208 protein-coding genes, 6 tRNA genes and 1 other RNA gene (2 of these 215 cut by a window edge) are annotated in these 230686 nt (G+C 48.8%); 113 read left to right on the top strand and 102 right to left on the bottom strand.

The features are described 5' to 3' along the window. The 10 genes from serC to ACFQ1T_RS10825 form a co-directional block, all read left to right on the top strand. Positions 1-173, top strand: the 3' portion of a protein-coding gene (gene serC, locus ACFQ1T_RS10870; protein WP_379076495.1) for a 3-phosphoserine/phosphohydroxythreonine transaminase. 907 nt of this gene lie to the left of the window's left edge; the window shows 173 of its 1080 coding nt (coding positions 908-1080); the start codon falls outside the window, past its left edge; it ends in the stop codon at positions 171-173. Between the two features lie 23 nt (positions 174-196). Continuing rightward, on the top strand, positions 197-1279 hold the full coding sequence (gene pheA, locus ACFQ1T_RS10865; protein ID WP_379076492.1) for a prephenate dehydratase: 1083 nt from the start codon (positions 197-199) through the stop codon (positions 1277-1279). A gap of 14 nt (positions 1280-1293) precedes the next feature. After that, a complete protein-coding gene (gene hisC, locus ACFQ1T_RS10860) occupies positions 1294-2415 on the top strand; it encodes a histidinol-phosphate transaminase (RefSeq protein ID WP_379076489.1) in 1122 nt (373 codons plus the stop codon). Further along, positions 2412-3494 (top strand): 3-deoxy-7-phosphoheptulonate synthase, encoded by a 1083-nt coding sequence (locus ACFQ1T_RS10855; RefSeq protein WP_313989058.1) that lies wholly within the window; start codon positions 2412-2414, stop codon positions 3492-3494. The genes hisC and ACFQ1T_RS10855 overlap by 4 nt, the downstream gene beginning before the upstream one ends. Positions 3495-3745: 251 nt before the next feature. Next, the gene (gene pqqB / locus ACFQ1T_RS10850; RefSeq protein WP_379076485.1) at positions 3746-4687 is read left to right on the top strand and encodes a pyrroloquinoline quinone biosynthesis protein PqqB; all 942 of its coding nucleotides are present in this window, start codon (positions 3746-3748) and stop codon (positions 4685-4687) included. A gap of 9 nt (positions 4688-4696) precedes the next feature. Then, complete coding sequence (gene pqqC / locus ACFQ1T_RS10845; protein WP_194746823.1) at positions 4697-5458, top strand: pyrroloquinoline-quinone synthase PqqC; 762 nt, start codon at positions 4697-4699, stop codon at positions 5456-5458. Between the two features lie 14 nt (positions 5459-5472). Further along, positions 5473-5757: a pyrroloquinoline quinone biosynthesis peptide chaperone PqqD gene (gene pqqD, locus ACFQ1T_RS10840; RefSeq protein WP_194746822.1), complete on the top strand. Its 285-nt coding sequence runs from the start codon at positions 5473-5475 to the stop codon at positions 5755-5757. 14 nt (positions 5758-5771) lie between these two features. Then, on the top strand, positions 5772-6953 hold the full coding sequence (gene pqqE / locus ACFQ1T_RS10835; protein WP_194746821.1) for a pyrroloquinoline quinone biosynthesis protein PqqE: 1182 nt from the start codon (positions 5772-5774) through the stop codon (positions 6951-6953). A gap of 65 nt (positions 6954-7018) precedes the next feature. Continuing rightward, the gene (locus tag ACFQ1T_RS10830) at positions 7019-8218 is read left to right on the top strand and encodes a multidrug effflux MFS transporter (RefSeq protein ID WP_379076933.1); all 1200 of its coding nucleotides are present in this window, start codon (positions 7019-7021) and stop codon (positions 8216-8218) included. Positions 8219-8395: 177 nt separating this feature from the next. Beyond that, the gene (locus ACFQ1T_RS10825) at positions 8396-9088 is read left to right on the top strand and encodes a hypothetical protein (RefSeq protein WP_379076479.1); all 693 of its coding nucleotides are present in this window, start codon (positions 8396-8398) and stop codon (positions 9086-9088) included. Positions 9089-9152: 64 nt separating this feature from the next. On the opposite strand, the gene ACFQ1T_RS10820 is transcribed toward ACFQ1T_RS10825, so the two are convergent. Continuing rightward, on the bottom strand, positions 9153-9956 hold the full coding sequence (locus ACFQ1T_RS10820) for a pyruvate, water dikinase regulatory protein (protein WP_275355085.1): 804 nt from the start codon (positions 9954-9956) through the stop codon (positions 9153-9155). Positions 9957-10000: 44 nt separating this feature from the next. Then, entirely contained in the window at positions 10001-12373 is a 2373-nt protein-coding gene (gene ppsA / locus ACFQ1T_RS10815) for a phosphoenolpyruvate synthase (protein WP_194746818.1), read from the bottom strand. A gap of 203 nt (positions 12374-12576) precedes the next feature. On the opposite strand from ppsA, the gene ACFQ1T_RS10810 reads away from it, so the two are divergent. From ACFQ1T_RS10810 to miaA, 8 genes are all read left to right on the top strand, one after another. Next, complete coding sequence (locus ACFQ1T_RS10810; RefSeq protein ID WP_275355087.1) at positions 12577-13551, top strand: GHMP family kinase ATP-binding protein; 975 nt, start codon at positions 12577-12579, stop codon at positions 13549-13551. Between the two features lie 120 nt (positions 13552-13671). Continuing rightward, positions 13672-14565, top strand: a complete 894-nt coding sequence (locus ACFQ1T_RS10805; protein ID WP_379076474.1) for an NAD(P)-dependent methylenetetrahydromethanopterin dehydrogenase — start codon at positions 13672-13674, stop codon at positions 14563-14565. Positions 14566-14572: 7 nt separating this feature from the next. Then, positions 14573-15682, top strand: a complete 1110-nt coding sequence (locus ACFQ1T_RS10800; protein WP_379076471.1) for an ATP-grasp domain-containing protein — start codon at positions 14573-14575, stop codon at positions 15680-15682. Next, positions 15648-16643, top strand: coding sequence for a methenyltetrahydromethanopterin cyclohydrolase (gene mch, locus ACFQ1T_RS10795; RefSeq protein ID WP_379076469.1), 996 nt, complete (start codon positions 15648-15650; stop codon positions 16641-16643). The genes ACFQ1T_RS10800 and mch overlap by 35 nt, the downstream gene beginning before the upstream one ends. A gap of 76 nt (positions 16644-16719) precedes the next feature. After that, the gene (locus ACFQ1T_RS10790) at positions 16720-17616 is read left to right on the top strand and encodes an ATP-grasp domain-containing protein (protein WP_379076466.1); all 897 of its coding nucleotides are present in this window, start codon (positions 16720-16722) and stop codon (positions 17614-17616) included. 9 nt (positions 17617-17625) lie between these two features. Further along, positions 17626-18486 carry a triphosphoribosyl-dephospho-CoA synthase gene (locus ACFQ1T_RS10785; RefSeq protein ID WP_379076463.1) on the top strand — a complete coding sequence of 287 codons (861 nt, stop codon included), beginning with the start codon at positions 17626-17628 and terminating at the stop codon, positions 18484-18486. A gap of 62 nt (positions 18487-18548) precedes the next feature. After that, complete coding sequence (locus tag ACFQ1T_RS10780; protein ID WP_379076460.1) at positions 18549-18923, top strand: 4a-hydroxytetrahydrobiopterin dehydratase; 375 nt, start codon at positions 18549-18551, stop codon at positions 18921-18923. 82 nt (positions 18924-19005) lie between these two features. Beyond that, positions 19006-19914 carry a tRNA (adenosine(37)-N6)-dimethylallyltransferase MiaA gene (gene miaA, locus ACFQ1T_RS10775; RefSeq protein WP_379076457.1) on the top strand — a complete coding sequence of 303 codons (909 nt, stop codon included), beginning with the start codon at positions 19006-19008 and terminating at the stop codon, positions 19912-19914. A 262-nt stretch (positions 19915-20176) separates the two neighbouring features. On the opposite strand, the gene ACFQ1T_RS10770 is transcribed toward miaA, so the two are convergent. After that, entirely contained in the window at positions 20177-21514 is a 1338-nt protein-coding gene (locus tag ACFQ1T_RS10770; protein ID WP_194747474.1) for an undecaprenyl-phosphate glucose phosphotransferase, read from the bottom strand. A 366-nt stretch (positions 21515-21880) separates the two neighbouring features. Here ACFQ1T_RS10770 and epsL point away from each other — a divergent pair, with 366 nt between their 5' ends. The 28 genes from epsL (at position 21881) to ACFQ1T_RS10630 (ending at position 50793) form a co-directional block, all read left to right on the top strand. Beyond that, complete coding sequence (gene epsL, locus ACFQ1T_RS10765; protein WP_379076454.1) at positions 21881-23080, top strand: XrtB/PEP-CTERM-associated polysaccharide biosynthesis outer membrane protein EpsL; 1200 nt, start codon at positions 21881-21883, stop codon at positions 23078-23080. Between the two features lie 57 nt (positions 23081-23137). Then, the gene (locus tag ACFQ1T_RS10760; RefSeq protein ID WP_379076451.1) at positions 23138-24043 is read left to right on the top strand and encodes an EpsD family peptidyl-prolyl cis-trans isomerase; all 906 of its coding nucleotides are present in this window, start codon (positions 23138-23140) and stop codon (positions 24041-24043) included. 68 nt (positions 24044-24111) lie between these two features. Beyond that, positions 24112-25134: an SLBB domain-containing protein gene (locus tag ACFQ1T_RS10755; protein WP_379076448.1), complete on the top strand. Its 1023-nt coding sequence runs from the start codon at positions 24112-24114 to the stop codon at positions 25132-25134. Positions 25135-25160: 26 nt separating this feature from the next. Continuing rightward, the gene (gene epsF, locus ACFQ1T_RS10750; protein WP_379076445.1) at positions 25161-26561 is read left to right on the top strand and encodes a chain length determinant protein EpsF; all 1401 of its coding nucleotides are present in this window, start codon (positions 25161-25163) and stop codon (positions 26559-26561) included. 2 nt (positions 26562-26563) lie between these two features. Then, on the top strand, positions 26564-27430 hold the full coding sequence (gene epsG, locus ACFQ1T_RS10745; protein WP_379076441.1) for a chain length determinant protein tyrosine kinase EpsG: 867 nt from the start codon (positions 26564-26566) through the stop codon (positions 27428-27430). Between the two features lie 21 nt (positions 27431-27451). Continuing rightward, the gene (locus tag ACFQ1T_RS10740) at positions 27452-28804 is read left to right on the top strand and encodes an O-antigen ligase family protein (protein ID WP_379076438.1); all 1353 of its coding nucleotides are present in this window, start codon (positions 27452-27454) and stop codon (positions 28802-28804) included. Beyond that, positions 28804-29667 (top strand): exosortase B, encoded by an 864-nt coding sequence (gene xrtB / locus ACFQ1T_RS10735; protein ID WP_379076434.1) that lies wholly within the window; start codon positions 28804-28806, stop codon positions 29665-29667. Before ACFQ1T_RS10740 ends, xrtB begins: the two co-directional genes overlap by 1 nt. After that, positions 29660-30352 carry an exosortase C-terminal domain/associated protein EpsI gene (locus tag ACFQ1T_RS10730; RefSeq protein ID WP_379076431.1) on the top strand — a complete coding sequence of 231 codons (693 nt, stop codon included), beginning with the start codon at positions 29660-29662 and terminating at the stop codon, positions 30350-30352. The genes xrtB and ACFQ1T_RS10730 overlap by 8 nt, the downstream gene beginning before the upstream one ends. A 4-nt stretch (positions 30353-30356) precedes the next feature. Continuing rightward, complete coding sequence (locus ACFQ1T_RS10725; RefSeq protein WP_379076428.1) at positions 30357-31373, top strand: hypothetical protein; 1017 nt, start codon at positions 30357-30359, stop codon at positions 31371-31373. 18 nt (positions 31374-31391) lie between these two features. Next, positions 31392-32537 carry a glycosyltransferase gene (locus ACFQ1T_RS10720; RefSeq protein WP_379076425.1) on the top strand — a complete coding sequence of 382 codons (1146 nt, stop codon included), beginning with the start codon at positions 31392-31394 and terminating at the stop codon, positions 32535-32537. Beyond that, complete coding sequence (locus ACFQ1T_RS10715; RefSeq protein ID WP_379076422.1) at positions 32530-33690, top strand: glycosyltransferase family 4 protein; 1161 nt, start codon at positions 32530-32532, stop codon at positions 33688-33690. The genes ACFQ1T_RS10720 and ACFQ1T_RS10715 overlap by 8 nt, the downstream gene beginning before the upstream one ends. Beyond that, positions 33687-34250 (top strand): acyltransferase, encoded by a 564-nt coding sequence (locus ACFQ1T_RS10710; protein WP_379076419.1) that lies wholly within the window; start codon positions 33687-33689, stop codon positions 34248-34250. Before ACFQ1T_RS10715 ends, ACFQ1T_RS10710 begins: the two co-directional genes overlap by 4 nt. Positions 34251-34263: 13 nt before the next feature. Continuing rightward, the gene (locus tag ACFQ1T_RS10705) at positions 34264-35406 is read left to right on the top strand and encodes a glycosyltransferase family 4 protein (protein ID WP_379076416.1); all 1143 of its coding nucleotides are present in this window, start codon (positions 34264-34266) and stop codon (positions 35404-35406) included. Then, positions 35399-36886, top strand: coding sequence for a lipid II flippase MurJ (locus tag ACFQ1T_RS10700; protein WP_379076413.1), 1488 nt, complete (start codon positions 35399-35401; stop codon positions 36884-36886). The genes ACFQ1T_RS10705 and ACFQ1T_RS10700 overlap by 8 nt, the downstream gene beginning before the upstream one ends. A 36-nt stretch (positions 36887-36922) precedes the next feature. Further along, positions 36923-38086 (top strand): glycosyltransferase, encoded by a 1164-nt coding sequence (locus ACFQ1T_RS10695; RefSeq protein WP_379076410.1) that lies wholly within the window; start codon positions 36923-36925, stop codon positions 38084-38086. 30 nt (positions 38087-38116) lie between these two features. Further along, positions 38117-39223: a glycosyltransferase gene (locus ACFQ1T_RS10690; RefSeq protein WP_379076407.1), complete on the top strand. Its 1107-nt coding sequence runs from the start codon at positions 38117-38119 to the stop codon at positions 39221-39223. Positions 39224-39241: 18 nt separating this feature from the next. Then, the gene (locus ACFQ1T_RS10685; protein WP_379076404.1) at positions 39242-40240 is read left to right on the top strand and encodes an NAD-dependent epimerase/dehydratase family protein; all 999 of its coding nucleotides are present in this window, start codon (positions 39242-39244) and stop codon (positions 40238-40240) included. A 48-nt stretch (positions 40241-40288) separates the two neighbouring features. Continuing rightward, entirely contained in the window at positions 40289-41455 is a 1167-nt protein-coding gene (locus ACFQ1T_RS10680; RefSeq protein WP_379076401.1) for a nucleotide sugar dehydrogenase, read from the top strand. Between the two features lie 117 nt (positions 41456-41572). Further along, positions 41573-42562 (top strand): UDP-glucose 4-epimerase GalE, encoded by a 990-nt coding sequence (gene galE / locus ACFQ1T_RS10675; RefSeq protein ID WP_379076398.1) that lies wholly within the window; start codon positions 41573-41575, stop codon positions 42560-42562. A 70-nt stretch (positions 42563-42632) separates the two neighbouring features. Further along, the gene (locus tag ACFQ1T_RS10670; protein WP_194746788.1) at positions 42633-44042 is read left to right on the top strand and encodes a mannose-1-phosphate guanylyltransferase/mannose-6-phosphate isomerase; all 1410 of its coding nucleotides are present in this window, start codon (positions 42633-42635) and stop codon (positions 44040-44042) included. 22 nt (positions 44043-44064) lie between these two features. Further along, the gene (locus tag ACFQ1T_RS10665) at positions 44065-45495 is read left to right on the top strand and encodes a phosphomannomutase (RefSeq protein ID WP_379076394.1); all 1431 of its coding nucleotides are present in this window, start codon (positions 44065-44067) and stop codon (positions 45493-45495) included. Positions 45496-45530: 35 nt separating this feature from the next. Further along, entirely contained in the window at positions 45531-47102 is a 1572-nt protein-coding gene (lnt, locus tag ACFQ1T_RS10660) for an apolipoprotein N-acyltransferase (protein WP_379076391.1), read from the top strand. A gap of 288 nt (positions 47103-47390) precedes the next feature. Next, positions 47391-47912 carry an FxDxF family PEP-CTERM protein gene (locus tag ACFQ1T_RS10655; RefSeq protein ID WP_194746785.1) on the top strand — a complete coding sequence of 174 codons (522 nt, stop codon included), beginning with the start codon at positions 47391-47393 and terminating at the stop codon, positions 47910-47912. A gap of 47 nt (positions 47913-47959) precedes the next feature. Continuing rightward, on the top strand, positions 47960-48595 hold the full coding sequence (locus tag ACFQ1T_RS10650) for an FxDxF family PEP-CTERM protein (RefSeq protein ID WP_379076388.1): 636 nt from the start codon (positions 47960-47962) through the stop codon (positions 48593-48595). A gap of 77 nt (positions 48596-48672) precedes the next feature. Continuing rightward, a complete protein-coding gene (locus ACFQ1T_RS10645) occupies positions 48673-49206 on the top strand; it encodes an FxDxF family PEP-CTERM protein (RefSeq protein WP_379076385.1) in 534 nt (177 codons plus the stop codon). A gap of 26 nt (positions 49207-49232) precedes the next feature. Then, positions 49233-49748: an FxDxF family PEP-CTERM protein gene (locus ACFQ1T_RS10640; protein ID WP_379076382.1), complete on the top strand. Its 516-nt coding sequence runs from the start codon at positions 49233-49235 to the stop codon at positions 49746-49748. Positions 49749-49881: 133 nt separating this feature from the next. Beyond that, positions 49882-50310 carry a hypothetical protein gene (locus ACFQ1T_RS10635; protein WP_379076379.1) on the top strand — a complete coding sequence of 143 codons (429 nt, stop codon included), beginning with the start codon at positions 49882-49884 and terminating at the stop codon, positions 50308-50310. 27 nt (positions 50311-50337) lie between these two features. Next, positions 50338-50793 (top strand): FxDxF family PEP-CTERM protein, encoded by a 456-nt coding sequence (locus ACFQ1T_RS10630; protein ID WP_379076376.1) that lies wholly within the window; start codon positions 50338-50340, stop codon positions 50791-50793. A gap of 57 nt (positions 50794-50850) precedes the next feature. Here the strand turns inward: ACFQ1T_RS10630 and dapC are convergent, their stop codons facing one another. Then, complete coding sequence (dapC, locus tag ACFQ1T_RS10625; RefSeq protein WP_379076373.1) at positions 50851-52047, bottom strand: succinyldiaminopimelate transaminase; 1197 nt, start codon at positions 52045-52047, stop codon at positions 50851-50853. A 15-nt stretch (positions 52048-52062) separates the two neighbouring features. Here dapC and ACFQ1T_RS10620 point away from each other — a divergent pair, with 15 nt between their 5' ends. After that, positions 52063-52983, top strand: coding sequence for a DMT family transporter (locus ACFQ1T_RS10620; protein WP_379076370.1), 921 nt, complete (start codon positions 52063-52065; stop codon positions 52981-52983). On the opposite strand, the gene ACFQ1T_RS10615 is transcribed toward ACFQ1T_RS10620, so the two are convergent. From ACFQ1T_RS10615 to ACFQ1T_RS10565, 11 genes are all read right to left on the bottom strand, one after another. After that, positions 52969-54750 carry an O-linked N-acetylglucosamine transferase, SPINDLY family protein gene (locus ACFQ1T_RS10615; protein ID WP_379076367.1) on the bottom strand — a complete coding sequence of 594 codons (1782 nt, stop codon included), beginning with the start codon at positions 54748-54750 and terminating at the stop codon, positions 52969-52971. The genes ACFQ1T_RS10620 and ACFQ1T_RS10615 overlap by 15 nt on opposite strands. Continuing rightward, a complete protein-coding gene (mnmC, locus tag ACFQ1T_RS10610) occupies positions 54747-56723 on the bottom strand; it encodes a bifunctional tRNA (5-methylaminomethyl-2-thiouridine)(34)-methyltransferase MnmD/FAD-dependent 5-carboxymethylaminomethyl-2-thiouridine(34) oxidoreductase MnmC (RefSeq protein WP_379076364.1) in 1977 nt (658 codons plus the stop codon). The genes ACFQ1T_RS10615 and mnmC overlap by 4 nt, the downstream gene beginning before the upstream one ends. A 36-nt stretch (positions 56724-56759) precedes the next feature. Then, positions 56760-58049 (bottom strand): class I SAM-dependent methyltransferase, encoded by a 1290-nt coding sequence (locus tag ACFQ1T_RS10605; protein ID WP_379076361.1) that lies wholly within the window; start codon positions 58047-58049, stop codon positions 56760-56762. Positions 58050-58065: 16 nt separating this feature from the next. After that, positions 58066-58839: a DUF1365 domain-containing protein gene (locus ACFQ1T_RS10600; protein ID WP_379076358.1), complete on the bottom strand. Its 774-nt coding sequence runs from the start codon at positions 58837-58839 to the stop codon at positions 58066-58068. Continuing rightward, entirely contained in the window at positions 58836-60089 is a 1254-nt protein-coding gene (locus ACFQ1T_RS10595) for an NAD(P)/FAD-dependent oxidoreductase (protein WP_379076355.1), read from the bottom strand. Before ACFQ1T_RS10595 ends, ACFQ1T_RS10600 begins: the two co-directional genes overlap by 4 nt. Continuing rightward, complete coding sequence (locus ACFQ1T_RS10590; protein WP_379076352.1) at positions 60089-61033, bottom strand: acyl-CoA desaturase; 945 nt, start codon at positions 61031-61033, stop codon at positions 60089-60091. Before ACFQ1T_RS10590 ends, ACFQ1T_RS10595 begins: the two co-directional genes overlap by 1 nt. Before the next feature lie 73 nt (positions 61034-61106). Continuing rightward, positions 61107-61604, bottom strand: coding sequence for a lipocalin family protein (locus ACFQ1T_RS10585; protein ID WP_313989159.1), 498 nt, complete (start codon positions 61602-61604; stop codon positions 61107-61109). Positions 61605-61642: 38 nt separating this feature from the next. Next, positions 61643-62281, bottom strand: a complete 639-nt coding sequence (locus ACFQ1T_RS10580; RefSeq protein WP_379076349.1) for a DUF6134 family protein — start codon at positions 62279-62281, stop codon at positions 61643-61645. Next, complete coding sequence (locus tag ACFQ1T_RS10575) at positions 62278-63045, bottom strand: DUF1295 domain-containing protein (RefSeq protein WP_275355156.1); 768 nt, start codon at positions 63043-63045, stop codon at positions 62278-62280. Before ACFQ1T_RS10575 ends, ACFQ1T_RS10580 begins: the two co-directional genes overlap by 4 nt. Continuing rightward, positions 63042-63575: a DUF2878 domain-containing protein gene (locus ACFQ1T_RS10570; protein ID WP_379076346.1), complete on the bottom strand. Its 534-nt coding sequence runs from the start codon at positions 63573-63575 to the stop codon at positions 63042-63044. The genes ACFQ1T_RS10575 and ACFQ1T_RS10570 overlap by 4 nt, the downstream gene beginning before the upstream one ends. A 15-nt stretch (positions 63576-63590) precedes the next feature. Next, positions 63591-64634 carry an SAM-dependent methyltransferase gene (locus tag ACFQ1T_RS10565; protein WP_379076343.1) on the bottom strand — a complete coding sequence of 348 codons (1044 nt, stop codon included), beginning with the start codon at positions 64632-64634 and terminating at the stop codon, positions 63591-63593. A gap of 206 nt (positions 64635-64840) precedes the next feature. Here ACFQ1T_RS10565 and ACFQ1T_RS10560 point away from each other — a divergent pair, with 206 nt between their 5' ends. Continuing rightward, positions 64841-66628, top strand: a complete 1788-nt coding sequence (locus tag ACFQ1T_RS10560; RefSeq protein WP_379076340.1) for a pyrroloquinoline quinone-dependent dehydrogenase — start codon at positions 64841-64843, stop codon at positions 66626-66628. Positions 66629-66691: 63 nt separating this feature from the next. Here ACFQ1T_RS10560 and ACFQ1T_RS10555 read toward each other — a convergent pair whose 3' ends face one another. Beyond that, the gene (locus ACFQ1T_RS10555; protein WP_379076338.1) at positions 66692-67093 is read right to left on the bottom strand and encodes a helix-turn-helix domain-containing protein; all 402 of its coding nucleotides are present in this window, start codon (positions 67091-67093) and stop codon (positions 66692-66694) included. Between the two features lie 238 nt (positions 67094-67331). Here ACFQ1T_RS10555 and ACFQ1T_RS10550 point away from each other — a divergent pair, with 238 nt between their 5' ends. From ACFQ1T_RS10550 to ACFQ1T_RS10515, 8 genes are all read left to right on the top strand, one after another. Next, the gene (locus tag ACFQ1T_RS10550) at positions 67332-67751 is read left to right on the top strand and encodes a hypothetical protein (RefSeq protein ID WP_379076336.1); all 420 of its coding nucleotides are present in this window, start codon (positions 67332-67334) and stop codon (positions 67749-67751) included. Further along, on the top strand, positions 67744-68958 hold the full coding sequence (locus tag ACFQ1T_RS10545) for a replication initiation factor domain-containing protein (RefSeq protein ID WP_379076333.1): 1215 nt from the start codon (positions 67744-67746) through the stop codon (positions 68956-68958). Before ACFQ1T_RS10550 ends, ACFQ1T_RS10545 begins: the two co-directional genes overlap by 8 nt. 3 nt (positions 68959-68961) lie before the next feature. After that, the gene (locus ACFQ1T_RS10540; RefSeq protein ID WP_379076330.1) at positions 68962-69249 is read left to right on the top strand and encodes a hypothetical protein; all 288 of its coding nucleotides are present in this window, start codon (positions 68962-68964) and stop codon (positions 69247-69249) included. Positions 69250-69915: 666 nt separating this feature from the next. Then, positions 69916-70143, top strand: coding sequence for a hypothetical protein (locus tag ACFQ1T_RS10535; RefSeq protein ID WP_379076328.1), 228 nt, complete (start codon positions 69916-69918; stop codon positions 70141-70143). A 9-nt stretch (positions 70144-70152) separates the two neighbouring features. Next, positions 70153-71709, top strand: coding sequence for a hypothetical protein (locus ACFQ1T_RS10530; protein ID WP_379076325.1), 1557 nt, complete (start codon positions 70153-70155; stop codon positions 71707-71709). Next, complete coding sequence (locus tag ACFQ1T_RS10525) at positions 71709-72038, top strand: hypothetical protein (RefSeq protein WP_379076322.1); 330 nt, start codon at positions 71709-71711, stop codon at positions 72036-72038. Before ACFQ1T_RS10530 ends, ACFQ1T_RS10525 begins: the two co-directional genes overlap by 1 nt. 1 nt (position 72039) lies before the next feature. Continuing rightward, a complete protein-coding gene (locus ACFQ1T_RS10520) occupies positions 72040-73032 on the top strand; it encodes a zonular occludens toxin domain-containing protein (RefSeq protein WP_379076319.1) in 993 nt (330 codons plus the stop codon). Further along, positions 73029-74291 (top strand): type II secretion system protein GspD, encoded by a 1263-nt coding sequence (locus tag ACFQ1T_RS10515; protein WP_379076316.1) that lies wholly within the window; start codon positions 73029-73031, stop codon positions 74289-74291. The genes ACFQ1T_RS10520 and ACFQ1T_RS10515 overlap by 4 nt, the downstream gene beginning before the upstream one ends. Positions 74292-74361: 70 nt before the next feature. Here the strand turns inward: ACFQ1T_RS10515 and ACFQ1T_RS10510 are convergent, their stop codons facing one another. The 4 genes from ACFQ1T_RS10510 to ACFQ1T_RS10495 all read right to left on the bottom strand — a co-directional run bounded on the left by ACFQ1T_RS10510 (position 74362) and on the right by ACFQ1T_RS10495 (position 78127). Next, complete coding sequence (locus ACFQ1T_RS10510) at positions 74362-75432, bottom strand: hypothetical protein (RefSeq protein ID WP_379076313.1); 1071 nt, start codon at positions 75430-75432, stop codon at positions 74362-74364. Between the two features lie 3 nt (positions 75433-75435). Beyond that, a complete protein-coding gene (locus ACFQ1T_RS10505) occupies positions 75436-76509 on the bottom strand; it encodes a DNA cytosine methyltransferase (protein WP_379076311.1) in 1074 nt (357 codons plus the stop codon). A 259-nt stretch (positions 76510-76768) separates the two neighbouring features. Further along, entirely contained in the window at positions 76769-77017 is a 249-nt protein-coding gene (locus ACFQ1T_RS10500; protein WP_379076308.1) for a hypothetical protein, read from the bottom strand. 699 nt (positions 77018-77716) lie between these two features. Beyond that, on the bottom strand, positions 77717-78127 hold the full coding sequence (locus ACFQ1T_RS10495; protein ID WP_379076305.1) for a DUF3653 domain-containing protein: 411 nt from the start codon (positions 78125-78127) through the stop codon (positions 77717-77719). A 327-nt stretch (positions 78128-78454) separates the two neighbouring features. Here ACFQ1T_RS10495 and ACFQ1T_RS10490 point away from each other — a divergent pair, with 327 nt between their 5' ends. The 4 genes from ACFQ1T_RS10490 to ACFQ1T_RS10475 all read left to right on the top strand — a co-directional run bounded on the left by ACFQ1T_RS10490 (position 78455) and on the right by ACFQ1T_RS10475 (position 81185). Continuing rightward, a complete protein-coding gene (locus ACFQ1T_RS10490; protein ID WP_379076302.1) occupies positions 78455-78901 on the top strand; it encodes a hypothetical protein in 447 nt (148 codons plus the stop codon). A 121-nt stretch (positions 78902-79022) separates the two neighbouring features. Beyond that, entirely contained in the window at positions 79023-79520 is a 498-nt protein-coding gene (locus tag ACFQ1T_RS10485; RefSeq protein WP_194746764.1) for a chemotaxis protein CheX, read from the top strand. Then, positions 79517-80416: a response regulator gene (locus tag ACFQ1T_RS10480; RefSeq protein WP_379076298.1), complete on the top strand. Its 900-nt coding sequence runs from the start codon at positions 79517-79519 to the stop codon at positions 80414-80416. The genes ACFQ1T_RS10485 and ACFQ1T_RS10480 overlap by 4 nt, the downstream gene beginning before the upstream one ends. 10 nt (positions 80417-80426) lie before the next feature. Beyond that, the gene (locus tag ACFQ1T_RS10475; protein ID WP_313989182.1) at positions 80427-81185 is read left to right on the top strand and encodes a hypothetical protein; all 759 of its coding nucleotides are present in this window, start codon (positions 80427-80429) and stop codon (positions 81183-81185) included. An 88-nt stretch (positions 81186-81273) separates the two neighbouring features. Here ACFQ1T_RS10475 and ssrA read toward each other — a convergent pair. Then, positions 81274-81639: a transfer-messenger RNA gene (gene ssrA, locus ACFQ1T_RS10470) on the bottom strand. A gap of 82 nt (positions 81640-81721) precedes the next feature. Between ssrA and ACFQ1T_RS10465 the strand changes: the two genes are divergently transcribed. Continuing rightward, complete coding sequence (locus ACFQ1T_RS10465) at positions 81722-82591, top strand: prephenate dehydrogenase (RefSeq protein ID WP_313989185.1); 870 nt, start codon at positions 81722-81724, stop codon at positions 82589-82591. Positions 82592-82603: 12 nt separating this feature from the next. Continuing rightward, entirely contained in the window at positions 82604-83902 is a 1299-nt protein-coding gene (gene aroA / locus ACFQ1T_RS10460; protein WP_379076293.1) for a 3-phosphoshikimate 1-carboxyvinyltransferase, read from the top strand. Between the two features lie 6 nt (positions 83903-83908). Here the strand turns inward: aroA and ACFQ1T_RS10455 are convergent, their stop codons facing one another. Beyond that, on the bottom strand, positions 83909-84136 hold the full coding sequence (locus ACFQ1T_RS10455) for a DUF2061 domain-containing protein (RefSeq protein ID WP_379076290.1): 228 nt from the start codon (positions 84134-84136) through the stop codon (positions 83909-83911). A 94-nt stretch (positions 84137-84230) separates the two neighbouring features. Here ACFQ1T_RS10455 and cmk point away from each other — a divergent pair, with 94 nt between their 5' ends. From cmk to ACFQ1T_RS10410, 9 genes are all read left to right on the top strand, one after another. Beyond that, positions 84231-84905 carry a (d)CMP kinase gene (cmk, locus tag ACFQ1T_RS10450; RefSeq protein ID WP_379076287.1) on the top strand — a complete coding sequence of 225 codons (675 nt, stop codon included), beginning with the start codon at positions 84231-84233 and terminating at the stop codon, positions 84903-84905. Between the two features lie 207 nt (positions 84906-85112). Next, positions 85113-86579 (top strand): 30S ribosomal protein S1, encoded by a 1467-nt coding sequence (gene rpsA, locus ACFQ1T_RS10445; protein WP_018985242.1) that lies wholly within the window; start codon positions 85113-85115, stop codon positions 86577-86579. Positions 86580-86593: 14 nt separating this feature from the next. Then, a complete protein-coding gene (locus ACFQ1T_RS10440) occupies positions 86594-86881 on the top strand; it encodes an integration host factor subunit beta (RefSeq protein ID WP_018985241.1) in 288 nt (95 codons plus the stop codon). Positions 86882-87009: 128 nt separating this feature from the next. Next, a complete protein-coding gene (gene lapB, locus ACFQ1T_RS10435) occupies positions 87010-88242 on the top strand; it encodes a lipopolysaccharide assembly protein LapB (RefSeq protein WP_194746693.1) in 1233 nt (410 codons plus the stop codon). Between the two features lie 51 nt (positions 88243-88293). Beyond that, positions 88294-88989 carry an orotidine-5'-phosphate decarboxylase gene (gene pyrF / locus ACFQ1T_RS10430; protein WP_379076282.1) on the top strand — a complete coding sequence of 232 codons (696 nt, stop codon included), beginning with the start codon at positions 88294-88296 and terminating at the stop codon, positions 88987-88989. Between the two features lie 110 nt (positions 88990-89099). Further along, positions 89100-89411, top strand: a complete 312-nt coding sequence (locus tag ACFQ1T_RS10425; RefSeq protein ID WP_379076280.1) for a ComEA family DNA-binding protein — start codon at positions 89100-89102, stop codon at positions 89409-89411. A gap of 235 nt (positions 89412-89646) precedes the next feature. Further along, on the top strand, positions 89647-90174 hold the full coding sequence (locus ACFQ1T_RS10420) for a tyrosine-type recombinase/integrase (protein WP_379076278.1): 528 nt from the start codon (positions 89647-89649) through the stop codon (positions 90172-90174). A gap of 60 nt (positions 90175-90234) precedes the next feature. Next, positions 90235-91059, top strand: coding sequence for an AbiJ-NTD4 domain-containing protein (locus ACFQ1T_RS10415; protein ID WP_379076275.1), 825 nt, complete (start codon positions 90235-90237; stop codon positions 91057-91059). A gap of 4 nt (positions 91060-91063) precedes the next feature. Next, positions 91064-91636: a hypothetical protein gene (locus tag ACFQ1T_RS10410; RefSeq protein WP_194746689.1), complete on the top strand. Its 573-nt coding sequence runs from the start codon at positions 91064-91066 to the stop codon at positions 91634-91636. A 137-nt stretch (positions 91637-91773) separates the two neighbouring features. Here ACFQ1T_RS10410 and ACFQ1T_RS10405 read toward each other — a convergent pair whose 3' ends face one another. Beyond that, positions 91774-91989 carry a hypothetical protein gene (locus ACFQ1T_RS10405; RefSeq protein ID WP_194746688.1) on the bottom strand — a complete coding sequence of 72 codons (216 nt, stop codon included), beginning with the start codon at positions 91987-91989 and terminating at the stop codon, positions 91774-91776. Between the two features lie 147 nt (positions 91990-92136). Then, a tRNA-Ser gene (locus ACFQ1T_RS10400) sits at positions 92137-92226 on the bottom strand. A 323-nt stretch (positions 92227-92549) separates the two neighbouring features. Here ACFQ1T_RS10400 and exaC point away from each other — a divergent pair. Both exaC and ACFQ1T_RS10390 read left to right on the top strand, forming a co-directional pair. Further along, a complete protein-coding gene (gene exaC / locus ACFQ1T_RS10395; protein WP_194746687.1) occupies positions 92550-94070 on the top strand; it encodes an acetaldehyde dehydrogenase ExaC in 1521 nt (506 codons plus the stop codon). A gap of 101 nt (positions 94071-94171) precedes the next feature. Beyond that, entirely contained in the window at positions 94172-94549 is a 378-nt protein-coding gene (locus tag ACFQ1T_RS10390; protein ID WP_194746686.1) for a DUF779 domain-containing protein, read from the top strand. 79 nt (positions 94550-94628) lie between these two features. Here the strand turns inward: ACFQ1T_RS10390 and cheZ are convergent, their stop codons facing one another. From cheZ to flhD, 20 genes are all read right to left on the bottom strand, one after another. Further along, complete coding sequence (gene cheZ, locus ACFQ1T_RS10385; RefSeq protein WP_194746685.1) at positions 94629-95309, bottom strand: protein phosphatase CheZ; 681 nt, start codon at positions 95307-95309, stop codon at positions 94629-94631. 2 nt (positions 95310-95311) lie between these two features. Continuing rightward, positions 95312-95710, bottom strand: coding sequence for a chemotaxis response regulator CheY (gene cheY / locus ACFQ1T_RS10380; RefSeq protein ID WP_194746684.1), 399 nt, complete (start codon positions 95708-95710; stop codon positions 95312-95314). 112 nt (positions 95711-95822) lie between these two features. Beyond that, a complete protein-coding gene (locus ACFQ1T_RS10375; RefSeq protein ID WP_194746683.1) occupies positions 95823-96893 on the bottom strand; it encodes a protein-glutamate methylesterase/protein-glutamine glutaminase in 1071 nt (356 codons plus the stop codon). A gap of 26 nt (positions 96894-96919) precedes the next feature. After that, positions 96920-97528: a chemoreceptor glutamine deamidase CheD gene (gene cheD, locus ACFQ1T_RS10370; protein ID WP_124551641.1), complete on the bottom strand. Its 609-nt coding sequence runs from the start codon at positions 97526-97528 to the stop codon at positions 96920-96922. Next, complete coding sequence (locus tag ACFQ1T_RS10365; protein ID WP_194746682.1) at positions 97525-98424, bottom strand: CheR family methyltransferase; 900 nt, start codon at positions 98422-98424, stop codon at positions 97525-97527. Before ACFQ1T_RS10365 ends, cheD begins: the two co-directional genes overlap by 4 nt. A gap of 41 nt (positions 98425-98465) precedes the next feature. After that, complete coding sequence (fae, locus tag ACFQ1T_RS10360) at positions 98466-99173, bottom strand: formaldehyde-activating enzyme (protein WP_313989212.1); 708 nt, start codon at positions 99171-99173, stop codon at positions 98466-98468. 56 nt (positions 99174-99229) lie between these two features. After that, complete coding sequence (locus ACFQ1T_RS10355; RefSeq protein WP_379076266.1) at positions 99230-101359, bottom strand: methyl-accepting chemotaxis protein; 2130 nt, start codon at positions 101357-101359, stop codon at positions 99230-99232. A gap of 282 nt (positions 101360-101641) precedes the next feature. Next, the gene (locus tag ACFQ1T_RS10350) at positions 101642-104821 is read right to left on the bottom strand and encodes a methyl-accepting chemotaxis protein (RefSeq protein WP_379076263.1); all 3180 of its coding nucleotides are present in this window, start codon (positions 104819-104821) and stop codon (positions 101642-101644) included. Positions 104822-105140: 319 nt separating this feature from the next. Then, complete coding sequence (locus tag ACFQ1T_RS10345) at positions 105141-107867, bottom strand: methyl-accepting chemotaxis protein (protein ID WP_379076260.1); 2727 nt, start codon at positions 107865-107867, stop codon at positions 105141-105143. A gap of 283 nt (positions 107868-108150) precedes the next feature. Continuing rightward, complete coding sequence (locus ACFQ1T_RS10340) at positions 108151-110934, bottom strand: methyl-accepting chemotaxis protein (RefSeq protein ID WP_379076257.1); 2784 nt, start codon at positions 110932-110934, stop codon at positions 108151-108153. A gap of 340 nt (positions 110935-111274) precedes the next feature. Next, on the bottom strand, positions 111275-113884 hold the full coding sequence (locus ACFQ1T_RS10335) for a methyl-accepting chemotaxis protein (protein WP_379076254.1): 2610 nt from the start codon (positions 113882-113884) through the stop codon (positions 111275-111277). A 72-nt stretch (positions 113885-113956) separates the two neighbouring features. Beyond that, the gene (locus ACFQ1T_RS10330; RefSeq protein WP_018985225.1) at positions 113957-114472 is read right to left on the bottom strand and encodes a chemotaxis protein CheW; all 516 of its coding nucleotides are present in this window, start codon (positions 114470-114472) and stop codon (positions 113957-113959) included. Between the two features lie 12 nt (positions 114473-114484). Then, the gene (gene cheA / locus ACFQ1T_RS10325) at positions 114485-116899 is read right to left on the bottom strand and encodes a chemotaxis protein CheA (RefSeq protein ID WP_379076251.1); all 2415 of its coding nucleotides are present in this window, start codon (positions 116897-116899) and stop codon (positions 114485-114487) included. Between the two features lie 30 nt (positions 116900-116929). After that, positions 116930-117298, bottom strand: coding sequence for a response regulator (locus ACFQ1T_RS10320; protein ID WP_018985223.1), 369 nt, complete (start codon positions 117296-117298; stop codon positions 116930-116932). A gap of 44 nt (positions 117299-117342) precedes the next feature. Further along, positions 117343-117885 carry a chemotaxis protein gene (locus ACFQ1T_RS10315; RefSeq protein WP_194747591.1) on the bottom strand — a complete coding sequence of 181 codons (543 nt, stop codon included), beginning with the start codon at positions 117883-117885 and terminating at the stop codon, positions 117343-117345. Between the two features lie 95 nt (positions 117886-117980). Then, positions 117981-118925 (bottom strand): flagellar motor protein MotB, encoded by a 945-nt coding sequence (gene motB, locus ACFQ1T_RS10310; RefSeq protein WP_275355216.1) that lies wholly within the window; start codon positions 118923-118925, stop codon positions 117981-117983. Positions 118926-118984: 59 nt separating this feature from the next. Then, the gene (motA, locus tag ACFQ1T_RS10305) at positions 118985-119842 is read right to left on the bottom strand and encodes a flagellar motor stator protein MotA (RefSeq protein WP_194747595.1); all 858 of its coding nucleotides are present in this window, start codon (positions 119840-119842) and stop codon (positions 118985-118987) included. Positions 119843-120024: 182 nt separating this feature from the next. Continuing rightward, positions 120025-120873, bottom strand: coding sequence for a class I SAM-dependent methyltransferase (locus tag ACFQ1T_RS10300; RefSeq protein WP_379076245.1), 849 nt, complete (start codon positions 120871-120873; stop codon positions 120025-120027). Positions 120874-120919: 46 nt separating this feature from the next. After that, positions 120920-121486, bottom strand: coding sequence for a flagellar transcriptional regulator FlhC (gene flhC / locus ACFQ1T_RS10295; RefSeq protein WP_194747597.1), 567 nt, complete (start codon positions 121484-121486; stop codon positions 120920-120922). A gap of 49 nt (positions 121487-121535) precedes the next feature. Next, entirely contained in the window at positions 121536-121856 is a 321-nt protein-coding gene (flhD, locus tag ACFQ1T_RS10290) for a flagellar transcriptional regulator FlhD (RefSeq protein ID WP_194747599.1), read from the bottom strand. A gap of 609 nt (positions 121857-122465) precedes the next feature. Between flhD and flhB the strand changes: the two genes are divergently transcribed. The 7 genes from flhB to ACFQ1T_RS10255 are packed head-to-tail and all read left to right on the top strand — an operon-like array spanning position 122466 to position 130321. Next, positions 122466-123638, top strand: a complete 1173-nt coding sequence (gene flhB, locus ACFQ1T_RS10285) for a flagellar biosynthesis protein FlhB (RefSeq protein ID WP_313989305.1) — start codon at positions 122466-122468, stop codon at positions 123636-123638. A gap of 21 nt (positions 123639-123659) precedes the next feature. Then, positions 123660-125747: a flagellar biosynthesis protein FlhA gene (flhA, locus tag ACFQ1T_RS10280; protein ID WP_379076240.1), complete on the top strand. Its 2088-nt coding sequence runs from the start codon at positions 123660-123662 to the stop codon at positions 125745-125747. A gap of 1 nt (position 125748) precedes the next feature. Then, positions 125749-127098, top strand: coding sequence for a flagellar biosynthesis protein FlhF (gene flhF, locus ACFQ1T_RS10275; RefSeq protein ID WP_379076237.1), 1350 nt, complete (start codon positions 125749-125751; stop codon positions 127096-127098). Beyond that, entirely contained in the window at positions 127091-127882 is a 792-nt protein-coding gene (locus tag ACFQ1T_RS10270; protein ID WP_194747603.1) for a MinD/ParA family ATP-binding protein, read from the top strand. The genes flhF and ACFQ1T_RS10270 overlap by 8 nt, the downstream gene beginning before the upstream one ends. 17 nt (positions 127883-127899) lie before the next feature. Further along, complete coding sequence (locus ACFQ1T_RS10265; protein WP_275355227.1) at positions 127900-128634, top strand: RNA polymerase sigma factor FliA; 735 nt, start codon at positions 127900-127902, stop codon at positions 128632-128634. After that, a complete protein-coding gene (locus tag ACFQ1T_RS10260) occupies positions 128634-129386 on the top strand; it encodes a flagellar motor protein (protein WP_194747605.1) in 753 nt (250 codons plus the stop codon). The genes ACFQ1T_RS10265 and ACFQ1T_RS10260 overlap by 1 nt, the downstream gene beginning before the upstream one ends. Next, the gene (locus ACFQ1T_RS10255; RefSeq protein ID WP_379076928.1) at positions 129386-130321 is read left to right on the top strand and encodes a flagellar motor protein MotB; all 936 of its coding nucleotides are present in this window, start codon (positions 129386-129388) and stop codon (positions 130319-130321) included. Before ACFQ1T_RS10260 ends, ACFQ1T_RS10255 begins: the two co-directional genes overlap by 1 nt. A 59-nt stretch (positions 130322-130380) precedes the next feature. On the opposite strand, the gene ACFQ1T_RS10250 is transcribed toward ACFQ1T_RS10255, so the two are convergent. The 7 genes from ACFQ1T_RS10250 to smc form a co-directional block, all read right to left on the bottom strand. Then, a complete protein-coding gene (locus tag ACFQ1T_RS10250) occupies positions 130381-132642 on the bottom strand; it encodes a putative bifunctional diguanylate cyclase/phosphodiesterase (protein WP_379076232.1) in 2262 nt (753 codons plus the stop codon). Between the two features lie 331 nt (positions 132643-132973). Then, complete coding sequence (locus ACFQ1T_RS10245; RefSeq protein WP_379076229.1) at positions 132974-133588, bottom strand: protein-methionine-sulfoxide reductase heme-binding subunit MsrQ; 615 nt, start codon at positions 133586-133588, stop codon at positions 132974-132976. A gap of 1 nt (position 133589) precedes the next feature. Further along, positions 133590-134537: a protein-methionine-sulfoxide reductase catalytic subunit MsrP gene (msrP, locus tag ACFQ1T_RS10240; RefSeq protein WP_194747608.1), complete on the bottom strand. Its 948-nt coding sequence runs from the start codon at positions 134535-134537 to the stop codon at positions 133590-133592. 177 nt (positions 134538-134714) lie between these two features. Beyond that, positions 134715-135536: a tetratricopeptide repeat protein gene (locus tag ACFQ1T_RS10235; RefSeq protein WP_338654122.1), complete on the bottom strand. Its 822-nt coding sequence runs from the start codon at positions 135534-135536 to the stop codon at positions 134715-134717. Between the two features lie 59 nt (positions 135537-135595). Next, the gene (gene ligA / locus ACFQ1T_RS10230; protein WP_379076925.1) at positions 135596-137680 is read right to left on the bottom strand and encodes an NAD-dependent DNA ligase LigA; all 2085 of its coding nucleotides are present in this window, start codon (positions 137678-137680) and stop codon (positions 135596-135598) included. A 2-nt stretch (positions 137681-137682) separates the two neighbouring features. After that, the gene (locus tag ACFQ1T_RS10225; protein ID WP_379076225.1) at positions 137683-139116 is read right to left on the bottom strand and encodes a cell division protein ZipA C-terminal FtsZ-binding domain-containing protein; all 1434 of its coding nucleotides are present in this window, start codon (positions 139114-139116) and stop codon (positions 137683-137685) included. A gap of 52 nt (positions 139117-139168) precedes the next feature. Continuing rightward, positions 139169-142678, bottom strand: coding sequence for a chromosome segregation protein SMC (gene smc, locus ACFQ1T_RS10220; protein WP_379076222.1), 3510 nt, complete (start codon positions 142676-142678; stop codon positions 139169-139171). A gap of 79 nt (positions 142679-142757) precedes the next feature. Here smc and queF point away from each other — a divergent pair, with 79 nt between their 5' ends. After that, positions 142758-143204 (top strand): preQ(1) synthase, encoded by a 447-nt coding sequence (gene queF, locus ACFQ1T_RS10215; protein WP_379076219.1) that lies wholly within the window; start codon positions 142758-142760, stop codon positions 143202-143204. Between the two features lie 162 nt (positions 143205-143366). On the opposite strand, the gene ACFQ1T_RS10210 is transcribed toward queF, so the two are convergent. The 3 genes from ACFQ1T_RS10210 to ACFQ1T_RS10200 all read right to left on the bottom strand — a co-directional run bounded on the left by ACFQ1T_RS10210 (position 143367) and on the right by ACFQ1T_RS10200 (position 144320). Then, a tRNA-Glu gene (locus tag ACFQ1T_RS10210) sits at positions 143367-143442 on the bottom strand. Between the two features lie 89 nt (positions 143443-143531). Next, a tRNA-Ala gene (locus ACFQ1T_RS10205) sits at positions 143532-143607 on the bottom strand. A gap of 182 nt (positions 143608-143789) precedes the next feature. Further along, entirely contained in the window at positions 143790-144320 is a 531-nt protein-coding gene (locus tag ACFQ1T_RS10200; RefSeq protein WP_228518728.1) for a glutathione peroxidase, read from the bottom strand. Between the two features lie 221 nt (positions 144321-144541). On the opposite strand from ACFQ1T_RS10200, the gene ACFQ1T_RS10195 reads away from it, so the two are divergent. Together ACFQ1T_RS10195 and queD are read left to right on the top strand one after the other, a co-directional pair. Continuing rightward, positions 144542-144715: a hypothetical protein gene (locus ACFQ1T_RS10195; RefSeq protein WP_194747616.1), complete on the top strand. Its 174-nt coding sequence runs from the start codon at positions 144542-144544 to the stop codon at positions 144713-144715. A gap of 70 nt (positions 144716-144785) precedes the next feature. Continuing rightward, on the top strand, positions 144786-145232 hold the full coding sequence (queD, locus tag ACFQ1T_RS10190) for a 6-carboxytetrahydropterin synthase QueD (RefSeq protein WP_194747617.1): 447 nt from the start codon (positions 144786-144788) through the stop codon (positions 145230-145232). A gap of 13 nt (positions 145233-145245) precedes the next feature. On the opposite strand, the gene rfbD is transcribed toward queD, so the two are convergent. From rfbD to ACFQ1T_RS10155, 7 genes are all read right to left on the bottom strand, one after another. Then, complete coding sequence (rfbD, locus tag ACFQ1T_RS10185; RefSeq protein WP_379076214.1) at positions 145246-146163, bottom strand: dTDP-4-dehydrorhamnose reductase; 918 nt, start codon at positions 146161-146163, stop codon at positions 145246-145248. A gap of 39 nt (positions 146164-146202) precedes the next feature. Then, on the bottom strand, positions 146203-146748 hold the full coding sequence (gene rfbC, locus ACFQ1T_RS10180) for a dTDP-4-dehydrorhamnose 3,5-epimerase (protein WP_338654139.1): 546 nt from the start codon (positions 146746-146748) through the stop codon (positions 146203-146205). Beyond that, entirely contained in the window at positions 146748-147629 is an 882-nt protein-coding gene (gene rfbA, locus ACFQ1T_RS10175; protein WP_379076210.1) for a glucose-1-phosphate thymidylyltransferase RfbA, read from the bottom strand. The genes rfbC and rfbA overlap by 1 nt, the downstream gene beginning before the upstream one ends. Then, a complete protein-coding gene (gene rfbB, locus ACFQ1T_RS10170) occupies positions 147629-148714 on the bottom strand; it encodes a dTDP-glucose 4,6-dehydratase (protein ID WP_379076207.1) in 1086 nt (361 codons plus the stop codon). The genes rfbA and rfbB overlap by 1 nt, the downstream gene beginning before the upstream one ends. Before the next feature lie 122 nt (positions 148715-148836). Beyond that, a complete protein-coding gene (gene dnaQ / locus ACFQ1T_RS10165; protein WP_275355277.1) occupies positions 148837-149517 on the bottom strand; it encodes a DNA polymerase III subunit epsilon in 681 nt (226 codons plus the stop codon). A gap of 13 nt (positions 149518-149530) precedes the next feature. After that, positions 149531-149956 carry a ribonuclease HI gene (gene rnhA, locus ACFQ1T_RS10160; protein ID WP_194748425.1) on the bottom strand — a complete coding sequence of 142 codons (426 nt, stop codon included), beginning with the start codon at positions 149954-149956 and terminating at the stop codon, positions 149531-149533. Then, positions 149946-150725, bottom strand: coding sequence for a class I SAM-dependent methyltransferase (locus tag ACFQ1T_RS10155; protein WP_275355281.1), 780 nt, complete (start codon positions 150723-150725; stop codon positions 149946-149948). The genes rnhA and ACFQ1T_RS10155 overlap by 11 nt, the downstream gene beginning before the upstream one ends. 90 nt (positions 150726-150815) lie before the next feature. Between ACFQ1T_RS10155 and gloB the strand changes: the two genes are divergently transcribed. The 10 genes from gloB (at position 150816) to ACFQ1T_RS10105 (ending at position 160506) form a co-directional block, all read left to right on the top strand. Continuing rightward, entirely contained in the window at positions 150816-151595 is a 780-nt protein-coding gene (gene gloB / locus ACFQ1T_RS10150) for a hydroxyacylglutathione hydrolase (protein WP_379076202.1), read from the top strand. Positions 151596-151805: 210 nt separating this feature from the next. Further along, positions 151806-153374 carry a transglycosylase SLT domain-containing protein gene (locus ACFQ1T_RS10145; protein ID WP_379076199.1) on the top strand — a complete coding sequence of 523 codons (1569 nt, stop codon included), beginning with the start codon at positions 151806-151808 and terminating at the stop codon, positions 153372-153374. A gap of 125 nt (positions 153375-153499) precedes the next feature. Further along, complete coding sequence (locus tag ACFQ1T_RS10140; protein WP_338657590.1) at positions 153500-155107, top strand: peptide-binding protein; 1608 nt, start codon at positions 153500-153502, stop codon at positions 155105-155107. A 3-nt stretch (positions 155108-155110) separates the two neighbouring features. Continuing rightward, positions 155111-156136: an ABC transporter permease gene (locus ACFQ1T_RS10135; protein ID WP_338654154.1), complete on the top strand. Its 1026-nt coding sequence runs from the start codon at positions 155111-155113 to the stop codon at positions 156134-156136. 11 nt (positions 156137-156147) lie between these two features. Next, positions 156148-156972, top strand: coding sequence for an ABC transporter permease (locus tag ACFQ1T_RS10130; protein WP_194747631.1), 825 nt, complete (start codon positions 156148-156150; stop codon positions 156970-156972). 48 nt (positions 156973-157020) lie between these two features. Next, the gene (locus ACFQ1T_RS10125; protein ID WP_379076194.1) at positions 157021-157806 is read left to right on the top strand and encodes an enoyl-ACP reductase FabI; all 786 of its coding nucleotides are present in this window, start codon (positions 157021-157023) and stop codon (positions 157804-157806) included. A gap of 308 nt (positions 157807-158114) precedes the next feature. Continuing rightward, complete coding sequence (locus ACFQ1T_RS10120; protein WP_379076191.1) at positions 158115-158510, top strand: WapI family immunity protein; 396 nt, start codon at positions 158115-158117, stop codon at positions 158508-158510. A gap of 61 nt (positions 158511-158571) precedes the next feature. Beyond that, positions 158572-159054 carry a hypothetical protein gene (locus tag ACFQ1T_RS10115; protein ID WP_379076188.1) on the top strand — a complete coding sequence of 161 codons (483 nt, stop codon included), beginning with the start codon at positions 158572-158574 and terminating at the stop codon, positions 159052-159054. Between the two features lie 110 nt (positions 159055-159164). Beyond that, positions 159165-159686, top strand: a complete 522-nt coding sequence (locus ACFQ1T_RS10110) for a hypothetical protein (RefSeq protein WP_379076185.1) — start codon at positions 159165-159167, stop codon at positions 159684-159686. A gap of 202 nt (positions 159687-159888) precedes the next feature. After that, positions 159889-160506, top strand: a complete 618-nt coding sequence (locus ACFQ1T_RS10105; protein WP_379076182.1) for a DUF1294 domain-containing protein — start codon at positions 159889-159891, stop codon at positions 160504-160506. A gap of 76 nt (positions 160507-160582) precedes the next feature. Here the strand turns inward: ACFQ1T_RS10105 and ACFQ1T_RS10100 are convergent, their stop codons facing one another. The 10 genes from ACFQ1T_RS10100 to ACFQ1T_RS10055 all read right to left on the bottom strand — a co-directional run bounded on the left by ACFQ1T_RS10100 (position 160583) and on the right by ACFQ1T_RS10055 (position 170367). Beyond that, positions 160583-162481, bottom strand: coding sequence for a SurA N-terminal domain-containing protein (locus ACFQ1T_RS10100; protein WP_194747639.1), 1899 nt, complete (start codon positions 162479-162481; stop codon positions 160583-160585). Between the two features lie 315 nt (positions 162482-162796). Then, positions 162797-162873, bottom strand: a tRNA-Asp gene (locus tag ACFQ1T_RS10095). 163 nt (positions 162874-163036) lie between these two features. Then, positions 163037-163112 (bottom strand) — tRNA-Val (locus ACFQ1T_RS10090). Between the two features lie 60 nt (positions 163113-163172). Further along, a complete protein-coding gene (locus tag ACFQ1T_RS10085) occupies positions 163173-163445 on the bottom strand; it encodes an HU family DNA-binding protein (RefSeq protein ID WP_018985281.1) in 273 nt (90 codons plus the stop codon). A 120-nt stretch (positions 163446-163565) separates the two neighbouring features. Continuing rightward, complete coding sequence (lon, locus tag ACFQ1T_RS10080; protein WP_313987602.1) at positions 163566-165998, bottom strand: endopeptidase La; 2433 nt, start codon at positions 165996-165998, stop codon at positions 163566-163568. 136 nt (positions 165999-166134) lie between these two features. Beyond that, positions 166135-167424 (bottom strand): ATP-dependent Clp protease ATP-binding subunit ClpX, encoded by a 1290-nt coding sequence (gene clpX, locus ACFQ1T_RS10075; protein ID WP_194747643.1) that lies wholly within the window; start codon positions 167422-167424, stop codon positions 166135-166137. Positions 167425-167451: 27 nt separating this feature from the next. Then, a complete protein-coding gene (gene clpP / locus ACFQ1T_RS10070) occupies positions 167452-168099 on the bottom strand; it encodes an ATP-dependent Clp endopeptidase proteolytic subunit ClpP (RefSeq protein WP_275355305.1) in 648 nt (215 codons plus the stop codon). A 3-nt stretch (positions 168100-168102) separates the two neighbouring features. Continuing rightward, positions 168103-169413, bottom strand: coding sequence for a trigger factor (gene tig, locus ACFQ1T_RS10065; RefSeq protein ID WP_379076176.1), 1311 nt, complete (start codon positions 169411-169413; stop codon positions 168103-168105). Positions 169414-169748: 335 nt separating this feature from the next. Next, the gene (locus tag ACFQ1T_RS10060) at positions 169749-170123 is read right to left on the bottom strand and encodes a RidA family protein (RefSeq protein WP_338654183.1); all 375 of its coding nucleotides are present in this window, start codon (positions 170121-170123) and stop codon (positions 169749-169751) included. A gap of 159 nt (positions 170124-170282) precedes the next feature. After that, a tRNA-Leu gene (locus ACFQ1T_RS10055) sits at positions 170283-170367 on the bottom strand. Between the two features lie 145 nt (positions 170368-170512). Between ACFQ1T_RS10055 and ACFQ1T_RS10050 the strand changes: the two genes are divergently transcribed. Genes ACFQ1T_RS10050 through ACFQ1T_RS10035 form a run of 4 tightly spaced genes read left to right on the top strand, consistent with a single transcriptional unit; the run spans position 170513 to position 176439 of the window. Further along, positions 170513-170749 carry a hypothetical protein gene (locus ACFQ1T_RS10050; protein ID WP_194747649.1) on the top strand — a complete coding sequence of 79 codons (237 nt, stop codon included), beginning with the start codon at positions 170513-170515 and terminating at the stop codon, positions 170747-170749. Between the two features lie 42 nt (positions 170750-170791). Continuing rightward, positions 170792-172210: a TolC family protein gene (locus ACFQ1T_RS10045; RefSeq protein WP_379076173.1), complete on the top strand. Its 1419-nt coding sequence runs from the start codon at positions 170792-170794 to the stop codon at positions 172208-172210. Next, a complete protein-coding gene (locus ACFQ1T_RS10040) occupies positions 172207-173271 on the top strand; it encodes a hypothetical protein (RefSeq protein ID WP_379076170.1) in 1065 nt (354 codons plus the stop codon). The genes ACFQ1T_RS10045 and ACFQ1T_RS10040 overlap by 4 nt, the downstream gene beginning before the upstream one ends. Before the next feature lie 36 nt (positions 173272-173307). Then, on the top strand, positions 173308-176439 hold the full coding sequence (locus ACFQ1T_RS10035) for an efflux RND transporter permease subunit (RefSeq protein ID WP_379076167.1): 3132 nt from the start codon (positions 173308-173310) through the stop codon (positions 176437-176439). A gap of 20 nt (positions 176440-176459) precedes the next feature. Here the strand turns inward: ACFQ1T_RS10035 and ACFQ1T_RS10030 are convergent, their stop codons facing one another. From ACFQ1T_RS10030 to ACFQ1T_RS10015, 4 genes are read right to left on the bottom strand one after another with little or no spacing between them, the layout of a single operon-like run. Further along, the gene (locus ACFQ1T_RS10030; protein ID WP_338654193.1) at positions 176460-177125 is read right to left on the bottom strand and encodes an amino acid kinase family protein; all 666 of its coding nucleotides are present in this window, start codon (positions 177123-177125) and stop codon (positions 176460-176462) included. Between the two features lie 16 nt (positions 177126-177141). Continuing rightward, positions 177142-178596 carry an aminodeoxychorismate synthase component I gene (gene pabB, locus ACFQ1T_RS10025; protein WP_338654196.1) on the bottom strand — a complete coding sequence of 485 codons (1455 nt, stop codon included), beginning with the start codon at positions 178594-178596 and terminating at the stop codon, positions 177142-177144. Next, entirely contained in the window at positions 178578-179636 is a 1059-nt protein-coding gene (locus ACFQ1T_RS10020; RefSeq protein WP_338654199.1) for a hydantoinase/oxoprolinase family protein, read from the bottom strand. The genes pabB and ACFQ1T_RS10020 overlap by 19 nt, the downstream gene beginning before the upstream one ends. After that, on the bottom strand, positions 179623-180699 hold the full coding sequence (locus tag ACFQ1T_RS10015; protein ID WP_379076163.1) for an ATP-grasp domain-containing protein: 1077 nt from the start codon (positions 180697-180699) through the stop codon (positions 179623-179625). Before ACFQ1T_RS10015 ends, ACFQ1T_RS10020 begins: the two co-directional genes overlap by 14 nt. On the opposite strand from ACFQ1T_RS10015, the gene ACFQ1T_RS10010 reads away from it, so the two are divergent. After that, entirely contained in the window at positions 180694-181401 is a 708-nt protein-coding gene (locus ACFQ1T_RS10010; protein ID WP_379076160.1) for a HisA/HisF-related TIM barrel protein, read from the top strand. The two genes, ACFQ1T_RS10015 and ACFQ1T_RS10010, sit on opposite strands and share 6 nt — an antisense overlap. Positions 181402-181447: 46 nt before the next feature. Here ACFQ1T_RS10010 and hxlB read toward each other — a convergent pair whose 3' ends face one another. The 3 genes from hxlB to tal form a co-directional block, all read right to left on the bottom strand. Further along, positions 181448-181984 (bottom strand): 6-phospho-3-hexuloisomerase, encoded by a 537-nt coding sequence (gene hxlB, locus ACFQ1T_RS10005; protein ID WP_091470596.1) that lies wholly within the window; start codon positions 181982-181984, stop codon positions 181448-181450. A gap of 105 nt (positions 181985-182089) precedes the next feature. Then, positions 182090-182722, bottom strand: a complete 633-nt coding sequence (hxlA, locus tag ACFQ1T_RS10000) for a 3-hexulose-6-phosphate synthase (protein WP_194747659.1) — start codon at positions 182720-182722, stop codon at positions 182090-182092. Between the two features lie 172 nt (positions 182723-182894). After that, a complete protein-coding gene (gene tal / locus ACFQ1T_RS09995) occupies positions 182895-183848 on the bottom strand; it encodes a transaldolase (protein WP_194747660.1) in 954 nt (317 codons plus the stop codon). Positions 183849-184122: 274 nt separating this feature from the next. Here tal and ACFQ1T_RS09990 point away from each other — a divergent pair, with 274 nt between their 5' ends. Then, positions 184123-185274 carry an aromatic ring-hydroxylating oxygenase subunit alpha gene (locus ACFQ1T_RS09990; protein ID WP_379076156.1) on the top strand — a complete coding sequence of 384 codons (1152 nt, stop codon included), beginning with the start codon at positions 184123-184125 and terminating at the stop codon, positions 185272-185274. A gap of 26 nt (positions 185275-185300) precedes the next feature. Beyond that, positions 185301-186200, top strand: a complete 900-nt coding sequence (locus ACFQ1T_RS09985; RefSeq protein WP_379076153.1) for a DMT family transporter — start codon at positions 185301-185303, stop codon at positions 186198-186200. Between the two features lie 102 nt (positions 186201-186302). Here the strand turns inward: ACFQ1T_RS09985 and ACFQ1T_RS09980 are convergent, their stop codons facing one another. From ACFQ1T_RS09980 to typA, 5 genes are all read right to left on the bottom strand, one after another. Beyond that, positions 186303-186923, bottom strand: coding sequence for a response regulator (locus tag ACFQ1T_RS09980; protein WP_194748431.1), 621 nt, complete (start codon positions 186921-186923; stop codon positions 186303-186305). 29 nt (positions 186924-186952) lie between these two features. Continuing rightward, complete coding sequence (locus tag ACFQ1T_RS09975; protein WP_194748432.1) at positions 186953-188254, bottom strand: ATP-binding protein; 1302 nt, start codon at positions 188252-188254, stop codon at positions 186953-186955. A 127-nt stretch (positions 188255-188381) separates the two neighbouring features. After that, positions 188382-189194 (bottom strand): polyphosphate kinase 2 family protein, encoded by an 813-nt coding sequence (locus ACFQ1T_RS09970; RefSeq protein WP_379076150.1) that lies wholly within the window; start codon positions 189192-189194, stop codon positions 188382-188384. A gap of 95 nt (positions 189195-189289) precedes the next feature. Next, positions 189290-190033 carry a DUF3883 domain-containing protein gene (locus ACFQ1T_RS09965; protein ID WP_379076147.1) on the bottom strand — a complete coding sequence of 248 codons (744 nt, stop codon included), beginning with the start codon at positions 190031-190033 and terminating at the stop codon, positions 189290-189292. 241 nt (positions 190034-190274) lie between these two features. After that, positions 190275-192083, bottom strand: coding sequence for a translational GTPase TypA (typA, locus tag ACFQ1T_RS09960; RefSeq protein ID WP_275355340.1), 1809 nt, complete (start codon positions 192081-192083; stop codon positions 190275-190277). A 377-nt stretch (positions 192084-192460) separates the two neighbouring features. Between typA and ACFQ1T_RS09955 the strand changes: the two genes are divergently transcribed. Both ACFQ1T_RS09955 and ACFQ1T_RS09950 read left to right on the top strand, forming a co-directional pair. Next, positions 192461-194011, top strand: a complete 1551-nt coding sequence (locus ACFQ1T_RS09955) for a DEAD/DEAH box helicase (RefSeq protein WP_194747667.1) — start codon at positions 192461-192463, stop codon at positions 194009-194011. Positions 194012-194020: 9 nt separating this feature from the next. Beyond that, positions 194021-195472, top strand: coding sequence for a DEAD/DEAH box helicase (locus tag ACFQ1T_RS09950; protein ID WP_338654241.1), 1452 nt, complete (start codon positions 194021-194023; stop codon positions 195470-195472). Positions 195473-195593: 121 nt separating this feature from the next. Here ACFQ1T_RS09950 and ACFQ1T_RS09945 read toward each other — a convergent pair whose 3' ends face one another. The 7 genes from ACFQ1T_RS09945 to dnaE all read right to left on the bottom strand — a co-directional run bounded on the left by ACFQ1T_RS09945 (position 195594) and on the right by dnaE (position 207368). Beyond that, on the bottom strand, positions 195594-196016 hold the full coding sequence (locus ACFQ1T_RS09945) for a group II truncated hemoglobin (protein ID WP_379076142.1): 423 nt from the start codon (positions 196014-196016) through the stop codon (positions 195594-195596). An 11-nt stretch (positions 196017-196027) separates the two neighbouring features. Continuing rightward, a complete protein-coding gene (gene purT / locus ACFQ1T_RS09940; protein ID WP_379076139.1) occupies positions 196028-197224 on the bottom strand; it encodes a formate-dependent phosphoribosylglycinamide formyltransferase in 1197 nt (398 codons plus the stop codon). A 155-nt stretch (positions 197225-197379) separates the two neighbouring features. After that, entirely contained in the window at positions 197380-198795 is a 1416-nt protein-coding gene (locus ACFQ1T_RS09935; RefSeq protein WP_379076137.1) for a sigma-54-dependent transcriptional regulator, read from the bottom strand. 17 nt (positions 198796-198812) lie between these two features. Next, positions 198813-201179 (bottom strand): TonB-dependent receptor, encoded by a 2367-nt coding sequence (locus ACFQ1T_RS09930; protein WP_379076134.1) that lies wholly within the window; start codon positions 201177-201179, stop codon positions 198813-198815. A gap of 218 nt (positions 201180-201397) precedes the next feature. Beyond that, complete coding sequence (gene tilS, locus ACFQ1T_RS09925) at positions 201398-202849, bottom strand: tRNA lysidine(34) synthetase TilS (protein ID WP_379076131.1); 1452 nt, start codon at positions 202847-202849, stop codon at positions 201398-201400. 10 nt (positions 202850-202859) lie between these two features. Then, a complete protein-coding gene (locus ACFQ1T_RS09920) occupies positions 202860-203855 on the bottom strand; it encodes an acetyl-CoA carboxylase carboxyltransferase subunit alpha (RefSeq protein WP_194747675.1) in 996 nt (331 codons plus the stop codon). A gap of 33 nt (positions 203856-203888) precedes the next feature. Then, the gene (gene dnaE / locus ACFQ1T_RS09915) at positions 203889-207368 is read right to left on the bottom strand and encodes a DNA polymerase III subunit alpha (RefSeq protein WP_379076128.1); all 3480 of its coding nucleotides are present in this window, start codon (positions 207366-207368) and stop codon (positions 203889-203891) included. A gap of 184 nt (positions 207369-207552) precedes the next feature. On the opposite strand from dnaE, the gene tpx (ACFQ1T_RS09910) reads away from it, so the two are divergent. Then, on the top strand, positions 207553-208059 hold the full coding sequence (tpx, locus tag ACFQ1T_RS09910; RefSeq protein WP_194747677.1) for a thiol peroxidase: 507 nt from the start codon (positions 207553-207555) through the stop codon (positions 208057-208059). 88 nt (positions 208060-208147) lie between these two features. Further along, complete coding sequence (tpx, locus tag ACFQ1T_RS09905; RefSeq protein ID WP_194747678.1) at positions 208148-208651, top strand: thiol peroxidase; 504 nt, start codon at positions 208148-208150, stop codon at positions 208649-208651. An 89-nt stretch (positions 208652-208740) separates the two neighbouring features. Here tpx (ACFQ1T_RS09905) and fabF read toward each other — a convergent pair whose 3' ends face one another. The 8 genes from fabF to ACFQ1T_RS09865 form a co-directional block, all read right to left on the bottom strand. After that, the gene (gene fabF, locus ACFQ1T_RS09900; RefSeq protein ID WP_379076125.1) at positions 208741-209973 is read right to left on the bottom strand and encodes a beta-ketoacyl-ACP synthase II; all 1233 of its coding nucleotides are present in this window, start codon (positions 209971-209973) and stop codon (positions 208741-208743) included. Positions 209974-210025: 52 nt separating this feature from the next. Then, positions 210026-210262, bottom strand: coding sequence for an acyl carrier protein (gene acpP, locus ACFQ1T_RS09895; protein WP_018985321.1), 237 nt, complete (start codon positions 210260-210262; stop codon positions 210026-210028). A gap of 86 nt (positions 210263-210348) precedes the next feature. After that, positions 210349-211089, bottom strand: coding sequence for a 3-oxoacyl-ACP reductase FabG (gene fabG / locus ACFQ1T_RS09890; protein WP_275355353.1), 741 nt, complete (start codon positions 211087-211089; stop codon positions 210349-210351). A 10-nt stretch (positions 211090-211099) separates the two neighbouring features. Next, the gene (gene fabD / locus ACFQ1T_RS09885; RefSeq protein WP_379076120.1) at positions 211100-212023 is read right to left on the bottom strand and encodes an ACP S-malonyltransferase; all 924 of its coding nucleotides are present in this window, start codon (positions 212021-212023) and stop codon (positions 211100-211102) included. 83 nt (positions 212024-212106) lie between these two features. After that, entirely contained in the window at positions 212107-213048 is a 942-nt protein-coding gene (locus ACFQ1T_RS09880) for a beta-ketoacyl-ACP synthase III (RefSeq protein ID WP_228518732.1), read from the bottom strand. Positions 213049-213096: 48 nt separating this feature from the next. Beyond that, on the bottom strand, positions 213097-214149 hold the full coding sequence (gene plsX, locus ACFQ1T_RS09875; RefSeq protein WP_194747684.1) for a phosphate acyltransferase PlsX: 1053 nt from the start codon (positions 214147-214149) through the stop codon (positions 213097-213099). A 127-nt stretch (positions 214150-214276) separates the two neighbouring features. Then, a complete protein-coding gene (gene rpmF, locus ACFQ1T_RS09870; protein WP_018985326.1) occupies positions 214277-214456 on the bottom strand; it encodes a 50S ribosomal protein L32 in 180 nt (59 codons plus the stop codon). Positions 214457-214665: 209 nt separating this feature from the next. Further along, a complete protein-coding gene (locus tag ACFQ1T_RS09865) occupies positions 214666-215172 on the bottom strand; it encodes a YceD family protein (protein ID WP_379076115.1) in 507 nt (168 codons plus the stop codon). 340 nt (positions 215173-215512) lie between these two features. On the opposite strand from ACFQ1T_RS09865, the gene ACFQ1T_RS09860 reads away from it, so the two are divergent. The 5 genes from ACFQ1T_RS09860 to ACFQ1T_RS09840 all read left to right on the top strand — a co-directional run bounded on the left by ACFQ1T_RS09860 (position 215513) and on the right by ACFQ1T_RS09840 (position 221844). Continuing rightward, the gene (locus ACFQ1T_RS09860) at positions 215513-216931 is read left to right on the top strand and encodes an acetyl-CoA carboxylase biotin carboxylase subunit (protein WP_275355359.1); all 1419 of its coding nucleotides are present in this window, start codon (positions 215513-215515) and stop codon (positions 216929-216931) included. A gap of 41 nt (positions 216932-216972) precedes the next feature. Continuing rightward, complete coding sequence (oadA, locus tag ACFQ1T_RS09855; protein WP_275355360.1) at positions 216973-218820, top strand: sodium-extruding oxaloacetate decarboxylase subunit alpha; 1848 nt, start codon at positions 216973-216975, stop codon at positions 218818-218820. A 61-nt stretch (positions 218821-218881) separates the two neighbouring features. Further along, complete coding sequence (locus tag ACFQ1T_RS09850) at positions 218882-219478, top strand: Maf family nucleotide pyrophosphatase (RefSeq protein WP_379076111.1); 597 nt, start codon at positions 218882-218884, stop codon at positions 219476-219478. A 94-nt stretch (positions 219479-219572) separates the two neighbouring features. Beyond that, complete coding sequence (locus ACFQ1T_RS09845; RefSeq protein ID WP_379076108.1) at positions 219573-221012, top strand: DUF4139 domain-containing protein; 1440 nt, start codon at positions 219573-219575, stop codon at positions 221010-221012. 118 nt (positions 221013-221130) lie between these two features. After that, positions 221131-221844 carry an SAM-dependent methyltransferase gene (locus ACFQ1T_RS09840; RefSeq protein ID WP_379076105.1) on the top strand — a complete coding sequence of 238 codons (714 nt, stop codon included), beginning with the start codon at positions 221131-221133 and terminating at the stop codon, positions 221842-221844. Between the two features lie 4 nt (positions 221845-221848). Here ACFQ1T_RS09840 and ACFQ1T_RS09835 read toward each other — a convergent pair whose 3' ends face one another. Then, positions 221849-222292, bottom strand: a complete 444-nt coding sequence (locus ACFQ1T_RS09835) for a winged helix-turn-helix transcriptional regulator (RefSeq protein ID WP_379076102.1) — start codon at positions 222290-222292, stop codon at positions 221849-221851. 146 nt (positions 222293-222438) lie between these two features. Between ACFQ1T_RS09835 and ACFQ1T_RS09830 the strand changes: the two genes are divergently transcribed. Continuing rightward, positions 222439-222924, top strand: coding sequence for an ester cyclase (locus ACFQ1T_RS09830; protein WP_379076099.1), 486 nt, complete (start codon positions 222439-222441; stop codon positions 222922-222924). A gap of 407 nt (positions 222925-223331) precedes the next feature. Then, positions 223332-224489, top strand: coding sequence for a DNA polymerase IV (gene dinB, locus ACFQ1T_RS09825; RefSeq protein ID WP_379076096.1), 1158 nt, complete (start codon positions 223332-223334; stop codon positions 224487-224489). Between the two features lie 33 nt (positions 224490-224522). Here dinB and mutL read toward each other — a convergent pair whose 3' ends face one another. Further along, positions 224523-226412, bottom strand: a complete 1890-nt coding sequence (gene mutL / locus ACFQ1T_RS09820; protein ID WP_379076093.1) for a DNA mismatch repair endonuclease MutL — start codon at positions 226410-226412, stop codon at positions 224523-224525. A gap of 34 nt (positions 226413-226446) precedes the next feature. On the opposite strand from mutL, the gene ACFQ1T_RS09815 reads away from it, so the two are divergent. After that, positions 226447-227970 carry a helicase-related protein gene (locus ACFQ1T_RS09815; RefSeq protein WP_379076090.1) on the top strand — a complete coding sequence of 508 codons (1524 nt, stop codon included), beginning with the start codon at positions 226447-226449 and terminating at the stop codon, positions 227968-227970. A 95-nt stretch (positions 227971-228065) separates the two neighbouring features. Here the strand turns inward: ACFQ1T_RS09815 and ACFQ1T_RS09810 are convergent, their stop codons facing one another. After that, the gene (locus ACFQ1T_RS09810) at positions 228066-229391 is read right to left on the bottom strand and encodes an N-acetylmuramoyl-L-alanine amidase (protein ID WP_379076087.1); all 1326 of its coding nucleotides are present in this window, start codon (positions 229389-229391) and stop codon (positions 228066-228068) included. Continuing rightward, the gene (gene tsaE / locus ACFQ1T_RS09805) at positions 229382-229840 is read right to left on the bottom strand and encodes a tRNA (adenosine(37)-N6)-threonylcarbamoyltransferase complex ATPase subunit type 1 TsaE (protein ID WP_194747702.1); all 459 of its coding nucleotides are present in this window, start codon (positions 229838-229840) and stop codon (positions 229382-229384) included. Before tsaE ends, ACFQ1T_RS09810 begins: the two co-directional genes overlap by 10 nt. Between tsaE and queG the strand changes: the two genes are divergently transcribed. Beyond that, positions 229839-230686: the 5' portion of a tRNA epoxyqueuosine(34) reductase QueG gene (gene queG, locus ACFQ1T_RS09800; RefSeq protein WP_379076084.1), read on the top strand. 265 nt of this gene lie beyond the right edge of the window; the window shows 848 of its 1113 coding nt (coding positions 1-848); it begins with the start codon at positions 229839-229841; its stop codon lies beyond the right edge, outside the window. The genes tsaE and queG overlap by 2 nt on opposite strands.

Here is a 230686-nt window from a genome sequence, read left to right as displayed (position 1 = left end):
ACGAGGGCTTGAACGAAGCCTTCCTCAAAGCAGCGGATGCGCGAGGCTTATTGCAACTCAAAGGACATCGCTCAGTCGGCGGCATGCGTGCCAGCATCTACAACGCGATGCCGATTGAAGGCGTGCAGGCACTGGTCGCCTTCATGCAGGAATTTGAAAAAAATAATTCATAAAACACATTAAAATTAAGCTTTAAATGTCTGATTTATTGAAACAATTTAGAGATAAAATTGACGCAATTGATGCGCAGGTGCTTGCGCTCGTCAACGAGCGTGCCAAGTTGGCACGCGAAATCGGTCATTTAAAAGATGATGGTGTGATCTACCGACCCGAGCGCGAAGCACAGATTATCCGCCGCCTGCAGGCCGAAAATCAGGGCCCGTTAGCGCCTGAAGCTGTGAGCCATATTTTCCGCGCCGTCATGTCGAATTGTCGCGCACTGGAGAAAGAGCTGGCCATTGCTTTTCTTGGCCCGCTGGGGACTTATAGTGAAGAGGCTGCACTCAAGCAATTTGGCGAGGGTAGGCAGGCCGTGGTGTGCGGCAGTATTGATGAGGTCTTTCGCACAGTCGAAGCCGGGCAGGCAGATTATGGTGTTGTGCCGGTCGAAAACTCAACCGAAGGCGCGGTGGGCATTACGCTGGATTTACTATTAGGCAGTGCGTTGCAGGTAGTTGGTGAAATCACTTTACCTGTGCACCACTGTTTGCTGTCGGCGCAGCAGGATCTCAACCAGATCACGCATGTCTTTTCGCACGCGCAGTCGCTGTCGCAATGTCATGAATGGTTGAACAAGGTACTGCCCAATGCCCAGCGTGAAGCGGTGACCAGTAATGCACGCGCTGCGCAAATGATCCATGAATTGGTTGCCACACAAGGCACGTTTGCAGCGGCAATTGCCAGCAAGCGCGCGGCAGAACTGTTTGACTTGAATATCCTGGCCGAGAATATTGAGGATGATCCCAAAAACACCACGCGTTTTCTGGTGTTGGGCAATCATGCTGTCGCGCCATCCGGCCAGGATAAGACCTCGCTGGTGATGAGCGCACATAACCAGCCAGGTGCTGTCCTGCAATTGCTGGAGCCTTTATCGCGTCATGGCGTGAGCATGACTAAGCTCGAGTCACGTCCTTCACGCCAGAATCTCTGGAACTATGTATTCTTTGTGGATATTGAAGGTCACCAGCAACAGCCGGCAGTGCAGGCGGCCTTGCAAGAGCTGGCTACACGTGCCACTTTCCTTAAAGTGTTGGGTTCTTACCCAACAGCCATTATTTAACTACGTCTTCGATTATGTCTGACTTATCCAGCGATACTATTTTGTCTGCTTTGGCGCCTGCCAATATTCGTGCGATTGCGCCTTACCAAGGCGGTAAACCGATCAGTGAACTCGCTCGCGAGATGGGCCTTAACGAAGCCGATATTGTCAAATTGGCATCGAATGAAAACCCGCTGGGTATGAGCCCGAAGGCGCAAATGGCGGTAGAAGAGGCCATAGATGACATCGCGCGTTATCCTGATGGTAATAGCTTTGCTTTGCGCGATGCCGTAAGCCACAAGTATGGCGTCGCCCCCTCGCAAATTGTATTTGGCAATGGTTCGAATGATATTCTGGAATTAGCGGCGCGCGCATTTTTGTCTGCAGGCGATGAGGTGATTTATTCACAACATGCGTTTGCCGTGTATCCCCTGGTGACACAGGCCGTTGGTGCCACTGGTGTGGTGGTGCCCGCCATCGACTTTGGTCATGATTTGCCTGGTTTTTTAGGTGCGATGACGCCTAAAACCAAACTGATTTTCGTGGCAAACCCAAATAATCCAACGGGTACATTGATTCCTAAAGCAATATTAAATGATTTTCTACGCCAGGTGCCTAAAAATATTCTGGTGGTATTGGATGAAGCCTATGACGAGTATCTGTCAGCCACGGACAAATCTGAAGCGATTGGCTGGCTAAGCGAGTTTGAAAACCTGATCATTTCGCGTACTTTTTCCAAAGCCTATGGCTTGGCCGGATTACGCGTTGGCTTTGGTCTGATGCATGCCAGCCTGGCTGATTTGATGAATCGGGTACGGCAGCCATTCAATGTGAATAATCTGGCACAAATTGCAGCGACAGTGTCTTTGCAAGATGACGACTTTGTGGCGCGCAGCTATGCCGCCAATCAGGCCGGGATGGCGCAAATTACCCAAGGCCTGACGCAATTAGGCTTGAGTTACATCCCGTCATTCGGCAACTTTGTCAGCTTTAAAGTGACCAACGCGGGTGCGGTTAATCAGGCCTTGCTCAAGCATGGCGTGATTGTGCGGCCGGTGGCCAACTATGAAATGCCGGATTATCTGCGCGTCAGCATCGGCCTGTTTAGCGAGAATGCACGTTTTCTGGACGTGCTGGAAAAGATTTTAAAGTCATGACTGCATACGAAAAATTAGCCACCGACGACGTCAGGGTGCTGGAAGTTAAACCGCTCATCAAACCTGCAGAGCTGTTGTCACGCCTGCAGGAAAGCACGGTGAGCACACAAAATATCTTGCAGACGCGCACGGCCATTCACCAGATTCTGCATCAGGGCGATGACCGCTTGCTGGTCATCGTTGGGCCATGCTCTATTCATGATACCGAGGCGGGCATGGAGTACGCCAGGCGTCTGCTTGACGTTCGTCAGCGCCTGGGCAACGAGTTGCTCATTGTGATGCGGGTCTATTTTGAAAAGCCGCGTACAACAGTTGGCTGGAAGGGACTTATCAACGATCCGCATCTCGATGGTACTTACGACATTAATTTGGGCTTGGAAAAAGCTCGCCGATTTTTGCTCGATGTAAATGAAATCGGCATGCCAGCCGCCACCGAGTTTCTGGATGTGGTTTCCCCGCAATACACGGCAGACCTGGTCAGCTGGGGCGCCATTGGCGCCCGTACGACCGAGTCGCAAATCCACCGTGAGCTAGCCTCTGGCTTGTCCTGCCCGGTGGGCTTTAAAAATGGTACCGATGGGGGCGCCAAAGTCGCGATTGATGCGATCAAGGCCGCTGCCAGCCCGCATCATTTCCTGTCAGTCACAAAAGAAGGCGAGTCGGCGATTTTTGCAACCAAGGGCAATGAAGACTGCCACGTGATTCTGCGCGGTGGCAAAACCCCTAACTACGATGCAAACAGCATTGCGGCCGTGTGTGATCAATTGGCTGAAGCGGGGCTGGCACCTGTTTTGATGGTGGATTGCAGTCATGGCAATAGCCAAAAACTGTATAAAAACCAGATGGTCGTGGTCGATGATGTCGCGAAGCAAATTGCTGGCGGCGATGCCCGGATCATAGGCGTTATGCTGGAGTCGCATCTCAATGAAGGCCGTCAGGATCATACGCCTGGCTGCAGCCTGAATTATGGTCAATCGATCACGGATGCCTGTCTGGGTTGGGACGACTCGGTCTCTGTGCTGGAGACACTGGCCGCAGCCGTGAAAGTCCGGCGCGCTAAGCGCGCTGCTGAGGAATAAGCCTCTCTGAACATCCGCCGTGCTCGAGGGCACGGCTTTTTTACGCCCATTTGCGAGCAAAACCTGAGTGCTCATGATAATCATGAGGGGGGAATCATTGTGAGTAGCAGGCTCTGACTGCAACGCATGCGTATGATGCCAGTCTTACTGATGAACAAGTGGCAAGCTGTTGCTGCAAGTGCAAACACAGAATTGTTGTATGATGCAGCGGTACAACACGATTAAAAGATCCAATGGAATAACGAGCGATTATGCATATACATGTTTTAGGTGCCGGGGCAGGCGGGGGCTTTCCGCAGTGGAATTGTAATTGTCAGAACTGTGATGGTCTGCGTAAAGGCACGATCAAGGCCAAACGCCGTACGCAATCATCCATCTGTGTCTCCAGTAATGGCATCGACTGGGTGTTGTTCAATGCCTCCCCAGATGTATTGCAGCAGATCCAGGAGTTTCCACCGTTGCAACCTGGGCGCGCCATTCGTGACTCAGGCATCCAGGCGATCATTTTGATTGATGCGCAAATTGACCACACGACAGGCTTGTTCATGTTGCGTGAAGGCCAGGTCAAGCGTGAGATTTATTGTACACAGGCCGTCTATGGCGACTTGACCTCTGGCAACCAGATTCTGAATATTCTGGGCCATTATTGTGGCGTGAATCATCATGAAATCCCGATTGATGCCAGTGATATCAGCCATACGCACAGTTTTGAGATTCCCAACGTGCCCAATCTGCGGTTTACTGCCGTGGCCTTAAAGAGCGCAGCGCCACCATATTCGCCACACCGCAATGACCCGCATCCGGGCGATACCATAGGCGTATTGATTGAAGAAATCACCACGGGCAAAAAGTGCTGGTATTCCCCAGGGCTGGCAGAAATTGAGCCGCATTTACCACCACTGATGCACCAGGCGGATTGCATTATGGTCGATGGCACTTTTTGGACCAATACTGAAATGCTGGACATGGGCTTGATGACCAAGACTGCACGTAGCATCGGTCATAATCCCCAGTCTGGCCCAGGCGGCATGATAGAAGAGTTGGACAAGTTTGGTACGGATAAGGCAGTGCGCAAGGTACTGATTCATATCAACAATACCAACCCCATTTTAAGGGAAGATTCCGCCGAACGCGCCATTCTGTCCGATCACAAGATCGAGGTGGCGTATGACGGCATGGACATCATTCTATAGGAGAGCATTATGAACGCAGTCAGCCACGATAACTTGCCATGGTCCCGTGAGGAGTTTGAAGCCAAACTCCGTGAAAAAGGGCAGGGCTATCATATCTATCACCCGCTACATATGTTGATGTATGAGGGCAAGTTGAGCAGAGAGCAACTGCAATGCTGGGTTGCCAATCGCTATTACTACCAGATCATGATCCCGCAAAAAGATGCGGCTATCATGTCTAACTGCCCGGATAAAGAAGTGCGTAAAGGCTGGATTCACCGGATTACGGACCATGATGGCTATGAAGGGTCTGAGGGCGGCATCGAGGCTTGGGTCAAACTGGGGGAGGCCGTGGGCCTGACACGTGAACAGGTGACCTCACTCGAGCTGGTGTCACCTGGCGTCCGTTTTGCGGTAGATGCCTATGTGAACTTTGCCCGTCAGCGCCCTTGGCAAGAAAGTGTCTGCTCCAGCCTCACCGAATTGTTTGCACCACACATCCACCAGCAACGCATCAGTTCCTGGCCCACCATGTATCCGTGGGTAAAAGAAGAAGGCTTTATTTACTTTAAAAAGCGTTTGACCGAAGCCCGTCGTGACGTTGAGCAGGGCCTGGATATTACGCTGGATTATTTCAGTGTCAGCCGTGACATGCAGTTGCGTGCGCTGGACATTCTGCAATTCAAGCTGGATGTCTTGTGGGTGATTGCTGATGCCATCATGCTGGCCTCTACGCAGGTCAAGGTTGAAGACCGCGACTATACCCGTCAGCCCGTGATTAAATTCAGATAAGCGAAAGCATTGTGATGGAAAACAATATTCAACATTCAGATATTTATGCCATTGCCTTGCATCATCGCTTTCAATGGGAAGAGGCACAGCAGAGTTATGTCATTCTGTTTCCTGAAGGCATGGTCAAATTGCATGGCGGCGCAGGCGAAATTCTGAAGCGTGTGGATGGCAAGACCAGTGTCGGTGAGATCGTGGCTGATCTGAAGGCCACGTTCCCCGACGCGGAAGACATTGAATCCGATATCGTCGGCATGTTTGACCTGGCGTTGGGTAAAGCCTGGCTACGCAAAATCAATTAAGCAAAGGTAACAACATGGCACAAATGAATAACGGTGTAGCATCCAGCGTGACGCGCAAACAGCCATTATGGTTGCTGGCGGAAATCACCTATCGCTGTCCATTGCATTGCGCCTTCTGTTATAACCCGACCGATTATGACAAGCATACCAAAAACGAATTAAGCACCGAGGAGTGGATCAGAGCCTTGCGTGAAGCCAGAAAAATGGGCGCCATACAGCTGGGCATCTCCGGCGGGGAGCCTTTGTTACGCGATGATATTGAAGAAATTGTGGCAGAAGCGCACAAGCTGGGCTACTACAGTAACCTGATTACTTCTGGCGTTGGGCTGACCGAAAAACGTATTCAGGCCTTTAAAGAAGGCGGCCTGGATCATATTCAGTTATCCATGCACGATATCACTGAAGAAATCAACAACTTCATCACCAATACCAAAACCTTCGAACTCAAGAAAAAAGTCGCGGCCATGATCAAAGACCATGGCTATCCCATGGTGTTAAATGTGGTGATTCACCGCTACAACATTGGGCATGTCGACAAGATTCTTGAGATGGCCGAAGCGCTGGGGGCCGATTACGTCGAGCTGGCCAATACGCAATATTATGGTTGGAGCCTGGTTAACCGCAGTCAGCTGATGCCGACGCGCGAACAGCTGGCAGAGGCCGAGCGCATGACCAACGCTTTTCGTGAGCGGGTAGGCAACAAGATGAAAGTATTTTTTGTCGTGCCGGATTATTTTGCCGATAGACCTAAAAAATGCATGAACGGCTGGGGCGAGGTGTTTATGATCGTCACCGCCAATGGCGACGTATTGCCTTGCCACTCGGCGCGTGCGCTGCCCGGACTGACCTTCCCGAATGTGCGGGAACATGGGCTGGAGTGGGCCTGGAATGAATCGCCAGCCTTCAATAAATATCGTGGCATGGATTGGCTCAAGGAACCTTGCCGCAGTTGCGATGAAAAAGAAAAAGACCTCGGTGGCTGCCGCTGCCAGTCTTATTTGCTCAGTGGCGATGCTGAGGCTGCTGATCCGGTCTGCACCAAGTCACCGCATCGACATTTAATTGATGAAGCAATCAAGGATTCGGAAAACCCTTTGTTACGTGAGCAACCGATCATTTTCCGTAACGATAAAAATTCCAAGAAATATGTAGAAGGTGACAAAGAGCGTATTGAGCAGTTTCACGCATTGCCTTGATGCCTTGCTCGCCTGCATAATGTCAAAGGTGCCTGTTGGCACCTTTGCTTTTTAAAAGGGTATTTATTTTGCTTTCCCGTGCTTCTCTTTTGGTCCTGGTGCTGGCCATGCTCGCTGCTTTAGCCCCGTTTGCAATTGACACTTATCTGCCAGCCTTTCATGTGATGGCCGCTGAATTCGGCACAGATGAGCTGGCGATCCAGCAGAGTTTGACCTTATATCTGCTCCCTTATGCTGTGATGACGCTATGTCATGGCGCGATTTCAGATGCGATTGGACGCATTACCACGATCAAATGGGGCCTGGCGATTTTTATGCTGGCCAGCCTGGGTTGTGCATTTGCACCAAACGTGCAGACCTTATGGCTGTTCCGTGCGCTACAGGGCGTCAGTGGCGGGGCAGGTAACACCGTGGCACGCGCGATGGTGCGCGACCTGTTTGACGGGCCGCAAGCGCAAAGGGTGATGGCCACGGTACAATTGCTCTTTGGCATTGCACCTGCGGTGGCCCCCATTCTGGGTGGCCTATTGCTGGGCATCCACTGGCAAGCCATTTTTCTCTTTCTGGCATTATATGCGGCGGTTGCTCTCTGGATGGCGGTGCGTCATCTTCCCGAGACCGTCACCCCTGAAAAACGCATTGCTTTTTCCGTCGCTGGCATCGCCCACACCTATGGGCAAATGCTTAAGAACCGGCTGTTTCTATGTTTGATCACCTGCCTCGGTCTGAATTTTTCGGCGTTTTTTATTTATGTGCTGGCCAGCCCGGTGTTTCTGGTTAAACATCTGCATTTAAATAGCCAGCAATTTGGCTACCTGTTTATTCCTACGGTCACCGGAATGATGCTGGGCTCATGGATTTCTCGCTATACAGCGGGCAAGGTCGCTGCGGCCAGGCTGTTACGCTGGGCATTTGCCTGGATGGTCGCCATTGCAATATTGAATGTCTGCGTGCAAGTGGCGGCAAGTGACCAGCTGCATGAGGCCTGGTGGTTAGCCATTTTGCCTATTGCCTTATTCAATATCGGCATGGCGACGGCCATGCCGGTGCTATCCATTGCCGCGCTGGATTGTTATCCAAAATTACGGGGGACGGCTGCCTCGGCGCAGGCGTTTATGCAAATGCTCTGTTCGACGCTGAGTTCGGCATTGGTGGTGCCGTTGGTATGGCACTCGCCCTTGACGCTTGCCTCCGCCATGCTCGCAATGACAGTCGTGAGTGCCTTGTTGCTGTTTTTCGTGCGTAGATTAAAGGTCAGCGCTTAATGTAAGCTTCATCGTCACTTTTCTCTGCTTACTTTATCAGGGAGGGTGCGATACGCTGAAATATAGGGCATTTCCCGATTTGATCGCATGTTTGATACACCCACAGTTGTTTTAAGATAAAGCTGTAAACACTTGCCTTAAGTGAGTGATCCTAAAAAGAAATAGTGGGAGTCAAATATGGAAATGAACCGCGAACAAGAAGCGCAAAAAGCGTATGTCAGGCTGCTGACCGGTCAGGGCGTCAGCCAGCGTGTTCTGGTACAGCGTGAATTTGTCATTGTTCGGTTAAGTGCATTTTTGAAAGATATTCCTGCAGATGGTAGCCATTATCGTCAGGCCGTAGACCGCTTTATTGCCAGTATTGATCCGGCAGAGATTCCAACGGTCTTGCCGGTGGTTCGTGAGTTTTTCTCATTTTGGGTACGCGACATCAAGGCCATTGCCGCCATGAGCCAGGCGAAAGTCTTTAGTGGCACCACACCGGTGACCACGGTCACGCAAGACGAGCTGTTCAAGCATTGGTATGAGCTGGATAAAACCGTATTGAATAGCCAGGAAAAACAAACAATAGATGCATTTGAGCAGGTGATACTGATGCGTGGTTACGAGCCATCGGTATTCAAAGAGCGCATGCGCATGGCCAAATGTCTGCTACTTTCGTTGCGTCATGTGTCGTACAAGCAATCACACAGCTATCGCCAAATGGTCGATCGCAATCTGCCTCTGTTCAATGCGCTGGGTTCCCAGCATACCTTCTTGAGTGTTTCGCGCGAGTTTTATTATTTCTGGCGTGCTGATATGCTGAAACCGCAATCTGCACCAGCCAAGCCTGCTGTGAGCCAACCACGTGATATGGCCATGGCGGCTTAATTGCCTGAGTCGCTATTTGGCTGCATCATCCCTGGTATTGGGGAAAAGTAACAAAAACGCCAGCTTAGCGCTGGCGAATTTTTTGCAGGATCAATGCCGCCAGCTCTTCAATCGAGCGGCTCGTTGAGTCTGCCCATGGGATGCCAGCCTTGCGCATCATGCCTTCGGCAATTTCGATTTCCTTACGGCAGTTATCCATGGAAGCATAAAAGCTGTCTGGACGGCGCTCGTTACGCACCGAGTGCAGGCGCTCAGGTTTGATGGTCAGACCAAAGATTTTGTCCAGGTTTTTTTGTAAAGCCGCGGGCAGGGCACCACGTTCAAAGTCTTCTGGAATCAATGGATAATTGGCCGCCTTGATACCAAACTGCATGGCCAGGTAAATACTCGTCGGTGTTTTCCCGCAACGAGAAACCCCGATCAGAATCACATCCGCTTCATCCAGCCCCGAGTTAGTCATGCCATCGTCGTGGTTTAGCGTGAAGTTAATCGCCTCCATGCGCTCAAGATAACTTTGCCCTTTGACGCTATAGGCAATGCTGGCGCCTGTCAGTGGCTCTTGGTTAAGCTCGGATCCCAGCGGGTAGATAAAGCGATGGAACAGATCAATAAAGTAAGCGTTGGCCTGCTTTAAATGATTACGATGCTCACCGTTACCGATGGACATAATGACGATAGGACGAATCCCATCCTGCTCAGCCACTCGTTGGATATGTTCAAACGCGGCTTGTACTCTTTCATCGTTATCGGTGAAAGGCAGGCGGGTCGTGGTGAATTGTGTGTTTGGAAAATGCTCGAGCAGCTTGCTCAAGGCACCCGCCGTAATCCCCGTACCATCAGAAATAATAAATACAGAACGGTGATTCATACAGGTAGGTGCCTCAAGTCAAATGCTGTTTTAATACTGACTGCTTATTTTTTTGTCAGACGTTGCCAGGTCGCAACCACGGTGTCCGGATTCAGCGACACGGATTGGATGCCTTCGGCGACCAACCACTCAGCAAAGTCTTCGTGGTCAGAAGGACCCTGACCGCAAATCCCGACGTATTTGCCCAGACGGTTGCAGGTATTGATGGCCATCTTCAACAGCACTTTCACTGCATCATTACGCTCGTCAAACCCATCGGCCAGGATGCCTGAGTCACGGTCCATGCCCAATGTTAGCTGTGTCAGGTCATTGGAGCCGATGGAGAAGCCATCAAAATACTCCAGGAACTGCTCTGCCAGCAAGGCGTTGGCCGGAATTTCACACATCATGATCAGGCGCAGACCATTTTCGCCGCGCTTCAGGCCATTGGCTGCCATGATTTCGGTCACGGCACGCGCTTCTTCCAGCGTACGAACAAACGGAATCATCAACTCAACATTGGACAAGCCCATTTCATCACGTACTTTTTTCATGGCCTGGCATTCCATGGCAAAACACTCTTTAAAGTCTTCAGCCATGTAGCGCGCTGCACCACGGAAACCAATCATTGGGTTTTCTTCATCGGGCTCATAAATGTCGCCACCGACCAGTTTTTTGTATTCGTTAGACTTGAAGTCTGAAGTACGCACAATCACTGGTTTTGGATAGAAAGCGGCGGCAATAGTCGCCACGCCTTCGGCCACTTTGTCGATGTAGAACTGTTTGGGGCTGGCATAGCCGCGGGCACGGTTCTTGATCGTCGCCTGTATGGCTGCCGGCATGGCGTCAACGTTCAGGATAGCTTTCGGGTGAATGCCAACCATGTTGTTAATCACAAATTCCAGGCGGGCCAGACCTACACCGTCATTTGGGGTTTGCGCAAAGGTAAACGCCATATCCGGGTTGCCAACGTTCATCATGATCTTGCAGGGTGGTTTGGACAGCTCGCTATTGGATTGCGTAGACACTTCATAGTCCAGCGCACCGTGATAGACAAAGCCGGTTTCACCTTCTGCACAAGACACCGTCACAATCTCGCCATCGCGCAACAGGTCAGTCGCGTTGACCGAGCCTACGATCGCAGGAATGCCCAGTTCACGTGCAATAATCGCTGCGTGGCAAGTGCGGCCGCCACGGTTAGTCACCAAAGCGCTGGCGCGCTTCATGACGGGCTCCCAGTTCGGGTCAGTCATGTCGGCAACCAGAACATCCCCTGGCTGTACTTCATGCATTTCAGAGGGATCCAGCACGATACGCACTGGGCCCACGCCTACTTTTTGCGTCACGGCACGGCCGGCGACCACTGGCACGGAGGCGTGTTTTTGCAGCTTGAAGGTTTCTGTGACATTGTTGGCCGCTTCCTGGGATTTCACTGTTTCAGGACGGGCTTGCAGGATGTACAGTTTGTTATCCAGGCCATTCTTACCCCATTCAATATCCATTGGACAGCCATAATGCTGTTCAATCGTCATGGCATAGCCGGCCAATTCCAGAATGTCCGCATCAGTCAGGGAGTAACGGTTGCTTTCAGCAGGATCAACTTCCACGGTGTGGGTGGATTTTCCGGCTTGTGTCGCATCCGAGAATATCATCTTGATCAGTTTTGAGCCCATGGTGCGACGCACAATGGCTGGTTTGCCTTGCGCCAGCAATGGCTTATGTACATAAAACTCATCCGGGTTGACCGCGCCTTGCACCACCGTTTCACCCAAGCCGTAAGACGAGGTAATGAACGCGACATCACGGTGGCCGGATTCAGTATCAATGGTAAACATGACACCGGCACAGCCAATGTCTGAACGAACCATTTGCTGCACACCCGCAGACAAGGCAACATCGGCATGCACAAAGCCTTTGTGTACACGGTAGGAGATAGCACGGTCATTATATAAAGAAGCAAACACTTCCTTGATGGCGTGGTTGATGTTGTCCAGGCCATGAATGTTGAGGAAGGATTCTTGCTGACCGGCAAAAGAAGCATCAGGCAAATCTTCAGCGGTTGCAGAAGAGCGCACCGCAAACGTGGTCCCTGGCGCTGATTTTTCAATCAATTTGGCATAATTGTCAGCAATCGCCGCCTGCAGGACAGGGGGGAACTCGGCTTCCATGATCCATTGGCGAATTTGCGCGCCTACGCGAGCCAGTTCTTGCGTGTCATCAGCATTTAGCTTGTCTAGCAAATCGTTAATCTTGTTGTTCAGTCCGCCTTGCGCTAAAAATTCACGGTAGGCATCTGCGGTCGTTGCAAAACCAGTCGGAACGCGTACACCTTTGGCAGAGAGCTGAGAAATCATTTCACCCAGTGAAGCGTTCTTGCCGCCCACGGATGGCACATCGGTGTTTCGTAGATTCTCAAATGGAATAACATGACTTACCATATAAAACCCTTAATGATTTAAAACTGGTGATAATCTATCGCGAAATGCAATGGATTGAATTCGATAAATAGAGGCCGTTTGCCAGACATCGTCTGATTATAGAATGACTTTTATTCCGTGCATTATGCCAAAATCATGTTTTAATGTCACGTCAACGTCAAAGACGTGAAATAATTTTTTTCACACTAAATAATATTAATGCCATGAATGCTCAGATCCCTGTCGATCGTTCGGTCAGTGTGGCCACTTATGGGCGTTTGCACCTGGGTTTTTTTAACCTCGGTGCGGACGATACGCGCCGGTTTGGCAGCATGGGGGTGGCGATCGATGCCTTTCAAACCGCGCTGACTGCCAGTATTGGCCCACAGTCTGCGCCACTGGATAGCTGGGCCGCTGCCATTGTACACCGTCATCTGGCTGCGCTTGGCGTGCAACAAGCCGTCAATCTGAATATACAGCAGGCAATCCCTCGCCATGGCGGGCTGGGCTCAGGCACGCAGATGGCCCTCGCCATTGGCGTCGCCCTCAATCACCTGTTTGCTCACACACTCACTGAATCGCACATTGCAGCCTTGCATCAGCGTGGTGGTCGTTCGGGCATAGGCATTGGTACCTTTGTTCAGGGCGGCCTGATTGTCGATGGCGGCCGTGGCCCGCATACCGTGGTGCCTCCCATTCTGGTTAGGCATGCGTTTCCGCAAGACTGGCATTTTTTGCTAATCACCGACAATAGCCGCGATGGCCTGCATGGGCAAGGTGAAAAAACAGCATTCCAACAATTGGCCCCGCAATCGGCCGCAGCGACCCAGGCGATACAGCAGCAACTGCTCAGTCACGGGCTGCCTGCCTTGATCGAACAGGATTTCGCTGCATTCAGCCAGTTTGTAGGCGATTTGCAAGCCTACAATGCCGAGTATTTTGCCCCGGCCCAGGGCGGCCTCTACGCCAGCCAAGGCGTCAGCCAGATTCTGGAGCAGCTCAAAGCACAGGGGCATCGTGGCTTGGGGCAAACCTCCTGGGGGCCGACCGGATTTGTGTTATTACCAACGCGTGCAGCAGCGGTAGCCTTGCAGATGCAATTGCTTGCCCGGTATGAAGATCGGCCTGCACTGGGGTTTATCGTCACGGCAGCCATAAATTCGCCAGCCTTGATTGAGGTCAAGGCATCTGTCGATTAACTTTTATTAAGATAATTTTGAAAAGTTACAATTTTCACGGTCTGCTCTTGATTTTGAACGGGGCTCTTAGTGTGTATATTTGAGCATGAATCTATTTAACAAACGGTTTCAGGGGGAACAATGAAGAAAACCAGCATTATGCATTTGTTTACAGCCGCAAAAAATGCGAGTCCATTTGATGTCAATATGGCATTTGATGCAGGCTATGAAAAAATTATTTCTTATACCGACGTCACCCTGAATGAAATCATTCCATTGACTCAGGATGCCATTTTCTCCCGCAGTCCGAGTGGCCTCAAACAACAGGCCTTGTTTTTTGGCGGCCGTGATATTCAAGTCGCGCTTGAAATGCAGAAGCAGGCACGTAGTGCCATGTTCAAACCTTTTGAGTGTCATACCTTTTCCGATCCCTCTGGCGCGTTTACAACCGCTGCAGCCATGTTGGCCAAGGTTGATTTTTACTTGCAAAAGTCCGGCAGCGGCCTGGGCAAGGAAAAAGTCGCCATTTTTGGTGCCAGTGGTACGGTGGGTTCTACCGCGGCATTGATCGCGGCACGCCAGGGCGCAACGGTGCTAATGGTGGCCCATGCCGAAATCGCGAGCATGCAGGCTTATGTGGACAAGTTGTCGGCCAGTTACGACGTCAAATTGCAAGTGGTGGATGGTAGCAATGAAGCTGCGAAAATGGCGGTGTTGAACGAAGCCAGCGTGGCATTGTGTGCAACCCCGGCCGGCGTGCGCGTGCTGGAGGTGCGTCATTTTGCCAACTCCAAAACACTGAAGGTGGTTGCAGATGTCAATGCCGTACCGCCGTCTGGCATTGAAGGCGTTGACACCTTCTCGAATGGTGGCATGATTGAAGGCACGCAAGTGGCCGGTTTTGGTGCGCTGGCGATTGGTCAGCTCAAATATGTCACCCAAAATAAATTGCTGGAGCAAATGTTGCAGAGCGAGAGCCCGATGCACATTGACTATCACGAGGCATATGAATATGCCTGTGCGCACGTAGAATAGGCTGCGCTTGCGGTTGGCCATTTTGTCGCACAGTGCACGCATTTATAGCCAGATGGCACGACGTGAGGGCTTTGACGTGTTGGCAGTGGACGCGTTTGCAGATGCAGAGACGCGACAAGCCGCACAAGCCTGTGTTATCTGGCCAGGGTTTGACAACCCAGGGGCTGCACACGGGATGGCCGACCTGCTTGCGCAACTGGATGCATTTGCGCCAGAGGCCGTTGTGTTCGGTTCAGGATTTGAAGCCAATACAAAAGCGTATCAAGCATTGTGCGAGCGCTATCCGGTGTACGCCAATGCTGCTGAGGTCGTGATGCAGGTGAAGGACCCCTTCGTATTGCAGCAGACTTGTGAGCGCAGCGGCGTAGCATCGCCCATGGTGACAAGGCAAAAGCCGGTTTCTGGCACTTGGCTGTATAAACAGATCGGAGCATGCGGTGGCGGGCATGTGCAGATTGATGATTTCGCAGCGACAGGGCCGTCTGCAGCTTTTGACCAAGCCTATTGGCAAGCTTTTCAAGCGGGCCAGGCCGTTGGTCTGTTGTTTATCGCCCAGTCGAACGCATGCGAGCTGATTGGCGTACATGCGCTCAAACAGCGTCCCGGCGGCTTTACCTATGCCGGCGCGAGCCGCCTGCACGATGAAAAAATATGGGCGGCAGCGCAGCAGGTGTTGAACGCACTCCTGCCAAACTTAAATTTGATAGGCTTGAATAGCCTGGATGCGATCTGGGTAGAGGACACTTTACATGTGCTCGAGATCAATCCACGACTCAGTGCCAGCATGCGATTGTATAGCCAGATGCCTCTGATACAAGTACATCTGGCCAGTTGCCAGCAAGCGCAAGGGCCTGCACTGAGTCGACTGACAGGCTACGCCAGCCATTGTATTGCTTATGCCCAACAGGCTATCACGGTCAGATCACTCGACTGGCCAGAATGGGTAGAAGATCGGCCAACAACCCATGAGATTGCAGCCGGACAACCGGTGTGCAGTCTTTATGCTGAAGCAGAGACTGCGTGCGGAGTGCGCGCGGCCTTGCAAGACCAAAAAACACAACTTGAAAAATTATGGGGGACGTATGTCTGCAAGCACATCGAATTCAATATCCACTAATGAGCAACCGTCAAGCATTAGCGTTCAACGCTACAGCGCACCGCTAGTTGCTGAGCTGGTTGCCAATGCAGCCGCCTTGGGCTGTGTGGTATCCACGCACGAGACAGGGGCAACCATCGTCGATGCCGGCATTCAAGTGCCGGGAGGATTGGAAGCCGGTCGCCTGATTGCTGAAATCTGTATGGGCGGACTCGGTAATGTGGCCTTGCGCCATGTGCCGCAATTTGCCAACTGGCCATTAAGCGTGGTGGTCACGGCCAAACAACCGGTGATTGCCTGCCTGGGCAGCCAGTATGCCGGTTGGGCGCTGTCCCATGAGAAATTCTTTTCGCTGGGTAGCGGCCCTGCACGGGCGATTGCACAGCGTGAAGAGGTGTTTAAAGACATCAATTACCGAGACCAGGGCGAACAATCGGTATTGGTCCTTGAAACTGACAAGGTGCCGCCTGCCGCCGTGATTGAAAAAGTATCCAAAGACACCGGGCTTCCGGCGAATAAACTTACCTTTATCCTGACGCCCACACGCAGTGTGGCCGGTTCATTACAAGTGACTGCGCGCGTGCTCGAAGTAGCCTTGCATAAATGTCACGCCTTGCATTTTGATTTATCTGCCATTGTGGATGGCTACGGGATTGCGCCGGTGCCTGCACCATCGCCTGACTTTATCGTCGGCATGGGCCGCACCAATGATGCGATTTTGTTCGGTGGCTTTGTGCAGTTGTTTGTGAATACGGACGATGCTGCCGCAGAAGCCCTGGCAACACAATTACCTTCTTCCGCCTCCAAAGACTATGGTCGTCCTTTTGCTGAGGTATTTAAAGCGGTCAATATGGACTTTTACCAGATTGATCCGATGTTATTCTCTCCGGCCAAAGTCAGTGTCAGCAATGTGAAAACAGGCCGCACATTCTTTGCTGGAAAGTTTAATGAAGATCTTTTAAATCAATCTTTTGGTAGCTAAATCTCAAGTGATTTAATATGTTCCGAGGGCAGGCGTAGGGTCTCAAAGCCTGCACCTGCGTCATCGTATAAGCCTTATGCAAGTTGTTCCCATTTTTACTGACGAAGTGGCCCAGGCCGGTGGCTGGCATGGCCAGAGCTTGGCTCAGGCGTTTGCCCGTCGTGGCTGGCAAGCGCTGATGGTGTCACTGGATAGCTGTCATCTGAGTATCGCCAATCAGCAGGTGCTGATTCATATCCCCGGCTTGACGCAACCAGCCCCCATGGCCTTTGTGCGTGGGGTGGCCGCAGGCACGACACAACAAATTATTACGCGCATGAACCTGCTGCATACTTTGCAGCGGCAGGGCATGGTCATTTATAACTCGGCACGTGCCATCGAAACCACTGTGGATAAAGGGCTCACCAGTCAATTGCTGGCAGAGCAGGGCGTGGCGACGCCAGTTACCTGGGTCTGTGAGCACCGGCACATTGCGCATGCGCTCATGCAGCAGGTGCTGGATACCGGAAAAACGCTGGTGATCAAGCCTTTGTTTGGCTCGCAAGGCAAGGGCGTGCGTCTCATCGAAAGCCGTCAGCAGTTTGCCTTGCCGCAAGACCCTTTCGTTGATGGCGTGTATTACTTGCAGGAAAAAATTGAGTGCGGGCCTTACCAGCATGATTACCGTGTGTTTGTGGTGCGCGGAGAGCCGATTGCCGTGATGCAGCGACAAGGTGACAGCTGGTTGCATAATGTGGCGCGTGGTGCACGTTGCAGTGCCTGTGACGAACAGGATGTGGCTGACATTGGCGTGCGCGCTGCACAGGCCGTGAATATCGCCTATGCCGGGGTCGACGTGATGCGGGACAAGCATGGCAAATTGTGGGTGATCGAGGTTAACAGTATACCGGCCTGGCGTGGGCTGCAAAGTATTACCTCGTTTGACATCGCGGATGTGCTGGTCAATGATGTGTTACAGCTGGCTGATGCTTAAACGATGCAGATGAATACACAGATTCAAACCGCTTATTTGCAGGCTTGCCTGGCCGAGCTCGAAGCGCTCAAGCCCGGCAATGTGCATATTTTTGCCGATGGACATGGCATGCAGGTCCAGCATTTCGTTGAGAGCGCACGTGTCTCGGCACCTGCGCTGTGTGATGATGCACAATTTGGCAAGCGCAGCCTTGGGCAACGTATTTTGCAGGCCTTGCAGGCCACCTACTCCCAAGTCGGTTGCAATACCAATTTGGGGATTGTCTTGTTGGCCGCGCCGCTGGTGCAAGCCACAGTGGATTATGCGGCTTTGCCGTTAAAGACAGGCTTGCAGCAAGTCTTGCAGCAGACCACGGTGGAGGATGCGGCAGCGGTCTATGCCGGGATTCGTCTCGTGAATCCGGCCGGCATGGGGCAGCGCAGTGAGCATGATGTTTCAGAAGCGCCACAGATTACCTTGTTGCAAGCCATGCACCTGGCCAGCGCACAGGATGAAATCGGCCGTCAATATAATGAGGGCTATGCCCGTCTTTTTGAGGAGGCACTGCCCCTTTATCTTGAACAATGCCAACGCTGGGAACGTCCCGCCTGGGCGTTGACGGCGGCTTATTTGTACTGGCTTTCCAGCGTGCCGGATAGTCATATTGTGCGCAAATATGGCTTGCAGACAGCGCATGAGGTGCAAACTACCGCCGGGCAGCATTATCAGGCACTGCTGGCGCTAGATAATCCTAAAACCTACCTGCCTGCATTGCTGGCCTGGGATCAGGCACTGAAAGCGGAGCGCTTAAATCCCGGCACCAGTGCGGATTTAACGGTCATCACAGCCATGTTGGCAACCATGCAAACAACTGGCGTCCACACCCTATAAGTCAACGCCTGACCTGCGGTATACTGCAGGATTGACATTTTTTAGTCAGTCTGGAGCCGCGTATGTGCGAGCAAGTATTCACCGAGCAGGAAATTCAACAACTTTTGAGTAGCTCTTTGCCGCATTGGTACTATGAAGAGGGCTGGATACGCCGCAAATATAAAACCAATAGCTGGAAAGGGACGCTGATGGTGGTTAACACCATCGGTCATCTAGCAGAAGCGGCTTGGCACCATCCTGACCTGACGGTTTCTTATGCCTTTGTCATCGTCAAGTTATGCACGCACAGCGCAAAAGGTATCACGATGAAAGACATCGAACTCGCCAGAAAAATTGAAGAGGTGATTCAATGGCAACCTGCTCAGCAAGCAGGCTCAGCCTTAGAGGGCACACCACAAGATGACCTCCGCTTTAGTTACGTCAAATACGACCAATAACTGTTTTACGCTTAATCTTCATTGTTGATGTTGTTGTATGCCAGCCCCTGATAAAAGCCATCTACCGCCAGCGATATTTTTTATGGGGCCGACGGCTAGTGGCAAAACCGCTGCCACCATTGCGCTAGCCCAGCGCTTTCCGGTGGAAATCATCAGTGTCGATTCTGCGCTTGTCTATCGCGGCATGGACATTGGCACCGCCAAACCCGATGCCGAGACCTTGCGTCAGGCGCCACACCATTTAATTGATTTAATCACGCCACTGGAGCAGTATTCCGCCGCCCAGTTTGCCAAGGATGCGTTAGCGCTCATGCAGACTGCCACCGCCAACGGACGCATCCCGGTGCTCGTGGGCGGCACCATGCTTTATTTCAACGCCTTGCAACATGGCTTGAGCGACTTGCCGCCGGCGGACCCTGTCATCCGCGCGCAAATCGAAGCTGAAGCCAGTGCGGTTGGCTGGCCAGCCATGCATGCCCAATTAGCCAGCATAGACCCCAGCGTCGCTGCTAAAATCCATACCACTGACTCACAACGCATCGAGCGTGCCTTGGAAGTGTATCGCATCAGTGGTCAGCCCATGAGCGCCCTGCGCGCGCAGTCCGAAAAAGTCACGCTACCGTTTGATATCCTCAAAATCGCCCTCATGCCTAGCGACCGCAGTGTCTTGCATCAGCGCATTGCCGATCGTTTTCAAACCATGCTGAAACAAGGCTTTATTGAGGAAGTTCAAGGCTTGCTCAGTGCCTATCCGCAACTCACCACTGAGACACCAAGCATGCGTTGCGTCGGTTACCGTCAGGTGTTGCAGCACCTCAATGGCGAGATTGACCTGCCCACCCTGGCTGATCATGGCGTCTACGCGACGCGGCAATTGGCGAAACGACAGCTCACCTGGCTACGTGGTATGGAAGATGTGGAAGTGTTGGATTGCTTGAGCCCGAGCTGGATCGGGCAGATGTTGACCAGAATGACCGCGCACAGCGATTAATCGCATGTGTGTGAGATTGAGATGTAAAGTTAGGGATGCGCGGAATAAGTGGCTACGCGGGCCAATTGCTGCGTTGCGCGGTACTCGAAACCTCGCTGTACACCGCGTACTATCTCGGTTTCTGCGTTCCGTGCGCCTTGCACTTTATCCCGCTCGCTCACTTATTCCGTGTATCCTTAGCTTGGTAAACAAAGCTTACCATCATAAAAAAGCCTGACAGCGTTGTCAGGCTTTTTTATGATCCGCTTTAAAACGGATGCTATCAGTAAGCACCGTCTTGGCCGACAATGGTCAGCCAGATTGTTTTTGCCACAATCAACATATCCAGGCGAGGGCTCCAGTTCCGCAGATATTCTAGATCATAGTGCACGCGCTGTTCCATCTTATCAAGGGTGTCTGTTTCACCTCTAAAGCCATTCACCTGTGCCCAACCGGTAATCCCAGGTTTGACTTTATGACGCACCATATAGCCTTTAATCAGCTTGCGGTATTCCTCGTTATGCGCAACGGCATGCGGGCGCGGGCCAACCACACTCATGCGGCCTTGCAACACATTGATAAACTGAGGCAATTCATCCAGTGAAGTTTTACGTAAAAAAGCCCCCAGAGGCGTAATCCGCTGGTCATTTTTAGTAGCCTGTGTCACCTTGCTGCCATCTTCGGTTACCGTCATCGAGCGAAATTTATACACTAGGATCTCTTGTCCATCCAAACCGTAGCGGCGTTGCTTGAAAATAATTGGCCCAGGTGAAGTTAACTTTACCCCTAACGCAATGACCAGCAAAATGGGTGAGATTAAAATCAAAACAAATAACGAGAATAAAATATCTGCCGTCCGTTTGATCACACCATCTACACCAGTAAAAGGCGTCTCGCAGACAGATACGACTGGAATACCGTTTACTTCAGAGACTCGGCCCTGGATAAGGTCGGTCACAAAAATATCTGGCACAAAATAGATTGAAGCCGTCGTATCTTTTAAATCATCCAGCATTTTTAAAATCCGAGGGTGGCTAGACATCGGCAATGCAATATAAAGTTTATGTACAGTGTGCGATTTTAAGTAACGACTTAACTCATTTAAGCTACCTAACACCGGATAGGCGTCTGTTTGCGGTAGTCGATTCGGTGCACGATCTTCAAAAAAACCTAAGATATTAATACGCTGGTAGTAATCGCGTTGGAGGTTGTCCGCCAGCAACAGGCCTTGTTCATTCAAACCAATAATCAGCGTGTTTTGCGGAGGACCTTGCCACTCAATCAGTTTCGGGCTGGCCAACTTTAAAAGCTGCAATGCAAGAATTTGGACAATAGGTGTCGCAATGAGCCATGCCAGAATGAGCTTTTCGCTATAAAGCGTAATGTAACGCGTGATGTAAGCAAAAGTTAGTACAAACGTTGCAATCACCAACCACTGGCCAATCACATCGCGGCACATTTTTACAAAGCCTTTGCGAATTTTGGCGCCACTTGGAAAAGAGATAGAAAACAGCACAATAGATGTAATAAAAATCGACATCGGAATGCGGTTTTCGGTATAAATAAACAATCCCCACAAGACAAATACCATGACCAGAGGCTCAACAAGAGACTCCAGCATGTAGAGTGGATTGTTGGCACCAGCAGAAAAGCCTGAAAGTGTTCTGATCGGGGGTTTGGTAGTCATGGAAGTTAAAATTATTTTGATTAAGACTTAAACATAGTTTAACGCATCCGTTATAGTTGCATCAATGCCTTATTTGGGGCAATCGTCCAGATGGATAGGTGCAACTCTTCAATGAACATGGTAATCTGTCAAAAAAGTTTAATCTTAACGAATCATCATGTTTAACTTTCAGGGAATTGAAGTTTGCATGTGTAGATTTTAAAAAGTGTGGCCTTAGCGTAAGACGGTCTTTGGCCTCCGTGAATAATTATTAAAACAAGTAGCTCACTTCTAATTTCTAAAACTTCACACGGCTAATGCATGTTATTAAATTCTAAAAAGAGAAAACGATCTTTATTGATGACCCGCTTAATGTGTTGTCTGTCATCACTCTACTTGGCAAATACGCACGCTGATGAATTTGATACTTTTCAATTTAGCACTTCCGTAAACCGTACCTGGGATAACAACCTTTTTCGTTTAAGTGATAACGAGAGATCGGATCAAATTACAACTTATTCCGCGGGAGTTAAGTTTGACAAGAGATACTCATTGCAAAGGTTTATAGTTAATGTCAATTATTTGGATTACAAATATCAAAGAAATGATTTTCTTAACTTCGATACAATTAATTATGACGCTACATGGCAATGGTCTCTAAGCCCTTCATTAACGGGTACTTTGTTAAGTAGTAGAACAAGAGCACTAAATGGTTTTGGTGACTTCAGGCTGTTGACACAAAACATTAGAACTAATGCTACGAATCAATTTCGTGCAGAGTATTCTCCATATAAAGTTGGTGCGCTAATAGCTGGTTTTACGGAAACGCGGTTGGAAAATAGCCAGACTTTTAACGCGCAGACTGATTTTGATGCAACAGCTTTTGATTACGGTGCACGTTATAACTTTCCATCTGGGACCAACATGACCTTACTGGGTCATAAGCGTCAGAGCCATTACAGTAATCGAGTTCTTAGCCCAATACTTTTATTTGATAACGGTTATTCTGAAGATGAATTTGAGTTTGATATAGTATTTAAAGCTACTGGTAAAAGTAATTTAAGCTCTAAATTGGCTCATTTATCAAGAGAATATGATAATTACTCGGTGCGAGATTATGGTGTTTGGTATGGCAATATCAAGTATGACTTGTTTTTAACTGGTAAGTTAAAAACAAGTTTTGACTTTTCAAGAGTCGTAGGTGCGTTTGAGTCTAGCTATAGTACTTATACCGTTACAGATGCGGTTAGTGTCAATACGAGTTACTTTGTCAGTGAAAAACTCATTCTTAGCGTAAATGGCCGCTATGCCAAGCGTGACTTTAAACAAGCAGTTGTTCCTGACCGCCCAAGTCGAAATGATGATGAGAGAAGTATAGGCGCGGCGGTGACTTGGCAACCAGTTAAAAGCGTTAGTGTGATTGTCAATACCACAAAATCTTCACGAGACGCCTCCAGTGCGTACAATCAATTTGATTACAACGACGTGACTTCTAGCCTAACGCTAGATTTGAAAATTTAAGCCTTTGTTGCATCATCAGTAATTGGTCTACTTTCAAAAGCAGGAATTATAAAAACCATGAAAAATTTTGTACTCACAAGCCTCTTGTTTGCAACACTTTCTGGCTGTAGCAATAGCGATCCTGCTGGTAAGCAAACGCAGGTGGTTGCAAAAGTGAATGGTGATGAAATTACGGTACACCAGATCAATGGTGAAATGCAGCGCTTGCAAGTGCCTGTTGCCAACCCTCAGGTAGTCGCAAAAAAAATGCTTAACAGCTTGATTGATCGCCAGCTACTGGTACAAGAAGCCGTTAAGCTAAATCTTGATCGCACGCCAGAAGTCATGCAGTTGGTAGATGCTGCACGTGCACAAATTTACGCTCAAGCCTACTTGGCACGCAAAGTCTCCGCAATTGGTCAAGCCAATGACAAAGAGGTCCAACAGTTCATGCTCGAGCATCCCGAGGTGTTTAGCCGACGCAAAGTATTCACAACTGCAGACATTATTTTTGCAAATGATCCTGGCAAAATCGATGCTGATAAATTGCAGCAATTGGTCAGCAATGCAGAAGAGCTAAAGACTTGGTTAAACAGGCATCAAATTCACTTCGAAATTGCTGAAGAAACCATCCCCACCGAAGCCTTGCCCAAAGAGGCCGTCAGTTTGGCAGATCAGGTAAAAGTAGGGGATTTATTGTTTATGCATGATGACATCAAAGTGGTTGCGCGCAGCATTGCCAACATCGCTGAGGTTCCATTGACTGAGCAACAGGCATTGGATATGGCAACCAAGGCTGTTAATGAGCGTAAACGTCAGCAGCTCATTTTGGATGAGTTACAACGCCTAAAAAAACTGGCGCAGATTGAGGTGCTGGATCCCAATTTAAAGTCTGAACCAGCGGCATCAACGGCTAAAGCTTCGCCTGCCTCAACAACTCAAAAAGCACCGAATTCGGTGGATCATGGCTTAAAAGGGCTATAGATCAATCTGACTTTTGCCGATAACGTATCGTCTGCTTGACTAACACTATTATTTATTGAGAGCTACATATGAAATTGTTAACGCGCTGTTTGTTTCTTTTCACCATGCTATTTCCGATTTGGGCTTTTGCTGATTACACCCTAGGCACTGGTGACTTTGTAAAAGTTACCGTCTATGGGGATGCAGAGCTGACCCGCGAAATTCGCATAGCCGAAAATGGTATTTTGACTTTCCCATTGATTGGTGAGGTCAAGGTCGGTGGATTATCCACAGTTGAGGCTGAAAAGAAAATTGCAGAGCAACTGCAGCGCGGCGGCTTCATTGCAAGCCCACAAGTGTCTGTTGTTGTGATTCAGTTTCTAAGTAAGACCGTGTCTGTACTGGGTGGGGTGCTCAAGCCAGGTCGGTATCCTGTCACACGACCTTCCGATGTCAAAGACATGATCGCTGAAGCCGGTGGGATCACGCCAGATGGTTCAGAAATTGTGACTGTAGTTCGCGGCGACAAGCGAACCGAGCTCGACTTACATGATGTGATCAACCAACATGCTAGTAAGGAAGAAACCACTGTAGCGGGGGGGGAAACGATTTATGTAGGGTCTCGTGATGTGGCTGTGGTGGGCCAACTGTTACGCCCAGCCAAATATGGTATTCAAGGTGGGATGCGCAAGATTAGCGACTTTATCTCAGTTGCAGGTGGCCCAACCGAGTTTGCCGGCGAAACCATTTTTTATACTACGTCTATCTCTGGTACACCAGTAACTGAGCAAATCAATATCGATGAGCTGTTTAAAGCCCCGAACTCTGCACACAATAAACAGGTGTATCCAGGTGATGTGCTCTATGTGCCAAAAGCCCCGCAAGTTTATGTGTATGGTGAAGTGCAGCGGCCAGGTATGTATAAAATTGATAAAAACATGACCGTGATGCAAGCCATTGCCAAGGCAGGTGGATTAACCATGCGCGGGACGCAGCGCTCTGTAAAACTGCATCGCAAGGATGAGCATAATGAAGTCGTTAAGCAAACGCCAAGTTTAACCAGCGTATTACAAGACGAAGATGTTCTATATATTGAAGAAAGCTTGCTGTAATTTTAGGCTTTGGCTAAGGTGAAAATATGAGTTTATTGCAATTTTTATTAATATTAAAAGCACGTGTAAAAATCATCTTTTGGACTTTTATACTTATTGTTGGGGCTACAGTTATTGCTAGTCTTTTGTGGCCCAAGTCATATACTGCCACGACTTCACTAGTTATTAATTACAAAGGCGTAGACTCATTGACAGGTTTGGCAATGCCAGCACAATTAATGCCTGGCTACATGTCGACCCAAGTTGACATTATTACCAGTCATGCAGTCGCTGTGAAGGTTGTGCAGAATCTAGGATTAACTAACAGTCCAGTGATTAAACAGCAGTTTGAAGATAGTTCGGAAGGTTTTGCCAAAATTGATGATTGGTTGGCTGATTTACTACTTAAGAAGCTAGACGTTAAACCTTCACGTGAAAGCAGTATGCTTGAAATTAGCTATACAGGTAGTGATCCACAATTTGCAGCTGCGATTGCAAACGCTTTCGCTGATGCTTATCAAGAAGCAAGCTTAAGATTGAAGGTCGAACCTTCGCAAAAAGCAGCAGGCTATTTGGTTTCTCAGGCAAAGATTTATCGAGATAAACTTGAGGACGCGCAAGCTAAGCTTTCAAAATACCAGCAGGATACGGGGTTAACCAGTATTCTGGAAAACCTTGATGTTGAGAACGCCAAGCTTAACCAACTTGCTAACCAGCTCATTATGGTACAAGCGCAAGCATTAGACTCTTCAGCGCGTCAACGCAATGCCAATTCATCTGGCGATGCCTCTCCAGATGTCGCAGCAAGCCCGGTTATTCAAAACTTAAAAGTGGCACTAGCTCAGGCTTCATCTAAACTTGCGGAAGTTGGGAATCGTCTAGGCGCTAATCACCCGCAATATCAATCGGCAGAAGCTGAGGTTGCAAAACTAAAGTCGCAACTTGAGATTGAGGTTGCCAGGATTGGTAGTAGTGTTGGCGGAAGTGCACGCATCTATCAACAAAATGAGGCACAGTTAAAAACTGCATTAGCAGCACAAAAACAAAAAGTGCTAGAGCTAAATCGTACTCGCGATCAACTTTCCGTATTGCAGCGTGACGTGGAAGCGGCACAAACTGCATATAACACTGTTGCTCAAAGGCTTAACCAAACAAGTATCGAAGGTAAAGCAAATGAGAGCGATATTTCAATCCTTAATCCAGCAATACCACCTGTTAAGCATTCAAGCCCGCGTATTTTATTGAATGCTGTGTTGTCGGTATTTTTTGGAATTATGCTTGGTCTAGCTTTTGCCTTAATTGCTGAACTAAAAGACAGGAAAATTCGCAGCGAGGATGATTTCTCAGAAATACTTGATATCCCTGTATTAGCAATTATCCAGTCAAAAACTGCAGTCTCTTCTCAAAAGTTTCCACTTTTGCCTGCATTGTTTCAAGGAAGTAAATAATTATGAGCAATCAAATCGTTGATTCAAAACTGAATGCAAATGTATCTACCATAGGGCGAATGTTGCTTGAGATGGGGAAAATCACCCCAGAGGATACAGACAAGATTTTGCGCAAGCAAAAAGAGGAGGGGATTAAGTTTGGTGACGCGGCTAAACTTTTAGGTCTCATTACCGACGACGATGTTCAATATATTTTGTCCCAGCAATTTGAATATGCCTACTTACCCGCGGCTAATTTAACTTACAGCACAGAGCTTGTTGCTGCATATCAACCCTTTTCTACAGAGGTTGAGTCGTTTAGAGCCTTGAGAAGTCAATTACTTTTTAGATGGATTAACGAAGGTTTTAAAGCCTTCACTGTCGTCTCGCCCAATGCTGGTGAAGGTGTAAGTTATTTGGCAGCCAATTTGGCAGTAGTTTTTTCACAATTGGGTAAAAAAACGTTGCTCATTGATGGCAATATGCGAAAGCCACGCCAACATAAAATCTTCAACCTCAAGCAGTCATATGGGCTGTCAGATATTCTTGCTGATCGCACGCCAGGTACTGAAGCATTAAAAGTGATCGCGGATTTCCCCAATTTAACAGTATTAGGTGCAGGAACGGTTCCGCCTAACCCGCAAGAGCTCATCGGACGAAGTAATTTTGCACAACTTATTAAATATGCAAGTTCTATGTTTGATGTAATTATCGTAGATACCCCAGCATTTAGAGAAAGTTCCGATGCTCAGATGTTGTCATCTATTACACGCGGCGCGGTATTAGTTTCACGGTTAAATCAAACCAAAATTGATGAAATGAAAACTTTGAAATCTCAAATATCAGGTGCTGGTGCGACGGTGATCGGTGCTGTTGTGAATAGCTTTTAATTACTGCGTAATGATTAACCAATGGACTTATTGATCGCTTTACTGTTTTGGGGTGTTTATTTAGCTGTTGCTTTATTAATCATTGCAGCTGGCTTATCAATAGTCCTATATTTCAAACCTTTTAGATTCGCCTCTGTTTCTACAATTTTTTCCACACTGCAAATCTATACATTCCCAGTGGGAGGGATATTCTTCTCTCTCAGTTTTATCTCTGGGATTTTTTCCATTAAATCATTGCTAAATATCCCTAAAGTAAAAATACCTTGGGTATACGCATTCATTGTGCTGGAGTTGATCAGACTCATTAGTATTGCTTGGTCACCGAATCCAGTTGAAGGCATACGTTATGTTCTTTATGAAATTGTTTTTTTAAACGTAGCACTTGCTTTTGCTTTTTCCACAGAAATCAAACAATCAACTGTTGAAAAGGTAATTAAACTCAGTTTATTACTGGTTTCAGTTAATGGGATACTAATTGTTCTTTTCAGAGTTACGCCCTCAATAGAGTTTGGTTTTCTTCGATCAGCGGTTTCACAGTTTTTTATCTCTAAGAATGTACTAAATGATTTTTTGTACGTCTCACCCAATAATGTTTACAGTCCTGATAAGGCGGGTGGTTTTTTTGTAAATGCAAACGTTGCAGCAGCCCTAACCGGTTTTGCTGCAGTCGCTTCATGGTATTTTGCAAAGGCAGTTAATAGTCAGTTACTCAAGTTGAATGCCATATTTTTATTTGTCGTTGTTTTTTTTGCAGGCTCTAAAGCTGCGATTATGATGGCTGTGGGTATGCCTTTTCTGATGATTTTTATTGATCTGTTTTTTTCTAAAAGGTCATCCATTGGTTCAGCCCTTTTGATCATTGGTTTTCTGATATTCAGTTTTATCGCAATTCTTATTGTTAAGTACTTTTTAGCGGGCTCAAGCTTTGGAGATGCTACAGCTTCCACTTTTGATGACCGTATTGTGATGTGGCAGTTTGCGCTGGACCAATTTATTAAACACCCGATTCAAGGGTTAGGTTTTGGTGGTTGGGCAATTGAGTCTGCAGGCTATGCTTATTTAAACGGATACAGATCAAACTTACCCGCACATAATGCTTTCTTGATTATTTGGAACCAGAGTGGTTTTTTTGCGTTGATTGCAGCATTGTATTTTACGGTTTCATATTTGAGATTTTTCCTCAAAAAGCTTTCTTTACCAAATGAAAAAGTGGTTCTGGTTGCAAAAGCTGTTTTGGCTGGATCAATATGGGTATTTATACAGGCTCAAGGTGAAAACTTTGGCCTGATTGGAGAGGCTCACATTACACCGCTCATGGCAATGTTGGTGGGCTATAGTTTACGTCAGCAATTTATTAAAGATAATGAGTTGTAATGAACAAGTTAATATTAAAAAACATAATGCAAGCATATTGGCCAATCCTCGCTGGGATATTGCTAATTGCTTGTCCAACCTTCTATACCCTGTCTACAGGGCTTTGGACAGTAGATAGTCAGTCCCACGGACCAATTGTTCTACTAATGACTTTATGGTTTTTTTATTTCAAGCTCAAAAATATTAACACTGCCCCCAAGGCCTCATTTAATCTTGCTGCTTATGTTTTACTCTTTCTAGCGACAACCTTATATGCGCTTGGCAGGTCACAAGAGCTAGCTACTGTAGAAGTTGCCTCGATTGATTTAATCTTGTTTGCCTTGAGTATTATTTTATTAGGCACATCGATTACAAGAAAGCTTTGGTTTGCCTTTTTCTTTAGCCTATTCATGATTCCTTTGCCCGGCTCATTAGTTGATATTATTACTTTACCTATGAAAATAGGCGTTTCATGGGCCACAGACGAGCTTCTGTACATGCTTGGATATCCGGTTTCTCGTGATGGCGTTGTGCTTAATATTGGTCAGTATCGGCTTATGGTGGCGGATGCTTGCGCGGGCTTGAACTCACTCTTTACCCTTGAAGGGCTGGGGCTGTTTTATATTAATGTAATCGGTCATGAATCGATTCGCCGAAATCTTGCACTCGGTTTGATGATTGTGCCGATTAGCTTTACCTCTAATATTATTCGGGTGGTTTTGTTGGCACTGATTACTTATTACTGGGGTGATGAAGTCGGTCAAGGCTTTGTACACGAGTTTTCGGGAATGGTACTGTTCATGACCGCTTTGGTTTTAATTATTTCGCTCGACAGTTTCATTGAGTTCGTATTAAAGCGCAGAAAAAAGGCCGCTCATGCTTAATCGTCATGTATTAATTTGTAGTATTTTTCTGATTTTGTCTTTTTTAGCATCCATAGCTTTAAGGCCAGATTACGAGCACGTCAAAGATCCGATAAAAATCCAAACTATACTTCCAGCTTCATTTGGACATTGGCAAGAAATAAAGACTACTCGGCTACAAGTTGCAGCATTTACTGATGAAAGAGGCAACACTAACGGCTACGGACCCTATGATCAAGTAGTTAACAAAGAATACGTTAATCAGGATGGCCAGGTCGTTCTATTAACATTGGCTTGGGTGGGCGCACAAAAGCAGGAAGTCAAAGTCCATAGACCTGACCTTTGCTACCCAGCGCAAGGCTTTACTGTTTCAGAGCTTAAAGATACAGACTTTGGTATACGGTCGCTTAAAAATAAATCTGTTACTGGTAAACAAATGGTCGCAAGCAATAACACATATGCTGAGGCCGTCTCTTATTGGATTCGTATTGGTGATTTATACAGCTCAAACCCTTGGAAAATGCGTTATCATATCTTTACAGAGGGTTTAAAAGGCAAAGTACTGGATGGTATTCTTGTGCGCATCTCAACACCACTGGCCCCAGGCAAAAATGCTGCTGATCTTTTTAAATTAAACGAGGCATTCGCCTCAGAACTTATTAGTTCAATTTCAAATACCGATTACAAACGATATTTGGTGGAGTAATGCCATGCAATTTATTCGTGTTTTTATCTTTGCTGTTTTTATGGCATGCAATCTTAACGCGGTGGCTGCCGATAAAGACTTAGGAATTAATGCGCGCTTATTCACTACCAATATGCCTTATAACGAAAAGCAATTTTCGTTGCTTTCATCCATGAACGTCCAAAGTGTGAGATGGGATGCTCCCTGGAAAGAGGTAGAAACCCAAAAAGGCAAACTTGTAGTTCCCAGAAGTTGGGATAACGTTGTTGGTCGCCTCAACTCCATGGGCATTGGCAATCATATTATTCTTGATTATGGTAACAAGTTCTACGATAACGGAGATAAGCCGTTAAGTGAAGATGCGATTGCTGGATACCTGAGATATGTTGAAGTGATGGCTACCCATTTTAAGGGCAAGGTTAAGTATTATCAAATTTGGAATGAGTGGAATGGTAAGGTCGGAAATACCACACCTGGATATGCCAAGGATTATTATGTATTGCTTAAGCGGGCGTATCCCATTATTAAATCAATTGATCCTGATGCTGTCGTAATTGGTGGTGGCTTCTCAACAAATGGCTACGATTCAATTTTGGGGATCAGATTTAATCCCAAAAATCAACCCACTCAATTTGAAGAGCTCCTTAAGACCGACGCTTATAAATATATGGATATGCTTTCGTTACATCCATATGTGTCATATCGAACTGGAGAGTGGTGGGGAATACATGGGTTTAAAAGATTGGTTGATCTATTGGTTAGCAAAGTAAAGGCTACAGATGGGTTTAATCAATTACCTCTTGCTGCAACTGAAGTTGGCTGGTCTACGGCATTAAGCCCAAATGGTATTACACAAGATCAGCAAAAAGAATTTTTATCCGATGCCATTAGCTATATGTTTGATAAATATAAATTCAAATATGTAGTAGTTTTTGGCCTGTTGGATGGAAATGATGGGCTGTTGGATACTGAGTCAAATTTTGGAATTTATAAAAATGATCTGGTGACTCCCAAAAATGCTGCAGATATCTTTAAAAAATAATTTAAACATCGTCACTCTATGAAAAATGCGGCCATCTTTAGGCAACAATTATTTAAGCCATCAGAAATTTTTATTAAGTCACAAATTAGTCACTATAAACAATATAAGCCCGTGTTAGTAGGGCGCTCATTATTTGGTCAGCCTGAGCAGTTTTCATTCATTGCGCCAATCAAAAACGCTGACAACAACGCAAGGTTTTATTGGGAAACACTCATCTATTTGTTATTTAGAGCTCCATCTCTTTTTCTTCCTAAATGTTTGGAGGCAAAGTTTGCAATTGTGCATGCGCATTTTGCAGTAGATGGTGTGATGGCTGTACCACTTGTTAAGAAACTTGCTGTACCATTTGTCACGACTCTCCATGGAATGGATGTGACAAGGTCTAATATCAATATGCTTTTTTCAGGCAGCCCTAGCCTGATTAATTTTGTATTATTTAAAAGACAGCTTTTTAAACGCTGTGATCTTTTTTTGTGTGTATCCCAATTTATCAAACAAGCCGCAATTAAGGCTGGTTTCCCAGAGAGTAAATTACAAGTACATTATATTGGCATTGATACTCAGCAGTTAACAGATCGATGCAACGCCGGTGAAGATGGGCTGATTGTACATGTGGGCCGACTAGTCGAAAAAAAAGGTACGAGTTATCTTTTGCAGGCTTTTGCAAAAATTTATCGATCCATTGATAACCCAAGATTGGTAATTATTGGTGACGGGCCACTAAAACCGGCATTGATGGATGAAGCTAAGTCACTCGGTATTCAAGAGCTTGTTTTCTTTTTAGGCGTGCAGCCTAATTCCGTGGTGTTAGATTGGGTGAGGCGAGCAGCGGTAATGGCTGTCCCCAGTGTCACCGCAAAAGACGGTGATATGGAGGGCTTTGGTATCGTTAATATTGAGGCGAGTGCACAAGGGGTGCCTGTCGTTGGCTTTAACTCAGGGGGAATACCCGAAGCCATTATTAATAATGTCACCGGTTTTTTATCTGAAGAGAAAGATGTAGATGGGCTCGCCGAAAATTTAAAGCGACTACTGTTAGATAAAAGTCTCAGAATAAACATCGGATGCGCCGGACGAAAGAATGTTGAAGAAAATTTTGATATCTCTAAGCAAACAGCCAAGCTTGAACAAATCTATAGTGAGTTACTAAAAAGCTATGAGTGACGCTTTGAATATTGTAGTTGTGACCAGAGGGTTGCCTTTTCATAGCCTAGGAGGCATGGAGGCCGTTGCGTGGGATTTAGCTCGAGAGTTTGCTAGATTAGGCCACGTAGTCACCGTATTAACAACTGCTTGCAAGGGTTTAGAGTCTAAACAAGTCATTGATGGGGTGTTAGTGCACTGCCTAAATGCACCGCAAGGACAATATTCGAGGCAGTGGTGGGCGGAGTCTTTAGCTGTATTCAAGCAAGAGTATCAAGGCAAAACAAACGTAGTGCTTAGCGTGAGTGCTGGTGCTATGGCTATCGCAAAATTACAGGATCCGTCAATTGCTTATGTTGTTCAAGCGCATGGCACATCATGGGGGGAGTTTGTTTCAAAACTAAAACAACGTACTTTCGTGAGCGTTTTAAAGTCAGTGAAAAATCTGATTGGATTACTTAAAGACATTAATTACAGAAAATTTGATGCTTTTATTGCAATCGGCGAGGCCGTAAGCAAAGATCTTTCATCTTGTCCAACTAAATGGATTGTCTCGGACTTACCAGTTTATCTAGTACCCAATGGCGTGAACGAAGATACCTTTGCTTTTGATTTGAGTGCACGTAACTCAGTAAGAACGCGGCTTGGGATTTCAGATAATTGCAAAGTTGTATTTTCAGCATGCCGCTTGCATGAACAAAAAGGGGTCTTGGAGGCTATTAGAGGTTTTGTTTTAGCTTACAAAACAGACTCTTCGCTAAGATTTATTATTGCGGGTGATGGTCCTGAGAAGGATAAGTTAGTTGCTATAGCCAAGGAGTTAAATGTTGAGCATGTGATTCACTTTGTTGGGTCGATACAAAGAGACATAATGAAAGACTACTTAAGCGCGGCGGATTTGTTTTTATTTACAACAAAGCGCGTTGAAGGTCTCCCCATGAATGTGCTGGAGGCTTTAGCTGCTGGATTGCCCGTAATTTTATCAAATCATATTAACCACATGTCATTTAACTCTCAGGGCGTTAATCCAGAAATACCAGGGGAAATCTCAAGCGCAATTCTTAATGTTCAGTTGAATCAGATTCGAAAGTCCAAACTTGATGTAACGTATACATTAGAAAACTCAGCCGAAAACTATATAAATATTTTCCAGAGAGTTTTGGTAAGAAAATGAAATATCTAAAATATATCAAATTTAAGTTTTTTTTAGGATTGATAAGAAATATTTTTTTGAAAATTAGATATGGTTCTCAGATTAAATTAAATATTTTTAGAGTGTTTATTGATAAAGATGTAAACATTCAAATATTAAACAATGGGTCAATTACATTTGATGCATCAAGAGATCGAATTTTCATTAGTAGAGGTTGTGACATTATTTCTTCAGGCGGAGTAATTCACTTTGGAGATGGTTTTTTTATGAATAAGAATGTAACTATTGTTTCTCATCAGTCAATTCATTTTGGTAATGATGTTATGTTGGGGCCTAACGTTTGTATTTTTGATTCTGATCATAATTTTATTAGCACTCATCAAGCATTTCGCTATCAAGGCTATAAGAAAAAACAAATATTTTTAGGTGATAACGTATGGGTTGGGGCTAACGCTATACTTCTTGGAGGAGCAGAAATTCAGAGTAATGTTGTAATTGGTGCAAATTCAATGGTTAAGCATAGTTTGGAAAAGAATGCTGTATATGTTGGGTCTCCTGCGAAAAAAGTAAAGAATATTTAAAGAGGTTTTAATAATGACTGATGTATTGGTTATTCAAAGCGCCAGAGAGGTAAAGCCCGGCGGCGGTGTATCTGGTGTTGCATTTGAGTTAGGTGAGAATCTCAAGTCCTCTAATGTCGAAATTGGGTCTTTTACAATTGATGACATTTACCCCAATTCATTCAAGAATAGTTCTAATCTTTTTTTAAAGAAAATCGCCCAGCTATTTGACATTATTGTTTATGGTGTGTGGGGCAGTTTAAAGTTAAAGCGTTTATACAAATCCAATAACCAAGCGGTGGTGCTTTGTCACAACGATGGCTTATATGGTGATATTTATATTAATCATGGCTTGCATCGAGCTATGTTATTTGCAAGCGACCATCCATATAGAATGCTCTTACGTAATCCACTCCATCTTTATTTATTGGTGCGAGAGTGGGTTAGGTTTAAGTTAAATATTCACAAGCATATTGTTTGTTTTAGTGCCAATGATGCTTCAATTATGGAGAAAACATATCCTAATACACTCGGTAGAATCACAATCATTCCCAATGGCGTGCATATTAATAAATTTATGCCTAACAGCATGGTTAGAAAAGAAAAAAGACTTGAACTAGGCTACTTGGAGAGTGACTTCGTATTGATATTTGTAGGCCATGAATTTGATAGAAAAGGCCTAAAATTTTTGGTAAATAGTTTATTAAATTTGCCAGAAAACGTTAAGTTATTGGTTGTTGGCGGTGGCAGTGCTGAAAAAATAGAAGAGTATAAAAACTATTGCAAAGATAATGGGTTAACTCATCGCGTTAGTTTTCTCGGTACTCGAAAGGATATTCCAGATCTACTTAACGCAAGCGATTGTTTTGTTATGCCGTCTGCATTTGAGGCGTGGCCTCTGGTTGGATTAGAGGCTATGGCTTGTGCAAAACCTGCTTTAATCACGGATACGGGTGGCGTTAGTGCTTTTGTAAAGCCTGGGTACAACGGATATTTAATAAAGCGTGATGCTGATGATATTGCTGAAAAAATCAGATCACTGATGTCAGATGAAGCTTCCTATATTCAAATATGTAAGCAAGCACGAGAAACTGCGGAATCATATTCCTGGCAAAACATTGCTGATAAATATTTATCTTTAATCAAGCAATGTTTAGTTGAGAAAAATAATGCGTAAAGCGGTATATCAGTTATTTGTTGGTAATTTGAGTTCTAAGCTTGTCGGTTTTATTCGTGAGATTTTAACAGCGGCAATATTTGGTACTGGTAGCGTTATTGCAGCATATCGCATTTCGCTAACAGGTGTACTTTCGCCTATAAACTTCTTGACCAGTGACACATTAAATACAGCTTTTGTGCCTACCTATAAGTCTCTATTTGAAACAGATAAAGAGCAGGCTCAAACACTACTTTATACATTAATCAGTCTGTTTGTTGTTTTCTCATTGCTACTTTCCATCGTTTTATTTCTATTTGCAAAAACGTGGGTTGGAATGATGGCGCCTGAGCTTGATTCAAACACACTTAAGCTGACATTAGATATGTTTAGTGTCATTTTGATAGCAATACCTTTTTATTTGTTATCAGCAATTTTTCTTTTTTTATGTATGGCGAGAGGAGATTTTGTCCCTATGGCTGTCAGGCCATTAATACAAAATCTTGGAATGATCTTAGGGACACTTTTAACTTTTTGGTCTAAAAATCTTTCCTATTTGGCTTGGGGCTTTACCATAAGTTATGTGTTTTTTTTATTTTGGGTATTCTTTCGTGCTTTAAATCAAGAATTCTTAACGTTACCTAACTTTTTTGCTCCCACAAAAATTAAAGATGTTTTAAAGGCTTTCTGGCAAACATTAAAACCTTTGGTTGTTTTGCCTTTTATTTTGCAAGGTAACATTGTTATAGAAAGAATGGTTGCATCTTTAGTTAGCATCGCAGCCATATCCGCTGTTGATTATGCGAAGTTTGTAACTGAAACAATGATATTAATGATCTCTACTCCATTGGCTTTTGCTGGATTAACTCACTGGAGTGGGATTGGTTTAAATAATATGACTCAAAAGCTCAAAGGTTTGATTGGCCTATTAACATTTATTAGTGTGCCCATATCTGCCTTTTTAATCGTGGAGTCATATTCTGTAGTTGAGCTGCTCTATTCTAGAGGAGCATTTAATAGAGAGTCTACTTTAGCAACAGGGGACATACTTTATGGAATAGCCTGGGGACTTTGGGCTCAAACAATCGCATATGTTTTGATAAAAGCCCTGAGTGCTCAAATGATGAATAAAACCGTTATGAAGATAACAATAGCGGCTTTGTTGGGTAATATCATTTTCAACTTAATTACATATAAATATTTAGGCGCAAAAGCGTTAGGTTGGGGAAATACGATTTATGGTTTGATTTTACTCATTTCCACTCTAGCTGTATTTGGGTTACTTAAAGACTTTATTAAAAACTCGTGGCTACTAATATCTGGAGCATTTGTTTATATTTTTTTCTTACAAAATATATTAGATACTTCTCAACAGACTGCATTGCTAACGGTGTTAGCTGCAGGTATTGAAGCCATTATTTTCTGGGTAACGTGGATTTTGATATTAAAACCTTTACGGATTGAAGCCGTTACTTATTTCAATTTGCTTAGGAAGCATTAGCTCGTATTTAGATCAAATAATTTATTTGGGACACGCATGAAATCAGAAAATCTAATATTGCTTTCTACTGCTGATTGGGACAATCCCTTCTGGACTAATAAACAACATGTTGCTTGTGAGTTAGCACGCACAGGGCACAGAGTTTTTTACATTGATTCATTGGGCCTGAGGAGACCCTCTGCATCCGCCCAAGATTTAAAGCGGATTTGGGGGCGGGTTAAAAAAGCAATCAGGCCACCGCAAAACGTAAGGGAAAATGTGTGGGTATGGTCACCTATTGTGATTCCTTTGCAGCGCTATAAGGCTGTACAGCAGTTAAATCGTTTTTTGTTAAATACGGGCCTCAAGTTTTGGCTGTGGAAACTAAATTTTAACGATAGTCTTTTTTGGACCTACAACCCGATGACTACTCGTTTTTTTAATCTTAAAGATTACAAAAAAACGGTTTATCACTGCGTGGATGAAATCAAGGCACAACCTGGGATGCCGGTTGAAGAGATTGAGGCGGCTGAGACTGAGTTAGTGAAAGGTGTGGATGTTTGCTTTGTGACAGCAGAGCATCTTTTTGAAACGCGAAAGTCTTTAAATCCTAATACGCATTATTTTTCTAATGTGGCCGATTATGCTCACTTTTCTCAAGCGAGAGAAAGTGATCTTGAGGTTCCAGAGGATGTCAAAAATTTGAGCAAGCCTGTGATTGGCTTTGTGGGTGCAATTAGTGGTTACAAGGTTAACTTTAGCCTGTTAGAGCAAATGGCTGCTAAGCATCCTGAGTGGTCCATCGTGATGATTGGTAAAGTTGGGGAGGGTGATCCATGGACCGATGTTTCAACCTTAAAAAAATATTCGAATATTCATTTTTTGGGTCCCAAGTCTTATCAGTCTTTGCCTGCTTATATGAAGGCATTTGATGTAGGTATTCTGCCTAACATGCTTAATGAGTATACCAAGTCAATGTTTCCAATGAAGTTTTATGAGTATTTGGCAGCGGGTTTGCCGGTGGTGGCAACCGAGTTAAACGCTTTGAAAAATTGCAAACATATTGCTGCGATCACCAAATCTGACGAAGCATTTGTACAAGCATTAGAACAAACCTTAGCAGGACAAGTGATCCCTCTTGAAGCCAGACTTGAGGCAGCAAAAGAGCAAACATATGAGCGTCGTACAAAAAAAATGCTCGATATTGTTGGCGATTTTTGATTCCAGATTTTAAAAAACTAAAGGCATGCTATGAAAGTTGCAGTTGTACATTATTGGTGGCTGAGTAACCGGGGAGGGGAGGCTGTTGTATCTGCGATTGTCTCTGCGTTTCCACAAGCTGATGTGTTTATCCATGTGTGTGATAGAGATCTGGTTATTAAGACGTTGGGGCCAGATTTTAAAGGCAATGTTTACAATACCTTTATTTCTAAATTACCAGGCGCAAAAAAACATTATCAAAAATATTTGCCATTGATGCCGTTGGCGCTTGAGCAGTTAGATTTGACGGCTTACGACTTGATTATCAGTAGTGAGTCTGGGCCGGCAAAGGGCGTGATTACCAGACCGGATGCTGTGCATATTTGCTATTGCCACTCTCCGATGCGATATGTGTGGGATATGTATTATTCATATGTTGCAGGTGCTGGGCGCTTGATCAGAACATTATTTCCTTTCATCGCGCATTGGCTTAGGGTTTGGGATAGAGCATCTGCTGATCGCGTTGACCATTTTGTTGCCAACTCCACTTTTGTTGCGAGTCGTATTAAGAAGTTTTATCGTCGCGAGTCAGATGTCGTGTTTCCGCCAGTGAATGCCACTTTATTTGACCATACACGTACTAGAGGAGATTTCTATCTCTGCTTGGGCCAATTGGTTGGGTATAAAAGAGCTGATTTAGTTGTTGAGGTGTTTAATAAGCTTAATTTGCCTTTGGTTGTGATTGGTGAAGGTGAGCTGTTTGAGAAGTTGAAAGAGACTGCAGGCCCGAACGTAACCTTAATGGGGCGCCAACCATTTAATGTGGTGAAAGACCATCTAGAGCGTTGCAAGGCACTCGTTTTCCCGGGGCTTGAGGATTTTGGTATTGTGCCTGTGGAGGCAATGGCAGCGGGTGCTCCGGTAATTGCTTATGGTAAGGGTGGCGCGCTAGATACTGTGGTTGATGGCAAAACAGGCATATTATTTGCTGACCAAACCTTTGAGGATCTCGAACAGGCGATTCTTGCGATGGAAAATGGCAAGTTTCAATTTGACCCTAGCTATTTGCATGACCATGCCATGCAATTTGAAAAAAATGTGTTCCTGGATAGATTCATGGCAATCGTCAATCAGTCTGTGAATGCACCAAAAAAGTAAAAAAACTGAGAGGATGACATGAAAACGTGCGTAATTTTTGGCGGTACTGGATTTATTGGCAGTCATCTGGCGCTTTATCTGATTAATAATCAATTGGCAGATCATGTGGTGTTGGCGGATATTAAGCCTATCCGTAGTGACTTCACTTTTGATTCATCAAAAGTCAGTTATGCCAATATTGATGTGAGAACACCGATTTCTGCCTGGAATTTACCCGCCTCGGTTGATCTGATCGCTAACTTTGCTGCGGTACACCGTGAACCGGGACATGAGTCGCATGAGTATTACGAAACGAATTTGCCAGGAGCTGATAATGTATGTGCTTGGGCCGAAAAAGTAGGTTGTAATAGTATTATTTTCACCAGCAGCATTGCGCCATATGGACCGTCTGAGGCTGAAAAAACCGAAGAATCCATCCCGACTCCTGTAAGCGCCTATGGCGGCTCAAAATTGGCTGCAGAAAAAATTCATATGGCTTGGCAAAAAGCTGATCAAACACGCCGCTTGGTGATTGTTAGACCTGGCGTTGTGTTTGGTCCAGGTGAGGGCGGGAATGTAACCCGTTTGGTGAAAGCCACATTGAAACGTTATTTCTTTTACATGGGCAATCGCTCAACCAGAAAGTCTGGTGGCTATGTTAAAGAGTTGGTGAATACAATGTGGTGGGCACTCAATGAAAAAGTGCCAGCAACCGGTGGTTCCTTTTTGTATAACTTCACCATGAAGCCGCCCTCTGTAGAAGAGTATGTCAATGCAACGTGTCAGGTAGCTGGTGTTTCACGTTTCGTTCCTTCTATCCCGTATCGTTTGTTGTTAATAGGCTCTTATTTGGTTGAGGCTGTGACCAGACCTTTTGGCATCTCTACACCTATCAGCCCGGTCAGAATCAAGAAGCTGGTTCGTTCAAATAATATCCAGCCATATGTGCTGACCAAAGAGAAATATCCCTTTAAATATACGCTTGAGACCGCTTTCGCCGACTGGAAGAACGATAGGCCTAATGACTGGAAAGCCTAGTTGATATTTAACCGGAATATTTAAAAGTTAAACATTAAGGGATTTAGAATGAAAATTGCCATCGCTGGTACTGGTTATGTTGGATTGTCACTGGCCGTATTGTTAGCCCAAAAAAATGAAGTGGTTGCCCTGGATATTGTCCCTGAAAAAGTGGCGTTGCTAAACCAGAAAAAGTCGCCGATTGTAGACCATGAAATTGAAGATTTTTTGGCGAACAAACAGCTTAATTTTAAAGCGACTACCGACAAGCAAGAGGCTTACATCGGAGCTGAGTTTGTTATCATTGCCACGCCAACCGATTATGATCCTGAAACCAACTACTTTAACACCCGCTCTGTTGAGGCGGTGATTAAAGATGTAATGGCCATTAACCCAAATGCGGTGATGGTAATCAAATCAACTATCCCTGTGGGTTACACTGAGAAAATACGCGCTGAACTTAATTGTAAAAACCTGATTTTTTCACCAGAGTTTTTGCGTGAAGGTAAAGCCTTGTATGACAACCTGTATCCTTCGCGGATTGTGGTGGGTGAGGTTTCTGAGCGTGCGCAGACCTTTGCTAATTTGCTAAAAGATAACTGCCTGAAGCCTGATGTGCCGGTGTTGTTAACCAACAGCTCAGAGGCTGAAGCGATCAAGCTCTTTGCGAATACCTTCCTTGCAATGCGCGTGGCTTATTTCAATGAGTTGGACACTTATGCCGAGTCCCATGGCCTGGATTCACGCCAGATTATTAATGGCGTGTGTATGGACCCGCGCATTGGCAATCATTACAACAACCCTTCGTTTGGTTATGGTGGCTACTGCTTGCCTAAGGACACCAAACAGCTGCTGGCTAATTATTCGCAAGTACCTCAAAACCTGATTAATGCGATTGTGGAAGCGAACACGACGCGTAAAGACTTTATTGCCGATAGCATTATCAAGAAAAAACCAAAAGTGGTTGGCATTTACCGCTTGATCATGAAGGCAGGGTCTGACAACTTTAGAGCGTCTTCGATTCAGGGCATCATGAAGCGCATTAAAGGTAAGGGGATTGAGGTGGTTGTCTATGAGCCCGTGCTAGAAGAATCGGAGTTTTTTAACTCGAAAGTGGTGAATGATTTAAACCAGTTTAAACAGATTTCTGATGTGATTATTGCCAACCGCCACGCGAAAGAGCTGGAAGATGTGGTAGGTAAAGTTTACACACGAGACCTTTTTGGTAATGACTAAATCAACCTCTGTCATGGTCAGCGTTGCTGGAGTGGTGACGCAAAAACTTAAACTTTAAAGAGTAAATATTAGTTCAGACCTCTTCACTCAATAATTAAAGATATAAGGATACTTACAATGCGTGTGTTAGTGGTGGGTGGTGCCGGCTATATTGGCTCACACATGGTTAAAATGCTTCTGGACTCTGGTCACGACGTGATTACGTTGGATAACTTGTCTAGCGGGCATCGCGATGCTGTGCTCGGTGGTGTGTTTGTTGAGGGGGATCTGGCTGATATCAATTGTTTGGATAAAGTATTTACTGAGCATCACCCAGAGGCGGTGATGCACTTTGCTTCCTTTATTCAGGTGGGTGAGTCCGTCCGCAAGCCAGATATCTACTACCGCAACAATGTCACAAACACTTTGAATTTGCTGGATACCATGCTCAAGTTTGATGTGAAAAAATTTATTTTCTCATCCACGGCAGCGGTATTTGGTGAGCCAGACTATGTGCCGATTGATGAGGCGCATCCTAATCGCCCCTTAAACCCTTATGGCCGATCAAAACTGATGATTGAGCATGTTTTGGCGGATTATGCCAAGGCTTTTGATTTCAGGTCTGTTTGCTTACGCTATTTTAATGCTGCGGGCGCAGACCCAGAGGGTCAGCTGGGTGAGCGCCACGACCCTGAGACACATTTAATCCCGTTGATTTTACAGGCCGCCTCTGGGCGTCGTGAAAACATTCAGGTGTTTGGCCGTGACTATGATACGCCGGATGGCACATGTATCCGGGACTATATTCACATTGTAGATTTATGCGCTGCACATCTTGCTGCGTTAGATTATTTGGAAAGTGGTGGCGAGAGTGACCGCTTTAATTTGGGCAATGGTTCTGGCTTCTCTGTGCAGGAAGTGCTCGATGCAGTGCAAAAAGTCTCTGGCAGATCGGTTAAGGTGATTGATGGCCCGCGTAGAGAGGGAGATCCGGCAAGACTGGTCGCTGACGCCAAGCGCGCAAGGAGTATTTTGAACTGGAAGCCGATATTTACCGACCTTGAAACGATTGTTCAACATGCCTGGCAGTGGGAGTTGAAGTGTTCGGATCGCGTAGCTAAAGAGTAATTCATTACTTGTTCATCGTAAGTGATGCGAGAGCCTTTAGTTTTATGTATTTAATTTTTGGATGTCTTTCATGAAAATTGTTCCAGTGATTTTGTCCGGTGGTTCGGGCACCAGGTTGTGGCCGTTGTCGCGTGCGGTGTTACCTAAACAGTTGCTGCCTCTGGTCACCGATAACACCATGTTGCAAGAGACCTTGCTGCGTTTATCTAGCTGGGCCCAGGTGGCTTCCCCGGTGGTAGTCTGCGGCAACGACCACCGCTTTTTGGTGGCCGAGCAGTTGCGGCAGGTGAATTTGACGCCACAGGCAATTGTGTTGGAGCCAGTGGCGAAAAATACCGCACCTGCGATTGCGGCGGCGGCGATGGCGTTGAAAGATCAGGACGTGTTGATGCTGGTGTTGCCGGCAGACCATGTGATTACCGATGTTGCGGCGTTTGAGGCGGCCGTTCGCCGTGCCTGTGTGGCAGCCACGCAAGGCAAGCTGGTGACCTTTGGCATTGAGCCGACGCATCCCGAGACTGGCTATGGCTATATTCAATCGGGGGCGGCACTGGCAGCTGATGGTTGTTTTGAAGTGGCACGGTTTGTGGAAAAGCCGGATGCGGCGACTGCAAAGCAATACCTGGATGCTGGCAATTTTTACTGGAACAGTGGCATGTTTTTGTTTAAGCCCTCTGTATTTTTGAGTGAGTTGCAGCAATATGCGCCTGCCATGGTTAATGCAGTAAGCAGTGCGGTTGCGCAGAGCTATCAGGATCTGGATTTTGTGCGGTTGCATGAGGCCTCGTTTGCGGAATCTCCATCGGACTCCATTGATTATGCGGTGATGGAAAAAACCAAACTGGCCGCCGTGGTGCCTGCCAGCATGGGTTGGAACGATGTCGGTTCGTGGACGGCACTCAAAGAGGTACAGCCTAACGACGAGGCAGGCAATGCCACGCGTGGTGATGTGTACTTGAAAAACGTGAAAAACACCTTGGTGCGCGCAGAAAGCCGATTTGTGGCGGCGGTGGGGGTTGAAGACTTGCTGATTGTGGAAACCAGCGATGCAGTATTGGTGGCTCATCGGGATTGCGCACAAGATGTAAAAAATATTGTTGATCATTTAAAGGCCAGCGGCCGCAATGAGCATCAGGTGCATCCCCGTGTGTACCGTCCATGGGGCTGGTATGAGGGCATTGATGTGGGAGAGAGATTTCAGGTCAAACGCATCATGGTCAAGCCTGGTGAAAAGCTGTCACTGCAAATGCATCACCACCGTGCAGAACATTGGGTAGTGGTCAGTGGCTCTGCCATGATTACGGTGGATAATGTGACTAAGCTGTATACCGAAAATGAGTCTACCTATATTCCGATTGGCTCTACGCACCGGCTTGAAAATCCCGGCAAATTGCCATTGCATCTGATTGAAGTGCAGTCTGGCAGCTATTTGGGCGAGGACGATATTGTGCGCTATGAGGATACTTATGGTCGCGCTTGAATGCGATGGCCTTAACTGAGAGATGGCAGTGACTCAATTAAAAGATGTAATTCAGCAGAGTGGGGTAGCATTTGGTACCAGTGGCGCACGCGGCTTGGTCTCTGCGCTGACTGATGAGGTGTGTGCTGCCTATACACAGGCCTTTGCGTGCACCATGCAGGCGAATTTTCGCTTTGACAAGGTGGCGATTGCGGTAGATTTGCGCCCCAGTAGTTTGCGTATTGCGCAGGCTTGCGCCAGCATGTTGCGTCAACTAGGGATTGAGGCTGTATTTTGCGATGCAATCCCAACACCTGCGTTGGCTTTATATGCGCAGACACGACAAATCCCAGGCATTATGGTGACAGGCAGTCATATTCCGTTTGACCGTAATGGTCTCAAGTTTTACCGCCCGGATGGTGAGATCAGTAAATCGGATGAAGCGGCCATGCTTGACTGTGAATTGACGGAGAGGGCAGTAGATGAAACGGCACTGTCGCCCGTCAATCCTGACGCCTATCAGGAATATATGCAACGTTATATTGCTGTTGCAGGGGTGAATGGGCTCTCAGGTTTGAAGCTTGCGCTTTACCAGCATTCTAGCGTTGGGCGCGATTTGATGCAGGCGTTGTTGACAAGCTTGGGCGCTGAGGTGATTTGTTTAGAGCGCTCGGAGTCGTTTGTGCCTATTGATACAGAAGCAGTCTCGGCAGAAGATGTACAGCGTGGTTTGGCATGGGCTAGACAATATGAGGTGGATGCTATTATCTCTACTGATGGTGATGGTGATCGTCCACTGATTAGTGATGAGTGCGGGCAATGGTTACGTGGCGATATTGTGGGGCTGTTGACGGCAAGAGCTTTGAAGATTGATCATTTGGCAGTCCCTGTCAGTTGTAATACAGCGATAGAAAATAGTGGTTTCTTTAAGCAAGTGATTCGCACCAGGATTGGTTCTCCATTTGTCATTGCAGGGATGGAACAACTTGCTGCAGGTGGGGCAAGCGGTGTGGCGGGATTTGAAGCGAATGGCGGTTTTTTATTGGGTAGCCCATCACCACAGTTTCCTGCATTGGCCGCATTGCCAACTAGGGATGCAGTTTTGCCAGTTGTAATTCTGCTGACCCAAGTTAAACAGCTCGGTCAAGCACTGTCACAACAGGTAGCGATGTTACCGCAAAGGTTTACCGCCAGTGACCGACTGCAAAATTTTGCCACCAGTAAAAGTCAGGCCTTGTTAGCTGAATGGTCTGTCAATCTTGATGTGCTGGTAGATGCTTTAAAATTGCCGTTTAAGGTGAGTCAGGTGGATACCACTGATGGTTTGAGATTAACCTTGACGTCAAATCAGATTGTTCATTTACGCCCTTCAGGAAATGCGCCAGAGTTCCGCTGTTATGTCGAAGACGTATCTGTAGCTGCTGCCATGACACTGCTTGAGACAACGCTGACACAACTTTCCAAGTTTGCTTGATCTGTTCTTTTCCGGAATGTTTTAGTTTCATTTGAATGATGAACTTTAGGCAGGTAGCGCAATTAGGTTTGAGCATTTTGCATGCATTCAAATCTCATTTGCATGAACCTGCTTATTTACTAGTCACTGCTGCAGTGTCAGGCGCACTCACCGTTTTGGGGTTTGCGCCTTTTTATTTTTATCTTGTTCCATTTGCGACGCTTTTAGTTTTGTATTGGTTGCTTGACCAGAGTAGCACGCCTGGTCAAGCTGGATGGGTTGGTTTGTCCTTTGGCTTGGGAATGTACGCGGCAGGTCTCTCGTGGATGGTGGGTACGTTGCACGACTTTGGCGAAATGCCGTCATGGCTAGCTTATATTTCTACGATCATGTTATGCCTGTATTTGGCCAGTTTTACTGCTGCGGCTACGTGGTTGGTAGTTTATACCCGGTCCTTATGGTTTTTACCTGTGGCCTGGGGGATGGCAGACTGGCTGCGCAGCTGGATATGTTCGGGATTCCCATGGTTGACAATGGGCTACAGTCAGGTGCCTTCGAGTGTCTTGAGTAGTTACTTGCCAGTGATGGGCGTGTATGGATTAAGCATCATCGTGGTGGCGATGGCAGCACTGATTTTTTACATGCTTAGGTTTCGAGGCCATAGACGCTGGATCAATGCTCTGTCAGCGTTAGTCATTGCTGGTATCGCAATGACTCTTCATCACATCACCTGGACAACCCAAATAGGCGCACCTGTCAGTGTTGCTTTACTACAGGGAAATATCAGCCAGCAGACTAAATGGTCTGTTGAGCAGAGCAAGCAAATTATATTGAGCTACCTTGATTTGCTTGACCAAGCGGATGCGCGCGTTGTTGTTTTGCCCGAAACGGCATTCCCGATTTATCGCTCGCAAGCGATGGGCAAAACACGTGGCAAGCTACTGGGATTGGCCTCAGAAAAACAGGCTGATATCCTTATCGGGATGCTTGATTGGCAAGACGGTGCAGAGGGCCGAAAAAAATTTAATGCTGTTGTAAATTACGGAATCTCTGGATTACAGATACAACATAAAGTACATCTGGTACCGTTTGGAGAATTCATCCCTCTGCCGCTTTTGTTTGCACCCATGTATGCGTATTGGTTTCATATGCCGCATAATGATTTTTCAGTAGGCAAAAGGCAACCGCTGTTTTCACTTGGTCAAGCTGAGGTCGCAATTTCAATTTGTTATGACGACCTATTTGGTGGTGATTTGGCTGAATATGCCAGAAATGCAGACTACTTGGTGAGTGTCAGTAACGGGGCTTGGTTTGGTAAGAGTGCTGGTCTCGAACAGTACCTGCAATTTAGCCAGGCTCGTGCCATTGAGAATCAAAAAATCATTGTGAGAGCGAGCAATAATGGTGTAACGGCCTTTATTGATAAAACAGGTGAAGTTATAAAACGAGCGCCCAAGGACGAACGTTATATACTCAGGCACAGGGTCCAGCCCTACCATGGAAGTACGTTTTACAATCTCTGGCAAGATACGCTGTTCTGGGGACTGGAACTCATTGGTTTCATTACTCTGATCGCAAGACTATGGATTGTCAAAAAAAATTCACAAAACCATTCCACTTGTGTGTAAAATGGTGTATGTATAAGTGCACTCTAATAGTGCATCAGAATTGAAAAGCCGGTTTATTTGGAGCATAACTGGTGGCTAAAAGCACTTTTTAGCCAATGTTTTAAAAATAAAATGTTTAAAATCAACATTTTAATATTTTTGTAACATTGGTATATTTCTTGCTGCGATAATAAATAATAAATGGCAGTAAGTGCTTTGAGTTTGATTAGAGTAAGTATTAGCCCAAATGGGTAGTTTTACGAATAAAAGAATTTATATATTGTATTAATAACATTGAGGAGAATTAAAGTGAGTAAATTGACAGGTTTTGCATTAGCAACATTGCTTGTATCTGGTTTTGCTACCAATGCAAGCGCCGCAACTGCAACGTTGGGTGCAGGGAGTACCAATTTGATTATTACTGCGCCATCCGGTACGAATGGTGCGAGTGTTACTTTTAATGATCTCTTTAACTTTACTTTGACTGGTCCAGGTAAAGTGAGCTATCAAGTGACTGAGAAAGAGTTCCAGTTTGGTGTTCCAACCCCTAGCGGATTTTTAACTTATCAACTGTATGATATTGATGACAGTTCTCTAACATATGGCTTATACAACTCAGCCAATCAACTAGTCACCAATTTAAACAGCCTGACCAGCGGTGCTTACTCCTTCAAGGTGTCTGGTTTGACCACAGGTCTGCTCGGCGGTCAATACTCCCTTAAAATGAACATTACGGCGCTTCCAGTGCCTGAGCCAGAAACCAATCTGATGATGTTGTTAGGCTTGGCGGCTATTGGCCGCATCGCATATCGCAAAAAAACTTCAGCTTAATTTGTTGATTAGCTGATTTTTTATATTGCGTACATGGGAGAGCTCAAATGAAATTAACAACATCTTTAGTCCTGGCTGGATTATTAACTGTAAACGGCTTTGCATATGCTGGAACACCTTCTTCCAACATACCCTCAACAACGTCTACCAACATTTCATCTGATTTGTTTGCAGATGGAGACTTTAACGTTAGCAAGTCTTATGAAGGCAACAAGACTTTCACTGATAATTACACCTTTAATTTGAATTCTCAGCGTCTGCAAGAATTCAACTCGCTGTCCGCATCTTTGAACTATACCAACTCTAAATCTGTTGGTTGTGCACTATTGATTTTTTGTGGTGTATCAAATACCGGCTTTAGTAACTTGAATGTGACACTGACAGCCCCTTCTGGTAGCACAACGAGTGGAACGACGACAACTGGCTCCACTAACAGCAGCGTATTTGTGATTCCTATTCTGGTTTGGAGTGCAACGACATCCACACAAAACACAGTATCTACTGACTGGATTAGTTTGCTGTCGACAGGAAACTACACACTGTCAGTTTCTGGTACGACACTGAAAAACGGTGGTGGCTACAGCCTGGGTGTGACTGCTGTTCCTGAACCACAGACGGCAGCCCTGGCAGCATTGGGTTTGGGCCTGATGGGTTTCATTGCACGTAGAAAAAGATTTGAATAAGTCCTTGCTGGATTTATTTTGCTAATTTGAGTGGTTTTTACGTTTTACAATTTATTTTATATCTTGAGGAGTAGTTCATGACTACAGTCTTTTCCACTAAAAAAGTGATCGCTGCGTTGTTTTTGAGCGCTGGTTTGATCTCTAATGCTGGTGCAGCTGCTTACAGCCTGAATACCAGTGTGGCTGCGGGCAATTTCACCAACACCTATTCTTTCAGTGTCGCCAATGGTTACACTGCAAGCTTGTTTGGTAATTTGACCAGTTCGTATGACCTTTTTACTGACACAGGCTCTCTTATCGGAACAAATGTGTCATCAATCACTCTGAGTAGCGGTGCTTTCACATCCAGCTACACGTTAACTGATGATGATGTTTTGGGTGACTCCAGCTGGTTGGCGTACACCAAAACGTTTAACTTCTCTGCACTGAATTTGACTGCAGGTAATTATATTCTGACTGTAAAAGGTAAAGCATTCTCGAGTGATACTTATGCTGGTAGCTTTGCAGTTTCAACCACAGCTTTACCTGTTCCTGAACCAGAAGCATACGGCATGATGATGCTGGGCTTGGGTTTGTTTGGTCTAGTTGGTTACCGTCGTAAATCCGCATAATCAAGGATCAACTAAGGAGATTTAGTATGTTAACCCGTCATCTGAAAACGGTTTTACTCGCAGCAGTCGCTTCCACTTTGAGTGTGAGTGCAAATGCTGCAGTGTATGGTTTAAATCAAAGCAACATTGCCCCTGGTTCTTTTTCATATACTGTTAATTTTAGTATTTTGTCAGGCAATGTGGGTTCTTTGACAGGTCAAGTTGACTCAGTATTTAGAAGCAATGGATCGACTAAAGCTACTGGCTTCGATATCACAGACATCTTATTGTCTACTGGTAGCTTGATTAAATCTGACAGTGAAGTCACAACGCCATTGGCTTCAACGTTCACTAAAACAACAAATTCCTTCTCATTTTCAAATGGCGCACTGGCAGCAGGCAACTACACCTTGACTGTTTTTGGTAACTCCTACAGTTCAAATGCAAGTTTTTCTGGTGGATTCGAGGTAGTCACTTCCCCAGTGCCTGAGGCAGAAACCACAGCAATGATTGGTCTCGGCTTGGGTTTAATGGGATTGATCTCACGTCGTAAGAAACAGTAATTTGTTTTAAATTAGAAAAGGCCATGTTTTACATGGCCTTTTTTTATTGGATTAGCCCATGTGGGTCATATCGCACGGTCTGGTTTTACCGCATTATTCACCTGTCAAATTTATTTTATTTGGGAGATGGATTGTGAAAAAAATTATCTACAGCTTCGTTGCCGCGAGTGCTTTAATGTTTACAGGCGTGGCGTCTGCGACCTCAACTACTACGAATATTTCAAATACTGGCTCGCAAACATTTTCTATCAATGTGGTTGACACATTATTTAATGCCTCTTTTGATGGCTTGGGGATTTCTGCAGTCACCTTGTCAGGTCCTGCCAATTACTCTTTCTCACAGAACTTTATTACTGATACGTGGGAATTTAATACCACTAACTTTGCGCCAGGTTTGTATAACTTGAATGTGACTGCGTTGGGCGCATGGACTGGCCAATATACGACCACACTGGGCACCTTCATCCCAGCAGCGCCAGTGCCAGAGCCTGAGACCAATATGATGATGTTATTTGGCTTGCTAGCAGTTGCTGTTGCTTTTGGCAAAACAAAATCAGCCTAATTCTATTTCCTTTTTGGAGTGATCATCATGCGTCAATTATTTAAAAACAGTATTATCGGCCTGGCGTTTCTTGGGATGTCTACAGGCGCTTTTGCAGCCACCTATTCATTTAATCAAACCAAAGGGATTGCCATTCCAGCGATTAATGAAACTGGAAGCTTTGTGTTAAGTGGCTATGCTATGTCAAGCTCGGCAACAGTTCTGGATATTAAAAATGCTGCTGGCGATGTGGTCTTGAGTTTAAATAAAAACACTGCAACCAACCAGTTTGCATTGGGTTATACCTCCTTTATTGCCGGCAGTTACACTTTGTCTTTTAACTCGGCGGTATTGGATGCAAAAGGCTCTTTTAGTTCAGCCTTGGGGTCTATTAGCGGTCAAACTGCAATCGGCGCATCTCCAGTGCCAGAACCAGAGTCTAATGCATTAATGTTGATGGGTTTGGGTGTGCTTGGTCTGATCGTCCGCAGAAAACTTGCTTGATTTTTGCGCGTATGAAAAAGCCAGTTGCAATCATGCAACTGGCTTTTTTGTTTACACCTAGCGTTGATTGTAAAAGTGAGCAATCCGTTGCGCTGCGGCAATTGTTTCTTCGTTGGAAGCTACTAGAGCCATTCGAATAAAACCTTGTCCAGGATTGACGCCATGCGCTTCACGGGCAAGAAATGATCCAGGCAACACGGTGATATTCAGGTCTTGATAGAGCTGTTTGGCTACAGCAGTATCATCTTGCTCGGTATTGATCCACAGGTAAAATGCGGCATCAGGTAGTTGCGTTTGTGGCCAGACAGTTTGCAAGCGTGGTGTGACGGCCGCAAATTTCTCACGGTAAAGTGCGCGGTTGTGTTGAACGTGCGCTTCGTCATTCCAGGCCACGATACTTGCAGCTTGTACGGCGGGATTCATGGCGCAGCCATGGTAAGTGCGGTATAGCGCAAACTTTTCTACAATCTCTTCATCCCCTGCGACAAAGCCAGAGCGCATGCCAGGCACATTTGACCGTTTGGACAGTGAGCTGAACATGACGATGCGTTTAAAGTCGCGACCAAGTTGATGCGCGGCTTGCAAGGCACCAACGGGCGGCTGCGCTTCATCAAAATAGATTTCCGAATAGCACTCGTCTGAGGCAATCACAAATCCGTATTGATCAGAGAGTTCAAACAGCGTTTTCCAGGCCGCAATGTTCATGACTTTGCCGGAAGGATTGCCGGGACTGCAGACAAATACCAATTGCGTGCGCTTCAGGACCTCACTAGGTACTTGCGTGAGGTCCATCACAAAGTCATTCTCAAGGGTCGTATTGATAAAGTAGGGCTGGGCGCCTGCCAGAAATGCAGCACCTTCGTAAATCTGGTAAAACGGATTGGGCGAGATGACCACTGGCACTTGTGAGCCCGTGTTGTCTATCACCGCTTGCGCAAAGGCGAATAATGCTTCGCGGCTGCCATTAACCGGCAAGATGGCTTTATCGATATTGAGTGCCGGGATCTGGTAGCGGCGCTGTAGCCATTGATTGATGGCTTCACGCAAGGCCGCTACGCCGATTGTGGTAGGATAGCTGGCCAGTCCACTCAGGTTGTTCGCCAGTGCTTCAGAAATGATGGCTGGCGTGGTGTGCTTGGGCTCACCGATAGACAGGTTAACGTGGCAATACTCAGGATTCGGCGTCAGTCCTTGAAACAAGTCGCGCAGACGTTGAAAAGGGTAGGGTTGGAGAAGATTTAAATGTGGATTCATAGGTGTGTATTATAAGTGACGCTTTCGCATAAACAAAAAGCTTCGCAGCAAAAAAAGTGGGCATCTTTGGCGCTGGTGTATGGCGCCTTGTGCTGGGGCGTGATTTGGTACCCTTACCGGCTGCTGAATGAGGTCGGTCTGTCTGGCGTGCAATCCAGCGTACTGAGTTATTTCGTGGCCTTGGTAATTGGTATGCTGTTGTTCTGGCGGCGGGCGGCGTATATCTCGCAGATTCCTTTTTCAGCTTATGGCTTAAGCCTGGTGGCGGGCTGGACCAATCTCGCTTATGTGTTGGCGGTGATTGATGGCGAAGTCATGCGGGTCATGTTGCTGTTTTATCTTTCGCCATTGTGGACGCTGCTGTTGGCCAGAATCTGGTTGCATGAGCCCTGGCATCTGCCGCAACTGGCGGCGATAGGCTTGTCTTTGCTTGGTGCGACCTTGATGCTGACAGACGGCCTATGGATTTGGCCGTGGCCACAATCCACCTCAGATTGGTTAGCGTTATCCGCCGGCATTGGTTTTTCGCTGACCAATGTGATTACCCGTTACTCCACCCACCTCTCAGTTGCGGCAAAAGGCATGCTGGTGTGGCTGGGTGTATTTGGCTTATCTATGTTGGTATTACTCTGGCTCAATGGGGTGAATGGCTTTGCATTTATCACGGATGTGACACCCATGATGGGGCTTTGGTTGGTGTTGATCGCATTGCTACTGGTTTCTGCCACCTTGCTTGTCCAGTATGGCGTCACCAAAATCCCGGCCATTCAAGCCTCAGTGTTATTTATGACCGAGTTGATTGTCGCCGCCATCGCCGCCTACTTTTTGGCACATGAAACGATGTCTGTAACAGAAATGATGGGCGGCCTCTGTATTATTGCCGCTGGCGTATTATCAGTCGTCACCGCGGAGACGGAAGATTCAGCCGCTGGGTAAAAGCAATTGCTGATACGCCTGCTCAAGCTGGCAGCAGAAGTTGTCCGGGCTAAACAGGCGATTGGCATGGTTTTGCAAGCGCGCTTTGATGGCGGCTAATGCTGCTGGCGTTTGTGCCAGCATGACCGCACGTTGCTCCAAAGCCTGCCAATCCTGGCAAATACACTCCTCCAAGCCGAGTTGTTTGAGCAAACTTGTGCTGACGCGTGCTGGGAAGGTGCTGCCGTGCACGGTAAGCAGAGGAATGCCTTGCCACAGCGCGTCACTAGCAGTGGTATGGGCATTGTAGGGTGCGGTGTCCAGCATTAAATCTGCATGCTGCTGCCTGGCGATGTGTTGCTCGATACTGGTGCGCGGCGCGAAAATCAAACGATCAGCAGCGACGCCCAGTGCCATGGCGGCGTTTTTCAAATGCTTGGCTGCCCAGACATTGCCTTCGAGCAGCCACAATACGCTGCCTGGGAGCTGTTTTAAAATCCGCATCCAGCAGGCAAACACCTCAGGCGTAATCTTGAAACTCTGGTTAAAGCAGCAGAACACAAAGCCTTGCGCTGGCAAACCATGTGAGTGGCGGCTACCTGCGTCTGTAGTGGGTCGACGTGCATTATTCGGTTGATAGCAGGGCAATATGATCGCTTTCTCTGCCAAGGCCACTTCTGCCAAGATTTCATCCACGATAATCGCATCGTATAGCGGTACCCCATTAAGCATGCCCATGCTGCCGGGATACCCCAACCAGTTGACGTGCTTGCGCGCCGGTTTATAAGCGGCGACGCCACTGCGACTGCGTTGAGTAAAGCCGGTTAAGTCTACCAGCAGGTCAATCTCCGCTGCGCGCATATGCTGCGCCACCGCTTCGTCTGTCATGTTGCTGATTTCCAGCCACTGATCTGCGGCCGCATGAAAAGCGTGCCATTCGGCAGACTGATCATTGTGGCTATTACTATATAACAGTATTTCAAACTGCTCGCGATGGTGTGCAGCGATGACCTCAGTGACCAAATAAGCCAGGGGGTGTTTACGAAAATCCGAGGATAGATAAGCCACTTTAATGCGTGCACCTGCTGATTTGGCCGCTGGCGGAGCCAGTGGTTGGATGTGCGCGTAATGTTGTTGCGCCCAACGGCTGGCACAGGCTAACTGCTCCTGATCCGAGGTGCCTGGCATGGCCAGAAAGGCAAATGGCGGGATTTGTGCCTGAGGCAGCGCCTGTAACGCGTAACGCACCTCTGCAATGGCTTGCTCAAGCCCTTGCCAGTCAGCCATATGCTGCTTTTGATGGATCCAATGCACCTTTGCGTGCAGCAGTTTGGGATTTAATTGCAGGGCACGCGCATAGGAAGCCACTGCCAAGTCCAGCTGGCCTTGCTCACGGTAGGCATTGCCCAGATTGTTATGGCATTCTGCATCTTGCGGATCCAGTTGCAATGATTGCTGGTAGTGCTGGATGGCTAGCGCGGTTTGCCCAAGTTTGCGCAGGCTATTGGCCAGATTAAAATGCACATCGGCCTGCTGCTTGTCTTGTGCCAGTGAACGCCTGAAAAAGGTGGCTGCCAAAGTTTCATCTCCGCGCAGGCTGGCCACATTACCGAGTTGCATCAATATCTGCGGATGTTCTGGCACCAGTTGCAGGGCGTGCTGAAAAGCGCTTTCCGCCGCATTGGCTTGCTTGGTTTGCAAATAATACCGTCCCAGCTCGTAATGCAGTTCCGGGTCATCTGGCGTGCGGCTGAGCTGCTGCTGAAGTTTGGCTAGCTGATCAGTCATGTTTTCTCTTGCTCACTAAACGGCTGTAGCAATGGCTTCCAGCCGGCCTGTTTAAACAATAACCGTTGCGGATGCAGACCTAGCCAAAAAGTATCCTCAGAGAGTTGTGGCAAGGTATGGCCAAAATCTTGCAGCATGCGTCTGGCTAGTATGGCTGCACAATAAGGGGCTGTCATCAGGCCTTTACTACCGTGCGCTGCATGCACATACAGCCCTTGTGCAGCGGGCAAGTCAGCGAAGCTGTTGACGGACGCATGACTGTCCATTAAGTCTTGTAACGGCAAAAGCGGACCCACATAGGGTAAATAATCCGGCGAGCCACAGCGTAGCGAAGCCCGTGCCGAGATCACGGCCGTGTGCGCCACTGGACCAAATTGTGGACTGAGCGTGCTCACCATATGCAGATTTTGCTCGCTATCTTCAGCACGCACGCTGGTATCCGTTTCGCCTGGCGCAAAGGTGGCTCCCATGGCATGCGTTCCTTGATGCGCTGGGGTTAGATAGCCATCCCCACACAAGATGGTACGCAAGGGTTGCATCGCCGGTTGCGCGGCAATCACCCCCATTTGTCCACGCACCGGATTGAGCCACATCCCACTCTCAGGAATTAAAGCTGCCGCTTCAGCCGCATTACACACCACCACGGCATCAAACGTGCCCAAGGGGCTGCTATCACTGAATAGCTGCCAGCCGGAAGAAATGCGTGAAAGCTTGTCGACCGCCTGCGCTAAATGCAACCTAATTTTTGGCTGCTTCAACATCTGCTGGCAAGCCCGCACCGGATTGACCCAGGCCCCGTGCGGGAAATATAAGCACTCATGGCCAATCTGAACGCCCGCGCATTCGCTGGCTGCTGCTGCCGTCATTTTGTGGAGCAGTGGCGTATCGACGCCAAGCTGTTCATAGCGGGCGGCAACTTTTTGCACGCGTTTATGTTCACGTGGGCTGCCACCGAGTTGTAATAACCCGACGCTCTGGAAGCCGTCGTCGCCCAGATTGAGCTGCGCATAATGCCGCAGGCTATAACTATAGCTACGCCAGGCGAGCTGGTCATTCATCGGTTTTTCGGCATTGAGCCTGGGATAGAGCATGCCTCTGGGATTGCCAGAGGCCCCCGTAGCGACTTGCGCCGCACGCTCAAACACATGCACTTCACAGCCGAGCGACGTCAATTGATTGGCCGTGCTGCAGCCCGCAATGCCTGCACCTATGATGGCCACTTTAGGCAGCGGGTTGATCGCTGATGCAGTCGTCGTGGGCCAATTTCCACATAACATTTCACGCTTGTTGCCAAAGCCTTTAGTTTTTTGGACTGCAAATCCGGCGGCTTGCAAGCCGCGCTTGACCACGCCCGCACTGGTAAAGGTGGCAAACGTGGTGCCTGCGTGCGCACAGGTGGCCATGCTTGCAAATAAATAAGGTTGCCACATTTGCGGATTTTTGGCCGGCGCAAAGCCATCGAGAAACCAGGCATCTGCCTTCAAAGTGAGCTGAGGCAAATAATGCGCACTGTCCCCGATAAACAAGGTCAGGCTGGCCGAGAAGGAAGGCAGCTCAAGCTGGTTAATGCCGGGCTGTAACAAGTGATATTGTGCGCAGAGCGCCGCGCTTGCTTCGGCCAGTTCTGGAAAATGCGCATGCGCGGTTCGCAAATCCTGCAAGGTGAAGGGCGCAATTTCGACGCTGACAAAATGCAGGTGGGCGTGAGCAGGGGCGGTGTCACGCCAGAGCTTGAGAGCCGCCAGAAAATTGAGGCCGCTGCCAAAGCCCGTCTCTACAATGACAAAATGACTCGCTGTGTCGGTCGGGAGCTGCTGCCAGCGTTCAGCCAAATGGTTATGCTGCAAAAACACATAACGGGTTTCTGCCAGCCCATGCTGCGGATGCTCGGGACTGACAGAAAAATAAACATCATCGAATTCGGGGGAGTAGGGCAGGCCATTGCGCCACTCCAAGACTGCATGTGTACTCATGCCGCCAAGTTTATCATGGCCGGAGCATGCGCTGCTTTAGGCCACGCGCTTAAGCTGACGATAACCAGGTTTGGCCAACAGCAAATGCACGTCGCCCAGCGCGCATTCTGCAAAGCCACCCTCGCAATAACTCAGGTAAAAGTCCCACATACGAATAAAGGTCTCGCTATAGCCCAGCCGCTGTACGGCATCGATGTTGGCAAAAAAGTTTTCCCGCCATAGACGCAAGGTGGTGGCATAGTCCAGGCCAATATCCTGCAAGTCCACCAGCCGCAAGTCACTGGCGCGCGTCATGCTGGCCAGCATGGCAGTGTTCGATGGGATATTCGAGCCTGGAAAAATATAGCGCTGGATAAAATCCACGGAGCGGATGGCACTGTCATAACGCTGATCCGCAATTGTAATAGCCTGAATCAATGCAACACCGTTGGGCTTCAATAACTGGCTGACTTTGTTGAAATACGTGTCGTAGTATTGATGACCGACCGCTTCTATCATTTCGATTGAAACCAGTTTGTCGTATTGCCCATGCAGATGACGGTAATCCTGCTTGAGCAGCGTGATGCGGTCTTGCAGTCCTGCTTCCGCGATTCTGCTTTGTGCCAACGCATATTGTTGCTGCGAAATGGTGGTGGTGGTCACATGGCAGCCATAGTGTTTGGCCGCATAGCTGGCGAAGCCGCCCCATCCCGTGCCAATCTCGATCACGCGATCGTTGGCGCTAAGCTGTAATTTCTCGCAAATGACCTGTAACTTACGCTCAGAAGCCGCTTGTAAACTAGCGGGTTCCGTGTCAAACATGGCAGAGGAATACATCATGGTCGGGTCCAGAAATAACTGGAACAAGTCATTGCCGAGGTCATAGTGCGCGGCAATATTCTTTTTGCTGCCTGCCTCGCTGTTGCTATTGAGCCAGTGAAACAGTTTGAGTACGGGCTTGCTTAGCCATTGATAGCCGCCTTCCAGTGTGTCCATGACAGATTGATTAAGCACCATCAGGCGGATCACATCGGTTAATGTGTCTGCTTGCCAGTAGCCCAGCATATACGCTTCCCCCGCACCAATGCTGCCGCCAAATGCAATTTCGCCATAAAAACGCGCATCAAGCACGGTAATGCTGGCTTGAATCTGGCCTGGATGTTCTTGGCCAAACACATAGGTTTCTGTGCCATCTACAAGCGTAAGCTGGCCAATCTGCAGTCCTAACAGGCGTTTGAGCACCTGCGATTTGGCCAGTTGCGCTACCCACTTGGCGCGGCTTTTGGCCTTGAGCGGTTTGGTCAGGGTGTCCGTTGGCAAGGATGAAGGACTGGGAAGGGTATTCATAGTATTCAATTCGGCGTCAGGTATTTTGATCAGGATGGGGATAGAACGGCACTTTTTTGAGCCAAAGCCGCAAGGCTTGCCAATAAATGGCGGCAATCACTTTCAGTGTCATCCATGGGTACTGCCATAACAGGCGATTCAAAGTAGCCGCCTGCCAGGGCTGTCTGTTTAATTTCAAGGTGGCAAAAAACATGGACTGTTGATCACGCCAGTTTTGCATATGCACGTTGATGACCTCCGCCGGCAACGAAAATTGCCATTGATACTGGATATCCATAGGCATAAATGGCGAAACATGAAAGTCTTTTTTGAGGCTAAATACTCCGTTCACGGCCGTATTCATGGCATGCACATAAGCAAATCGTTCTTTCCATGGAGTATTGGTAATGTGGCTCACAATCGCTTGTAATTGGCCTTGCTCATCGTGGCAGTAATAAAAACTCACCGGATTAAAGCAAATGCCCCAGTAACGGCAATGCGTCAGCAAGCCGATGCGGCCCAGTGGACGCTGCCCGGTTTCCTGTTCAACCAGGTTACGCACGCTGACATCCAGCGGCTCGTGGCTGGGCCCCAGATAATCCTGGCGCCGGAAATAAGCCAGATTTGGTTTAAGATAAGACCATAAGCGATTGTTTTTAAATAGCTTTGGCAATTCATCCAGATCCAGATACAACATAAACAGCTGGTAGCGAAAACCATGCAGGGTTGGCTGCAGCCGCTGATGGCTCACCCAACCCGTATAAATGGCACTTTGCAAACTATCTGTTTGCAATGCTGCAGGAGGACTCATAAATGCATCGCCTGAAAATGTTGGATGGCCGCCAGAGCACTGACCACACCGTCCTCGTGAAAACCGTTGCGCCAGTAGGCGCCTGCATAGCCAGTCCGGTGTTTGCCACTAATCTCAGCATGGCGGGCTTGTGCCTGGGCGCCTGCAAGCGTGTACAAAGGATGGCGGTAGTGCAGCTTTTTAATCACCTTGTCTGGCGCGATGGCATCGGTGTAGTTCAAGGTAACAAGTAAAGGCTCGCTGGACTGGATGCCTTGCAGGATGTTCATGTTATAGGTGACCTGCACCTTGCCTGTCGCTTGCGCCGTAACGTGGTAGTTCCACGCCGCCCAGGCTAGCTTGCGTTGCGGCATCAGACGGGCATCCGTATGCAGATATACCGTGTTATCCTGATAGGGAATGGCGCCTAGGATGTCGCGCTCGGCCGTTGTGGCCTCAGCGCCCAATATCTGCAAGGCTTCATCACTGTGGCAGGCAAAAAAGACAAAATCAAACCGCTGTGATTGCCCGTTTTGCGTGGTCACGCTGACGCCCTGTGCATCGCGTTGCACAGCCTGCACTGCTGCATTGAGCTGGATACGGTCACGATAGCCGGCAGTGATTTTTTCCAGATAGCGCGCAGAACCGCCGACGATGGTGCGCCACTGCGGCCGCTGGTCTACCGTGAGCATGCCGTGATGGTGAAAAAAGCGCACAAAGAAGCGGGCAGGGAACTGAAGCATCTGTTCGGCATCAGTTGACCAGATCGCGGCCCCCATAGGCACGATGTAGTCGCGTATGAATTGGCTTGAATATCCCTGCTGTTTTAAATAGTCACCCAGCGGAATTTCATCGCCTGCAGCGAGCAGAGCCAGTGAGGTTTTGTTAAAGCGCAAGATATCCAGAATCATGCGGTAAAACGCTGGAGACAGTAAGTTGCGGCGCTGGGCAAACAGACTGTTTAACGTCGTACCGTTATATTCCAGCCCGCTGACTTCGTTGCGCACGCTAAAGCTCATGTTGCTGTCACGCCAGGCGACACCGGTTTCACGCAAAATGTGCTCAAACTCAGGATAGGTTTTATCGTTAAATACAATAAAGCCAGTATCTACCGCATGCTTCTGGCCACCAACCGTCACCTCATGTGTGTGCGTATGGCCACCGATGTAGTCGTTAGCTTCAAACAGGGTGATGTCATGCTGCTGATGCAAATAATAGGCAAGGGTATTACCAGCGATACCGCCGCCGATAATGGCAATCTTTAATCCCATTACAGCGGCCTTTCCTGATGATGCTGATCGCGCACCTCAACTGGCACTTGCTTTAAATTCCAGATTAACCCCAATGCAGCCAGTATTCTCAGTCCGTAATAGGTCAAATCAATCTCCCACCAGTAAAAACCTTGTTTGACCGAACCCGGAAAATGATGATGATTGTTGTGCCAGCCTTCCCCCAGCGTCAGCAGGGCAATCAGCCAGTTATTGCGACTGTGGTCGCGCGTGGCATAACGGCGGCTACCCCAGACATGCGCCAAGGAGTTGACACAAAAAGTGGCGTGATAAAGCGCCACGGTGGACACCACAAAGCCCCACACCAGTAACTGCCAGCCGTTGGTTTGTAATTGTGGCGCATAATGTGCCAGCGTAGTCCCCAGTAAAAAGATGCCTAAAGCCAGTGCGAGCGGCACCAGGCTGTCAAAACGGTCCAACCAGCAGAGTTCACGAAAACGCGTCAATTCACGCACACGCTCTAATTGCGTCTTGAAATTGGCATGGCTCAGAAACCAGCCTAAATGACTCCACAGCAAGCCATGCTGGTGTGGGGAATGGATATCTTGCGGCTGATCTGCATGCACATGATGACTGCGGTGGTGGGCGGCCCACCACAAAGGACCGCGCTGTACTGCAGTGGCTCCAATCAAGGCAAATAAGAACTGTCCAGCGCGCGAGGTTTGAAAGGTCTTGTGGGCAAAATAGCGGTGATAAAAGCCGGTAATCGCAAACATGCGGATCAAATAAAGCCCGATGGCAAAGGCCACCGCAAAAGGACTCCAGCCCACCCAATATAAAGCGATCAGGGCAAGATGCAGGCCAACAAACGGCAGCACCCGCCACCAGTCTATGCTCTCCGCATGCGCACTGGCTGGCGGCTGGTAGCGCTGGTTATCCAGCCAGCCAATGAGCCGCCATAGCAGCCCGGTGATTCTGTGTTGCATGATTCGTCCTCTCTCAAATACGCGTCGCCTGTTGCGCGTATGGTGATGTTTGTTTGATCAACAACTCACCCTTTTATTGTGGTTGATGCTTGAAAACCTCTAGCTTGCTGGTGTCGTAGCCCATGGCCCTGATTCTAGCGACCAGTTGTTCATAGCTGGCCTGATCCAGTGTTGGTTTCCTCGACATCAGCCAGACATAATCCCGTTTGTTACGCGCAATGATCGTATGCTGGTAATCCTGGTCCAAGTAAGCAATCAGGTATTCTGATTTGAACGGCCACACAAACTGCATGCGCCACTCGGCATTGCCAGTGCCCGGCACAATAAAACCCGTCGGGTGATAGACTTTAAGTGGGCCTGTGAAACTGCCCTGACGAAAGCTGAAAGTAGTGGCAATACTGCCATCCGAAGTCTTTTCATAGCGCTCAACCGGATTGTAAGGATCCTTTTCAATGAAGGTCGGGATCGCTGCAATCACATACCAGTCACCCATAAAACGGTCCAAATCCACTTGCTCAACCGTTTTAATCGGAGGCAAGTTTTGGCAAGCGGTCAGAGAAAAAATACCCATTATACAAATCACTTTAAATAATTTATTCAACATATTGATTAAATGAGTTTATATTTAATTTTATAGCCTTCTGGCGTAATCGACTCCAACGCCACCCACTGCTGTTGCTGATCGTACCAAAGCGTAATTTTCAGTTTGTCTTTGCCCTTTAAACGGCCATTGAGCCGATATTGATGGGTGAGGGTGGTCTGACCTTTCACCTCTATAGTTTTGCTGCCTTCATCCGTGACAGTCACATCCAGATATTCTGCATTTTGTGGGTTAAGTAAACGGGATTGCTTGAGTATTTCGGGATTCCAGTAAGCAAAGGTCATGATACAGCCTAGCAGGGTTTGCGTACTGCCATTTTTATCAAGTACAAACTTATTATTTTGTATCGCCCCTTTGACGTCGGTGATTTCTTTATTTTCCTCGGTGTGTGCCGTCAGTTGAGACAGGCAGTTGCCTTGCCACTGTTCATCGGCCTGGTGCTGGTAGCGATAGGCATTAATAAACAGCACTTTGACCTTGAAATTGGCGCGGCTTTGCAATTGGTTCTGATCCAGGCTAAAGGTGTGCGTCCCAATTTTTTTCTGGTCCAGATAGACCTCAAATGACCACTCCTGCGCCTGTAGGGGAACAGCGAATAACAGCGCCAGGCCAGTTAAAGTGTGTCGCGTGGTAACCTTAGTTTTCATTTTTCAGCTCGCTTGGGTATCCCGGGAATAAATGCATTAGTATTTTTGACGTATTCGGCATACCCGGGACGACGGCTGTGGATAGTCTGCTCCATCAAACTCACACCACTGACTTTTAACAGCAAGAACGTCATCAAAAGCGGAGACACCCAAACCCAATAGCTCGCTGATGACGCCGCCAACAGCGCAAATCCCCACCAGATCAGACACTCACCAAAGTAGTTTGGGTGACGGCTGTAGCGCCATAAACCAGTATTCAGTACTTGGGTTTGATGTCCGGCGGAAGCCCTGAATCGTGTGAGCTGCAAGTCCGCCACCACCTCCCAATATAGACCGAGCACAAATAACAATACGCCGGCCAGGTCCAGCCAATTCAACGCAGCAGTGCTTGAGATGGCCGCGAACAGTGGATAAGAAATGATCCAGGCCAGCAGCGCCTGAAAAGCGAACACAATGTAAAGGCTTTTCAACCAGAAATAAGGCTCATTGTTTTTGCGTATCGTGTCATATCGATGATCTTCTTTGCCCCAGTTGCGCCAGGTTAAAAAAATACTCAACCTTAGCGACCATAAGGTCACTGCGAACAGCACCAGGCAGGCGCGTAATGAAAGGTCTTGCAGGAATATGGCGGTGACATAGGCCGTGATGGCAAAGAACAGGCTCCACATGCTATCCACATGACTGTAGTGTTTGGTGATAAAACTTAAGAACCAGCCGCAAAGTGCAAACAACACAATCGCGATCAGCGCGTAGTAATAAATCATGTTTGCTCCAAAGCGAGAGACTCGTTAAAGCGATGACGTAACCACAGCATGAGTGGTAACAGAGTGGCCCATTCAAAGGCAAACCAGGCCAGGCTGTAAAGGCTTGGTAATTGAATAGCCCCCACACTTTCAGCCCCTAAATAAGCAAGGGGGCCGAACACTGCCCCCAGCATGAACGCCAAGGCATATTTGTGTTGTAACCAGCGCATGCTGACGTTCAGCGTGGTGGCAAAGGCAAGCCATAAGGCCAACATCCAGAGTGGGATGTAGGCCAACCACTGCGTATGGTTTTCAAATAGGATCCATTGCAACTTATATGCAAATTGGTCTGCCACTGCGCCAATCACTGCCGTCAATAAGAGCGGCAACGTTTGCGACCAACCCTCGACCAGCGATAAATGCAGCAGGGTATAGAGCAACACTGTAGCGAAAACGGCTGTACTCAAGCCGGGTTTAGCGGACAATACGCACAGCCACCAGATCACTTGAAAAGAAATAAAATTAAATATAATCAATTTCTTATTGGTCATATTTAATCTTTCAGATTATCGTTTGGCAAATAAATAGTGGCTGACCCACCAGGTCTGGCCATGGTTGTAACCGAACAGTTCTGCGCAGGCCATGAAAAAAATCCGCCAACGTTGACGCCACATTTCTGCATCGGCCTGGCCATAGATAGACGCCAGGACAGGGGTCAGTGCCTGATGGTTTTGGTCCATCAGTTGCAGCCAGGCATTCGCCGTTTTTTCATAATGCGTACCATCCCAGCGCCATTTGTCTACCAGTTTCAAATCATCCTGAAAATACAGCGGCAAATCATCACTAGGCATCATGCCACCACTAAAGAAATACTGGCTCATCCAATCATCTTCCGCTTTGACATCAAAAGCATAAGGGGTGTAGCGGTGGACAAAAATATGCTTGAAAAACAAACCACCCGGCTTCAGCCAGCGCGCTACTTTGCCATAGAGCACTTGGTAGTTGCGCATATGTTCAAACATTTCAACCGAAACAATGCGGTCGTAAGTTTGCTCGGTATCAAACACATTCATGTCTGCAGTGAGGATATGAATGTTTGACAGACCACGCGCTTTTGCCTGACCCATAATATATTCACGCTGCGAAGCGGAGTTTGAGACCCCCGTAATCTGCGCCTGCGGATAATGGCTGGCCATCCATAGCGTCAGCGAACCCCAGCCGCACCCCAGCTCTAAGATATGTTGACCATCCTGCAACTGGGCATGTGCACAGGTTTGCGTAAGCGCAAGTTGCTCGGCTTCATCAAGCGTACGTGTGTCCGGCAACCAGAAACAGCTACTGTATTTGCGATTGCGGCCTAAGCAATATTGATAAAAATTGGCAGGTACTTCGTAATGCTGTGCATTGGCTTTTTCAGGCAGTGGCGCGACCTCTGCCTGAGCCATTGCCTGCACAAATTGGACCAGACTTGACTGCGCTTGCTCACAATCCTGTTCAGAAATTTCTTCCAGCCTTGATTTGCACAGGCGCTGAATGCCTTTTCGGATCAAAGCATCAGAGAGGTAGCCTTTTTCAGCCAATTTTAAGGCAAATGTTACAGGTGAAGTCATGATGATAATTATTGTATTAACTAAATGATTCTAGTATAAGTCCATTCGTCCTTCCGATTAGTTTCATGGATAGAAAACTTTTTATCACATCCAAAATTTAGGTGAATGTTGCTGGAGTTTACAGAGGGATATGCTGAACTCGTTGCCGGATAAGTTTTAGGTGTATACTAACCTGTATAGTTAAAAATATAGCCGGGGTTATCATCATGCAAAACAACACTTCGACCGTATGTGCTGTAGTGACACTTTCTGTCATGCTTTTGGCTTGTTCGCATGCCAGCAAGCCAGAAAAAACGGCTTCGCCCAATGTCGATTGGCCAAGTTATGGCTTGAATCTGAAGGCGCAGCGTTACTCTGCTTTGTCTCAAATCAACCAGAAAAACGTCCACCAGCTTGCGCTCGCCTGGAAAGTGGAAACCGGTATAAAAGCCACGTTTCAAGCCACTCCGATTGTGGTCAATGGTGTGATGTATGTCAGCTTGCCCTACAACCATGTGTTGGCGCTGGATGCAGCGACGGGTCAACAGCTATGGAAATACACGCACGACCGCAAACCAAACTGGCCGATGTGCTGCGGTCCAGCCAACCGTGGCGTAGCCGTGGCAGAAGGCAAAGTGTTTATTGGTACAGTGGATGCCAGGCTGATTGCATTGGATGCCAGAACGGGCGCAAAGCAGTGGGATATTGATGTCGCCGCTAATCAGGTGAGTACCGAGCACCAGGACGCCTTAAGTGGTGATGATCCCAATAAAACCCGCAAAGTGACAGGGGGCACCGGGGTAGGCATTGCGATGGCCCCGGTTGTTTACAATCATAAGGTCATGATCGGCATTACCGGTGTCGGCTATGGCTTGCACATTGACAATCCACGCAGTGATGCGCCTTTGGGCGCGGTGATCGGCGTCACTGGCCGTTATGGCCGTCCAGGCTTTTTGGCGGCTTATGACGTGAATGATGGTCATCAGGTCTGGCAGTTTGATACGATCCCCAAGCAGGGTTGGGAAGGGCAGTTTGTGACTAAAACGGCCGATGGCAATCAGTTTCACAGAGACACCGCCGCTGAACGGACAGCACTTAAAGACTACCCTGACGCCGCAAAATTTGGCGGGGGCTCAGCCTGGAGTACACCAGCCATTGATACCGCAACCAATACCCTATACTTTGGCACAGGCAATCCCTCACCGCAAATGAACGATATTTCGCGCCCAGGAGATAACTTATATACAGTTTCTTTAGTGGCGCTCGATACCGAAACCGGTCAATACAAATGGCATTATCAACAAGTTCCTCACGATCTTTGGGGCTATGATCTGGCAAGCCCACCAGTACTTTTTGACTATCAATACTATGATAAGACTATTCCTGCCGTGGGGCAGGCCAGTAAAACGGGCTGGTTTTACATTCACGATCGCAACACTGGTCAGTTCTTGGCCAAGTCAGCCCCATTTGTGCCACAACACAATTTATTTGCCAAGCCAAGTCAAGAAGGCACTGTCATCTATCCAGGCATTTTAGGCGGTGCCAACTGGTCACCTGTCAGCCTCGATGAAAAACATCAGAAAGTTTATGTGGCTGCAATGCATAGCCCGATCAAATATACCGTTCACGAAACCACAGTGAATCCGGGCGAAAAACCTATTCGCTATGCGGCCAGTGAACCCACAGACGACCCTAGATGGGGTGTACTCAGTGCAATTAATCTGACTGATGGCAATATTTTATGGCAGCGAAAAACGAATCAACCATTGGTTGGCGGTGTTCTGAGCACTGAAGGCGGTCTGCTTTTTTGCGGTGAGGGTGCTGGTGCATTTGCTGCATACAACAGTAAAAATGGTGATGTGTTATGGCAATATCACTCGCAATATGGTGTGAATGCGCCACCAATTACATATATGGCTAAACAGACTCAATATATTGCAGTGGTGAGTGGCGGTAATTCATTGTTCGGTTTTAATCAAGGCGATGCAATCTTGGTATTTAAGCTTTTGCAGTAATGCTAAGTATCTATTTAATCTATTTTATAGATTAACAATCCCAACATAATTATTAAGACATATCTAAGGCGAATAAACTTTGTTTTTCGCCTTCTGATAAATGGCGAAGCTTCGTCCTTTTTTGTTCGCATAATGTATATAAGAATCATGCACTTGCATGCTATTAGCGCTTAGCATTTCTGCGGCTTTCAGCTCGGTTGAACATGTTGCAAATAGTAATAATGAGATAAAGGCAACACTAAATATCACCCCTAAATTCATACTCCCTTTTTCCAGTATTTTGATCGCCTCTTCAGGTGTTAATTTAGCCATCTCAACAAGTTTTAAAGTGTTAAGACCGTTGGGCTGGCTTTTATTGTTTTTCCACTTGTTCATTAGTGGTGTACCGATTCCCAATCGCTTAGCAAGCTCGTAGTAAGAAATCCCGCCTTGTGCCTCTCTCGCTTTTTCCAATAGATCACACATTTCATTTCCTTTCTGTGTTGTAAATGTACACATAATTTTTTAGCTACTATTATTCAGCTAAAAAAAAGTATTTACAAGCTGAAAAAAGTTAGCTATTGTTCGTTTACGTTAACTAACTTTAGTTAGCTAACTTTCAGCAACTAATCCCCTGTGGTGTGCTGACCTTATCAGTCTGTTTTGAACATTTTGATAACCGAGAGGGCAGGGGGCCAACTTGACAGCACTTAAGGGGGTAAAAATGGATTCAGTGAAATGGGGCCGTTTGCATGTTTCTGAGCGAAAACGGTATTTAGAGAATGCGGGACACTCCAAAAACTTAGCCCATAGGGCATTTGATTATGTTCCAAAAAATGTAATCAACGATATTACTTTTTCAGAACGTTTCATGACACGTTCTGATCCTCAGGCGGTTTCAACTAAACAGCACTTTGGGGTAAATATGCCAACTTTCAAACTAGAAGTAATTAAAGATGATGGGGCTAAAACAAAGAACCTTGCTTCGGAAATTGAACTTCTTGATCACGCTCTAGTTTTAGCTGTCCCTATCTATGGAACGCCTCAAAAGCTAGCGCTTGCCTTACTCGCTGAAATAAATGACAGATTCGGCGTCAATTACCACTTAACCGTTTTAAACGATTGTGTGTCCTGCAATGGCTAAGCGTAAATCAAAATTTAAGACACCTGATTCACTCAATATTCAGGCAGCGCTTGAAGCCGGGAAATACACCGAGCAAGATCAATTTATTTTTGACCAAAAGCAGGCTAGAAAACTTGCCCGCTTTTATGACACACCCGAAGCCTTAAAACTTTATCTCTCAGGCGATAAAAACACCACGTTGCAGTTGTTTAGTGATGGAGGCAAGGTTAAGTTTATACAGAACAAGCTACCCAGCAAACAAGATGTAGCGCATATAGACTGGATAAACTTCACTTGCAACGCTGAGAGTTATAACACCGATTTTGCTATCACTGACGATGAGCTGATTGTCATGGCTAGCGCAATTTGCAAGTCAATTTTTGGTTTTGGAATCACTGTTAAGCGTCCAAATGGTGCTTTTTTCTACAATACCAGTTATGAACTCGGTGACGGTTACGGCCTTCTCTGCTATGGCGGTCAAAACAATACCCTTTTAGTCTCTATAAACGGGACCGGCTGCGGCCAGTGTTCGCTAGGCTGGCAGCTTCGACTTTATCGTTTCCTTGAAGCTGCTATATCCCCAACCATTACCCGCATTGACTTAACTCATGACATATATGACGCCCCTGATTTCACTATAGATCATTTCAGGGGTGTTTATGATCGCGGCGGCTTTACCACTTACCGAAACCCTCCATCAATTTCGATGGTCGGCAACTGGCACACTAAAGACCAGAAGGGCAGGACTTTATATATCGGTTCTCGTACTGCAGGTTTATACCTCCGTATTTATGAAAAGGGAAAGCAAGTTCAGTCCCAAGACAAACCAACATGGCTACGTTTCGAAGCTGAATTAAAAAGCTGTGACCGCATCATTCCGCACGATGTTTTGCTAAACCCTCATGAATACCTTGCTGGTACTTATCCCGCTTTAAGGTTCATCAACCATAAACAGACTCACATCGAAAAACAGCGCCATGAAGTACGCGCCGATTTTGACCACCGTGTTAAGTGGGCTAAACGCCAGTCTGGCGGATTCCTTCATCTTCTAATTGAGCTTGGTTATTCACAAGCTGAAATTCTTGAAATGCTAGAGGGTGAAAAAGTGCCAAAAGCCTTCCGTCAAAAATTTCTTGATAACCCAAACCCGTCTATTTGCGAACAGGCAGCGCAAATTGACAGCACTCAATCCCTGCCTAATTTAAATTTTCTTGATATAGAGGAATAAAAAATGCAAACACAAGTAACCATCGCTGGCGTTAAACAGTTTAAGGGCCAGGTTGAAGGCACCGATTTTGATCACACAAAACTGATTCTTTTGATGCCATTTTCTCGCAGTCGTGCCGAATCAAATATTGGCTTTGATAGCGTCGAGGCTGTATTCGGGACATCTGAAAATTACAAACAGTTCTCAGGTCGTAAATTTCCTCTCCAGTGCATGGCTGACGTAGAAATGAGCATCGGCAGTGGTGGTCGTCAGGTTGTTGACGTTTTACACGTTGATTTGCCGAAAGCCTAACAATGTTTTCCCGTGTCTTTGTCGTTCAATGCTTGTCCTCTGGCGAGTTTTTAACTGTGCACCTTCAATATGCGCACCAGTTAAACCGTGCTGGGTATTTTCTTGACAGGCAGGCGGCAATAGATACGGGTATTTCATGTCTTGGTAGTGATTTTGCCATACATGATTTTTATAAACGTGACTCAGAATTGCCCGCATACGTGAGGGGTGACTGTACAAGGCGCGCTAGCGGCTTGTCAGTCCCCCCCATGTAATACGGGGACTACTGATAAAAAATCACTACGGAGTCTATTCATGTCACCTGTTCAAACAGCGCTTTTACTAGTAGTCATATTTGCACTCACATTTTTTCTCTCTGGCGTCTCCGAAGAAAAATATTCAGAGCTTTATGCCTCATATCCTTTTTCAATAGGTGACAACTAATGGATTTTTTAATTTCTGATCTTACCGTCGAGGATGTAATCATCATCACGGCAATGTTCTTTGCTGCTGTGCTCGGGTTTTCATCTGGGTACATGGCAGGGAAGGGGCCATAAATGACTGTCGGTCTTTATATGACTGGTTTTTTCATGGTCTTTTTTGGTGCGTGGTTCGCAGGTTATATAACAGGTGCTATCTCGCGTTTTTTTAAATCTTCACTTTTTTAATTCTTTAAAGGAAATCATCATGAAATTGATCTCTAAATTTATCGCCGCAGGTGTTGCTGTTTCTTCATCTGCATCTTCCTTCGCTGCATCTGCGTTGCCAACTGGCGTTTTTACTGGTGTTCAAACTGGTGCCACTGATACGGTAACCGATATCATGACTTATGCTGTGCCAATTGCTTTGGCCGTGACTGTTGGTTTTGCTGTTCTTGGCTGGACCAAAAAAGCCACAAAACGTGCTCTGAGCTAGGTTATTGCCATGAGTAAAGCGCTCACATTCTTAGTATGTTTGCTCACTTCGCTTGTGAGCGCTTCCGCAACTGCTGCATTTACTCAGCCTATGGGTAGGTATGTATGGCCAAGTACTAAATGTTACTCTAGCGACGCTGAGGCTTGCCAAAAAGTCTATGGCATTTCTTACGATTCTGTGGCTGATTATTGCTACTATATTGATTCAGCAACCAATCAAAAAGTACTTAATCAGCGTCCTGGTCTCTGTGGTATACCTCAACCTGACGCAACCTGTTCAAATGGTGTTTGTAATTGTAATTCTGGCTTTTATCAGCAAAGTAATAATTCTTGCGGTGCTGAGCCTCAATGTCCATCTGGTCAATCTATTTTGACCCAATCATCCGGCAAGTCTTGTGTCAATTCTTGCCCTTCACCACAATATGCAAATACAACTGCTGACGGCGTGTCTCGTTGTACTGCCCCGCAATCTGAGTTACCCCAATACCTTGGCGCTATACTAGGCGCAATCGTTGCAGCCGGTATTGCTGCCGCTGCTTGTCCGACTGGTGCCGTTGTTGCCTGTGTTGCTGCTGGTTCATTTCTAGCGGCTGAGGCTGGCATGTTGATTAACGCAACATGGCCAAATCAGACAACTCCATCTAGTCAATCGTCACCAACTCAAGCCGCTGCTGCATCCCCAAATGGCAATCCTTTACGCGTATATCTTGATAATTCTGGCGCATCGCTTTCCTCTGGCACTGGTATCAATCGCGACTCTAATGGTAATTTGAAAGGTGTTGGAGATGGCTGGACACAAAACGGAAATATTCAGACCAAAACAGAATCCGGCGGCGGAATCACTCGAACCGCATCTGTAGATCAATCAACAGATAGGGCCACTGTTACCACTACAAATACAAATACTGGTGTTACTTCCTCAATAGTTGTCGATGGTGGTTCCTCTGGTGGTGGTTCTGTCGTTGGCTCTACAACATCAGGGAATGTAACAAAAGTTTCCCAGATAAAATACAGTTCATCCGGTGCTGTTGAATCATCCCAGTCTGCAACATGTACCGGTTCTAACTGTGTTGATACTTCTAACCCTTCCTCAGGCGGTACAACAGGCGGTACAACAGGCGGTACAACAGGCGGTACAACAGGCGGTACAACAGGCGGTACAACAGGCGGTACAACAGGCGGTACAAGTGATTGTCAAGATTGCCCAATTCTGACAAACATTCTTAATACACTTCAAGGCTCTGGCACCGATGGCGCTGCCGCAATGTCCACCATTCAGCCGTCATTTGATCAATCAATATCGCAGGCATCATCAAGCATGCAGTCAACTTTTGACGGTGTTTTAGATGGATTGCCTATTGCTCAAAAAATGACTGATCTCGGCCTTAATCCAATGCATTACATGCCTCAATCTAACGCATGTAGCATGAACGTATCGATGTTGTCTTATCAATCGACACTCTCATACTGCGATTATCAGCAGCAGATACATGTTGCTGTTGCTTTCTTTGCTTTTCTCGGTCTCCTCGTTGGTATTCGTGATCTTGTCTTTGAAAGGCCACAATAATGCAATGGCTTCTAGTTTTTTTAACAGGACTTTTACAGCAGCTTTTTTCACTATTCATCAAGCGTTATGTGCACCGAATGGCTGTAACTCTTGCCTATGTGACATTTACCGTTGGATTGTTTGTCGCTTTTTGTGTTCTTGTAACTTCATCAATTGCAGCAATTCAGATTTTTGCCCCTCCAGGTTTAAGTTTTGCCCTCGGCATGATTCCTTCGGTTGTTTATAACTTTGGTGAAATTTATTTAACTCTAATAATTGCAAAACGTGTTCACGACTGGAAGCAATCTGTCGGTAAGTCTTGGTATCAAACTAAAGCAATGGGTTATTAATATGGGTAACTGGACAGTAATTGGAGAACTTGGGGCAGGAAAAACAATTTTAAGTGTCGGTCGCATTCGTGATTTTTTAAGATCTGGTTTGCCTGTTGCTACCAATCTTGATATTTATCTAGACAAGCTTTTGCCTTACTGGTCTGTTCAGACTTACACACGCCTATCTGATTATCCAAAATTACCGGAATTGCAATCGCTAGGGATTGCATCACAGTCTAAAAACGAAAAGACATTCGGCCTTTTGGCTCTTGATGAGCTGTCAATGTGGCTCAATTCACATCAGTGGAATAAAGATGGCCGCGACGATTTTATTGTTTTTCAGCGTCATATCCGTAAACGGCACTGGCACACACTATTTATAGCTCAGGATATTGAATCAATTGATAAACAGGCAAGAAATGCCCTTGTTGAGCGAGTGGTTAGGGCGGGGCGTCTTGATCGCATGAAAATCCCTCTTTTGGGTTCTTTATTGCGCGTTTTTGGTTTTAGCGGGAATTTGCCTCAAGTTCATATTGGTGAAGTTCATTACGGAAAAGATCCTAAATCAAAAGTGCAAGAGCGTTGGACTTACTACGGCTCTGACCTCTACCAGGCTTATAACACTGATCAACACTTTTATGAATCTACTAGACTTGACGCCTGGCATTCTTACGGTCCAAACGAAAGCCGTGTTTATGATGTTGAGATAGACGGCGCTTTTTGTGTTCTTTCAAACTTCTATACATATGGCCGATTTTTAACGGTATTTGATAAGGCAAGAAAATACGTCACGCTTTCTATTTTTGTTCTTTCTTTTGTCCTTTTTTTAATCTATTGCTTTTACTACTATTCGACCAAACCCGTCCATCTGCTTTGTTCTCGCCCTGATAGTTTTATTGTTTACGGTTCTCACGCTTCTTTAAGCGTTAAGGGCGTTGTAAGTCATTGGCCCGTTAAGGATGGCAAGGTTTATACAAAAAATGGCTGCTATACATTGGAGGTAAAAAAATGAAATTAAAACACTATCTGTTGTTGGCTCTTTTTTTGTTACCTAGCTTTTCCCGCGCTGCTTCTGGAATAAATATCGAGCTTCAAGATGCAAAACTTCCAGAAATTGTTCAGCTTTTTATGCAGTCAGTTTTTAAGGCTGAGTATGTAATATCTCCAGAGGTTAAAGCTGAATCTAAAACCTTAACTGTCAGTCTAAAAAATAAAACCCCCGATCAAGCTAAAAGCTTGTTTATCCAGATTCTCAAAGATTACAAAATTCATCTAGAAAATCGCGCCGATGTTTATTTCGTTGTTAAGGACGTTCGTCAAGAGTTGAATGTGACGCCCCAGCACGTGCCTTTAAATCCTGTCCGTGCCGAAAATCCATCCCGTCCAGTACTTTTGCCTGAATCCCCGTCTTCAACTCATGATCCGGTTGATATTTCTGATCTTGTTCCGTTTGCAGATATTGACTACACTTTTTATGAGCCTGTTAATGTTGATGCAGCAAAAATTGTCGATCTTTTAAAATTTATTGGGGTATCGGCTTTAAATATTGACGGCAAGTTACTCTTTAAAATGCCTGAGGGTAGGGAAGACTATATAAAATCACTTATAGCCGATTTTGACAAAACAAAGCCTGATTTGGTCATAAAGGCATCTATATATGAGTATCAGAAAAATCAAACCGACCAAAGCGCTGTCGAGGCTGTTCTTAATCTCTTAAAAAATATCTTGTCGATTTCGTTACCTGTAACGAATTTAACTGGCGCCGCTCGTATAGCAATCAATAGCACTGATCTGCCAATTGTTTTTAAAATGCTCAATAGCTCCGAGCATTTCCGTAACCTTTCTAGCCCGACTTTACGCGCCACAGACGATAAGCCTGCCTTGATCAATGTCGGTGCATCTGTACCAGTGCTGTCTCAGATTGTCACTAACGCAACAGGTCAGACCCAGCAGTCCGTTCAGTATCGTGATAGTGGTATTACTCTCCAGGTCACTCCAAAAATACGCCCTGAAAATATCGAGCTTAATATTTTGCAATCAGTCTCAGACTTTACGCAGACAACTACTGGCGTTAATCAGACGCCAACCTTATTGCAGCGCAAGCTTGAAACAACGCTTAATTGTCGTGATGGTGATTTGATCTTGTTAGGTGGTCTCGAGCAATCAAAAAATGATCGCGGCCGCACATCATTTGGTGTTATCCCTACTGGTGCAAAATCATCCTCATCTAGCGTTGATCTTTTGCTTGTTCTTCATGTAAGTAAAATTTAGCAACTTATTATGAAAATTATTGCCCTTACTTATTAAAAGAATTCCCGATCCAGCTTTTCCTAAAAGCCATCTAATGTGATATACAAGGCTCCATGAAAGAATCCAAGAAAACCTCATTAACAGCAGCTGATGTTAAGCCCCTACGCCTACACAAGCTATGTAATTCCTCTACGGCTGAGTAAGGAAAGTATTTTGTATTTAGTGATGAAAATTGTGGATCATTTGCTTTTCTAAGAACCTCACCTCGATCTTCGTCAGCAGCGACAATTACCCATCTAACATCTTTTATGGCGGGGGCTATCTCTTGAAACTTTTTCATTCGATTGAGGCCGCTTGTAATACCAGTACTATGTTCAACCTCCATTACTGCTGGCATTAATCTCCCATTTTTAAACCAAACGCAATCAATTAGCTTCGCAGCGTCAATAGCATCAGGATATGCGGCAAGAACTCGTTCATCTGAAAGTTTCCCGATAACTCCATCTAAAGACCCTATTTTTTTATCACCATATTGAAAGCCTTTATCGTTATGAGCTATCCAAGTTCTAAAGCCTAGTTTTGTTCCAATTTCAATCAGCGCGATTTGTATTTGGAGGTGTCTCCGCTTTACCTCAATAGGCAATTCATCAGTTGGCCGTGAATCAAAACCAACCAATGCATCGTATGTTACAAATTGCAAAGGTAATTCAGAAATAGCCTCAACCCCTTTAGATTCCATCATGATCGCATTTCTATGAGGTTCTTGAGGCTTCCACACTAAATGCTTATGTCCTTTTTTAATTTCCGTTGAATCATGAATTAGTTCAATTCTGCCTGGCTTGCACCAGTAAAACTCTGGTGTATGTGCTAGCAAAGCTTCCAATGCCGACCTGGTGTTATAACTTGCTCCGAATAAACGATCAAAATTAACTGGCACATTTTCAACGAAAGCATTAGCTGCTCTCCAGAGCATTTCCTTTGATATACTCGTTTCATCTTCTGAACCATCACTTTTAAATCGTTTTATATAGATTGGGCCCTCGGGCTCCTGAACTCTGATAACCTGAACTTTTGTTTGAGTACCGCTATGTACATAATTAAAACGCACATCCTTAGGAAGTTTTGCTATTGCTTTAACTAAATTACCTGCAGTAACTTTCATTGATTACGCCCCCAGAAAATCTTTTACGGAAGATGCAATTCCCTTAGCCGCTAAAAATGGAACTCCATTTCCTACAGTTTTAAACATATTTGTAAGACTCATACTTTCAGGCAATTCAAACTCTTTAGGTAGCGATTGGATTGCTAAAGCTTCTGAAACTGATATACGTCGTGGAAGGATTGGGTGAATATGCACCTCATTATTTCCATATGCCGCTGTGGGCGAATATCTCCATCGGTGAAGTCTTTTGTATGATTTTCTTGAGACATCACCTTCAACGATTGTTTGAAATTTTACTAAGCCGGCTCTTGGCGTGAAGTAGTCCAGGGAGTTTGGATGGTTAGTGACATCATTGTTTTTAAACCAGTGCTCAATCATCAACTCTCTTGGAATATTGGGATGGTTAAGTAAATTCCACTCTTCACCGGCTGTATCAGGCCATTCATGATCAAATGCAGATCGATCTGGAAATTTTATATCTAGATTCCAATTGAATTTTTCTATTCCTTTATCCCGAGTGCCGAAAAGAATTATTCGCTCTCGATCTTGTGGTACACCATACTCAATTGAGTTAATCAATCGCTCGGTGCATTTGTAACCAGCTTTTGCGAGCATCTTTTTTAATGTGTCAAAGAAAGCTCGATGTTTTGCTGTACGGTACAGTCCTTTTACATTTTCAAAAATGAAAAAGTCTGGTTTTTGTTCGCATATCAATTGCACATATGTTTTTGACAGCTTACCGTTTTCGCCATTTTCACCTTTGTTTTTCCCTCCCACGGAGAAATCTGGACAGGGCGGCCCGCCAATGAAACCAACTAGATCACTAGAAAGTTTTGCATTTTTCATTAGATCTGCCATGGTGTTTGAGTTTTTACTCAATAGTTCACCAATATCACCATTGTGATAACCGTATTTAGGCGGTGGTATATTCAACTTCAAACGTGAATGTTTATATGCCTCAAGGAATGGTGTGTGAATTTCATTTACATAGGCAATTTCGAATCCATTTTTTTCAAACCCAAGGTCTAGAAATCCCGCTCCTGAAAAAAATGAAAATACTAAAGGCTTTGTGGACATTGTTAGATAACCTGTTAATTCTTAGTTGCAAAAGTAAATGAATATGTGGAAGAAAACGTTTTTCATTTCTTTCGCCATAATCTAATTATAGTAAGAGGGATGCCGCGACATGTATTGAGCGCCGCACCGCAGTATAAAAATTAGATTATTGAATTTTAATACCAAAACACGCCTCGATTGGTAACTACCTGGTATTTTTTTACCACCAAAAAAAACGCCGGTCCCTTGAGATCCGGCGTTGGCCATGAAAATTTTGGTGTCATCTAATATACTTTTCCATAACTTCACTTGCTCTTTTTTGGGCTTTCAAACTTGCTGTAATTTCATTTAGTTGCGCTTTAGCTAAAGCTAAATCAGCTCTGGTCTTTTGGTAGTCATCAAGCAATTTTCTGTAGTTTTTAATCGCCTTTAAAATTGCTTTGTTGGATGTTTTCTCGCAAAACTCAAGTCTAAGCTGCTCCAACTCTTTGGCTGCATCGTCGTCTAGTCTTACTGTCATTTCAATCATAATTCAATCCTTTCGCGTTCCAGTTATCGGATGGCAACATTCACCGCGCGCGGTGGGTGTCGCCACTCCGCATAACTGCGGACCCGCTGTAAATCAAAAATCGTGTCAAGACCCTTGCCGGGCTTGCCCGGTGGCATTTAATGGGAGGGGCCCGCAAAGCGGGAGGGGAACTGTTCATTGCCAGGTCTTTACTCGCTTTTTGATTTGTAGTTACAGCGACAAGAATTAACCGCAACGCGCTCGAACGCCTTTCCTCTAGCGGGTTCGGGCTGGCAATGAGGCCCGAGGTTCTAGAAAGAGTAGGGCGCGTGAATAAGTTTTTTATTTTTGCGCCCATATAAAGATTCTGGTTATTTTTTGCATGCAAAAATTGTCCAGTCCTTATTCAGGTGATTGATTTTCTGTGAATGCGGCAAATTTTATGAGGATGAATGAAAGCCAATTTGATAGGGTTGTTAGCTCGAAACACTCTGTGAAATGTGCCTTGTCGCTTTCAATAACACTTTTATGGCACCCATGTTTTAGGCTTTTTGATTGCATTATCATGTAAGTATCAAAGCGATTGCTTACAACATCACATGAAATTTCGTTGCACATGAATGAAACTCGCCAGCTACCTAGATTTCCAGGGTAATCCTCGAATGAAAGGATTTTACAGTTGGATTTTTTAAGAACTTCATATAAATCAGTCTGATTCATTTATGCATGCCTGTAGATTTGTTTGAGTTCTTGATAAATCTCTTTAAGGCCTTCGTTATCCAGTTTATCAAATGCCATTTGTTTCCAGTAAAAAACGGCCTTTAAATCTGCTGGGCTAAATTCCCGGCCATCTTCAGCTATTAACTTTTCATTTTGAAATCTAAAACCACGCCATGCTATTGATCGACCGCAAGGAGGTTCACCAAATGCGTGCAGTCTTAGAAGTTCTAGTGCGCTATAAGGTGCGGCCGCTTTTCCAGTTATCCAACGATACCAAGTTACTCGGTCAACCTGCAAAATTTCACGCGCTTTATAAGGGGTGGTGATCGTCCCAAAATGCCAACCTACAGTCAAATACCACTCGATTGTATTTTTACTTTGTAGTTTTTTTATGTCTGATTTTTTGTTCATATCGATTCAATCATATTTAGTCGAAACTGCTGAACACCCCAGTGTTTAAATATTAACACTTTTGTATATTGTGTAAAGAATGGAGCATTAGAAGGAATAAAAAACCATCTTTCCGCATCCACAAAATAAATCGCTTCCTGAGGACTGAGTATCTACATTTTATATTCGTATAATGTATATTATGTTAAATAAATAAAATTCAATAAGTTATCATTTTCACAGAAATTTAGTTCTTTACTATCAGAAAGCATCACATACTCCGCCAGAAGATTACTTAAAGAGAGTGTTTACTGGTGCTTTACTAAATGAAAACTTAAGACATTTTAAATGATTGCAAATAAATCAATATTTACATTACCTTACAAAGTGCTAGTATTAGCTTTCAAACAAGAAAAAGGGAAGAAAATGAGGGAAGAAAAACAAATTGCAAAAGTACAAACGCAACTCACCCTGCTCTGGTGCTTAAAAATTGGGGAATTCCTAGGGACCATAGATCAGCAGAAACTTATCCATCAGTTAAACTTGAAGCCTATTGTCCTCAGAAGATGGTTATTGGGTAAGATGGTGGTCCCTAGCACTATCATGTATCAAGTAAAACAACTGGCCTATGCACCACCACGTACACGCAAGTGTAGAAAATTACGCATGACTGCGTGTGGTGAACAAAATTTAGCTTCACTGAAGGTAAGGTGTGAATGGAAGATCCGTTTTTTTGATGAGATGAATAAGCGAGCAAAGTACAAGTTTTGTAAGAAATTAAAGCGGATCATTTAATTCACCGCGTAAATCCAATGAATGGCAATTGAAAAATTTACCTGCTTTTTACACCATTTATTCAGCCTTCAATCCTTTTTAAGCTGCGTTAGCATCAATATCCTATTGTTGGAGATGCTACATGCAGCTTTTGCCTACACAGGAAATGGTGAAAAAAATATCTGACTCCTGGTCGTTTGTAAGCGGTTCCGCTTTCAACTTCAAGGAAAGTCAGCGCTATACATTTCACAATCATGACAACCTCATGGCGGTTGTTCTTCCACTTTATATTGACCAATTACCGCAACATGAGTCGATTGCGATTGGTTTGATATTAGATGATGCTGAGGCACACAAAATCGCATCTCATATGTTTGGCTTATCTTCTGACGAATTATCCGATGAGGATGTCAAAGATGCCAAAAAGGAGACATGCAATATCATGGGGGGCGGCTTGATTGTAGATGAGCACAGTGAATTGGGCCTACCCAAAGAGATTCCTTTAGAAGAGTTCTTTGAACTCCAAAAAACGGCAACATTTAGCCGTTTATTTGTAAGCGATAAACCAAACGAAGACCTGGTGAATCTGGTGATCTTCGATGTAAATAATCATAAGTTTTCAGGGGTATTTTCATTATGAGCACAATGACGGGTGAAGCAGCCAAATTCTTGATTGTGGATGACAGTCGTGCAATACAAAGTATTATCAAACGTGCGATTGAAGGATGTAATTATCCAAAGCTCGAAATTCAAACTGCGACAGATGCTGAAGCTGCGATGAATATTCTCGAGGGCTATCGCCCTGACTTGATTATTACTGACTGGCACATGCATAAAATCAGTGGCCTTGAATTTTGTCAGCATGTCTGCCAAACATACGGAAAAAAAATCCCAATTGGCTTTGTGACCACGGAATCTGCCGCCGAAAAAATCGACCAGGCTTATCAAAGTGGCGCAAGATTTGTAATTAACAAACCCTTCCAAGATATTGATTTAAGATCAAAAATATTAGAGATCATTCCAGTGGGTGGCATCACTGAGCAGCCTGCGGCTATCCCAGAGAATCTCGCGACTAGCCATCAAATGCTCTCAAGCATGCTTAAGGGTCAGGCTTTTACGCTAGAGCCCTGCCCTCCACTGGGCTTAACGGATTTGACTGAAAACAATTTCATTGGATTATTTGGCGAAAACGGGAAAACACCCCCCGTCAATGCGCTTGCTATCATGGATATGAACGCTGTAGGCCTGTTGTGGGCGTTGAATAATGAAAAACCCGAAATGCTTAAAACTATACTCGCCAGTGGTGGCGCCAGTAACGACCAACTAGATGAAGCGAGAAGGTTCATGGATGAGTTTGGTGCGGGTATGTCAATTGGACATAAAAATGGACCATTGAAACTGGCTAGATCAAGTATAGTCAGTCGGCAATTTCCCCGCCTTGAGATGTCGTTGAAGAGCAATGCTGGCCGTATGGATTATCGAATCCATGTACCAGAAATCGGGACAGGATTTATTACTTATATCAAACTCCTGTAAGGAGAATAGGATGCCATTTTCTTGGGGTGAATTACTGAGCGGTGCCGGGATTATCGTTAGCTTGGGTGCCGCCTTTTTATTAGTCAAGTTGCTCATCAGCAATACATTACAGCAGGAAAAGTTTTTTAACGCACTGGGTAAGTGCTATACAGAGCTAGAGTCATCCAGCGATCGACTAGACACGCTCTGTACTATTCTGGATAGAAGATTTTCCAACTATGAGGAAAATCATAAACAATCAGATCCATTGTTAATCAATAGCATACAGCGTTTTGATAAAGTAGCACAGGAGATCAGGGATCGTCTGGATGATTTATTGCTATCGGAAGCCTCGGATAACATTATTGCTGAGCGATTGAGTGAGCCCGTGCTGCAAGAGCTGAATAAATTGCAAACACATCTAGAGCAAATGGCTGGTCAACTCCGGCGCAATAACAATTTGTCTGCTGACGAAAATGTCGAAATGGCTGCCATGAGAAAGCGGATTGAAAGCTATCAATCCATGATGATGAAAGCAAGATCAGAAGCCAAAGAGGCTGAAAACACCATGGCGGAATTGCGTCAGGAAATACAGCAACTACAGGTCATGAACAATCGCCCACTGCAATCAGCCAATGATGCATTCACAAAAGAGCTACAATTCCAACTGAATGAAATGGAGCAACAAAAACGCAGACTTGAGGAACAGCTTGCGGCATTAACCACAGAGAAACAGCGCAATGAAATAGAAAAACAATTCATTGAAGACCGTTTTATGGAGTTATCGTAACGCAGATGCAAAACAAAAAAGCCACCCGAAGGTGGCTTTTTTGTTTACGCTCATTGTTCAATCAAATCAATGCATTGAACATTTTAAATGGTGGAGCTGGGGGGAATTGAACCCCCGTCCGCAAGCCCTCCACAGACAGTTCTACATACTTAGCTGTGTTGTTTATATTTAACCAGGCACCCACCAACGAGCAAGCAGATGACGAGCGAGTTGCCTTGGATTTAATGCCTTACCAAGCAACCCGGTAAAGCACGATCCTCTCTAAATGACGCTGCTGCCGGTTACCCGGCCCGACCGAGAGGCTCTTCGGTGCAGCGTTCAGCCGGGATTAAGCGGCTAAAGCGTAAGTTTCGTCGTTTGCGACTATACTTTTTCAGATGGATTTACGAGGGAACCTGAATCCTCGGTATGCCCTGCACTGCTTTGCAACCCACGTCGAAACCGGGTCAGCCCCAATACAGACTTTGGATTATACGCCTTAAACGGTGGTGAGCCAAACTTAAAGGCGCATTGCTTCGACATGGTACAATTTATAAATGTTCAAGAAAATTGTGATTTTTGGGGTTGGTTTAATAGGGGGCTCCATTGCGCTGGCCCTTAAAAAACACCCGGAGGCTCCTCACATTGTTGGTGTGGGCCGCGCTCAACAAAGCTTGCAGGAAGCACTGGATTTGGGTTTGATTGACAGTGCGGAAACGGATATTGCTTCTGCACTGCACGCGGCGGATCTGGTTATCATTGCCACTCCAGTGGCACAGACGCCGGCGATTTTAAAGGCCATCCGCCCCTATTTGGACGAGTCGACCATTATCACAGATGCCGGCAGCACCAAGTCGGACGTGATGGCGTACGCGAGGGCCGAACTTGGGGACCAGGTTAATCAATTTGTGGGTGGTCATCCGATTGCTGGGGCGGAAAAAAGTGGCCCTGCTGCTGCCATGGCTGATTTGTATCTCGGTAAGAATGTCATTCTGACGCCTGATGCGCAGACCTCTAACTCAGCGCTGGATCAAGTCAGCAGACTTTGGCAGCAATGTGGTGCAGTGGTTTCGCACATGAGTGCGCAAGAACATGACAGCGTATTTGCAGCCGTCAGCCATTTGCCGCACCTGCTTGCCTTCGCACTGGTGGAGGATCTGGCCAAGCGTAGCAATGCGGAATTGTTGTTCAAATTTGCCGCCAGCGGTTTCCGCGACTTTACGCGCATTGCAGGCAGTCATCCTGAGATGTGGCGTGATATTGCACTGGCTAACAAAACCGCCTTATTAAGTGAACTTAGGCTCTATCAACAAGCGCTCAGCGACATGACGGCACTCTTGGAGGCTGATGACAGTCGTGCTTTGCACGATTTGTTTGAACATGCCAGCCGTGCACGTAATGACTGGGCCAAGTCAAAAATTCAATAATTACCAATCGCTATGGAACAACTGCATTTACCCGCTTCCCACAAAGCCCAAGGCGCAATCACCCTGCCTGGCTCAAAAAGTATCTCAAACCGTACGCTATTGCTCGCAGCACTTGCTGACGGCGTCACTGTCATTCGCGACTTGCTCGCCTCAGACGATACCGCCAGAATGCTGGAGGCCTTATCAGCGTTAGGCGTCAAGCTGGAAAATATCTCTGAAAATGCCTGGCAAGTCACGGGCTGTAGCGGCAACTTTCCCAATAAGCAAGCGGATTTGTTTCTGGGCAATGCGGGGACGGCCTTTAGGCCTTTGACTGCCGCACTGGCATTCTCAGGCGGTGACTACCATCTGCATGGGATTGCGCGCATGCATGAGCGCCCGATTGGCGATTTGGTGGATGCCTTGCAACAGGTGGGCGCGCAAGTCAGCTACCTGGGGAATACGGGCTACCCTCCCCTGCAAATTTCCCCGGCACAGCTGGATGTCAGTCAAGCGATCAAAATCCGAGGTGATGTGTCAAGCCAGTTTTTGACAGCCTTGTTGATGGCCTTACCGCTAACAGGCCAGGCGGCCAGTATTGAAGTGGTAGGCGAGCTGATCTCCAAGCCTTATATCGAAATCACGCTCAACCTGATGCAACGCTTTGGCGTGACCGTGCACCGGGATGGCTGGCAGCATTTTTACATTGCTGCAGGTGCGCGTTATCACGCGCCAGGAGAAATATATGTAGAAGGTGACGCGTCAAGTGCCTCTTATTTTATTGGTGCGGGAATTGTTGCGGGGGACGTCACCGTCAACGGCGTCGGCGCGCAAAGCATACAAGGCGACATCCGCTTTGCTGAGGCGGCCAACCTCATGGGCGGACGGATCAGCTATGGCGACAACCACGTGCGTGCTGAAAACACAGGCACATTGAAGGCGATTGACCTTGATTGTAATCACATCCCCGATGCGGCCATGACTTTAGCCGTGATGGCTATGTTTGTGCATGGCGATTCGGATCAGGACCGTACAACCACCCTACGCAATATTGCCAGCTGGCGCGTAAAAGAGACCGACCGCATTGCAGCCATGGCAACAGAGCTGCGCAAAGTCGGGGCCACAGTGGTCGAAGGCCCGGACTACATTCAGGTCACCGCCCCCTTGCAACTGACCCCTAACGCAGTAATTGATACCTATGATGACCACCGCATGGCCATGTGCTTTTCATTGCTCAGCCTGGCCGGCGTGCCCATTACCATTAATGACCCAAAATGTGTGGGTAAAACCTTTCCAGAGTACTTTAAGGTATTCGCCAGCATTGTTCGCTAGCCATTCTCAAGCCGCATACGCCCACTCATGCTCGTCAGGTTCTGCGGCAGGCCCCACGTCGTGAGAATGCTGATGCTGTTGCCAGGCACGCTCGTGAAAATAAAACACTACGGTGTTGCAGGCTGGTTCAACCAGCGCCATCAGCCCACCTACCAGCAGGCTGCCTGTGAAAAGATAGGCAATGGTGAACGCGACGCTAAAATGCAGCATGGCAAAAGACATGGTTTTAATCATGGTGTGCTCCTTATTAACGATGTAGCCATGATATAAAAGCCAAAAGTCAAAATCCAATTCATTGTTTTTAACTGATTGATAAGTAAAATTTATTATGAATAATCCTCTCTCTCCAGTCATTGCCATTGACGGTCCTTCTGCTTCTGGCAAGGGTAGCGTCGCTGAACGCGTGGCTACCCATTTTGGATTTCATTACCTGGACTCGGGTGCGATTTATCGTCTATTGGCTTATGCCGCAGCTCAACAAGCCGTGGCCTGGTCAAATGCTGATGCACTGGCTGATATCGCGACACAGATGCAGATCAAGTTTGAGCATGGCCAAGCTTATTTAAACGGCGAACAAGTCAGCCACCATATTCGTACAGAAGAGATGGGCAAAGGGGCCTCTGAAGTCGCTGTCCACCCTGCCGTACGTACCGCGCTGTTGCAAACGCAACGCAATTTCAGGCAAGCCCCTGGGCTGGTTGGCGATGGCCGCGATATTGGCTCTGTCATTTTCCCGGATGCCGGATTGAAAATATTTTTGACAGCCGCGGTCGAAACGCGCGCAAAAAGACGCTACGATCAGTTAATTCAACGCGGCGATCACGCAGATTACGCTTTGATTCTAGCTGATTTGCAGCAGCGCGATTTACGCGATAGCCAGCGCGCAGTCGCGCCACTCAAGCAATTGCCAGATGCGGTTTTGCTGGACACCACCGACATCAATATTGAGCAAGCGGTGAATATCATTATCGAAGCATTTAAAAAAGCGGCGCAAACTAAATAAAAACACACATAAGTCATTGAACCCAATAATTTTTTTGTGTATAGTCTTGGATTCGGGTTGCTCAAGTCACGCTTGGGCAATATTTTTTAAACCTTTTCCATTGTTGGCGCTTTTGCCTTGCAATGGCTCGCTGCAAGATGCCTGTCTTCATGCGAGTAAAAATTGGACAATTTTTTAATGGCTTCTATTTCTAATACATCCTCTTCCATGGAATCTTTTGCAGCCCTCTTCGAAGAAAGCCTGGCCCGCCAGGAAATGCGCGCTGGTGAAGTAATCACCGCCGAAGTAGTGTCTGTAGACAATGATTTCGTTATCGTTAACGCCGGCTTGAAATCCGAGAGCGTAATTAACGCCAGTGAATTCAAAAACGCACAAGGCGAACTGGAAGTTGCCGTTGGCGACTTCGTTAAAGTAGCGATCGAAAAACTGGAAGATGGTTTTGGTTCTACACAACTTTCTCGCGAAAAAGCGAAGAAAATGCAAGCATGGCTGGATCTGGAAGAAGCCATGAACGAAGGCCGTGTAGTTAAAGGTTTTGTCAGCAGCCGTGTTAAAGGCGGTCTGCGCGTTTCTGTCAGCGGCATCATGGCTTTCTTGCCAGGCTCACTGGTAGACATTCGTCCAGTTAAAGACACCACTCCTTACGAAAACAAAGAGTGGGACTTCAAAGTCATCAAGCTGGATCGCAAGCGTAACAATATCGTGGTTTCCCGCCGTGCTGTGATGGAAGACACCTTGGGTGCTGACCGTGAAGCATTGTTGGGTAGCCTGACTGAAGGTGCTGTGATCAAGGGTATCGTTAAAAACATCACTGACTACGGCGCGTTCGTGGATCTGGGTGGTATCGATGGCCTGTTGCACATCACTGATTTGGCATGGCGCCGTGTGAAGCACCCATCTGAAGTGCTGACCGTTGGTGAAGAAGTTGAAGCCAAGATCCTGAAATTCGATCAAGAGAAAAACCGTGTTTCTCTGGGGATCAAACAATTGGGCGACGACCCATGGGTGGCATTGAGCCGCCGTTACCCAGTCGGTACACGCCTGTTCGGTAAAGTGTCTAACCTGACTGACTACGGTGCGTTCGTTGAAGTAGAACCAGGCATTGAAGGTTTGGTACACGTGTCTGAAATGGACTGGACCAACAAGAACATCCACCCGGGCAAAATCGCTCAACTGGGCGACGAAGTTGAAGTGATGATTCTGGAAATCGACGAAGACCGTCGTCGTCTGTCACTGGGCATGAAACAGTGCAAACCAAACCCATGGGATGATTTCGCTGCAACCCACGCTAAAGGCGACAAAGTTTCAGGCCAGATCAAGTCTATCACTGACTTTGGTGTGTTCATTGGCTTGCCAGGCGGTATTGATGGCTTGGTACACTTGTCTGACCTGTCCTGGACTCAGTCTGGCGAAGAAGCGATCCGCAACTTCAAGAAAGGTGATGAGCTGCAAGCTGTTATCTTGGGCATTGATGTTGAGAAAGAGCGTATCTCTCTGGGCGTTAAACAGTTGACTGAAGATCCAAGCGGCAACAGCGCACCAATTGGCGAAGACAAAGGTGGTAAACCAAAAGCCAAAAAAGCAAAAGCGGATGATGTCATGATTGATGAAGCTTCTGCCGGGACAACTAACCTGGGTGCTTTGCTGAAAGCCAAACTGGATAGCAAAAAATAAGAAGGCTTTAGATCATGACAAGATCTGAACTAATAGACCTGCTTGCCCAGCGCTTTCCGCAACTTGTGCTGAAAGACGCAGAGTTATCCGTCAAGACCATCCTTGATGCAATGACGGAAAACCTGGCAACAGGTGAGCGTATCGAAATACGCGGTTTTGGCAGCTTTAGCTTGAACTACCGCCCGCCTCGTTTGGGACGTAACCCGAAAACTGGTACCAAAGTACAGGTGCCAGCGAAATACGTGCCGCACTTTAAGGCTGGTAAAGAGTTGCGTGACCGCGTAGACGCGATCGAATCTTAATTTTTGTGATTCAGCAGTAAAAAACGGTATCTTCGGATACCGTTTTTTTTTGGCCGCTCAGACCGCTATTGATGGCGCATTGAGGAGCGCTTGGGTAAAATGTCATGTGATCAAACAAGAGAGCTTTTATGCTGGTTGAATTCGAGTATTGGTGGTTATTGATTCTGCCTCTGTTTTTTACATTGGGCTGGATTGCAGCCCGCGTGGATATCAAGCAACTGATTGCTGAATCCACCTCATTGCCAGCCACCTATTTTAAAGGTCTGAATCTGCTCATTGCTGACCAGTACCACAAAGCGGTGGATGCGTTCAGTGAAGCGCTTTACATGAACAAAGACTCCCTGGAGCTGCATTTTGTATTGGGGAGCCTGTTTCGCCGCACAGGTGAGACAGACCGCGCGATTCACTTGCACTTAAACCTGCTCGAAAACTACGAACTCACCGAGCAGCAATCGACATCAATCAAAGTGGAATTGGCGCAGGATTACTTCAAGGCAGGCCTGTATGATCGTGCCGAAGAAATTTTTCAAACACTGCGCCATACTCGCTATGAACAAGCGGCCTTACGTCACCTGCTTGAGATTTATGTCAAGGAACGCGAATGGTCGCTCGCCATTGGCATTGCCACCGAATTAGAGCGTTCGTCAGGCGTGTCTTACCGCAAAGAGGTCGCTCAGTATTATTGTGAATTGGCTGCCAATGCGATGATCAAGCAGGATTGGTCCTCTGCAAAAGTCCAACTCGAACAAGCGCTGGACGCCAATAAGAACTGTGTACGCGCAAATGTCTTATTGGGCGATATCGCTGCACATCAAGGCCACCATTCTGATGCGATTGCACTTTGGAAACGCATAGAAATGCAGCATCCAGAACATCTGGGCCTGGTCGCGCAAAAAATGCTTAAAAGCTATGCTGCGCTGTATGGTGAAGAGGAAAGCGAAGGCGACCTCAAACTGTCCAGAGGCTTAAAGGAAGGCCTGAGCCAACTCCATTACTATCTGGAGTTGTATCAGCTCAGTAGCATTATGTCGGTGTTGTATGAGGCCACCCTGCAGGCTGAAGGTGCGGATAAAGCGGCAAAACTTGCCCGTAACGAGTTGATCCGCAAACCCAGCCTCAAATCGCTGGATCAATTGCTCCAAGCGCGCGCCATGCTCCAGGATGAACAACATGATTTACAGTTGATGCAGCAAACCGTTCGCAATGCCATTGGTGACCGTGCCGCCTATTATTGCGACCAATGTGGTTTCCGGGCCAAACAATATCATTGGCAATGCCCAGCCTGTAATGCCTGGGAGTCGCTGCCGCCCGAACCCACTGAAGCGACCATTCGTGATATCAAATTACTTAAACGAAAATAAACCCGTTTGGTGCCCTTCCCCAACCCGTTTCATTCCTAAGACAATTCCTTTATGACCGACAGTAAAATTGTTGTTGCCCTGGATTATGCAGATGCCAAATCGGCAATCGCGCTAGTAGATCGGCTGGACCCAAGCCTGTGTAAACTCAAGGTGGGTAAGGAACTGTTTACCGCCGCCGGGCCTCAGCTTGTCGAACAACTGGTTGCGCGGCAATACGATGTGTTCCTCGATCTCAAATTTCACGATATCCCGAATACTGTGGCAAAAGCCTGTCAGGCCGCCGCAAATTTAGGCGTATGGATGGTCAATGTTCACGCCAGTGGTGGGCAACCCATGATGCAGGCTGCACGTGAAGGCTTGGATAAGGCCTTTGGTGATCAAGCGCCGCTGCTAATCGCTGTCACGGTATTAACCAGTATGGACACGCCAACGTTGCATAGTTTGGGGATCCAGCGCACCCTGCCTGAACAGGTGCTCGCATTGGCCACACTGACACAACAATCTGGCTTAGATGGTGTAGTTTGTTCAGCACAAGAGGCCAGCATGCTCAGAAAAGCATTGGGGCCTGACTTTTGTCTGGTCACCCCGGGCATTCGCCCCAAGGACTCGGCAAAGGACGATCAAACCAGAATTGTGACGCCTGCAGATGCCATCGCATTAGGCGCCAGCTACTTGGTGATAGGCAGGCCAATTACACAAGCAGATGACCCAATTGTTGCATTAAATACAATTATTAAAAATATTTAACATTTTTAAATTAATTTAAGGGCATTAACCGTCCGATCATGAACGGGCTCAGTAGAATTAAAAACAGGCGCAATGCCTGTTTTTTTATACTTAACGATTCTGGAGGTTATATGATGAAAACGCTTATGGGTTACCTGATGTATTTCCTTTTATTGCCAGCCGCTTATGCGGTGGTTGATATCAATACGGCCAGCCAGGTTGAACTTGAAAGCCTGAATGGTATCGGTCCGGCCAAGGCGCAAGCCATCATTGAATATCGAAAAAAGAGTGGTGGCTTTAAGTCAGTGGAAGAGCTGGATCAAGTGCCAGGCATAGGCCAGGCAACCTTGGCAAACCTGAAGAAAGATGTAAGCGTCGGCGCCAAGAAAGCAACTGCGGCTGAGGCTAATAAAACCGAAAAAGTAGCAGAGAAAAAGAAATAACGATCTACATTAAACAAAAAGCACCCTATTGGGTGCTTTTTTTATTTGGCGGAGAGAGGAGTAAAGGCTTCAACAGATACATAAGCGACTGCCGTAACTATTGAAAATATATACAACCGTATGAGGAGTCTATAGCTGACCTTGAGCCATTCCGAGACATCCCCTCACATAAGCGCAAGAAAAAAGACAAAGCTGACGCTAAGGACGCATGGACGAAAGAGGAAGTATTACTTCTATGGAATACGGCCAACCTCAAAGGCAAACAAGACCTTGTAGACCTGATGTCCCTTGCGGCTTACACTGGAGAGCACGCATTGAAGAGATATGTAGCCTGAAGGTTGAAGATGTCTCAGATAACGCCTTTAACATTACAGATGCCAAAACTAAAGCTGGGATAAGGTCTATCCCTATCCACAGCAAGATTGAACCTGTAGTGAAGCGTCTTAAGGAAAACTCTAAGGATCGTTACTTACTATCCGGTCTGACCTTTAATAAATACGGCGAGAGGTCTAATGCTATAGGTAAGCGATTCGGGACGCTTAAGACTTGCTTGGGCTTCAATAAAGACAAATCCACTCACAGTTTCAGACACTCGCTTATTACCTTCTTGGATGATGCTGGGGTGCAGACAACACACATACAGGATATTGTCGGCCATGAGAAATATGGCACTACGGGCAAGGTGTACAACAAGCCTGCGCCTGTGAGTGTACTTAAGGTGGACATTGAGAAGCTGGCGTACCCTCTTCCTGACCTTAGTTGATTTGTTTTTTTATGCACGCTAAAGTGGGGAGGTTATAAATCTTTATCAGAAAAACTAATTATGACGATGTCTTTCAGTGAGCGGAAAGGCTTAAAGCCCAGACCTGAAGTTATCCAGATTGAAACAATGAATAATGCTTTACGTAATAGTTTATGGAACGTATTAGACATGATGTTATGGTCTACCAAAAACTTTACTTCCGCCGATAGTTACACAGTTGCAGGCATTAAACCTTTTAGCAGATTTCTGTGGGCAAATTATTTCAAGCTGCCTGTTGATAAAAGGCCTCAACACGGTTATGAAATTCTTGAGGCGATTAGAAACTATTATTTCAAGGCATCATGGAATGAGGTTTATGACTTTATAGAGTTTGTTGCGAATTTCACTGTCAGGTTAAACAGTCACATTTATGAAGCGCTGAATGGTATTTTAGAAAGGGAACTATCCGCTTATCGTTTCGTTAATGGTCAATTGACAGATATTACGAGCGAGCAAGAGGTGCGATTGCTAGATGAAGCATTAGCCGATACTCAATTCACTGGCGTGACTATGCATTTACAGCGAGCTTTAGAGTTATACGCGGATAGAGTTAATCCTGACTATCGCAATTCAATTAAAGAATCAATTTCGGCTGTTGAGAGCATGGCGAAGATACTAACAGGAAATAATAAAGCGATGCTCAGTGACGCTCTTAAGGCTCTCGAAAAGAATGGTCAGCTTCACAGGGCGCTAAAAGATGGCTTTGAGAAGCTTTACGCATATACAAGTGACGCTGATGGCATTAGACATGCGATGCTAGCTGAAGACAATCTTACTCAGGCAGATGCTCGCTATTTCTTATTGTCCTGTACATCGTTTGTGAATTATCTGAAGTCGAAAATGTAACTTGATGAAGATAATTATCCTCCTCCTTCTCCTTGTTTCCTTTGAAACTAGTGCCTCTGAAGACTTCAGCATCGAAGAACACTTTACAAAGCCGGTTAAGATTCCTGCGCCAATTAGCACCTATCTGAATAAAGAGATGAGAGAGGACATAGCGCTTTGCGAAGGTGTAAAACCAGAAGATATGTTTGAGGTTAAGACTATTCACCTGAATAAATCTTCAAAGACTTATTTGGTAAAGCCTGCCAGTACATGTTTATGTGGTGTTTACTATTGCCCAATGTGGATTTTCCAAATGAAACATAACACCGCGCATCTCATTTGGGATGTATCAGGAACTGGATTCTTAGAAGTATTAAATAAAAAAACAAATGGTTTTAAACAGCTTAAAGAGTTAGGTGGAGCTGCCATGCATGGGCATATGTCTATTTGGTCTTGGGATGGTAAGAAATATATAGAAATTCATAGGCAGCTTTACTCTAGAAATAATGCTAAAAATTGCTTTGATATAGAGACCTTTCACTTAAAAAACGGGAAGTTGATACGTGCAACAAATAAATGTCTAGACGAATTACCTTAGAGAAACTCTTAGCGCCACAGCAGTAGAAACGATAATAGGTAGTGAAAGCAGACCCTTAAAGGGACTCTTTCGCTACCTATTTTCTGAATAGTTGACTAAAGTACAAGGGTATTAATGTCTGTATCTATGTAAGCTAATCAATCAGACAACAGACCGCCCTGAATCATCAAAGGAATATTGTCTGAGGATATCGCTAAGTCCAACATCGGACACTTCAAGCCAGCTAGAGCCAGACCTGCTGACATACCTATAGCCATCTTGAGGAGTTCTTCAGGGGTGTGCTTGAACACGCTGGTGACTGTCTTCAGTTCATTGATGATGGATTGTTCTAGTTGTTTTGAAGCGTGTTGCATTGTCTATTACTTATATATACGTTGAAAATAAATATCAACGAGCTAGGAACATCACGCAAACGTAAGGTAAAAGCGCAAGGTAAAAATAAAAAACCTGTTATCCGTAACTTATTAATTAGTAACAGAAAACAGGCCTTATTTTACTGCTGGCGGAGAGAGAGGGATTCGAACCCTCGATAGAGTTGCCCCTATGCCACCTTTCCAGGGTGGTGACTTAAACCGCTCATCCATCTCTCCGAAAGAAGGCGGGATTATACCCATAAAAGTTAAAGACGCCAAATCATTTTATGGTGTAATCACTGGCGACTTTCACACTTCATATGGCCTGTTTTAGGGCTAGCAAGATGTCAGGTCTGCTATCTTATAAAACAGTATAAAGTTGGCTAAAAAGCTTGCTTTTGTTATTTTTAAGGTTTAATGTTTAGCACACAAACACACGGCTAAGCCTTATAAAATAAGGTGTTAACGTATGTTTATCGCGATATCTAGTTGCGATTTGATGTAGGCGGTTTGGAGAGCAGTTCTGCTACGATATTAATAGAAAAAACACAGGAGTTACTATGAGTTTGGATCTTCTCAAGGCAATGGGCGTTAAAGTGCCCTATAAAGCCAAGTATGATAACTTTATCGGTGGAAAATGGGTTGCACCGGTCAAAGGTGAATATTTTGATGTCATCTCGCCTATTACTGGCAAGCCCTATACACAAGCTGCACGCTCTAGCGCCGAGGATGTTGAATTGGCATTGGATGCAGCGCATGCAGCAGCCGATAAGTGGGGCAAGACTTCTGTCGTTGATCGCTCCAACTTGTTGCTGAAAATTGCTGATCGCATTGAGCAAAACCTTGAGTTGATCGCGACTGCCGAAACCGTCGATAACGGTAAGCCTATCCGCGAAACCATGAATGCCGATATTCCATTGGCAGCAGACCATTTCCGCTATTTTGCCGGGGCATTGCGTGCGCAAGAAGGCAGCATTAGTGAACTGGATGAACATACCGTTGCCTACCACTTTCACGAGCCACTAGGCGTGGTCGGCCAGATTATTCCGTGGAACTTCCCTATTCTGATGGCTGCCTGGAAACTGGCGCCAGCTGTGGCCGCGGGTAACGTGGTGGTAATGAAGCCTGCAGAGTTCACGCCGATTAGCCTGCTGATCCTGATGGAAGTGATTGCTGATTTGATTCCACCTGGCGTCATCAACATCGTCAACGGCTTTGGCCGTGAGGTAGGTGCCCCACTCTCTACCAGCAAGCGTATTGCGAAAATCGCCTTTACTGGTTCGACAGCTACCGGCCGTTATATCGCCCAGGCTGCAGCCAGCAACCTGATTCCAGCAACCCTCGAACTGGGTGGCAAATCGCCTAACATCTTCTTTGAAGATATCATGTCTGCCGATGATGATTTCCTGGATAAAGCCGTTGAAGGCTTGGTGCTGTTTGCATTTAACCAGGGTGAAGTCTGTACCTGCCCTTCCCGTGCGTTAATCCAGGAATCCATTTACGACAAGTTTATGGAGCGTGTATTGCCACGTGTTGCCGCCATCAAGCAAGGTAACCCACTTGACCCCAACACCATGATTGGTGCCCAGGCATCCCAAGACCAAGTGAACAAGATCCTCTCCTACATGGATATTGGTCGTCAGGAAGGTGCGCAGTTATTGTGCGGAGGTGAGCGTAATGTACTGAGCGGTGATCTGGCTGAAGGCTATTACATCAAGCCGACCTTGTTCAAAGGTCATAATAAAATGCGCATCTTCCAGGAAGAAATTTTTGGACCTGTGCTGGCAGTGACCACCTTTAAAGATGAAGCTGAAGCACTAAGCATTGCCAACGACACCATTTTCGGCCTGGGTTCAGGCGTCTGGTCGCGTGACGGCAGCCGCGCTTACCGTATGGGCCGTGGCATCAAGGCTGGCCGCGTTTGGACTAACTGCTACCACGCTTATCCTGCGCATGCCGCATTCGGTGGCTATAAAGAGTCCGGCATTGGCCGTGAAACGCATAAAATGATGCTGGACCACTACCAGCAAACCAAAAACCTGCTGGTCAGCTACAGCCCGAAAAAACTGGGATTCTTCTAAATCTTGGCGGGAATGCTAAAACAGACATTTGTTTGATCTAAAGGAGCGAATTTTTCGCTCCTTTTTTTATCTATCTATCACACTATAAACAGGGGAAGAGCATGACTGAACGTGTTTCTGCAACGCCAGCGGCCATCGCGCTCATTGAGCAATTAACCGCCCAGCATGGCCCGATTGTATTTTTTCAATCAGGCGGATGTTGTGAAGGCAGTGGCCCGATGTGCCTACCAGCCGCCGAATACATCGCCAGTCCGATGGATGTCAAACTGGGAACCTTGCCCGGTGGTGCTATTTTTTACATGAGTGACAGTCATTTCAGTTTTATGCACAGTACGCACACCATCCTCGATGCGATGCCGGGCTCCAGTGGCTCATTTTCACTCGATTGTGGCAGTGGCATGGCCTTTATCACGCGAGGCCGTTTATATTCGGATGAGGAACTCGCTGCGCTAAAACCCGAAGAGCGCGTCGGGCTTTAATAAGTAGAAGTCTGCCTGATCAATAAAAAAGGCATCCGAAGATGCCTTTGCCAGGATGACACTGGATAAACGCTGTGAATTAAAAGCCCAGGCTTTCGAGCAGATCATCCACCTGTTCCTGATTGGCGACCACATCCACGGTGTTATGTGGATCAATTTGTGGACCATTCATCAAGGAGTCCTCGTCTTTTTTGGCCGCAGGAGAAAAATCTACCAACACTTGCACCAATTGTCTCTCCAGGTCTTGTGCCAGTGAGGTCACTTTTTTGATCACCTGGCCGGTCAGATCCTGAAAGTCCTGCGCCATCATGATATCCATCAGTAACGATTTGGTCGTCGATGTGTGTTGACTGACCAGTGACATATATTCCAGTGTTTCATGGACAACAGCATCGTATTCCGATTTGAGCGAAGCACGCTGCATGACCTCTTCCCAGCGTTGCTTCAACACCGCAGCTCGATCAGATAACTCTGACTGTAAAGGCGTGGCCAGATCAGTGGCGTTCAGCACACGCTCAGCCGCCTGTTCAGTCATTTTTGCCACATAACTTAAACGGTCTCTGGCATCAGGAATTTCCTGCGCAACTTGTTCCAGCACCTTGTCATAGCCCAGCGCACTCAGATTATCGTGCAAGGAGCGGGTCATGTGTCCAATCCGGCTGATCATTTCCTCTTGCTGATTGGGACTCATCGTGGAAATCAGGTTAGAGGCAAGATCCATCGCCGCATGATCCTGATTCGGATTGATCGCTTCGGTCATGGTTACACCTCGCCTTTTTCCAATTTTTCAAAGATTTTGGATAACTTCTCTTCAAGTGTGGCAGCAGTGAAAGGCTTCACCACATAGCCACTCGCTTTGGCCTGGGCCGCAGCAATAATGTTTTCTTTTTTTGCCTCGGCAGTGACCATCAATACAGGCAATTTGGATAATTTGCTGTCTGCACGGATATTCTGCAACATGGTCAAACCGTCCATGTTGGGCATATTCCAGTCGGAAACCACGAATTCAAAGTCACCATTGCGCAACTTGTTGAGGGCATCTGCACCATCTTCTGCTTCTTCAACATTGTTATAACCAAGTTCTTTGAGCAGGTTGCGCACAATTCTACGCATCGTAGAAAAATCATCCACTACCAGAAATTTAGTATTTGGGTTGCCCATTTGTTACTCCGCTATCATTTAATTACTAATCCCGTAGCCTGTATTATGGAACGAACCATGGTCAATGCTAATCAGGATAAAGCTGGGATTTACCGGTTTATTCCTCACAGTACTATACGCGAATGGCGCGTTCACTGTTAGTTGCAAGATGTTGTAGCACCAGACGTGGCAAGTCTTTTAAATGCCCGACTTCGTGAACACCACCATGCGCAACCGCTTCGCGTGGCATACCATACACCACACAGCTTTCTTCGTTTTGGGCAAAATTGAAAGAGCCGGCATTCTTCATGCGCAACATGCCCGCGGCGCCATCTTTGCCCATGCCCGTTAAAATGATCCCGACGGCGTTTTTACCGGCGTTTGTAGCCGCTGAATCAAACAATACATCGACTGATGGCTTATGTCTATTCACCGGCTCGGCGTCAGATAAACGGGTGACATAGTTGGCGCCACTTCTGGCGAGCAGTAAATGCTGATCCCCTGGCGCAATATAGGCATGGCCAGGCAATACGCGCTCACCATCTTCGGCTTCCTTGACGGCAATTTTGCACAGACTGTCCAGACGACTAGCAAAGGACTTGGTGAAGCCTGCAGGCATGTGTTGGGTAATTAAAATGCCGGGGCAATCAGAAGGCATCTGCATTAAAAAGGACTTGATCGCTTCGGTGCCGCCAGTAGAGGCGCCAATAATCAGCAGTTTTTCACTACTGATGAGCGGATTGCGGATGGGACTTTGTTGTATCTGCGTATTAGACGCTTTGGCAATACTTTGCAAGGTGCTGATTTTTGCCCTGGCAGCAACACGGATCTTGTCAGTAATCTCGGCGGCATACTGCTGCATGCCCTGGGTAATGCCCATTTTGGGTTTGGTGACAAAGTCGGTGGCACCCAGCTCCAGTGCACGCAAAGTGATTTCAGAGCCTTTTTCTGTCAGCGTGGATACCATAAGCACGGGCATCGGACGCAAACGCATGAGTTTTTCTAAAAAATCCAGACCGTCCATGCGTGGCATTTCTACATCCAGCGTGAGTACATCCGGATTCAACTGCTTGATCATCTCGCGCGCGACCAGCGGATCCGGTGCGGTTCCAACCACTTCCAGATCCTTGGTGTCGTTAATGATTTCGCTCAACAAACTGCGTATCAATGCCGAGTCGTCAATCACCAGCACTTTTGTTTTCATGGCATAACCCCTTGTTTTAATTATTATTAGAACAAATCGATATCTCCACCCACATCGTTGGTTTGCAGCTTGCTGGAGTAAGCTTGCTCGCGCTTGACCAAGGTGTAGTTGTTCAATTGTTTCAGCTTTTTAACCAGTACTTTACCGGTTTTGGGAAAGAAATAAACCTTGCGGGGATAAATATCCAGCAAATCTTCGCCGGTGACTTTAATCCCTTCTTCTTTCAGATACTTTTTGACAAACGCAGCATTACGATCACCCACGTTATTGGTGGTAAAGCTGCGCAAGACGTTGCCGCCCCCAAAAATTTTAGCTTCGAGGTTTTCGCGCTTGGCGCCGTTACGCAACAGCTGGTTGATCAAGACTTCCATGGCATAAGTGCCATAGCGCATCGACTCAGAGATCGGGCTGTCCTTGTCTGCACTGCCCCCCTCGGGCAACATGAAATGGTTCATGCCACCAATGCCGGTACGGCTGTCACGGATACAGGCAGAAACACAGGACCCAAGCACGGTGACAATCAACATGTCCTTGTCTGTGTAGTAATACTCCCCTGGTGAAATTTTGGCAGCATTGCAATTAAATGTTCTGTCAAAATACAGGGTGTTAGAAATTTCTTCTTGCATGACACTCATAGCGATTTCCGATGCGTAAAGAGGCTGGAACGTGCCGCGCCACTGGTTTTTAATTTATAGACGGTTTTTCCCAACAGTTGCAGGTGGTCGGACACATACAAAAAGTTTTCTGAATGGCCTGCCAATAACAAACTGTCTTCATGCATGAGGTTGACAAATTTTTCAATGATTTTGCCTTGTGTCGGCTTGTCAAAATAGATCATGACATTGCGGCAAAAAATCACATCAAAGCCATCATGAAATGGCCATTGTGCATCCAGTAAATTCAATTGGTGAAAATGAATCAGGTCACGGGCGGCTTTTTTGACACGGACCAGGCCGTCATGCTTGCCTGTGCCACGTTCAAAAAATTTGCGTACACGACCGTCATCCATTTTCTTGACCCGGTCTAGCGGGTACACGCCTGCACTCGCCGTCGCCAGCACATTGGTATCAATGTCTGTGGCAACAATTTCTACAGGCGGTTTCAAGCTATTAAACGCTTCGCAAGCGGTGATCGCAATCGAATAAGGCTCTTCGCCCGTCGATGCCGCAGAACACCAGATGCGTAGCGGTTTTCCTCGCCGGTTGGCTGACAGCTTCACCAGATGTTCGGCCAAAATCGGAAAATGATGTTCTTCCCGAAAAAACGAGGTCAAATTAGTGGTTAGCGCATTGGTAAATGCTTGCCACTCATCCGCATTGTTCTGCTGCTCGAGCGTGTCCAGATAGTGTTTGAAACTATTCATGTCCAGCGCGCGCAAACGCCTGCCGATTCGGCTGTAGACCATATCGGTCTTTGCATCGGATAATGAAATGCCTGCATGGCGATAAATCAGACTTTTAATTCTGACGAAATCATCGCGCGTAAACAAAAACTCGCGATCTTCTTGCTCTTGTTTTTTTAATGCACTCACTTCGTTATCCTATGCAAATCCGCGGGCATACACTGCCAGAATTAAGCGCGTGTCGTGTTGATACGCTCTCTCATTTGTGAAATGGCCAAATCAACTTGCTGATTATCTTTAACTTGGGTTTCATAGCTGCTTTTTGCATGCTTGCTGCGCTCTTGCATTTGAGAAATTGCTAAGGCAGCAGCTTTGTCTTCAGCACGACGGTTTTGTGCTTCCGGGGTTTGTGCAGCAAATGGATGCAACGCTTCCTTGTACTGCTTCACAACGTCAGCAGCTTTAGGCTCACGCGCAACGGCGGCTTTAATCGCCATTTTTGTTGCACGGTAGTTCCAGTCTTGGATACGGTCATCCATGTCAGCTTTGCTGTCGATGAATACACCAACACAGATAAATACATCATCTGCCTCTTCCAGCGGGATCGTGCCGTCAGCGACGCAATCCATTACAGCCATCGCTACACCACGTTGTGCCGGGCCAAACATTTGTGTTGCCTGACGTCCATCTTTAATGGTCACCTTGTTAAACATTACGGTGTTTGGTTTTACCATCATGTTTGGCGCTGCAATCGCCAACAAACCGTTTACGCCTTGTTTTTGGTCGGTGAGCGTACGACAAAATGCGTCTTCTGCAGCGCTACCGCGTGGACCCATAATCAAGTCAATGTGGGCCACATTTTTCAAATCCAAACCACCTTCTGGACGCTCTTCGATGACTAAACCTTCGCCAATCAATACTCGATCAATCACTGCCATTTTTAACTCCTGATATAAAAAGTACTACTTTATTAAAGGGCTTTCGCTACCCTGCCCTAACCGTTGCTGACCTGACGATAATCATCGTCCCAGTCTGCATTTCCTGCGCGATGGCTGGACGCTTTTGCCTGTCCATCCACAATAAATACCCCTACTGCACTAGCCAGCTCGTTGGCGTGATCCATCAGGGATTCTGCAGCCGCAGCAGCCTCTTCAACCAAAGCTGTGTTTTGCTGCGTCACATCATCCATGCGGATCACCGCATCGTTGACCATGGCGATGCCGGCACTTTGCTCATTCGATGCCGATGCAATTTCACCAATAATCACACTGACCCGTTTCACGGAATCCACGATTTCATGCATTGTGTTTCCAGCTTCCTGCACCTGACGGCTACCTTCTGCTGTTTTGTTCACGGAGTCAGTAATCAATTCTTTAATTTCACGTGCAGCCACGGATGAGCGTTGCGCCAGGCTACCCACTTCGGCCGCCACCACTGCAAAACCCCGACCTTGCTCACCGGCCCGGGCCGCTTCTACCGCTGCATTTAGCGCCAGAATGTTGGTCTGGAAGGCAATGCCATCAATCACGGAAATAATGTCTTCAATCTTGCGGGCACTCTCATTGATATCACTCATGGTGGCCACCACCGCACCGACGACCTCGCCACCTTTGACGGCAACTTGTGAGGCCTGTGCAGCTAAATTATTCGCCTGCTTGGCGTTTTCGGCATTCTGCTTCACTGTCGATGCGAGCTCGTCCATGCTGGAAGCTGTTTTTTCCAGGTTGGCCGCTTGGTCCTCAGTACGGCGACTCAAGTCAGCATTGCCCTGGGCAATTTCCTTGGCAGCAATATTGATAGATTCCGCTGCGGTCTTCACCGTCAACACTGGCTCTACAATCATGTCCAGCGTATTGTTCATGCCTTGCACAATCTTGCGATAATCGCCTGGGTGTCTGTCTGCATTGGCGCGGACGGTGACACGGCCCTCTTTGGCGGCTTCAGCAAGCATTTGGGCGTCTGCATTCAAGGCTTTCAGGTTGCTGCGCACTTGCTCTATGGTTTGATTGATTTTTGCCTTGAGGCCTGGGAACTGCTCCAGCGGTGCATCAAAATTACCATCACCAAACGCTTGTACGCAGGCCATGGCTTTTTGATTCAACTCGATATGTCCAGCCACGATATTGTTGATACTTTCAGCCAATAATGAGAACTGGCCTTTGAACATGTCTGCACGCAGGGTCATATCAATATTGCCTTTTTCGTGCTCGGCATTGACCCAGTTTACAGAGTCTACAATCCCTTTCAGGTTGCCGCGGATACGATCTACGCTCTTGTTCATGGCGGCTTTCTTGCCTGGCATGGCTTCCAGTTGCGCCGTCAGGTCACCCCGGCCAATACTGTCCATGACTGCAATAAAGCGCTCGGTTTCGGTCACATAGCCATGAATCATGCGATTCACAACGTCAGCCACCACTTTAAAATCACCCTGTAATTGACCGCTATTCAAACGCGCATCCGTTTCACCTTCGGCATGGTTTTTAGCCATTGCTGTCAGATCCTGAATCAATGCCTGTACGTTAGATTTGAGGCCATCGAAGCCTTGATTGAAGCCATGCAAATGTTCTGGCAAGCGTTCAAGCTGCGTATTCAGCTCACCACGACCCAGCGCCTCAACGGCGCGGCCGGCTTTTTCCATACTGGCCACATGCATGTTTAACAGATGGTTCACGCTTGCGGCAGACTGGCTCAGCTCCCCTGCAAACGCAGTCACATCCAGTTGCGCGTTAAGGTTGCCTTTGGCATGCTCAGCTTCTATCAGCGCCAATTGCTGTTTGAAGTTTGCAAAACTGGCTTTTGACTGATTGATTGCATCTGCTACCGAGGCTGTGGCTGCGCTTGTCTGCTCAGCAAAGTCACCCTGCGCCAGAGATTGTGCGGCTTGCAGTGTTTGCAAGGGCTCGCCACCTACCACGTGCTTCACTGAAGCGGTCAGACCGCATGCCATGAATATGGCCAACAGCGTTAATCCTGCATGAAGCATGAAACCCATACCTGAACCGGTATTTAAAACCAGTGGTGCCAACAGACTGCATACCAGCACGCCCAGTATCATCGTCAGTTGTAATGAAAGCTTAGTACGAGAAAGTCTTCCCGCAAGCGCACCCCATTGATCAGCGAACATGCGTTTCACTCCTTTTTTCCAGATCCAGATAATTTATTATTTGGTCTATTTATCGACCTATGTCAGCGATTATTCAGCATGCAAGCCACTTTTGAATTGCATGTAAAAAGGGGAAATTTGGTTCTTTTGCGGTAATTGCCCCCCTAAAGAAATTCTTATCGTCGTAATTACTTACCTGGCGGGGTGGTTTTGATCATGGGGATTATTCGAGCCATTTAGCCTTTGCAGCAGCAAACAGGGGGATTTAAGCCCTATGTGCTGCTACAGAAAGCAATTTGGCGCTTAAAAACTTTCCCAGCTATGATCGTGCGTGCCCGTTTTGAGCAACTTGCCCGGATCACCAGCGCCACGGCTTGGGCTGACTTTATGTTTATGCATGGCAGTCAGGTTGACTGCACGGTTTTTCTCAGACACGCGGTGCGTGTTTGCGTGCGCACTGGAAAACCCGCCAGCGGCCACGCCCTCCAGTTTAAACTGACTAATGGCATCGGCTAATTGATTGGCCTGATCGACCAAGGATTCAGCCGCAGCAGCAGCCTCTTCAACCAAGGCTGCGTTCTGCTGGGTGGTTTCATCCATGCTGGTCACTGCCTGGTTCACCTGGTCAATGCCCGTTGACTGCTCGGTAGATGCGGCTGAAATCTCACTGATGATATCGGCCACACGCTGGACTGAGGAAACCACTTCTTCCATGGTGTTACCAGCATTCTCAACCAGTTTGGTGCCTTCGGTGGTCTTGTTCACAGAGTCGGTGATCAATTCCTTGATCTCTTTTGCCGCACTGGCTGAGCGTTGCGCCAGATTACGTACTTCACCCGCGACCACCGCAAAGCCTCTGCCCTGCTCACCTGCTCGCGCGGCTTCTACCGCTGCGTTCAGCGCCAGGATGTTGGTCTGGAAGGCAATGCCGTCGATCACCGAAATAATGTCTTCGATCTTCTTGGCACTTTCGTTGATCGCACTCATGGTGGCAACCACTTCATTAACAACCTGGCCACCTTTGACGGCAACGCCTGAGGCGGTCAGCGCCAGCTGGTTGGCCTGTTTGGCGTTGTCAGCGTTCTGTTTCACGGTCGAAGCCAGTTGTTCCATGCTGGCGGCAGTTTCTTCCAGGCTGGAGGCTTGCTGCTCGGTACGCGCAGACAGGTCTGAGTTACCGCTGGAGATTTCATTGGCGGCAGTGGTGATGGTTTCGACGGCTTCAGTCACCGCAATGATCGGTTCTACGATCATGTCCAGCGTGTTGTTCACGCCTGCAATGATCTTGCGGAAGTCGCCATTGTGTTTGTCGACATCAGCACGCACGGTGATGCGTCCTTCTTTTGCGGCTTCGGCCAGTTGATTGGCGTCGTTGACGAGCAGGTTGACCGCTTCAATACAGGTATTGAGGTTGTTCTTGAGCTCGTTAAAGTCGCCATTGTAATGGTCGGTAATCCGCTCAGGGATGTCGCCTTTGGAGATGCGGTCTACGTAGTTCGCAGCCACATTCAATGGTCCAATCACGGAATCCAGGGTGTTGTTGACGCCTTCAACAATCTTGCGGAAGTCGCCATTGTGCTTGCTGGCATCGGCACGGGTGGTGAGTCTGCCATCGACCGCGGCTTGTGACAGCATGTCGGCATCGCTAATCAGCGCATTGACGGCGTCTATACACTGGTTGAGGTTGTCTTTAATCGTGTTGAAGTCACCATTGTAGTGGTCGGTAATCTTGGCCGGGATATTGCCCTTGGAGATATCGGACACATATTGGGCCGCCACGTTGAGGGGGTCAATCACCGCATCCAGCGTCTCGTTCACGCCCTGGACAATCTTGCGGAAGTCACCTTGATGCTTGCTTGCATCCGCACGGGTGGATAAACGGCCTTCTACCGCTGCGTGCACCAATTCTTCAGTGTCATACACCATACTATTAATGGTCTCTATACACTGGTTCAGGTTGTTTTTAATGGCGTTAAAATCGCCTTTATAGTCAGCCGTAATCTTTTCTGGAATTTCACCTTTGGCGATCTGTTCCACATAGCTCGCAGCCACACCCAAAGGCGTTACAACTGCATCCAGTGTCTCGTTTATCCCCTCAACCACTTTGCGGAAATCGCCTTGATGCGGCTGAATGTCTGCCCGTGTAGAGAGATTGCCTTGTACCGCAGATTGTGCCAGGCCATGGGTATCATGAATGAGTAACTTAATCGACTTGACCATGCTTTGCATGGCCGTCATTAACTGGCCGGTTTCATCCTGGCTATGCACCTCAATCACGACATCTGTTCTACCTAGTGATAAGTCCTGTGCAACCTGGGCGGCTTCACGTATGGGTTTTGCAATTTTTGCGGCTGAAAACCAGATGACCGCAATCCCGGTTGCCGTCACCATCAAGCCTAACAATAACTGCCATAAAGCGGCTTGATTCGCACCGCTAGACAATCGTTGATCAAGCGCTTGCGCTTCTGCCAGCACGACGGCGGTTGGTACTTTAATCAGGACAGACCAAGGTTTGCCAGTGCGGCCCAACATAATGGGGGCGAGCGCCATCATTTGACCAGCCTGCTCATCAATGGCTGCCATATCTCGACCAGACTGAATTTCTTGGAGATACTTTGCGCTGCTGTCGCCAACAATTTTGCCAAAGGGCTGGCCAATCAAGCCTGGATTACGGCTATCGGCCACAATCAGCCCCATATTACTGACGATAACCACTTCGCCCTTGCCGTCAAACAGATTCTTGCTGGCACCTTCAGCGGTTTTTTGCACAAAGTCCAGATTGTAGTCAGTCCCGGCGACACCATAAAACTTGCCGTTCTTGATAATGGGCACCGACAGCGTGGTCAGCCATACAGATTTGCCTTGCACAATATAAGGAAATGGGTCCAATACACTTTCGGTATGGTTTGTTTTGGGGCCAAGATACCAGCCGCCTTTCATGACACCATTGGGGTGCTTGTCCAGCGTGTCATACTCCACCAGTGGTTGCACCGCAATCCGTCCGCTTTCATCACGGTTCCAATAAGGCGTAAAACGGCCGGTGAGGCTATTGTTGCCATCTCTGCCGGTTTTAAAAGCGTCATCTTTACCATCAAGCGCATCCGGCTCCCAACAACTATAAGTGCCATTGAACTCTGGGTTTTGTTTCAGCACATTGAGCAAGATGGCATTAATCTGGTCACGCCCCAGTGCCACGGAACCCTCTTTACTCAACACAAAAGTATTTGCCATCGTGCGTGCCGCATCCAGTGCGACATCAAACTTGGCCTGGATTTTTCCTGCTTCAGAGCCAGCCAGATTCTTCAAGCTGTTTTTGGTGCCTTCGTTGACTAACAACGATACGTTTTCAGACACCAGTTGCTGATTGTTTTTAGCTGAGAGATAAGAGGATCCGACGAGAATGCTGCCGCTAACCAGAATGGACAGCCCTGCCATCAGGACGATTTTGCCCTGAATAGATTGAAAGCGCTGAGACAACTGCATATTGACTTCCTTTGCATAAAAATAAATAGGGGGCGTGCATTGCTGACGCACTGCTCTTCCGAGTTATTTCTAGCTTGAAGTCAATCAATGACCGTAAAGCCAATTTTTATATGAATAATAAAATCCGTTTATAAGATTTTTTATTCACTGTTTATGTAATCATTATCCCGCTAAAGATAAATATCCAAATTGAATGTAAAACGTATTTTTATGGTTCTGTTTAAAGTCATTCAGGCATGAGGTTGTACAAACCATGCCCAATGAAGTGCAGACACAAAAAAACGGCTGCCGAAGCAGCCGTTTCTGAAGATGACTTAGGTCAAAACTCTTCCCAATCCGAATTATCCGTGCCGGTTTTGGCAGTGAGCCTAGGTGGACTGGCCGTCGCTTGAGCACGCTGGGGTTTATCCACATAGCCGGAGGGGGCTGGAACCGGTCGTCCCGAGCCATGCTGAGGCATGCTTCGCGGTGTTGAAGAAACACTTCCCTTGGCTTGAGACTTAGGTGAGGCGGTAAAGCCTGATCCCGCGCCCCTCTCCAGCTTGAACTGGCTGACCACATCCGCCAGCTGATTGGCCTGATCAACCAGGGATTCAGCCGCAGCGGCCGCTTCTTCAACCAAGGCTGCATTCTGTTGCGTGGTTTCATCCATGCTGGTCACTGCCTGGTTCACCTGCTCAATGCCGGTGGTTTGCTCAATAGAGGCAGCAGAGATTTCACTGATAATGTCAGCCACACGTTGCACAGAGGAGACCACCTCGTCCATCGTGCTACCGGCATTTTCAACCAGCTTGGTGCCTTCAGTGGTTTTATTTACAGAGTCTGCAATCAGCTCTTTAATCTCTTTCGCAGCACTGGCTGAACGCTGGGCCAGATTACGTACTTCACCCGCTACAACCGCAAAACCACGGCCCTGTTCCCCTGCACGCGCCGCTTCAACTGCCGCGTTCAAGGCCAGGATATTGGTCTGGAAGGCAATGCCGTCAATGACCGAGATGATGTCCTCGATCTTCTTGGCACTCTCGTTAATCGCACTCATGGTGGCAACCACTTCATTCACCACCTGTCCACCTTTAACCGCGACACCAGACGCTGTCAGTGCCAGCTGGTTGGCTTGTTTAGCGTTGTCGGCATTCTGTTTAACCGTGGATGCCAACTCCTCCATGCTTGCCGCCGTTTGCTCCAGGCTGGAAGCCTGTTGCTCGGTACGGGCGGAAAGATCTGCGTTACCGCTGGAAATTTCATTGGCCGCAGTGGTGATGGTTTCGACGGCTTCAGTCACCGCAATGATCGGCTCTACAATCATGTCCAGGGTGTGGTTCACGCCTTCGACAATTTTGCGGAAATCGCCTTTATGCTGGGAAGCGTCAGCCCGCACTGAAATGCGGCCTTCGCCTGCAGCTTCGGTCAGGCCGTTGATGTCCCCAATCAGCCCTTTCAGGTTAGCGCGAACTTGCTCAACCGTATCGTTTATCTCGCCTTTTTTACCTGGCCAGCGCTGAAGTGGAATGTCGAAGTTGCCTTCGCCAAATCCCTTCACGACCTGCATGGATTGCTGGTTCATTTCCAACAAGCCAGTCACCATATTGTTCACAGACTTGGCCAGCGTACTGAAATCGCCTTTAAACATGTCATCACGTAGCATGGCATCAATTTCACCTTGCTCATGCGCATTACTGACCCAGTTCACCGAATCAATCAAGCCTTTGAGGTTGCCGCCAATCTTCTTGACGCTCTTGTTGATAAACGCTTTTTCTCCGGGGAATTCCTTGATGGTGGCGGAGAAATTGCCTTCACCAAATTGCAAAATACAATCAGTCACGGTTTTATTTTCTTCGATATATTCCTGCACCATGCCGTTAACCCCTTCAGCCAGTGAACTGAAATGGCCTTTGTATTTGGCAGGGTCAATAAAATAGCTGATATTGCCCTGGCGATGGGCAGCAGACATCTGGTTTAAATCGGAAATGATATTGGTCAAATTAGCCCTGACTTGTTCAATATCACGATTGATCTCAGCTTTTTTACCTTTGAATGTTTCAAGCGGAATAGCAAAGTCACCATTGCCAAAACCGTTGATCACAGCCATCACCTTGCGGGTCGACGTATGTTGGTCATCCAGCATTTGATTGACACCTTCAGCCATGTCTTTAAACATTCCTTGGTGTTGTGCACTGTGAATACGGCGATCAATCTCACCATTGGCTTGCGCATCCGCGACATCCTTCATTTCGCTGATGACTTTTAGCACATGTTGCCGCATGCGTTGTAGCTGGTAGGCAACACTGCTTTGGTCATGTTCAACCAGAGGTACGGCAAAATCAGAATCTCCTTCGCCAATTTTTTTGGCAAACTCAGTGAGTTCCAACGGATCTGCGCCTAAACGGTTAAGCAGGGATTTAGAGATTGAAATAGCCATCCATCCAGCGATGAGAATGGCAATCCCCAATGCAATTTGCATCAGTATGGAAAACCCGGAAGCGACAGACTTGGCTTGCGCTGAAGCCGTTTTGTTTAATGCCTCCTGATAATCAATAAACTGGTTAATGGTTTTGAGCCATTCTACAAACAAGGGCTTGGCTTCACTCATTAACAGACTTTTCGCTTGCTCGTCATCACCTGCATTGCGTAACGCAATCACACGTTCAATCACCGGTAATGTTTTTGCCTCGATAGACTTGATGTGCGTGAGAATTTCCTTTTCATCAGCCGTCACGGTCGCATCCGCTTTAAAGATAGTATCCAGCTTGGCCGCACTCTCTTCATAAGCAACCGCCAATCGCCGGATATCACTGATGGACTTATCTACTTCAGCACTGGATGTCTCTAGCGTCACATCCCGTAAACTAATCGCCCGGTCATGCACGCTGCCGCGAAAATTAATGGCATAGCGCTGCTTAACGCTATTCACATCATTGATTTCAGTCAGCGTATCGTCGATTTCACGTACACGGTCAATTCCAATAAAAGTTAATCCTGCCATCAGCAGAATCATGCTACCAAAACCGACCATCAGGCTTTTCTTTACTCTCATGTTTCCAAACATTTATCCATCCTTAGTGTTTGATGACGCCTCTGCCAAGTGCTTGTTTAAAAAGTAAAAAGATCAATATCATGCACATCGCCAGACATGTCTTTCCAAAACAAACACTTTTTCGAAAATATATTGCTATATTGCAATTTTCCGCGCCTCAAGCATCCCCTAAAGAAACACTTAAAACCTATCCTTTTTATGTCTTTGATTTATCCCCTTAAAATGCAAATATGATCTAGTCGGCATCATAAAAAAACCGGCTGTTTAGCAGCCGGCTTGTGATTGTGACAAATGACTAGAACTCTTCCCAATCCGAATCGTCAGTGCCTGTCTTTACAGGGACTTTCGTCGCACTAGCGGGAGGTTTCGAGGTCGGCTGTTTATTGACATGGCTGGAACGCGAAGCAGCAGCAGGCCGCGGTGCTGAATATCCACTGCTACCAGAAGTTGATTTGAGCGTTGCAGTAAAGCCGGTATTACCTTTTCCTTCCAGCTTGAACTTACTGATCACATCTGCCAGCTGATTGGCCTGATCAACCAATGATTCAGCTGCTGCGGCAGCTTCCTCGACCAGCGCCGCATTCTGCTGCGTGGTTTCATCCATGCTGGTCACCGCCTGGTTCACCTGGTCAATCCCTGTGGTCTGTTCAGTAGACGCTGCTGAGATCTCGCTGATAATGTCAGCCACACGTTGGACGGAGGAAACCACCTCTTCCATGGTGTTCCCGGCATTCTCAACCAGCTTGGTGCCTTCTGTGGTTTTATTCACAGAGTCAGTAATCAGTTCTTTGATCTCTTTCGCCGCACTGGCTGAACGCTGGGCCAGGTTACGTACTTCCCCTGCCACAACCGCAAAGCCACGGCCCTGCTCACCTGCACGTGCTGCTTCTACCGCCGCATTCAAGGCCAGGATGTTGGTCTGGAAGGCGATACCGTCAATGACAGAAATAATGTCTTCGATCTTCTTCGCACTTTCGTTGATTGCACTCATGGTGGCAACCACTTCATTGACCACTTCACCGCCTTTAACGGCGACGCCTGAAGCCGTCAGTGCTAGCTGGTTTGCCTGTTTGGCGTTCTCAGCATTCTGTTTCACGGTAGAGGCCAACTCTTCCATGCTGGCTGCAGTTTGCTCCAGGCTGGAAGCCTGTTGCTCAGTACGCGCAGACAAGTCTGAGTTACCGCTGGAGATTTCATTGGCAGCGGTAGTAATGGTTTCCACCGCCTCTGTCACCGCAATAATCGGTTCTACGATCATGTCCAGTGTGTTGTTCACCCCTTCGATGATCTTGCGGAATTCGCCATTGTGTTTGTCGACATCCGCACGGACAGTGATGCGTCCATCGTTTGCGGCTTCAGTCAGCAGGTCAGCATCAGCGACCAGCATGTTGACCGCATCAATACAGGTATTGAGGTTGTTCTTCAGTTCATTGAAGTCACCATTGTAGTGGTCGGTAATCCGCTCAGGGATATCGCCTTTGGAGATACGGTCTACGTAGTTCGCAGCCACATTCAATGGGCCAATCACCGAATCCAGGGTGTTGTTGACGCCTTCGACAATCTTGCGGAAGTCGCCATTGTGTTTGCCAGCATCGGCTCGGGTTGAGAGCTGGCCATCGACGGCTGCTTGTGACAGCATGTTGGCGTCTGCCACCAGGGCGTTGACGGCGTCAATACACTGGTTAAGGTTGTCTTTAATGGTATTGAAGTCACCATTGTAGTGATCTGTGATCTTGGCCGGGATATGGCCTTGTGAAATGTCGGCCACGTATTTGGCCGCCACATTCAAGGGCGTAATCAACGCATCCAGTATCTGATTAATACCCTCGCCGATTTGTTTGACAAATCCCACCGGAAGCTTGCTGATATCAACACGCTCTTTAAGATTACCTGCCGCAGCAGAATTGACCAGCCTGAATACTTCCTGCTGCCCTATATGCTCCGTTGTTTTATCTTCCCATTGCGTCATGCGGCCAAGATACTCTCCTTGAGCGTTGAATGCAGAGATCACGGCAACTTGTATTTTCTTACCGTACATAGAAAGCTCAATTACCCTGGGGATTTTTGAAACTTCTAAAAATGTTGGCCGGATATCCTCAGGCAGATAATTTGCCAAATTGTGCCCAATCATGCCATCCACTTTAAACTCGGGGTGGGTTTTGGCAATTTCATTCGTCATTTCCTCCCACAGGTTACGCGCCGCGTCATTCATGTATTGCAGTTGCTGGCGACTGTCACTATAGGTAAAGGCGGTAGTACTCTGATCGAGTGCTGCTTGCAGTCTGCCTGCTTCTTCCGCCATTTTTCTGGAGTCGTTCACATCAAATCCGATCTTGATTTGCATGGATTTGAGTGTCTTCATCAAACTGCCAAATTCATCATTGCCACGGGTGTCGATCTTGAAGTTGAGTTCACCACCAGCCAAGCCTTGAATAGCATCAGCCATCACAGAAACTGATTTTTTCAGCTTGTGTGAGAATAAGCCTCCCGCCACCAAGGCTGTCGTCAAACCAAGCCCCATCCCCAGCCATGCGTCCGCATGGTGATGATAAAGATTAAAGCCAGAGATGACAGCAACTGGTGTCAACATGGCTGCTGACAGTTTATACATGACCGGTAAGTCATGGACTTTTGCAGCCAGTATTTCAGTCCAAGCGGGCTTGGGCAATTTGCCGTCACGCATTTGTTGGTAAAGCTTTTCGGCCTGTTCAATCTGCCCACGGGTGACCTTGTTACGTACGGACATGTAGCCGACGACGGCTTTACCTTCACGAATAGGCGTCACATTGGCTTCTACCCAGTAGTGATCGCCATTTTTACAACGGTTTTTCACCATGCCATTCCATGGTTTGCCTGCCTTAACCGTACGCCACAAGTCCTCAAATGCCGCAGATGGCATATCCGGATGACGAATAATGTTATGATTTTTTCCGACCAGTTCGGATTCGCTGAATCCACTGATCTCAAGAAACTCCCGATTGATATAGGTAATTGCTCCTTTCAAATCGGTTTTGGATACGATAGAGGCCCCCTCTTTAAGCTCAATCTCTTTTTGAGTCACTGGTAAGTTGATTTTCATAATCAGATCTCTTTCGCAAATTTGTAGTTTCACTAGGACGAAATTTCATTTATTACTTCTATCATGCAGTCTAATCCATTGCTGCAAAATCGAATGTGTAAAAGAAACGGGTATTCTTGCTTCAATACCTCATTTAGCCAAAGAAAAAGCCGACCAGCAGGTCGGCTTTTCATGATGCTAGGCACTCAAAATATGAGGCTGCGGGAAGAAGTATTGACTATGCATCACATAGGATAACCAATCAACAAAGACGCCCAAAGTTTCAATGCCTCAATGAGTTTTTCAACCATGGTATGAATCACATCCATCATGCGCCCCTTTTTTTGACTGCATTAGATCATTAGAACTCTTCCCAATCCTGATTATCAGTGCCAGTTTTCGCGGCTTTAACGGGTTGATGACTGGCTGCAGCAGGCTTGGGCTGGCGCGCAGGCATGGAGGCTACCGGCGCACGGCTGGTCGCCGCAGGACGAACCTGTGCATGTGTTGCTTGGCTTGAGCCGCGCAGTTTAAACCTGTTTACTGTATCCATGAGGTTGGATGCTTGCTCTACCAGTGACTCCGCTGCTGCTGCCGCTTCTTCTACCAGGGCTGCATTCTGTTGTGTCACCTCATCCATATGGTTCACGGCATCGTTGACTTGGTTAATCCCGGAGCTTTGTTCTGCAGATGCCGCCGTAATTTCACTCATGATATCGGTCACTCGCTGTACTGAAGTGACGACTTCATGCATGGTTTCACCAGCCGTTTGCACCAGTTTGGTCCCATCAGCCGTTTTATTCACTGAATCGGTAATCAACTCCTTGATTTCCTTGGCTGCACTAGCCGAGCGTTGTGCAAGGTTGCGTACCTCGCCAGCTACCACGGCAAAGCCTCTGCCCTGCTCGCCGGCACGTGCGGCTTCAACCGCCGCGTTCAAGGCCAGGATATTGGTCTGGAACGCGATACCATCAATCACCGAAATAATATCTTCGATCTTGTGGGCACTTTCATTAATGGCGCTCATGGTCGTCACTACGTTGCCTACAACGTCACCGCCGCGAATCGCCACTTGCGAAGCTGCTTCAGCCATCTGATTTGCCTGGCGCGCATTCTCGGCATTCTGTTTCACAGTAGAGGCCAACTGTTCCATGCTGGAAGCTGTTTCCTCGAGGTTGGAAGCCTGTTGCTCCGTCCGGCTGGAGAGGTCATTGTTACCACTGGAGATTTCATGGGCAGCTGTATTTATGGTTTCACCTGCTTCGCGGACACGCACCAATATGTCGCTAAAAGTATCCAGCAACTGGTTAATAGCCACCATGATTTTCACAGATGAGCCTTTTGCTTTACTTTCATCCAATCTGGAAGAAAGGTCGCCATCTACAGCATTTTCAACCACCGTTTTAATTTCATTTTCAAGACGTTTTTCTTCTGTCAAATTGACCCATTCAACCACACTGCCCATGCGCTCACCATTTTCGTCAATCAATGGATTGGCAGTCAGACGGAAAAACATATTTCCAATGGGCAGCTCAGCCACGTGCTTGCTGGTCAGGCTGGCCAATAGATTGCGTTGATGAGCCGGATTTTTATGAAACAGATCAAAATTTTGACCAATCAGTTTTTCAGGATCAAACGCTGGGAAGATAGATTTGAACGTGTCCGCAGACTCCCGCATTAAACTCAATGTGGTTGGATTCATATAGGTAATCACGCCATCATTATTAGCCACCATCAAATTATTTGAAGAAGACTCGAGCGCCTGCTTGATCATGGAAGCTTCAAGCGCTTTCACTTTTTGCTGTTGGTCGGCCAATACCGCCTTGGTAATATCTGTGGCAAACTTCACGACTTTTTCCGGTTTACCGTCCAGACCCAAGATAGGACTGTAAGCTGCCTGCAGATAGATATCCTTGCCTTGCTTGCTATACCGATGGTAGACGCCTGCGTCGCTTTCACCTCGCTTCAGTTTGGCCCAGAAGTCTTTGTATGCTTCACTGTTTTTATAGCGTTCGCTGACCAAAATGCTGTGATGCTTGCCAACAATCTCTGAGAGCTCATAGCCTGCCAGATCCAGGAAAATTTTATTCGCAGACAAGATGTTGCCAGACATGTCAAACTGAATGACTGCCTGTGCACTGTTCACTGCAGCAACCTGACCCTCGAAGTCCAGTTGCTTTTGTTTTTCAGCGGTGATGCAATAAGAATAGACTTTAACTTTGACCGGCTCACCAGTAGCATCCTTGATCGGTACATAGCTCGAACTAAACCAGTATTCTTTACCTGTTTTGGAAACACGGCAAATTTCAAGCTTAGCGTTTTGTCCTTGGACCAACTTTTTCCACATCTGCTTGTATTCATCGCTTTGTGAGGTGGATTGATTGATGAGCATGGAGACATGCTTTCCAAGAACCTCTTCGTGGCGGTATTCAAGCGGACCCAAAAACATCTCATTGCAGGACAGAATATGTCCCTGCATGTCGCACTCCATGACGCCAAAAGACTGATTCAGGGCGATTTCCTCTTCCTGCAAAACCAGATTACGTTGTTTGTCCGCTGTGATATCCGTTAAGTAGGCCACCACTTTACGCAACTGTGTGCCTTGCATCACAGGCGCGTAATATCCCTGAAACCAGGTATCCTGCCCGCCTTTATTGACCAGCTTGAATGACCCCACTTGAGATTGACCAGACTGCAAGGCAGCCCAGAACTGTTCGTACTCGGGAGTATTCGATTCAGACTGAGCTAATAAACTGCGATGATGCTGCCCTACCAGCTCATTTGTTTGGTATCCCAGTGATTGACACAGATTGTCGTTCACATGGCTGATTTTTCCCTTGGCATCCAGCTCAACAATGGCTCTCGCTTTGTTGATTTCTGCCTTGAGTGCACTAAATTCCGCCACTTGGTTTAATGTATCCTGATAACCCCGAGTGCCTGCTGCCAACTTGTTAATGATTGTAGAAAACATTTTTTATCCTTGAATTAGCTCTATCGAAGAGTGGCCGAATTTATGTTTTTTATTATGGTTGCCGGTTTAGTATTAATGTACCGCGCTATCTATCAGCTGCATTTCATCGCTGGTCATCAGTTTTTCGATGTCAACCAGGATCAGCATTTCCTGCTCAATGGTTGCCAATCCAACGATGTATTTTGTGTCTATGCGTGTGACCAGCGAAGGCACTTCACGTAAGTGCTCCTCACGTAACTCACGGACATCGGACACGCCATCCACAACAATGCCAACAATGCGGCCATTGAGGTTGAGGATAATCACCACGGTGAATTCGTTATACTCGACCTTGCCCAAGTTAAACTTGATACGCAGGTCTACAATCGGCACGATCTTGCCGCGCAAGTTAATGACGCCTTTGATAAACGAAGGCATGTTGGCGATCTGGGTGACTGCATCATATCCGCGAATTTCCTGTACCTTGAGAATCTCGATACCATATTGTTCGCTGCCCAGGACAAAGGTCAGGTACTCGCCAGCGGCTGTTTTCAGGCCGCTACCTGCGTTACCGCTTAAGGCATTGTTCATTTCTGTCGTAGTGCTCATTGCATATACTCCTTATGCATTGATGTGATTTTTTGAGGTTGGGTAATTCTGGCTGGAAAAAGCAACGCCACCAGTCACGTAATTCGTGGTTTGTCCCATTTGGATAATCGCCGGTACATCCAGAATCAGTGCTACTGAACCGTCGCCCATAATGGTGGCGCCAGAGACGCCGGGAATACGTTTGAAGTTGGTTTCCAGGCTCTTGATCACCACTTGCTGCTGACCAACCAGACGGTCTACAAACAGGGCAGATTTTTTGCCATCGGCTTCCAGGATCAACAAGACACCATCGGTCGGATTGGTGATCTGGGTAGGATGGTTAAACAAGGCATGCAAGGCGATAATCGGCAGATATTCTCCACGGACATGCACCATCAGCCCCTCGCCTGTGACCGTTTTCAGGTCTTCTGCACGAGGTTGCAAGGTTTCAACAATCAGGTTCAGTGGCACCACATAGACGCTCTTGTCCAGCGACACCGACATGCCATCCAAGATGGCCAGCGTCAGTGGCAAGGAAATCGAGATGGTCGTGCCATAGCCCAGCGCAGAGCGGATTTCAATATTGCCGCCCATGGCCGTGATATTCCGTTTCACCACATCCATGCCAACCCCGCGGCCAGACACATCAGTCACCACCTCAGCGGTAGAAAAGCCCGGGGCAAAAATCAAACTATAAACGTCAGCGTCAGACATGCTTTCACTGACTGGCAAGCCGTTAGACATGGCTTTAGCCAGAATCTTGTCGCGGTTGAGGCCGCCACCATCATCGGTGACTTCAATCACGATGCTGCCGCCCTTGTGTGCCGCAGACAGGGTCAACGTGCCATTCTCGGCTTTGCCTAGCTGTTTACGCACTTCCGGTTTTTCAATACCATGGTCTACACTGTTACGCACCAAATGGGTCAGAGGATCCACAATCCGCTCAATCAGGCTCTTGTCGAGCTCTGTCGTGGCACCGCTAGTGACAAAGTCCACTTTTTTGCCCAACCTGCCTGCCAGGTCACGCACCATACGAGGGAAGCGTGAGAATACAAAGTCCATCGGCATCATACGGATAGACATCACGGACTCTTGCAGGTCACGTGTGTTACGAGTCAGTTGGCTGACACTATTAATCAGTGCTTCGTTATCCACAGGGTCCAGTGCATTGACACGCTGTTCAATCATGGCCTGGGTAATCACCAGCTCGCCAACCAGATTAATTAACTGGTCAACTTTTTCAATCCCGACACGGATGGAGCTGCTTTCTGCATTTTGCGCTGCCGCCGGTTTATCGGACTCACGGCGTTGTTGTGACCTGCGGTCCTCTTTCACTTCTTTAGGCGCCGCTTCAGCCACTTGTGCAGGCGCCGGTGTTGCCGCAGCTTGCGCTGCGACGGCAGTATCGTCACCGATCAATTGTGCTTTGGGGGCATCTGGGTGTGGCTTGAATGGGGCAAAGAAGCCGTAACCATCCTCCTGACGCTCCTCATTATTAGTGCCAAACAGGCCATAGCCCATTTCTTCAGCCACCTGAACTTTGCCATTACCAGTCACTTCTGCAGCGACCGGCTGAACCGGGGCGGCCTCCGCTGTTGCTTCAGGCTTGATAATCGGATCATCATCGAAGAAGCCATAGCCCAGATCTTCCTCAACGGGTGCGGCAACCGCGACGGCAGCTGCAGGCGCAGGCTCTGGCGCGGCGGCGGCTTCTGGCGCTTTGGCGGCCTCGCTCGCTACCTGAATCACCAGTGCGTCAGGGTCTACAATAAAGGAACAAATCGAAACAATGTCATCTGCACTCGAATCGGTTTTAACCAACAGTGCATGTGAGCCTGGCGCACGCTGATACACGGCCACCTCACCTAACAAGGCTAACTCGTCTTTCAAGTTTGCCAAGTCGCGCTCGGTAACTACCGGCAAGCCGACGTCATATAAGGTGATGCCCTTGGCTTTTTCATCTTCACTGACAGACAAGGCTGGCTTTTCAGCACCGACGACCAACACTTCCGGCTCTGGTGTCGCAGCTGCAATGACAGGGTCTTCGGGAATGGCGCTTTTGCCTTCAGACAAGGACTTCAGCATCATGGAGACATCGCCGACTTGCTCAGCATCTACTGCTGAACCATGTCTATGCCCATCCAGTTGCATCTTGATCACGTCTTTGGCGGCCAAAAAGGCGTCCACATGCTCTGTGGTCAATGCCATTTCCTGCTTGCGAATCTTATCAAGCAGGTTTTCCAGAACATGGGTAATCTCTGCCATGTCCATAAAGCCAAACGTTGCCGCGCCCCCTTTGATTGAGTGCGCAGCACGGAAAATCGCGTTTAACTGCTCGATATCAGGTGACTCTACGTCAATATCAAGCAACAGGCGCTCTGCTTCGGCCAATAACTCTTCAGCCTCGTCAAAGAACACCTCATAAAACTGGCTCATATCCACTGTCATTGTTTACTCCAGTCCCTTAACCTTGTGCCCTTAGGCACCAATTACTTTTTGTACAACTTCAATCAGACGTTTTGGATCAAATGGTTTTACCAACCAGCCATTTGCACCAGCCGCTTTGCCTTTTGCCTTCATTTCGTCTGATGACTCGGTGGTCAGCATCAAAATAGGCACCTTCTGGTAAGAAGCCAATGTACGCAGGTTGGTGATCAGCGTCAGCCCATCCATCACGGGCATGTTCTGATCCGTCAAAACCAGGTCAACGGTTTTCTCTTTTGCTTTGTTCAAGCCATCCTGACCATCGACCGCCTGTACCACATCATAGCCAGCCGCTTTCAGGCTAAAAGCCACCATTTGACGCAATGATCCGGAGTCGTCTACTGTTAAAATTGTTTTCGCCATGTTTGATTCGCCTTTTTCACTAATTTTGTAAAACGCCGCTGTGACTAAAATAAATCGATATCACCGGTTGCCAAGTCCTGCTGGTTCACTGACTTGCGTAAATTGCCGGTCAAATGCTGGCTACCCTGATCAAAATTCTGGTTCAATTGCTGAATGAAGCTTCTGATTTCCTCATGCTCGTCATCCGCTGCCATCGGAAACTGATGGCTGGATAACTCATGTAACAGCACTTTTAAGCCGTTCACCCGATTAATCGTCCGTTGCAGCAATTGATTGGTCATGTCCTGAAACTGCATGCCAGTCACCACTTTATTCACTTCCTGACCAATATTGTCCTGAAACACCTGCAACTGCTGCATTTCTTCAGGCTGCAACTTGCCTGCCTCTACCAATAACTGGAGGGCAGACTGTTGCTCCATTAACTGGGCATACACATTCATAAAGCTGGCACTGAGCTTTTCAATCGCCTCATTGAGCAAAAAGCTGGTTTGCTGTAAATCGGTTTCGATTTCGAGCAAATGCCAATCACCATGGTGCGAAACTGCAGCCAGTAACTCTCTTAGTTCTTCTATGGGCAATGTTTTCATAGTGGTCCTATCTTGCCTGATTCCCCTGATTTTCAATCAAGAAATAAGCATCATAAAAATGACTTATTTCTTGCGCTTTTACCGTTCCCTGTTTTTTACTCCGCAGGTGTAGCGGCGGTTTTCTGCAATGCATCGACTTGCGAATGGTCTTTTTCACTGACAGAAATTTTTTCGTTATCCTTGAGTAAATCCTCTTCGGTTTCCTTGTTCATCACGATCAGACTGATCCGGCGGTTAATCGGATTGAACGGATTTTCCTTGTCCATCATGATGGCCGAGCCCATGCCAACCACACGCAATAACTTGGTCTCATCCATGCCGCCGGCAATCAGCTCTCGCCTTGAAGCATTGGCACGGTCGGCCGAGAGCTCCCAGTTACTGTAGCCCTGATCACCGCTGGCATAAGGCGTGGCATCGGTATGCCCAGACAGGCTGATCTTGTTATCCACGCCATTGAGCGTTTTACCAATCTCTCGCAAAATTTTCTTGGCGTAAGGTTGCAAATCTGCGCGCGCGTTTTCAAACATCGGGCGATTCTGTTCGTCGATAATTTGTACGCGCAGGCCTTCCGCTGTCATGTCCAGTTTTAATTGGGATTTGAATTGCTTGAGCTCAGGATTTTCATCAATCGCCTGTTCAATCTTGGCCTTGATTTCTTCCAGCTTGGCTTTTTCTGCCTTCTTAAGGACTTCTTTTAACTCTTCTTCCTTAATCGTTTTGTTACGACCAGGGTCGCCATCGACCGGCTTCACCTGACCTTGCTTGAGTGTCACATCCTTGCCGCCGGTATTTTTCAAGGCGGAATCACTGGCACCCACGCCCGGGCCCATGAGCACGACTTTAAGCGGGGTTTTAAAGTATTCAGAAATGCCTTCACGTTGTGCTTTAGAGGTGGAGCCGAGCAGCCACATCAGCAAAAAGAACGCCATCATCGCCGTCACAAAGTCGGCGTAAGCGATTTTCCAGGCACCCCCGTGATGACCGCCGCCGCCTTTCTTGATTTTTTTAACGATAATGGGGGCAATATGTTCTTCTGCCATTTTCGTGGTCCTCTAGGGTTGGTCCTGTGCTTTATTTGGATTGATCTTGTTTGCCAGGCTTATTTTTTAGCTTGCTTGACGTAATCTTCAAGCTCAGAGAAACTTGGACGCTCAGTGGAGTACAGGACTTTGCGGCCGAACTCAACAGCAATTGCAGGCGCATACCCATTCAGGCTGGCAAGAAGCGTCACCTTGATGGTTTGAAAGACCTTGGAGCTTTCTTCCAGCTTGGCTTCCAGCACCCCAGCCAGCGGGCCAACAAAGCCATACGCCAGCAAAATACCGAGGAAGGTACCCACTAGGGCGTGGCCAATCAGCACACCCAGTTCGGTGGGCGGCAAATGCAAACTTTCCATGGTGTGTACCACCCCCATCACCGCAGCTACAATACCAAAAGCTGGCAAGGCGTCACCGAGCTTTGCAATACAATGCGCTGCCACATGGCCTTCCTGATGGTGGGTTTCAATTTCGTTATCCATCAGGTTTTCAACCTGGAAGGCATCCATGTTGCCGGACACCATCAAACGCAAGTAATCACAAATAAACTCGACCACATGATGGTCATGCTGAATTTTGGGATATTTGCCAAACAAGGCACTGGATTCAGGATCTTCAACATCCTTCTCGATCGACATCAGCCCTTCTTTACGAATTTTGGTCAGAATCTCGAACAGCAAAGCCAGCAAATCCATATACATGGCTTTGTTGACATGGGAGCCTTTGAAGGCATTTGGTAAGTCTTTAAGTGTGGCTTTCAATGATTTGGCATCATTGCCGACAACAAATGCACCTACAGCCCCACCGAAAATCATCACGACTTCCAATGGCTGCCATAGGCCACCCAAGTGCCCCCCGGCCGCTGCGTACCCGCCAAAAATCGCCCCTAAAATAACGACATACCCGACAATGACTAACATGCCTACACTCCACAATGGTTTTACCAATGTTAAAAGCATAGCAACAGGCCAAGGAATTCAATTATCCAAATAAAAGGGCTTTAGCCCCTTATTAAATATGGTTAATTCTGGTTAGATTTCATGCCAGTAACGACAGGCTTAAGCGCCTGCGATGGCGGATACAAGAAAGGAATAAAGGCTGTCTACAGGCTGTAGACGTACAAGGCAGGGGCGTTTTTTTGCGGATAGATGATTCGTTGTGCCGTCATGTCTGGCACAGGAAACTCGGAGCTGGCAAACAGCGTGCCAGCCGGCATCTCTGCCCTCACCTTTTGCCAAACATCGGGCATCACAGCAGGCGACAAATAAGCAAAGATGACATCAAATTTTGCAAAGTCCAGTTCGCGGTAGTCACCGAGCGTAAATCTGGCACTGGTGCCAGAAAACAATGCTCTGACCGCACTGACCGCCCATGGCAGCGGCGCAATTTCGATACCTGAAACCTCGTCATGCACACGCTGGCTCGCCAAAAACAGGGCCAGATCCCCAATCCCGCTGCCAATATCCAGCACTTTGAGCGGAGTATCATCGCCATGCTGCTCCAGCACGTGATGCAGCGCGCGCCAGGTGGCAGGAAAAGAAGGGTAAAATGGGACCCGGGTGTTGTGTACAGACCAGTACAGGGTCAAGGTAATGATAAATCCAGCCAGATAAACCGTGGCAGGCAAGTTAATATACTGCATGCCAAGGACAGCGACTGGAAAAATTGCATGAATCCAGCGCCACCAGACAGGCATCTGCGCGGCTTTGGCCAGCAGGCTGACCAGACAAATATGCAGGAGCAGCCAAATCCAGACATGCTCTAGCGAAATGCCAAGATGGCTTAATTCAAATGCGAATACACTGTTGATCACGCCTGGCGCGAGGCCCGCGATCAACAGTATACTCAGCGTCTGGATCAGTAATGCCTGGCACCACAACCGTTTTGGTAGCAGGCGCTGTAGCCAGGGTTTGGGCAACAGCGTCTCTACCGAAAGTTTGGCCGATGGCATGCTGAATCCTTTCACTCACAGAGTGTCGTGACACTGATCCGGCTGATCAGGCAGTCATGGAAACCAGTTTGTAGCTCAACTCTTTTGCCTTTTTGGTTTTGCCGGCACGTGAAGGCACATGGCACAAGTTGCAGACATAGTTCTGGTTCAAATCATAGCTATTGACGATGTATTGACCACCACAGCAATGACAGACTTTAGTTGTCAGCATCTTGCTTTCAATAAAACGTACCAGTGTCCAGGCACGTGTCAGTGACAACACAGGCTCTTCTTTGGCGTCGGCATCAGGATGCTGTACTTGTTGCATATACAAGGTATAGGCTTTGATGATGGCCTGGATGCCGTCTACCCCTGCGTAATCAACCATAAAGCGATAAATGTTGTAGAAAATAGAGGAGTGAATGTTTGGCTGCCAGGTCAAGAACCAGTCGGTAGAGAATGGCAACATGCCTTTTGGAGGAGAAACGCCTTTCATCTCTTTGTACAACTTGATCAGACGCTCACGTGACAATGTGGTTTGTGATTCGAGCAACTGCAGGCGGGCGCCCAGTTCGATCATTTGCATGGCCAGTTGAATTTGCTCTGCTTCGTTTACTACACTCTTCTTTTGCATGATATCCTCTTTTCTCTTTCTAATCGCCGTGTGGTTACAACTACGCTGGTTATACTGTGGAATCTGCGGCCTGGGCTGACATCAATACCGCGGTATGCAGATGGGCTTGGGCAGGGTCTTTGGCATAGCTGGTCAGCATTCCCAGGATTTCGCTATCATCAAAGCGGAAGCGGGTCAGCAGCATGTTGGTGTTACAGAGTTTGAGTAACTGCAGATTGGTCAAGTTTTCGAGCAGATCTGCAATTTCCTTGTTAATGCCAAGGCGGAAGATGGCAGTGGCTTTGTCAGCACGGATCAGTTGTTGCGCCAACATCAGGTAGTTCAGATTGGCATCTTTGATTTCAGCGAGTAAATCGTTTTGCATGTTCATGATCTTTTCTCCGTTTTTTTGCGTAAATTTAAGTCCGCCTGAGCGTTAGGCGTACTTTGCGCGCAATCATGAACTGCAACAATCAGGGTTTGTCGGTTTATTTTGTAAGACAGACGAAAACAGCCGTGTAGGCGTTTGTCTTACAAACCCCTACACGGCATTATTCACTAACAATAATATCAATCACTTATCGCTCAAACCTAAAGTTGAGCTACAAGTTCTTTATGTGCAGTGTGTCAGCATTTTTTGATTTCCAATTCAAAAATTAATTCAAGTTTTCTTGTTGTATTCCGTAAACAATGACTTTTATTCGTTTTTAAGCCGTCTTCATGGTGGCCAGATACTTTTTCAGATATTCCGGTTAACGTCCCTACTTGATAAAACTTTAGGGTGCGTAATCAAAAAAAATCCAAAAATTTGATAAGTCACTGTTTATTAATCAAAAATATTTTTAGATTTTACACCCCTTAACAACAGGCAGGCAGCAACTGTGAGAAAGCGGTCAATTCGCCCTTTTATTCCCAACTTAGAAATACATTTATCTAGCCAATAATCACTCACAAGACACACGACATGGCGTGGTGTGCAAACCCGGAACGAGTGAAAGACATGGCAGCTGAAGACAGCGATATGGAAAAGACCGAAGACGCGTCCCCCAAGCGATTGGAGAAGGCACGCGAAGACGGCGATGTTCCCAGGTCGCGCGAATTGGCCTCTTGTGCGGTTTTGTTTACCAGCGGTATTGCCATCATGATGATGAGCAAGCCTATGGGTGAGGCCATGAAGGATGTATTGCGTCAGGGCCTGAGTCTGGACAGAGCCATGGCGTTTGAGCCGCAGCTGTTGATTGTGCATATGATCAAAGTGGTGGAACAGGCGATGTGGGCCTTTTTGCCACTGGCAGTCATTGTGGTTGCCGTAGCGATTGCTTCACCGATCTTGGTCGGTGGCTGGGTGATGTCGCAGAAATCGCTGGTGCCCAACTTTGGCAAACTCAACCCGATGAAAGGCTTGTCCAATCTGTTCTCCAAGAACTCGCTGGTGGAGTTGGTGAAGTCGATTGCAAAAACCATCCTGGTTGGTTCTGTCGGCTACACGCTGGTGAAAAAGGATTTGCAACCGATGTTGGGCTTGTCCAACATGCCGCTGGAATCCGGGATTAGCACTGTCAGCGAATTTATGGTGACCGGCTTTTTAACATTGGCTTCTGCGCTGGTCCTGATCGCCGTGATTGATGTGCCCTACCAGCTGTATCAATACGCGCAAAAACACAAAATGACCAAACAGGAACTCAAGGACGAATCCAAGGAGTCCGAAGGCAGCCCTGAAATTAAAGGCCGTATCCGTCAGCAGCAGCGTGAAATGGCGCGCAGAAGAATGATGAGTAATGTGCCCAAGGCAGACGTGGTGATTACTAACCCGACCCACTATGCCGTGGCGATCAGCTATAAAGAAGGTGAAAATGCAGCGCCTGTCGTCGTTGCCAAGGGCGTCGATGTACTTGCGCAAAAAATCAAGGAAATTGCTGCAGAACATAATGTGATGACGCTGGAATCCCCCAAACTGGCACGGGCCTTGTATGCCCATGCCGAGCTGGAGCGCGAGATTCCTCAAACCTTGTATGCCGCGGTAGCGCAAATTTTGGCTTATGTGTTTCAACTGCGCGTGTTCAAGCAGCATGGCGGCGTCCGTCCGGTCATCCCTACTGATGTACCGGTCCCGGACGCACTGGATCCACATGCACTGGTCGCAGCGCCTGCCACGGCAACAGATATTGAATAAGCAAGACTGAGGAGTATTTAGATGAATAACTGGCAACAAATAATGGGGAAATTGGACGGCCGCAGCATCGCCGCCCCGCTCATTATTGTTTTGCTGCTGGCCATGATGATCTTGCCGTTACCGGCCATCATGCTCGATGTGTTTTTCACTTTTAATATTGCCTTGTCCATCCTGGTCTTGATGATCGGTCTGCAAACCACCAAGCCACTGGACTTTATCGCCTTCCCTACCGTACTGCTGATGACCACCATGTTGCGCTTGTCGCTCAACGTGGCCTCCACCCGTATCGTGTTGACCGAGGGCCATGCTGGTCCTGACGCCGCCGGTAAAGTGATCGAAGCCTTTGGTCACTTTCTGATCGGCGGGAACTATGCGGTCGGTATTGTGGTATTCGTCATCCTCACCATTATCAATTTTACTGTGATCACCAAAGGTGCGGGCCGGATTGCAGAAGTGGGTGCACGGTTTACCCTGGATGCGATGCCCGGCAAGCAGATGGCGATTGACGCGGACCTGAACGCGGGCCTGATTGGCGAAGATGAAGCCCGCCGCCGCCGTAAAGAAGTCGGCCAGGAATCCGAATTCTATGGCGCGATGGACGGTGCCAGTAAGTATGTGCGCGGGGATGCGATCGCCGGGATCCTGATCATTATTATCAATATTGTCGGCGGGTTGATTGTCGGCATGGTGCAACATGACCTGAGCTTTGGCGATGCAGTGAAAAACTACACCTTGCTCGCGATTGGTGATGGCCTGGTCGCGCAAATCCCTTCGCTGGTGATTTCCATTGCGGCCGGTGTGGTGGTTTCACGTGTGGCCAACAATGAAGACATCGGCGGACAGCTGATTAGCCAACTGTTTGAAAATCCACGTGTGCTGACCATCACCGCCGGCATTATTGGCGGTATCGGCCTGATTCCAGGCATGCCTCACCTGGCCTTTATCGGGTTGGGGGGCTTGTTGGGTGGTATTGCTTATTCAGTCAAACAAAAACAGGAAAAAGCCAAACAGCAGACGGTGATTGAACCACAACCAGATGATAAATTGGCCCCGGCCAGCGAGGCGGAAGAAGCCACCTGGAACGATGTGCTGCCAGTAGATACCATCGGCCTCGAAGTTGGCTACCGTTTGATCCCGCTGGTCGATAAAGGTCAAGGCGGTGAATTACTCAAGCGTATCAAGGGCATCCGCAAAAAATTTGCCCAGGAGATTGGTTTCCTGGCACCGACGGTCCATATCCGCGACAACCTGACGCTTAAACCGAACGCCTACCGCATCACCATGAAAGGCGTGGAAATGGCGACCGGGGAATCTAACTATCATCAAATGCTGGCGATTGATCCAGGTGCGGTCACCGGTGAGCTTGAAGGCACCCGCACCACCGATCCAGCCTTTGGCTTGCCCGCAGTGTGGATTGATCCCGAGCAGAAAGAATTCGCACAAAGTCTGGGCTATACCGTGGTAGATCCAGGCACCGTGATTGCCACTCATTTAAACCACATCATTTCACTCAATGCCGGTGAGCTGTTGGGCCGCCAGGAAGTCCAGCAACTGCTGGATCACATGAGCAAAGAATCCAGCAAGCTCATTGAGGAAATTGTGCCCAAGATCATCAGCTTGTCCACCTTGCAAAAGGTCTTGCAAAACCTGCTCAATGAGGGTGTGCATATCCGTGACATGCGCACGATTCTGGAAACGCTGGCAGACCATGCCCAGTATTCGCAAGATGCCAATGACCTGACCGCCATGGTCCGCATCAAGCTGGGGCGTGCAATTGTGCAGGACCTGTTCCCCTACAGCAACGAAATCACCGCCATGACCTTAGATGGTCAATTGGAAAAACTGCTGTTGCAAGCATTACAAAACAACCAGTCCAGCCAGGGCGTGATCGAGCCTGGCATTGCCGAAAGACTGTCACAAGAGACCGAAATGGCCGCCAGACAGCAAGAGCAGATGGGCTTGACACCAGTCCTGCTGGTGGCTGGCCCCCTCCGCCAGGCTTTATCCAGATTCTTAAGAAGGACCGTCCCGCACCTCAGAGTGTTATCCCACGATGAGTTGCCAGACAACAAATCGATTCGTGTCACCAGTTTAATCGGAGCGCAGTAATATGAACATCAGAAGATTTTTTGGCAAAAACGCACGTGAAGCCCTGGCTCAGGTCAAGCAGGCCCTGGGGGAAGATGCCATTATTGTTGCGAATCGCAGTGTCAACGGTGGGACCGAGATCATGGCCATGCTGGAGTCGGATGTCGATGCCAGTGCGAGCCAGGCAAATGCTGAGCAAGGCAGCGAGCAAACCCGCAGCCTGCTTGATTTTGTGCATGCCAAAGAGCAACCCCGGCAAGCAACCCCAGTACCGGCGCCGCGCGCCGTTCAGCCGCCGGCAGCCACGGTATCTGAAGAGGCCAGTGTCAACGAATCGGCCATCATGGACATGCTCAAGCAGCACAGTGAACAACAAGAGCATGCGTATCAGCTGGCAACACAAACGCTGGAAGAAAAAATGCAAGGCATGATGGTGGAAATGCGCCAGATGCGCAGCCACTTTGAAACCCAGATGAGTGCCATGACCTGGCAGCATCATTTACAACATAGTCCTGCCAAATCAAAAGTGCTGGGCACCCTGCTCGCTGCCAACTTCAGTGCGTCGCTTTCACGCCAGATTGCCGAAAAAATGCCGCAACACATTGATGTGAATAAGGCGCCAATGTGGGCCAAAGAAGTGATCAGCCGCAATTTGCATACGCTGGACGACGAAGATGCTTTGCTGGACCGCGGCGGTATCTATGCCTTGGTCGGCCCGACCGGGGTAGGCAAAACCACCACCACGGCCAAACTGGCCGCCCGCTATGTAATGAAGCATGGCACCCAAAACCTGGGCTTGATCACCACTGACAGCTACCGGATTGGCGGCTACGAGCAATTACGCATTTACGGCAAGATTCTGGGCGTGATGGTACATGCGGTCAAAGATGAAGAAGACTTAAAAATAGCCTTAAACGAACTCAAGAACAAACATATGATTCTGGTGGATACCGTAGGCGTCAGCCAGCGTGACCAGGCGGTGACTGAGCAACTTTCCATGCTGAGCCGTGCCGACAGCCCGATACAGAAACTGTTGTGCCTGAATGCGACCTCAACCGGCGATACCTTGACTGATGTGATGCGTAGCTACAAAAAGCATGATATCGCTGGCTGTATCGTCACCAAACTCGACGAAGCGGCTGCGATTGGCAATGTACTGGACGTGTTGATTCGCGAACGCATGCGCCTGTTTTACACCACCAGCGGTCAGCGTGTGCCAGAGGATATCGAGGTTGCAGACAAGCAAGCCCTGGTCGAGCGCGTGTTGACACCACACCAGGCCAGCCTGCCCTACCAGTATCTGGATGAAGAGTTACCGCTGGTGATCTCCAGCATGATGCAAACCGCCAGCCAGGAGCAGCCACATGTTTAATTACCGTGACCAGGCGGACGGCTTGCGCCGTATCATGGCCAAAACCTCTGCCCGCATTATCAGTGTGATTGGGGCCAATGGCCAGCCAGCCAGCCAGTGGATGCGTCAACTGGCGACCAGCATGCTGACGCCAGAACAGCGTTTGTTGCTGGTGCACGCGCACCGCCAACCCGCGATGACACATTCCCTGCAAGGCATCGCCGTGCAACGCCAGGCCATCCAGCGGGGCATTTTCAAACACCCGCAAGGCTATGACCTGACCTGTTTGGGCGAAAATGACCTGTTAACCTCGCCTTTATCTCACGATTTAAAAACGCAACTCAACGGTATAGTGGAGCAACTTGCGTACGATTACGACACTGTGATGATTGAAGCACAACTGGATAGCCAAGACTACAGCCTGCTGCTGCCGGTAATTGCCGCGCATGAGCTGGTGATCCAAATGGATAGAAGCGAAGCCGCCATTAAGTCGGCATATGCGACCATCAAGCACATCAGCCAGCAGCATGGGCAGATTCCGTTGGGTGTCGTCGTGACAGACGCTAACCATGATCAAGGCAATCAGTACTTTATGCGCCTGAACCAGGTGTGCAAACAATTTTTGGGCATCACGCTGGAGTTCATCGGGGCCATGCCTGCTGAAACCGCCAAGGCAGTCACTGCCAACCCTGGGCGCGCGACTGCAGAAGTGAGCAAACAGCTTTCCAGCACACTGGCGTTTAAAACCGTCGCCCATCGTCTAGAACAACAACGGATTTCCATGCCATCCATGGCTGTTGCCTAAAGTCAAAAAGGAAAAACATGTATACCGCTAAAGGCACGACTCAAAATACCGATCAGATGCTCAAAATGCATAGCGGCCTGGTCAAGAAAATGGCGTATCAAATGAAGGCCAAGCTGCCCTCCTGCGTCGAGCTGGATGACCTGGTGCAAGCGGGCATGATCGGCCTGATGGACGCGATACAGCGTTACGAAGATACGCATGGGGCACAATTTGAAACTTACGCCTCTCAGCGCGTACGCGGCGCCATGCTGGATGAATTGCGCGGTGCCGACTGGCTGCCGCGCGGTATCCGCAAAAACATGCGCGATATCGAGTTGGCTGTGCAGCAACTGGAACAAAAACTGGGTCGCCCGCCAACTGAATCCGAAATCGCCAAGCACATGAATTTTAGCCTGGAAGATTACTACGAGGTCTTGAGCGACTGCCAGGGTCACCAGCTGATTTATTACGAAGATTTTCAGGACGATGACGGTGGCGAGCACTTTCTGGATCGTTATGTGGACGATGATAGCAGCGACCCGGTGAAAGCCCTGCTCGAAAGCGACTTCCGTGAAGCCTTGATTGCCTCTATCGACAACTTGCCAGAGCGCGAAAAGATATTGATGGGCTTGTATTACGAGCAGGAGCTTAACCTCAAGGAGATTGGCGCCATCATGAATGTGTCCGAATCACGCGTTTGCCAGCTGCATAGCCAGGCGGTCGCCCGCTTGCGTGCCGCCATGCGTGAAAAAGCCTGGACCGGAGTTGCCTGATGGATTGGGGTAGCCTGGCCGGACTGCTGATTGCACTCGGCGGCCTGGTCCTGGGCCAAGTCATAGAAGGGGGCCACCTCAACTCCCTGATGCAACCTGCTGCCTTTGCCGTGGTTATTCTCGGCACGACTGGCGCCGTCTTGCTGCAAACCGAACTCAAAGTGTTTATCAAAGGCCTGCGCATGTTGAAGCTGGCCTTTGTCCACCCACAAGATGACCGTAAAAAACTCGCCGTTAAAATCAATCAATGGAGCCAGCAGGCGCGCAAAGAAAGCGTGCTGTCTCTGGAAAGCTACATCAAGCGTGAGCAGGATCCTTTCGTACGCAAGGGCTTGCAATTGCTGGTGGACGGCACCCCGCCTGACCGCATCCGCGAAGTCTGTGCCATTGATATGTATTACTACGAAATGCAACAGCGCGACGCTGTCAAAATCTGGTCAGCGGCAGGCGGCTATGCGCCCACCGTAGGCATTCTGGGTGCGGTGCTCGGCCTGATTCATGTCATGGAGAATCTGTCTGACCCAAGCAAGATCGGTAGCGGCATCGCAGTGGCCTTTGTTGCCACCATTTATGGTGTAGCGCTCGCCAACCTGGTGTTTTTACCCATCTCCAATAAACTCAAAGGCCATGTCCAGCATGAAATGTCCAGGCGCGAAATGCTGCTCAATGCCTGGGTCTCCATCGCACGGGGCGACAATCCAAAACTGGTCAGTGAGCGGCTGGAATCTTATCTGCATTTGAGACAATCGTGATGTACAGACGCCACAAGCTCGAAGATGAAGAGGAAAGCCACGAACGGTGGCTCATTTCTTATGCAGACTTCATTACCCTGCTGTTTGCTTTTTTCGTCGTCATGTATGCCACCTCCAACATTAACCTGAATAAATACCGCGCCCTCTCCAGCTCGGTCGTCACTGCGTTTCAGGGGCAACCGGGGGCTGTCGGCCAGCCGCAGAATATGCCACAGGGCTTACAAACGCCTGGATTGCCAGTTCCAGGCGTGCAGAATCAAAATGGACAAGTCCCAAGTGCGGTGATGAAGCCTTTGCCGCTCAGCTATCTATATCAGGAAAAAAAACAGCGTGATCAGGAGAAAATACGCGCCATGGCTCAGCAACTGGCCAACACGCTGGCGCAATGGATAGAGCAAAAACAGATCATGGTTTACCAGTCAGACTTGGGGGTGGAAATGGATATTTCCACTCATCTGCTGTTCCAGAACAATCAGGCGGCATATACACCACAGGCCAGCCAGATACTGCACATCATCAGCGCACAACTAAAAAATGAATACCGTACCCTCCAGGTTGAAGGGCATAGTGACAAGCACACCTTCAGTGGCATGGTTGACGCAGAAAGCAAGCGTTGGACATTGACGGCGACGCAGGCAGCACGCGTCGCAGCAACACTGGCCGCCGATGGCATCGCCGCCAAACGGCTTTCAGCCCTTGGCCTGGCAGAAACAAGGCCGGTCTCCAGCAGTGACAACAATCTGGCGCAATCGCTCAACAGCCGTATCACCCTGCGCATCCTCACCGCAGAGGCAGGTGAGCAACTCACCACCAATCTGGCGAACCGCCAGGAAGTCTCGCCAGCCGAGCCAGAAGCAACCGCAGAGATTCCAACGATGGCAACGCCAGCTACTTTGCCATCAGCAATGACAAACAAGCGCAACAGTCAGCCTTGACCTTGGCTGTGCGGCCGTAAAAGTTATTTTTTAAACCATCCCCTTTTAGGGCATCATTTCTAAACCAGCGCTTGTTGCAACCAATCATTAAATGCGTCTATTGGCATGGGTTTACCAAACAGGTAACCCTGGTAGCGGCGGCAACCATTGTTTAGCAACAGCTCCAGTTGTTCTGGGGTTTCAACCCCTTCGGCAATCACGCCGAGGTACATGCTCTGCGCCATGGCAATAATGGTACGCACAATGGTGCGGTCATGACTATCGGTCACAATATCATTTACAAATGAGCGGTCTATCTTGAGTTGATACAGTGGCAATTTTTTCAGATATTGCAACGAAGAATAGCCGGTGCCAAAGTCGTCTAGGGAGAACTGGATGCCTGACTGGCTGAGCTCTGTCATGATGCGTACCGCATCGTCCACATTTTCCAAAAGCAGGCTTTCGGTTAACTCCAGACGCAAGGCATTAGGATTGATTTGATGTCGCTGTAAACAGGCTTTGACCATGGCGGTGAAATTGGCCTGACGGAACTGACGCGCGCTGATATTCACCGACAAACTGAGTTCACGTGTTTTTTGTGCCCGTTGCCAAACGGCAATTTGTGCACATGCCTGGTCGAGTACCCACATGCCGATTTCAACAATCAGGCCACTGCTCTCGGCCACCGCGATAAATTGCAGCGGTGAAATGAGGCCTTGGGTGGGGTGTTGCCAACGTAGCAAGACCTCTGCACCAAACGGCCGGCCGGTGTGGTCCACTTGCACCTGATAATAAACCCGCAACTGTTGCTGGACGATGGCTTCGCGCAGCTCGGCTTCCAGGCGCGCTTGCGTCGCAATCTCGGTCTGCATGCCAGGCTCATACAGACAGGCATGGTTGCGGCCAGACTGCTTCGCTTTGTGCAAAGCGATGTCCGCGGCTTTCACATAGTCCGTTTCATCCATGTCTGTCCCGCTAAAACTGCACAAACCCATGCTGGCGGTCACCGGTAGCTTGAGTCCTGCCACGTTAAACGGCCGTTGCAGGGTTTTGTGCAATTTGCGCTGCAAGGCCCAGACCTGTTGTACCGCCTTGTCCTTTTGAGTCGACAGCCCGGAAAGCAGAATCAGAAACTCATCGCCGCCCATACAGGCAATAAAATGCGGTTGTGCCGCCTTTTGCAGGCGCTGCGCCACTTGCTGCAACAGCGTATTGCCTGCGTTGTGGCCATGGGCTTCATTCACCCATTTGAAATGGTCGAGGTCGATATAAATGAGACCGCCATGTTGCTCTGCGGCGGATTGATGACGCAAGGCATGCAATACTTCATACATTTTTTTGCGGTTAGGCAAGCCGCTCACCGGCTCAAGATAGGCCAGGGTTTGCATCGACTGCTGTGACAAATGGCGATCCACGACGATGCTGACCAGTCTGGCCGCCTGCCCGATCAGGGATTGCTCAGCGGCTGTAGGCAGTTGTACCTGACGCGAATACAAGGCAAACGCCCCGAGCACTTCCCCCGCAGCATTAAGAATAGGCTCTGCCCATCCACCCTGCACTCCCGAAGCCTGTGCTGCCGTTCGGTGGTACTGCCAGTAAGGATGGATCATGACATTTTCAACCATCACGCGCTGGCGCGTGGCGATCGCGGTGGCTAGAGAGCCGTTACCGGCCTCCAGCTTGAGCTGTTGCAAGGTTTGCAGTAGCGGAGATGGCAAACTGGGCGCGATCACGGTTTGTACACGTTGCCCCAGATCCTGCGTCAGCACGATGGCACAAAAGGTCTCGGGATGCAGCGCTTCGATCTCGCCAACAATCCAGGCCAGGATGTGTTCGGTGTCCTGTTCTTTAAGAATCAGCTCCAGCATAGAAAACTTGAAGCGATCATAGTCTCGCACTCGTTGTTTTTCTTGCTGGTAAAGCAAGGCAGCTTGATGCGTCTGACTCACATCCCGCACCAGCAGCAAACAACGTGGCTCGTTTTGCCCATGCAAAAAATAATGCACTCGACACTCTAGCCACTGCACTCCCAGCTGGTCGCAGGCAATCTGTATGCATTGTTGGGTGGTCTGATCAGTGGCGGGCGTTAACAGGGCTTTTATCAACGCATGACTTTCGGCGGGTAAGGCTTGCCAAAGGCCGTTGCTATTCAAGACTTGATGCGCTGGTGTAGTCGCAGCTGGCCCTTGCGCTAACACAGACAAACAATCACCGGCGGCATTGGTCTCAACCGCCAGGTAATACTGGGCCGGATCAAGCAAATCAGACCACTGTTCAAGAAGCACACACAGTGCAGGATTGGCCAATATTGAAGCACTTGGCTCAGAGATTACTGAAGACATCGCAAACTTTCACAACTGCAGTGCACAATCTCTGTCCCTCCAACGCAGGTAAATACGCTGGTCATGAGATGGCACACCCCCGAAGAATATTTTTAGAATAGCACTACCAATGGATGGCTGCGCATTATATTTACAATAATGTGTCCAAAAAGCAGTGCGATGTCAAGCACAGATACCTTAACACTTGTCTGGCTGCAAGCAAGTTCGCGGGTAGAAACAGTGCGCGACCATCCCCCTCCCCGGCCTCACTTTGGGGTAAATCCGGCGATTGGAGTTCGTCCCACGTAAGATGGCTTTGCATCATAAAAAATCAAAGAAAAATCGCCCAAATCTACTTTCTACTAAAGACAGGCAAACGCAAGAGCATGATCAAGCCAAACACCCCGCTGTAAATGATCGGTTCGGTCAGGTCTTTTTTGACCAGCCACCAGAAATGCAGCAAGGCCAAGACCGCAATCACATACACCAGTTGATGCAATGTTTTCCAGCGCTGTTTAAGGGCATGCATGGCTGCCTGGTTAGAAGTAGCCGCCAACGGCACAGTCAATAATAAAGCCAATGCCCCAACCAGCACATAGGGATGCTTGACGATATCTTTGACCATGTCCGACCAGTCGAACTGATAATCCAGCCAGACATAACTGGTCACATGCAAACTGACATAGGCAAACATCCATAACCCTAACAGGCGCCGCACGGCGATCAACCAGCCTAGACGGGTGAGAGATTTAAGCGGTGTCACACTCAGTGACAGTAACAAAAATACCAGTGCCCACGTGCCGGTCGAACGCTCAATAAATTCAACCGGATTCGCCCCCAGGTCATTGGTAACCCCCAGATAGACCAGGCGCAGTATCGGCAGTAATGCGCCTAGCCAAACCAGCATCTTCACCGCCTTGATGCGGTCTTTCACTGAAAGAGAAGGCCATGTGAATAAAGGACTCATATTAGAAATTTTTCTTCAAGTCCATGCCTGCATACAAGCTGGCGACTTCTTCATAACCATTAAACAGCTTGGTTTTCACGCGCCCGGCAAACAGTCCTGCGCCGATACGCTTCTCTGAGGACTGCGTCCAGCGTGGATGATCGACTTGCGGGTTTACGTTGGCGTAAAACCCGTATTCACGCGGACTCGCCCGCATCCAGGTTGTCGTTGGCATCTGCTCTACAAAGCGAATGGTAGAAATGGCTTTGGCCCCTTTAAACCCATACTTCCATGGCACCACCAGACGCACTGGTGCACCGTTCTGATTTGGCAAGACCTTGCCATACAGTCCCACCGCCAGAATCGTCAGTGGTTGCATGGCCTCATCCATACGCAACCCCTCCACATAGGGCCAGTCCAGTATCGGCATGCGCGCGCCAGGCATATGCCGGGGGTCGTTATACGACACAAATTCAATATACTTTGCATTGCCGGTCGGTTGCGCCCAGTCAATCAGCGCCTTGAGTGGCAACCCTATCCATGGGATGACCATAGACCACCCCTCGACACAGCGCATACGATAAATCCGCTCTTCAAGCGGTGCCAGCTTCATCAGTTGCTCAATGCCTATGGTTTTCGCTTGCTTGACCGCACCTTCTATCTTGATGGTCCATGGCGTCGGCTTGAACAGCACCGCCTCGCGCGCCGGGTCTTCTTTGCCGGTGCCAAACTCATAATAATTATTGTAATTGGTCACGTCCTGCAAAGCGGTGAGCGTCTCCTCCTTGCCATAGGCGGTTTTTTGAAACTCCAGCGTTTGCGCTGCCTGTGCCGTGGTTGGCAACCACAAACTGGCAGCGGCGATACCAGCAGCCTTGATCAAGGTCCGGCGTTGTTCAAACAGCGCTTGCGGCGTGATTTCTGAGGGTAAGATTCCGCTGGGGTTGCTGCGGTGAGGGTCAAATTGCATGTTGTTTCCTGTGTGGTGACAATTGTAAGTTTGTCGCGTATGACAGGAAAACCTTACAGGGGATTCCAAATAAAAATAAATCTTTAACTGCCAGGGAAGTTTGACAGGGCTAAATGCGTCACTTGAGGCCCTTAACTGGGCCTCAAGCGCAAATCATCCAGTTTGATTGGGAATGCTTTACTTTGCCTGTGTCAACAAGGCGTCCAGTTCAGCATCTTTTAATTTGGCGGCAATGGTACGGGCTTGCTGCAGTAACTGTTGCGCAGCCGCATGATCCCCTTGTGCCTTTTTTGAAGCGGCCCATTGAATGGCGGTCTTGGCTTCATAAAATTCGCCGCCATTGTCATGCGCATAGTCCATCAAGCGCTGGTAGGTTTTGTCTGCCCCGACAAAGTCTTTTTTATCGGTAAACAATTGCCCCAAAGTCAGGCTGGCTTCAGCATATTGGTCAGGGGTGCCTGATTTGCGCAGCATCAGGACACCTTTGAGCTGATATTCAATCGCTTTTTCAGCCTGTTTTAACTGCTGATAGGTCATGGCTTCGTGGATATAGCTATCCGCGCGCTCGTCGTCGTTCAAGGAGAGCTTTTCGCCGGCTTCAAATGATTTGAGCGCGTCAGCATACTGCTCCATTTCAAAATAGGCTTCGCCGATGAGGTTGTGGGCAACGCGGGCATAGCGGCGCATGTTTTGCTGCTCGCTAAATTTCAATGCTTGCTGATAACTCTCCAGCGCTGCGGCATGCACTTTGGCTTCCAGCTGCGCATTGCCCAACAACATATGCGCCGCAATCAGATCCAGCCCTTCCGGCTTGAGGCTGAGTGCCTGTTTAAAGCTCTGCTGGGCGGCGGTGTTATCCCCTAAACCCGATTGCGCGCGGCCTTTGCAAAGCCAAAATTCAGCCTGTTTTGCATGCTGCTCCGCAAGTTTGACGGCTTCAGCGTATTGATGTTTTTGGACGGCAGTATCGCAGGCATCTAATGCAGCATCCTTAGCCATTGATTCATTGATAATCAATAGATTAACAGCCAAAATTAAAGTTAATTTTAAGTTCATATTCAGAATAAACTCGATTGTTTTGAGAGAGGTTCGATTGAATCAGAGGGCGTTTCCGTTGTCGTGTCATCTTCAGAAGCGGCCTGTAACATGACGAGCAATGCAGCTTCATCCAGAATGGCGATATTCAGTTGCTGCGCTTTTTCAAGTTTGCTGCCCGCCTCTTCTCCGGCCACCACATAACTGGTTTTGGCCGAGACACTGCCGCTGACCTTACCGCCCGCGGCTTCAATCATCGCTTGGGCTTGGTCACGCTTGAGCGTAGGCAATGTGCCAGTCAGCACAAAGGTTTTGCCAGCAAACGGGGTCAAAGCGGCCTTTTTTTCAATGTCGGCCCAATGCACACCTAAATCGCGCATGGCGGCGATCACTTCGCGGTTATGCGGTTCCTGAAAGAACTGATATGCAGCTTCCGCCACAATCGGCCCGACATCCTTGACTTGCGTGAGTGCGGCTACATCGGCCTGCATCAAGGCATCAAGATTGCCAAAATGTTGTGCCAGGTCTTTTGCAGTGGCCTCACCCACATTGCGAATCCCTAATGCATAAATAAATCTGGGCAAGGTCGTTTGCTTGCTTTTTTCAATGGCTACCAGCACATTTTGTGCAGATTTTTCTGCCATCCGTTCAAGGTCGCTGAGCATGGGCAGGGTCAAACGGTAAATATCATCCAGATGATGGACGAGTTCGCGTGCAACCAGCTGGTCTACCAGTTTCTCACCCAGGCCCTCAATATCCATGGCACGGCGTGAAGCAAAGTGTGTAATGGCCTGTTTACGCTGTGCCGGGCAGATCAATCCGCCAGTGCAGCGTGCCACGGCTTCATCCTGCGGACGGACCACATGCGAGCCACATTCCGGGCAGACGGCAGGCATGACAAAGCGGCGCGCATCTGCCGGGCGTAATTCTGTTTTAACCGAAACAACCTCTGGGATCACATCCCCTGCCCGCCTGACAATCACGGTGTCGCCGATCTGGATATCCTTGCGCCTTAATTCATCCTCGTTATGCAAGGTGGCATTCGTGACCGTCACGCCGCCTACAAATACGGGTTTCAATCTGGCAACAGGGGTAATCGCGCCAGTACGGCCCACCTGCACAGAAATATCTTCAACAATGGTCGTTGCCTCTTCGGCCGGAAACTTGTGTGCCACCGCCCAGCGCGGCGCACGCGAAACAAAGCCTAGGCTGGCCTGCAAGGCAAAGTCATTCACTTTGTAGACCACGCCATCGATGTCAAATGGTAACTGGTGCCGTTTTTCGCCAATCTCGGCATAGTATTCACGCAACCCCTGAGCGCCTATTTTCACCGCGCGCAAATCACTGACAGGAAAACGCAAGTCAGCCAGGTATTGCATGGCTTCAGAATGAGTATTTAATTCCGGCACGCCTATGCTGGCGCCCAGACCATAGGCAAAGAAATGTAGAGGGCGTTTGGCGGTAATGTGAGGATCCAGCTGGCGCAAGCTACCTGCTGCGGCATTGCGCGGGTTGGCAAACAGTTTGCCTTTTACCGCCGCCTGCTGCTGATTGAGCTTCTCGAAGTCTCTTTTCAACATCAAGACCTCGCCGCGCACCTCAAGTAAGGCTGGTGGCTGCGCAATATTCAAGCGGCTGGGAATGGCGCGTATGGTTTTGAGGTTGTGGGTGACATTCTCCCCCGTATACCCATCACCACGGGTCGCGCCCTGCACAAATAGCCCGTGCTCATAGGTCAGGGTAATCGCCAGGCCATCAAATTTTGGCTCGACGGCATAGGCCACCACGGCCTCCCCGGTACCTTCACGCACTCGGCGGTCAAACGCTTCTAGCTCGTCGTCTGCAAAGGCATTATTCAGGGAAAGCATGGCTTGCCGGTGTTGCACGCTTTCAAAAGCAGCCAGCGCCTTTCCCCCTACCCGCTGGCTGGGGGAGTCCGCAGTAATCAGCTCTGGATATTGCTGCTCAATCTCGACCAGCTGGCGGTAGAGGCCATCATATTCACTATCGCTGACCAAGGGCGCGTCCAGCACATAATAGTGATAGTCATACTCGGCAATACGTTGCTTGAGCTGCTGCAACGCCAGCGCAGCCTCTTGCATGGACATCATCAGGAGAACAGGCGCTTGGCATGGTTACTACCGGGGATAATCCCCTGCGTCGCCATTGCATTAGAGATATTTTTGAGTTGCTGGCGGATTTTATCCAGCTGTGGATCACCAATCGCTTTGCGGTTGACGTCAATCAGGGCGGCATTGAGGCTAGTCGCCAGATGACGTGCAATTTCGACCATCTGGTCAAACACCTGCAAACTGTCAGGCGTAGTAGGAATATCCAGCTGGAAAGTCACCCCAGTCATCACTGCGGATTTCAACATATCTGCAGAAAATGGCTTGCCCTCGTAATTACGTACTGAAAACACTAATTGACCGTCAGCATTCAATAACTCGAAGCGGCCTTCGGCACTCAGCTGCATGCCGCAAGCTTCAGCCAAGCCACGCAGCTTGGTCGCATGAAACATGCCCTGGTTGGCTAACACATGAAATTCAACGGCTTTATCAACGTCGATACAGAAAGCATCTATCGCTTGTGCTTGTAATGCAGGCTCATATCCGCCCTGCCATACCACAGTCAGGCCCAAGGCTCTGGCCAATGTTTCCATGGACTTCTGAAAGCGCTTGAGCGTTTCCTGATCAACCGGACCGCCACGGTCAGCCAATTGCAAACTGCAAGCGACCTGACTGGCTGGCGTTTGTGTTTGCATGGCGGCAGCATCCAGAGCCAATACATCCTGCCACTCGCCTGTTGTTGCGCTCTGCGCCCAGAGGGTGGCATGTTGTGGGAACGTACGTACCTCAGCTTGCATATCTTCCAGCTCAACCAACATGACGCCTAGCGGCGCATCAATCAAGCCGATCCAATCCATAGAGGGGTGCACTTCAGCAGGCAAGTCCGGCAGTGTCGTGGACACGGAAGCCGGTTCTGCCGATGGCATCTCTTCCAAGGCCTGGACTGGCGGTACTTCAAAAGCAAAAGTCGGTTGCTCTGCCACCACAGCCGGCTCTGGCACTGCGACTGGCGGTTGATAAGCCGACACCTGTGGGGTGACCGGTTCTGGCTTGGTCACATTGATCACTGGCTCATGAATCGGTTGAACAGGCGCTGTTTTAACTGGAGAAGTGGCAGGCGCTGGTTTTGGTTTAAGCTTGGCGGGTTCTGCGGCTTTTGCCGGGGGGGGATTGGAAAACTCCGGCTCAACTTTAACAGAAGGTTGAGCTGAAGGCCGCATGCCGGTTTGGCGGACACGGGGCTCAGACATCCAGCCCTCCACCTCCTCGGACACAGGGGCGGTATCCACGGCAGCTTTCTTGGCAGCCTCTTTGACCTTGGCAGCAGGCTCGCCATCCAGTAAATCGCTACGGGTATGACTAAAACGGTATTCAACGTCTCTACGATATTTTTTTTCCTGCCACCAGTTAAATACAACCACTGCCAGAACGATGCTGACCCCGAGCAACACCAATATCATCCACAAATCAGACATGTGACTTAACAATCCTTTATAACGCTTGCATTATGATACAACAAAACTGGCGCTAAGCCGCATGCATGCGGATGGCCTCTTCGATATCCACATCGACAATCCGTGACACGCCCGACTCTTGCATGGTGACCCCAATTAGCTGTTCAGACATCTCCATCGTGATTTTGTTGTGAGAAACAAACAAGAATTGGGTTTTTTCTGACATCACGCGCACCAGTTGGCAGAAACGCTCGGTGTTGCTGTCATCCAGCGGGGCATCCACCTCATCCATCAGGCAAAACGGTGCCGGATTTAACCTGAACAGCGCAAACACCAGCGCCATGGCCGTCAGCGCTTTTTCGCCCCCGGATAATAACTGGATGGTCGTGTTTTTTTTGCCTGGCGGTTGCGCAAAGACTTGCACGCCGGTATCCAGAATTTCATCACCCAACAGCACCAGCTTGGCATTGCCGCCATTAAACAAGGTATTAAATAATTCGCCAAAGTGACGGTTGGCTTCATCAAAGGTTGCGCGCAGTTTTCCGCGGGTTTCGCGGTCTATTTTCTGGATCGCCTCTTCCAGCGTTTCGCTGGCGGTGAGCAGGTCTTGCAGTTGACTGTCCAGATACCCTTTACGCGCCTGCTCGCTGGCTAATTCTTCAATCGCAGCCAGATTGACCGCGCCGAGTTGCTGGATCTGCTGTTGTAACCTTTGGGTCGTTTGCGCCAGTGTTTCGGCTTTGCTGTCTTGATTTAGCCCTTGTTGAAGCATGGCTTCATCCAGACCCATTTCAGACAAAGACTGCTGGCATTGCTCGACTTGCAGCTGGCAGGCCTGCTGTTTAAGTCTTTGTTGCTCAACGGTGTCGCGCAAGGGATGCAATTGCTGCTCGATTTGCATGCGCTGACGCTCTTCTGTCTGCAAAACGGCTTCTTTCTGCGCCAGATCGTTACGCACATGCGCCAGCGCCTGCTCACAAGTGTGCTGCTTGTCCAAGGCCTGTGCCAAATGTACCTTCAAGGTTTCCATGGCACTGACGGCGAGCGTTTGCTCGGTTTCTTGCAGGCGTAATTGCAAATGCTCACGCTCTTGGCTGAGCTGACTCAAGCGGTGCTGCAAATCATTGACAGCATTTTGCAACAGGGTTTGCTCGAATACTTGTGACTGATGCGCTTTTTCAGCCTGCTGTACGCTGTCACGCGCATCAAAATAGGCTTGCTCTGCATGATGCTTGAGGGCCTGTGCTTCGCGCGCCGCCTGTTCCAGGCTGGCAAACTGCGCCTGATACTGCGCGATCCTGGCTTGCGCTTGCGAAAGCTCGTCATTGAGACTCTGCTGCCGTACCTGCAGCGCAGACAGGTCTTGTTGTAAGGCGGTTTGCCTGCGCGACGCGTTGTCATAGGCCTGCTGCAAGCTTGACTGTTGCATCTGCGCCTCATGCATGGCTGCGGTATATTGTTTGATCCGTGGATGTGCCTGCTGCTGTTGCAAGCGCAACTGTTGCAGCGCCTGTTCAATCAGTTGCACCTGCTGTTGGGTGTGATTAACCGCAGCTTGCGCGGCTTCCAAACCGGCCTGTAACTTGTCCAGTTGCTGCTGCCGCTCCAACACGCCTTGCATGGCATTCTGGCGGCCATGATAAACCACGCTATAGCGTTGATAGAGATCCCCTTGCTTGCTAAGCAGACTCACGCCTGCCGGGAGTTGCGATTGAAACTGGCCCACTTGGGCAACATCCTCAATCACGTAAATACCCATGAGCCAGTGCTGCAAGGCACCAGCCATTTCCAACTGCTTGAGCGTGAGCAAACTATATAAGCTGGGTAATCCTTGCCAATGGTCTGGCAAGCTATCGCTGGCCGTTCCAGGCATGGCTATGGCTAAAGCGGCTTGCGGATGCGGTAATGTAGCCAACATCGGCAAAGATTCAGTGAGCAAGGCATTCAGTTTATAGCCCAGGACCGCTTCGAGCGCGGGCTGCCATGTGGCATCCACCTGTACCGCCTGCCACAAACGCGCCGCTGATTGCAAACCGCTTTGTTGCAACCAGGGCCCTAGTTGCTGGTCTTGCTTGAGGCTTTGCTGCAACTTTTGCAAAGACTGGATTTCGGCTTCAAGCTGGTTCAGCTGGCGTTGAGCCTGCTGCCAGTCTTGCCTGGCTTGCAGCAACCGTTGCTGTTGCTGCTGTTCATCTACCCGCCATTGTTGTAGCTGCTGTTCTTCTTGCTGCAACTGGGCCTGCTGTTGCGCCTGCTGCTGCTTATACCCCTCCAAGGCCTGCATATCTGGCAAGGCCCAGGCTGATAGCTCACCTTGTAACTGTTGCAAGCGCTGGCTGGATTCCGAAAGATTGCGTTGCAAAAACTGTACGTTATTCTGCTGCAGTTGCATCTGCTGGCGGCATTGCTGCACTGCTTGCTGTGCTTCACTGGCGGCTTGCTGTATGCCTTGCAACTGTAATGACTGTGCAGGCAAAGCCTGTTGCAAGGCTTGCAACTGCTGCGCTTGTCCGGTCAGCGCTTGTTGTGCGGAGGCGAGTGCCGTGGTTTTTTCGTCCAGTTGCTGTTGTAACTGCGCTTGCTGCTGGCTACCACGCTCAATCTGCCCCTGCAGCTGTTGCTGCTGTTGCAGCAGTCTTAAGCGGGCCTCTTCCGATTGCTTGACTTGTAAATCCAGATTGGAAACTTGCGCGTTGGCCTCGTAAAAGGCCGCCTGTGCCGTATGCAATTCGCCTGATGCGGCCTGATGCTGCTGTCGAGCCTGCTCCAAAGCCAACTCGCAACGCCTTAACGCCGCAACTTTCTCCTCCAGCGCATTCACTGCGTGCGCTACCGCTTGTGAAGCGGCCTCGTAAGCCAGCACAGCATCTCGCTTGCGCAACCACCACCATTGCGCCTCAGCCAGTTGGTACGCCGCTTGCAGTGACTGATATTTCTGCGTCACCACGGCTTGCGCCTCCAGCTTGAGAATCTGCTTGTTCATCTCGCGTGAAATATCTTCCACGCGCGCAAGATTCTCACGTGTATCACGCAGGCGTAGCTCTGTTTCACGCCTGCGCTCTTTATATTTGCTGATCCCTGCGGCTTCTTCGAGAAATACGCGCAGCTCTTCTGGCCGGGCTTCAACAATACGTGAAATCGTGTTTTGACCGATGATGGCGTAAGCACGCCCCCCAAGGCCGGTGCCCAAAAACAAATCTGCCACATCCCGACGGCGTACCGCAGTGTTATTAATATAGTAGCTTGAGCCCTTATCGCGCTCGATTACACGCTTGACCGAGATTTCGGCATATTGATTCCACTCGCCACTGGCACCACCCAGGCTGTTATCAAAAATGAGCTCGACACTGGCCCGCGAAATAGGTTTGCGATGCGAAGATCCGTTAAAAATCACTGCATCCATGGCATCGGCGCGCATTTCCTTGGCGGAGGATTCGCCCAGCACCCAGCGGACCGACTCCATGACGTTAGACTTGCCACAGCCATTTGGCCCTACCACGCCCACACGCTGCCCATGCAGGTGGATGGTCGTTGGATCAACAAAAGACTTGAACCCCGCAAGTTTTAAATGTGTCAGACGCAAAGTAAGTAAACTGCTTATAAGAATTTGAGTGGTCGCTTAAGCGTTATAATACCCATTTTTAAGACGAAACATGCGCACAATGAACGAACATTTACTTGGTGGGAAACCCACTGCACAACCGACTAAAACACTGGAAACCTTTGAAAATCCCAATTCGCAGAGAGACTTCCATATCCATATGGAAATTCCAGAGTTTACCTGCCTGTGTCCAAAAACCGGTCAACCTGACTTTGCGGTGATTTATCTGGACTATATTCCCAACAAGTTATGTGTTGAGCTCAAGAGTCTTAAACTTTACATGTGGTCATTCCGCGATGAGGGCTGCTTCCATGAAGCGGTCACCAATCAGATTCTGGATGATCTAGTCTCTGCCATAGACCCAAAATTTATGCGCGTAACCGCCAAGTTTTATGTCCGTGGTGGCATTTTCACCAATGTGGTGGCCGAACATCGTGCCCCAGGCTGGCAGCCAGAACCTTTTGTCGAGCTCTCTCAGTTTTCTGCGCAAAGTAATATACGCGGATAAGCCATTTGACCATGCAAAAAAACAAAAGCCCGGCAATGCCGGGTTTTTTACTGCGTAATCTGTACGCAGCTTTACACCATAGCCTTAAAGAAGCTTAAGCTTTAATAAGCAGGTGATTTAAATAAATATGAAATTTAAAGCTAGAAATCACTGAGTGATTTTTGGCGTCCCCACGGGGATTCGAACCCCGGTCGCCTCCGTGAAAGGGAGGTGTCCTAGGCCTCTAGACGATGGGGACCTAAGAAATTTAACAACCCGTGCATTATACCAGTTTTTCAAATAATTAAAATATTTATTTTTTAAAAAAATTCAATATTTTCAATCACTTGGTGGAGATAAGCGGGATCGAACCGCTGACCTCTTGCATGCCATGCAAGCGCTCTCCCAGCTGAGCTATACCCCCAAATCTCTGGTATTGCAGTTCTTTGTTTTGCAGTGCAATTCAAAGAAGGCGCCATATTAATGATGCCCAGATATCTTGTCAACGACTTTGATAAGAAAACATGAAAAAAACTTTATATCGTTTTGTTTTATGAGGCCCTGCCTTGTTTTGCTACAGAGCCTGCCGTAAAAACCTTGAGAAACTTACTTGAGATGGGGTTTGATCTTGCCGAGAATTTCTTCACTTTCCGGACGTGTCATACTGTTAAAAGAATAGACCTTCTGCCCGCCTGGCAAAATCAGATATTTGTAGAAATTCCATTGTGGTGCCTGCCCTGTTTGTTTGATCAGTTGCTGATAAAGCGGATTGGCGCCACTTCCAGTCACGCTGGACTTTTCAACCATAGGAAACTTGACCGAATAAGTCAGCTTGCAAAAGTCGCCAATCTGCTTGTTGTTGCCAGGCTCCTGACGGAAATCATTGGAGGGGAAGCCAATCACCACCAGCCCTTTATCTTTATATTGCTCATACATGGCCTCCAACGCTTCAAACTGTGGCGTGAATCCGCATTTGCTGGCAGTGTTCACAATGAGCACTGGCTTGTCCTGAAATTGACAAAAATCGACAGTTTGACCTTGCAGTGTCTTAAACTGGTGCTGGTATAACGGTAGACATTCTGCCTCAGCCATGGATACCCCCCCCAGGGTTAAAAACATCAATATAAAACTGCGCATTGCATCTCTCCAAATAGTTATGATTGTGTTATGCCTTTGTAGACAATGTGTTAGCTTGATTGTTCTCAATTAAGTTTTCATATTTTACTTTTTTTAATAGGTGCCGTTAACCTTCTTGTAAGGAACCTTTGCCATGCTTGGCACAGTCTATGCTAAAGATGTTCTAAAGCAATTTGATACTGACAGGTTTTGTTAACAGAATAACGTCATGGGAGATCATCATGTTACAAAAAGCAGCACCTAACGATAAATTCAAGAAAATCGATCAAATGCTCGAAGACTTTGCCGGCGATGAAGTCGATGATTATGACAGTGGCTATGGTAGCTATGAAAAAAGTCATAAGCACTACTCTGCCGATGAAGATGCATTGATGAATATTGATGATTTGTATTGATGCATGCACTTGCATTTGCAATCCGTGATCGCGCATCAGCGTGAGCCGTGGTTGCTGATATAATGGCGTGATGGAAATTACTACACGCTTGGAATTCGATGCGGGCCATCGCATTCCTGATCACAAGAGTCAATGCCGTAATCTGCACGGTCATCGCTACGCAATTGAAATTACACTGTCTGGAGAGGTGATTCAGGCAGAGCATGCCTCTGAAAATGGGATGGTAATGGATTTTGCCGATGTAAAAAGAATTGCCCGTGAAACCATTGTCGATCGCTGGGACCATGCTTTTCTGGTCTACCATGGCGATACGGCGGTGCTGGATTTTCTAAACAGCTTGCCCAATCACAAGACCGTGGTGTTCCCAACCATCCCGACGGCAGAAAACATGGCTGCGGAAGCCTTTAAGCTGCTCAAGGCCCAATATCGTGATACCTTCGGCAATCAGCTCAAGCTGGTAAGGGTTCGCCTTTACGAAACGCCCAATAGCTGGACGGACGCATTCGATCAGAAATAGTCTGCGATCAGAATTAATTTTCCAGCGCACTCAACGCTGGCATGACTTGCGCAAGTGATGTGTCCCATCCCGGCAAACGCACACCAAACACCTGCTCCAGCTTATTACTGACCAGCCTTGAGTTTTGGGGGCGTCTGGCAGGCGTTGGGTATTCTGCAGTTGATATGGCTTGCAGCGCTTTAAGTAGCAAGGCGGGCCAGCCCTGTTGTAGCGCCAGCGCTTGATACTGCGCCACAATCTCACTGGCAAAACCATACCAGGTGGTTTCACCTCGATTCACCAAATGATAAATCCCGGTTTGTTCAGCGTTGTGCGGATGCCAGCGTTCAATTAATTGCGCGACCGCTTCAGCAATTGCGATATCGGCCGTGGGGGCGCCATGCTGGTCTGCCACAATGCGTAGTTGTTCCCGACTCTGTGCTAACCGAATGATGGTTTTGAGGAAGTTCTTGCCGTAGCTGCCATAGACCCAGCTGGTACGCAGGATGAGATGCGGAAGGCCAACCGCAGCAATCGCCTGCTCGCCTGCAAGTTTGCTGGCGCCGTAAACACTGACTGGATTAACTGCGTCAGTTTCAAGGTAAGCTGTGGCTTTGCTGCCGTCATATACATAGTCAGTCGAGAAATGGATCAGCGCTGCATTCACTCGTGCGGCTTCTTCTGCAATGATTTGTGGGGCCGTGGCGTTGATGGCAAAGGCAAGTTCACGCTCGGTTTCGGCCTGGTCTACCGCGGTATAGGCGGCAGGGTTAATAATCAGGTCTGGTTTGACCTGGCGGATGACTTGTCGGATGTGCACTGGCTGACTGAGGTCCAGTTGTTGGCGGGTACAGCTGATTAGCTGTACTTGAGCAATGGGCTGTTGTTGCAGCTGTGCGGCAAGTGCATGCCCCACTTGACCATTGACGCCTGTTAACAGGATTTTTTTCATATGCGTGAGCAAGGTCCGAATCAAAGAATATGCTAATAATTAGTCAAATTTGGGCGCCTGTGCCCAGGGGAGCCCTTGCTGATCTTTGGCAGACAGGCTGGGGGGCATGTCCAACGGCCAGTCTATGCCAATCGTCGGGTCATCCCATTTAAGGCAGGCCTCATATTGTGGCGCATAGTAATCCGTTGTTTTATACAGAAAGTCAGCCGTGTCAGAGAGCACGACAAAGCCATGCGCGAAGCCAGGCGGAATCCATAGCTGACGGTGATTGTCAGCGCTTAAATGCACGCCTTCCCATAATCCAAAGGTCGCAGAACTCTGACGCAGATCGACCGCGACATCAAACACTTCTCCGGCAACCACTCTCACCAGTTTTCCCTGCGCTTGCTGGACTTGATAATGCAGACCGCGTAATACGCCTTTGGCCGAACGGGAATGGTTATCTTGCACGAATGTCACATCGAGCCCTGTGGCTTGTTTAAAGGCTTGCGCATTGAAGCTCTCTATAAAGAAGCCTCGTGCATCGCCGAATACCTTGGGTTCTAGAATCAACACCTCTGGAATTTTGGTCGCAGTCACCAGCATTAAAATACCCGCTCTTTTAAAATCATCTTCAAATGCTGTCCGTACCCATTCTTGGCATATTTATCCGCCAGTTTGTCCAGTTGCTCTGCATTGATAAAGCCCTGGCGATAGGCGATTTCTTCCAGACAGGCAATCTTCAGGCCCTGACGCTTTTCAATCGTTTGAATAAAGCCACTGGCTTCCAGCAGTGATTCGTGGGTACCGGTATCCAGCCAGGCCATGCCACGCCCCATGACTTCGACATTGAGGTCCCCAGAGGCCAAATAATGCTTGTTGACGTCAGTGATCTCGAGTTCGCCACGGGCCGAGGGCTTGAGGTTCTTGGCAATCTCAACCACGCGCTGATCGTAAAAATACAGCCCAGTCACCGCATAGCGCGATTTGGGTTGTGTAGGCTTTTCTTCCAGGCTGATGGCCGTGCCGTGCGTATCAAACTCGACCACGCCATAGCGCTCGGGGTCGTTGACCGGGTAGGCAAACACGGTGGCGCCCTGCTCGCGTTTACCGGCAGTCATGGCCATGTCACCGAGCTCATGCCCGTAAAAAATATTGTCGCCGAGCACCAAGGCGCTGCTGTCGTTACCAATGAACGACTCGCCGAGGATAAAGGCCTGTGCCAGCCCATCGGGTGAAGGTTGTACCTGGTACTCAATGCGCATGCCCCACTGGCTACCATCGCCCAGCAGTTCTTTAAAGCGTGGCGTGTCCATCGGGGTAGAAATAATCAACACTTCCCGGATGCCTGCCAGCATGAGTGCCGACAGGGGGTAGTAGATCATGGGTTTGTCATACACCGGCAACAGTTGTTTGGAGACGACTTGCGTCACTGGATATAAGCGGGTGCCGGAGCCACCGGCCAATACGATGCCTTTTCTTGCCATTATGCCAACTCCTCGCCACGTTCATGGTAGTTTGTACTGAGCCAGTGCTGGTATTCACCGCTGGTGACGCGTTCCACCCATTGGGTATGCTCCAGATACCAGCGCACCGTTTTACGGATCCCGGTTTCAAAGGTTTCCTGAGGTTTCCAGCCTAAGGTCTGCTCGATCTTGCTGGCGTCAATGGCGTAACGCAGGTCATGACCGGGACGGTCTTTGACAAACGTAATCTGGTCGCGGTAGCTGCCTTGTGCTTTGGGCTGCTCCTGATCGAGGATGTCGCACAGCGTATGTACAACGTCCAGATTGGTTTTCTCATTCCAGCCACCAATATTGTATGTCTCGCCAGGCAGGCCCTTGGCCAGCACTTCACGGATGGCATTGCAGTGGTCTTCGACATACAGCCAGTCACGGATATTGCTACCATTCCCATAGATCGGTAAGGGTTTGCCAGACAAGGCGTTATGAATCACTAACGGAATCAGTTTTTCCGGGAAGTGGTAAGGGCCATAATTGTTGGAACAATTGGTGGTGAGGGTCGGCAGGCCATAGGTGTGATGATAGGCACGCACCAGATGATCTGAGGCCGCTTTTGAGGCTGAATATGGACTGTTAGGCTGATAAGGGTTGGTTTCCTTGAATGCTGGATCATTGGGTTCCAGTGAGCCATAGACTTCATCGGTAGACACATGCAGGAAACGGAACGACTGCTGCGACTCTACCGGCAATGCTTGCCAATAGGCCCTGACCTCTTCAAGCAGGTTAAACGTACCGACCACATTGGTCTGGATAAACGCATCCGGCCCGTGGATAGAGCGGTCTACATGACTTTCTGCAGCAAAATTAAGCACTGCCCTGGGTTTGTGGGTTTCCAGCAAAGTTTTAACCGCAGCGCGGTCACCGATATCCGCATGAATGAAGACATGGTCCGGGTCGTGGCTAATCTCAGCCAGATTCTCCATGTTGCCGGCATAAGTGAGCTTGTCCAAATTGACCAGTTTACCCAGCTTCAGCTTTACCCAGGCATTGACGAAATTGCTGCCGATAAAACCGGCACCCCCGGTCACTACAATGGTGTCTGTGTGCATAGAATCTCTGCTTAATAGTTGTCACAACTTGGAAATATCTTTTGATACTACCGCAAGCATCTGGAATGTAAAGAGTGAATAAACGCAGCAGAGCCGCATCAAATCACAACAAAAGACGGTCGTCACCAGGGCGAGGCACCAGACTTGCTGAGACTTTCTATATATTGCTGATGGCTGGCCAACTCCTCTTCGCTAGGCGGCAATCGCTTCATTGCAGAAAAGTCGACCTCAATATGGCTTTGCATGGTTTGTTGCTCGGAGGTTGAGAGTTCCATCAACAGGCTCTCTTGTCCGCGCGTCATGGCAATGTAGACATCGGCGAGCAATTCCGCATCGAGCAAGGCGCCGTGCAAGGTCCGCTGTGAGTTATCGATACCGTAGTGGCGGCACAAGGCATCCAGATTGTTACGCTGGCCGGGACGCATTTCCTTGGCCATTTTCAAGGTATCAACGATACCACTGACGAATGACGGCAGCGGGTCCATGCTAAGCCTGGACAACTCCATATTGAGGAAGCCGACATCAAACGGAGCGTTATGAATAATGAGCTCTGCACCACGAATAAACGCAATGAAATCCTGTGCAATTTGCGCAAAAAGCGGCTTATCCTGCAAGAACTCCAGCGAAATGCCATGTACTTCCTGCGCACCGGCATCAATCTCACGCTCGGGATTGATATACAAGTGAAAGTGACGCTGGGTTGGTCGGCGGTTCAACATCTCGACCGCCGCAATTTCAATAATTCGATGTCCCTGATCGGGATAGAGGCCAGTGGTCTCGGTATCGAGGAAAATCTGTCTCATTTAAGCTACACTCCTATCCTATCGCCACGGTTAATACACCTTGATTTGCCAAAGCATCCGCACGCTCGTTGCCCTCGTTGCCAGCATGCCCTTTCACCCAAATCCATTCAATCTGGTGAGGCTGGGCGATGACATCCAACTGTTGCCATAAGTCCGCATTTTTAACCGGTTTTTTATCCGCCGTACGCCATTGCTTGAGCTTCCAGCCTGCCAACCACTCGGTCATGCCTTTTTGCACATAGCTGGAATCGGTATACACTCTGACATGCGAGGGTTTCTTGAGCGCCTGCAAGCCTTGAATCACCGCCGTCAGCTCCATACGATTATTGGTGGTCAGCGCTTCGCCACCATAGAGGGATTTTTCGTGCGAGCCCGCTTTAAGCCATACGCCCCAGCCACCGACGCCAGGGTTGCCCTTGCAAGCACCATCAGCGTACATTTCTATCCATTGTTGATTCGACATCCGCGCATTCTAACTGCTTTTGGCCGTTTTTTTGTATGCTGGAACGGCCTTTTCTGACCTGCAACGCCGGATTCAGCGGCAACATTTTCCAGTCTGGTTTTAACAAACGGATGTTGAGCACTCTTTTTTTGGCGATCAGGAAATAAATGCCACCACTCATGCCACACAAGCGTGGCCCCCACCGTTCCAGGCAAGACTGGCGCGCCAGCCAGTCAGGATCATTGAATGGAAAAGCGTGCATCAAATAACCACTACGCACGACCTCAAATCCCAATACACTCAACCAGTCACGAATGCGCCAGGCTGTAAACAATCTGCTGAAACCGCCTGCCTGCCTGAATTGCCCGACTCTGGCGCGCATGCCTAAACAACTGGCAGGGCTAATCCCGGTCAGCACCAAACTACCTTCAGGCACCAGTACCCGAAACACTTCGCGTAACGTCTGCTGTGGATCCGCACACTGCTCCAGCACATGGGGCATGCAGACCAAGTCAACTGAATTTTCGGCAAATGGCAAAAACTCGCTTTCGCATAATAACGATGCATTGGCCGAGGCGGTTAGCTGTAGGGAGTGTTTGTAAGGAATCCGACACTGCTCGAGCAGGTCATGCGCAGACCATCCGATCTGCAGAGCATGAAAGCCGAACACATCAGCCACGGCCTGCGCGTACAAAGGCGTTTCACGCGCGACAATATATTGACCCAGAGGCATTTGTTCAAAGAACACTGACTGGCTTGATTGCAAGATAGATTCCCTCACGCACTTAAAACACCTCTTGAATACCGTCCAGGGCATCTCCCTTGACAAGCATCATGATTTTTTCAATGATGCGTGATGGACAAAAGTTCTGCAAGTATAGAAATCATCCCCCTGCCCGCTTTTAGCGACAATTATCTGTGGTTAATTCAGTCTGGCTCACTGGCCTGGCTGGTTGATCCGGGCGATGCGGACGTGGTTGAAGAGGCTTTGAGCAAGAGAAAACTGAGCTTAAAAGGGATTTTACTCACACATCATCATGCAGACCATGTGGGCGGCGCTGCCAGATTGCAAAAGCATTGGCGCTGTCCTGTCTATGCCCCGGACAGTTCACAGCCGTCTTATCAGGCCATGCAGACCATCCCCGTCCACGCCGGGGACACTATCAGTCTGCTGCCAGAAGACATAATAAGCTGCGAAGTGCTTTCGCTGCCGGGCCATACACTTGATCATGTGGCTTATTATGTCAATCAGCAGCATTTGTTTAGCGGCGACGTTCTGTTTGGTGCAGGGTGCGGCCGCCTGTTTGAAGGCACGCCTGCACAAATGTATGCCTCGCTACAGCAGATTGCCGCGCTTCCCCCAGAAACACTCGTTTACCCGGCGCATGAATATACCGCGCACAATCTTGCTTTTGCGCAGACCATAGAGCCGGATAACCGCGCATTACTCCAACGTATCGCAACCACCCGCGAGTTACGCCATCAGCAACGCCCCAGCCTGCCAACGTCCTTGGCACAAGAATTGGCGACCAATCCGTTTTTGCGGTGTGAACAGTTGCGTCTCCGCCCTGAATTTCAATCGCGCTCGGCGCTGGAAGTGTTTACCGAGATCCGCACCCGCCGCAATGACTTCTGATCGCACAACCTTCAAGCACAGTCTGGGCTCGCTGGCAAGGGCTTGTCTCCCCCCGAATTTAACGTAGAATGATGTCCTCCTTAAAGCGCTTGTGTGCGTTAGGCCTATCTCAAACAGATCGGCGCGGCCGCTACGGCCATCCGGATTTAGCAATCCATGTGTATCCGCCCTGCCGGATGCGCAACACTCTCAGGATAAAGTATTACCGTCATGCGTTTTAAAAGATTCATCGTCTGCATTGCACTGTCAGCCTCGCCATGGTGCGGATCGGCTGAATACGTGGAACCAGCCACCTTGTCCGATGACAATGGCAGTTATGACGAAAGCTATGGAGAGACTGGCGTAGAAGGCTACACCTCCAGTTATCAGTTTGAAGATAGCCTGACCTTGCAAAACAGCTTGTGGGACCGCGTGCGCGATGGCTTTAACATGCCGGACATCGACTCAAGCTACACCAACAAACACGAACAATGGTACGCCTCTCGCCCCGACTACGTTTCACGCATGCTGGAGCGGAGTAAAAAGTATCTTTACCACATCGTTGTTGAAGTTGAAAAAAGAGGCATGCCCACCGAGATTGCGCTACTGCCCATGATAGAAAGCGGCTTTAATCCTAAAGCGCTGTCTACCAGCAAGGCGTCAGGCATCTGGCAATTCATTCCCTCTACCGGCAAAGACTTTGGCCTCAAGCAGAACTACTGGAAAGATTCACGCAAAGACGTCACTGCCGCCACCCAGGCTGCGCTCAATTATCTGCAAAAGCTTTATACCATGTTTGGCGCCTGGGACTTGGCACTGGCCGCTTACAACGCGGGCGAAGGCACGGTTGCACGCGCCATTGAGCGCAATGAGCGCCTGGGCTTGCCGACCGATTACCAGCACTTGTCCTTACCGGATGAAACTCGCAATTACGTGCCCAAGCTGCAGGCCATCAAAAACATTATTTTCCGGCCTGAACAATATGGATTGACGCTCAACGAAATTCCAAACCGGCCTTACTTTACCACCGTCCAGGCCCCCAACAAGATTGATGCAAAACTGGCTGCAGAGTTGGCAGGGATTACGCTGGAGGAGTTTAGCGCACTCAACCCAAGTTTTACGCGGCCGGTACTCATCACGGAAAACAGTTATCAAAAACTTCTGCTACCAACCTGGGCGGCCAGCAACTTTACACAAAATCTAAATGCGTATAACCGTCCCCTCTCCAACTGGCACAGCTACCAGCCCAAGCGTGGTGAGCGTCTGGGTGTGATTGCCAGCAAGTTTGATATCAGTATTTACGAATTGAGCGCAACCAATAACCTGAAGCCGAATCGCAATCTGATTGTCCGTCGACCATTGTTAGTGCCCGCCAGCGTGGAGTCAGCTGGTCTGACCAAACCGATTGATGTCGCAGCCATGGCCAAACTTTCAGTAGAAGTGCCGGTTGAAAAAGAGTCATCCAGCGAACCAACGACTTTTTCCCATAAAGTGAAAGCTGGCGAGACCTTGTCCACTCTGGCCAAGCGCTATGGCATTAGCAGCCAGCAAATCATGCAACAGAACCATCTCAAGTCTAAAAAACTGGCGGCTGGCCAGGTATTGCAACTGCAAAAACAAGAAAGCCACGCCAGCAAATCAAGTAAAGGGAACTCTGGAAAATCGAATGACTCGAAAACAAGTGTAAAATCTGGTGCTAAGAAAGCAGGCAGCCACAGTAAACATAGTGCCTCTTCATCAGATTCAGCTAAAAAGAGCACAACATCGCATCATAAGAAAAGTCAGTCCAGCAAACATTAAATCGGCCCATCATGCGCACTGCACACTCACCGCTCAATTTGCACGTTGTGTCTCATCCGCAGAATGCGCAAGGCAAGCGCCGAGGATATGTGCGCCATGCCATGATGACCATGGCTCTGGCGGCCATGCTGTCAGCCTGTAGTCCAGAGCAGGCCAACCAGGAGACACTGGCGTTTGATCAGGCCTACCCACCACAGGCCGGGGGCACGCTGATGAGCGCCATGCCCTCAGATCCGAGCAGCATGATCGGTATGGTGGCTGGCGAATCCGCCTCGCTGGCAATTGGCAGTTACCTGTTTAATTCACTGCTCAAATACGACCAGAATCTGGATTTGGCCGGCGAATTAGCCGCTTCCTGGCAAGTCGCAGACGACAATAAAACCATCACTTTCAAGCTCAAACCCAATCTGCAATGGGCCGATGGCAAGCCGCTTACCAGTGCGGATGTGCTTTTCACCTGGCAGCTGATCACAGACGAAAAAACGCATAGCCCTTATGCCTCTGATTATCAACTCGTTACCCAGGCAGAAGCGCCAGATCCACAAACGTTTATCGTGCACTATTCGCAGCCCTTTGCACCCGCGCTCGAAAGCTGGGCCAGTTTGCAAGTGCTGCCTAAACACAAACTGGCAGGACAGGATATACATACCACCAGTTTTGCGCAAAAACCGTTAGGCAGTCATTATTACCAGCTTCAGGAATGGCGACACGGCGAATACATCAAATTAAGTCGCAACCCCAAGTCGGTCATGGGACCCGCCAACATCGAAACACTGGTCGAACGCGTGATCCCTGATCCGGCCGCCCAATTTCTCGAGCTCATGGCGGACCATATTGATAGCATGAACATGGATCCGATTACCTATGCACGCATTATTCCTTCGCGTCCGGCACTCGCAGCTAGGCTCAACCAATACAAAGAGCTAGGCAACAGCTATACATACCTGGGCTTTAACCTCAAACGCAAACCATTTGATGATGTGCGTGTGCGTAAAGCGATCAACTATGCCATTGATAAACAGGAAATTATTGATGGCGTCTATCTTGGCCTCGGCATTGCGATTGCCTCCCCTTACAAGCCGGGCACGCGCTGGAGCAATCCTGATCTTCACCCCTATGCCTTCGATCCGGCCAAAGCCAGACAACTGTTAGCAGAGGCAGGTTACACAGACAGCGATGGCGACGGTTATCTAGACAAAAATGGTCAAAAACTGTCATTTGAAATCCTGACCAACCTCGGTAACAAGCAGCGCGAGAAAACCTCGGTCATTATTCAGCGCAGACTCAAGGAAGTCGGGATTGATACCCGCTTGCGTACGCTGGAATGGGCCAGTTTACTGACCAATTTTATCAAACCGGGTAATTTTGATGCCGTGGTAATGGGCTGGGGACTGGGTCTGGACCCTGATCAGTACAATATCTGGCATTCCAGTCAGCAGAATCCCGGGCAATTCAACTTTATCGGCTACCACAATCCTCAAGTAGACCATCTGCTGGAGCAAGGGCGACTTGAGTTTGACCCGGAAAAACGCATGCAGATTTATCATGCATTCGCCAAGGCCCTCTATGACGATAGTCCTCTGGTTTACCTGTCTGCCGGCTACGGGCTGACCGCCATCCACAAACGTGTGCAAGGGATTATGAATCCTATACCTCCAGCGGGTGTCGGCTACGACTCACAAAAATGGTATATTCCGGCGCCGCTGCGCCGCGCGCAAATACAGGCTGAATAAAACATGCTACGTTATTTAATCAGACGTGTGTTATGGATGATCCCGATGTTGATCGGCATCAGTCTGATTTCGTTTTTTATCATGCATCTGGCGCCTGGCGATATCACCAGTACGGAATCTGCGTTCGACCCCAAATCCTCAGAAGAGTCACGGCAAAAACTGCGTGAGCTTTATCATCTGGATAAACCCATTATCGTGCAGTATGGCTTATGGCTGGAGCGCATGGTGCACCTTGATTTCGGCCATTCGTTTGCCAGCCATCAAAAACCGGTGTTTTGGTCAGAAACCGACAAAGACGGCAATACCACCAAGGGCATGATTGAAGAAGCCTTGCCAGTGACCTTGCTCATGAATTTAGTTGGTTTGTTGTTGACGCTGAGCCTTGCGATTCCGCTGGGTGTCATGGCGGCCAAAAAACATGGTCATTGGCAAGATCGAAGCATTACCTTATTTAATTTTATTGGCTTTTCTATCCCCGGCTTCTGGTTATCCCTGTTGCTGATGTACTGGCTGGGTGTGATTCACCCCTGGTTTCCGATTTCTGGCCTGCATAGCCTCAACTACGACCAACTCAACGCCTGGCAGCAAGCACAGGATCTGTTCATGCATTTGTGTTTGCCTGTGATCATTCCAGCATTGACGGGCCTCGCAGGTGTCACCATGTTTGTGAAAAACGGCATGCTGGACGTATTGAGCCAAGACTTTGTGATCACCGCCCGCGCCAAGGGCTTGAGTGACCGGGTCGTGACTTATAGACATGCTCTGCGCAATGCCCTGCTACCACTGATTACTTTGGTCGGCCTGTCACTGCCGGGCTTGATTGGCGGCTCGGTGATTGCAGAAACCATTTTTGCCATTCCAGGCATGGGTAAACTCTTTTATGAAGCGGTGATGATGCGTGATTTCCCGGTCGTCATGGGCATACTCACCATAGGCTCAGCCCTGACACTGGTGGGCAACTTATTGGCTGATCTGGCCTACGCGTGGGCGGATCCGCGTTTGCGTAAAGGGGTCATGCCACAACGCTAGGCTATCCAGACATGAAAAAAGTCCTGCAAAATCCCTTAGCCCTAACCGGGTTGATCATTATCAGCATCATCTTGCTGCTGGCGCTACTTGCGCCTTGGATTGCCCCTTATGACCCGGATGCGATCCAGGTCAAGCAGATTCTGGTGGGGCCTTCGGGCCAGCACTGGATGGGCACCGATGGTCTGGGGCGGGATGTCTGGAGCCGGATGCTGTTTGGCGGCCGCGTCTCACTATTGGTAGGCCTGGTCGCGGTAGGGATTTCGACTGCCATCGGGGTCGTGCTCGGTGCTTTAGCTGGCTACTATCGTGGTTGGGTAGATACGCTGATCATGCGACTGGTTGATTTGATGTTGTCTATTCCCAGTTTTTTCTTGATTTTAGCCGTGATTGCCTTTTTAAGTCCTTCGATCACCAACGTCATGGTGGTCATCGGCCTCACCTCCTGGATGGGCGTCACGCGGCTGGTGCGCGCTGAATTCCTGAGTCTGACACAACGTGAATTTGTCACCGCTTCCACGGCACTCGGTGCTCTGGACAGTCGCATTATTTTCAAGCATTGCCTGCCTAACAGCCTCACCCCTATTCTGGTCAGTGTCGTGCTGGGCATCGCCAGCGCCGTGCTCCTCGAGTCTGGCCTCAGCTTTTTAGGCTTGGGCGTACAGCCGCCGCAAGCCTCCTGGGGCAACATCCTCACCGATGGTAAAGAGTATATCCAGTTTGCCTGGTGGTTATCCGTGTTTCCCGGACTTGCCATTTTAATCACGGTGTTAGGGTATAATCTGCTCGGCGAAGGCCTGCGGGATGTGTTCGACCCACGTTCCAACACAGTACGCTAACCCTTCAATCAACTGACCAAACGAACTAACAACCACACAGGAACAAGCATGGCATTTCTTGCTGGAAAAAAAATTCTGATTGCCGGTTTGCTGAGCAACCGTTCAATCGCTTATGGCATCGCAGCCGCAATGAAACGTGAAGGTGCCGAACTGGCATTTACCTATCAAGTCGACAAGCACGAAAAGCGTGTGCGTGACTTGGCCGCAGACTTTGAATCCGATATCGTTCTCCCCTGTGACGTTGCTGAAGATGCACAAATCGACAACCTGTTTGTAGAGCTGGCTAAAGTCTGGGATGGCCTGGATAGCCTGGTGCACTCGATTGCTTTCGTCCCTAAAGTCGCCCTTGATGGTGACTACCTCGAAAGAATCGACCGCGAATATTTCCGCATTGCACACGATATCAGCTCCTACAGCTTCTCTGCGATGGCCAAAGCAGCCTACCCGATGATGCAAGGCCGCAATGGCAGTCTGTTGACTATCAGCTATCTGGGCGCAGAACGCACCATGCCTAACTACAACGTCATGGGCGTAGCCAAAGCTAGCTTGGAAGCTAATGTCCGTTACCTGGCACAAAGCCTTGGTCCACGTGGCATCCGCGTTAACGCGGTTTCTGCTGGCCCAATCAAAACGCTGGCTGCCTCAGGCATCGCTGACTTTGACAAAATGATCGGCTTTAACGAAAAACACGCCGCCTTGCGCCGTAACGTGACCATCGACGAAGTTGGCAATGTCGCCGCCTTCCTGACCAGCGACCTCGCCTCTGGTGTGACTGGTGAAATCACTTATGTTGATGGTGGCATGAACATCACTGCTGCTGGTCAAATCGACTAAGGCTGACCACTCGTCAAACAAAACGCCTGCGCTGATAAAAGCCAGGCGTTTTTTTATGGCCAAATGCCGAATACTTGCACTGCTTAATAACAATGCACTAAATTACACAATATCTTCAAAGCAATCAAAAAAATACAAACAAACCAATTAAAGGTGCACTAGAATTTAATTCTCATTTAATTATGGTGTACTAAAAATATATAATATATTGTATTTTTATTAAAATTTATTTTTTAATATTTATAGCCCCTAGTCTAAATAAAAGTTTAGGTTCGTTTTTGGGGTCTAATTAACGTTAGAGCGCAACAATGAAAATAACTGGGCATGCTTTTGAATGTGAAATTGATTTATCACTTCCCGATAGTGAGGAGTGGATGGATACCAACGTCAAAGTCAAAACCCAGCAGTTTCAGGGCGCTTTTACATGTACTGTTCAAAAAAGTGAGTGGTTGTTGCTAATCAAAACACTCAAGAAACTTGATGCATCAGTCGGTAAAAGCACTGAACTAAAATGGTCGAATATGGAAGAAAACATCTATTTTGAGTTCAAACTTAGTACTTTAGGCTCTCTTGAAACAGAGTATAAATTTAGCTCTGAGAACTTTAGTGACGGTCCAGTTCTTTCGGGTTATTTTACAGCAGACCAAAGCTATATAGGAGTGTGGGAAAATTCAGCACGGCAAGAGGTAGAAAATGCTCTCTAACCCATCATTCAAGCGGGACGCCTAACGGCGCCCCTTAATTCAAACGTTAGGGGCTAATACTATGCTACTAAAGCATCGCCTTGCTATTACGGGTTTATTTTTTTTCTTATCTACTAGCTTTGTATTTGGTGAGTCTAGCTATGGAAATCCAGTAGATGGTCGCACATATCTAACCAATGGAGAATTTAAAACCTACAATCCAGAGGGGCAAAATGTCGCCAAAAACGAGAAAGTAACTATAAGTAACGTCCGACTTCTAACTGGTGAGCCTGACTTGAAAGAAAGAGTCCTTGTTGAAGAGCTCGACTCATTTATTAAATCAGCCGAAAATGAGGCACATGCCATTTTGGCAAAAAATATAGCTCCAGCCCGAGTGCTTCTTCAATTCAACTGTCAACCCAATCATCATGTTGTACAAATTGCTAGTCAAGGCAATGCACAAGAAGCTGTACTGCAGGAACTTTATGACAAGACAAAAGCCCTTACACCACTTAAAACCAGTGGTGAGGTAATTTTCCAGGTTGAGTTTAATGTTAGCCCCTAACCCATCCATCAAGAGGAACTGGCGAAAGCAATCTTCGATGATGGAATTTTCAATAACGAGGGTGGAGCCACCAATGTCGCCAGCTCCTTATGTCAAACGTTAGCAGTCTCATGGAAGCCATCGACCAACTTCAGCGCCACTACATGATGCTTACTCTTGGTGTAGGTGAGATACAACCGTGCATCGACTGGGCAATTGAACGATTGGAGCTCAATCAAGAAGGCGATGATCTAGACGTTATCTTGCTTGCAGCAGCAACAGTACTAGAAGAAGCTTCTCCGTTGGCTCATACGATTTTGGAGCGCTACAAAGGCCCTGAGGCATTGGACAAGCAACTTGCTGCAGGAAAGTACGTGGCGAGTTTACGGCCTTTGTATTTGTCTGGCGCCGAGTCTATTGAGTCGCTCAATGGCAAGTTCACCAAACTCTTTGTCAGTCTTGGGTATCCAAATTGGCTAGTCATGCTCAGCAGAAACTGTGAATACGCTACCGACGTCGATGCATTCCGCGAGCCCTTCGAACAAGAGTTCGAGTACATCGCAGATCTTTGGGGCAAGGCCAGAACACTCACTGAGTTTGAAGCTGCATACAGTCGAGAAGTATCGAACACTCATGACGCGAAATACTGCTAACAAGTCCGTCAACCGGACGCCAAAATGCTGCGCTCCGGCACCGATTAGTTCAAACGTTAGCGGGTTTATGAGAACGCTCGCAAAAGCTGCTGCCATTCTCGTCTCCTTATCTTTGGTAGCTTATCAAAGAATTGCAGAATTCATGCGCTATGAAGGCGAAACCTAGCGAGTCAGATCAAACGGACTCTAACAAAGATGAATTATGAAATACATTCGTTATCAAGGCAGAGTTACCACCTGGAAAGACGAACAAGGTTTTGGCTTTATCACGCCTAATAGTGGCGGGAAGCAAGTGTTTGTACATATCACTGCATTTTCAAACCACCATCGACGCCCGATTGGCAATGAGATTGTGACTTATGCCGTGACAAAAGATGTGAATGGGAAATTAAAAGCCGAGCGTGTTCAATACATTGATGAACCGGTGCGATCAAACGATGGTTCGTTGCTATTGTTATTTGCCATTACTTTTCTTCTTTGCATGACGATATCCGCGTATGCCGGAAAACTGCCTCTGTGGGTATTAGGATTATATTTAATGGCAAGCAGTTGGACACTCATTGCTTACAGGCTGGATAAGATGGCCGCCAAACGCAACCATAGGCGCACACCTGAAAAAACGTTGCATCTCTTGGCTTTGATCGGTGGCTGGCCTGGGGCCATCATTGGCCAAAAACTGTTTCGCCACAAATCAAAGAAGCTTTCTTTTCAAGTGACCTTTTGGGCAACTATTATTCTGAACTGCGCGGCATTAGCGTGGCTGTTTTCCATGGATGGTCTCGCTTTTATAGAGCGCGTGATTAGCACATTTTTAAATTAGCCAAACGCATCAATAAGAAGGTGGCATTAAATAAAAAGGAGGGCTACGCCCTCCTTTTTTCACTTCAGTTCGCTAATTATTCGTTACCTTTGGATAACAACACTTTGGCATTGAACTGAATATCTTTCTTAGCTTTGAGTGAAGCCACATAAGCATGTGACATCTCTGCCCCCAGTGCCATCTGATACACTTTAAAGGCTCTGTCAGCCACATCTGGCTGGTCTTTGAGCTTCTGGTTCACCGCAATCACTTTAATCACGGTATAGCCTTTGTTGGCCTCGTTAAAGCCATAGTATGCTGGCAGTGTATGTGTGTTGACCTTGAACACATTTCTCATCACACCATCGCTCAAGCCCTGCGCATTTCTGCGATCAACCGTCACGGGCGTAATCCAGTCTGCATTGCTTGCTTTACCGGCTTTCAGCTCAGCCAACAAGGCCTCGCCTTTTTGCTGCACCAATTTATCTGCTGCTTCAGCTTTGAGCAAACCTTCAATACCGGCTTTTACTTCATCAAAGCTACGAGGCGCTTCTGGGCTGTACTCAACCACGCGTGCAGATACCAGGTTATTCGGCGATACCTCAACGGCTTCGGTATTGCGTTTATCTTTAAGCACGTCATCGGAGAACACCAAGGAAGCAAAACGATCGCTTTTGAAAAACTTGGCGACTTCATCTTTGCTCATGGCTGGAGAAGACTGCAATTGAAGGTTAAATTTCTTGACCGCTGGCTCCAGGCTGCCAGATTGCTCATACACGGTATTGCCAAAATCATCGGCCAATTCAGCATACTTGGCTTGTGCTTTCTGGAACAACAATTCGGCTTTGATTTTGAGCTTCATCGAATCAAAATCAGAAGACTCGCCTGTAATGCCTGTCAGCTTGATGATATGGTAGCCGAACTCAGATTCCACCAAATCGCTGATATCACCAACCTTCATCGAGAAGGCTGCATCCTCAAAAGGCTTGACCATCGCACCACGGCCAAAACTGCCTAAATCGCCGCCCTTGCCTGCTGAGCCTGTGTCTTGGGAGAATTCAATCGCCAGCTTTTCAAAGCTCTTAGGATTCGCCTTCACCTGCTTAAGGATGGACTCTGCTTTTTCTTTGGCAGCGGCTTTTTCAGCAGGCGTGGCAGTGCTATTAAAGCCGATCAAAATATGGCTGGCCTGACGTTGTTCATTGCCCTGAAATTTAGCCGCATTTTCATCATAGTATTGCTTAACTTCTTGGTCAGTCACGCTGACTTGACCCATCAGGCCTGCAGCAGAGAGCAAAGCAAACTGTAACTTCACCTTGGCTGGTGCAATGAATTTAGTTTTATGCTGGTTGTAATACGCTTGTACCTGCTCAGGCGTCACCGTCACCTGATTCATAAAGTCAGCTACTTTAATATCGGTCACGCTGACTTCACGCTGTTCAAACTCGGACATCAGCGATTGCTCAGCGACTTTTTTCGGCATAAAGACCAGATTGCTCAGGCCTTCTCTTACCTGCTGGACCGCGAGGTCTTTGCGTATGCTCTGCTCAAATTTGGCTGGTGTCAGCTTGTTTTGTGTCAGCAACTGGTTGTAGGTTTCCTCAGAAAACTTACCGTTGCTTTGAAACTCGGGCATGCCAAGAATATGCTGGCTGAGTTGCTCGTCACTGATTTTAAAGCGGTAATCATGAATCGCACCCTCAATCAGCCGACGTGTAATGATGCCTTCCAGCACAGATTGCTTGAAAGCCGGGCTTTCGAGCAAAGCCGTATCGACTTTTTGTCCCTGGGACTGCATATAGTTACGCGCATTTTCCACGGCGTTAGAATATTCCTGCAGGGATATCTTCTGGCCATCAACTTTAGCCACTGCAACCTGTCCACCCGCCTGATTCAAATAGGAGTCAATGCCAAACAATGCAAACGGCACCACAATCAGTGCCAGAATGATTTTTGCCATCCATCCTTGTGTATGTTTTCTAAGTGCTTCCAACATTTTATCGTTTCCATTACCTGATTTTTTGCAACAGCAAACTATACCATAAAGCGATTAAAACCGCCTGAGTGCAACACCCTTCAGGCATTACACCCAAAGATTTGATCCAAAAATAAACCGTACGTTAGCCAATGCACTCGATCAAATAAGCGCTGGAGGTCTGAGGGATTAAAACGAATGGGAAAAGAACAGCAGTCGATACTGAACAAACATACAAGATAAACCTGATTCCAAATTTGGAATATCAAGTGAACAAATGAGAAGTGTTCTAATCGAATAAAAAGAAAAAAGCCCTGAATAATCAGGGCTTTTATTTGGCGGAGCGGACGGGGCTCGAACCCGCGACCCCCGGCGTGACAGGCCGGTATTCTAACCAACTGAACTACCGCTCCCGGTAATCGTTAAGCTGAAATTATAACATTGTTTTTTATAAAATCAACTAATTTTTTTAATTACTTATTCGGTACTTAGCATTGCTAATTAAAGTAACTTCTTAAGTACCGTGTCACTCAAAAAATTAAGAGCGCAAACTTCGCACTCTTAATTTAAATTGTTTGGTGGGTGCTAACGGGGTCGAACCGCTGACATTCGCCTTGTAAGGGCGACGCTCTACCAACTGAGCTAAGCACCCGTAACAACCACTGGTGTTGCTACTGCAGTTAAGCAACAAACGCTGCTCAACCAAAGAATGCTAGTTTACAGCATCTTTAAGGCCTTTACCAGCCCTAAATTTAGGAGATTTAGCAGCTTTGATGTTAATTGTTGCGCCGGTACGAGGATTACGGCCAGAACGGGCAGAACGCTCACCTACATAGAATGTACCAAAACCAATCAAGGTCACCATATCACCTTTTTTCAATGCACCGGAAATAGCCTCAGTTGTTGCATCCAGAGCACGAGCCGCAGCGGCTTTAGAAATACCAGCAGCACTTGCAATATGATCTATCAATTCTGATTTATTCACGTGTTTCCCCTAATAACTAGTTAAAAAGACAGGTACATCCTGTACCGTCTTTATATCAAGCCGCAAAACGAGCTGTCAAGCGGTATTCCGGCCTTTTGACAATAATTCGCATCAATTTTACTAATGCGTGACAGCTTGCTCGGCATTCCCTTCGCCAGCGGCAACAATCTCGACTGCAGGCGCTTCCACAGCCAACGGTTGCGGTGCTCTTTCCAGCGCAAGATCCAGGACCTGATCTATCCACTTCACGCAATGAATGTCGAGATCCTTTTTGATGTTGGCAGGGATTTCAACCAGGTCTTTTTCATTAGCTGAAGGAATCAATACCGTTTTAATCCCTCCACGGTGAGCGGCAAGCAATTTCTCTTTCAAGCCGCCAATCGCCAGCACTTCCCCACGCAAGGTGATCTCGCCTGTCATCGCCACGTCTGCTCGGGCTGGAATGCCCGTCAGCACAGACACAAAGGCAGTGGTTAAGGCAATACCCGCACTTGGACCATCTTTAGGCGTCGCACCTTCTGGCAAGTGGATATGAATATCCTTCTTCTCGTAAAAGTCGGTCGGAATACCCAATCCTTCTGAACGGCTACGTACCACACTCATGGCCGCAGTGACAGACTCTTGCATCACATCGCCTAACTTACCTGTGGTGATCGTTTTACCCTTACCAGGCAAAGTCACCGCCTCAATGGTCAACAATTCACCGCCTACCGAGGTCCATGCCAAGCCTGTCACCTGCCCTACCTGGTTATCTTTAGCGGCAACACCAAAGTCATAGCGCTTGACGCCCAGGTATTGCTCAATATTCTTGCTGGTGATGTTAATCTTTTTAACGGTTTTGGTTTTGCCTTTTGCCAGCAATTGCTCTTTGACTGCTTTACGGCAGACCTTGGCAATTTCCTGCTCCAGGCGACGCACCCCCGCTTCACGGGTGTAGTAACGCACGATATCGCGCAGCACACTTTCCGCCACCGAAATATCGGTAGACTTCAAGCCATGGGCTTTAAGCTGCTTGGGTAACAAGTAGCGTTGCGCAATATTGATCTTCTCATCTTCGGTATACCCTGACAGACGAATAATCTCCATCCGGTCCAATAACGGCTCGGGGATATTCATACTGTTAGCCGTCGCGACAAACATGACGTCGCTCAGGTCATAATCAACCTCGACATAGTGGTCAGCAAAGGTATGGTTTTGTTCTGGATCCAACACCTCCAGCAAAGCTGAAGACGGATCACCGCGCATGTCCTGGCCCATTTTGTCGACTTCATCAAGCAGGAACAACGGGTTTTTCACCCCAACTTTAGTCATGCTTTGCAGCACTTTGCCTGGCATGGAGCCAATATAGGTACGGCGATGGCCGCGAATCTCCGCCTCATCACGCACACCGCCTAAAGCCATGCGCACAAACTTACGGTTGACCGCTTTGGCGATACTCTGTCCCAGCGAGGTTTTACCGACCCCTGGAGGGCCCACCAAGCACAAAATTGGGGCTTTGAGCTTGCCAACACGCTGCTGTACTGCCAGATATTCCACAATACGCTCTTTGACTTTATCAAGACCATAGTGATCCGCATCCAGAATCGCTTCTGCTGCCTGCAAGTCTTTGCTGATTTTGGTTTTCTTTTTCCATGGCAGATTTAACAGAGTATCAATGTAGTTACGTACCACAGAAGCCTCAGCTGACATCGGTGACATCAATTTCAGCTTCTTGAACTCGGCAGTGACTTTGGCTAATGCCTCTTTAGGCATGGCAGCGTTTTTAATGCGCTGGTCCAGCTCTTCCATCTCGGCATTTTCATCCTGCTCACCGAGCTCTTTCTGGATAGCTTTCACCTGCTCATTGAGGTAGTACTCGCGCTGACTTTTTTCCATCTGCCGTTTAACACGGCCACGGATGCGTTTTTCAACCTGCAGGATGTCGATTTCAGACTCCATCAGGTAGAGCAAATGCTCCAGACGCTCAATCACGCTGAGCATCTCAAGCACTTTCTGCTTTTCTTCCAGCTTGAGCGTCAAGTGAGCTGAAATGGTGTCAGCCAGACGACCAGGCTCGTTAATTGTTGCCAGCGAAGTCAGAATTTCGGGGGGAATCTTTTTATTCAGTTTAACGTATTGATCAAACTGGGTCATGACCGTACGCATCAAGGCTTCAGCCTCTTTGTCATCCTGATCTGTTTGCTCAACCTCTTCACCCAAAGCCATGAAGCACTCGTCAGTCTCCACAAAATGGGAAACGCGTACGCGATGCAGGCCTTCTACCAGAACTTTCACTGTACCATCCGGGAGCTTGAGCATTTGCAGTACGGTCGCCAGGGTACCGATTTCATACAAGTCTTCAGCCACAGGATCGTCTTTGTTGGCTGACTTTTGTGCAACCAGCAAAATCTTTTTATCGCCCTCTGAAGCGCGCTCCAACGCTTTGACCGATTTGGTCCGGCCAACAAACAATGGAATCACCAGGTGGGGATAGACGACGACATCGCGCAAAGGCAATAAAGGGATTAAAGCGTTTTCCGGTGTCTCGGAGTCAAGCAAAGTGTGTTCTGTCATAGCGTCTTTCAATAAGTGTCAAAGGAACAAGCCCTTTGCATATAGATGGGAACATTCTTTGAGAATTCAAGAGAGCAGGCATCTCATGCTATTAGATGCTATCTTGCAATAGCCGGACGGCTATTGCAAGCGGGATTTAATGTGCGTTTTCAACGCGTTTTTGTGCATCCTGATAAATCAGAATTGGTTCGGAGGTGTGTTCAATCACGCCAGCATCTACAATCACTTTAGACAAGTTTTTAAGAGATGGCAGCTCATACATCAGGTCTAGCAAAGCGTGCTCGAGAATCGAACGCAGGCCACGTGCACCGGTTTTACGTTCCAGCGCTTTTTTAGCAATCAGACGCAAGGCAGACTCTTCAAACTCCAGCTCAACGCCTTCCATTTTGAACAGCTTCATGTATTGCTTGGTTAGAGCGTTTTTGGGTTCCACCAGAATCGTCATCAGCGCAGCCTCATCAAGAGACTCAAGTGTCGCCACGACTGGCAGACGACCAATGAACTCAGGAATCAAACCAAACTTGATCAGATCTTCCGGCTCCACTTCACGCAAAACTTCGCCAACCGCGCGCACATCTTCTTTGCTCTTCACTTCGGCACCAAAACCAATACCGCCTTTTTCTGAACGGTGACGAATGACTTTTTCCAGCCCGTCAAAAGCGCCGCCGCAGATAAACAGAATGTTGGTGGTATCCAACTGCACAAACTCCTGGTTAGGATGCTTGCGTCCACCTTGTGGCGGCACCGAGGCAATCGTCCCTTCGATCAGTTTCAACAAGGCCTGTTGCACGCCTTCACCAGACACATCACGGGTGATTGACGGGTTATCAGATTTACGGGAAATCTTGTCGACTTCATCGATATAAACAATGCCGCGCTGTGCTTTTTCTACATCATAATCACACTTTTGCAGCAGTTTCTGCATGATGTTTTCAACATCCTCACCCACATAACCGGCTTCGGTCAGTGTGGTCGCATCCGCCATCACAAAAGGCACATCCAGCAAACGTGCCAAGGTCTGCGCCAGCAATGTTTTGCCAGAGCCGGTTGGTCCAATCAGCAAAATGTTGCTTTTTTGTACCTCAACATCATCTTTGCCAGACTGGTTGCCGTCAGACAAAGGGTTATACCCCAGACGTTTGTAGTGGTTATACACCGCAACAGACAGATTTTTTTTCGCCTGTATCTGACCAATCACATACTGATCCAAAATAGAGCAGATTTCTTGTGGCGTCGGCAATTTCTTGTCTGCGGACTTAATTTCGTTAAGGCTCTGGATTTCTTCACGAATAATGTCATTGCATAAATCAACGCATTCATCACAAATAAACACAGAGGGGCCTGCAATCAGTTTTTTCACCTCATGCTGACTTTTGCCACAAAACGAGCAATATAACAGCTTCTCGCTGTCAGATTTGTTTGCCATGCTATTCCCCTGCTAGTTACGCGCTGATTAAGCAGCGCTACGTGCGGCAATCACCTGATCTACCAAACCATAAGCTTTGGCAGCGTCAGCACTCATAAAATTGTCACGATCGGTATCGTTGGCAATGGTTTCAATACTTTGGCCAGTGTGATGGGCCATGATGCCATTGAGTTTGTCCTTCAGGTACAAAATCTCTTTGGCATGGATCTCGATATCAGACGCCTGGCCCTGGAAGCCACCCAACGGCTGGTGAATCATCACGCGTGAGTTAGGCAGGCAGAAACGCTTGCCTTTCGCACCAGCGGTCAGCAGGAACGCGCCCATGCTGGCAGCTTGTCCGATACACAGCGTGCTGACATCGGGCTTGATGAACTGCATGGTGTCATAGATAGACATCCCCGCAGTGACCGAGCCACCGGGAGAGTTAATGTAGAGAGAAATGTCCTTGTCAGGATTCTCGGCCTCGAGGAACAGCAACTGCGCCACCACCAGATTGGCGGTCATGTCATTGACCGGCCCCACCAGAAAAATGACGCGTTCTTTGAGCAGCCTGGAATAGATGTCATATGAACGCTCTCCTCGGCCACTCTGCTCAATAACCATAGGGATATATCCCAGGCCTTGTGGCTCCATACGTTGTTGCATCATGCCTTCGTTCGCGTTCATATAATTCATGGTTTAAGCACCTGCCATCATCAATTCATCAAATTTAATTTTTTTGTTTGTTACTTTGGCTTTGTCCAACACCCAGGCAACAACATTTTCTTCGGTCGCCAAGGCCGCTGGCTCATCCAGACGTTTCACATCTGCATAATACCAGTTGACCAGCTCTTCAGGTTTCTCAAAGCTTTGCGCGAAAGTATCTACCATCGCACGTACCTGATCGGCATTGGCCTGCAAGTTGTTGGTGTTGACCAACTCAGTTAAAACCAAACGCAACTTGGCATTGCGCTGTGCCTGCGTTTCAAACACAGAAGGCTCCATTGGCACTTGTGCCGGATCCACGCCGCGCTGACGCAGGTTTTGTGCAGCAACCTGCATCAAACGATTAGTCTCGGCCGCAATCACTGCTTTAGGCAATTCAAAGCTGCTCTCATCGACCAAGGCCTGGAAGACAGACTCTTTAACCCGTGCCTTGATACGTTTATCCACTTCTTGCTCAAGGCTTTGCTTGATTTCAGCTTTCATGGTGTCGATGTTGCCATCTTCCACCCCGAGGCTTTTCGCAAACTCAGCATCCACTTCAGGGTAGACTGGCTGCGACACAGAAACAAACTTCACCGCATAAGACACAGTTTTACCTGCCAACTGCGCCGGATTGTGATCTTCCGGATAAGTGATCTCAAATGTTTTTTCGGTACCAGCTTTGCCACCGATCAACGCATCGTCAAATTCTTTCACACGGCCTGGTTCACCGATCACAAGATCAATACCACGGTCGCCAGTACTTTCAACCTGCTCACCATCAATAGAAGCGGTCAAAGTAATGTTAATGCGGTCACCCTTTTTCGACATGCGCTTGACCGGCTCATAGCTCACGCGCTGCTTCACCAACACATCCAATGTTTTTTCCACATCGGCATCGGTCAACTCCAACGCTGGACGCTCAATTTTGACTTTGCTCAGATCGCCCAGTTTCACTTCCGGGAAAATTTCGAAAGTAGCAATGTATTCAAATTCCTCTGCAGCATCCTTAAACGGAATGTGTTCGATATTCGGGAAGCCTGCCACACGCAGCTGATTCTGCTCTACCGCTTCACCAAAGCTGGTTTCTACCGCTTTGGAGTAAACTTCATCGCGGACCTGATTGCCATAGTGCTGGTTGACCAAACCCATGGGCGCTTTGCCCGGACGGAAACCAGCAAACTTGGCGGTACGTGAAATTTGCTGTAAACGTTGTCTGATTTGCCCTTCCAGCGGTGCCAAAGGGACTTTGATTGTCATGCGACGTTCCAAGTTGCTGACTGTTTCAACAGATACTGCTGCCATGCTGAACTTCCTGTAAAAATCGTTATTTAACGATGGGTTATGTAAGTGAGCGCCATTGAATGCGCATTTAATAATGTTTTCACACAACCTGACCACACTCTAAAGGCAGAGGCCGGCGATCAAATGATGAAAAAAGAGCGTAAAAATATAACACAAGTCTGAATTGAAATAAACTTAAAGCCAGTTTAGCGCAACTGCGCACAACACATGGCTAAAGACACTGTACTTTTAAACGACAACCCCATCAAAATGCGAAATACTCACTACATGAATCGAAGATGGGGCTAAGCACTTTAATTGCAAGCCGCCTAGCTTAGCAATGTTTACTCGCCATATTAAGCAAGCGCAACAATCGTCTCAATCTCAACCAGCACATCGCGCGGCAATTTGGCTACTTGTACCGTGGAGCGTGCCGGGGTATGCGTGCCGAACACTTCGGCATACACCTGATTCATCGCCACAAAATCATCCAGATTCTTGAGAAACACGGTTGTTTTCACAACTTGCTGCAAACTGCCCCCTGCAGCCTCGATAATAGCCTGCAAATTGGATAGTACTTGACGCGTCTGGGTCTCAATATCGCCATCATTGAGCGTGCCATCCGGGCGCAAGGCGATTTGCCCTGAGGTATAAAGCATATTCCCGACGACAACACCTTGTGCGTAAGGCCCGATCGCGGCTGGTGCATTCGCTGTTTGTACAATATTCATTTTTCGTTCCTTTCAGAGCGTCATTCAAAGATGACTCGCTCAAATCACTCCAGATCATTTGCTTAGGCCGCTCTATCATGACCACTGAACGGCCGCCAAAAACAACAAAGGCCTCCGCAAAGGAAGCCTTTAATTTGTATCCTCCCCCATCGGGTGAGGTGGTGCGAAAGGAGAGACTCGAACTCTCACGCCGCGAGGCGCTGGAACCTAAATCCAGTGCGTCTACCAATTTCGCCACTTTCGCATACTGCCATCGTTCGCTGACAATTCGCTAGTATACCCTAATCGCATCAGCTTTCACAAACTTGCCGAGTTCAGATTGACAAGCCAGCCGTTCAACTGCAAGATGCCAGATTAATCATCATAAAAACGTTGTTATAGGACAGGATATGCATTCAGCCGAAGAAAACATGCTTAGAGCGGAACTTGAGCTCTTGATGCGAGAGCGTGAAATTTTGCTCAAAATCACCGGGGTGGCTGCCGGACTCATTGCAGAACTCAACACACCGGATTTGCCAATTCGCACGGTGGAAGCCGCTGATTTATTGGCCACGACCATTAATCAGCTGCCAGAAGACCTGTTACAAGACGCGCTGGACGCTGTTCACGCGACCATCGTCAACTAAGTTCTGGTGAAGTGCATGTCTGACATGCGGGCTTGAGATGTGATGCGTCTGCTAGCTTTTGCTTTTCCATGGTTACTGACTGCTTGCGGCACTGCTTTTCAGCCACACCCGATTCCCCAACAAGAAAACATTACCACCATCCATGAAGCGGCGCCGGATGAAGATGGCTTCAAGACGTTTGTTCTAAGCAATGCACCCCAGACCGCCTGGCCTATCCAGACCTGGGATTTGGATAGCCTGACCTTATCTGCGCTTTATTTTCATCCAGCCCTTAAAGTTGCAAAATCCGATTACGCGGTTGCGCTCGCCAGTATCACCAGTGCCGGACTCAGGCCGCAACTCGGCTTGAACAGCCAGTTAGCGCATAGCAACCAGGCCAATGGCGACATCAGCCCCTGGGCTTACAGCCTGCAAGTGAGTATCCCGCTGATTACTGCTAACAAGCGACAAATCAGCATTGAAATCGCGCAATATCAGGCTGACATCGCCAAAATACAGATCGCGGAAACGGCGTGGATGCTCAGGCAGCAATTGAGCGTAGACTTGATTTTGCTGGCAGAGCAGCAAGCCATGCAGGCAAACTTGAGCAAATTGCAAACAGCACAGGATCAATTGCTGGATGCTTACCAGAAACGGCTGGATGTGGGAGTCGCAGGGCAATCTGACGTGCTGCCGATTCGTTTGCAGCGTGACCAGTCAGCCTGGCAGTTGCAGCAAACCAGTGTGCAAATCAAACAGACTGAGCAGAAAATCTTGCATGATGCCGGACTGACCACACAAAACAACCCGCTGTTTAAACTGGCGCCAGTCCAGCTTTCCCAAATTCTCAAGGAGCGCTTTGCGCATGCAGCGGTGTATGCCGATGCGACCACCATACAACATTATGCGCTGACCAACCGCATGGACATTCAACGCGGCTTAGCACAATATGCCAAGGCTGAGTCGCAACTGAAACTGGAGATGGCCAAGCGCTACCCCAACCTCTCGCTCAGCCCCGGCATCATGTATGAATATGGCGATAAAATCTGGTCATTGGGATTGAGCGCCATGCTGAACCTGCTCAACCGCAATTCGGATTTGTGGGCACAAGCCGAGCAAGTGAGACTGAATGAAGCTGCGCGCTTTTATGCCTTACAGCATCAGGTGATTCAATCTTCAGAGCAGGTGCATGTCAAATACCGCGATAGCGCGCGTTTGCTGGTCACATTGACACAAACCTATGAGCAGCAAATGCAGAGAAAAGCCCAGCTTGCAAAACAGTGGCGACAAGGGCTGATCGACAAAGTGGAATACTTGCAAGCCGAAATTCAATTTTACAATGCGCAGCAACGGCTCATTTTGCAGCAAGCCAATGTCATGCGGGCATTGCAAGAGATTGAAAACGTAATGCAAACACCCATCGCGCTGTCACAGCGCCCGGTGGTCACCCTAAAACAACAGCAAAAGGCAACAGCCAAATGAATAAAAAAGCGCTGTGGATTATTGTGGTTCAGGTTTTACTGATTGTGGTTCTGATATGGTGCGTTGCCATTGTCGGTCGCGATGAGTATGAATCCGTCCAGAATGACGGAGATGAAACCATTGAAGGCCCCTCAAGAGTAAGCGAGCAAAATGGGTTACAAGTGGTCAAATTAAATGCAGCCACGCAAAAAAACAGTGGCATCCAGGTGCAGCCCCTGCAAGCCTATCAATATCATGGCAATATCAAGGTGCTGGGTTCGGTGATCTCGATCCAGACACTGGTGGACTACAACAGCCAGTATCAGCTACTCAAGTCACAATTGGCACTGGCTGAAAACATGTTGCCTAACCATCAACTGCAATACCAGCGTTACAAGCAACTGAACGAAGATGACAAAAACATCTCTGACAAGGCACTTCAAGAGGCGCAGTCAGTGATGATTAGCGACCAGACGCATATCAAAACCACGCAAGAGCAACTCAGAGCGCTCACAGACACCATCGTGGCGCAATGGGGCAAGCCGCTGGCTACCCTCATCACCCAGCAACCTTCGCAAGGCCCGCTCAATGACTTGATCAAGCAAAAAAAAGTACTGGTACAAGTCAGTTTTCCGTTGAATTATGAGGCACCAGCCACCGACTCCGTTGTTTATCTGACCCCAATTCAAGATGAAGTCACCCCCATCCGGGCAGAGTTTGTTTCGCAATCGATCCAAACTGATATCAGCAATATCGGAAAAACTTATTTTTACAGTGCGCCCGCCGATTATTTGCGGGTAGGCATGCGGGTCAATGTGGTTCCGGCCGAGGCCTCGTCAAAATCACTCAAGGGCGTACTGGTGCCTAACCAGGCGATTGCCTGGCACGGGGGCATCGCCTGGATTTACATCAAGACCCAGCCAGATACGTTTTTACGCAAACCGGTGGCTTCTGACATTGAACTTGAGCACGGCTGGTTCGATACCCATTTAACGCCCGGCACAGAAGTCGTCACCCATGGTGCACAGTTGCTGCTGTCGGAAGAGTTCAAATTTCAGATCAAGAATGAAAATGAAGATTAATCTGCAACTGTTTGAAAAAAATAGAGATTTCAAACCATGATGGCAGCCCTGGTCAGATTTTCCATCCGCTTTTACGGTGTCATCATCGGCCTGGCCCTGCTGGTAGTACTGTATGGTGTTTATAGCCTGCAACAGAGCGACCTGAATGTTTTTCCAGAGTTTGCGCCAACACAGGTGGTGATTCAAACCGAATCGCCGGGCTTGTCCGCCAGCCTGGTAGAAAAAATGGTGACACAACCGATTGAAAACGTGCTCTCCGGATCGATAGGCATCAAAAGCTTACGTTCGCAGTCGATTCCAGGCTTGTCCATCGTCACCGTCGTTTTCCAGGACAAGTCAGACATATACCGCAATCGGCAAATGGTTGCGGAGCACCTGAACATGCTGGGCAATCTGCTACCTGCAGGCATTATTCCCAAAATGACCCCGCTGACCTCGTCCGCCAGTACCGTTCTCGGGCTGGGTATTACCTCGGAGACGCTGTCGCTGATGGCGCTACGGACCCTGGTCGATTGGCAACTGACTCCGCATTTGATGAGCATACCTGGTGTGGCTGACGTCAATGTCTATGGCGGACAAGTGCGTCAGTTTCAAATCAAGATTGATCCGCGCAAATTGATGCTATACCAGCTGAATGTGCAAGATGTCGTCAATGCAGCCTCCCGCGCAACTGGAGTCAGAGGGGCCGGGTTTATCCAAAATGACAATCAGCGCCTCATTCTGAATACGCAAGGGCAAACCACGACACCACAGCAACTCGCACACATCACCCTGCTCCGCAAACTTGGCCGGACCATTCGCATCAGCGATGTGGCCGAAGTCGCAGAAGGTGCGGCCCCCTCCATTAGCAGTGCGGCGATCAATGGCAAGGTGGGCGTCTATCTATCGGTGCAAGGGCAATTGGGGGCCAACGTATACGCCCTCACCAAACAGCTGGAGCAAAAACTGGCAGAGATACAGCCCAGCTTGCAACGCGCGCAAGCAACCTTGCACACCGGCCTGTTCCGCCCGGCCAACTTTATTGAAACGGCGATTCACAGCCTGCGCTCCGATATCTTGATTGGTTCCATACTGGTCATCGCCGTGTTGTTTGTATTTTTGTTCAACGTGCGTACGGCCGTCATTTCTGCCACGGCCATTCCCTTGTCACTGCTAACCGCCATTGTGGTGCTCTACCAGTGTGGTGCAGGCCTCAACATCATGGTGCTGGGGGGGCTGGCGATTGCACTGGGCGAAGTGGTGGATGACGCCATTATTGATACGGAAAATATTTTCCGCCGCCTGCGCGAAAACCGCCAGCTCGCACAGCCACAACCTGTGACAACCGTGGTTTTTCAAGCTTCGATGGAGGTGCGCAGTTCGGTGGTCTACGCCACCATGATTGTCGCGCTGGTATTTTTACCGTTGCTGACCTTGACAGGGGTGGCAGGCAAATTGTTCGCGCCATTGGGCTACGCTTATATTTCTGCCATCTTAGCCTCATTATTCGTCGCGCTCACCCTTACCCCCGCACTCTGTTATCTGTTGCTGGCGAAAGCGCCTTTAGATGCGGAAGAATCACCTTTATTACACTGGCTCAAGCACCGTTATGTCGCCCTGCTCCACCGCATTGAACAGCATTATCAGCTCATTCTGCTGAGCAGCTTTGTGTGTATTGCTCTCGGTTTGGCCCTGCTGCCTTTATTCAGGAGCCAATTTATTCCCTCCCTGCATGAAGGGCACTACGTATTGCACATGACTACCGTGCCAGGGACCTCAGAGGTGCAGTCACTCAAGCTGGGCAATCAGGTCACCAAAACGCTTCTGGAAATCCCCGGAGTGAAAACGGTCGCCCAATGGGTAGGCCGGGCCCCGAATGCAGCAGATACGTTTGGCACGCACTACAGCGAGTTTGAGGTCGAAACTGGCACCTTGCCCGGCGCTGAGCAGGAGCGTATTTTTCATGCCATCCGAGAGGAGCTGGCTGGCGAATCCACGGACGAAGAGGATGACGGTAAAGTGGAAGTGGGATTTGTCGGCGCCAATTTTGCCATGAATACGTTTTTAACCGAGCGGATTGAAGAAACCATCTCGGGCTACGCCGCCGGCCTGGTGATTAATATTTACGGCCAGGACCTGGATGCCCTGGACAGAGATGCGCAAAAAGTCGCCAGTGTATTGGCCGGGATACGCGGCATTCGTGATGTCATGGTGCAATCCCCGCCTGAAACACCAGAGATTGTGATTCGGCTCAAGCAGGAAAAACTGGCATTGTGGGGGTTGCAGCCCATGGACGTCCTGGAGACGGTTAAAGCCTGCTATGAAGGGGTGCCAGTCAACCAGGTTTACATTGGCAATCGCGCGGTCGGTGTCAGCGTGCTGCTCAATGATGCCGCACGCGACGATATCGCCGATATGCGCAACCTGCCTATTTTCAACCCCGAAGGCCAGATGCTCAAGCTGTCTGATGTCGCTTATGTTGCGCAGGAAGGTGGACGCTCAAAAATCCTGCATTCAGGTGCCAAACGCATCCAAACTGTCACCGCCAATATGGCTGGGCGTGACCAGGCATTATTGCTTGAACAGATACAAAGCGCTTTACATGAAAAGATGACACTCAATCCCGGCAACTATCTTGAATTTTCGGGTGAGGCTGAAGCTAACGCGCAATCGCGTCAGGACCTAATTGTTCATTCGCTGGTCGCTGGCATCGCCATTTTTCTCATGCTGTACATGGCGTTTGGCCGGCTGCGTAACCTCCTGCTAGCCTTTGCCAATCTGCCTTTTGCCTTGATTGGCGGCGTAGTGGTGACCTTTTTTAGTGGCGGCTGGATCTCGGTAGGCACATTGGTGGGGTTCGTCACCTTGTTTGGCATCACGTTGCGCAACTCCATCATGATGGTATCGCACTTCCAGCATCTGGTGGATCATGAGGGCTGTGAATGGAATCTGGAGACCTGCATTCGTGGCGCCTCAGAACGGCTGCCTTCGGTGCTGATGACCGCATTGGTAACAGCGTTAGGCTTACTCCCGCTCGCCATTGGCAGCGGCGAACCCGGGCGGGAGATTGAGGGCCCGATGGCGACCATTATTGTCGGCGGGCTGGTGTCTTCAACAATTCTTAATTTGCTGATTCTGCCCACGATCATGCTGCATTTTGGCAAATTTGAGCAGACAGCCCCTCAGTAATGTGCCTGGCTAAACCTGCATTACGCAGTTGAAATACTCGTCACGCCACAACGATCAAAATGGCTGGCATCAAAGCCGTGCTCGCACAGTGTGTATTGACTCTGATGCACCACCCGGGTTTTAAACCGCGCCAGCCTGAGGAGCGCGGTAACTCCGGTGTCTATCATGCCCATCTCCTGCAATTGTGGCAATGTCAGCGCCTGGTCTAGGCTCAGCAAGCGTTCATCAGACTTCACCAGCAACAACTGGCAAGCATCCAGTTGCAAAGCCAACCACGCGGCCAGGCTATCCGAGGTCACGTCCCAGCTGTGCGGCAGCGGATATTCCGTGGCAAATGCCTGGTTTAATGCCATTTCACTCGGCAACCAGACCAGGCCACGGTGTTGCCAGCCACGCTCGGCAATTTCAAAGGGATTACGCACCAGGGTTAGCGCGGGCATCATCGCTACCAGGCTACGTGCCATTTGATCCATGGCGTAAATTGCCAGCGCATGCGCCTGACTGTCATCGATATGTCCCTCAGGCATCGTCGCCCGCAAGCGCTGGAACTCACGTACCGCATCAGCATACACACCGCCCCCGGGGACGATGATCACCTTACCATCCCCCCAGCGCACCACCAGCTTTAGCCATTGCATCAGGCTATCATAGTGGGTCACGCTACCCCCTAGCTTGATCACCCACATCGCATCTTCCTGAACATTAGTTTTTTGCTGACCATTCGTTTTTTGTTTTAAATGCCGCAACCAGCTTGAAGAACTGCGACGCCTTGTCAAAGGTTTCCTGATACTCTTTGGCGCAATCCGAATCAGCGACAATGCCACCGCCGGCAAAAAACGTCATGCGGTCTTGGGCAATGACCGCCGTTCTAATCGCAATATTCGTATCCATACAACCATCAAAGCCAATGTAGCCGATACTGCCGCAATAAATCCCACGCCGATGCGGCTCCAACTCCTCAATAATTTCCATCGCACGCAACTTGGGCGCACCAGTAATAGAGCCGCCAGGGAAGCAACCGCGCAGCAAATCCAGCGCATGAAACCCATTGGCCAGCTGACCACGAACGATGCTGACCAGATGATGCACATTGGTAAATCGCTGCAATTTGAATAACGCTTCGACTTTCACCGACCCAACGGCACACACCTTGCCGATATCGTTGCGCAACAGATCAACAATCATGAGGTTCTCGGCGCGGTCCTTGATACAGCCGGATAACTCCTGGGCAATCGCTGCATCTTGCTCAGCATCGAGGTGACGCGGACGAGTGCCTTTGATCGGACGCGTTTCCACCTGTTGATCCACCACCTGCAAAAAACGCTCAGGCGACATGGAAAGGACCGAAACAGGCAACCCCTCCCCGTCCTCCACTTGCATCAACGCCATAAAAGGCGCACGGCTCAATTGCCGGAAATGATCATACGCCTGACAGGCGTCACCGCGCACCTCCACGGCAAAACGCTGCGCAAGGTTAATCTGATAGCAATCCCCGGCACGGATGTAATCTTTGACGCGTGTAAAGGCCTGAGCATAAGCGGCTTGATCCAGATTGGCCTCTACGTTGCCGACGACTTCAAATGGTACGCTATTGCATTCTGGCGCCACGGATAGCAACCTGGCATGCAGTTGCTCAAGGCCTGCTTGATCCAGATAGCGTAAATGCGAAACCAGCTTGCACTGCCGTGCATGGTGATCCACGATGATCGCCCAGTCATAAATGCCCACCATCATCTCTGGCAACGGCACGTCCTGTTGTGCCATCACTGGAATGTTTTCAATACTGCGACCCAAGTCATAGGCAAAATAGCCGAGGGCGCCCCCTGCAAACGGAACCTCAGGGGTACGTTCAACAGGATGGGAGAGCAACCATTGCTGAATGGCTTTGAAAGGATCTTCTTCCGTGCGGGTGCGCTGCTCATCAACCAGCACGTCTGTGTGCGGATGCCGATGAATTATTCTCGCCACAGGGGCAGCCACCACAATATCAAAGCGCGCCCCCAGGCTGATCTCTTCATCCACGGTCGCGACTGCATCTGTTTTCTCAATCTGCCCACTTTCAAGCAACATGGGCCAAGTGAGGTCTCTCACCTGCTTGAACCAATGCATGCCTTCAGCATACGGGAGCGTCAGCGTATTCAATGTCGTTGCTGCCATAACCTCGCCACTGCATAGGCCGGAAAACATACCTCTGCATCCTTTTTTAAACTTGCCTCAGCGGCCTCTACCACAGTAGAAGCAGCGTAGTACTTCATCCCCAATTCGTCAGCCAATTGGCTGACCAGAAAACTGCCCGCACCAAGACCCACCAAGGTCTGCGGTCGGTCTTGTCCCTGCGCGATCACTGCCTGAATACTGTGCTTGATTAAGGTGAGCTGCGCTGCTTTAAACGCCTGTGCCAGAGACTGCCAGAGGTTGTCCTCGGCTGATTCGACATCATGCCCAACCATACGAGCGATGCGCCGCATGCTTTCTAACAGCGATTTGCCTTGACCATCCGCCGTGTCTGCCAGGTCATCGCTGGCCGGCAGCTCGCCCAAAATACGGTAGACATCCGCCGTGGTGGCAAAATACTCGGCAGCGATATGGCGCTGTGCACCTTGCCATTCAATAAATGGCCCAAGCGCCATCAGCGGCGTGCGGACGACACCGGTATAACAGAGCCCAGATTGCCGCATACGTTCGGCATCTGTCCAGCCTGAGGGCAAGACCTGTTGCTGCTGACATCGTGTCAGATCGCAAGTCGTACTGCCGATATCAACCACAACCATCGCGGCATCAGGCAAGGCCATGGCCAGACATTGTGCTGAGGCATGCCAATTCATCGATGCAATCGTTTCCGCCTGGCCTGTCACATTGTCGGTAAAGGTCACGCCTGAACGCTTTGTGGCCTGATAAAATCTGGCGGCTGGCAAATAGCGATGGACCGTTTCCGCAATTGCTTGTACGCCTTGTGCCCGATTTTCAAATAAATCCACCAACTCGCCGGTCATGGTAATGACATGATCGCATTCGTCCGCCGACAATTGCCAGTCATGCAACAGCTGCTTGATGGCCTCCTCCAATCGCGGCAGGCCTTTCCATAAAGCGCATGCCTGCTGTGAAACGTTGAGTACCTGCGATTGTGTATCCAGCATCACCGCTTTGACATGCGCACCGCCAATATCCCATCCAATGACAGGTTTAGACCTGGTCATATCCCCCCTCTTGCAATGTGTTCAGCGTGAGTCTTAGCGAGCTGCTAGCCACGTCTGCTTGTAACTGATTGTTTAATACTGCCTGCAGTATGACACCTGCCGGATTGCTGTTCATTATCCTCGACAATCCAATATACGGAGTGGTTAATCGTGGATTGATTTCAACCAGCACCAAGGCGCCCGCAGCATTCAAAATCATATCCGCCCCCCAATAACCGATCAGGCCCGGGATCGCGCGATGGACTTGCTCGGCCAGTCGCTGCATGGCGAGGATCTGATCCGTCGCTTCATTTACGCCAGCCCCGTTAAAAGTAAATTCACCGTTGACGATTTCCACCTGCTGACGATGCGCAGCGATCACTTTTACCTCGTTAGCGGTAGCCACCACTGACATGCTCAAGGCGATGCCTGGCACATAGGGCTGTAGCAAAAACTGCGTCTGACTCAGCAAGGAATTATTGATTAAATTATTTTTAAATTCAATCAGTTCAGAATCTTTTTTAAAGTAATATGTTGCAGTGCAACCCGCGCCATCATCAGGTTTCACTACCCAGCCATGCAACTGCCCCTGAGCATACCAGGACAGCGATTCAAATGTGGTCAGTTCAGCCAACATCACGTGTGGCACCACTGGCACACCGGCCTGGTGACAAAGCTCAGCCATGCATGCCTTGCTGGTGGTGTCGGCAATAGCCTGTGCCGTGCATCCGACCCATGGAATACCCATGTCTTGCACCAGATGACACAACGCTTGCAGAATCCCCTGCGTTTCGGGTGCGATCACCCAACAGGCATCAATGTCCTGCTCAGCGAGTTGCTGTTGCCATACCGAATGCGCATTTTCATGCGCCTGTATGGCAACACTCTGCGCCATTGCAGGCGGCATCACGCGGTAGTCATGGCTAGTGATACAATCCATGCCCAGCGCAGCCAGGTCTGCCAATAGGGCGTCTCGCATCAACAGCCCTTCCTGCAGCAAACTGGCAGGCAAGGCTTCTGCAACCAAGCCGCCGGCGCTGATGTATTCACAAACCCAGATTTTGAAACGAGTTGTATTTTGCATATTATTCCCGTCATCGATTTGATGCATGGCCAGGTGGTCCAGGCCATACAAGGCCAGCGCCAGCACTACCGTCCTATTCAATCGCAACTGACGGATAGCCATGCCCTGATCGATATCGTGGCAGCTATTTTACAAGTTTATCCGTTTGACTGCCTGTATATTGCAGATTTAAATGCCATCACTGGCCAAGGCACGTTGCCGAACCACCTGTCCTTGATCCAGCAGGCGATGGTCGAGTTCCCGCAATTAGCCTGGTGGATAGACGCAGGTTTTCAAACCGCCGACCAGCTGATTCCTTGGCAATCTGCCCGCATCACCCCTATTCTGGCCAGTGAGTCTATGCAAGATGATCAAACCTATGCACAAATGCGGCAAACGTGCCCAAACAGCCTACTCTCGCTGGACTTTTTCCAAGATGGCTTTCATGGGCCCACCCAACTGCTCTCAGCGCCACAGCAATGGACACACCCCACCATCGTCATGAGCTTGCCCAAGGTCGGGGCAAATCGCGGCCCAGACCATACACAACTGGCCACGCTCAAAGCGCAGCATCCGCAACAAGCTTTATATGCCGCTGGTGGCGTACGTGATGCGCAAGATATTGAAACCTTATCGCAGGCAGGCGCCAGCGGCGTATTGATCGCCAGTGCGCTGCATCAAAAGCAACTCACAGCACATGATTTATCCAAATGGGGCGCATAAAAAAACCGGTCATACGACCGGTTTTTTATAGGCCAAGCCTAAACACTTACTCAAGGTTTGCATGCAATGCGCGCATGCCTTCTTCTGTCAGGCCTTTAGCATGAATCAATTCAGAAATCGCGCCTTCAAGGAATACCAAGGTCGACAGCTCGAACTGACCACCCATAGGCATGCCTTTGACCAGTGGGAAGCTGTCATCCTGACCAATTTGAATCACCAGGTCAGCCACATCTGCCATGGCAGAAGTTTTCTTCATGGAGATAACCACCAGTTTTGCGCCCACTTCTTTGGCTTTTTTCACAAATGGCAGCAACGTCGCTGTACCACCGGAACCAGAAACCAATACCAGCAAGTCACCTTTTTTGATGGCTGGAGTCACCACTTCACCGATCATGTAAACGCTGTAACCGGAGTGTACCAGGCGCATGGCAAAGAAACGTGAGACCAGCAGTGAGCGACCTGCGCCACCAATGAACGTAGAACCTGCCTCATCAACCAACTTGAGCAGCTCAGCTGCTTTTGATTTGTCGGTCACGTCAAGAATGCGTTTCAGGTTGTCCAGAATAAATTGTTGATGATCCATTTTTAAATCCTGTGTAAACATAAAATTGAATAAAAAACCCGACACATTACTGGGTCGGGTTTTTATGATCGCTAATCAATAATTGCTTATTGATGCTTAAATGAATTAAGCGTGAGCGATAGCAGTGATTTCTGCAGCAGCAGCAGCTGGGTCAGCAGCGCCGTAGATAGCAGCACCAGCAACGATGATAGTCGCGCCAGCGTCACGTACTTGAGCAGCTGTAGCAGCTTTAACGCCACCAGCAACAGAGATGTCAACACCCAGGTTCAAACCGGCAACAGCAGCCAGGTCAGCAAATGGAGTTTGACCAGCAGCTTGTTGGTCCAAACCAGTGTGGATACCGATGATGTGTGCACCAGCAGCAGCAACTTCTTTAGTTTTAGCAACTTTGTCTTCAACGCTGATCAGGTCAACTTGAGCTTTTTTGCCGTATTTGTTAGCAGCTTTGATTACGCCTTTGATTGTACCGATGTCGGATACGCCCAAAACTACGCAGATGTCAGCACCAGCTTTGTAGAATGGCTCAGACTCGTACTCACCAGCGTCCATAGTTTTCAGGTCAACCAGGATCTTGTTGTTTGGGAACTTAGCGCGCAGAGTTTCCAGCAATTTGATACCGTTGTGCTTGATGCATGGTGTACCGATTTCCAGAATGTCAACGTGTGGAGCAACTTTTTCTGCCAAAGCGATAGTTGCGTCGAAATCCAATGAGTCTAATGCCATTTGTGTTAATGCCATGTTTTTCTCCAAAAGTTAAAATTTAAATGCTATTGCTAGCGTACTACCAATTCAAGCTGGTCGCCCATAGTAAGCTCGCAGCCAAAATAAGTCAATGTTGCAGGCCAATTTATGCCTGACTTAAAAGCCACACGGGCAGATCACTGCCCGTGTGCATTATCGCATGGCGATATTACAGTTTTGCGGCTAATGCAGCTTCCAGTTTGTTCTGGTCAGCCACGAAACCACGGATACCTTCAGCCAATTTTTCTGTCGCCATTGGATCCTGATTCAATTCAAAGCGGAACTGCTCTTCTGTCAATTTGGCAGGCACTTCTTTGGTTTTTCCGCCATCTTTCAACACTTGAGTCAATGTACCTTCAGTTGCAGCCAACTCTTGCAGCAGGTTTGGAGACACGGTCAAACGGTCACAACCAGCCAAGGCAATCAGCTCGCCAGTGTTACGGAAAGAAGCACCCATTACCACGGTTTTGTAACCGTGCTCTTTATAGTACTGGTAGATTGCGCGCACAGAAACTACACCTGGGTCAGTTTCTTGTGTGTACTCAGTGCCTGGGTTTTTCGCTTTGTACCAGTCGAGGATACGGCCAACGAATGGGGAGATCAGGAATACGCCAGCTTCAGCACACGCACGGGCTTGACCAAAACCAAACAGCAAAGTCAGGTTACATTGGATGCCTTCTTTTTCCAGAATCTCACCGGCCTTAATACCTTCCCAGGTAGAAGCCAGTTTGATCAATACGCGATCTTTGCTGATGCCAGACTCTTGGTACAGGCTGATCAATTTGCGACCTTTAGCAACCATCGCGTCGATATTGAAAGACAGACGTGCATCCACTTCTGTAGAAATACGGCCTGGAACCACTTTCGTGATTTCAGCGCCAATCAACACAGCCAATTTATCCGCTGCGTTTTCAATTTGTTGCTCTTTAGAGCCGCCTTGTGCTTTAGCATAAGCAATGGCAGTGTCAATCAATGGTGCGTATTCAGGGATTTGGCTAGCCTTCAACACCAGAGATGGGTTTGTGGTTGCATCCACAGGTTTAACACTTTTGATTGCCTCAACATCACCAGTGTCAGCCACGATGGTTGTCATTGCTTTCAACTGATCTAATAAATTTGCCATTCGATTGCTCCTAAAAATTGCAATTATCGTTTACGTATTGTTATACACAAAAACCTCGAACATTATAACTGAATTTATTTGAGTTGGTTAAGCCTCGTTTTGGCCTTGGATAAGCCCCGGGGCCAGGTCTACCTCACACACAACGCGTATTTTTTTGATTAAAATCAAATGATTGAGCCGGATTTTTACAGTGAATAAAGGCGCTTTGACTTTTCATTTACCCCCTTTTCGGGCACAATTCACCTTTTTTGCAAGTAATCTATCCGTTGGGCATATGGGCTCTGTCACCTCTTTAAATAAAGAACACCATCAGACTCGCTTCGCACAATTACCCGTAGACTGGTATCTCAACCCGGAAATCTATGCGCTGGAGCAGGCGCATTTGTTTTCCTTGCTGCCACAATACATGGGGCATACGCGAATGGTGCCTAACGCCGGAGACTACCGGGCGCTGGATTGGATGCACGACGCCGTGGCCTTGGTCAACCAGCAAGGCACGCCTCAACTGATCAGCAATATTTGCCGTCACCGGCAAGCAGTCATGCTCAATGGACAAGGCAATACGCAACATATCGTCTGTCCGCTTCATCGCTGGACATACGACCTGAGCGGACAATTGCTCGGCGCCCCGCATTTTGAGCAAACCCCTTGCCTGCACCTTGAAAAACAATCCCTGACAGAATGGCAAGGCCTGCTTTTTAAAGCGAACGAGACCACCGCCAAACAAAAAGGTCTGGAGATTAGCCAGGTGTTAAAAACGCTTGGTTGCAAGCAAGACTTTGACTTCACCGGCTATTATTTTGATTCGGCGATTGTGGATCACTATGATTTCAACTGGAAGACTTTTATCGAAGTCTACCTGGAAGACTACCATGTAGGCCCTTTCCACCCTGGCCTGAACCAGTTTGTTGATTGTGGTGAACTGCACTGGGAATTTGGCGAACACTACAGCGTACAAACCGTGGGCTACAAACCACTGCCAGATTACAGCCTGTCGCCAGTCTACAAGCACTGGCAACAAACGGTCACCGATTACCAGCAAGGCACCGCGCCTAAATACGGCGCCATCTGGTTCGTCATGTATCCTTTCCTCATGATCGAGTGGTACCCCAATGTGTTGGTGGTCTCCCACATCATCCCGACCGGCGTCGAGTCCTGCAAAAACGTGGTCGAATTTTACTATCCAGAAGATATTGCACTGTTTGAGCATGAATACATCAAAGCGCAGCAAGCGGCTTATTTTGAGACCGCAGTAGAAGACAAAGAAATCTGCCAGCGTATGCAGGATGGCCGCAAAGGCTTGTATCTGCTAGGTAAAGATGAGCGTGGCCCCTATCAGCACCCGATGGAAACAGGACTGGAACACTTCCATCAATGGTATCGCCGCCAGATGGAAACGCATCTACCTGACCACTTGCCACGCTAACCGAACACCCACCTTACTGTTTCCGCTTGAAAAAACCACCTTCCCCATACTCCTGGCACCCCAAACATTGGCAGCTGGGTAGCTACTGGATGTTGCTGGCAGGCTTGGGGTTTGCCATCATGGGCGCATTTGTCAAAGCAGGCGCAGCACGCTTCACCACCAGTGAACTGGTGTTTTACCGCTCAGCCTTTGGCTTTGTGATGATTGCCGCCATCGTTTATGGTCAAGGCAAGCAGATAAAAACACCACGACTCAATATGCAGTTACGCAGGGCTGGCGTGGGGTTCACGGCCTTGCTGCTATTTTTCTATGCCATCGCGCATTTACCGCTGGCCACTGCCATCACACTCAACTACACCTCGCCCATGTTCCTCGCCCTGCTCTCTCCCTGGCTACTCACAGGCGACCAGCCACTGACACGCCAACAGCGGTTGAGGCTTAATCTATGCGTCGTGGGAGGCTTTATTGGCATTTGCCTGCTCTTGCAACCCACGTTCCATCGCGAGCAATGGCTGGCCGGAGGCGTGGGTCTGCTCTCAGGCATTGGGGCAGCGCTCGCCTATGTCCACGTCAAACAACTGGGGATACAAGGCGAACCCGACTGGCGTACCGTCTTTTACTTCACACTGGTGTGCACGATTGCAAGTGGCGGCTGGATGTTGATCGACCATGTCACCCCCCTACGCTGGCAAGACCTGCCATTACTGTGCGGTCTCGGCCTGTCGGCAACCCTGAGCCAACTGGCGCTCACCCGCGCTTACCGCACAGGCAACACCTTGACGGTGGCAAGCCTGGCTTATAGCACCATCGTCTTTGCCACCCTGATTGGGATCATAGTCTGGGGAGAGGCCCTGAGTCTGCTTGAAATAGCTGGCATGCTGCTGATTATCGCCTTTGGTGTTTTAAGTACCCGCAGCCGCGCTTAAAGCAATCCCAAGGCCTTACCCCCCCAAAGTGCAATAAAAAAGTCATTCTTATTGCTAAGAATGACTTTTTATTAAAGACCTAAGCTGGTTTTAATTGAACGCCTATGGCTCTAGCAAGCCACAACGCATGGCAATCAGCGCAATCTCGGCAGAGTTTTGTGCGTTGAGTTTTTGTTTGATGTTATACAGGTGCGTGCCCACGGTACGCGGACTCAAAAACAAGGTTTCAGCAATCTCGTTGGTGGATTTGCCTCGCGCCAGCGACATAAACACTTCAAACTCACGTTCGCTGAGCACATCGACTGGATTTTGCTCACCTGATAATTGCTGAATCGCCATTTGCTGGGCCACGCTGGCTTCAAGATACTTTTTGCCTTGTGCCACACTGCGGATGGCTTTGATCAACTCTTCCGCCGCACTGCGTTTGGTGACATAGCCCATCGCACCGGCATTTAGCACGCGCTTGGGATGCACGGAGTCTTCATGTGCAGACAGTACAAGGATACGCGCGTGGCTGTCTTTGGCGAGAATCCGCTCAATCGCCTCCATGCCGCCGATACCAGGCATGGTGATATCCATCACCACCACTTGCGGATGATGCTCCTGATAGGCCTTGATGGCTGCCTCGCCGCTTTCAGCCTCAGCAATCACCTTGATATCCTGGTCGGACTCCAGCAACATTTTAAAACCCATCCTGACCACGGCATGGTCATCCACCAGCATTACACTAATCACACTTGTCTCCCCTTTATTTATGCTGATTGTATAGGCAACCGAACTTCCAGGGTGGTTCCACGGCCAGCATCTGGCTGCGAAACTACTTTAAATTGCCCATGCAATGCTTGTACACGTTCACGCATGCCCAGCAAGCCAAAATGCTTGGTCTGGTCCACGTTGTCGATATGCATCCCCACGCCATCATCACAGATCATCAGGCGCAAGCCATCCTTATCCAGCAGCAAATGCACATTGATACATTGTGCATGCGCGTGCTTGATGGCGTTATTCACCGCCTCTTGCACAATGCGGTAAAGATTGATGTTCACATTCTCGCCCATGGGCTGAAACTCGCCAGAGACATGCAGCTGTATGCTTAATTCTGGATGCTGCGCCTGGTAACCAGATATCATATCGCGCAAGGTTTCCACCAGGCCCATATTATCCATGGCGGCCGGACGTAACTGGCGGATGATATTGTGCATGCCGTCGTAAATATGGTTGGCCGCCGCCACGATGGTCTGCGCATTGGCAGAGATATCAGGCGTGGTCGCCTTGGTTTTGTTCACAATAGCCACGGCAAAGGTTTTGATCGCGGTCACATACTGGCCGAGCTCATCATGCAGCTCACGCGCCAGGCTGCGCCGCTCGTCTTCAATATGCTGCTGTATCAGTTGCGTAAGCTGGCGGTTTTGCTCCAACTGGCGTTCGGCATCCAGCGAGACAGCCATCTGATTCAAGCTTTGACCAATACGGTCAAACTCGGGCAAAGAGAAGCGCTCCAGGCGCGTTGTCAAATCACCCTGCTCTATGCGGTTAATCGCATGCAAAATATGCCTGACCGGGCGCAACGCATGACTCAGCAAGCCATACACCAACAAGTTGAGCAGCACAAAAAAACCAATGCCCATAATCATCAATTGGCGAAACCCGGACCAAGCCTCCCGAATCGAGCCTTCTGCACTGGAGTGAACAATCAGCACCCCATACCGCACGCGGCGCGTCACGGTTTCGACCTTGGGGGCCACCAGACGTACAAACCATTGTGGCGGGATGACCTCAGATTTAAAAGTGGAGCCAGGAGAAAGATACAACGGGTTATTGGCATAGTCATACAGCTCAATCCGGCTGCTGCGCACATAGCCCAAAGAGCGCAAAAAGTCCTGCAACACATAATGCGTCGGCCCCAGGCTGGGATTCATAGCAGAACTGACAATCACCGTATCCAGCAATTGCACCGTTACCCGCGTAGCCGCCTCCACCCGCTCACGAATACTGTCTTTGGTGTCGCGCACCAACACCACGCCTGCCGCGACCAAAAAAGCCAGCGACAGCATGGTGACTAAAAGATTTAACCTGAAACGTAAACTCATGGAGAGTGATGATAATCGCAATTGCCCTATTAGACTTTAACTACCGCGCATTCTCACAGCGTAAAATCATTAAATTCAACCAATCCGGCGCTTAGTCTTTAATCTTCAAAGCATCCCATTCCTTGGGTTTAGGCGGGTAAGCCAATGGCAGTTGATTCAGCGTCTCCAGCAACAAACGTGAAATCAGCAGATTGCGGTTGGTCTTGGAATTGGCCGGGATCACATACCAGGGGGCATATTCGGTAGAAGTGGCTTGCAAGGCAGATTCATACGCTTGCATATAATCCTCCCAAAGCGCCCGCTCTTCCAGATCTTTCGGATTAAATTTCCAATGCTTGGTCGGTTCATCCAGACGCTCTTGCAGGCGCTTCTTTTGCTCTTCTTTCGAGATATGTAAAAAACACTTGATCAGTGTTGTGCCCGTCTCGGTCAACATACGCTCAAAATCGTTGATTTGCTGATAACGGCGCTTGCATTCCACCTCATCAATCCAGCCATGCACCTTCACAATCAACACGTCTTCATAATGGCTACGGTTAAAAATTACCAACTCACCGTTTGCCGGCACCTGCGCATGCACCCGCCATAAATAATCATGCGCCAGCTCATCAGCGCTAGGCGCTTTAAAACTCGCAAGACGAATGCCTAACGGGTCACAAGCACTGAACACATGCTTCACTGTGCCATCCTTGCCGCTGGTATCCATGCCCTGCAACAGCAAAATCACCTTATGCTTGCCCTCAGCATGCAAAATATCCTGCCGCGCATTAATTGCCTCAGTCAGTTTTGCCAACTCGGCCAAATTCTGCGCTTTATCTTCACTCCGCGCTGAGCGGTCATCGGGAGAATATTGCTTGAAGGAGAATTTTTTAGGGTTGACGCGGTATTTTTCCAGCTTTTCCATGAGGCCTGCCAAGATGACAAAATCACAAGCAGTGTATCTCAAGCTGAGAGGGTTGCAAAAGGTAGAGACAACTTAGGATCACAACGCATTGCTCCCTACTCGGCTAAATTACACTCCCATGCCAACGGAGAAAAGCTAAATTTCTGACGCATTTCACGTCCCGTAAATACGTGAAGCTGGGGAGAGCGTCTTGCCATACAGACAATGTAAATAAACCATTCGGAGTTTTCATCAGCAAATTTTGACTCATTTCTAGTGATAAAAAACCTGGGCTCTGGGTTGTCAGTTCCCTTTACTTCAATGAATCTAGTAACTGTATCTTTTATTGCCAAAAGATCGTACCCTAGATTCTCGTTTTGACGGTCATCTACTTGAAAACCATCTTTCTTGAGAGAGTTAGTTACATGCTTAATGGCAGCATCCTCGATCTCTTTTCGAGTTGCAGCATCAGGAAAACCTCCGCCGATCATAGCAATTTTGGGCTCCTCAACGGACGCTAAGAACAAAACGCCTGCGACCTCCTCAGGCTTTCGATTGCCAAGATGATATTCAATCGTTTCTTTGTCATATCTGATTTCGGTGGCGCGAAACAGACCAAGATACTCCCACTTATTGACACCACGTTTAACATAAGCGGGCACAACGGCTCCTGACTCTAAAAAGAGTCGCGCCCTTCCCTCAACCCTAGGACCTTTTCCAAATACGACTGCATCAGGAGCATCGGGATTCAAATCCATACGAAGTGCCAAACCCTTCACTACATTCAGCTTAGTTCGAATGTAATCGTCTCCACCAGCTGTTAGTTTCACAAGCTCTTGAGTGGTAATAGTCTTAGACAATCGGTGCTCCATGAAAACTATAACGCTTCTATTTTTTGCATACTTTAAAGCAAATATTACATTTTATTTATATATGCTTGTATAAACACTTATAGTTAAATCTATTAGCACTCACAAAAAATTTAACTTTTTATACAAAAGGTAGATTAGTTATCCGAAAGCACTTCTAAAGCTTAAGCTGTGCGTGCTTCCTAATAAAAAACGCCAGCATAACACTGGCGTTTTTTATACTGAGCAGAGCTTAGTCTTTAGAAGCACGTTTACGCTCGTGCTCTAACAGGTAGCGTTTACGCAGACGGATGGTTTTTGGTGTGATTTCGACCAATTCGTCATCGTCAATAAACTCTACGGCACTTTCCAGGCTTAGCGAGACTGGCGGGATCAAACGCACCGCTTCGTCTGTACCAGAAGCACGTACGTTTGTGAGTTGTTTGCCCTTGATCGGGTTAACGACCAGGTCATTGTCGCGGCTATGAATACCGATGATCATGCCTTCATACAGTCGGTCGCCTGGGCTAGAGAACATTTTGCCGCGATCTTGCAGCTTCCATAAGGCATAGGCAACGGCCTCACCTTGTTCAGCTGAAATAAGTACGCCATTACGACGGCCTGGCATGTCTGCTTTTACAGGCGCGTATTCGTCAAAAATATGCGCCATCAAGCCTGTACCACGGGTTAAGGTTAAGAACTCACCCTGGAAACCAATCAGGCCGCGTGCTGGAATGCGGTATTCCAAACGTGTGCGACCGTTACCATCAGATTCCATGTTAGTCATTTCACCGCGACGACGGCCTAACTCCTCCATGACCGCGCCCTGATTTTCATCTTCAACGTCTACAGTCAGGATTTCATAAGGCTCACATTTTTCGCCATTGATCTCTCTGAACACGACGCGTGGCTTACCCACGGCAATTTCAAAGCCTTCACGACGCATGTTTTCCAGCAAAATGGTCAGGTGCAATTCGCCACGACCAGACACACGGAAAACATCGGTGTCTTCAGTATCTTCAACGCGCAAAGCCACGTTAACCAACAATTCTTTGGTTAAACGATCACGAATTTGACGTGAAGTGATGAACTTACCTTCAGTGCCGGCTAATGGTGAGGTGTTGACCATAAAGTCCATGGTCAAAGTTGGCTCATCTACGCCCAAATGTGGCAAACCAACAGGTTTGTCGCGATCACAGATGGTGAAGCCAATACCGATTTCTTCGATCCCTGAGATGATCACAATGTCACCAGCTTCGGCTTCTTCAACCGGCACACGCTCTAAACCTTTAAAACCAAGCACTTGGTTAATACGGCCTTGTGCGACTTGTTCATCTTCGCGCATCACTGCTACGACTTGGCCTGGCTTGATACGACCGTTAGTGATACGACCAACGCCCAAACGACCAGTATATGTCGAATAGTCCAAGGCTGAAATTTGCAATTGCAATGGAGCATCGCTGTCGCCTTTAGGTGGCTCAACGTGACTCAAAATCGTTTCAAACAGGGCGCGCATATTGTCTGAAGGATTTTTCAGGTCCAGCGTTGCAAAGCCATTCAAGGCAGAGGCATAGACCACAGGGAAGTCTAATTGCTCATCCGTTGCACCCAAATTGGCAAACAAATCAAAAGTGTGGTTGATCACCCAATCCGGACGGGCACTTGGACGGTCTACCTTGTTAATCACGACAATAGGCTTCAAACCTAGTGCCAGTGCTTTCTTCGTCACGAAACGGGTTTGTGGCATGGGGCCGTCAACGGCATCCACCAACAGCAATACGCCATCCACCATACCCAATACACGCTCTACCTCACCACCAAAGTCGGCGTGGCCCGGGGTATCAACGATATTGATATGCGTGCCTTCATACGTTAAGGCGGTGTTTTTGGCCAAAATGGTAATGCCACGCTCTTTTTCGAGATCATTGCTATCCATCACACGCTCAGTCACCGCTTGGTGTGAGGCAAAAGTACCTGACTGTTGAAGTAGCTTATCGACCATGGTGGTTTTACCGTGGTCAACGTGGGCGATAATTGCGATATTTCTTAAATTGCGTGCCATGTGAACTGCCATCTGTTTGGAAAGGGCGCGATTTTATCACAAATCAACTAAATAATTGACTTTTAAAATAAAATGGATATACTGCGAGCAACTTTAAAGCGTTGCTGGTGCTCTACTAGCCCAATACGTTTTAAATTCATTGCCCTGACCTGTCGATAACTCGCGAATTTTTGAGGTTATCATCTTTAGATGAAGTCTTGATGACACCATCTTCTTTTATCGGTTAGTGGCCATGCCCAAGCGCCGGTAAAAGCAATCCATTCCTGATGTTGCTTTCGCTCAGCAAGTACTACATGCGCACTTTGTGCAATGTAATTGACTGGCTTTGCATTTGCTTTACTAGCGCCCTTTTTAATTGTTGATGAAAGGGACATTCCTTGTCTTTTGCAGATTTAAATCTCGACCCCTCCATTTTGCGCGCATTGACCGACGCAGGCTATGAAAACCCAACACCGATTCAGGCACAATCTATTCCTGAAGCATTGCAAGGCCGTGACATTATGGCTTCTGCACAAACCGGCACCGGCAAGACCGCTGCATTTACCCTGCCCGCTTTAAACTTGCTGGCAACACCACACCCGGTGCGCAGCCGTGGCCCACGCATCCTGGTACTTACACCAACCCGTGAACTGGCTGCACAAGTGAATGAAGCCGCACGTAAATACGGTAAATTCTTGCGTGCACGCTGCATCAGCATTGTGGGTGGCATGCCTTACCCATTGCAAAACAAGCTGCTGTCGCAACCACTGGATATTCTGGTAGCAACGCCAGGCCGTTTTATTGATCACCTTGAGCGTGGCCGCATTGACCTGAGCCGCCTGCAGATGCTGGTGCTGGATGAAGCTGACCGCATGCTGGATATGGGCTTTATGCCGGATGTAGAGCGTATTTGCGAAGCCTTGCCTGCTGAGCGCCAAACTTTACTGTTCTCTGCCACTCTTGACGGGATTATGGATATCGGCAAACGTTTCCTCAATAATCCACTCACTATTCAGGTGGCTGGTCAAAAAGAAAAACATGCCAACATTGAACAACGTTTGCACTTTGTGGATGACATGAACCACAAGAACAAACTGCTGGAGCACTTGCTGATTGCGCCAGATGTGAATCAAACCATTATTTTCACCAGCACCAAGCGCCATGCCGATTTGTTGGCTGAAGACTTGTATGCTGCCGGCCATAGCACTGCCGCATTGCACGGCGACATGACTCAAGGTGCGCGTAACCGCACGCTGACAAAATTGCGCCACGGCGATGTAAAAGTGCTGGTAGCGACGGATGTTGCAGCGCGCGGCATTGATGTACAAGGTATTTCACACGTCATTAACTACGACCTGCCTAAATTTGCTGAAGACTATGTACACCGCATTGGCCGTACTGGCCGCGCCAACAATACCGGCGTTGCGATTTCGTTTGCTTCAAACGCCGATCGTCATTTGCTGCGCAAAATCGAGCAATATACTGGCCAGAAATTACAGGCTGAAGTGATTGCCGGTTTTGAGCCAAAACGTGCGGTACGCATGGATGATGGCGATAGCCGTCGTGGCAAGCGCCCTGGCAAACCACAAGGTAAAGGTGGCTTCCGTCGCGACGAGCGTTCAGCACAGCCAAAGTCATTTGGTGAACGTGTTGCACGTGAAGGCCAGCGCGATGCGCAAAACAATAAGCCACGTGCACCGCGTACCCCAGAAGCCGGACAAAGCAAAGAAGTCAACGGTAACAGCAAGAGCTACAACAAAGACACCGACTTCCAGTTTGCCCGTGCATTGGCGGACGAGTTTGGCCAGCGCCGCCCACGTCCAACCAATAGCCAGGAACGCTTTGGCAATCCTAACGCCAGCCGTAGCAATCAAAAACCACGTCCAGCGGGAAAATCCTTTGGTGACAATGGTGGTGGCGCCGCCAAACGTCCTCGTTCATTTGCCTAAGCCTAGCCTATGACTGAGCAAACCATTGTAGATTTTCGTGCGCTCGGCCTGGCCGAGCCGCTGTTGAAAGCGATTGAGGAATCCGGGTATACCACGCCGACGCCGATTCAGGCGCAGGCGATTCCCCTCGCCTTGCAGCACATGGATTTGATGGCCGGTGCGCAAACCGGGACGGGCAAAACGGCGGCGTTTTCGCTGCCAATTTTGCATACCCTGCTGCCATTGGCCAGCACCAGCACCTCGCCAGCCAAGCATCCCATCCGGGCCTTGGTGCTGGCGCCGACACGTGAGCTGGCGATTCAGGTATACGACAACATCAAAACCTATGCCAAACACACGGCTTTGCGTAGTACTGTGGTGTATGGCGGTGTAGATATCAAGACGCAAACGCCTATCCTCAAGACAGGCGTTGAAATCCTGGTCGCGACACCCGGCCGCCTGCTGGACCATGTCGAGCAAAAAACCTTGTCGTTAAACCAGGTACAGTTTCTGGTGTTGGACGAAGCCGACCGCATGCTGGATATGGGCTTTATGCCCGACTTGAAGCGCATTCTGGCCTTGTTGCCAAAACAGCGGCAAAATCTGATGTTCTCGGCGACATTTTCTGATGAAATCAAAAAACTGGCAGATGCGTTTTTAAATAATCCGACATTGATTGAAGTGGCACGCAGCAACGCCACCAACGACAATGTGGAGCAAAAAGCGTTTTTGGTGAACACTGACCAGAAACAGCGGTTTTTGGTACAACTGCTCAAGCAATACCCCAATCAGCAGGTCATTGTGTTTACCAAAACCAAGCTTTCGGCCAGCAAGCTGGCCAGAGCCCTGGAACGTGATCAGGTGCCTTGCAGCGCGATTCATGGTGACAAATCGCAAAAAGAACGGATCGAAGCACTTGACGCGTTTAAGGCGGGCACTATTCACGCATTGGTTGCGACCGATGTCGCCGCACGCGGTCTGGATATCACCGACTTGCCATTGGTGGTTAACTACGAGATCTCTACTGCGCCAGAAGATTACGTGCACCGTATTGGCCGTACAGGCCGTGCAGGCGCTAAAGGCATTGCCATTTCGCTGATCGACGAGGATGAAACCAAGTATTTTGACGAGATTGAAAAGCTCATCAAAAAACAGATTCCAAAAGAAAAAGCGAATGTCAGCAGCAGTACGACCCCTACGCGTTCACGCCCCTCTAAAGCCTCCAGCGGCAAGGATGCCTGGTTTGAGCAGCCTTACCAGCCAGCCGCCGCCACGGCCGCGCCCAAAGCGGTCACGGCAAAATCTGCAGCAAACGTAAAACGCAAAGTGGTTGCCGCGCTGCTGGGTGGATTTGGCTTTAAAGCGACGCCGCAAAACCGCACGCAAGCCAAGCGCACGACAGGCAGGTCTAAGCAGAAATCAGATCTCCCTGCTCAGCAACCTGCTGAAAATGCAGCGGAGACCGCGAATATTGAGTCCTAAGCCTGTATCCCAGAGACAACACTGAAGTCCTAGAACTGGGATCGCGATGATGACAAAGCCCCGAGATTCGGGGCTTTTTCTTTCTGCGGATGAGAGGTTGAGCTTGCGAATATTAAGGGGATTAACCCTCGCGATTGCGCATAAAATCCGCCACGCCATACAATTGATTGGCAATATGCTTCATCAGCGACTCTTCAAACTGTAAGGTATGCATGGCTTTAATCATGCAATACATCCATTGATCGCGCTCGGACTCACCAATGGAAAACGGCAAATGCCGTGCCCGTAATCTGGGATGACCATAGCGTTCGATATACAACTGCGGCCCGCCCGTCCAGCCACTTAAAAACATAAACAGCTTTTCGCGTGCCTCGGTGAGATCTGGCTGGTGAATGGCGCGTAACCCCGCCGCTTTTGGGTCGCTATCCATGATGTCATAAAAGGTTTCCACTAGCTGTCGGATGGTCTCAGTCCCTTTTTCTGTGCCGCCCAGCCAGTCAAACAACGATTGTTTGGAAGCATTTGGCTCTTGAATTTCAGTCATTGCCACACCAGTTATCCTGCGACTTTAGGCGTGACCAGACCCGCAGCCTCTTTGGCACGCGCACGCGCGAGGTCAGTATTGTCAGCGGTCGCCAAGGCGACGCCCATGCGACGCCGCACAAAAGACTCCGGCTTGCCAAACAAGCGAATCTCGCTGTTAGGTACTGACATGGCCGCTTCCAGACCGTGATAGGCCAGTGTTTTGGTATCTGCACCGCCATAAATGACGGCGCTTGCGCCAGTCTCACGCTGAGTCACATCCACAGGCAAGCCTAAAATCGCACGCGCATGCAGTTCAAACTCATTCAGGCGCTGCGTGCACATGGTGACCATCCCAGTGTCGTGCGGACGAGGGCTAACCTCAGAGAACCAAACCTGCTCACCTTTGACAAACAGCTCAACGCCAAACAAGCCCTGACCACCTAAGGCATCCGTCACTTTTTTGGCAATGTCCTGAGCATTTTTCAAGGCTAGCGCATCCATTGCTTGTGGCTGCCAGCTCTCAACGTAATCGCCCTGCTTTTGCACATGGCCAATCGGCGCGCAAAAATGCGTTTCAATCTCGCCAGCGGCATTTTTGGCACGCACGGTTAACAAGGTGATTTCATAATCAAAATCAATCTGACCTTCGACAATCACCACCCCTTGATTGACACGCCCCGCACTGGCGGCATACTCCCAGGCGGCCTTCACTTCTGAGGCTCGTGTAATGCGGGATTGACCTTTACCAGACGAAGACATGGTGGGCTTGATAAAGCATGGATAACCAATACCACCGTCAATCGCTGCTTGCAATTCAGCTTCAGAACGGGCAAACGCATACGGTGACGTCGGCAGGTTTAATTCTTCCGCGGCCAGCCGGCGTATCCCTTCACGGTTCATGGTGAGTTGCACGGCACGTACAGTAGGCACCACCGTGACGCCTGTGGCTTCAATCTCGGCCAGCGCCTGCGTATTCAACGCCTCGATTTCCGGGACGATATAATGTGGTTTGACCTGACTCACCAAGGTTTTAAGCGCATCCGCGTCAGTCATATCAATCGCATAGGCATGATGGGCAACTTGGTGACCAGGCGCATGCTCATAACGGTCAACCGCAATGACTTCCACCCCCAAACGCTGCAAGGCAATAATCACCTCTTTGCCAAGTTCGCCACTGCCCAACAACATGACTTTGGTCGCATTTGCGCTTAACGGGGTACCAATCATTTTTAGCTCCACTGTAAAAGCGTAATGATACCATGCGCGATTTATGTGCAAGAGGCCGTACGCTTGATTTACATCATGCAACAACCACGCACGGGCATAACAAAACGCCCCGCAGTTGCGAGGCGTTTTATTCAGGATGCCAGAGATTCAGCGCGTTATACAGAGATACCATGTTTATCCATACGATAGCGCATGGTCATTCTCGTGATGCCCAGCAATCTTGCGGCCTTAGAGACATTGTTACGCGATTGCTCCAAGGCATTTAGCAGCATGGCTTTTTCTGCATCATCCAGCGTCACCTGGCTGTCGCCTTGCAAGACACTCGCCACCTGGTTCATGCCAACCTGAGGCAAGCCCAAGTCAAGCTCGGAAATCATAGACTGTGTACACATCAAAACCGCACGGCTGATTTGATGACGCAACTCTCGGACATTGCCGGGCCAGTGATAGGTTTGCATTGCCATCAATGCCGCGGCGCTGAACTCATGATGCGGCAAGGCGTAGCGCTTCTCAGTCAGTTGTCGGAAATAATTAGCCAGCAACAAGACATCTGACCCACGATCACGCAAGGGAGGCATTTTCATGGTGATCACGTTCAGTCGGTAATACAGATCCGAACGGAAGCGCCCCTCATTCGACATCTGGTATAAATCACGATTGGTGGCGGCAATAATACGCGCGTTCACGGGACGTTCCTTGGTAGAACCCAAGCGACGCACCATTCTGCGCTCAAGTACATTGAGTAATTTTGCCTGTAAACCCAACGGCAACTCGCCAATTTCATCGAGGAACAAGGTACCATCTTCTGCAGATTCGATCAGGCCTGGCCGCGAGGAAACTGCATTGGTAAATGCGCCTTTCTCATGCCCAAACAGCTCGCTCTCAATCAACTCAGCCGGTAAAGAGGCACAATCCACATGCACAAAAGGTTTGTCATGGTTGGCACAACTGCCATGTAAAAAACGTGCAACAACGTCTTTGCCCGTGCCGGTTTCCCCAGTAATCAACACCGTCGGTTGCACGGCATCACTGAGCGCACTTAACTGGGCAATACGCGTGATCTGTTGGCGCACACTTTGCATAGGCGTACTTTCGCCTATCAGTTGAACGGAGTCATTAGCAACGGCATTGCGCTGGCGCGAGTAATCCAGGCTGGTTTGCAGTTCCGTCGTCTTCTCGTTTTTCTGAATAATGAGCAATAACTCTTCAAGATCAATGGGCTTTTTTAAGTAATCAATGGCCCCCAGCTTGATGGCATTGACCGCATCACTCACGTCACCAAACGCAGTCATGACAATCGTATTGATATTTCTGGCAATAAACTCTGATAACAGGTCTAGACCATTGCCATCGGGCAGGCGCATATCCAACAGCGCCATATCCGGTTCAAACTGCTTGATTAGCAGTCTTGCATCACTTAAAGATTCTGCGTGCTCGCACTCAAATCCTGCTTTTTGCAAACGCTTAACCACCGCGCGCGCAAAAAGCGCCTCATCCTCTACCAGCAAGATTTTTTTCTTGAGAGGCATTAAGCTGGATTTATCCACTGATGATGAAAGTTGTGAAAGCACGCATCCTCCTCGTTTATTTAGTCTTTATCGTAAGAAGCGACTGACTTTTTGACGCCAAAATCGTAACGCGCACCGATCCAGCCTGCTCTTGGCGCACCAGGGGCATAAAACGTATCGTTGGTTTCATTGCCGCTAAACTGGCCGGTAGTCGGATCAATCGGATTCTGACCCAGCATGCCCAAGCTGTAATACTCGCGGTCAAACACATTATTCACACGGGCGAAGATGTTCCAGCCATTGTCAAACCGGTAGTTTGTGAACAGATTCACTACCGTATAACCACGGACTTTTGCGCCAGAGCTTGTATCCTTGTTGTTTTCGTTGCCACGGGAGTACTGGCTGGAGAAAGCCACAATATTGCTGCCCACATTCCATGCAGAAGTCACGTCATAGCCCAAGCCCAGCTTGAGCTGGTGCTTAGGAATGCCTGCAAGATAGTCGCCCTTTTTGACAAGGATACTATCCACACCATTTTGACCGTCCGTATCAATCGCACTTGTGTTCACCTGATTAGCAATTAAGAAAGAAGACTCGTAGGTAGCCTGCACAAAGCTATAGCCCAGATTCCATGAAAAGGCATCCATACGCCCTGCAAGACTCGCATCAAGCCCCTGACGCTTGGTTTTGCTGATATTGGAGAAAAAGCCAGCGCCGTTGTTAGCATTGTTAGCGGTCGTCAGAAACTGAATGTCATTGGTGTTGATCGTATGATAGGCACCCAGACTCCAGGTGATTGTCGGTGTCAGGAAGCCACGCAGGCCGGCATCATAGGTTTTGCTAACCACTTGCTTGAGTGGTGGGTCACCGGCCATTGCGTTAGGCAATTTACAAGGATTGTTTTCATCCGCACATCCCAGCTCGATAGAGGTAGGTGCGCGGCTGCTTTCACTATAAGACGCATACGCCGTCAATTGATTGCTGGGCGTAAAATTAATCCCCAAAGACGGATTCAGCCGATTGAAGGAATGCGTGCCGGTGAGCGAGCCAGAACCACTGGGGGTAATCTTGTCATCATTATCAATTTTAGTCGTGTTGTAACGGGCAGAGGCTGTCACATGCCAGTAGGGATTCAAAGACAAGGTATCCGTCGCAAAGACGCTCCAGGTGCGGTTCACACCGCTCAAATTCACCTGGTCGGTCAAGGCATTAAACTCGCCATTACCATCCACGCCACGGTAGCTGTTTAACAAGCCAAACTCGGTATTCTGCGAGAACTTGGTCTTACCGCGGTTGTAGCCCAAGCCGCTAATAAACTGGTTTTTCAGGCCCAGTAAATCTTGAGAAAAGGTTAACTGTGAGGTAAAGCCATAACTCTTCTGCGTTAATCTGCTGCGGTTAATTGCGCCCGAACAATTTTCATCTGCATCATTACCAGCTGAACAATCAGCATTATTGTCATCTAAACCACCCGGCGCCAGCTCAAATGTATCATTCAAATCACCGTTGAAGGTTTTAGTCCGCACATCCCGATAGTAAACATTCCCGCTTAACTGAATGTCGTCAGCAAAGTAATGGCTCAAATTAAGGTTTACAAAAGCCATGTTGTTCTTGGTTTGGTCAGGCACGGTAAAATTGCTTTTGTAGCCCAGCGAGTCGAGCAAACTGCCTGCTTGCAAGCCATTTCCTCGCATTTTGTTATCTGCCAGAGACAAGCTCAGATTGACAGCCGTTTTTTCGTTCTGCCAACCTGCCTTGGTAAACAACTGCTTCACACGGGAGGCTGAAAAACTACGCCACCCATCCTCTTCAAAACTGTTGCCAGAGATAAAGAAATCTTTAGAACCGTCTTCGGACACGCCACCATATTCTGCATTCAACACATGACGGCCCCAGGAACCAGTGTAGGCCTCAACAGCGCCGCCCTGGTTGGTACGGCCACTCTTGGTCTGCACTGAAATCGCCCCGCCTAAAGTGTTCAAACCAAACAATGGGTTAGAGCCTGGAATCAAAGTCATCTGATTAATGGCGTTCATCGGAATCAGGTCCCAGTTCACCACGTCACCAAAGGCTTCGTTCACACGTACGCCATCGACATACACGGACAATCCTTGTGGCGTGCCAAGCAAAGGGGAAGCGGTAAAACCGTGATAGTTCACATCGGGCTGGAATGGGTTGTTCTGTGTTTCATTCACATTCACCCCAAGCATATTCTGGTTCATGTAGTCGCCTAATGTCAGGCTCTTTTGCTTGACCAGCTCTTTTTGTTTCACTTGCTGCACGCCAGCAGGAATGTGCTCAAGAGGCACACCAACCCCATTCAGCGGCGTGGTGCTGATGACCTCGACTTTATCCAATTGCACCTCTTCAGCTTGCACAGCAACCGCATGCGCCGCATAAGCAGAGAGTATGGCCATCAACAATGGTTTGACTGCTTGTTTATTCATAACGAATGATCCTTTTCCCGAGAATACTTAAATGAATGTCTTTTGGCTGCAAAAAACACTCAAGGTATTGAGCAAAAATCATTCCATTGGGAGGCTAAAAAAATATCTTTTTTTAATCAATGAGATAAAAATAAATCTGGTTTATTACAACCAGATTTTATCTTAAAATTGGTTTATTACAACCAATTTAACAACCACCATTGGATATATACAACCAATTACAGAAGAGAGGGAGACGGCGTCAGGCTGATTTCCAGACCGTAAGCATTGCGGCCAGGCTGCCAGGCGGCATCCACCGCCAGCCCTGCCAGTGAGACCAGCGTTTCAGAAGCACCTGGATGGGTGGTGGCCACTTGGACCAAAGGATAAAAAGCACGTTGCCATGGCGGAATGCCCAGCATTTGAAAGAGGACTTTCAATTCACGTCGTGGACGCTTGGCATCAGGCTGCAAACTCTCACCCCCTGCCCTAGGCATCAACTTGAGCGAAGTGCCTTCAGCAAGCACCAAAGGCTGCCCATACCGCCGGTTAAGGGTAATCGCTGCCGGGGAAACCCCCAGTCTGGCCAAAGCAATCCCGCGCGCTTTCACGACTTTAAACTGCACTTGCCATTCACCCCATTGCTGCGAGGCTTGCCCTTGCCACACCAGCGGTGTTTGCGGCAATGCGCTTGGTTTGGTAACGCAATACAGGCGTTGCTGGTAATGGTGCAAATAAGCTGACTGATGCGAGGCTTGGCCTTGTAACGGCAAATGCAGATAACGGTTAGGTTTGACCGATGAAAGCTGCTGCCAATATTCTTGCAATTGATCCTGATTGGGCATCCGTAACTGCAACTGTTGAAACCAATGGCGGAGCAAGTTTTTGGCGCGGACATCACCCAATGCATACAGCTTTGACATCGCAATCGATTGCCCCAGCCATTCGGCTTGCAAATCACATTGCGCCAAGTCCTGGCTGGCCAGTACATCCAGCAAACTCTGCGCGTCTGCCATGTGCCCCGCCGTTCTCAACAACGACTGATCCACTTGCGGATAACGTTCGCGCAACACTGGCATCACTGCATGACGCATAAAATTGCGGTCGTAAACCGTATCTGCGTTGCTTTCGTCTTCTACCCATTGCAAGTGGTGTGCGGTAGCAAACTGTAAAAGTGCAGCTTTTGGCACGCTTAACAGTGGCCGATACAAGCGGCGTGCCCCATCCCATGCGGCCATGGCACTCAAGCCCTTGACGCCAGCGCCTCTTACCAGTTGCAGCATCAACGTTTCTGACTGGTCTTGCAGATGATGAGCCGTCACAATCGCATCTGCACCGATCTGTTGACGCTGTTGCTCCAGGGCATGATAGCGTGCTTCGCGGGCGGTGGCCTCCAGGCCTTGTCCGCTTTGCAAATCTACGCGCACCTTGTCAGCAAAAAAAGGGACATTGTAGGTCTGGCAACGGTGTTCGCATTGTTGCAACCACGCATCGGCATTAGGACTCAAGCCATGATTCACATGCATGGCTGACAGCCGAAATGGCAATCGCTGGCAGAGCTCTGCGAGCAGATGTAACATCACCATAGAATCTACGCCACCGCTCAGTGCGAGCAGCAGATGTGGTGTGTTGGCATCCGGATTTGACAGTCCAGCCAGAAAACCAGATAACTGGGTTTCCAGGCTGGTCATAAGAGAAGCATTATTTTTCACTGGCCGCTTTAAATTTACCGTAACTCATCAGACGCTGGTAACGTGTCTCCAGCAACTGCGGTATTTTTTTGGCTTGCAATGCTTTCAACTGTTGGCCGATCGCTTGCGAGACCTTCTCCATCACATCTTCATAATTACGATGTGCGCCACCCAGCGGCTCGTTGATAATGGTATCAATCAAGCCCAAAGACTTGAGCCTGTCTGCGGTAATGCCCAAGGTTTCGGCGGCTTCCGGGGCCTTGCTGGCGCTCTTCCACAAAATGGACGCACAGCCTTCAGGCGAAATCACCGAGTAAGTGGAATATTGCAGCATATTCAAATGATCCACGACACCCAAGGCCAGCGCACCACCAGAACCGCCCTCACCGATCACCACGCCAATAATCGGCGTCTTCAGTTCGGCCATGACATACAAATTGCGTGCAATCGCTTCTGACTGGCCGCGTTCTTCAGCCCCAATGCCGGGATAGGCGCCTGGCGTATCAATAAAGGTGATAATCGGCATCTTGAACTTTTCGGCTAGGCGGAACAGGCGCAGCGCCTTGCGGTAGCCTTCAGGACGCGGCATACCGAAATTGCGGTATTGGCGTTCTTTGATATCGCGGCCTTTTTGATGGCCCATGACCATGACCGGAATGCCTTTAAAGCGCGCAATGCCGCCGACAATGGCCGGGTCATCTGCATAGGCACGGTCGCCATGCAACTCCTGGAAATCAGTAAACAAGGCATTGATATAGTCTGCAGTATAGGGGCGCTGCGGATGGCGGGCCACCTGGGAAATCTGCCAGGCAGTCAAGGCCTGGAAGGTATCCTGCAATAACTTGGTATTCTTCTTTTGTAACAAATCCAGCTCTTTGGAAATATCCAGAGAGTCATGTTCGTCATGCGAAACTTGTAGCGCGTCAATCCGCTTTTCCAGTTCGGCAATCGGTTGTTCAAAATCAAGATAAGTCAGTTTACTAGGCGTTAAACGTTTTACACTCATTGGAATTCCAATATGAATTCTTTAGAAAAAAGTTCAGGCATTATAAAGGATTTTGACGTTTTCTTTAGACAACCAGCCCTGTAAATTGTGTAGCAGGTCATCATGCAGCACGACTTGCCAGTCATCGCCTAGCATCAAACTCACCTGCGCAGACTGGTTATGGTAGTCGACTTTGATCGGACAACGCTTCTGCTCCTCACCGGCGTAGCGATAAGGCGTTAATACTGTCATGAGACGCTGCACATCCGAAGTGCCATTGCAGCTCAAGGTCAGCATTTGCGCAAAACGGTTACGCACGGCGGCCAGATCATAGAGTTTACGGGCGCTGACGCGGATGCCACCGGAGAACTCATCATTACTGATCCGCCCTTCTACCACCAGCAGCTGGTCTTCCTTGATCCACTGTGCGTGCTGATTCAACAATTCGCTACCGACGACCACATCCACGCGACCGACGGCATCATCCAGCGTCACAATCGCCATTTTCCCACGCTGCGTCATGCGGACACGTACACCCATGACCACCCCGGCCAGCAGTTTCGGCTGCTCTTGTGGCGCCAGTTCACCCAGATTGCCTTTGATAAAGGGGCCAAGCTGCGCTTTGTAGCTTAAATAAGGGTGACCACTCAAGTAAAAACCCAGCGCCGTTTTTTCTTCTTGCAAGGCCTGCTCAGGGCTCCAGGCGGCAATATCCGGCAACGCATGCTGCGTTTCGATCACCCCGCCAAACAGGCAATCTTGCCCGGCGTGTGCCGCGCCCTGCTCTGCGACACTGATCGCCCTATCCAGGCCCGCCAGCAACGCAGCCCGGTTAGGTTCCAGCTTGTCAAAAGCGCCGGCGCGGATCAGGGATTCAATCACCCGACGGTTGACCTTGCGCAAATCCAGGCGCTGACAAAAATCGAATAAGTCTTTGAAAGGGCCTTGAGACTGACGGGACGCCATAATCAACTCAATCGCCGCCAGGCCGGTGCCTTTGATGGCGCCCAGGCCGTAAAGCACCTGCTGCGCATTGAGCGGCTTGAACTGATAGACACTGGCATTGATGTCTGGCGGCAATACTTCGATATGATTGGCGCCGCAGTCATCAAAAAACGTATGCACGTTATCGGTGTTGTTCATATCGGCAGACATGGTCGCCGCCAGAAAAGCCGCCGGGTAATGCGCTTTGAGGTAAGCGGTATGATAAGCCACCAAGGCATACGCTGCCGCATGCGATTTGTTAAAGCCGTAACCCGCGAACTTTTCCAGCAAGTCAAACAAATCGTTGGACTGCTGCAAGGTCAGGCCATTTTTGAGCGCACCTTCATTAAAGATTTCGCGCTGTTTAACCATCTCTTCCGGTTTTTTCTTACCCATGGCGCGGCGCAGCAAGTCTGCACCACCGAGACTATACCCGGCGACCACCTGGGCGATCTGCATCACCTGTTCCTGATACACGGCAATACCGTAGGTTTCCTTGAGAATAGATTCGGTCGACGGGTGCGGGTATTCCACGCGCTGCGTGCCATGTTTACGGCGGCAGAAGTCTGGAATCAGATCCATTGGGCCAGGACGGTACAAGGCAACCAGCGCAATAATGTCTTCAAACAAGTCTGGCTTGGCTTGCTTAAGCATATCTTTCATGCCGCGCGATTCCAGCTGGAACACCGCTGTCGTATTGGCTGTTTTCAGCAGATGGTAGCTACGCTTGTCATCGAGCGGAATCGTCTCAAAACTCAGTGGTGGCAACGTTTCTTGCGCGCGCTGCGCATTGGCGTTTTCAAGCGCCATATTCAGGATAGTCAGCGTGCGCAGGCCCAAAAAGTCGAATTTGACCAGGCCGACCGCCTCCACATCATCCTTATCATATTGACTGACCAGACTGTCGCCATTGGGCTGGCAATAGACGGGCGAGAAATCTGAAATCTTGCCAGGCGCAATCAACACCCCCCCGGCGTGCATACCGATGTTACGGACCAGGCCTTCCAGCCGCAATGCCAAAGACAGTAATTCTGCGACCTCTTCTTCTTTTTCGCGGCGCTCTTGCAGTTGCGGCTCTTTTTCCAGTGCGGATTCAAGCGTGATGCCGAGTTCCATCGGAATGAGTTTGGCGATGCCATCGACAAAGTTGAACGGCAAATCCAGCACGCGGCCCACATCGCGGATCACCGCTTTGGCCGCCATGGTCCCGAAGGTGGCGATCTGAGACACCGAAGCCAAGCCATATTTGTGCTTGACGTAATCGATGACGCGATCTCGCCCTTCCTGACAGAAGTCAATATCAAAGTCGGGCATGGAGACCCGCTCCGGGTTTAAGAAACGCTCGAACAGCAGGTTGTATTTGAGCGGGTCGAGGTCGGTAATCCCCAAACTGTAAGCGACCAAAGACCCCGCACCGGAGCCCCGGCCTGGTCCGACTGGCACGCCGTTGTTTTTTGCCCAGTTAATAAAATCGGCCACGATCAAAAAGTAGCCAGGAAACCCCATCTGAATGATGATGCCGCACTCAAACTGCAAGCGCGCTTCGTATTCAGCTCGTTTGGCTTCCCGCAGCTGTTCATCCGGGTACAAATAGGCCAGGCGGTGCTCCAAGCCTGCTTTAGACTGGTCCACCAGATATTGATCCAGACTCTCACCATTAGGCGTCGGAAAATCGGGCAGGTAATTTTTCCCCAAAGTCAGCGTCAGGTTGCAGCGCTTGGCAATCTCCACCGAGTTTTGCAAGGCGATGGGCATATCGGCGAACAAAGCCTGCATTTCTGCCTGGGTTTTCACATACTGGGTGGCGACAAAACGCTTGGGTCTACGGGTATCGGCCAGCACATAGCCTTCCGCGATACAGGTGCGCGCCTCGTGCGCCATAAAGTCATCCGGCGTCTGGAACTGGATCGGATGCGTTGCCACCACAGGTAAATCGAGCTGCTGTGCAATGGCGATGGTTTGTCTGATCAATTGCTCTTGGGCATAGGCTTCGGTATTGCCGGGCACATGTACGCGCTGAACTTCCAGGTAGTAGCGGCCTTCAAATACCCCGGCCCAGTGTGCTGCCGCTTGCAAGGCTTGAGCCTGGTTGCCAGCCTGCAGTGCCTGTCCAATGTCACCGGCAGTAAAGCCCGACAGCAGCAATAGCCCTGCGTTTTTTTGCTGTAACCACTCGGGTTTGATTTCTGCCCGTTCACGGTACTGGTTCTCCAGATAGGCGCGACTGAGTAATTCACACAGATTGCGATAGCCCTGCTGCGTTTGTACCAGTAACAGCAAGCGGTGAGGCTGGTCGCGCTGGAGCGGATTCTCGATCCAGACATCACAGCCCAGAATCGGTTTGAGCCCCTTGCCACGGGCAGCCTTGTAAAACTTGATCGCCCCAAACAGGTTAGCCAGATCGGTCAGCGCAATCGCTGGCATGGCATCACTTTTTGCAGCCTTGACGTAATCATCAATGCGCACCGTGCCATCCACAATGGAATACTCACTGTGGCAACGCAGGTGAATAAATGCAGGTTGGAGAGAGGGTGTTTCAGGCGCTTCCATCACTTTATTTTAACCGCCAACCTGCTTTTTTGTACCCATGCCAACGACAAATAATGTCATTGACAGCGTCAAAAAAGCCATGCAAACCTCGTAAAAAATGGATTGTTGATAGTTGTAAAAAATTGAAACGAACCGGGATTATGTTCTATGATGGCAGGCGTTTTTGTCATAAGCGATAGATCACATGCCCAATGCCACAGCCCTGCTCGATGACCCGATACTGGTGGAGGACGAGCTGCCTGCCGTGGGGCAGCCCCTGCCGTATTTCCAGCTAGTTAACCGCGAGCTTGAGGACGTTGCGCTGGATGCCTTTGCAGGTCAGCGCAAGATACTGCATTTTTTCCCAGGCATTGATACGCCCACCAGTGCTAACAGCGTGCGTATTCTTGAGCGCATGGCGCTAGATCTGACCAACACCGCCATCCTGCATATTTCACCGGATTTACCATTCACCATGGCCCGCTTCTGCGCCATGGAAAGTTTGCCGCAATGCATGACTTTATCCACCTTGCGTGGCCGCGACATGCTCAAGAATTATGGCGTGCTCATGATGACCAGCAAACTGGCAGGCCTACCTGCACGCGCCATCATCGTCGCGGACGAAAATGACCGCGTCCTCCACGTTGAATTGGTCAAGGACCTGGTCATGGAACCAGACTACGAAGCCGTGCTTGCGGTGCTGCCCGCCTGATTCCCTTACTTTTTATGTGGTTGATTGCGTTGCGCTGACACGTTAAAGTGCTTGTTTAAGTTTTATTCATCACATTTTGGAGAACACTATGTCTAGCGTTACGCTCAAAGGAAATCCGGTCGCGGTTGGCGGTAAATTTTTAACCAAAGGCGACAAGGCTCCTGATTTTCAATTGGCAGATGCCAAACGCAACCTGCTTGGTCTGGATGCGTTTTCAGGCAAGCGTAAAGTCTTGAACATTTTCCCTAGCATTGATACGCCCACCTGCGCCACCTCAGTGCGCACCTTCAACAAGGAAGCCAGTAGCGTCAGCAACACCGTCGTGCTGTGCGTGTCTGCAGACCTGCCTTTCGCACAAAGCCGTTTCTGCGGTGCAGAAGGTCTGGAGAATGTTGTAACCCTGTCTACCTTCCGCGATACAGCCAAATTTGGCAATGATTATGGCGTCCTGATCACCGATAGCAGCCTGGCAGGCCTGACTGCACGTGCAGTGGTTGTACTGGATGAGAACAATCAGGTATTGCATAGCGAACTGGTTGGCGAAATTGCTGACGAACCAAACTATGCTGCTGCCTTGGCAGTCCTCAAATAAGTCAGCAGATTTGAGTAATAAAAAAGCCAGCATTAAGCTGGCTTTTTTATTACTGCTTTTATATTGCTAAAGACCCGTCTTAAATACTTTTAAACGCGCTTGAACAACAAGCTGCCGTTAGTCCCACCAAAACCAAAATTGTTTTTGAGGGCATATTCAATCTGCAAGTCACGTGCCGTGTTGGCACAGTAATCCAGATCGCAATCCGGATCAGGATTCAACAGGTTGATGGTCGGTGGTGAAATCTGATGGTAAATCGATAACACCGTAAAGACCGACTCCAGACCGCCTGCGCCACCGAGCAAGTGACCAGTCATCGATTTGGTCGAATTGACTACCAGCTTGTAGGCATGATCGCCAAACGTTGCCTTGATGGCATTGGTTTCATTGGTATCGCCCAGGGGCGTCGAGGTCCCGTGCGCATTCATGAACTGGACTTGGTCCGGGTTCACCCCTGCATTTTTGAGCGCGTTAACCATGGAGCGGCGTGGACCATCCATATTCGGTGCGGTCATATGATAGGCATCGGCACTCAAGCCGTAACCTGCCACCTCGGCATAAATTTTGGCACCGCGTGCTTTGGCATGCTCATACTCTTCGAGCACCATCACCCCTGCACCTTCACCGATGACAAACCCATCACGGTCTTTATCCCAGGGACGGCTGGCCGTCGCGGGATCGTCATTGCGTGTAGACAAGGCTCGCGCAGAGGCAAAGCCACCGACACTGAGCTCAGTAATGGCCGCTTCGGCCCCACCTGCCACCATGACATCGGCGTCACCATACTCAATCATACGTGCGGCTTCACCAATGCTATGGGTGCCTGTGGTACAGGCAGTCACCACCGCAATATTTGGCCCCTTGAGACCCAACATGATGGACAAATTGCCCGAGATCATGTTGATGATGGTGCCAGGAATAAAGAATGGCGAGATCTTGCGTGGGCCACCATCGTCATAACTGTCGTTGGTGGACTCAATCAAGCCCAAACCACCAATCCCGGAACCAATGGTCACGCCAATGCGTTCTGCATTTGCGTCGGTCACTTCCAGGCCAGAATCACGGAAAGCCTCCAAGCCAGCAGCCAGACCGTACTGGATAAAAGTATCCATGCGGCGTGCATCCTTGGCTGGAATAAAGTCTTCAGCGTTGAATCCCTTAACCTCACCTGCGATTTGCGAGGCAAATGGGGTAGGATCAAATTTAGTGATACGGGTAATGCCTGATTGACCAGCGACCAGATTGTTCCAAGCGGTTTGGGTACCAATCCCTACTGGAGACACCACGCCCAAGCCAGTTACTACTACTCTGCGTTTCGTCATAATAGAAAATCAGCCCTCTTGCGAGGGCTGATTGAAGAATGAAGTCAATGAATTACTTGAGGTTTGCGTTGACGTAGTCAATCGCTTGCTGCACTGTAGTGATTTTTTCAGCTTCTTCGTCAGGGATTTCGCAATCGAACTCTTCTTCCAAAGCCATTACTAATTCTACGGTGTCCAGAGAATCTGCACCCAGATCATCTACGAAAGATGATGTGTTTTTTACGTCAGCTTCGTTTGCACCTAATTGTTCACAAACGATTTTCTTTACGCGTTGTTCGATGTCGGACATCTAAAATACCCCTTTGTTGATAAGTGTCGTGTACAGTAAACCAGTATTCTAGCAAAACTTGCCCAGAATACCAAAGAAACTAAATATTAAGCGCAGTACATGCCGCCATTGACATGGATGGTTTCGCCCGTGATATAAGCGGCCGCTGGCGAAGCCAGGAAAGCCACTGTCGCCGCGATTTCATCCACAGCCCCCAAACGCCCAAGCGCAATACGCTCCAGCATTTTGGTCTTGATATCGTCAGGTAGTTCAGCGGTCATATCCGTGGCGATAAAGCCAGGCGCCACACAGTTCACAGTAATACCGCGACTGCCGACTTCTTGCGCCATAGACTTGGTAAAGCCAGTCATCCCAGCCTTGGCCGCTGCGTAGTTGGTCTGCCCGGCATTGCCCATATGACCCACCACGCTGGAAATGTTGATAATACGTCCCTGACGCGCTTTCATCATCGGACGCAATACCGCCTGACTCATGCGGAATACGGACTTCAGGTTGGTCGTCAAGACCGCATCCCAGTCTTCGTCTTTCATGCGCATGAGCAAGGTATCTTTGGTGATGCCGGCATTATTCACCAGGATGCTGACATCCCCATACTGCTCGGCAATCTGCTTTAATACCGCCTCAATTTGTTCAGGCTGTGTCACATCCAGCGCCATCCCGACGCCGTTGACCCCAGCTGCTTTCAAATGGGCGGTGATTGCTTCTGCGCCACTGGCAGAGGTCGCCGTACCAATCACGGTGGCTCCCTGCTTGCCCAGGGCTTGTGCAATCGCTGCGCCTATGCCGCGGCTGGCGCCCGTCACTAATGCGATTTGTTGGTCAGACATGGTCTCTCCCTTATTGCGTAATCAATGTTTGCATGGCTTCGTCATTGACGAGCGCAACACAGCTCACCTCGGCCACAATGCGCTTGGCTAAACCAGCCAGCACCTTGCCGGGGCCACATTCAGCGGCGCTCAGCACCTCTTGTGCAGCCAGCTGTTGCACGGTCTCCACCCAGCGGACCGGGCTATAGAGCTGGCGAACCAGCGCGTCTTTAATCTGCGCGGCATCCGAGTAGGCTGCGACATCGGCGTTATGCAAGACAGGCACGATCGGCGCCTGTACATTCACGCCATTGAGATATTCGCGCAGCTTTTCAGCCGCTGGCTGCATGAGGTCGCAGTGCGAAGGCACGCTGACAGGCAATGCGAGCGCACGCTTGGCCCCTTTCGCCTTGGCTAACTCCATGCCACGTTCAACCGCCGCTTTGTCACCGGCAATGACAACCTGGCCTGGTGAGTTGAAGTTAACGGGCTGCAAGACTTGACCTTGTGCCGCCTCGGTACAAACAGCACGCACGGTATCATCATCCAGCCCCAAGATCGCTGCCATGGCCCCCTGGCCTTCCGGCACGGCTTGCTGCATTACCTGGGCGCGAAATTTTACCAGTGGCAAGGCATCCGCAAACGAAATGGCATTGGCTGCAACCAGGGCAGTGTACTCACCGAGACTATGCCCCGCCATCGCGGTTGGCAACTGGCCACCCAGCGCCTGATAAACACGCCAGGTAGCAATACCGGCAGTCAGCATGATGGGTTGTGTGTGTTCCGTCAGATTAATTTCTTCATTTGGCTCGGTGGCCATTTTCCAGAAATCTACCCCCAACACAGCCGAGGCTTCGTCAAAGGTTTGTTTGACGATGGCATGCGCTGCTAGTCCTTGCATCATGCCCACAGACTGTGAACCTTGACCAGGAAAGAAAAAAGCAAATTTAGACATATTGATTCAGTTATTTATTCAATTAAAACGGTCATGCAAGCACGGCATGCTTCATTGTTGAACCTTGGTACTGTTAGCACTGGTTAGTACTTTACCAGGACTGAGCCCCAGGTAAATCCACCACCGAAGGCCTCCATAAGCAAGGTATGTCCACGCTGGATTCGCCCGTCACGTACAGCCACATCCAGTGCGAGTGGAATTGAGGCTGCGGAGGTATTGCCATGGCGATCCACCGTCACGACGACTTTATCCATCGGCATTTCCAGTTTTTTGGCCGTTGCCTGCAAAATACGGATATTAGCCTGATGCGGCACCAGCCAGTCAATATCTGACTTTTGCATCTGGTTAGCCTCCAGCGTCTCATCGACGATCTGATCCAGTGTATTGACCGCCATTTTGAACACCGGATTCCCTTCCATCACCACCGTGTCAGGCCCATCAGGATTGCGCGGCACATGTAAATAGGTTTCGTAGTTACCATCGGCGTGGATGTGGGTAGAAAGAATACCGGGTTGCTCACTGGCTTGCAGGATCACCGCACCGGCACCATCGCCCCATAAAATGCAGTTGCTGCGGTCGCTGTAATCAGTAATACGGGTGAATGTATCCGCACCAATCACCAGGACATTGCGGGACTGGCCAGACTTGATGAACTGGTTGGCGGTGGTCAGCGCATAGACAAAGCCACTGCATACCGCCTGTACATCAAAAGCGGGACAGCCGCTGATGCCCAATTTGCGTTGCACCATGGTCGCCACACTTGGGAAAATCTTGTCAGGCGTGGTTGTTGCCACAATAATCAGGTCGATCTGTTCAGCCGCGATGCCGGCCGCGTCAATCGCTTGACGCGCCGCGTGGGTCGCCAGATCGCTGGTACGTTCATCCGTGACGCGGTGGCGTTGCTTGATGCCAGTTCGGGCGTAAATCCACTCATCGGTGGTATCCACCATTTTTTCCAGATCGGCATTGGTCAAAATATGGGGTGGCAGGTAGCTTCCAGTACCTGCAATGCGAGCGTAAATCATTCGTGCGATTATGCCTTAATTGGTTTGAAACACCTAACAAAAAGGGGTTCAGGGTTGCTCGGAGGTCGTCAGATGCTCAATCTCCAACTGCGACTGAATACGCTTGAGGACACCACTCTGCGCCTCTTCCATCGCGACATGAATCGCATGGTAAAAACCGACGCTGTCTGCGCCACCATGACTCTTGACCACAATGCCACGCAAGCCCAAAAAGCTTGCCCCATTATAAAGTCTTGGATCTACTCGCTTTTTAAAGGCTTTTAGCACCGGAAAAGCGCCCAGCGCCATTAACTTGGTCAACCAGTTACGTTTAAATTCCTGGGTGAGGAATTTACCCATCATATGCGCAAGGCCTTCGGTGGTTTTCAACGATACGTTGCCAACGAAACCGTCACAAACGACCACGTCTGTCGTGCCCTTGAAGATATCGTCGCCTTCTACATTGCCGTAAAAATTCAAATGACTGCCGCGTAACAACTCCGCCGCCTGCTTGACTACCTCATTGCCCTTGATATCTTCAGAACCGATATTGAGCAAACCGACGGTTGGATTCGGCTTATTGGTCAGGCAGCTCACCACCATCGCGCCCATAATGGCAAACTGGTACAAATGCTCAGGTGTACAGTCGGCATTCGCCCCCAGATCCAGCATAAACGTACTGCCTTTTTCAGAGGGTAAAGTCGAGGCAATCGCTGGCCGGTCAATCCCGGGCAAGGTTTTGAGGACAAAGCGCGCAGTCGCCATCAACGCACCAGTGTTACCGGCACTGACGCAAGCCTGCGCTTCACCCGTTTTAACCATATTAATGGCCACCCGCATAGAAGAATCTTTTTTGTTCTTCATCGCACTTTGTGGCGACTCATCCATCAACACCACTTCACTGGCATGGCGGATACGCAATCGCGGCCCCGGCTGGACATTCAAGACCTTAAGCTCGGATTCGATTGCCTCTTGCAGGCCGACCAGGATAATGTTTAATTCAGGATTTTCGTTCAGAATTCGAACTGCCGCGGGCACAGTCACATGCGGACCGTGATCTCCTCCCATGGCATCAATGGCAATCACTACTTCATGTGAATGCACGTGTTGACCAGTTGTCATGTGATTTTCCAAGTTTGTTAACTTTGCGCGTTTAAGCGCAGCCATCACAGCGGCTTACGTCAGATACGCAAACGCCGCGCATTTTACTGCGCGGCGCGTTTTAAAGCGGTTGGCTTTAATGTGGCGATTATTCGCCTTTTGCAGGCATCACTTTGCGGCCACGGTAAAAACCGTTAGGACTCACGTGATGACGCAAATGCACTTCACCTGTGGTTGGCTCAATTGCCAAAGGTGGGTTAGTCAAAAAGTCGTGGGAACGGTGCATACCACGCTTGGAAGGTGTCTTTTTGTTTTGCTGAACGGCCATTTAAGTTACTCCAATATCAAACCGCCACACCTCATGTATCGAAGCTCAATGACAGTTTATAAAACAAACTCGGTTATTAATAAATTAAAAATGCTACCTAATCCAGCATTATAAAATAACTCAGGGACAACTGCAAATAAATCATGCAAATATCGCTTTTCATTGGTTTATTTGCCATGATTCGCGGCATGAACACCCAGCTTACGGGGTTATTTGTCCAGCTTCAACTGCTTGAGCACAGCAAATGGATTCGGCTTTTCACCCGCAGACTGTTGTAATTGTGTACACGCCTCTTCATGCATGACAGAGATAGGCAGCGCCATCAACAACTCATCCTCGACCAACACTTCCAGTGACGACTCATCCGTAGATTCCAGCCAATCCACCGTTTCATCTTCTAGCAATGCTTCCGGCGGCTCATCACAAAGCGCAAATTCAAAGGTCATCTCTAGCGACTCTGGCATGGGCTCAAAGCAGCGCTGGCACACCAGCGGCAAAGTCGTCTGCAAACTCAGCGCCAGCATAGGCAGCGACACCTCACCAAAATAGCGGGATGGCAAGCCTTGCAACCGATAATGCACCTGTATGCCGTCGAGGGCGGCCGCATCCGTCACTCCTAGCGCTTGCAACGCCTCATGTAACCTGGGCATAGCGCTCAGCGCTAACGCCCCCTCAACGGTTTTTTGCTGCTTTGCCAGCTCCTGAAAATGCGCCATGATCTTTACCAAACAATTCAATCAACTATTAAGCCGGCACTATAACAAACTCAATGATCATTGACGACTAAAACACGGACAAGGCCAGCACTAAAATGACAGGCCTCTGTTTAAGCGCAAGGTTTGTTGTTATAATGACACCGCATCACGCGGCGCTCTGTTCAAGGGCGCACCCATGGTGCCGGTTTGCCTGATCGGCCATTTGTTGCTGTAGCAAAGACGACTCCAAACCACAACCAAATCAACTTGAACCGTTTTATATTCAGTCTCCTGGAGATTGAAAAACTCGGTTGAGTTACTAAAAGACTCTAGTCCTTTTTTCTTGCTTTAAGGGTAATGTGTGTTTAAGAAAATTTTAGTCGCGAATCGCGGTGAAATTGCGGTGCGCATCGTACGTGCCTGCTCTGAAATGGGCATTAAATCGGTAGCTATTTACTCCGATGCTGACCGCCATGCGTTGCATGTTAAAAAGGCAGACGAAGCCTATAACATTGGCTCAGACCCTGTCGCAGGCTACCTGAACGCACACAATATAGTCAACATTGCTGTGGCTGCAGGCTGTGACGCCTTGCATCCTGGTTATGGCTTCCTGTCTGAGAATCCAGAACTTGCTGAAGTCTGCGCACGTCGCGGCATCAAGTTCATTGGTCCTGATGCCGACGTCATCCGTCAAATGGGTGACAAGATCCAGGCACGTAATGCCATGATTAACGCAGGCATTCCTTGCGTGCCAGGCAGTGAAGGCAATCTGGAATCGGTAGAGGCCGCGGTGACTTTGGCCAATAAAATTGGCTATCCCGTGATGCTCAAGGCGACGAATGGTGGCGGTGGCCGCGGAATTCGTCGTTGCGACAACGAGAAAGAGCTACTCAGTAACTACGACCGTGTCATTTCAGAAGCCAGCAAAGCCTTTGGCAAGCCAGAAGTCTTTCTCGAAAAGTGCGTGGTGCATCCGCGCCATATCGAAGTGCAAGTGCTGGCCGACTCACATGGCAATGTCATTCATTTGTTTGAACGCGATTGTTCCATCCAGCGTCGTAACCAGAAACTGATCGAGATTGCGCCCTCTCCACAACTGACTCAAGCCCAACGTGAATATATCGGTGGTCTGGGTGTGAAAGCGGCTAAGGCCGTCGGCTATGAAAACGCTGGTACGGTTGAGTTCTTGCTGGATTCAGACAATAACTTTTACTTCATGGAAATGAACACGCGCTTACAGGTAGAGCATACTGTGACCGAGACCATTACTGGCGTGGACATTGTTCAACAGCAGATTCGTGTTGCGGCCGGCTTACCGCTGCAATACAAGCAAAGTGAAATTGCTTTCCGTGGCTTTGCCATGGAGTACCGGATTAACGCAGAAGACCCGAAAAAAGACTTTTTGCCCAGCTTTGGTAAAATCACCCGCTACTATGCGCCCGGCGGTCCGGGTGTACGTATGGATGCGGCGATTTACAGCGGATATGTCATTCCGCCTTACTACGACTCCATGTGTGCAAAACTGACGGTTTGGGCCCTGGATTGGGAAAGCGTGATTGAACGCGGTCGCCGTGCCTTGAATGACATGATTGTCTATGGCGTCAAAACGACCATTCCATACTACCAGCAGATCATGCAGCATCCAGACTTCCGCGCCGCTGATTTCAATACCAGCTTTGTGGAGCAACACCCCGAGCTGACTGAGTACGACGTAGGATTACCCAAAGAGTTAATGGCAGCCGCCATTGCGGCTGCGATTGCCGCCCACGAAGGTATTTGATTAACCCGCATTGCAAGATATTTATTTAGATCGACAAGACTATGAGCAAAATACATGTCACCGAACTCGTTTTAAGAGATGGTCACCAATCCCTGATTGCCACGCGCATGCGCACCGAAGACATGCTGCCGATCTGCAGCAAGCTGGATGAGATTGGGTTCTGGTCTCTCGAAGCCTGGGGCGGTGCAACCTTTGACGCATGCGTCCGCTTTTTGAAGGAAGATCCGTGGGAACGCCTGCGTAGCTTGCGTAAAGCCTTGCCCAATACGCCTATCAATATGCTGTTGCGTGGCCAGAACTTGCTGGGCTACCGTCATTACTCTGATGACGTCGTGCATGCCTTTGTCAAACAGGCAGCCGATGCCGGTGTCGATGTGTTCCGTATTTTTGATGCGATGAATGACATCCGCAACCTGAAAACCGCGATTGAAGCCGTTAAATCTGTCAAGAAACATGCCATCGGTACCCTGTCCTTTACGACCAGCCCGGTGCATGATGTGGCCTACTTTGTGAGCATGGCCAAAGAGCTTGAGGCGCTGGGCTGTGACAGCATTGGCGTCAAGGACATGGCTGGCCTGCTGACACCGACCATGGCCGCCGAACTGGTCAAGGGTCTGAAGGCTGCGGTCAGCGTGCCCGTACACATGCACAGCCACGCCACCTCCGGTCTGGCCAGTATGGTCTTGCTCAAGAGCGTGGAAAGCGGCGTGGATATTATTGATACCTGCAACTCTTCATTCTCCGAAGGTGCCAGCCATCCGACCACAGAAAGCCTTGTGGCTGCACTTAAAGGTACTGAATACGATACCGGCCTCGATTTGGGCAAGTTGCAGGAAATCACCGCCTACTTCAAAGAAGTGCGCAAGAAATACTGGCAATTTGAAAGCGAGTTTACCGGCGTGGATACCCGCGTTCTGGTCAACCAAGTACCAGGTGGCATGATTTCCAACCTGTCCAACCAGTTGAAGGAACAAGGTGCGCTTAACCGTATGGACGAGGTGCTGGCCGAGATTCCACGTGTGCGTCAAGATCTTGGTTATCCTCCGTTGGTGACCCCCACCTCGCAAATCGTCGGGACACAAGCTGTACTGAACGTATTGACCGGTGGCCGCTACAAGTCCATTACCAACGAAGTCAAAAATTACTTGTTAGGCCAATATGGCAAAGCGCCTGCGGCAGTCAATGCTGAGGTGCGCAAACAAGCGGTTGGCGATGCTGAAGTCATTACCTGCCGTCCAGCAGACTTGCTGCAACCGGAAATGGTCAAGCTGCAGTCCGAGGCCGAGCGCTTTGCTAATAACGAGCAAGATGTATTGACCTATGCCATGTTCCCGGACATCGGTAAAACGTTCTTGCAAGAACGCAATGCAGGCTCATTGAATCCAGAGCCATTGTTGAGCAAAGACGCGGTCACCCAGCAAACAGCGGCCGCCCGTTATGCGCCGAATGAGTTCAACATTACCCTGCACGGTGAAACCTACCATATCAAGCTGACCGGCAGCGGTCACGCGGGTGAAGAACGCAGACCTTACTATGTCAAGGTAGACGGCATTTCTGAAGAAGTGTTTGTTGAGACCTTGAGCGAAATGGAAGTCAGCGGTGGCGGCAGTAACGGCAGCAAGAAAAAAGCCGCTGCAGTCGCAGCGAGTGGGCGTCCACGCCCTCACCATCCAGGCTGCGTCACCACGGCAATGCCAGGCACGATAGTGACGGTAAAAGTGAATGTGGGTGACAAAGTCAATGCCGGTGATGGCGTGTTGGTGATCGAAGCCATGAAAATGGAAAACGAGATCCAGGCCAGCAAATCGGGCACCGTGGTCGCCATTCACGTGACCAAGGGCGACAGTGTCACGCCAGATGAAACTCTGATTGAAATTCAACCTGAATAATTACAATCAACAAAAATCCCTGAAGCAATTCAGGGATTTTTGCTTTTGAGCTACCTGATCCATGAAACAATCACTGATTCTCGCCTCCTCTTCACGTTACCGGCGTGAAGTACTGCAAAAGCTGCATTTACCGTTTACCTGCCTGTCACCAGAGATTGATGAAACGCCATTACCTAACGAAAGCCCCGAACAGACTGCTTTGCGCTTGGCAGAGGCCAAGGCCCGCAAAGTGGCAGAAACACAGCCTGACGCACTGATTATTGGCTGCGACCAGGTCGCGACCGTGGATGGTATGCAGATAGGTAAACCTGGCAATCATGCCAATGCTGTCAGGCAACTCACCATGCTCAGCGGCAAAGAGGTGGTTTTTCATAGTGCCTTGTGCCTGTATGACAGCCAACGGCAGTACATGCAAGCCACCATCGTGCCCTATTTCGTTAAATTCAAATCCTTAAGTGCCAGCCAGATCGAGACCTACCTGCACCTTGAACAACCTTATGACTGTGCAGGCAGTGCCAAATCTGAAGGCATGGGCATCGCGCTGCTGGACTATATGCGGGGCGATGACCCGAATGCGCTGATAGGACTGCCCTTGATTGCCTTGGTCGAGATGCTGCGACAAGCGGGTGTAGACGTATTATCGGCTTCAACTCGATAGCATAAAACAAAGTCGTGTGTTAACTTTTGAACGGCCAATGCGTTTAGGCAGTCTCATGCTTAAAACGCAAATAACCCATAACGAAAGGATACACATGCGACTCAGCACCCTGCTATTTTTCTCCATGGGGACGGCTGCATTGACGTATGCAGCCGCTGCACAAGCGGAAACCACCCTCACCAGCCCGCAATCTGACCAGACCAGTGTGGCGGTGACGATTTACAATGAAGACCTTGCGCTGGTCAAAGACAGTCGCAAGTTAAAGTTAAGCAACGGCCTATCTGCCGTTTCTTTCCGTGATGTCAGTGCGCAGATCAAGCCTGAAACTGCCTTATTGCGTAGCTTGCTCCCGAACACCAGCTTGCAGGTGCTAGAACAGAATTTCGACTTTGACTTGCTCACCCCGCACAAACTGCTGGAAAAATATGTCGGCCAACAAGTCACCGTGATTCGTACTAACCCGACCACAGGTGCCGAAACTGAAGAAACAGCCACCGTACTCTCTGCCCAGGATGGCCCGGTGCTCAAAATAGGTAACCGTATCGAAACCGTGATCCCGGGCCGTATCGCCTATCCTAACGTCCCCGGCATGCTCAAAGACCGTCCAACCCTGACGACGCAGTTGCAATATAAAGGCGGTGAACAGTCCACTCTGGAGCTCAGTTACCTCACAGGCGGCTTGCAGTGGAAAACCGACTATGTCGCTGAGCTCAGCAGCAAAGAGGATGCGATAGACCTGTCTGGCTGGGTCACGCTCACCAATACCAGCGGCACCAGCTATCCCAACGCAAAAGTGCAACTGGTGGCAGGGGATGTCAACCGTGTGCGTGAAGTCATGCACCCCAAAACCATGATGATGCGCGCGGATGCCATGGTCGCCGAAGCCGCCATGCCCACCGAGCAAGCATTACTCGAATATCATTTATACACCCTGCCACGCCCTACGACCATTGCAGAAAACCAAACCAAACAAGTGGCCTTGCTTTCTGCGCAACATATCCCGGCGCATAAAGAACTGGTACTGAATGGCTCGGAGTATTACTTCCAGGGTCAGTATCCTGATATCGACAAAAAACTCAAAGTGCAGGTCTTTGTAGAATTTGATAACAAAGAAAGTAGCCAGTTGGGCATTCCACTGCCTAAAGGCACCATGCGCGTTTACAAAAAAGATCACGACGGCACGGCACAGTTTGTGGGCGAAGACCAGATCGACCATACACCAAAGAACGACACGGTGCGCCTCAAACTTGGCAATGCCTTTGATGTGACGGCTGACCGTGTGCAAACCGATTTTAAAAACCTGAGCAAGCAAAACCAGCCACCCGTGTATGAAAGCGCTTATACCATCACTTTACACAACGCGAAAAAAGAAGCGGTCACCGTCACCGTACAAGAACCGATTGCAGGTAGCTGGAAAATACTAAGCGAATCACAGCCACACCAGAAAACCAGTGCCCACCAGGCCAGCTGGAAAATCAATGTGCCTGCCGATGGCGATGCCACGCTGAAATATCGTGTGCAGGTGAAATATTAGCCTGCCACACTCCCGCTCAACATGCTTCAAGGGCGTCAACAAAAGCATTCTTGCAAAAGAATGCTTTTTTGCTGTCTGGCCGTGGGATAATCACGCTGTTTAACTCATTAAGATTGCCATGACTGCTGGAACCCTCTACTTTATTCCCGTCCCCCTCACGGAAGACACCACGCCCCAACAAGTCGTGCCGCCTGAAGTCTTACAACGCATGCACAGCTTGCGTCACTTTATCGTCGAGAACGAAAAAACTGCCCGTCACTTTCTGGGAGCCAGCGGTCACCCAGTGCCTATGCGTGAAATCACGCTCACGGTGCTGACTAAAGATACACCGAATAAAGACCTGCAAAAGTTACTGCAACCTGTGCAACAGGGCATGGATGTTGGCTTGATGAGTGAAGCCGGCTGCCCGGGTATCGCCGATCCAGGGGCCGCGCTCGCCGCCGTCGCTCATCACAAAGGTATACGCGTCACCCCGCTCATCGGCCCCAGCAGCTTGCTGCTGGCACTGATGGCCAGCGGCTTAAACGGCCAGAGATTTACGTTTTTAGGCTATTTACCCAACGATAAAAATGAACGTATCAGAACCATCAAAGGCATTGAGTTTGACTCAAAAAAACAGCAAGCTACCCAGCTGTTTATTGAAACACCCTACCGCAACCAGCATGTACTAGAAGACCTGATTGCTAACCTGCAAGCACAAACAAAATTATGTGTGGCGTGCAATGTGTCAGGCAAAGAAGAATTGATTGTGACAAAAACAGTGGCTGACTGGAAAAAAGCACCCCTGCCTGATTTGCATAAAAAACCAACCGTTTTTTTGCTGCTAGCCTAAGGGGTCAAAAACGTACCACCCTCACACCAGAGGCAGCCTCGGGATTGGAGGCTGCCTGCTGCGCCTGATCATAATCACGTTGCGCTTGCAACACCTCATCCATATGCGTCTCAGACCAGTCCCGCAATGCGGCTAGCAGGCCCACCAGCGTGTTCCCCAGCGGGGTTATCTTGTACTCCACTCTTGGCGGCACCTCAGGATACACCGTACGCGCAATCAGCCCGTCCCGCTCCAACCCACGCAATGTTTGTGTCAGCATCTTTTGTGAAATTCCACCAATCTCGCGCTGCAAGGTGCTAAACCGCTTGGTTTCATTCTCCAGCAACCCCAATACCAGCACCGTCCACTTATCTGCTATCCGGTTCAACATCAAACGTGTCGGGCACGCTGCCTGATACGCATTCCAGCTACTGACAATCTGCAACGGTTGTTCTATCTGTTCCAGCATGGTTTTCCCTCGGTATCCAAGACGTTCAAGTGAGTAACAAGTGCATAAGTTACTTTAAGGTGCCTACTTACTAAAAGTAACCATTGAAATTATGATGCGCAACACCTACAGCACGCAAGCATTTTCAACTCACTTAAGGAAGCCATATGCATCTATTCAAATCGCTGCTTACCACCTTGCTATTCACCACCCTGTTAACCAAAGGAACCCTCACCATGGCACAAGACCAAACGCAACAAAACAAACAACTGCTGGCAGACTTTGCCACTGCCGTCTTTGTGAAAAAAGACCTGAGCCAACTGCCCAACTTCATGCAGGCAGGCTATATTCAACACAACCCGCTCGTGCCACAAGGCCTGACTGGCTTCGAGCAATTCTTTAGTGCCTGGTTTAAAGCCGTACCAGACTGGCACTATCAACTGGAAAAGCTGGTCGCCGAAGGGGACACCGTTTGGGCGTATGGCGTGTATTCAGGGACACAAAAAGGCGACTGGTTAGGCATCCCGGCTACAGGCAAGCACTACAGTATTTACGCCGTGGATATTTTCAGGATCGAGAACGGTAAACTGGCCGAGCACTGGGATGTGCTGGATGCTTATGGCTTGTTCAAACAACTAGGCGTTATTCAGTAACTTTCACCGATTAAAAAGGCCTATCCAAGATAGGCCTTTTTTGCGCCTACCGCAATATCCGCTACCGCACTGCTTAAAGCGATTTAAACTATATGATCCAACCGCGGTATTAATCAATCAGTACATCGCTGTTGAAAAAACGCATGCAACACAATCATTACCGGGAAACGGAACGAATATGCCGCCCAAGTGGGCTATTACTACGGCGGTTTTCATAGCGGATAAAGCAATGGTGATTGTAGAGGCCGTTTAAAAAAGCACTCTTGGACAAGAATTGTTTTTAAGTACTATCGTGGGATAATCCGGCTTTGCAAGCTCCTCTATCTCTTTGGCTGCCATCCTTGATACTTCATTTTATGCGTAAATTTCTGATTGTTAATCTGCTGATCAATTAGTGAGTGCCGGACATGTCAGACCAAGAGCTAAGACGCATCGCACATATTGATATGGATGCTTTTTTCGCATCTTGCGAATTGTCACGCTACCCGGAGTTGAAAGGCTTGCCCATGGTGGTGGCCGGTGGCTCCTCACATGTGCCGAGGATCAGAGAAGATGGCACACGCGAATTCTCGCGCTTGCGTGATTACGCAGGGCGCGGCGTGTTGACCACAGCCACCTACGAAGCGCGGGCGCTAGGCTTGAACTCGGCCATGCCCACCATGCAGGCAGCCAAACTCGCGCCCGATGCGGTCTTGCTACCGGTCAACTTCGAACTCTATCGCCATTACTCGCAGTTGTTCAAAGCAGCGATTCGCAGCATCAGCCCGCAGGTGGAGAATATCGGGATTGACGAGGTCTACGCCGATGTTTCAAGCCTGCCAGGGGATGCTACAGAGATTGCACAACAGCTGAAATCGGCCGTATTCGCTGCCACCGGCCTGACCTGTTCTGTCGGGATCGCCCCCAATAAACTATTGGCAAAGTTATGCTCTGAAATGCAAAAGCCAGATGGCATCACGGTCATCACGATGTCAGATGTCCCCAGCCGCATCTGGCCGATGGCGGCAAAAAAGATCAATGGCATTGGTCCCAAAGCCAGTGCAAAACTCGAATCGTTGCAGATTAAGACCATAGGCCAAATCGCAGCTATGAGCGAAGCCTGGCTTGTTCAACATTTTGGCAATCGCTATGGCAGGTGGTTATACCGTGTTTCCCGCGGGCAGGACGACAGACCGGTCGTGACAGAAAGCGTCCCGGTCTCCATGAGCAGGGAGACCACTTTCGAACGTAACTTGCATCCGGTGAGAGACAAACCAGCGCTGAGCGAGGCATTTACCCGCTTATGTGAACGTGTCGCCAACGATCTGCAGAAGAAAGGCTATACCTGCTGCAAGGTCGGGATCAAGCTGCGTTTTGAGGACTTCAAAACGGTCACGCGTGACCTCACCTTGTCCACAGCGATCAGCGATGCGAAATCGTTACGGCTTTTTGCTGGAAAATGCCTGAAAAGGATAGATTTAGATAAGAAAATACGATTGTTAGGCGTTAAAGTCAGCGGTCTGCTGCGTGCTGATCGTGTAGACCAGACGGATTCAGAGCAATTTACGCTAGATTTTGACGAGTAAGACGCACACGCTTTTAAAATCGGGGCTAGACGGCTACTGCCCCCGCATAAACATCTTGTCCAAATCGGCCAAACTCACCTGAAACCAAGTAGGTCTGCCGTGATTGCACTGCCCGCTTCTTTCAGTCGCTTCCATATCACGCAACAAGGCGTTCATTTCAGTAATGGTCAGTTGCCGGTTAGCACGAACGGCAGCGTGGCAGGCCATGGTACCCAGTACTTCGTTTTGGCGTTCTAACAGCACGCGGCTGGCGCCATATTCGTGTAAGTCGCATAATACAGCACGGGCCAACGCGACGGCATCGGCATCTTGCAGCATGGTGGGGATGGCACGAATGGCAATTGTGGTGGGTGACAAGGTAGCCAACTCAAAGCCCAGTTGCTGTAATGTGTCGCTGCCTTGCAAGGATTGCAGCGTGGCAACTTCAACTTTTTCGGCATAAAAACTGATGGGGATCAGCAACGGCTGAGTTGCGATGGCTTGCTCGCTCAGGGCATTTTTCAGGCGCTCGTACATGATGCGCTCATGCGCGGCGTGCATATCGACCACCACCATGCCTTGGGCGTTTTGGGCAAGGATATAAATCCCATGCAACTGCCCTAGCGCAAAACCCAACGGGTATTGTTGCGGCAGATCTGGCGTGGGTTGTATCGGCTGATCCAAGGCCACCACCGAGGCAAAAACCTCTAAAGAATTACTTTCAAGGATGGTCGCTTGATCCATCGCGGCCGGTTTTAAGTCGCCGTAGAGTTGACCATAAAACTGCTGCGCCATGTCACCCCCGTTGCTGATATTGGTGGGGTAGCTGCCGCCAAAGGCCGGGCGATTGTGCAGTGGCATTTCCACTTGTTCGCGTGGCATGCTAAACACAGAGGCATCCGTGCCTGGGCGGAAGGGATTAAACGGCGCTTGCACAGGCTGACTGGCTTGTATCTCGGCAGATGTTTTGCCCAGGGCCTTGTGCAGGCTATGAAAAATAAAACGATGTACCGCTTGCGATTCGCGGAAGCGAACTTCGGTTTTGGCGGGATGCACGTTGACATCGACCAGGGAGGGATCCAGCTCAAGAAACAGCACAAAAGCGGGATGTTTATCGCCGTGCAACACATCCTGATAGGCTTGCTTGATGGCGTGTGCAATCAGCTTGTCGCGCACAAACCGGCCATTCACAAACACATATTGGCTATCGCGGCTGTGGCGCTGGTAAGTGGGCGAAGCGGTCATCCCCCATAGGCGCAAGCCACCGCTATCCTCTTCTATCCAGAGACTTTGTGCAGCAAATTCGCTCCCTAACACATCAGTGATGCGTTGCTGCGGGGTATTGGCCGCCAAGCGGCTAATGGCTTTGCCATTGTGCTGCAACAAAAAACCGATATTCGGACGCGACAGGGCGACGCGCGTAAAGGCATCTTCACAATGACCAAACTCGGTATTTTCGGTTTTGAGAAATTTGCGCCGCGCCGGGGTATTAAAATACAAATCATGTACCTCAACAATAGTGCCTGCATCCAGTGCGGCCGGGCTCAGCTGCGGCGCTTGCGTGCCTTCTGCGGCGATTTGCCAGGCATGACTGGCGCTTTGCTGACGGCTGGTTAGCACAGTACGCGAGATAGAGGCGATACTGGCCAATGCCTCGCCCCTGAAGCCCAGGCTGCCAACTTGTTCGAGATCTTCAAGACTCTCAATCTTGCTGGTGGCATGCCGTGTCAGCGCCAGGGCCAATTCATCCTTGGCAATCCCGTGACCATTGTCGGTGACTTTCAGCAGCTTGATACCGCCTTGTTGCAAGGCCACCTGAATCTGCGTGCTTCCAGCATCCACACTGTTTTCAAGCAGCTCTTTCAGGGCGGAGGCTGGGCGCTCAACCACCTCACCGGCGGCAATTTGAGAAATCAGTTGATCGGGGAGAAGTTTAATTTGCATCTTGGCATTTTAAACCGTTTGGTAGAATGACTGTATGTTCTCACAAGAATTTCAGGCGTATTTATCTCGCTTTGCCCTCGCCCGCCAGCTGGATCGCCAACATCATTTTTATGTCGGGCCCACCAACTCCGGCAAAACCTATCAGGCACTCGAAACCCTGCGCCAGGCTGAGTCTGGTGTTTATCTCTCACCATTACGTCTGCTGGCAATGGAGGTCCGCGACCGGCTGATGCAGGCCGGCGTCCCTTGCAATCTGGTGACTGGCGAAGAACGTGTCATGGTACCCGGTGCCAGACACACCGCCTCCACCATCGAAATGCTGCGGCCAGACCACGCCGTAGATGTCGCAGTCATTGATGAAATCCAGATGCTCATGGACCCGGACCGTGGCAGTGCATGGACGGCGGCACTGGTCGGGGTCCCGGCAAAACAAGTATTTATCTGCGGGGCCAACAGCGTCACCATCAGCTGTACCCGGGTGCTAGATGCGCTCAACGAGCCCTACACTCTCACTCATTTACAGCGCATGACACCGTTGCTGATCGAAGAACATAGTATTTGCGGTGCACGCTACCACGCCGCCAAACTACGCAAAGCCCTGCAAACCGGTGATGCCATCATCGCCTTTAGCCGCAAAGATGTGCTGACACTGGCTGCGCGTATCCGCCAATGGGGGCTGTCTGTCGCCACCATCTATGGCGCCCTCTCGCCTGAAGTCCGCCGCGTCGAGTCTGCGCGTTTTGCCAGCGGCGAGGCGCACATCCTGGTCGCCACAGATGCCATAGGCATGGGGCTCAACCTGCCGATTCGCCGCGTGATTTTTGCCAATATCCACAAATTTGACGGCATCGCCTCACGGCCGCTCAACGCCACCGAAATGCGCCAGATTGCCGGTCGGGCCGGACGCCATGGCCTGTATGACACGGGCTATGTCACCGTCCTGGAAGACGACGAACAATGGCATTTGCAGGCCATGTTAGACGCCGATGACACGGTGCCACCATTTGCCTTGCCGATTGCGGTTGGTGATGGGGATATTGAAGCGCTGAGTTTACACATCCCTACCTGGCGACTGGCCGAATGCATGGAGTACCTGCACAAGCAATATGCCAGGTCACCCGGCCAGCATGTCTTGCAGTGGCAAGTGACAAGCCTGCAACACCAGCAAGCCATGCTGATAGACCAAACCGCACCGCAACTCTCCATGCGGGACAAATACCGCTTGATGTGCGCCCCGCTCGCGATCCAGGTGCCGATTGCACGGGACTATTTTTTGCAATGCGTGCAAGCCGTCGCTACGCAACAAGCCAGGTCATTGCCGCAAATGCCAGAATGGCTGAATGGCCAACAGGCGCAATATCTGGAGCAGGCTGAACTCATATGCCAGCATTTGAGCTTGTATAGCTGGTTATCATATCAATATCCACGCATCTTTGTGGATAGCGCATTGATTGATGACGCCAGGAAAAAGCTCAATGGTTTTATTGGTCGGGCGTTGAGAGTTCAGGCGGGCTATGGCAAGACGCAAAGAGAAGCAGAATTAGGGCAATACTTTTAATAGCACTTCTACCAAGAACGCTTACGGCGTCCTTTTCGCATGTAGGCAAAAATAAGTCCAATCATCGAATGACTTTTGAATCAAATAAATAACACTTATTTTTTAGCGAAGGAAGGATTGGTCGCAATATAAGACTTCACGCCAGATAAAATCGCATTGACCAACTTATCCTGATAAGCATCATCATTCAACCTGGCTTCTTCTTCAGGATTGCTGATAAACGCCGTCTCGACCAGAATCGAAGGGATATCCGGTGATTTAAGCACCGCAAACGCCGCTTGTTCAACATACTTGGAATGGAGCGTATTGATTTTAGCGATGCGGCCCAGCACGGCTTTACCCATGCGGATACTGTCGTGAATAGTGGCGGTTTGCGACAAATCGAGTAAGGTTCTTGCCAGGTCCATATCGCGGGTATCAATCGCCACACCACCAATCAAGTCTACCGCGTTTTCCTTTTTCGCTAGGTAGCGGGCGCCGGCACTGGTGGCGCCACGCTCAGACAGGGCAAACACAGAAGACCCTTTGGCTGTGCTGTTCACAAACGAGTCGGCATGGATGGAAATAAACAAGTCGGCCTTGGCCGCGCGTGCTTTTTTGACACGGTCTCCCAGTGGCACGAAATAATCGCCATCGCGGATCAGGATCGCTTGCATGTTTTCTTCGGCATCGATCTGTTGCTTGAGCTTGCGCGCAATGGCCAAAGTAATGTTTTTTTCGTGGCTGCCATTGGAACCGCGTGCACCAGGATCTTCACCGCCGTGACCGGCATCGACGGCAATGGTAATGAGTTTTTGGCCAGGTTTTGCCTGTTTGAGTGGTTTTTCAACTGGCTTGTCGGCCACTTTGTCCGCCGGTTTTTCGGCAGATTTTTCCACCATTGGATTGGCATTGTCTGGTGTGGGCTCGGCTGCTTTTTCAGCAGGTTTGTCGTCTTGACGTGGCACTTCTTGCAATTGCCGGGAAGGTGTCAGTACCGGGCTCGCCATGGCTGACTCGACAGGACCACTCGCAGGGCCTATGCTGATGGCCAAGCGTTGTTGCGAGCTGCCCGCATTCATATCGGTGACCTGCGGTTTGATATCAGATTTGATGTCAAAGACGATACGCGCCGTTTTCTCGGTAAACGGCGCAATGCGGATTTTAGACAGGTAAGGATGTTGGGCATCCAACTGCAGCGCGAGCGCTTTCAGGGTCGGGCTGATGGCAACACCGTCCATATCAATCACCACGCGGAATGGATTATCCAGCGTGAAGACACGGTATTTGACTTGCTGGTCGAGCAAAAGCTCGACATGTGCCTGACCGCCTTGCTGCTGCAAATTGGCCAGGATGACTTCAGCGGCATGTGCGGCCTGACTCAGAATGAATAACAGGACTGGCAATAGCCAGCCCAGGCAATGCTTACGCTTTACTGGCATAGTGTTTCCAAGGCCAACGCCTGCTGACTAGTGATGTGCAGCACACGGCCGTGCGGCAGGATATCAAAGCGAATCTCGATGTCTGCGACAGGCAATAGCTCGGCTGCACGCTCAGGCCACTCGACCAGGCAAACACTGGCAGGGTTGAAATAATCGCGGAAGCCGGCAGCTTCCCATTCCTCTGCATCCTGAAAGCGGTAAAGATCAAAGTGATAGCACGTGGCGAATGGCAGCATATAGGGTTCCACCAGCGTATAAGTGGGGCTTTTCACTTTGCCGACATGCCCCAAGGCATGCAGCATGCCGCGCACCAGCGTGGTTTTACCGGCCCCCAGATCACCGTGCAGGTAAATGACCTGCCCAGGCTGCAATTGCTTTGCCAGCACGCTTGCGGCATGCACGGTCGCTGCTTCGTCTTTTAAAATCTGTGTAGAATACGTTTCTGTCATGTCACATCAATCACATCCCGTCCCGATTCAACTGCCTGATGTTCATGTCGCTGCGCAAATGGCAGCGACCATCAAGGGCTGGGCGCGAGAACTGGGGTTTGGCAATATCGGCATTACCGATACCGACTTGTCTGCCGCGGAGCCTGAATTTTTAAAGTGGCTGGACAAACAATACCACGGCGACATGGATTATATGGCAAAACATGGGACCAAGCGAACCCGTCCGGCAGAATTGGTGCCTGGCACCTTGCGCGTGATCTCGGTCAACCTCAATTATTTGCCCGCAGATGCAGCCGACGGCTGGCAGGTGCTGGAGAGCCCTGAGCAGGCTTATGTCGCCCGCTATGCCATGGGGCGCGATTACCATAAAGTGATGCGGCAAAAATTGCAGCAATTGTGTACCCGCATCACCGAGACCTTTGGCAGTTTTGAATACCGTGTATTTGCCGACAGTGCGCCGGTGATGGAGGTAGCACTGGCGACCAAAGCGGGTGTGGGCTGGCGCGGCAAACATACGCTGCTACTCAATCGCCAGCAGGGATCATGGTTTTTTCTGGGGGAAATTTATACCAACCTGCCGCTACCCGTGGACCCGCCCATCTCAGCACATTGTGGCAGTTGCACTGCGTGTATTGATGTCTGCCCGACCGCTGCCATCGTTGCACCTTACGAACTAGACGCCCGCCGCTGTATCTCTTACCTCACCATAGAACATCAAGGCAGCATTCCCGAGGAGTTAAGGCCACTGATGGGCAACCGGGTGTATGGCTGTGACGATTGCCAGCTAACCTGCCCGTGGAACAAATTTGCCGTCAAGACCTCAGAGCCCGACTTTGCGGTACGGCA

Origin of the sequence: Methylophilus glucosoxydans (assembly GCF_042676145.1) — a bacterium.
Taxonomy (GTDB): Bacteria; Pseudomonadota; Gammaproteobacteria; order Burkholderiales; family Methylophilaceae; genus Methylophilus; species Methylophilus glucosoxydans.
Note: the sequence above shows the minus strand (reverse complement) of the source record. Positions and strands in the feature narration are given on the sequence as shown.

Coding starts and splice junctions, on each gene's coding strand:
- pheA (WP_379076492.1), top strand. CDS start 197: ATGTCTGATTTATTGAAACAATTTAGAGATAAAATTGACGCAATTGAT.
- hisC (WP_379076489.1), top strand. CDS start 1,294: ATGTCTGACTTATCCAGCGATACTATTTTGTCTGCTTTGGCGCCTGCC.
- ACFQ1T_RS10855 (WP_313989058.1), top strand. CDS start 2,412: ATGACTGCATACGAAAAATTAGCCACCGACGACGTCAGGGTGCTGGAA.
- pqqB (WP_379076485.1), top strand. CDS start 3,746: ATGCATATACATGTTTTAGGTGCCGGGGCAGGCGGGGGCTTTCCGCAG.
- pqqC (WP_194746823.1), top strand. CDS start 4,697: ATGAACGCAGTCAGCCACGATAACTTGCCATGGTCCCGTGAGGAGTTT.
- pqqD (WP_194746822.1), top strand. CDS start 5,473: ATGGAAAACAATATTCAACATTCAGATATTTATGCCATTGCCTTGCAT.
- pqqE (WP_194746821.1), top strand. CDS start 5,772: ATGGCACAAATGAATAACGGTGTAGCATCCAGCGTGACGCGCAAACAG.
- ACFQ1T_RS10825 (WP_379076479.1), top strand. CDS start 8,396: ATGGAAATGAACCGCGAACAAGAAGCGCAAAAAGCGTATGTCAGGCTG.
- ACFQ1T_RS10820 (WP_275355085.1), bottom strand. CDS start 9,956: ATGAATCACCGTTCTGTATTTATTATTTCTGATGGTACGGGGATTACG.
- ppsA (WP_194746818.1), bottom strand. CDS start 12,373: ATGGTAAGTCATGTTATTCCATTTGAGAATCTACGAAACACCGATGTG.
- ACFQ1T_RS10810 (WP_275355087.1), top strand. CDS start 12,577: ATGAATGCTCAGATCCCTGTCGATCGTTCGGTCAGTGTGGCCACTTAT.
- ACFQ1T_RS10805 (WP_379076474.1), top strand. CDS start 13,672: ATGAAGAAAACCAGCATTATGCATTTGTTTACAGCCGCAAAAAATGCG.
- mch (WP_379076469.1), top strand. CDS start 15,648: ATGTCTGCAAGCACATCGAATTCAATATCCACTAATGAGCAACCGTCA.
- ACFQ1T_RS10790 (WP_379076466.1), top strand. CDS start 16,720: ATGCAAGTTGTTCCCATTTTTACTGACGAAGTGGCCCAGGCCGGTGGC.
- ACFQ1T_RS10785 (WP_379076463.1), top strand. CDS start 17,626: ATGAATACACAGATTCAAACCGCTTATTTGCAGGCTTGCCTGGCCGAG.
- ACFQ1T_RS10780 (WP_379076460.1), top strand. CDS start 18,549: ATGTGCGAGCAAGTATTCACCGAGCAGGAAATTCAACAACTTTTGAGT.
- miaA (WP_379076457.1), top strand. CDS start 19,006: ATGGGGCCGACGGCTAGTGGCAAAACCGCTGCCACCATTGCGCTAGCC.
- ACFQ1T_RS10770 (WP_194747474.1), bottom strand. CDS start 21,514: ATGCTGGAGTCTCTTGTTGAGCCTCTGGTCATGGTATTTGTCTTGTGG.
- epsL (WP_379076454.1), top strand. CDS start 21,881: ATGTTATTAAATTCTAAAAAGAGAAAACGATCTTTATTGATGACCCGC.
- ACFQ1T_RS10760 (WP_379076451.1), top strand. CDS start 23,138: ATGAAAAATTTTGTACTCACAAGCCTCTTGTTTGCAACACTTTCTGGC.
- ACFQ1T_RS10755 (WP_379076448.1), top strand. CDS start 24,112: ATGAAATTGTTAACGCGCTGTTTGTTTCTTTTCACCATGCTATTTCCG.
- epsF (WP_379076445.1), top strand. CDS start 25,161: ATGAGTTTATTGCAATTTTTATTAATATTAAAAGCACGTGTAAAAATC.
- epsG (WP_379076441.1), top strand. CDS start 26,564: ATGAGCAATCAAATCGTTGATTCAAAACTGAATGCAAATGTATCTACC.
- ACFQ1T_RS10740 (WP_379076438.1), top strand. CDS start 27,452: ATGGACTTATTGATCGCTTTACTGTTTTGGGGTGTTTATTTAGCTGTT.
- xrtB (WP_379076434.1), top strand. CDS start 28,804: ATGAACAAGTTAATATTAAAAAACATAATGCAAGCATATTGGCCAATC.
- ACFQ1T_RS10730 (WP_379076431.1), top strand. CDS start 29,660: ATGCTTAATCGTCATGTATTAATTTGTAGTATTTTTCTGATTTTGTCT.
- ACFQ1T_RS10725 (WP_379076428.1), top strand. CDS start 30,357: ATGCAATTTATTCGTGTTTTTATCTTTGCTGTTTTTATGGCATGCAAT.
- ACFQ1T_RS10720 (WP_379076425.1), top strand. CDS start 31,392: ATGAAAAATGCGGCCATCTTTAGGCAACAATTATTTAAGCCATCAGAA.
- ACFQ1T_RS10715 (WP_379076422.1), top strand. CDS start 32,530: ATGAGTGACGCTTTGAATATTGTAGTTGTGACCAGAGGGTTGCCTTTT.
- ACFQ1T_RS10710 (WP_379076419.1), top strand. CDS start 33,687: ATGAAATATCTAAAATATATCAAATTTAAGTTTTTTTTAGGATTGATA.
- ACFQ1T_RS10705 (WP_379076416.1), top strand. CDS start 34,264: ATGACTGATGTATTGGTTATTCAAAGCGCCAGAGAGGTAAAGCCCGGC.
- ACFQ1T_RS10700 (WP_379076413.1), top strand. CDS start 35,399: ATGCGTAAAGCGGTATATCAGTTATTTGTTGGTAATTTGAGTTCTAAG.
- ACFQ1T_RS10695 (WP_379076410.1), top strand. CDS start 36,923: ATGAAATCAGAAAATCTAATATTGCTTTCTACTGCTGATTGGGACAAT.
- ACFQ1T_RS10690 (WP_379076407.1), top strand. CDS start 38,117: ATGAAAGTTGCAGTTGTACATTATTGGTGGCTGAGTAACCGGGGAGGG.
- ACFQ1T_RS10685 (WP_379076404.1), top strand. CDS start 39,242: ATGAAAACGTGCGTAATTTTTGGCGGTACTGGATTTATTGGCAGTCAT.
- ACFQ1T_RS10680 (WP_379076401.1), top strand. CDS start 40,289: ATGAAAATTGCCATCGCTGGTACTGGTTATGTTGGATTGTCACTGGCC.
- galE (WP_379076398.1), top strand. CDS start 41,573: ATGCGTGTGTTAGTGGTGGGTGGTGCCGGCTATATTGGCTCACACATG.
- ACFQ1T_RS10670 (WP_194746788.1), top strand. CDS start 42,633: ATGAAAATTGTTCCAGTGATTTTGTCCGGTGGTTCGGGCACCAGGTTG.
- ACFQ1T_RS10665 (WP_379076394.1), top strand. CDS start 44,065: ATGGCAGTGACTCAATTAAAAGATGTAATTCAGCAGAGTGGGGTAGCA.
- lnt (WP_379076391.1), top strand. CDS start 45,531: ATGATGAACTTTAGGCAGGTAGCGCAATTAGGTTTGAGCATTTTGCAT.
- ACFQ1T_RS10650 (WP_379076388.1), top strand. CDS start 47,960: ATGAAATTAACAACATCTTTAGTCCTGGCTGGATTATTAACTGTAAAC.
- ACFQ1T_RS10645 (WP_379076385.1), top strand. CDS start 48,673: ATGACTACAGTCTTTTCCACTAAAAAAGTGATCGCTGCGTTGTTTTTG.
- ACFQ1T_RS10640 (WP_379076382.1), top strand. CDS start 49,233: ATGTTAACCCGTCATCTGAAAACGGTTTTACTCGCAGCAGTCGCTTCC.
- ACFQ1T_RS10630 (WP_379076376.1), top strand. CDS start 50,338: ATGCGTCAATTATTTAAAAACAGTATTATCGGCCTGGCGTTTCTTGGG.
- dapC (WP_379076373.1), bottom strand. CDS start 52,047: ATGAATCCACATTTAAATCTTCTCCAACCCTACCCTTTTCAACGTCTG.
- ACFQ1T_RS10615 (WP_379076367.1), bottom strand. CDS start 54,750: ATGACTGATCAGCTAGCCAAACTTCAGCAGCAGCTCAGCCGCACGCCA.
- mnmC (WP_379076364.1), bottom strand. CDS start 56,723: ATGAGTACACATGCAGTCTTGGAGTGGCGCAATGGCCTGCCCTACTCC.
- ACFQ1T_RS10605 (WP_379076361.1), bottom strand. CDS start 58,049: ATGAATACCCTTCCCAGTCCTTCATCCTTGCCAACGGACACCCTGACC.
- ACFQ1T_RS10600 (WP_379076358.1), bottom strand. CDS start 58,839: ATGAGTCCTCCTGCAGCATTGCAAACAGATAGTTTGCAAAGTGCCATT.
- ACFQ1T_RS10595 (WP_379076355.1), bottom strand. CDS start 60,089: ATGGGATTAAAGATTGCCATTATCGGCGGCGGTATCGCTGGTAATACC.
- ACFQ1T_RS10590 (WP_379076352.1), bottom strand. CDS start 61,033: ATGCAACACAGAATCACCGGGCTGCTATGGCGGCTCATTGGCTGGCTG.
- ACFQ1T_RS10585 (WP_313989159.1), bottom strand. CDS start 61,604: ATGGGTATTTTTTCTCTGACCGCTTGCCAAAACTTGCCTCCGATTAAA.
- ACFQ1T_RS10580 (WP_379076349.1), bottom strand. CDS start 62,281: ATGAAAACTAAGGTTACCACGCGACACACTTTAACTGGCCTGGCGCTG.
- ACFQ1T_RS10575 (WP_275355156.1), bottom strand. CDS start 63,045: ATGATTTATTACTACGCGCTGATCGCGATTGTGTTGTTTGCACTTTGC.
- ACFQ1T_RS10570 (WP_379076346.1), bottom strand. CDS start 63,575: ATGACCAATAAGAAATTGATTATATTTAATTTTATTTCTTTTCAAGTG.
- ACFQ1T_RS10565 (WP_379076343.1), bottom strand. CDS start 64,634: ATGACTTCACCTGTAACATTTGCCTTAAAATTGGCTGAAAAAGGCTAC.
- ACFQ1T_RS10560 (WP_379076340.1), top strand. CDS start 64,841: ATGCAAAACAACACTTCGACCGTATGTGCTGTAGTGACACTTTCTGTC.
- ACFQ1T_RS10555 (WP_379076338.1), bottom strand. CDS start 67,093: ATGTGTGATCTATTGGAAAAAGCGAGAGAGGCACAAGGCGGGATTTCT.
- ACFQ1T_RS10550 (WP_379076336.1), top strand. CDS start 67,332: ATGGATTCAGTGAAATGGGGCCGTTTGCATGTTTCTGAGCGAAAACGG.
- ACFQ1T_RS10545 (WP_379076333.1), top strand. CDS start 67,744: ATGGCTAAGCGTAAATCAAAATTTAAGACACCTGATTCACTCAATATT.
- ACFQ1T_RS10540 (WP_379076330.1), top strand. CDS start 68,962: ATGCAAACACAAGTAACCATCGCTGGCGTTAAACAGTTTAAGGGCCAG.
- ACFQ1T_RS10535 (WP_379076328.1), top strand. CDS start 69,916: ATGAAATTGATCTCTAAATTTATCGCCGCAGGTGTTGCTGTTTCTTCA.
- ACFQ1T_RS10530 (WP_379076325.1), top strand. CDS start 70,153: ATGAGTAAAGCGCTCACATTCTTAGTATGTTTGCTCACTTCGCTTGTG.
- ACFQ1T_RS10525 (WP_379076322.1), top strand. CDS start 71,709: ATGCAATGGCTTCTAGTTTTTTTAACAGGACTTTTACAGCAGCTTTTT.
- ACFQ1T_RS10520 (WP_379076319.1), top strand. CDS start 72,040: ATGGGTAACTGGACAGTAATTGGAGAACTTGGGGCAGGAAAAACAATT.
- ACFQ1T_RS10515 (WP_379076316.1), top strand. CDS start 73,029: ATGAAATTAAAACACTATCTGTTGTTGGCTCTTTTTTTGTTACCTAGC.
- ACFQ1T_RS10510 (WP_379076313.1), bottom strand. CDS start 75,432: ATGAAAGTTACTGCAGGTAATTTAGTTAAAGCAATAGCAAAACTTCCT.
- ACFQ1T_RS10505 (WP_379076311.1), bottom strand. CDS start 76,509: ATGTCCACAAAGCCTTTAGTATTTTCATTTTTTTCAGGAGCGGGATTT.
- ACFQ1T_RS10500 (WP_379076308.1), bottom strand. CDS start 77,017: ATGATTGAAATGACAGTAAGACTAGACGACGATGCAGCCAAAGAGTTG.
- ACFQ1T_RS10495 (WP_379076305.1), bottom strand. CDS start 78,127: ATGAACAAAAAATCAGACATAAAAAAACTACAAAGTAAAAATACAATC.
- ACFQ1T_RS10490 (WP_379076302.1), top strand. CDS start 78,455: ATGATTGCAAATAAATCAATATTTACATTACCTTACAAAGTGCTAGTA.
- ACFQ1T_RS10485 (WP_194746764.1), top strand. CDS start 79,023: ATGCAGCTTTTGCCTACACAGGAAATGGTGAAAAAAATATCTGACTCC.
- ACFQ1T_RS10480 (WP_379076298.1), top strand. CDS start 79,517: ATGAGCACAATGACGGGTGAAGCAGCCAAATTCTTGATTGTGGATGAC.
- ACFQ1T_RS10475 (WP_313989182.1), top strand. CDS start 80,427: ATGCCATTTTCTTGGGGTGAATTACTGAGCGGTGCCGGGATTATCGTT.
- ACFQ1T_RS10465 (WP_313989185.1), top strand. CDS start 81,722: ATGTTCAAGAAAATTGTGATTTTTGGGGTTGGTTTAATAGGGGGCTCC.
- aroA (WP_379076293.1), top strand. CDS start 82,604: ATGGAACAACTGCATTTACCCGCTTCCCACAAAGCCCAAGGCGCAATC.
- ACFQ1T_RS10455 (WP_379076290.1), bottom strand. CDS start 84,136: ATGATTAAAACCATGTCTTTTGCCATGCTGCATTTTAGCGTCGCGTTC.
- cmk (WP_379076287.1), top strand. CDS start 84,231: ATGAATAATCCTCTCTCTCCAGTCATTGCCATTGACGGTCCTTCTGCT.
- rpsA (WP_018985242.1), top strand. CDS start 85,113: ATGGAATCTTTTGCAGCCCTCTTCGAAGAAAGCCTGGCCCGCCAGGAA.
- ACFQ1T_RS10440 (WP_018985241.1), top strand. CDS start 86,594: ATGACAAGATCTGAACTAATAGACCTGCTTGCCCAGCGCTTTCCGCAA.
- lapB (WP_194746693.1), top strand. CDS start 87,010: ATGCTGGTTGAATTCGAGTATTGGTGGTTATTGATTCTGCCTCTGTTT.
- pyrF (WP_379076282.1), top strand. CDS start 88,294: ATGACCGACAGTAAAATTGTTGTTGCCCTGGATTATGCAGATGCCAAA.
- ACFQ1T_RS10425 (WP_379076280.1), top strand. CDS start 89,100: ATGATGAAAACGCTTATGGGTTACCTGATGTATTTCCTTTTATTGCCA.
- ACFQ1T_RS10420 (WP_379076278.1), top strand. CDS start 89,647: ATGGAATACGGCCAACCTCAAAGGCAAACAAGACCTTGTAGACCTGAT.
- ACFQ1T_RS10415 (WP_379076275.1), top strand. CDS start 90,235: ATGACGATGTCTTTCAGTGAGCGGAAAGGCTTAAAGCCCAGACCTGAA.
- ACFQ1T_RS10410 (WP_194746689.1), top strand. CDS start 91,064: ATGAAGATAATTATCCTCCTCCTTCTCCTTGTTTCCTTTGAAACTAGT.
- ACFQ1T_RS10405 (WP_194746688.1), bottom strand. CDS start 91,989: ATGCAACACGCTTCAAAACAACTAGAACAATCCATCATCAATGAACTG.
- exaC (WP_194746687.1), top strand. CDS start 92,550: ATGAGTTTGGATCTTCTCAAGGCAATGGGCGTTAAAGTGCCCTATAAA.
- ACFQ1T_RS10390 (WP_194746686.1), top strand. CDS start 94,172: ATGACTGAACGTGTTTCTGCAACGCCAGCGGCCATCGCGCTCATTGAG.
- cheZ (WP_194746685.1), bottom strand. CDS start 95,309: ATGACCGAAGCGATCAATCCGAATCAGGATCATGCGGCGATGGATCTT.
- cheY (WP_194746684.1), bottom strand. CDS start 95,710: ATGGGCAACCCAAATACTAAATTTCTGGTAGTGGATGATTTTTCTACG.
- ACFQ1T_RS10375 (WP_194746683.1), bottom strand. CDS start 96,893: ATGAAAACAAAAGTGCTGGTGATTGACGACTCGGCATTGATACGCAGT.
- cheD (WP_124551641.1), bottom strand. CDS start 97,528: ATGAGTGTCATGCAAGAAGAAATTTCTAACACCCTGTATTTTGACAGA.
- fae (WP_313989212.1), bottom strand. CDS start 99,173: ATGGCAGTGATTGATCGAGTATTGATTGGCGAAGGTTTAGTCATCGAA.
- ACFQ1T_RS10355 (WP_379076266.1), bottom strand. CDS start 101,359: ATGTTCGCTGATCAATGGGGTGCGCTTGCGGGAAGACTTTCTCGTACT.
- ACFQ1T_RS10350 (WP_379076263.1), bottom strand. CDS start 104,821: ATGCAGTTGTCTCAGCGCTTTCAATCTATTCAGGGCAAAATCGTCCTG.
- ACFQ1T_RS10345 (WP_379076260.1), bottom strand. CDS start 107,867: ATGTTTGGAAACATGAGAGTAAAGAAAAGCCTGATGGTCGGTTTTGGT.
- ACFQ1T_RS10340 (WP_379076257.1), bottom strand. CDS start 110,934: ATGAAAATCAACTTACCAGTGACTCAAAAAGAGATTGAGCTTAAAGAG.
- ACFQ1T_RS10335 (WP_379076254.1), bottom strand. CDS start 113,884: ATGTTTTCTACAATCATTAACAAGTTGGCAGCAGGCACTCGGGGTTAT.
- ACFQ1T_RS10330 (WP_018985225.1), bottom strand. CDS start 114,472: ATGAGCACTACGACAGAAATGAACAATGCCTTAAGCGGTAACGCAGGT.
- cheA (WP_379076251.1), bottom strand. CDS start 116,899: ATGACAGTGGATATGAGCCAGTTTTATGAGGTGTTCTTTGACGAGGCT.
- ACFQ1T_RS10320 (WP_018985223.1), bottom strand. CDS start 117,298: ATGGCGAAAACAATTTTAACAGTAGACGACTCCGGATCATTGCGTCAA.
- ACFQ1T_RS10315 (WP_194747591.1), bottom strand. CDS start 117,885: ATGAAAACATTGCCCATAGAAGAACTAAGAGAGTTACTGGCTGCAGTT.
- motB (WP_275355216.1), bottom strand. CDS start 118,925: ATGGCAGAAGAACATATTGCCCCCATTATCGTTAAAAAAATCAAGAAA.
- motA (WP_194747595.1), bottom strand. CDS start 119,842: ATGTTAGTCATTGTCGGGTATGTCGTTATTTTAGGGGCGATTTTTGGC.
- ACFQ1T_RS10300 (WP_379076245.1), bottom strand. CDS start 120,873: ATGCCATCGGCCAAACTTTCGGTAGAGACGCTGTTGCCCAAACCCTGG.
- flhC (WP_194747597.1), bottom strand. CDS start 121,486: ATGCAAAAGAAGAGTGTAGTAAACGAAGCAGAGCAAATTCAACTGGCC.
- flhD (WP_194747599.1), bottom strand. CDS start 121,856: ATGAACATGCAAAACGATTTACTCGCTGAAATCAAAGATGCCAATCTG.
- flhB (WP_313989305.1), top strand. CDS start 122,466: ATGGCAGCTGAAGACAGCGATATGGAAAAGACCGAAGACGCGTCCCCC.
- flhA (WP_379076240.1), top strand. CDS start 123,660: ATGAATAACTGGCAACAAATAATGGGGAAATTGGACGGCCGCAGCATC.
- flhF (WP_379076237.1), top strand. CDS start 125,749: ATGAACATCAGAAGATTTTTTGGCAAAAACGCACGTGAAGCCCTGGCT.
- ACFQ1T_RS10270 (WP_194747603.1), top strand. CDS start 127,091: ATGTTTAATTACCGTGACCAGGCGGACGGCTTGCGCCGTATCATGGCC.
- ACFQ1T_RS10265 (WP_275355227.1), top strand. CDS start 127,900: ATGTATACCGCTAAAGGCACGACTCAAAATACCGATCAGATGCTCAAA.
- ACFQ1T_RS10260 (WP_194747605.1), top strand. CDS start 128,634: ATGGATTGGGGTAGCCTGGCCGGACTGCTGATTGCACTCGGCGGCCTG.
- ACFQ1T_RS10255 (WP_379076928.1), top strand. CDS start 129,386: ATGTACAGACGCCACAAGCTCGAAGATGAAGAGGAAAGCCACGAACGG.
- ACFQ1T_RS10250 (WP_379076232.1), bottom strand. CDS start 132,642: ATGTCTTCAGTAATCTCTGAGCCAAGTGCTTCAATATTGGCCAATCCT.
- ACFQ1T_RS10245 (WP_379076229.1), bottom strand. CDS start 133,588: ATGAGTCCTTTATTCACATGGCCTTCTCTTTCAGTGAAAGACCGCATC.
- msrP (WP_194747608.1), bottom strand. CDS start 134,537: ATGCAATTTGACCCTCACCGCAGCAACCCCAGCGGAATCTTACCCTCA.
- ACFQ1T_RS10235 (WP_338654122.1), bottom strand. CDS start 135,536: ATGGCTAAGGATGCTGCATTAGATGCCTGCGATACTGCCGTCCAAAAA.
- ligA (WP_379076925.1), bottom strand. CDS start 137,680: ATGTCCATGCAAGAGGCTGCGCTGGCGTTGCAGCAGCTCAAGCAACGT.
- ACFQ1T_RS10225 (WP_379076225.1), bottom strand. CDS start 139,116: ATGTCTGATTTGTGGATGATATTGGTGTTGCTCGGGGTCAGCATCGTT.
- queF (WP_379076219.1), top strand. CDS start 142,758: ATGAACGAACATTTACTTGGTGGGAAACCCACTGCACAACCGACTAAA.
- ACFQ1T_RS10200 (WP_228518728.1), bottom strand. CDS start 144,320: ATGCGCAGTTTTATATTGATGTTTTTAACCCTGGGGGGGGTATCCATG.
- ACFQ1T_RS10195 (WP_194747616.1), top strand. CDS start 144,542: ATGTTACAAAAAGCAGCACCTAACGATAAATTCAAGAAAATCGATCAA.
- queD (WP_194747617.1), top strand. CDS start 144,786: ATGGAAATTACTACACGCTTGGAATTCGATGCGGGCCATCGCATTCCT.
- rfbD (WP_379076214.1), bottom strand. CDS start 146,163: ATGAAAAAAATCCTGTTAACAGGCGTCAATGGTCAAGTGGGGCATGCA.
- rfbC (WP_338654139.1), bottom strand. CDS start 146,748: ATGCTGGTGACTGCGACCAAAATTCCAGAGGTGTTGATTCTAGAACCC.
- rfbA (WP_379076210.1), bottom strand. CDS start 147,629: ATGGCAAGAAAAGGCATCGTATTGGCCGGTGGCTCCGGCACCCGCTTA.
- rfbB (WP_379076207.1), bottom strand. CDS start 148,714: ATGCACACAGACACCATTGTAGTGACCGGGGGTGCCGGTTTTATCGGC.
- dnaQ (WP_275355277.1), bottom strand. CDS start 149,517: ATGAGACAGATTTTCCTCGATACCGAGACCACTGGCCTCTATCCCGAT.
- rnhA (WP_194748425.1), bottom strand. CDS start 149,956: ATGTACGCTGATGGTGCTTGCAAGGGCAACCCTGGCGTCGGTGGCTGG.
- gloB (WP_379076202.1), top strand. CDS start 150,816: ATGGACAAAAGTTCTGCAAGTATAGAAATCATCCCCCTGCCCGCTTTT.
- ACFQ1T_RS10145 (WP_379076199.1), top strand. CDS start 151,806: ATGCGTTTTAAAAGATTCATCGTCTGCATTGCACTGTCAGCCTCGCCA.
- ACFQ1T_RS10140 (WP_338657590.1), top strand. CDS start 153,500: ATGCTGTCAGCCTGTAGTCCAGAGCAGGCCAACCAGGAGACACTGGCG.
- ACFQ1T_RS10135 (WP_338654154.1), top strand. CDS start 155,111: ATGCTACGTTATTTAATCAGACGTGTGTTATGGATGATCCCGATGTTG.
- ACFQ1T_RS10130 (WP_194747631.1), top strand. CDS start 156,148: ATGAAAAAAGTCCTGCAAAATCCCTTAGCCCTAACCGGGTTGATCATT.
- ACFQ1T_RS10125 (WP_379076194.1), top strand. CDS start 157,021: ATGGCATTTCTTGCTGGAAAAAAAATTCTGATTGCCGGTTTGCTGAGC.
- ACFQ1T_RS10120 (WP_379076191.1), top strand. CDS start 158,115: ATGAAAATAACTGGGCATGCTTTTGAATGTGAAATTGATTTATCACTT.
- ACFQ1T_RS10115 (WP_379076188.1), top strand. CDS start 158,572: ATGCTACTAAAGCATCGCCTTGCTATTACGGGTTTATTTTTTTTCTTA.
- ACFQ1T_RS10110 (WP_379076185.1), top strand. CDS start 159,165: ATGGAAGCCATCGACCAACTTCAGCGCCACTACATGATGCTTACTCTT.
- ACFQ1T_RS10105 (WP_379076182.1), top strand. CDS start 159,889: ATGAAATACATTCGTTATCAAGGCAGAGTTACCACCTGGAAAGACGAA.
- ACFQ1T_RS10100 (WP_194747639.1), bottom strand. CDS start 162,481: ATGTTGGAAGCACTTAGAAAACATACACAAGGATGGATGGCAAAAATC.
- lon (WP_313987602.1), bottom strand. CDS start 165,998: ATGACAGAACACACTTTGCTTGACTCCGAGACACCGGAAAACGCTTTA.
- clpX (WP_194747643.1), bottom strand. CDS start 167,424: ATGGCAAACAAATCTGACAGCGAGAAGCTGTTATATTGCTCGTTTTGT.
- clpP (WP_275355305.1), bottom strand. CDS start 168,099: ATGAATTATATGAACGCGAACGAAGGCATGATGCAACAACGTATGGAG.
- tig (WP_379076176.1), bottom strand. CDS start 169,413: ATGGCAGCAGTATCTGTTGAAACAGTCAGCAACTTGGAACGTCGCATG.
- ACFQ1T_RS10060 (WP_338654183.1), bottom strand. CDS start 170,123: ATGAATATTGTACAAACAGCGAATGCACCAGCCGCGATCGGGCCTTAC.
- ACFQ1T_RS10050 (WP_194747649.1), top strand. CDS start 170,513: ATGCATTCAGCCGAAGAAAACATGCTTAGAGCGGAACTTGAGCTCTTG.
- ACFQ1T_RS10045 (WP_379076173.1), top strand. CDS start 170,792: ATGCGTCTGCTAGCTTTTGCTTTTCCATGGTTACTGACTGCTTGCGGC.
- ACFQ1T_RS10040 (WP_379076170.1), top strand. CDS start 172,207: ATGAATAAAAAAGCGCTGTGGATTATTGTGGTTCAGGTTTTACTGATT.
- ACFQ1T_RS10035 (WP_379076167.1), top strand. CDS start 173,308: ATGATGGCAGCCCTGGTCAGATTTTCCATCCGCTTTTACGGTGTCATC.
- ACFQ1T_RS10030 (WP_338654193.1), bottom strand. CDS start 177,125: ATGTGGGTGATCAAGCTAGGGGGTAGCGTGACCCACTATGATAGCCTG.
- pabB (WP_338654196.1), bottom strand. CDS start 178,596: ATGGCAGCAACGACATTGAATACGCTGACGCTCCCGTATGCTGAAGGC.
- ACFQ1T_RS10020 (WP_338654199.1), bottom strand. CDS start 179,636: ATGACCAGGTCTAAACCTGTCATTGGATGGGATATTGGCGGTGCGCAT.
- ACFQ1T_RS10015 (WP_379076163.1), bottom strand. CDS start 180,699: ATGCAAAATACAACTCGTTTCAAAATCTGGGTTTGTGAATACATCAGC.
- hxlB (WP_091470596.1), bottom strand. CDS start 181,984: ATGGATCATCAACAATTTATTCTGGACAACCTGAAACGCATTCTTGAC.
- hxlA (WP_194747659.1), bottom strand. CDS start 182,722: ATGGCATTAACACAAATGGCATTAGACTCATTGGATTTCGACGCAACT.
- tal (WP_194747660.1), bottom strand. CDS start 183,848: ATGGCAAATTTATTAGATCAGTTGAAAGCAATGACAACCATCGTGGCT.
- ACFQ1T_RS09990 (WP_379076156.1), top strand. CDS start 184,123: ATGGGCTCTGTCACCTCTTTAAATAAAGAACACCATCAGACTCGCTTC.
- ACFQ1T_RS09980 (WP_194748431.1), bottom strand. CDS start 186,923: ATGCTGGTGGATGACCATGCCGTGGTCAGGATGGGTTTTAAAATGTTG.
- ACFQ1T_RS09975 (WP_194748432.1), bottom strand. CDS start 188,254: ATGCTGTCGCTGGCTTTTTTGGTCGCGGCAGGCGTGGTGTTGGTGCGC.
- ACFQ1T_RS09970 (WP_379076150.1), bottom strand. CDS start 189,194: ATGGAAAAGCTGGAAAAATACCGCGTCAACCCTAAAAAATTCTCCTTC.
- typA (WP_275355340.1), bottom strand. CDS start 192,083: ATGGCACGCAATTTAAGAAATATCGCAATTATCGCCCACGTTGACCAC.
- ACFQ1T_RS09950 (WP_338654241.1), top strand. CDS start 194,021: ATGACTGAGCAAACCATTGTAGATTTTCGTGCGCTCGGCCTGGCCGAG.
- ACFQ1T_RS09945 (WP_379076142.1), bottom strand. CDS start 196,016: ATGACTGAAATTCAAGAGCCAAATGCTTCCAAACAATCGTTGTTTGAC.
- purT (WP_379076139.1), bottom strand. CDS start 197,224: ATGATTGGTACCCCGTTAAGCGCAAATGCGACCAAAGTCATGTTGTTG.
- ACFQ1T_RS09930 (WP_379076134.1), bottom strand. CDS start 201,179: ATGAATAAACAAGCAGTCAAACCATTGTTGATGGCCATACTCTCTGCT.
- tilS (WP_379076131.1), bottom strand. CDS start 202,849: ATGACCAGCCTGGAAACCCAGTTATCTGGTTTTCTGGCTGGACTGTCA.
- ACFQ1T_RS09920 (WP_194747675.1), bottom strand. CDS start 203,855: ATGAGTGTAAAACGTTTAACGCCTAGTAAACTGACTTATCTTGATTTT.
- dnaE (WP_379076128.1), bottom strand. CDS start 207,368: ATGGAAGCGCCTGAAACACCCTCTCTCCAACCTGCATTTATTCACCTG.
- tpx (WP_194747677.1), top strand. CDS start 207,553: ATGCCCAATGCCACAGCCCTGCTCGATGACCCGATACTGGTGGAGGAC.
- tpx (WP_194747678.1), top strand. CDS start 208,148: ATGTCTAGCGTTACGCTCAAAGGAAATCCGGTCGCGGTTGGCGGTAAA.
- fabF (WP_379076125.1), bottom strand. CDS start 209,973: ATGACGAAACGCAGAGTAGTAGTAACTGGCTTGGGCGTGGTGTCTCCA.
- acpP (WP_018985321.1), bottom strand. CDS start 210,262: ATGTCCGACATCGAACAACGCGTAAAGAAAATCGTTTGTGAACAATTA.
- fabG (WP_275355353.1), bottom strand. CDS start 211,089: ATGTCTGACCAACAAATCGCATTAGTGACGGGCGCCAGCCGCGGCATA.
- fabD (WP_379076120.1), bottom strand. CDS start 212,023: ATGTCTAAATTTGCTTTTTTCTTTCCTGGTCAAGGTTCACAGTCTGTG.
- ACFQ1T_RS09880 (WP_228518732.1), bottom strand. CDS start 213,048: ATGATTTACGCTCGCATTGCAGGTACTGGAAGCTACCTGCCACCCCAT.
- plsX (WP_194747684.1), bottom strand. CDS start 214,149: ATGACAACTGGTCAACACGTGCATTCACATGAAGTAGTGATTGCCATT.
- rpmF (WP_018985326.1), bottom strand. CDS start 214,456: ATGGCCGTTCAGCAAAACAAAAAGACACCTTCCAAGCGTGGTATGCAC.
- ACFQ1T_RS09865 (WP_379076115.1), bottom strand. CDS start 215,172: ATGGCGCATTTTCAGGAGCTGGCAAAGCAGCAAAAAACCGTTGAGGGG.
- oadA (WP_275355360.1), top strand. CDS start 216,973: ATGAGCAAAATACATGTCACCGAACTCGTTTTAAGAGATGGTCACCAA.
- ACFQ1T_RS09850 (WP_379076111.1), top strand. CDS start 218,882: ATGAAACAATCACTGATTCTCGCCTCCTCTTCACGTTACCGGCGTGAA.
- ACFQ1T_RS09845 (WP_379076108.1), top strand. CDS start 219,573: ATGCGACTCAGCACCCTGCTATTTTTCTCCATGGGGACGGCTGCATTG.
- ACFQ1T_RS09840 (WP_379076105.1), top strand. CDS start 221,131: ATGACTGCTGGAACCCTCTACTTTATTCCCGTCCCCCTCACGGAAGAC.
- ACFQ1T_RS09835 (WP_379076102.1), bottom strand. CDS start 222,292: ATGCTGGAACAGATAGAACAACCGTTGCAGATTGTCAGTAGCTGGAAT.
- ACFQ1T_RS09830 (WP_379076099.1), top strand. CDS start 222,439: ATGCATCTATTCAAATCGCTGCTTACCACCTTGCTATTCACCACCCTG.
- dinB (WP_379076096.1), top strand. CDS start 223,332: ATGTCAGACCAAGAGCTAAGACGCATCGCACATATTGATATGGATGCT.
- mutL (WP_379076093.1), bottom strand. CDS start 226,412: ATGCAAATTAAACTTCTCCCCGATCAACTGATTTCTCAAATTGCCGCC.
- ACFQ1T_RS09815 (WP_379076090.1), top strand. CDS start 226,447: ATGTTCTCACAAGAATTTCAGGCGTATTTATCTCGCTTTGCCCTCGCC.
- ACFQ1T_RS09810 (WP_379076087.1), bottom strand. CDS start 229,391: ATGCCAGTAAAGCGTAAGCATTGCCTGGGCTGGCTATTGCCAGTCCTG.
- tsaE (WP_194747702.1), bottom strand. CDS start 229,840: ATGACAGAAACGTATTCTACACAGATTTTAAAAGACGAAGCAGCGACC.